Raw genomic sequence first — 230,686 nt, forward strand, 5'->3', positions numbered from 1 at the left:
ATGTCGATCTCATGCGCGCCTTGGGCTGTCACGCGCGCGAAGGCAGAGTCGACGTACGGATAGGTGTCGAAGAGCGTTCCGCCCATGTCCCAGAGAATCGAAGTCATACACCAACTATGGCAGACATGCGGCGTACGTCACAGTGGTGGGGTGTGTGTCATTGTCGGCCTCTGCGAGCGAGCAGGCCGACAATGACACGGGACGGTCGACGAGACTCAGCCGATGCCACCGATGATCGCGGTCAGCATGGTGCCCGACGCGTCGCGCTTCTCATTCGTCTCGGGCAGGTCGATCGGCTGCCCACCGGCCCCAACGGCACGGGGACCGATGCCGACCCAGGCGAGGGCGAGCATGTCCTCGCCGCGCAGGAAGCGGTGGCAGCGCACGCCGAGCGTGGCCCTGCCCTTGACGGGGAATCGATCGAGGGGCGTGACCTTGACCGAACCGGTCTGAGTGCCGGGCAACGCGTCGAACGAGCCCGTGATAGTCACCACCTCGGCCTCCGACACGTGGTCCTCAGCGACGATTCCGAGAGCTCGGACGACGGTGCTCTCCGCGAGCTTGATGCCGGCGACGCCCTGACCGGTGCGCCCCTGCGGGCGCACGAGGCCGGCATTGAAGCGGAGCAGGTACGCATCCGAGGAGATGAGCACCATCTGAGTGTCATCGGACGCGTGGCCGACTCCGACCACGGTGTCTCCCTCGGTCAGGGTGATGATCGACCACGAGTCCATCTTCGGGTGGGTCGGGGTAACACGCTTGACCCGACCGAGTGCGGTCGCGACAGCGATGGGGTCGGCGTCCTCCTCGAGGGAGATGAGACCGATCGGATCTGCACCCGCTGGAATGAGCTCACGCAGCGGAACCCCGCCCGCGAGGGAGGCAGAGCCGGGCGGCAGAGCCGGCGTGTCGACGACTTCGAGGCGATGAACCTCGCCGGACGCGGTGACAACACCGATCTGCGAGCGGGTTGTGGCCCGAACTGCCGAGGCGATGGCGTCGTGTGACTGTCTGCTGTCACGACCGGGCGGCTCTGCGGAGCGCGCGACGAGCCCTGTCGCAGACAGAAGGACGTGGCAGGGCTCGTCATTCACCTCGACGTCCCCGACCGGCGTCTGCTCCTTGCCGTCGGACTCGAGGAGAATCGTGCGTCGCGGCGTGGCGAACTGGGTCGCCACATCGGCGAGCTCGCTCGACACGAGCTGGTGCAGCCGCTCCTCGGAGGCGAGGATCTCCTCGAGCTCGGCGATCGCCGTGAGCAGTTCGTCGCGCTCCGCCTCGAGCTCGAGACGGGAGAACTTCGTCAGCCTGCGCAGGCGGAGCTCGAGGATGTAGTCGGCCTGAACCTCGCTGAGGTCGAACACCGACATGAGTCGGTCCCGGGCCGCCGCCGTGTCATCTGAGCTGCGGATGACGGCGATGACCTCGTCGATGTCGAGGATGGCGATGAGGAGGCCCTCGACGAGGTGGAGTCGGTCCTTGGCCCGGCCCAGGCGGAACGCGCTTCTGCGGCGCGTCACGTCGATGCGGTGATCGACGAACACCCGGAGGAGCGGAAGGAGACCCAGCGTCTGCGGCTTGCCCTCGACGAGGGCGACGTTGTTGATGCCGAACGTCTCCTCCATCGGAGTGAGCTTGAACAGCTTGGCGAGGACAGCATCGGGATTGACCGTGTTCTTCAGCTCGATGACGAGCCTCAGTCCGTGGTGCCGGTCTGTGAGGTTCTGGACGGCGGTGATGCCCTCGATCTTCTTCGCCTGGACCGCCGCCTTGATCTTCTCGATCACCTTCTCCGCACCGATCTGGTAGGGGAGCTCCGTGACGACGATCGCCTTCTTCCGGGCGGTCACGTTCTCGATCCGCGTCGTCGCCCGCGTGCGGAACAGCCCACGCCCATTCTCGTAGGCGTCACGGATCCCAGTCAGGCCGACGATCTTGCCTCCCTCCGGCAGATCGGGTCCGGGGATGAAGCGCATGATGTCCTCAAGCGTCGCGTCCGGATGGGCGAGGAGGTGCCGAGCCCCTGCGACGACCTCGCCCAGATTGTGGGGAGGCATATTGGTCGCCATGCCGACGGCGATGCCGGCGGCGCCATTGACGAGGAGGCTGGGGATCGCGGCGGGGAGGACCTCCGGCTGCATGTAGGAGTTGTCGTAGTTCGGGACCATGTCGACGGTGTCCTCGTCGAGATCCTTTGTCATGGCCAGCGCCGCTGTCGTCAGGCGCACCTCCGTGTACCGGGAGGCGGCGGGCCCGTCGTCGAGGGAGCCGAAGTTGCCGTGCCCGTCGATGAGGGGCAGGCGCTGGACGAAGGGCTGCGCGAGACGGACCATCGTCTCGTAGATCGCTGAATCGCCATGGGGGTGCAGCTTGCCCATGACCTCGCCGACAACGCGAGATGACTTGACGTAGCCGCGCTCGGGCCGCAGGCCCATCTCGCCCATCTGGTAGAGGATCCGGCGCTGAACCGGCTTGAGACCATCGCGCGCGTCCGGCAGGGCGCGCGAATAGATCACCGAATAGGCGTATTCGAGAAATGATCCCTTCATCTCCTCCGACACGTCGATATCGACGATGTTCTCGGCGATCGCCTCATGCGGGGGAGTGTTCCTGGTTGGTGCCATTCGAGTATTCTCCCACGACCAGCGAGGTGAACCCTACATGCGGCGCGCGAGAGTGGACACGATCACCCGGTAGGATTGCCGTCATGACCTCGACACTGACGGACGTCCTCGCCGGTGCTGTCGGCGCACTCGGCTGTGAGCTCGAGGGGCTCGATACGCACGGCTCGACGAGGCGCCTCGGCCTGCCGGATGCGCGGCGCTTCATCGTCGTCCTCGTCGACGGTCTCGGCCACCATAACCTTGCCTCCCGCTCGGGGCACGCACCCTTCCTCCGTCGTCGCATGGCTGACCGGCCCGACCCGATCACGACTGTCTCACCATCGACCACGGCCGCGGCGGTGACGGGCCTCGGCACGGCGCTGCCTCCGGGGCAGACTGCGATGGCAGGCTATTCGCTGCGCGACCCCAGCACAGGAGAACCCTTCAACCTCATCTCCTGGAACACCGACCTGCGCGCGGAGGACTGGCAGCGCCGGGACACGATCGGAGAGCGGCTCGAGCGCGTCGGCCGGGAGCTCGCCGTTGTCCAACCCGCCAAGTTCCTCGGCACGGGACTGACGAATGCCGCCTGGCGCGGTGGCCTGCCCATCGTCGGCGAGAGCCTCGCCGATCGGGTCGACGCCGCGATCGCTGCGCTTGAGCGCACCGATTCCGTCTACCTCTATTGGGGCGAGCTCGACCATGTCGGCCACGGCCGCGGGTGGCAGTCGGAGGCCTGGACGGGCGAGCTGGAGATGCTCGATGCCGAACTGTCCCGCCTTGCACGACTCGCCCCTCCCGACACCCTCATCATCGTCACCGCCGACCACGGCATGATCGACGTCGAGGAGCGGATCGACGTCGCCCACGTTGCGCAGCTGTCCGAGGGCGTCGATCTCATCGCGGGAGAGGAGCGCGCCGCCCAGATCTACACCCGCGATCCGGAGGGGCTTGCGGCGCGCTGGCGCGATCACCTCGGCGACCGGGCCCGTGTCATGACGAAGGCCGAATGGATATCATCGGGACTTCTCGGGGACGTGACAGACCAGACCGCGTCCGCGATCGGCGACGTCGTCGCCTTCGCGAACGGCCGACTCGGCATCGGCGATTCGCGGTTCATGAGCGCGGGAGCGCTCAGCATCACGGGCCTCCATGGCTCGCTGACAGAGGAGGAGATGCTGGTGCCCTGCCTGATCGAGGTGACATCGTGAGCGAGCTTGTGTTCTTCTCGGGGACGATGGACTGCGGCAAGTCGACGCTGGCCCTCCAACTCGCCTACAACCGGCGAGCCCGTGGCCTCGAGGGGCTCATCTTCTCCCGCAACGACCGAGCGGGCGAGGGGAGGCTCTCGTCCCGCCTCGGGCTCGATGTGGCCGCCATCGAGGTTGAGCCCGATACGGATATCTGGAGGCTCATCACCGATCGTCGCATGGCCGGCGAGAAGGTCGACTTCATCGTCTGCGATGAGGTCCAGTTCTATTCCATCGACCAGGTCGAGCAGCTCGCCCGAATCGTCGACGAGATCGGCACCGACGTGTTCGGGTTTGGCATCACCACCGACTTCCGAGCCCGGCTCTTCCCGGGGTCGGCGAGGATGATGGAGCTGGCCGACAGGGTCGAGCGTCTCCAGGTCGAAGCGCTCTGCTGGTGTGGGGCGCGGGCGACCCACAATGCTCGGACGGTCAACGGCATCATGGTGACCGAGGGGGAGCAGATCGTCGTCGGCGACACCGGGACGGACGATCTGGTCGGCTACGAAGTGCTCTGCCGTAAGCACCACATGAAGTCGATGACGGCGAAATCCGCCGAGGCCACACCCTACTCGGAGGACACACTGCCGCTCAGATGAGCGGGCGTCGCCCGATCATGAGATCGAGGCCGCGGCACTCACCGATATCGCTGCGGCAGACGCGCGCACCTCACGAGCCGGTCAATCCCGGCGACCGAATCTCAGTCGCACCTCCAGCCCGACGCGTCACTCCTTCGGGTGACCGAAGACAATCTCATCCCAGGACGGCATGGCGGGCCGATCGCCGGGACGCCGCCGGCGTCTCTTGTCTTTGGCAGGCTCAGCGATCAGAGCGTCATCGTTCTCGCCTGAGTCCGGCTCACTGCTCGTGTCATCTGCGCCGGTGAGCCGAGGGCGCTGCTCCTTCGTCTCAGCCTCGTCAGGGGCATCATCGGGCGAGGGCACCTCGGGGCGGGGCGCCAGCTCGTCGGCGGCCGTCTCCTCGCGGGACGAGCGGTCGGGGCGCGGCGGCAGGGACAGCACGGTCGCGTCCGTGGCCTCGTCGGGTCGCGATGCGGGGGGATGAGCGGCGGGCGGATAACTCTCATCGTCGTCGAGCACCATCGGCTGCTTGGTTCCCCGGCGGGCCGAGAGCGTGTCGAGCATCGAGACGATCTCGGAGTCCTTCTCGTCCTCCTGGGGCTCCTCGGCGGCGCGTGCTGTCGAGGCAAGCGGCCGCCAGGGCGAATCCTTGACCGGGATCTCCGTCTCAGAGAGCCACCTCGCCTCATCATTGATCGCTGTCAGTGAGCTCGTGTCCTGGTTGATCGTCCAGCTCGCAGTGGTCTCCCGCCCCGCGACCGTGTACGTGGCCGTGAGGGTCCATGGCCGACCGACCTGCCTCACCGCCGTCCATGCAATGTCCTCGGGGTTGACATCGCGCGACCTGAGCCGGGACGTGACGAGCTCGTCGACCGTGAGGGAGCCGATCTCGTGGCCGATGCGAAACGAGCGTGCCTGGTTCGCCGTGTATTCGCGCTCGGCGAGGATCGGATGTTCGTAGGGCGAGAGCTGCGAGGCCGGCATCGTCGTCATGTCGGACAGCTCCTCGAGCGAGCGGCCTGCCCGGAAGTGGGCCTGGATGTCCTTCGGCGACATGGGCCGAGGCTCCTCAGTCGGGCTCGGGACGCGGTCGCGCCGAAGGGCGGCGCGAAGCTCGTCGGTGATCGGCAGAGAATACCGATTGCCCTCTGAGTCATTCAGCGTCATGTGGCTTCCATCGGGCTGTATCCCGAGGAACTCGAGCTCGAGCATGTGAGTCCTCCTTGATGACATCTCCTCCAAGGGTGCCAGCTGGGGGGTGTAAAAGCCGACATCAGCCCCGGAGTGTTCACCATTGTATCGGGGCGGCTTGACGGGCGGCGGCGGAGAGTTGCATAATGCGCTGGATCGTGGCGACAGCACCTGCGCCGCGACACGTCTGGCGGCCTCTTTTTATGGAAGTAGATAATGGCGACTGATTATGATGCACCTCGCAAGCGCGATGAAGATATCGAGGAGGATTCCCTCGAGGGTCTGAAGACGAGGCGGTCTGATCACCAGTCCGGTTCGGTCGACGTCGATGAGGCCGAAGCCGCGGATTCCTATGAGCTTCCCGGCGCCGACCTGTCGAACGTCGAGCTCACGGTGTCAGTCCTGCCCGCTCAGGCGGACGAGTTCACGTGCTCCGAATGCTTCCTCGTGCACCACCGCTCCCAGCTCGCCTACGAGAAGGACGGCATGCTCATCTGCTCGGAGTGCGCCTCGTAAGCGAGTCGACCAGGCGGTCGGGATTCCGACTGCAGATCACCCAGGCCGCTATGGGATCCGTCTCATCGATATTCTCGACGATGACTCCTGACTTCACCCACGGGGAGAAGCAGACGAAGTCGCGCGTCGACGAGTCGATCCCGATCCTGTCGTGGAGCTCGGACGGCGAGAGCGTTCTCGCCGATCCGAGATGGGCGAGATCGATATGCGCGCGTCCGCACTGGAGCTCAACGCCCGTCGGTCCGTCACCCGCATGCGTCACCCTCACGACGGGAGACAGCGCCCAGAGCGCGAGCGGGATGCCGATCCCCAGGACGACGATGGCGGCCAGGGTCGCGGGCAGCGAGAAGGCGAGTCCGAGCAGTCCGAGAGTGGCGCCGAATGCGCCGGCGCCGAGGAGAACCGTGGCCTTCGGCGTGAGCCGTTCTGAATAGTCCGTCACGAGCCCAGCATCCCACCTTCGCGGCGCTCCAACAAACGATTCCCTTGGTAGGGTTGTATCGATCATCTTCGAAAGGCACGACACAGTGGCACTATTCTCGCGCAGGAGAAAGACCGATGCGGTCGATGAGGCGCAGGATTCCGTCGAGCGACCCGAGCCGGCGACCGACGGACCGTTCGACATTGCGGACGCGGAGAGCGTCGAGGGGATGCTCGATCTCGGGGTGCTCCACCTGCCGCGCGAGAGCGGAGTCCGTGTCCAGTTCACCATCAACAGGGCGACGCGGAGCGCAATCGGCGCGCTCGTCCAGATGGTCGGCTCCTCTGTCACGCTCACGGTGCTCGCGGCACCGAAGTCCGACACGCTGTGGCCGGACATGCGCGATGAGCTGGTCGAGTCGATCACGAGCGGCGGGGGCACCGCGAGCTTCCGTGAGGGCCCATTCGGACCGGAGGTCGAGGCCCTCATTCCGAAGCCCGAGGTCAACGAGACCCGTCACGTGCGCCTCGTCGGTGTCGATGGGCCGCGCTGGATGCTGCGGGCAGAGATCGTCGGCCAGGCTGTGATGGATTCCGAGGCGCGCGAGGCCGTGTATGACTACCTGAGGAGAGTCGTCGTCGACCGCGGCAGCGACCCCCATCCGGTCCGCGACGTCATCGAGCTCACGATGCCCGAATCCGCTCAGATTCGGGTGGATGAGAAGCTCGGCAGGCCCGTCGTCCGCAGGCCCAATGGGCCGGAGCTGCCCGAGCTGCGGTGACAAGGGGAGAGGCCGAGTTCACCGGCCGCATCCACTCACTCACCCTCCCGGGGGCGGGGGCTCATCCCACTCTGCGAGTTCAGGTCGAGAACGAGAACGGCGGCGTCGAGCTCGTCTTCGTCGGCTACCGGTCTCTTCCCGGCTTCCAGATCGGGCGCACGATCACCGCACGGGGCCGCATGGCACCGGGCGCCCGCATGTACAACCCGTCCTATTGGCTGAAGGCAGAGACCCATGAGCGACCAGCAGTCCGATGATAGGCGGCTCGAAGAGCTTGCCGAGAAGAAGGGTCTCGGCGCCGTCGTTGCGGACGACTTCTCCGTGTGGCAGGCGGTCGGGGGAGTCCGCGGACTCACCGAGACAGTGCTGCCCTCCATCCTCTTCGTCATCGTCTTCACGGCGACCGGCGAGACCGTCGCGGCCGTCGCCGCGGCAGTGGGCGTCGTCGCACTCTCCCTCGTCGTCCGGATCATCCAGCGGATCGACCTGAGTCCCGCTCTCGGCGGGGCGCTCGGGGTTGCGATCTCCGCACTGTGGGCGTGGCGCAGTGGCGATGCGGCGAACTATTTCGCTATCGGGCTGTGGACCAACGGCGCCTATCTCACCGTCCTGCTTGCCTCGATCCTCGCCCGCTGGCCCCTCATCGGCGTCGCAGTCGCCCTGCTCAGGGGAGAGAACCAGTCCTGGCGGACGGATCCGGCTCAGCAGACGAGGCGCCGACGCTACTATGCGGCGACCTGGCTGTGGGTCGGCCTCTTCGGAGCCCGCCTCGCCGTCCAGCTGCCGCTCTACCTCGCAGAGGACCAGGTGGGCGCTCTCGGCGTCGCCCGCGTCATCATGGGCCCGTTCCTTTTCGCCCTCGTCGCCTGGTTCACGTGGATGCTGTGCCGCGAGCCGTCGACTCAGATCGTCATCGGTCACCACTCCGATGCCGAGGACAGCCCGGAGCCCGAGGAGCGCTGAGCGTCGCCCACAGGTCAGCCTTTCGCCGGCTGTGGGTGACGTGCTCAGGCGTCGCGGTCGAGTGAGCCAGCGCCCATGAGCTCGCTGATGAGGTCCAGGTCCCGCTCCGCCTCGTCGGACAGGATGATGAGTACCTGATCGCCTGTCTCGAGTGTGAGGTCGCGCTCTGCGTTGAGCGGTATGCCGTCGCGGACGATGGCGGTGAGCACCGCTCCCGGCGGAAGGACGATCTCGCCGACAGTCATACCGACGACTGGCGCGGTCTCGGGCAGATGGGTCTGGAACATCGACGCGCCGGAGCGGTGGAATCTGGTCATGCGGACGAGGTCGCCCTCAGAGAGTGCCTCCTGGACGAGTGAGGTCATGATCCTCGGGGTCGAGACTGGAACGTCGACGCCCCAGTTCTCGTCGAAGAGCCATTCATTGCGGGGGTTGTTGACGCGGGCGATGACGCGGGGAACCCCGTAGACGAGCTTCGACAGCATCGAGGTGACGAGGTTCGACTTATCGTCGCCGGTGGCGGCCACGACGATGTCGCAGTCATCGATTCCGGCCTCGAGCAGCGCATTCGGATCGCACGCATCCGCCAGCTGCCACTCAACGTTGGGGACAGTGGCCACCCGCATCGCGGTCGGCTCCTTGTCGACGAGTGTGACGTCGTGGCTCATGCCCGACAGCTCGCGCGCGATCGACCGGCCGACCGAGCCGGCTCCTGCGATGAGGACCTTCATTCGCTCTGCTCCTTCGGACCCTCGGCGAGTACGGACTCGATGCGGTTGATGCTGTCGGGGGATGCAACGACCCGGACCTGATCGCCCTTCTGGATGACGGTGGTGTCGCGGGGGATCACGCCCTCTCCACCACGTACGAGGAACGCGACGCGGAGCGGCAGATGGTCTTCGAGTTCGGCGACCGAGCGACCGAGCCAGGGCAGACCCACCTGGACGGAGTAGACGCTGAGATTGGCGGCCGAGCTGCGCATCTCGACCTGCGCGGGAAGGGGGATGAGGCGGCGGAGCACCTGGTCGGTCGTCCACGAGACAGTCGGAACCGTGGGCACGCCGAAGCGCTCGTAGATCGCCGCTCGCGGGGGATCGTAGATGCGGGCGACGACGTTGGAGACACCGAAGGTCTCGCGGACAACCCGGGCTGCGATGATGTTCGAGTTGTCGCCGGACGAGACCGCCGCGAAGCCCGCGGCCTGCTCGATCCCAGCCTGCTCGAGGGCCTCCCGATCGAAGCCGACGCCGGTGACCTGCTGTCCGTCGAACGTGTCGGGCAGGCGAGAGAACGCGGCGGGATTCTGATCGATGATGGCAACGGAATGGCCGCGATCAGACAGTTCTGCGGCGAGCGAGGCACCGACTCGCCCGCACCCCATAATGACGTAGTGCACGGTAAGTCACGCTACCCGAAACGGCGACGTGGCGTAGCCTGAATCCATCATGACCGCGACCAGTCGAAGCCTGAGGCTCGCAGGCGCAGCAGGCCTCGCGCTGCTCGTCCTCCTCCACACCCCGCAGACCATCATCCAGGCGGGGGGTGGGGCGCGCCTCGACAGCCAATACGGCATGTCACTCGCCATTGGGGCGGCGGTGCTCGTCGCCGTGGGCCTCGGTTATCGGCTTCTGTCGCACCTCGTGCCGCGCACGGCCGACCATCAGCTCGTTGCCCGCTACATCTCCGAGCCCTTCTCGGCTGTCGCGGCCGCCGCCAAGCTCATCTCCTATGTCATCATCGTCGCCATCGCAGCCGGATTCGCCGTCAGCTCGCTCACGCCGCTCGTCGGCCCCTCGAGCGAGATCCTGCCGCTCATCCAGGCCGGCGCCGTCCTGCTCCTCGCTGTACCGACAATGCTCGGGCGCCACCCCGGCGCCCGGCTCATCATCGCCGCCCTCGTGCCGGCGGCGCTCGCCGTCGGCATCATCATCATCGGCGGGCTCGTCATCGAGTTGGCCGGCGGCCTGACGACGCCGCCGGAGACGACGGTGGCCGAACGGACCCCCGGAATTCCTTGGCCGCTGGGGGAGGCCGTGCTCGGCGCACTGTTCCCGGCGGCCGTCCTCGGGCTGGCGACAGAACGGTCGTTCGGCGAGCCGGGCGGCCGTAGGATCGCAACCCGTCGGCTCCTCACCGCGATCATCCCCGTCATCGCCGGCATTGCGGGCATCCTCTACCTCAGCCACGTCACCGCTCTTCCGCCGGCGACGAGGTCGCCCTCGGTCCTCGCGCTCGCCGAGGTGTTCTTCCCCCAGCTCGCGGTCGTCATCATCGGCCTGACCTTCAGCCTGGCGGGAATCGCGGTGGCTCTGGCCGCCTTCACGCAGGTATCCCAGCTCATGAGGCAGCTGGCGGCGGATGGCATCCTGCCGCGACACATTGCGGCGGCGGATGCGTATGGGTCACGCCGCGTCGTCGTCGCCGTCATCGCCATCGCCGCCGCCGGGGCCGTCTACCTCGCGAGCTCCCCGCTCGGCGGCTCGACCATGGTGGTGACGATCATGGCGGTGTCGATGGTGCTGACCATGGCGGCGCTCGTCGCCCGCGCGCGACGGATCCGGCAGCAGTCGACCGCCCTCGCTGAGCGCAGGGATGCGGCACGGTCGCGGACGGCGGGTCTCATCCTCGGGGCCGTGGGGGCCGCGATCCTCGCCCTGTCGGTCGCGGTCCAGCCCCACTTCACACTCGTCGGAGCCGGCGCCCTTGCCATCCCCTCGATCGCCCTTCTCGTGCTGCGCCGAGGCATGGGACGGATCGGGGCGACCCTGGCCGCGCACGACCTGTCGGTCGGGCGGTCGCTCCCCACCCGGGTCCACGCCATCGTTCTCGTCGAGCGCCTCGACCGACCAACCCTCCAAGCCATCACCTTCGTCCGCGCCACCCGCCCGTCGACCATGGCGGGACTCGTGGTCGACGTCGACCCGGTGGCGACCGACAAGCTGACGAGTGACTGGATGGCGGCCGACCTGCCGGTCGAGTTGACGATCCTCGGCACCCCTCGCGGGGCGGCCCGCCGGCCCGTCATCGAGCACGTCCGAAGCCTGCGACGGTCCTCCCCGCGCGATATCGTCGTCATCTACGCTCCACGGGTGGTGTCGTCGTCTGCCATCTGGCAGCGATTCTTCGTCAGCCACTCGACCCCGGCACTTCTGTCGGAGCTCAAACTCGAACCCGGCGTCATCGTCGCCGAGGTCCCCTACCAGATCGAGGACATCGAAGAACTGTGAGACTTCAAGCAGGAGGCCCCGTACACGGCGGCTACACAATCGCACGAGTCGACGGCCGGGTGATCCTCGTCGAGGGCGCCGCGCCGGGTGAGACCGTCGAGGTTGAGATCGACGAATCCGAGAAGCTGTGGAAGGGGATCGTCACCGAGGTCATCGAACCCTCACCCGACCGCGTTCCACACGTGTGGGACACGGCGGGTGGTGCCGAGCTCGGCTACCTCCGGCGCTCAGCGCAGCTCGCGTGGAAGACCGCCGTTCTTGAGGACGCGATCGGTCATCTCGGCGGCCCCCTCCAGGGCCACCTCAAGGACGCCGGCCTCAATGTCCGCGTGAGGGAGGTCGGGCCGGGGCTCGGCACGCGCACCCGCCTCGACGTCGATGTCGACGAGGAGGGCCGTCTCGCGATGCATGCGCGGGGGAGCGATGCTCTTGTCGCCATCGATCACATGCCGCTCGCGGCTCCCGCCATCAACGACATCCTTGGATCCCAGGATGACTGGGCCGGCACGTGGCGGCCGGGCGACCGGGTGCGGCTCGTCGCCCCCACCGGGCAGGGTCCCGTCGTCTCCGTCGGCAAGGACGTCTACAAGGCGCCCGGCCGGAAGATCGGTGCCCGCGTCGTCGAGCGTGCGGCCGGCTACTCGTGGGAGGTGACCGCAACCGGGTTCTGGCAGACGCATGAGAAGGCACCCGTCACCCTGCTCGACGCCGTCCTCAAGGGTGTGCGCCTGCGCAAGAGCGACCGCGTCGCCGAGTTCTACGGCGGGTCGGGGCTTTTCACGCTCCCGCTCACCGACCAGGCCCGGGCCGTCCGCATGTGGGAGGGCACGGCCGCCTCGGTGCGGGATGCGGAGCGCAATGCTCCCAAGGCCGAGATCACGCGAGCGTCGATTACGCCGAGCCTGCTCGCCAGCGGCTCGGAGGGGGCCGATGTCGTCATCGCCGACCCGTCGCGGGCCGGGCTCGGGATCAAGGGGGCGACGGCGCTCGCCCAATCGAATGCGCAGGCGATCGCCCTCGTCTCGTGCGACCCGGCGGCGATGGCGCGGGACGTGCGCGCCATGATCGAGAATGGGCGCTCTGTCATGTCGCTCGCAGCATTCGATCTCTTCCCGCACACGATCCATATGGAAGTCGTGACCATCCTCAGCTGATATCGACACTCTCCCTCGACCATCCACATAGAATGTCTGTGGGCGCGGCCGGTTGAACGAGTTGCGCCGGTACGATATCTTGAAATCGAGATATTCGCGGTCCTCGGGCCGAAGTGAATTGAGGAGTGAAACGTGAGCGTCGACAGCTTCCAAGCGAAATCAACCCTGACTGTCGGGGATACGGCCTACGAGATCTATCGCCTGGACGCGGTTCCGGGCATGGAGAAGCTGCCGTTCAGCCTGAAGGTTCTGGGCGAGAACCTGTTGCGCACCGAGGACGGCGCGAACGTGACGAAGGAGCACATCGAGGCGATCGCCTCGTGGGATCCCGAGGCTGATCCGGACAAGGAGATCCAGTTCACGCCGGCACGTGTCGTCATGCAGGACTTCACGGGCGTGCCCTGCGTCGTCGACCTCGCCACCATGCGCGAGGCCGTCGTCGAGCTCGGCGGCAACCCCGAGTCGATCAATCCTCTCAACCCGGCCGAACTCGTCATCGACCACTCGGTGCAGATCGATGCCTACGGCACGAACCAGGCGCTGGAGATCAACATCGAGCGCGAGTACGAGCGCAACGGCGAGCGCTACCAGTTCCTCCGCTGGGGCCAGGGCGCCTTCGAGAACTTCAAGGTCGTCCCCCCGGGTACCGGAATCGTCCACCAGGTCAACATCGAGTACCTGGCGCGGGTGACGATGACCGCGGAGGACAACGGCGCACTCGTCGCCTACCCCGACACCTGCGTCGGCACCGACTCCCACACGACGATGGTCAACGGCCTCGGCGTCCTCGGCTGGGGCGTGGGCGGCATCGAGGCAGAGGCGGCCATGCTCGGCCAGCCGATCTCGATGCTCATTCCCCGCGTCGTCGGCTTCAAGCTCAAGGGCGAGATCCCCGCGGGTACGACGGCCACCGACGTCGTCCTCACGATCACCGAGATGCTCCGCGAGCACGGCGTGGTCGGCAAGTTCGTCGAGTTCTACGGCGAGGGCGTCGCCGAGGTCCCGCTCGCGAACCGCGCGACCATCGGCAACATGTCGCCCGAGTTCGGGTGCACGGCCGCGATCTTCCCCATCGACGATGTCACGCTCGATTACATGCGGCTGACCAGCCGTTCGGAGGACCAGATCGCCCTGACGAAGGCCTACTCGATGGAGCAGGGCCTCTGGCACGATCCGGCCGCCGAGCCGCGCTACTCGGAGTACCTCGAGCTCGACCTGTCGACGGTCGTCCCGTCGATCGCCGGCCCGAAGCGCCCGCAGGACCGCGTCCCCCTCACCGAATCGAAGGCCTCCTTCGCGGGCACACTGCCCGACTACATCTCCGGCAAGGGCCTCCAGCCGACCGAGCTCGATCGCGCTGTGGAGATGACGATGGATGCCTCGGATCCCGTCGCCGTCAACAGCCTCGATGACTCGGCCGCCAGCGCACCCGCCGACCCGGATCAGGCCTCGGATCGCCCCCATCGTCGGGTGCCGATCACGATGCCGGACGGCACGGAGACCGAGCTCGACCACGGCGATGTCGTCATCGCCTCGATCACCTCGTGCACGAATACGTCGAACCCGTCCGTCATGCTCGCGGCGGCCCTCCTCGCGAAGAAGGCGGCCGATCTCGGGCTCACGTCGAAGCCCTGGGTGAAGACGTCGATGGCGCCCGGCTCGAAGGTCGTGACCGACTACTACGAGAAGGCGGGCCTGTGGCCCTCGCTCGAGGCGCTGGGCTTCAACCTCGTCGGCTACGGCTGCACGACCTGCATCGGCAACTCCGGTCCGCTGCCCGAGGACATCTCCCGCGTCGTCAACGAGGAGGATCTCACGGTTGTCTCCGTCCTCTCCGGCAACCGCAACTTCGAAGGCCGGATCAACCCGGACGTCAAGATGAACTACCTGGCGTCCCCGCCGCTCGTCATCGCCTACGCCCTCGCGGGCACGATGGACTTCGACTTCGACTCGGATCCCCTTGGCCAGGACCAGCTCGGCAAGGACGTGTTCCTCGCCGACATCTGGCCGTCCCAGCACGAGGTCGACGAGGTCATCGAGGCGACCGTCGATTCGGACATGTTCCGGGACAACTACGCCTCCGTCTTCGATGGCGACGAGCGCTGGAAGGCGCTGACGACGCCCGAGGGCAACACCTTCGAGTGGGATGATGACTCGACCTACGTCCGCAAGGCCCCGTTCTTCGACGGCATGACGGCCGACCCGCAGCCGGTCGAGGACATCACCGGCGCCCGGGTACTCGCCAAGCTCGGCGATTCGGTCACGACCGACCACATCTCCCCGGCTGGTGCGATCAAGGCGGATTCCCCGGCCGGTCGCTACCTGACCGAGCACGGGATCGCCCGCAGGGATTTCAACTCCTACGGATCGCGCCGCGGTAACCACGAGGTCATGATCCGCGGCACCTTCGCGAACATCCGTCTGCGCAACCAGCTGCTCGACAATGTCGAGGGCGGGTTCACGAAGAACCTGCTGACCGGTGAGCAGGAGTCGATCTACGACGCGTCGATTGCCTACCAGGAGGCCGGCATTCCCCTCGTCGTCCTCGGCGGCAAGGAATACGGCTCGGGATCCTCGCGCGACTGGGCCGCGAAGGGCACCGCGCTGCTCGGCGTCAAGGCCGTCATCACCGAGTCATTCGAGCGCATCCACCGCTCTAACCTCATCGGTATGGGCGTGCTCCCGCTCGAGTACCCGGCCGGCGAGACGGCGGAGTCGCTCGGTCTGGACGGCTCGGAGACCTTTTCGATCTCGGGGATCACGGCACTCAACGAGGGCACCACCCCGAAGACCGTCACGGTCACCGCGACAAAGGACAGCGGCGAGGAGACCGTCTTCGATGCGAACGTCCGCATCGACACACCCGGTGAGGCCGACTACTTCCGCCACGGCGGCATCCTCCAGTACGTGCTGCGTCAAATTGCGGATAAGTGAGCTGATCCACTCGGATAAGAGACGGTCCGGTCGCTGACGAAGTATCGCCGACGGTCGCCCTAGAGTCTCGTACAAGCGCCCCGTCAGGTTTCGGCCTGGCGGGGCGCTTGTGTTGTGTCGTTCCGTGATTCGTCATGTGCTGCGGAACCCTCAGGGGTTCACCTCGTGGCAGCGGACGAACTCAGGTTGATGGCGAGTTCGATGGCGGTCCACGCGGTCCGCGATCAGGACTTCGAGTGACGCCAGGGTGCGTCCAAATCGGCCAGCGTCTCCAGCATGAGCTGGCACCAGACCTGAGCCGCCCCGACGACCAGGCGGGCGTGTCGCGGACGCACCCACCTCGGCACCTCTTCGGCTCCGTGGTCGATGCCGACGCTGTTCCTGATCTCGGTAACGCTTTGAGTTAGGGTGACCAACGACTGCAGGGCCTGGCGAAGCGCCCGATCCTCGTCGCTGACAGACTTGGCTGCGAGGCCGAGAGACTCTTGGGCGGCGTTGACCAGGGCAGGTACCTTCGCCGAGCGGGTGTAGCTCCGCTCACGGGCAGTGAGTACGCACTTAGCAGTCGACTCGATCAGAGCCTTGGCGGTGCTGACAGCGAGCCGAGGATCTGTGTCGACACTGTCGGCGAGCCTGTGCAGGTGATCCTGAATGGATTGCGGATCAGGAAGAGCATTGAGCGCGACCGCGGTCAGTTGTGCACCGGCTACGAGCCGGCCAATGCGCACGGTGCCGGTGGATTCGTCGACAGCTGGTTGCGGTGTCCTGGAGAATCTTCTGCAACACGTCGCTGAACACGGCAGTCAGCCGTTGTGTATCCGCAGAGTCGTCCAGATCGAGCGTCACGAGGTAGCGACGCATCCGCTCACGCCGAATGCTCTCGTCGTTCTCGCGCGGCTGCGGTGGGCCGAGCGCGACGCCCCGATCGTCGAACAATGTGTCGATCTGGCGCACCGGCGCATCGGTCAGCTCGTCCGAGAGCAACCGCATGACCCGAGGAGTGAAGGGCCCCATGCCTGGCTACTTTGTCTCGTTGGGGTGTGAGGTGTGGACCTGTTCCAGGTAGACGGTGCTGCCATCGACATAGAACCACACCCGAGCTGTGCCCTTGAGCGTGGGCTTGTGCTGCCAGCGCTGGAAGGTGCGGCCGCTCCGGGTGATCGAGCCAAGGGATCCCTCGAGCTGGTAGTTGGTCGGGGTGGTCGTCAGCGGCGTGCGGGTCAAAAAGTCCCAAGTGTCGCTCATCGGATTCCTGATCGTCGCCACGAGGTCGCGCCAGCCCTTTTCGGACTGCTTCGAGGCGTACTTCAACACGTACTCCGACCGCTTCGCTGGGCGCGGGACTAGCGTCTCCTTGGGCATGATCAAGGGCGCTCGACGAGCGCACCGCCGACCATATCGTCATCTTCCTCGAGCCACTCGACCGGCTGGGATCCCAGCCCTGCGGCGATTGCCGTGGCCGTCTCGCGCCAGCTGGTGAGCTTGGCGACCACCATGTGAGGCTGATGCGTTGAGAACGATGCCCGCGCGGCGTCGATGAGGTCCCGAGCGCACCTCTCTCGGTCCTCAGTGCTCAGCGCGTATATCCATGGGTACAAGCTGGCCATGCGCTCGGTCAGGGGGCCGTCTTCGAGGGACACCGTGATGAGCGAAGCGGCGATCTGCAGGAGTTCTGCCCGGGCATCGGCTTCGCGCTGTGACATGAGCACCAGGGACTCGCCATCGCGGCGGGTCACCGTGACAGGGTGGTCCTCTGCCTCCGCGAACACCTCGGCCGAGTGCTTGCTCAGGTCCGAGGAACGCCGGGTGGCCACGGGGAGGTCATATGAGAGTGTCATGGCTCTAAGCGTATTCGGAACACGTTCGGAAGTCTAGTGGTAGGACGCGTTTCGGTGGAAACGTGTCTCTACATCGCGTTAACAGAGGACGTCACCAGGATGCTCTGGGCCGCTCGAAGCACTGTGCTTCGGCATTGGTTAATGCCCAAGCTGTGAGTCTATCGCCCGAGAAATCTCAAGAGCTTGCCCCTCTAGCTGTGATGTCCAGGCAGGTTGTTCAGTCTGCTGATGGGCGTGGCCCTGATTGCGGAGTGGTGCCTGTGGTGATTATAGAAGTGCAGCCATCCGGGAAGCGCGTCCCGCCGCTCGGTCTCTGAGGTGTAGAACCGGGCGTAGGCCCACCCATCGGCAAGGGTGCGATGGAAGCGTTCGATCTTCCCGTTCGTCTGCGGCCGATAGGGCCGGGTCCGCTTAGGCACGATCGCCAGGTCTCGACACGCGTCGCGCCAGGCGTGTGATCGGTAGGCGGAACCGTTATCGGAGAGCACTCTCTCGACGGTGACGCCCCGCTCGGCGAACCACGCCACCGCGCGAGTGAGTACCCCGATCGCGGTCGCAGCTTTCTCGTCTTCGCAGATCTCGATGTAGGCCACACGAGAGTGGTCGTCAATGACGGTGTGTAGGTATCCCACCCCGAGCCGGGGCTGATATCGCTTGGTGCGAGTGCCCTCGCGATCGGATGTCGCCGCTCGATTGATCAGTCCCTGCTGTCTGCCGACGAACCGGTGTCCACCCCCGTCAGGGATGCGACCGAACTTGGTCACATCGACATGGATCAAGGATCCCGGATGAGGATGCTCGTAGCGTCGGATCGGTTCGCCCGTGACCCGATCAATGCGCGAGAGCCGGTTCAGACCCGCGCGCACCAACACGGCGTGAACGGTGGAGGTGGGCATGCCGAGCTCGGAGGCGATCTGGGCTGGACCGTGTCGGCCCCGCCAGCGCAGCCCGATGATCCGTTTGACCACTGGCAGCGGAGTGCGGGTGGGCATGGAGTGGGGACGACTTGACCGGTCGGTCATCCCGGCCGCGCCCTCATCACGGTAGCGAGCCGCCCATTTACGGGCCGTGACGGGGGAGACCATAAACATCTTCGCGGCAACGGTGACAGGTCATTGATCCTCGATGATGAGTTTCGCAAGCCTTAAACGTGCGCGAGGGGTCAGGGCTGCATTAGCGTGGGACATACGGAGGGCCTTCCTCGGAGTGCTGGTTTCGCAACTCCCACTCAATCGCGGAAGGCCCTCTCTTCACGTCACAAGTCAGCGCGTGTCATCGCACTGCCTCAACCAACCTGTCCGGTCAGTACATCTAGCTCCGATCGGATCGCACCTTCTCCTCCAAAATGAGCACACTGTGGTGGCACGCTGTGCTGAGCTCTACGTCCTCCGTTCACTCCCGAAGGCCAACGCCTGATCGAAACGCGGACAAGGTGGTGGGGACCGGTTGCGGTCCCCGCCACCTTTTCTCTGGGGCTGTTCTGGATGCTGCGCCTGCCGCCGATCCATCATCGACGGACGGGAACGACCCAGCCGTGCGCGCCGCGCTGCCTGCTCACGAGTTCTCGGAGAGGGCAACCTCATGTGTGTGTCGGGCCGGGGCCCAGTTAGACTGTCTCGGTGATCAACGGCCAGAACGTCTCCATGCGCATCGGAACCCGCGAACTGCTCCGAGACGCGAACTTCCGCATCGACAGGGGTATGCGCATCGGCCTTGTCGGCCGCAACGGTGCGGGCAAGACCACCTTGACTCGTCTCTTGGCGGGCGAGGGGGTCACGTCCGACGTCATCGAGCACTCCGGCCAGATCACCCGCTCCGGCGAGATCGGGTATCTGCCCCAGGACCCCCGCACCGGCGACCTCACGGTGCTCGCCCGCGACCGCGTCCTCTCGGCGCGCGGCATCGACGACACGATTCGCAGGATCCGCAAGGCCGAGATCGAGATGGGCACGTCGACCGGGGCGAAGCAGCAGAAGGCGATGGAGCGCTACGTGCGGCTCGACGCGGAGTTCACCGCGGCCGGTGGCTGGGCAGTGAACTCCCAGGCCGCCACGATCATGGATGCGCTCGGCCTGCCCTCACGCGTCATCGAGCAGCCGCTCGAGACCCTCTCCGGTGGTCAGCGGCGCCGCGTCGAGCTCGCCCGCATTCTCTTCTCCCAGGCGGACACGCTCCTGCTCGACGAGCCGACCAACCACCTCGACCATGACTCGATCGTGTGGCTCCGCGACTACCTGCGCTCCTACTCGGGAGGCTTCGTCGTCATCTCCCACTCGGTCGACCTGCTCGAGGACACGGTCAACACCGTGTGGAGCCTCGACGCGAATCGGGCCACCCTCGACGTGTATTCAATGGGGTGGAAGAACTACCTCAAGCAGCGCGAGACGGACGAGAAGCGCCGGAAGCGCGAGCGCGCGAACGCCGAGAAGAAGGCCTCGACACTCATGGCCCAGGCGGACAAGATGAGGGCGAAGGCGACGAAGGCGGTCGCGGCTCAGAACATGGCCCGCCGCGCCAACCGCATGCTCGAGGGGCTCGAGGATGTGCGAGCGGCGGATCGCGTCGCGAACCTGCGCTTCCCCGATCCGGCACCCTGCGGCAAGACCCCGCTGACGGGTCACGACCTGTCCAAGATCTACGGCTCGCTCGAGGTGTTCACCGCGGTCGACCTCGCGATCGACCGTGGCTCCAAGGTCGTCATCCTCGGACTCAACGGCGCCGGCAAGACGACCCTGCTGCGGATCCTCGGCGGGATCGAGCAGCCCGACACCGGTGTCGTCCACCCCGGTCACGGACTCAAGATCGGGTACTACGCCCAGGAGCACGAGACCATCAACACCGAGTGGACGGTGTACGAGAATATGCGGCGGGCGGCGCCCGACCTCGATGACACGAACGTGAGAAATGTCCTCGGCTCGTTCCTGTTCTCGGGCGACGACGCCAACAAGCCGGCGGGTGTCCTCTCCGGCGGTGAGAAGACTCGACTGGCGCTGGCGACTCTCGTCGTCTCAGCCGCGAACGTCCTCCTGCTCGATGAGCCGACGAACAACCTCGACCCGGCCTCCCGTGAGGAGATCCTGCGGGCGCTGCGCACGTATGAGGGCGCTGTCGTCCTCGTCAGCCACGACGAGGGCGCCGTCGAGGCGCTCAACCCCGAGCGGGTGCTTCTCCTGCCCGACGGGGATGAGGACCTGTGGTCCGATGATTACCTGGAGCTGATCGCGCTCGCCTGATCGAGGATCTCATCCTCGACGTCCTCGTCGGTCGGCCCGGACCTGCGCGGCTTCTCCCGCTTCTTCAAGCCCAGATCGCGCTTCTCCTCGTCCGTGAGGTCGAGGTCCCTGAGGTCGACTCCATCGACTACCCAGGCGTTGTCCTCGATCTCCCGGCGGGCGAGGATCGGGACGACGGCGAGGGCCGCGACCGCGAAGAATCGCCATTCCCACGCGTAGGCAAGGTGGCTGCCGAGCGACGTCGATGGCTTCGGGTACGGCCGCGGCGCGCCCTCGACCCCGCTGCCGGGCTGGTCCTCGACCATGATGAAGCGGCCGTCGACAACCTCGGGCAGTCCTGCGGTCACGGACTCCGGTATGCCGGCAAGGACCTGATTCGTGTTGAGCGTGTAGATGTAGCCCTCCGGCGGATCCCGATCGAACGCATCCTCCGGGGGCCGCATGCGGGCCTCCATGGTGATCGACCCCTCCGGGGGCTCGGGCACGTACCCCTCGGTCGCTCCGTCACCCTCGGCCTGGCTCTGGTAGACCCAGCCGCGGTCGACGATGACGGTGCGGGGCTCGCCCGCCCGCTCGGTCGTGAAGAGGGCGATGACGTGGACGGCCGGCATGCTGTTGACGGATCGCCCGCGCAGGAGCACCTGCGACCCGTCCACGAATTCACCGGTCATCTCCGTCAGCTGCCATTCATCCTCTGGCCCCGAGATCTCATCGAGACTCACCGCAGGGTTGTCCCACGTGCGGGTGAGCTGCTCCGCCGCAGCGACCTTCTCTTCGTAGCGGGCGTACTGCCATTCGCCGAGCATGACGCTTCCGATGGAGGCGATGATCATGAGGATGGTGAGGCCGATCCAGCGCGGCTGGGCAAGAAACGCGTACTTCTTCATCAGCGGAGGAACTCACCTTCACCGAGGAGCGGCGACCGGTGAAGCTCGATCGCACCGCGCTCCTCGACGACAATCGGGGCGGGCCCCTTCTCGCGGCCGGCGTTGGCGACGAGCACCGCGACTGCGGGGATGACGACGGCGAGGATGGCGAGCGCGATCTTGATCGGCCACGACGGGACGATGATGACGAGAATGAAGCAGACCGTGCGGACGATCATCGAGAAGAGATAGCGCCTGCTGCGGCCCCTGATGTCCTCGTCGAGGGCACGCCGCACCGATGTCACCGAGATGATCTTCGCCGCCCTCTTCCGCATGGAACAAGATTACGCCACCGTGTCCGAAGCGCCAGATCCACCCGCCGGGGATCAGCCGTCGGCGCACGAGCATCGCAGGCAGCCTGCGGACGGTGAACGCTTCGCCCACGGCAGCCGCGCTACGATGTCGGCATGCGACTCGTACTCATGCGCCATGCCGAAGCCGCCGAGGGTTCGGCCGACTTCACCCGCCCCCTGACCGATGCCGGACGCCGGCAGGCTAAGGAACGGGGCAGCCAGCTCGCCGACCACAGGCTGGAGCTGGCACTCGTCTCCGATGCCTCCCGGGCGAGAGAGACGTTCGAGCACCTCGGACTCGCCATCCCCGTCGTGTCCTACGACCGGGAGATCTACTTCGGATCACACGAGACCATCATCGATATGGTGCGCGCCCTGCCGGAGTCGGCAGAGCGGGTCCTCATTGTCGGCCACGAGCCGACGATCTCCCAGGCGGCCACCATCCTCGGGCAGACCTCACCGCGGGTCCACGAGGTCCGCGTCGGTGTTCCCACCGCCACGGCGATCATCGTCGACTTCGATGAGTGGAGCGGGCCCGGCGACATCGTCGACGTCCTCCGCTGAGATTCTTCGTCCATCGGCGGCGCCGAGTCCGGCCCGTCCATGGGAATGATTCGGGCCCTGCTGAAGCCGGGCCCGATCGGTTCGAGTCTGCAGATCAGGCCCAGCCGACGAGTGCGCCGACTGCGTCCAGCCTGTTGAAGGAGACAGTGGAGTCGGCCTGCTCGCGGACGATGGGCTTTGCCTGGAAGGCGACGCCGAGACCCGCGACGGCCAGCATGGCGAGATCGTTCGCGCCATCGCCGACACAGACGGTCCGTTCGAGGGAGATCCCGAACTCGGCGGCCCACGCCTCGACCTGGCGGGCCTTGGCCTCCCGGTCGACGATCGGCCCGACGGTGCGGCCGGTGAGGACCTCGCCATCGACCTCGAGCTCGTTGGCGATCCAGCGATCGATGCCGATGCGCTCCGACAGCGGGTCGAGCACCTTCGTGAAGCCGCCTGAGACGAGACAGAAGGCGGAGCCTCTCTCGCGGGCGAGTTCGACGAGGCGATCCGCGCCCGGGGTCAGCTCGATGTCGCGGGCGACATCGTCGATGACGGAGACCGGCAGGCCCTTGAGGGTGGCCACGCGCTCGGTGAGCGATTCCGCGAAGTCGAGCTCACCCCGCATGGCGCGATCCGTGATCGCGGCGACCTCCTCCTCGCGATCGGCCCGGCGTGCGAGAAGCTCGATCACCTCGGCGGTGATGAACGTCGAATCGACGTCGGTGACGATGAGGGAGGGGCCGCGCTCGGCGAGTTCACCCGAGGTGAGTGCTGCGTCGATGAGCAGAGCGGTGGCGGGCGAGATGAGCTCCTCGCGCCAACCCTCGAACGAGCCGGTCGCCGTTCCCGTCAGAGTCGCGGCGAAGAAGCCGTCGACGGGCAGCTCCTCGATGGCAAGACCATCGGTGCGCGCCGAGAGATAGTCGTGGGCGTGCTGGAGGTAGGCGGGGGACAGAGGTCTGGGGGACACGAATCCGAGCCGGACCGTGCCCCCCACAGCTGGATTCATCACTTCTTGACGATAGCGTTCTTCGGGACGACGACGATGCCGCCTTCCGATACGTGGAAGCCGCGGGCGCGATCCTCGTCTGGATCGATGCCGAGCTGGGCGCCCTCTTCGACGCGGACGTTCTTGTCGAGGATCGCGTTGGAGACGGTCGCGTTGCGGCCGATCCACACGTTGTCGAAGAGGATCGAGCTGCGGACCGAGGACCAGGAGTTGACCCGGACGTGCGGGGACAGGACCGAGCCGATGACTTCGCCACCCGAGACGATGACGCCGGGAGAGACGAGCGAGTCGAGGGCGTGGCCCAGGCGCTCATGGTGTCCGTAGACGAACTTCGCGGGCGGCAGGCCCGTGTAGCCCGTGTAGAGCGGCCACTTATCGTTGTAGAGGTTGAAGACGGGCGAGACTGAGATGAGATCCATGTTCGAGTCGTAGAAGGCGTCGATGGTGCCGACGTCCCGCCAGTAGTTGCGGTCCTTCTCCGTCGCGCCCGGGACATCGTTGTACGTGAAGTCGTAGAGGCCGGCGCGGCCCTCATCGACGAACATGGGGACGATGGAGCCGCCCATGTCATGCGAGGAATCATCGTCCTCGGCATCCTCGTGGATGACATCGAGAAGGGCGTCGGTGTCGAACACGTAGTTGCCCATCGAGGCGAGAACCTCATTCGGCGATTCCTTCAGCCCGACAGCATCCTTGGGCTTCTCGAGGAACGCCCGCATCTTCACCGGGTTGTCCGGGTCGGCGTCGATGACGCCGAACTGGTCGGCGAGCTCAAGGGGCTGGCGGATTCCGGCGACCGTCATCGGGAAGCCCGAGTCGATGTGGGATTCGACCATCTGGGAGAGGTCCATGCGGAAGATGTTGTCGGCGCCGAGCACGATGACAATATCGGGCTTCTCGTCCTCGATGGTGTGGAGCGACTGGTAGACGGCATCGGCGGAGCCGAGGTACCAGTTCTTTCCCATCCGCTGCTGGGCGGGCACCGGCGCAACATAGTTGCCGAGCAGGTTGGACATCCGCCACGTCTTCGTGATGTGACGATCGAGTGAGTGCGACTTGTACTGCGTCAGCACGACGATCTTGAGATAGCCCGAGTTGACGAGATTCGACAGCGAGAAATCGATGAGGCGGTAGATGCCGCCGAAGGGGACGGCCGGTTTGGCGCGCTCTGCGGTGAGCGGCATGAGCCGTTTGCCTTCCCCACCGGCGAGGACAATGGCGAGGACACGGGGATTAGATCTCATAGCGACGACTATACCAACGTCGTGATCGGGACCACCGGGTCTCGGGAAAACTGGACGGCAAGACAGGTACGATTGAGTGAGACCGACAGGCATCAGAAAGGCGATTCCATGAGGGTTGATCTGCTGACACGTGAATATCCACCGAACATCTACGGCGGGGCGGGCGTTCACGTCGCTGAGCTCTCCAAGGTTCTGGCCGCCCACGCCGACGTCCATGTCCACGCCTTCGACGGCGAGCGGGAGCCCGGTCTCGTCGAGGACGTGACGGTCACCGGCTACGACTATCTCGATGGGCTCGAGGGCAACGACGCGATCCGCACCTTCGGCGTCGACCTGCAGATGGTGAATGGGGCCGAGGGCGCCGACATCGTCCATTCCCACACGTGGTACGCGAACCTGGCCGGGCATCTGGCGGGTCTCCTCCACACCATTCCGCATGTCGTCTCCGCCCACTCGCTCGAGCCGCTGCGCCCGTGGAAGCGCGAACAGCTCGGCGGCGGCTATGAGCTCTCGTCCTTCGCCGAGCGCACCGCCTATGAGGGCGCGGCCGGCATCATCGCCGTCTCCCGTGCCATGCGCGATGACATCCTCCGCAGCTATCCGAACGTCGACCCGGACCGGGTCGAGGTCATCCACAACGGCATCGACCTCGACGGCTGGAGGCGCCCCGAGAATCTCGACGAGGCAGAGGAGTACTTCCGCTCGTACGGGCTCGACCCCGATCGCCCGACCGTCATCTTCGTCGGCCGCATCACCCGCCAGAAGGGCCTGCCGCACTTCCTTCGGGCTGTCGCCCAGCTTCCCGAGGAGATCCAGGTGATCCTCTGCGCAGGTCGGCCCGACACGAAGGAGATCGCCGAGGAGGTTCGGGGGCTCGTCTCCGCGCTGCAGAAGGAGCGCGACGGCATCGTCTGGATCGACGAGCACCTGTCCCGGGAGAGGCTCATCGCGCTCCAGGTCATGTCGACCACCTTCGTCACGCCGTCCGTCTATGAACCGCTCGGCATCGTCAACCTCGAGGCCATGGCGTGCGGCCTTCCCGTCGTCGGCTCCGACACCGGCGGCATCCCCGACTGCATCGTCCACGGCGAAACGGGGCTGCTCGTCCCGATCGACCAGGTCGATGATGGCACGGGCACTCCGAAGGACCCCGAGCGGTTCGAGGCCGACCTCGCCGCAGCGCTCGCCGAGGTCTGCTCCGATCCCGAACGGGCCGAGAAGATGGGGCAGGCGGGCCGCAGGCGGGTCGAGGAGCACTTCTCGTGGGAGTCGATCGCGGAGAAGACCATCGACTTCTACTCCCGCGTCATCGACCGATTCCACAGGGGCTAAGCTCTAGAGTATGGGAGATGTTCTACAGCTGAAGCAGGTGTCGGTGCGGCGGGGTGGCCGCAATATCGTTGACCACGTCGACTGGTCGGTCGATGAGGGTGAGCGATGGGTAATCCTCGGACCGAACGGTGCGGGCAAGACCTCCCTCATTCAGCTCGCTGCGGCACGCCTGTTCCCCACGTCGGGAGGGGTCGAGATTCTCGGCACCCCCGTGGGGAGGGCGAACGCACCTGAGCTCCATCCCCTCATCGGGCTCACCTCCTCTGCCCTCGACGCCCGGATCCCGGGCTCTGAGCGGATCCATGATGTCGTACGGACGGGCGCCTACGGCGTCACCACGCACTGGCGTGAGTCCTACGACGAGGAGGACGATCGTCGTGCGCGCGGCCTACTCGCCTCCCTCGGCGTCGGCCACCTCGCCGACCGGACGTTCGCCTCGCTCTCCTCGGGCGAGAGGAAGCGTGTCGGGGTCGCCCGTGCCCTCATGCCCGACCCGGAGCTCCTGCTCCTCGACGAGCCGGCCTCCGGTCTCGATCTCGGGGGCCGCGAGGAGCTGCTCGACTCGCTCACGACGCTCGCCCACGAGGTCTATGCGCCCTCGATGATCCTCGTGACCCACCACGTCGAGGAGATCCCGGCGGGCTTCACCCATGCCATGCTCATGAAGGACGGGACGGCACTCCACGCCGGCCCGATCGATGATGTCATGACGAGTGAGCGGCTCGGTCAGTGCTTCGGCCTCGTCCTCGACATCGAGAAGAGCGGCGGACGCTTTGCGGCTCGGGCGCGCACCGCGTAACCCATGAGCACCGCCCGGCCCGTATACTGATCCTCCGACGATAGGGAGAGACCATGACCTGGATGACGTGGCTGATCATCGCGATCGTGCTCGGCATCATCGAGATGCTGACGATCGAATTCACGTTCCTCATGTTCGCCGGCGGCGCACTCGCCGCCGCGATCGCCGGGGGATTCACCGACAATGTCGCAATCCAGATCATCGTCTTCGCCCTCGTCTCGACCATCCTCCTGTTCACGGTTCGTCCGTGGGCGCGCAGGATGATCGACCAGACGTCGCCGGAGAACCGAACCAATGTCGATTCCCTGCCCGGCCAGATCGCCGAGTCCCTCACCGATGTGACCGCGCGCGGCGGGCGAGTCAAGCTCGATGGCGAGGTCTGGTCGGCACGCACCTACGGCTCACCCATCCCCGAGGGGTCCATCGTCGTCGTATCACGAATCGACGGCGCCCACGCCATCGTCGAACTGAGGTAACACCATGTCAGAGCTCGAACCCGGCCAGATCATCCTCTGGATTCTCCTTCTCGTCGTCATCGTCTTCGTCGGTGCCGCGCTGTTCCGCTCGGTCCGCATCGTCTCGCAGGGCGAGGCACAGATCGTTGAGCGGCTCGGTAAGTACCACCGGACGCTGACGCCGGGCATGCACTTCCTCGTCCCGTTCATCGATCAGATCCGCCAGCGCGTCGACCTGCGCGAACAGGTCGTTCCCTTCCCGCCCCAGCCCGTCATCACATCCGACAACATCGTCGTCAACATCGACACCGTCATCTACTACCAGGTGACGGGCCCCGAGGCTGCGACGTATGAGATCGCGAATCCGATGGCCGGCATTGAACAGCTCGCCGTCACGACGCTGAGGAATATCATCGGCTCGATGGATATGGAGCAGGCGCTGACGGGACGTGACCAGATCAATGGCCAGCTCCGCGGCGTCCTCGATGAGGCGACCGGCCGCTGGGGAATCCGCGTCAACCGAGTCGAGCTCAAGGCGATCGACCCGCCGGCAACGGTTCAGTCGGCCATGGAGCAGCAGATGAAGGCCGAGCGCGACCGACGCGCCGCCATTCTGACGGCTGAGGGCATCAAGCAGTCCGCCATTCTCACCGCCGAGGGCGAGAAGCAGTCGGCCATCCTCCGCGCCGAGGGCGACGCGCAGTCGACGATCCTCAAGGCTCAGGGCGACTCCCGCGCCATCCTCCAGGTGTTCGACGCGATCCACCGCGGCAACGCCGATCCGAAGCTGCTCGCCTACGAGTACATTCAGATGCTTCCGAAGATCGCCGAGTCGCAGTCGTCGAAGATGTGGATCATCCCGACCGAACTCACCGAGGCCCTCAACTCCGTGACCGCCGGATTCGGTGGCAGGCCCGATGGTCCCACGGTCGAGACCGATACTGAGGAGCGGCCGATGGTCGACTTCGGCGAGGAATCGGACGACATGGCGGCGGCGCTTCGCGACACGTCTCTGCCCGACATCGACGACGCTCTGGCCGCCGCGAAGGGTGAGGCCGCGAAGGCCACGGACGAGGCCTCCGAGGCGGGCGAGCAGTCCGGTCGACGTCCCCGCCGGAGCGATCTCTCGGGCCAGGAGCCCAATCGCCCGAACCGCGACGAGGAGTGAGTTCGCGACGACCATGGAGCGGCGGGTGCGGAGGCGCCCACCGCTCCACGTGGGAAGGATGAGATGTACGTAGAGCTGACGGTGGCGGATGAGCGTCTTGCCGACTACACCTCGCTCACCGATGTCGCGCTTCGCAGGAGGCTCGAGACCGAGCGCGGGCTGTATATGGCCGAGTCGACCAACGTCATCATGCGGGCAGTCCAGGCCGGACACCGGCCGCGCTCCTTCCTCACAGCCCGGAAGTGGCTCGATTCCCTCACTCCGTGGATCGAGCTCGCGTGCGGGACCGCCGACGGTGGGGAGACTCCCGTCTACATCGCCGAGGAGGAGGTGCTCGAGGAGATCACCGGCTTCCACCTCCATCGGGGCGCGATGGCGGCGATGAACAGGCCCGAGCTGGCCGACCCGTTCGACCTCATTGAGAACGCTCGCCTCATCGCTGTCATCGAGGACGTTGTCGACCACACCAACGTTGGGGCGATCTTCCGCTCGTGCGCAGCCCTCGGCGTCGATTGCGTGCTCGTCACCCCGGGATGTGCGGACCCGCTCTACCGGCGCTCGGTCAGGGTGTCGATGGGCACGGTCTTCCAGGTGCCGTGGACGCGGGTGAGCCCGTGGCCCGGCGCGATCACGTCGCTGCGGGAGCAGGGCTGGGAGGTGGCCGCCATGGCACTGTCAGATGACTCGGTCAGCCTGCCGGACTATTGCGCGGGACTCGAGACCCGTAAAGTCGCTCTCCTGTTCGGCACGGAGGGGGACGGTTTGACTCGCCAGGCCATCGAGTCGTCGAGTGTGACTGTCCGGATTCCGATGGCGGGCGGGGTCGACTCCCTCAATGTCGCAGCTGCGTCCGCTGTCGCCGTCTATGCCGTTGCGCAGGCACTTCGCACGGATACGTGAAAACTCACAGGAGCGACTGGTTATATCCGGTTGCTCGACCTTGATCGTCGTGGTGGGTTAGTTTAATGAAGAAAACCTCGGTCCCCTACGCCCTTTTCGTCCATGCTCTGGGGCAGACCTGCGTCCTCCATCGCAATGACCTCGGTCTGAGTCAGCGGGCTTTCGCCCACGAGATCGGCATCGACCCGAGCACGTACCAGGTCGTAGAAGCGGGCCGCACATTCAAGGGTGAGCTGGCGAACCCGACCGCTCGCACACTCATGTCAATCGCCGATGGATTCGGCCTGACGCTCGTCGACCTCGTCGACGAGTCGTGGGAGCTCGCAGAGACTCTCTGAGTACCCCGCTCTCCAGATGCCCCCGCATGCGCAGGGGGCATTCTTCTTGTGCTCGGTTCCGCGGTGGATCGGCAGTCTGTTCTCGACCGTCAAGGAAGGACAGACCCATGACTATGCGTCATCACAAGGAGGACCCCCGTGGATAACATCTGGATCCCAGCCATTCTCGTCATCATCTTCATCGCGTCGATCGCGACCCTTGTGCTGCGGAGGCGGCGATGAGAAGGCTGACTGCGATCGCGGCCGCAGCCTCGCTCCTCCCGACGGCGGCGCTCTCCGCGGACCTCATCGCGTCGCTCAATGCGGAATGGGACAGCCCGCCGGCGATGGTGGAATCCGGAACGGAGCTCGTGGCGAGGGTGGACTGGGATGCGAACTACGCCCACGGTTTCATCGACGGCACGACGGAGTCCGGCTCAGCCTTCGACCTCACCGTCCGGGGAGGCCTCTTCCTCGCGCTGCCGGATCAGTGCTCGGCCGAGTCCGAGTGGACGCCGACAACGATCCGCTGCGTCATCGACACGCCCGACGACGATGGCATCGCCGGGTACATCGCCGTCCCCGTGCGGGCCTGGGGCGGCACCGGGGACAGTGTCACGGTGATCGCCGCGGATCAGCATGGCAATACGGCGTCGACCCCCGCGCTCGAGATGATGTCCGATCAGGGCGTGGATATCGCCCTCTCGCCGACCGGGATCACGGGCGGCGGCTATCGCTTCAACTCCGACCTCCTCGTCGACACGACGATTCCCGTCATGGTCTCGATCCCCTTCGGTGCCGAACCGCTCACGGGCCTCGTCACGGTTGACCTCGACGTGGAGACGACCGTTGGCCCCTCGGTCGCCGACTCGATCGATGATCTGCGCATAGTCCCCGTGCCCGGGGACCGCGGCGTCACCGGGATCGCCCAGAACGGTCCTGACTTTCCGGTGCCGGACGTCTCGTGGGAGCGGCTCGATCGGTCGACGATCCGATTGACGGTTCCCGTGCCTGACCGGCCGGTCGGACCATCGGCCGATCCGGCGGGGAACATTCTCGACACGGTGCCCGTCGCATCCTTCGGCGTTGCCTTCCGCTACCCGGCGTATACGGCGTCCCTGCGCAACAGCGCGGTCTCATGGTCGGCGACGGTGCGGGGGTGGATGGCCGCGACGGAGTCGGGCCCCGTGACGGAGCAGCTGAGGACGACGAACGACCGGGCTCAGACCTCCGTCGTCGACACCGGCTCGGTCTCGGGCAAGTTCGTCAACGGCCACGCACCCGACCCGGGAGGCGTCCTCGCCGAGCCTGGTGATGATCCCTCGGCTCTGCCCAGGGTTCACCGGGACGTGTGGGATCCGGAGCTCGGCACGGGGACCCTGTCCGCGGGTGCGAACCATTGGATCGGTCGCGGGCCGATCCTGCCCGGCGACCAGATGGTCGGCATCGTCAACGCCTCCCACTACGTCGGAATGTCTCCCAGCCAATTCACGCCGGGGACGACCCACGGTTACTGCCTGATCTTCGACCGCGAGCGCGGTTCGACATCGTTCAACGGCAGGATCTCCGTCACCGAGCTGAGCAGCTATCGGGTCGAATACCTGTCGGGCGGGATCCCCGGAGGGTTCCTGTCGCCCGATTGCGGGCAGGGAGCCTGGTCGACAAAGCGTCCGGCCGACGTGAGCGCGATCAGGGTGCTCTTCGATCCATCGAAGCAGGATGCGCGGTTCGCGACGCGGCCGATCCTCGGTGCCGGATATCTCGCATCGGAGTCGCTCGGGGAGGGGGAACGCGCATGGATGGCTTCCGGCCACTCCACGAACATCGCCGCGGGCTGGGACATGACAGGGTCGACGATCAGCAGACTGCCCGTCCAGGAGGCCGCGCCCACCTATACGAGCACGACGACTTTCCGTGATGCCGTCGAGGCCGTTCCCTATCGGACGACCGTCCAGCTCGGCAGCAGCGTCGACACGGTGAAACCGGGCGACCCCGTGGACTGGACGGTTCAGACCCGCCTGTCTGCGGCTCCGTTCGCCGACCGGGGCACCCACTCGGTCCACCATCGTCTCGTGCTGCCACCGGGCACCGAGGTGGCCGACACGAGCATGACCGCCACGGTGTCGACCGAGGGCGGACGACAGGTCGTCTCCTGGGCCTCGCGCATGGCGGTCGGCTCCGTTGCCGACGTGGTGATCTCCACCATTCATCGCACGGGTACCGGCACGCTCACGGCGCAGGTGACCGTCGAGAACATGACGGGCGCCGAGCTGGGAACGGACAGCGACACCGACACCATCATCGCGCTCGCCTCGGCAGGCACTCATCTGAGCAAGGCCACGGAGGCCGCCGAGTTTGCGCTCGACGGTTCGAACCGCTGGACCGTCACCCTGGAGAATCGCGATCTGTGGCCTGTCGCTGTGGCGGACACGATCGACATCCTCCCGTACACCGGGGACGGCAGGGAGACTCTCACCTCGGCCGATCTCACGGTCACCGAAGTGACTGGGGAGGAGATCTGGGTGTCGACGGCGGATCCCGCGACGATCAGTCGCGATCCGCTCGCCGCCTCGAATGGGGCGGTGGGCCGGCCGTCGGCGCTCTGGGAGCGCTGGGATGGGCAGGAGGGCATCTCGGCCATCCGCTGGATCACCCGCGATCTGGGTCCGGGAATGAGCGTTGACTACACGATCGACTACACCGCGAGCGGCGCGACGAATGGCGATCGACTCGTCAACTCGGCCCAGTCCAGGACGAGCGGCGCACTGACGACGATGGTCGATTCCATGCAGGCGACGACGATCGGGCCACCCGCCGACCTCCAGGTCGATAAGCGCCTCATCGGTGATGACGCCGTCCTCGCGCCCGGGGAGGAGCTCCTCTTCGAGATCACCGTCCACGGCGCCGGTCCCGGGACTGTTCGTGGTGCTGTCGTCACGGACATCCCGTTGGAGGGACTCGAGGACGTCCGGTTCGTCGAGGCCTCGCGAGGGACTTTCGAGGGTGACACGTGGCGGATCGGCGATCTGCCCGAGGGGCGTGTCGAGACCGCCACGGTGCGGGCGACCGCACTCGGCGGGCCCGTCGAGAACGTCATCGTCGGCTGCGATGCGGACTGTGTGCCCGTCATGCCGCCGACCTGCGAGCCGAACGTCGACGTCTACTCCGACACCGACCGGTGTGATCGTGTCCGCGTGGATGAGCAGCCGGTTCTTCAGATCGACAAGTCGCTCGTCGGCGAGCTCGGCGACGATGAGGCAACCTACAGCATCACCGTCCGCAATGGGGCCGCGCCATCGGAGGGGGCGGTCACCGCAGGAACCCTCATCCAGGCGGTCGACCTTCCCGGATCTGGGATCGACTCGATCATGTACACCGACCTGTCCCAGGGGTCGATGGAGGGGAATGTGTGGAGCATCGGCACCCTCGCGGCGGGGCAGGAGGCGACGGCGACCGTATCGGCGCGGCTGACACCTGAGGCCACGTCGGTCGTCAACGCGATCTCTGTCAGCAGTCCCACCCGACCGCGAGAGCTCGGCCATCCGCACGAGGCCATCCCCAACGATGACGTCGGCAGCGACACCGACCAGGCGGATGTCGTCGACACCGCCCGCGACGGTGCGCTCGCGATCAACAAGGAGCTCATCGACCTCGGACCCGATGGCGTCAGGTTCGTCATCGAGGTCGGCAACCTCGGCGGGGAGACCGTCGAGAATGTGAGAGTCGTCGACCTCCCGGGCGATGATCTGGACGCGGCTCGGCTCGTCGAGCCGAGTGCCGGAACCTCCGACGGGCTGACATGGTCGGTGGGTGACCTCGCGCCCGGCCAGGTGGAGACGGTGCACGTCTCGGGGCGCGTCCCTCCCTCGGCGGAGCTCGTGAGCAACAGGGCCTACGTCGAATCCGAGAGTCACCCCCACGGCGGCGGCTTTATGCCGAATCCGACTCTTGAGACCGATACGGACCAGGGTGACGCTGTCGAGGTGCATGTACCGACCGCCGATCTTCGCATCGATAAGCGCCACCTTGGCACCGAGGGGGACACCGCAGCCTTTGAGATCGAGGCCTGCAACGTCGGGATCGCACCCGCGATGTCGGTGACGGTGACGGATGAGGGTGGAACCGGCGTCCACTCTCTGTCTTCAGACGATGCGAGGTTTGCGGACGGGACGTTCACCCTCGGCGACCTCGACCCAGGCGCCTGCGAGACGCTCAGCCTCACCGCCGCGATCGACGGGCCCGGGCACAACATCGCCTACGTCGACTCGCCCAGCGACCCGATCGATGAGGGTGCGAACCAGCCCAATGACTCGATTGAGGAGGATATTGACGGCTGGGATATCGTCCACGTCGATGGGCCCGTGGGTGCGGCCCGCGGCACGCTGCCCCTCACGGGGATAACAGCAGGAGGGGTCATTGTCGTCGGCACCCTGCTCACCCTGCTCGGTGCGGCCGCACTCCTGCTGCGACGGAGAAGCTGACCCGTTAGACGACGTGTTCCCCGGGAAACCCCCGGGGAACACGCGCGCACGGACGACAGTTGATCGTCGATTCCGTCGCCGTCACACGGCGCCGGCGTATCCGTTCTGGCGCCACGCCTCGTAGACCGCGATCGATGCCGAGTTGGCGAGGTTGAGTGAGCGGATGTGGGGCCGCATCGGGATCCGCACCCGCTGCGTCACCGCGTCGTGATCGAGAATGTGGTCGGGCAGGCCGGTCGGCTCTGGGCCGAACAGCAGCACATCACCCGGCTGATAGGCCACGTCGGCGAACGACTTGGTCGTTCTGCCCGTGAAGGCGAAGATCCGCCTGTTCTCACCCAGGTGCCCCAGCAGTGCATCGAAGTTGGGGTGGACGATCATGTCCGCAAGATCGTGATAGTCAAGGCCCGCGCGGCGCAGATGAGCGTCGCTGAAGTTGAAGCCGAGAGGCTCGACAAGGTGAAGGGTGATGCCTGTGCAGGCAGACAACCGGATGGCATTGCCCGTATTGGAGGGGATGCAGGGCTCGTAGAAGACGACGTCGAACACGGGCCAAGACTACCTACTGCTGATACGTCACTTCCAACGTGGCGCGGGCGATCGTGTGGAACAGCGCATTGAAGGCGACGGCGGCGGGGGATGTCTCATCCGGATCCAGCCCGAGAGAATCGACGTCGAGCGCGTGGACGGCGAAGATGTATCGGTGCGGGCGATCCCCTTCCGGCGGATTCGCACCCTCCCAGCCGAACAGCCCGCCGTCTGTTCGAACATGCGAGGCGGCGCCGGGCAGGAACAGATCAGACTCGCCCTGGCCCCGTTCGAGGAATGTCACAGTCGAATCGAGATCGACGATCGTCCAGTGCCAATAGCCCGACGGGGTCGGCGCATCAGGGTCGAAGCACGAGACGACGAAGCTCTGAGTCTCGGGTGGAAAATCTCGCCACGACAGGTGTGGAGACGTGTTCCCGTGCGGCTGCGTGTACTCCGACGGCATGGGCTCTCCGGGAACGAGATCTTCCGATTCCAGGACGAACGACGGAACCGCGGGAAGCGAGTCATACGGATCAGGGGCGACAGGGCGGTCAAGATTCATACCGCCAGTCTATGTCACACGTCACAGGCCGGCGAAAACCGGACTCGATTTTTGGCGAACGCGATCGTAGACTTATCGAACAAACGTTCTAGAAAGGGGTGTCGTGAACCACGCACAGCGGCTCGCACATGCACGCGACGTCCTCCACCGAGCAGAGACGGCGAGCGGGCTGAGCCGGACCGAGGACAAGCAGGGGTGGCAGACCCCGCAGGCGCTCACTCCTGTCCTCCCCACACTCACCCCAGGCATCGTCGCCATCGAAGGATCCACCACCATCCTCCTTGCCATCGCAGGCCACGCCTCCGCTCAGGGTGCCTGGATCGCCCTCGTCGGTCTGCCCCTCATCGGTTGGGGAGCGGCCGCAGAACACGGCCTCGACCTCACCCGCACCGCCCACATCCCGAGCCCCGGTGCCCGAGCCCCCGACGTCCTCACGGCGCTCGCGGATGGGTTCGACATCATCGTGGCTGGGGAGCTCGCACTCACGGTGCGAGATCGGCGGGCGCTCGCCCAACGGGTTCGTACGCGCGGTACGGCGATCCTCTCGACCGACTGGCCGACTGCGTCCGCTGTTCTGCGAGTGGAGGGGGGCGAGCCGAGCGGATATGACGCGGGTATCGGTCATCTCAAGGCCATCCGCTACACCGTCTCATCCGGTTCTGCTCGGACCTCGTGCCTGTGGACCGCAGATGGGCTCGTCGACGCGCCCAGGATGCTGCGGGCGGTGTCCTGATGCTCGGCACGCTCCGGGGAGCCCTCTGGGTGCCCGATTGGCCGGTGGCGGCAGCCATCGCCTCCTCCCTGGCCGCGCCGGAGGAGGCCGTTGCGGTCTGTGACAGCCGCGTCCGGGCGGCGAGCCCCGCCGCACGACGGAAGGGGGTGCGACGGGGGGATACGCGCCGCAGGGCGCTCTCTCTCGTCCCGGACCTCACGATCATCCCCCGCGACGATGATCGGGACAGCAGAGTCTTCGCGGGGGTGCTGGATGCGATCGACGACCACGTCGCCTCCACTGTCATCCTCCGTCCGGGGCTCGTCACCTTCGGCGCCAGTGCGCCGGCCCGACTCGCGGGCGGGTTGGATGCTCTGGCGGCTTCCCTCATCTCCTCTGTCGCGAGCCAGGCAGAGGAATCTCAGGTCGGATACGGGTGTGGACTGTTGACCAGCGTGCTGGCCGCACGGGAGAGCAGGCACGTGCCCGCCGAGGAGACCGCCTCCTTCCTGGCACCCTTTCCCATATCCGCGGCGCTCACCGTGGCGGGGACTGAACGGGTCCGCAGGGAATGGGACGAGACGATCGACGTGCTCAGCTCACTCGGGATCACGACCATCGGCCAGTTCAGCGCCCTGGAGCATTCCCAGATCGCCTCCCGCTTCGGACTGGCCGGGACGATCCTGTGGCGGCTGTGCCATGGCGCTGACCACGCTGTCATCCAGACGACGGCGCCGGCCGCGGAGATCGCGGTGCGCAGGCACGTTGAGGCCATCGCGCACGAGGAGCAGGCCGCCTTCCTCGCGAAAGAGCTGGCCGATGAGCTGGCGGAGAAACTGGCGACCCGCATGCTCGTGTGCGGGCAGCTCGCTGTCCAGGCTCAGTTCGCGGACGGAGGGGAGCGCAGCCGCACCTGGTCCGTCGATGGGGTGAACAGCGCTCGCGATATCACCGACCGGGTGCGCTGGCAGATCTCCGGTTGGCTCGACAGTCGGCACGCCCACCCCCTCGGGGAGCTCATCCACCTTGAGCTGACGGCTGCCGATCTGGCGCCTGCGGGGACACGGCAGACCACTCTGTGGGGTGACCGGCAGCGGGGCAGGGAGCAGGCTCAGCGCAGCGTCCTACGGATTCAGGGCATGCTCGGCGATTCAGCCGTGCAGTCGGTGCGGCTGACCGGGGGCCGGTGCCCGGATGCCGCGGCACAGTTCGAGAACTGGCACGCGGTCCAGGAGAGGGCCGAGAGTGACCGCCCCTGGGTGGGGGCGGTGCCCAAACCGTGGCCCTCGGTTGTCTTCCCCAACCCGCCCCGGGTCATGCTGGCCTGTCACTGCGGGGGTGGCCTATACGTTGATGCGAGCATCCAGCTCGCCTGCGTCGGCTGCGCCGAGCCCCGACCGGCAATCCTCGTGCTTGCCCCGATGCCGGGCCGCTCTGACTCGGACCGGCCCGATTCCAGTCAGGCCCATGCCGCCTGCTACTACTCCCGTCCCGTGAGGGTCTGGAACTATGCGGGGCCGTGGAGCATCTCGGGGCGATGGTGGGCGTCCGATGCCTACCGCCGCGCCTACCTGCAGGTTGGGGTGGAGGGTCCCGCCGCCCTCATCTATCGCAGCGGCACCAACTGGTTCCTCGAGGGGATCTACAGCTGATGGTCGGGTACGCGGAGCTCCACGCCCACTCGGCGTTCTCCTTCCTCGATGGAGCGTCCCTCCCGGAGGATCTCGTCTCTCGGGCGGCCGAGCTCGAACTGTCCGCACTCGCCCTCACCGACCATGACGGACTTCCGGGGGTTGTTCAGCTTGCGACAGCGGCTCGCACGGTCGGTCTGCCGACCGTCATCGGCGCCGAGCTCTCCCTGCCCCTCGACGGTCAGGTCTATGCGCCGAAACGGGCGGGCGACCGTGATCCCGATGCGAACCATCTCGTCGTGCTCGCCCGCGGCGTCGAAGGCTATCGACGGCTGTCCTCCGCCATCGGCCGCGCACAGCTCGCCACCGGCGTCAAGGGAAGCGCCGACTATCGGCTCGAGAGCCTCGCCGAGGCGGCAGGCGGTCACTGGGCGATCCTCACGGGTTGCCGGAAGGGTCACGTGCGCAGAGCGCTCGCAACCGGGGGAGTGGAGGCCGCACGGGTGCAGCTCGATGAGCTGGCGGCGCTCTTCGGCCGGGACAATGTCATTGTCGAGCTGACGGACCTGGGCGGTCCGCACGACCGGGAGCGCACCAGCACGCTCGCCGCCCTGGCGCGGGACAGTGGACTGCGGGCGGTCGCCACGGGCCAGGTCCACTACGCCCGCCCCGAGGAGCGTCCCCTGGCAGACACGCTCGCCGCGATCCGGTCGCGGACCCCGCTCGAGGAGCTGGATGCCTGGCTGCCGGCATCAGGGGCCCACCTGAGGTCGGATGGGGAGATGAGGGCGATCCATGACCGTCATGAGTGGGCGGTGGACGCCGCGGGGGAGCTCGGTGAGGAGCTGGCCTTCGACCTGCAGCTTGTCGCACCGCGCCTGCCGCCTTTTCCCGTCCCTTCAGGGCACACGGAGGCGTCCTGGCTGAGGGAGCTCACCTATCGGGGTGCGGAGAGACGCTATGGTCCGCCCGGGGCGACCCCGGGGGCGTGGAAGCAGATCGACCACGAACTCGCCACGATCGAGACCCTCGGATTCCCGGGCTATTTCCTCATCGTCCACGAGCTTGTCGACTTCTGCCGCCGCAGCGGCATCTTCTGTCAGGGCAGGGGCTCGGCCGCGAACTCGGCGGTCTGCTTCGCTCTCGGGATCACGGCCGTCGATGCCGTGCGGCACAAGATGCTGTTCGAGCGCTTCCTCTCCCCGGGGAGGAGCGGGCCGCCCGATATCGATATCGACATCGAGTCGGGCCGCCGCGAAGAGGTCATCCAGCACGTGTTTGAGCGCCATGGGCGTGAGCACGCCGCCCAGGTCGCGAACGTCATCAGCTACCGGCCGAAGATGGCGATCCGTGATGCGGGGATGGCACTCGGCTTCGAGCTCGGACAGGTCGATGCGTGGTCGAAGTCGGTTGAGCGGTGGGGGTCTCTCACCTCGCCCGCCGCGGGGGAGGAGGGGCTCGACTCGACTGACGGCATCGACCCGACGGTTCTGTCGATCGCGGAGCAGATGCTCCAGCTGCCCCGACATCTCGGCATCCATTCGGGCGGCATGGTCATGTGTGAGGGTCCTGTCATCGACGTCTGCCCCGTCGGTTGGGCGACCGCCCCGGGCCGGACCGTGCTCCAGTGGGATAAGGATGACTGCGCCGAGGCGGGGCTGGTCAAGTTCGACCTGCTCGGTCTCGGCATGCTGACCGCCCTGCGGCTGGCCTTCACCGAGATCGCGGACTACGGGGCGGTCGACGAGGAGGGCAGGCCCTACGAGCTCCATTGCGTGCCCGCGGAGGACCCTGCGGTCTACGACCTGCTGTGTGCCGCCGACACGGTGGGTGTCTTCCAGGTGGAGTCCCGCGCCCAGATGAGCACCCTGCCGCGGCTGCGACCGCGGGTCTTCTATGACATCGTCGTCGAGGTCGCCCTCATCCGCCCCGGCCCGATTCAGGGCAATGCCGTCAACCCCTACATTGAGCGGCGGAGGGGCCGGCAGGCAGTCACGTACCTGCATCCGCTCCTCAAGCCCGCCCTCGAGAAGACGCTGGGGGTGCCGCTCTTCCAAGAGCAGCTCATGCAGATTGCGGTGGATGCCGCCGGGTTCAGTCCCGAAGAGGCGGATCAGCTGCGCAAGGCCATCGGGTCGAAGCGATCCCATCAGCGCATGGAGGCGCTGCACGCCAAGCTTGTGGCCGGGATGGCGGAGCGGGGAATCGAGGGGGAGACCGCCGAGCAGATCTATGACAGCCTCAAAGCGTTCGCGGACTTCGGTTTCCCCGAGTCCCACTCGTTCTCCTTCGCCTACCTGGTCTATGCAAGCTCCTGGCTCAAAGTTCATCACCCCGAGGCGTTCTACATGGGCCTGCTCGGTGCTCAGCCGATGGGCTTCTACTCCCCGCAGTCGCTCGTGGCCGATGCCCGCAGGCACGGCGTGCGGACGGCACGCCCCGACATCAACCATTCCGAGGTGGAGGCGAGCCTTGAGCGGAGCACAGGTCGTGTCCCGGGTGAGGAGGCCGCCCCACCGGTGGTGGAGGGCAACCTTGTCCGTCCCCACCCGGATCGTGTGCTGCGGCTCGGGCTCGCCGCCGTCAAGGGCCTCGGCGAGGCCGCCGACCGTATCGTCGCAGCGCGGCGGGACGGGCCCTTCGGGACGATGGCCGATCTGGCGCGGCGCTGCCGACTGGATGAGCGGGACCTGAGGATCCTGTCCGAAGCGGGTGCGCTCACCTCGATCGATGTCAGCCGCCGGGAGGGAATGTGGGCGGCTGGGCCGCTCGGGAGTGAGGAGAGGCTGGCCCACGGCTGGATCCAGCCGACGATCCCCGGCACCGAGGTCGGCGTCCAGGCGCCGGCGCTGCCGGAGATGACGGAGGCGGAGACCATCGTCGCCGATGTTGTGCGGACCGGCATCTCCAGCGTCTACCCCACGGTCCTTGTCCGCGACAGGCTCGCCGGGCGCGGGGTCCTCACCGTGGCCGATATCCTCACAGCCCCGCTCGGCACCCGCCTCGAGGTCGGTGGGATCGTCACCCACCGGCAACGCCCCCACACCGCGAAGGGAACGATCTTCCTGTCGATCGAGGATGAGACGGGACTGCTCAACGTCGTGTGCTCGGCGGGTCTGTGGGCGCGCCACCGCGACGTCGCCAGGCGCTCTCGGGCCCTCATCGTCCGCGGCATGGTGGAGCGGGCCGACGGGACGATCAACTTCGTCGCCGATGCGTTCGACCATCTCCCCCTGGCCCTGCCGGTCAGGTCGCGCGACTTCCGCTGATTCTCGCGCCGGACATGACGGCGAGTCTGTTCGCCCTCGGCATCCCGATCAGCGAACTCTCCCGAGCAGGGATAGAGTTGGTGCCCAGGAGGCATGACACATGGCTAAATTCACCGCACTCATTCGATGGGCGATCCTTTCGGGCCCCATCGTCCTGAAGACCGTGCAGCGCTACGGACCGATGATCAAGGGAATGATCGATTCGAATCCCGACGCGGTGTCGAACGTGACCGAGAAGCTCAAGGCCTACCAGGAGGCCCGTCAGAAGAAGGGCATACCCGGGGCAACGAAGCGCGTCCAGATCCTCCGCGACCAGGTCACCTATCTCTACGCGTCGGCGAACACGCCCGCCGTCGCCGAGCAGGCCGCTGACTGGAAGCAGCAGCTGGCGAAGATCGAGGCGAGCCTGCCGCTCATCGAGGTGATGACCCCGAAGGAGCAGAAGCGCAAGCTCAAGGAGGTCAACGCCCGCATCGACGCCATCTCGGGGAACATCCTCGCGGCTGTCGACGAAGACGATATCCAGGACGCTGAGGTCCTCGACGACGATCGCCCATGAACACAATCGCTCCGGATGGACAGGGGCAGGAGGGTCGAACACTCCTGCCCTCTGCCGACAGCCCGGAGCCTGAGTATGAGGATGGCGAGGACATCGCCACGCCTCGGCCGATCCCGCCGCTCCCCTGCGGATCGAGAGTCAACCCGCATGGGGTGAGACGATCAGCGGCATCCCACCATTCTCCCGGTGCGCCATCATCGGACGCGCTCGGCACGCAGACGTCACCGAGAACCCCGCATTCCAGCGCCGCACATTCGCTCGCCGACACCGCAAAGAGCCAGGACGGGGGACACGTTCCCGATCCGACCAGCGCAGGGCATGATGACGGCGGGAAGCCAGTGCGCCCCGCCCCCGCCACGTCCATGATCGGCGCACTCGGCGGCGCCATCGCTCTGACAGCCGCCGTTCTCGCGGCGGTCGCCCCATTCGTACCGTTCCTCTCGATCGGCGAGCGGCTCTCGCTGTGGGGCGCCGACGCGGGTGCCGCAAACGCCTATGTTGTCCTCGGCGCATCCGGTCTCGGCGGCCTGGGAGCGATCGCCATGCTCACATCGGCCCGACGCCGAAAATGCGGACTGTGGGGCGGCCTGCTGAGTATGGTGGCAGGAGTCGCGGTCGGCGGAATCGCCGCGTATCTTGTGATGAACGCCGACCACCGCGCCGTCATCGCCCAGGGTGGGACCTTCGGCGCTGCGGCGTGGCTCATCATCGCATCGGCCGGCGGGCTCCTCATTGGGGGCATCGTGGGCCTGGTGCACGGCACACGGACGGAAGGATCACGGTGAACCCTGTGTGGACTCCTGCGGTCGAGAAGATGCGGCAGGCGGGCATCGGAGACCTCGCCATCCGCGTCTTCCAGCAGAACATCGAAAAAGTGGCGAGCGGCCAATCCGCCTACATCCGCGAGTCCGACATCCTCCCACTCACCGACATCCCACAATACGAGGGCGGCACCACCTCGCCAGGCGCGCATTCTGCGGATTCGACTCCAGCCATCACCCGAACCGCCGTCATCAAGCTCAACGGCGGCCTCGGCACCTCCATGGGACTGCACAAGGCGAAATCACTTCTCCACGTGACACCGGAGCGGACCTTCCTCGACCTCATCGTCGCCCAGGTTCTCGCGGTCCGTGAGGCGCATGATGTATCGCTTCCCCTCCTCTTCATGAACTCCTTCCACACCGAGAACGACACGACTGAGTACCTCGAACGTTTCGACTCCCTCAGGCTTGACGACCTGCCGCTCAGCTTCCTGCAGAACCGGGTGCCCAAACTCCTCCGAAGCGACCTCTCGCCCGTTGAGCACCCCAATCCCGACCTCGAGTGGTGCCCGCCGGGACACGGCGACCTCTACACGGCGCTGCCCGAATCGGGTCTCCTGTCAGCGCTGCTCGACCGAGGCTTCCGTTACGCGATCGTCTCCAACTCCGACAACCTCGGAGCATTTCCCGATCCCGACCTCGCACAGTGGTTTGCCGACAGCGGCGCGCCGTTCGCGATGGAGGTATGCCGACGTGAGGCGAATGACCGCAAGGGCGGACACCTCGCCCTGCGCGCCGCAGACGGCCAGCTCATCCTCCGCGAACTGGCCCAAACCTCGCCAGAGGATCTCGACCGGTTCCAGGACATCGACCGCCACTCGTACTTCAACACCAACACTCTATGGCTCGACCTCGAGGCGCTCGCGGTCGAGCTCGACAGGCGCGGCGGCTACCTGGGACTGCCCGTCATCCGCAACGCGAAGACCGTCGACCCGACCGACAGGACCTCGGCGGAGGTCTACCAGCTGGAGACGGGAATGGGGACAGCGATTGAGATCTTTGATGGCGCAGTGGCCATCGAGGTCGAACGGTCTCGGTTCCTTCCCGTCAAGACGACGAACGATCTTCTCCTCATCCGCTCTGACGTCTACGAGGTGGCAGACACGGGCATCATCACGAGGAACGTGAGTGAAGCGCCGACGATCCACCTGGATCCGGAGCACTTCGCCCACATTGATCAGTTCGAGACCCGTGCCCAGCACGTGCCATCACTCATCGAGGCGAGTAGCCTGACCGTCACGGGGGAGTACACGTTCCCGGAAGGGCTTGTCATCCGGGGTGACGCCACCCTGCCCTAGATCGTCGGTCAGTCGATGTCGAATCCGAGAACACGATCGACCCTGGGGCGGAAATAGTCGGGGCCCTTCATGACCTTGCCGTCCTCCCGATAGATCGGCTTGCCGTCCTCACCGAGCTTCGACAGGTTGGCGGCCTGGACCTCGCGCAGCACATCGGCAAGCGGGATGCCGGTCTCGAGCGCCATGCCATAGATGACGTAGATGAGATCCGCCAGCGCATCCGCCGTCTCGACGGTGTCGCGGGAGCCATCATCTGCTTTCACCGCCGTCGCATATGCTCCTTCGACGATCTCGCCCGCGGTGTTCCCGTAGACGGCGGAGACAAGCTCATGGAACTCCTCGGCGATGAGCGCCATCCGCATGTGGATCCGCTCCCGGTCGACATTCGGACCGTCGTCTGCGATCGGCATCGCGTAGGTCTCGTGGAATTCGCGCACGAGAGACTCGGGATCTCGCGGGTTCCAGACGGCTCTGCGTCCCGGCGAGGGCCCGAACCAGGAGACTGCAGGCTCCATCGCGTCCCCGGCACGCAGCGTGGCTCGCAGGTGATCTCGCACCTGCCCCTTATCGAACGTGGCGGCCCGCTGTACGCCTTCGAAGACGAAGCCGTTTCGCCACGCCACGCGGGTGCTCGCCCAGTTCACGTCCGTGCCCTCAACGAGGCAGGCCCAGCCGACGGCGATGCAGCCACGATCGAAGGCGAATTCGCAGACTGCTCGAACAGCCTCCGTCATGTAGCCGCTGCCACGCGCCTCCGGACTCGCCCAGAAGCCGACCTCGGTTCGGAGATTCTGCCCCACGGGGAGGAAGAGATCGACAAGACCGACGAACAGGTCATCGGCGTAGATCGCCCATATCGGGCAGTCCTTCGCCCACCGCTCAGGGACGGATGCGAGGAAGTGCTCTGCGTCCTCGATTCCGTATCCACTCGGTACAGTGGTCCAGCGCTGGATCTCGGGGTCCGTGCAGATTCGGGCGATGTCCTCGGCCAGCGCCATGGTGGGCGCGACGAGGTGAAGTCGGTCGGTGGTGAGGGAGACTGGTTCCATATCGACCAGGGTACTCGGTCGGCACCTCCCCGCAGGGCGGCGGTGAAGTCGCGGTCGCGGACCTCCAGCGACAGACGTCACACGAAAGCAGGGGCTACGGGTTGGCCTGGAGCGCTCTGCTCGTGATAAATTCTTATCTGTTGCCACGGCTTCGGTTGTGACAGGCGCGGGTGGCGGAATAGGCAGACGCGCTAGCTTGAGGTGCTAGTCCACGGATAGTGGGTGGGGGTTCAAGTCCCCCCTCGCGCACGAATGGAAAATGGTCTCTGATCAGGAGTTTTGAACTCCTGATCGGGGGCCATTTTCGTTGGAAGTGCTAGAAAAAGTGCTAAGCGTTGGCTTATAGGACATTTCGTGTTGGTTTGACCCTGATCTTTTGTTGCTGTGCCGCCATTAGGCCGGTGTTGAAGTTCGTGCGGCTGAACTTGATGGGTGGACATTTCGTGTTGGCTTGACCCCGACCTTTGGTTGCTTTGACGCGGAAAAGTGGGGGTTGAAGTTGGTTTCACGGGGCCGGCTTATAGGACATTTCGTGTTGGTTTGATCCCGACTTTTCGGCGCGTTCTCACCGAAAAGGCCGGGTCCAAGTTGCCTGATAGGGAGGGTGAACACTCCTTATTGCCGCCCGTGCGAGCAGGCGATGACACGCTATGGAAAGACCAGTACGGGACGTCAGCGCTACCGCTGTGCCGGGTGCAGGACGAGTCGCGTAGCGGCGATCGACACCTCCGCGAAAGACTTCGCCCTGTTCTTGTCCTTTCTGTTTTCCCGCCAGCGCCAGCGAGACCTGCCCGGGGCGGGACGGACCTTCCGTCGGCGCACCGCACGGTTCTGGCAGCTGTGGCCCACCCCCGAGGTGGTCGACGAGGTCCACCGGGTGATCTACGTCGATGGGATCCACCTCGGACGCAGCGCCGTGATCCTGATCGCCTCCACCGACACCCATGTCGTGGGCTGGTACCTCGCACGCAGTGAACACAGCCAGGCCTGGGGTGCGCTGCTGGCCCGGATCGCACCGCCACAGGTAGTGGTCACCGATGGTGGATCAGGCTTTGCCAAAGCCCGCCGGGCGCACTGGCCCACCACGAAGGTCCAGCGCTGTACGTTCCATGCTTTCAGCCAGGTGCGTCGCCAGACCACGACCCGGCCCCGCACTCAGGCCGGAGTGGAACTCTACGGCCTGGCTAGAGCGCTGCTCCACGTCCGCGATAACACCGGGGCCGCGGCATGGCTGGCCGCTTACACCCAATGGCGCGCCACATGGGAGGCCTTCCTGGCTGAGCGCACTCGACTCGCCACGGGGCAGGTCGTACTCACTCACCAGCGTCTGGTCACGGCCCGCTCAGCCCTCGATACGCTGATCCGGACCAAGACCTTGTTCACCTACGTCGATCCCGCCAACTTCCCGGTCGACGCCTACCTGCACATGCCACTGCCAGCGACGAATAACCGGATCGAGGGTGGGATCAACACTCAACTGCGGGCCCTGCTACGCGATCACCGCGGGATGAGCCTGGACAGGCGGATCAAAGCGATCATGTGGTGGTGCTACATGCACACTGAATACCCTGCCAGTCCCGCACGCATCCTCAGGACCATGCCCACCGACACCCAGATCCAGGCCTACTACCGAGCTGCGGCCAGCCGCGGCGAACACGCCCGGGACATCGGCCTGCCGGGCATCGGCACCGCAGCCGTCTGGAACGAGCTGCACCACTCGACCAGCTACATCACAACCTGGGACTGACACCCCTCCGATCAAACAAAACCAACACATTTTGTCCTATAAGCCTAAGCGTTGCCGAGGTGGGCGGCGAAGCGGGTCACGGCCGACCGCTGCATGGTCGGGGTGACATGGGAGTAGATGTTCATCGTCGTGGTGATCGTTGAGTGCCCCAAACGCTCCTGGACGACCTTGGGGTGCTCCCCGAGTTCGAGCAGCAGGGTCGCGTGGGTGTGACGCAGCCCCTTGATCGTGACCCGGTGCATGGTGTCGTACTTCTTGGTGAGCCAGTTCATGCGGCGATCCCAGCGGCTCGTCATCGCGTCGGGTGAGCGCACCTTCCCGTCGTCGTCCCCGAACACGTAGGCATCGGCCTTGGCCAGCTCGAACGAGACCTCGGCGCGGGCGACCTTGTAGGAGGCGAGCACCTTCAAGGTCTCGACGTCCACGTCGATGACGCGGGCGTTGCCGGTCTTCGGGGGCTTCGTCTTCGTCCAGTCGTCGGTGTCGACTGCACGGCGGATACTGACCCGCTGGTTCCTGGTGTTGATGTCCGACCATTTCAGCGCGAGCGCTTCCGACCTGCGCATACCGGTGTAGGCGATGAGTCGCCACATGGGGAACAGCTCGTCTTTCAGTTCTTTCTCGTTCCAGGTGAGGAACAGGGCGAGCTGGTCGGCGCTCCAGGTGACGATCTCGGGTTTCTGCGCCCGTACCTCGCTCGTCGTCGGGGCCTTGACGGTGCGCTTCTTCTTTGCCGGGTTCACTGTTAGGTGTCCGTCGTCGATTGCGGCGTCGAGGATCGCGCCGAGCACGACATGCACCTTGTGGACCGAGTTGGCCGACAAGGGCTTGCCCTTGCCGTATTCGTCGTTGCGGCCGTGGTCTTCGAGGTCGCGGTAGTGGCGGGCGATCCTCGTGGCGGTGAGCTTGTCGAGCCGAATCGTGCCGAGCTGCGGGCGAATGTGGTTACGGATGATCTTCTTGTACCCCTTGATCGTGGACGCCGCGAGCTTCAACCCTGCCACCCACTCATCCGCGTACGCGCCCAGGGTGGGCACCTTGTTGCCGAACTTCTCGTTCTGCTTGCGCCGCTTCAACGCCTCCTGCAAAGCATCGTTCGCCTCGTCGGTGCTGGTGAACCCGGAACGGGTGAGACGGCGCGATCCCATCTCGGGATACTCGGGGTCTTTGAGCACGTAGATCTGGAACCGCCACCGCTTACCCTTGTCCGTCTGGTACTCCTGGATTGAGCCGGGCTGCCGGGAACGAGATCGACGCTGCTTCTTCTCACTCCCGTCGCCCTGCTCCGGCGCGGACGGCTTCTTGATGGTCATGACAGGCTGCTCCTCGCGGTCGTCGTGCCGGGCTGATGGGTCTGGGGGTAGTGGTCGATGTAGTCGGCGGCGTTGAACACGCGCCCCTCCGGGTCGAGCTGCACGCCCCGCTCCCGGATCACCCGCGCCCGGACGCGCGCCGCATCCAACCGCTCCTGGTACGCGGCGATGGTCTTCGGGTGCGTGCTGGACTTCTCGGGATCGTCGAGGCTCGGGGCGGTCATCCCTGTGAGGGTGGTTTCGAGGTGGTGAATGCGGTCGGTGCAGATCACCCATTCCTGCTGCCAGTAGTTGAACAGCCCTTCGTCGGTGAGCACGAGTTCCCCGCGCATCCACCGGTCGATCTCTTCCGGCTCGAACTCCTCGGGTACCCCGGTGAGCGTCGTCTGCCCCTTCGGTGGGGTCAGGAGCGCCGCCGGGGTGGTGCGCAGCAGGTAGGCGATGACGGTGAGGTCGTCCACGTCTACCCGGCGATCCCCGGCCTCCAGTTTGCTGATGCCCGATGGGGAGAGCTTGCGGCCCGCGGCGGCGATCCCGTCGGAGAGGGTGCGCAAGTCCATGCCGATCGCCTGGCGTGCGGCGCGGGAAGTTCGAGGAGATGTACCGCAAACTCTTCGAGTCCCAGCCCGAGTGGGCGGAGCAGCAGGACTCCCAGGCCGACAAGATTCGCGGCTACGCCGAAGAGCTCGGGCTCGATATGCAGGCCTACGACCAGGCCGTCGCCGACCCCGCGACTCAGCAGCGGGTCGAGGAAGATCACAACACCGGCCTCTCGCTCGGCGTGCAGGGCACCCCCACTTTCTTCCTCAACGGCGAATTGCTCCAACCCCAGTCGGTCACCGACATCACCGACGCACTCGACGCGGCGATCGCGGAAAGCGAGGGATAGCCGTGGATCTCGAACTGCAAACTGCACTCGACGAGTTCTCCGTGATCGCCGTCTGGTCGGCGATCACACTCTATGTGCTCGCGTTCGTCGCCTTCGCCTACGACCTCTCGCAGCGCGCATCCCTCGCCCCCGCAAAGCAGCGCGGGACGGTGCTCGTGGGAGCTGCGACGGGCGCCGCCCCCGCGCCGCCCGCCCCCGAACCGGCCGAGCCGAGTCTGCGAGTGCCGGCCTCGGAGCGGTCTCGCCGATACTGGGCGCGCCTCGCCATCGCGTTCACCGGGCTCGGCTTCGTCCTCCACCTCGCCGCGACGATCACGCGCGGCGTAGCGGCCGAGCGGGTGCCGTGGGCGAACATGTACGAGTTCGCGCTAATCGGCACCCTGCTCATCATCGCCGTCTACCTGGCGGCCCTGCGCTGGTTCGACCTGCGGTTTCTGGGGGTGTTCATCGCGGGCATGGTCGTGTTCTTCCTCGGCGGATCTGCGATGTCCTTCTACGTCGAGGTGACGCCTCTGATGGATCCGCTCAAGAGCATCTGGCTTATCATCCACGTCTTCGTCGCATCGCTCGCGACCGCGCTGTTCGCCATCGCAGCAGGACTCTCCACCATGCAACTGCTGCAGGCACGGCGGGAACGACAACGGGCGCGGGGCGCGGGTCTCGCCGGTCTCGGCCGCGGCTACCTCCGCACGCTCCCGAACTCCGAGGCACTGGAGACCCTCGCCTACCGCTTCGCGATCCTCGGGTTCATCTTCTGGACGTTCACCCTCATCGCCGGGGCGATCTGGGCGAACGAGTCATGGGGCCGCTACTGGGGCTTCGACGTCAAAGAGGTCTGGACGTTCGTGATCTGGGTGCTGTACGCCGGCTACATCCACGCCCGCGCCACGCGCGGCTGGCGCGGCACGAAGTCCGCCTGGCTGTCGCTGACCGGGTTCGCTGCGGTGCTCTTCAACTTCACCATCGTCAACCTCTTCTTCAAAGGCCTGCACGCCTACTCGGGCATCAGCTGAACACCGGGCGAGACATCCACGTGGAACTGCAACCGGACCTGTGCGGGATCGGCCGTGACCAGGTTCCGCACCGAAATGATGCCGTAGCCCTCAGGCCGGCGCTCGAATCTGTGATTTGGCGCCAGGTCAGCATCCACTGTATAGTTCAGTGCATGCTGACTATTGCTTCACGCCTCGATGTCATGAACCGGCTGGGCCGGGCCATGGCCGACCCGACGCGTTCCCGGATCCTGATGTCCCTGCTCGATGCTCCGAGCTACCCCGCGGTGCTGTCCCGTGAATTGGAGCTAACCCGTTCGAATGTCTCGAACCACCTGACGTGTCTGCGCGATTGCGGCATTGTGGTTGCCGAGCCCGAGGGGCGGCAGACTCGTTACGAGATCGCCGACCCGCATCTGGCGGCGGCGCTCGTGGCGCTGGTGGATGTGACGCTGGCTGTGGACGAGCACGCTCCGTGCGTGGACGCGGCGTGCACGGTGCCGGGCTGCTGCGCAGCGGGGGCGGACGCGTGAGCGCGGCGTGCGGCTGCGACGAGCCGACCATGACATCCGTCGGCGAGGCTGAGGAGGTAGCGCGTCCGTGGTGGAGGGACCGCGGGATCTTGATGCCGGTGTTCTCCGGTGTCGCGTTTCTCGCCGGCCTGATTACCGAGTGGGCGGGAGCGGACACCCCGGCTCTGGTGCTGTTCTGGATCGGTCTGCTGCTGGGGGCGTCGACGTTCACGCCCGGCGCGATCCGGAATCTTTTCACGAAGGGCAAGCTCGGGATCGGGCTGCTGATGACGATCAGCGCGCTCGGGGCGGTCATCCTCGGCTACGTCGAGGAAGCGGCGGTGCTGGCGTTCCTGTACTCGATCGCTGAGGCGCTGGAGGACAAGGCGATGGACCGGGCCCGCGGGGGCCTGCGGGCGCTGCTGAAGCTTGTGCCGGAGACCGCGACGGTGCTGCGTGACGGGGAGTCGGTGGATGTCGCCGCGAAGGACCTCACGGTCGGGCAGGTGATGCTGGTGCGTCCCGGGGAGAGGATCGCGACCGACGGCGTCGTCCGGGCGGGCCAGTCGAGCCTGGACACCTCGGCGATCACCGGCGAGTCGATCCCGGTCGAGGTCACACCCGGCGATGAGGTCTCCGCCGGCGCGATCAACGTTGCTGGCGCCTTGGAGGTCGAGACGACCGCGGCGGGCACCGACAACTCGCTGACCACGATCGTGGGGCTGGTCGAGCAGGCCCAGGCCGAGAAGGGCGACCGTGCCCGCATCGCCGACCGGATCGCCCGTCCCCTTGTTCCGGGCGTGCTGATCCTCGCAGCGCTGGTCGCGATCATCGGCTCGCTGTTGGGCGACCCGGAGATGTGGATCACCCGCGCGCTCGTCGTCCTGGTCGCCGCCTCACCGTGTGCGCTGGCGATCTCGGTGCCGTTGACGGTCGTCTCCGCGATCGGCGCGGGCAGCAAGTTCGGCGTGATCATCAAGTCCGGCGCGGTCTTCGAGCGCTTCGGCACGATCCGGCACATTGCCGTCGACAAGACCGGCACCCTCACCCGCAATGAGCCCGCCGTCACCGCGGTCCTCACCGCTGACGGCGTGGGTGACGCACAGGCGCTGGCTTGGGCGGCAGCGCTGGAGCAGCACAGCACGCACCCCCTTGCCGCAGCGATTACCGCCGCCGCACCGGAGGCTCCCGCGGCTACAGATGTGACCGAACTGGCCGGGCACGGCATCGAAGGCACCGCAGGCGGGGCGCGGATCACAGTCGGCAGTCCTCGTTGGCTCGATGCCGGCGGACTTGCAGGCCGGGTCGAGGGCTTGGAGGAGCAGGGTATGACCGTCGTGATCGTCCACCGCGACGGGGCACCTGTTGCCGCGATCGGTGTCCGTGACGAGTTGCGTCCCGAAGTCCCCGAGGTCGTGCGCACCCTCGCCGCTCAGGGCATCGGCGTGACCATGCTCACCGGCGACAACGCCCGCACCGCGCGTGCCCTCGCCGCGCAAGCCGGGATCGACGACGTGCGTGCGGAGCTGCGCCCCGAAGACAAGGCGACCGCGATCGGCGAGCTGTCGAAGGCGGGATCGGTCGCGATGATCGGTGACGGCATCAACGACGCCCCAGCCCTCGCAGCCGCGGACATCGGCATCGCGATGGGAGCGACCGGCTCCGACGCGGCGATCGAGTCCGCCGACGTCGCGTTCACCGGACACGATCTCCGCCTCATCCCGCGCGCGTTCGACCACGCGCGCCGCGGACGGCGCATCATGAACCAGAACATCATCCTGTCACTGCTGATCATCATCGCGCTGCTCCCGCTCTCCCTGTTCGGAGTCCTCGGGCTCGCCGTCGTGGTCCTGGTCCACGAGATCGCGGAGGTCATCGTGATCCTCAACGGGCTACGCGCCGCCCGAGCCATGAGGCCCGCCGTTGCCGCGGCGACGCCGTCACCGGCCACCTGATGCTCGCGACCATCGGCGCAGCGATCGGCCTGTTCGCGGCGACCAACATCGACGACATCGTCGTGCTCACCGTGCTGTTCCTCGCCTCCCGGCGCGGGAAGCCGCGACCGTGGCAGATCGTCGCCGGGCAGTACCTCGGGTTCATCACCCTCGTCGTGATCAGCGTGATCGCCGCACTCGGCCTGACGATCGTGCCGGACGAATGGGTGGGCTTCCTCGGATTGATCCCGCTCGGCATCGGCATCTGGACGCTCGTGCGCGGCCTGCGACGCAACGGCGACGATGACGACGATGACGCCAAGATCACCGCGGTCGGGCTGTGGGGCGTGGCCGGGATCACGATCGCCAACGGGGCCGACAACATCTCCCTCTACACGCCGATCTTCCGCACCAGCTCGCCTGGCGACGTCGCGGTCATGATCATCGTGTTCCTCGTCCTCGTCGCGGTTTGGTGCGCTGCCGGACGACTGATCGGCACCAACAAGGCCGTCACCGAAACCCTGGAACGCGTCGAGCACTGGCTCGTCCCGGCGGTGTTCATCGGCCTGGGTCTGTTCATCCTGATCGAGTCCGGCGTCATCGTCCGCCTCTTCGAGGTCCTCGCATGACCCCGGACCCGACCACCGGCCAGGAGTCCACGGCTCAGTCATCTCCTCGCCCGCGGCGGTGGCGACTCGGCGCCGGGACCTTCCTGCTCGGCGGGCTCGTCATCGCCATCGACCAGGGCACCAAGGTGTGGGCCGAAGCCGCCCTCACCCGAGGCGAGCGCATCCCGCTGGTCGGCGACCTGCTCGGGTTGCAACTGGCATACAACCCCGGCGCGGCCTTCTCTTTCGGCGAGGGCTTCACCTGGGTGTTCGCGGTCGTGGCCGTCGCCGCAACGGTCGCGGCGATCGTGTTCGCGTTCCGTGTCCAGCGACCCGCGTGGGCGATCGTGATCGGTGCGCTCGGGGGTGCCGCCGCGTCCCATGCCTTCGACCGGCTCTTCCGTACGCCCGGGTTTGCCCGCGGTCACGTCGTGGACTTCCTCGCCTACGGCAACTGGTTCATCGGGAACATCGCCGACATCGTCATCGTCACGGCCGCGATCGCCGGAGCACTCCTCATGCTCCGCGAATCCCCACGCCGCGACCACGACGGTGCCACTCACGAGGAGTGAACCCCGTCAGAGGGTCCCCGATTCGGATCCCCGACCGCAAGCAAAGAGGCCAGGAGCCTAGCGTCGCACACACCGCGAAAAGTGCTAACGAAAGTGCTAAGCAACCTGTCGGTCGGGGTACCGCGGTGGAGTTATCCACAGGCGAGACGTCATAGATCGTTGATTTCATGCGGCAGAACGCTCCTCACGGATTCACGGAGCGAGGGGGTCGAGGTCAGTTCAAGTCCCCCTCCGCGCACAGTAGGAAACGGCGGTATACCAACGGGTATACCGCCGTTTCCGTCCTCCCGAGCGCACGCCCGGGAGTCACACTCGGCGGAAGTACACTCGTCCCCGGTCGATACTGTCCCGGTTCGCGAGTAGGTTGCTTGCCAAGGAGGAGTGATGATGGCGCAGATCAACGACCCAGAGCTGTACGAGACGCTCCGTGAGGACGGAGCGTCGAAGGAGAAGGCGGCGCGAATCGCAAACGCCGCGGCAAAAGACGGCCGGTCGGCTGTGGGCGAGCGCGGCGGCAGTTCCGGCTCCTATGAAGACTGGACTGTCGAGGAACTTCGCGGCCGCGCCAAGGAACTCGGACTGACCGGCTATTCCTCCCTGAAGAAGGACGAGCTCATCGACCTGCTGCGCGAACACTGAATTGCTTCACGCGGAGGCGGTTGGTGCTCTTCTGATCGAGGGCGGGAGCAGCCAGACCCGCGTGCTGGGATTGCGGCGAGTATCGTGGGCACCATGACTGCACCGACCGAGGTTCTTCCATGCTCGCGCTGATCGTCGGCCTTGGAATCGGTATCGTCGTCGGCCTGCTGGGCGCCGGCGGAGGAATTCTCTCAGTGCCGGCACTCATGTACCTGCTCGGTCAGGCGCCGTACGCGGCCGCGATCGGCTCCTTGATCGGGGTGACACTGACGTCTGCGGGGGCGCTCCTCGTCCACGCCCGGGCAGGCAGCGTCCAGATACGCGCAGGGCTGCTGTTCGGTGGACTGTCGGTGGTGGGCGCTCTTGCCGGAGCCCGTCTCTCGCTGCTGCTCGATGATGAGATGCTTGTCCGCATCTTCTCGATCTTCCTTCTCCTTGTCGGCATCGCCTTCGCCGTGCGGACGTGGCGGGGGCCCACAGAGGATAGTGCGACCGGCCGGCCAAGAAGACGGTGGCGAGATCTCATGCGGCTCATCATCGTCGCCTCCCTGACGGGCCTCCTCACCGGCATCTTCGGCGTCGGGGGCGGCTTCATGATCGTCCCTGTCCTGGTCTTGGTCATGGCGGTACCGATGAAGGAGGCCGTCGGCACGTCCCTTCTCGTCATGGTCGTCACGTCCTTAGCGGGCATTGTGGGCAGAATGCCGCTCCAGGGGACCATTGACTGGCAGCTCATCGGCCTGTTCGTCGCTGGATCTGTCATGGGCGGTCTCCTCGGCTCCGTGTTCTCCAAGAGACTGCCGCCCCGGCTCCTCACCGGCATCTTCGCTCTCCTCGTGACGGGTGTGGCGGTTTATTCGGGGATCCAGAGCTGGCTCTGATTCAACAGCCGCCGACCGCTGGCTCGCGGCTGCTTGGGACCATATGTGGAAGGTGGGCCGGGCTCCAGGTGACGGGAGCTCGACCCACCTTGTCTGTGGGGGCGCGGTGGTGCGCCTGAGGGGTCAGTTGGGGCGGTTGACTCCGGGGGTGTCGGTGCCGTTGCCGTCCCAGTCGCCGATGAAGAGGTGGTCGGTGGCCCGGCCGTAGGCGATGGTGGTCTCGGAGGGTCCGCCGGCGAGGGTGTTGTTGATGTGGAAGACGTTGCCGCGGCGCAGGGAGATGGTGTCCTGGCCGGTGGCGTTGAAGTCCCCGGCGAAGGCCTGGTCGCCGTGGCGGCCGTAGGCGAATTTGGTGTCGGCGTGGCCTCCGGTGAGGGTGTTGTTGAGGTAGAAGGTGGTGCCGCGGCGGACGCCGAGGGTGTCGGTGCCGTTGCCGTCCCAGTCCCCGACGAGGACCTCGTCACCGATGCGGCCGTAGGCGAATTCGGTGTCGGCGTTGCCTCCGGTGAGGGTGTTGTTGAGGTAGAAGGTGGTGCCGCGGCGGACGCCGAGGGTGTCGGTGCCGTTGCCGTCCCAGTCCCCGACGAGGACCTCGTCACCGATGCGGCCGTAGGCGAATTCGGTGTCGGCGTGGCCTCCGGTGAGGGTGTTGTTGAGGTAGAAGGTGGTGCCGCGGCGGACACCGAGGGTGTCGGTGCCGTTGCCGTCCCAGTCCCCGACGAGGACCTCGTCACCGATGCGGCCGTAGGCGAAGGCCGTGTTATGGGTGGTCGAGTCCCAGGTGTTGACCAGCGCGAACGCATTACCCGACGGGACCGGACCAACCGGCTCAGTCGGGTCCGGGTCCACCGGCTCGGTAGGGTCGGGGTCGACGGGCTCGGTCGGATCCGGGTCGACCGGGTCGTCGGTGGGGGTGCCTGCCATTGGCTGGCCGGTGGCGTCCAGGTAGACGCTCTGCTGGCCCGACAGCATTTCGCGGCGCTCGACCTCGACGAGGTCAAGGTTGTCATCGAGGATGGGGAACATGGCGATAGGTGTCATGACCAGCTCCGCTGCGGGGGTTGCGCCCGTATCGAGGGGGTTCCCGGTGTATGGCTGGATCATCATCTCGAGGTGACCGTAGTGCTTGCCGCCCGAGACGAGGTGCTTGACGCCGTTCTCGTTCGTCTCCCACATCTCCGGCTCGTCGGCCTGCGCCATCCACGTGGATCGGGTGTTGAAGTTGAGGGGGACACGACCCTCACCCTCGACGGCGCTGGGAACGAGCTTGTCTCCGCGGAGACCGTCGGAGGCGACGCCGACATCCCAGTGGAAGACGCCGGTGCCGTCACCGGCAAGGTCGACGTAGGAGGACTGGAACATCTCGTCATGGCCGGAGATGACGACCGCCACGTCGTAGTCCTCAAACAGCGGCTGAAGATGCCTCATCGGCGTTCCCGGCTGAGCATCGGTTGCCTCGGCGTGGTTCATCGTCGTGCCGTGCGTGCCGTTCGAGTAGGCGACGTGATGGTACTGGACGATGATGGTCTGCCCGCTGTCGCGGGCCTCCTTCTGCTGCTCCTCGACCCAGATGTACTGCTCGGAGCCGGGCATGAAGCTGGGCTGATCGGCCGGATCGTCGCGATTGAGGCCCGGGAACCAGCCCTGATCGACAGCGAGGGGGAAGTCCCTTTCGTACTGGTCAATGGTGAAGGCATTCTGGGGTGTCGGTGCCGTACTGTTCGGGGGTGATGTCGGAATCGTCGCCTGACATGAGCGGCGGCCGGTTGTTCGCATCGTTCGGGTTCTGGTCCGTGCCGTTCGTCGAGTCGATGGAGATGAACGTGACAGGGCGGTAGTCGACGCGGTGGTAGGCGTCGAGGGGGTGCTCATTGCTCGACCCGTGGGTGTCGATCGACTGGTTGTAGGCGGCGCGTGCGCGGATGACCGGGGTGCAGTCATCGGCACTTGCACAGTACCCGTAGACCTCGTGGTTGCCGGGGGAGGTGAAGATCGGGATGGACTCGAGGAGCTGACCCTGATCGCCCGCGAAGTAGCGGAACCATTCATCCCAGTGTGTCTGCCATGACGAGCGCTCGGTGAGGTCGCCCGCCAGGAGGATCATGTCCGGATCCTGCTCTGCGATGATCTCGTTGTTGAGGCGCTGGGCCTCGTCCTCGGTCACCGGGTAGTTGACCGCCCAATATCCGTCGCGAGTCGCGCTCCCGTACTTCCGATCCCAGGCCGATCCCGGCTCGGGGCGTGCCTCGGAGCCTTCGGCCAGGTTGCGAGTCTCCACCCATTCGCGGTAGGTGACGCGGCCGATCTGGTCGGTCTCGGTGTCGGAGAAGGCGATGATGTGAATGGGCTCGGTCAGGTCGCTGCCGGACACGGGGAACGTCTCGAACGAGGCCTCATGGACGTAACCATCCTCATTGACCGCGTAGGTATAGGTCGATTCGGGCTGGAGGTTGTCGATCCGGATGGAATGCTTGTAGGGGTTGTCCGCTCTGATCCACGTGCCCTGCGCAAGAATGCCCTTCTTGTTCGTGCCGGCGACGGTCGCCCGAGAGAGATCACCCTGCTTGAGCTCTGCCTCCTGATATCCGTTGACGGGGTTCTGCTCGCCCTCAACCGTGAACTCCTGGCCCTCAGCAGGAAGGCCCGGGCCGTAGACCGTGATCGTCGAGGCGCCGCCGGTCTCGGAGAACCAGTTGACCGTCATCTCTGTCGCGCCGGGCCTCTGAAGGTAGGGGAGGACCCTGAAGCCGTCACGAGCCTCCAGGGGGACGGTTGCCCCATCGACCACGGTCGGATTCTCGTTGGTGGAGGACAGGGCAGGGGACTCGAGGCTGTCCAGCGGCAGCGGAACACCGAACGCAGCGGGACCCGCCATGGTGACCACGCCGGCCGCCAGAGCCGCCGCGACGCTCGACGCTGCGATTTTCTTCTTCGACATGTCAGTGCTTTCTTGCAGAGCAGTGATGTTCTTCCACGCTAGGAGCACTTGACGACCGACTCATCAACGGACTGTGAACGGACAGATAACAGTCGGGGGCCACCAGGTTCTGGGTCCGCTCGCGGCCCGGTCCCTGCGCTCTGCTTCGGCACTCACGACCGGGTCTGGAGACACCCAGCCCAGTGGTGTGCAGGTCGACTACGTGTGGTGATCGCGTGGATCAGCATGCCGACACGGGTCCGCCACGCCGCCCTTGTCGCAGCCGTGTTGACGATACCGTTCATCATCCGCCGAGACGCACGGCAGGATTCGCGGTCCCTTCGGACCGCGACTCGGCGGGCCTATACTCAGGCCATGAAGCGCCTGTCAGCTGTCCTTCTCACTTTGCTCGCCGCCTGCTCGAACGGCAGCGACGATGCGGATTCGGGCACACCGTCTCCGTCCGATCAGCCGGGCATGTTCGTCGTCCGCGTCAACAATGACGGGGACGAGACACAGATCCTCACCTTGAGCGAGCCGACGACTGAAGGTGCGATCAAACCCGACCTCGTCTATTGGCGACTCGGCGAGCGGGCGGACGTCGCCCCGGGAGAGACGGTGACGATTATCGGCAGCGATGGAATCTGTGCGGAGTCGTATCCGCCACAGTGCCAGGCAAGAACAGTCGCAATCGAACACCAGGCGGGCGACAGGGTCGCCGTTTTCGGCCCCTACGAGAAGCAGGAGATGCGAACGGAAGTCGACCTGGCCGCCTACATCGGCGCCACCGTCATCAACGTCGCAGAACCGCTCACTACGAGTGAACTCGGAGATCCGTTCTTTGACCAGGTTCCCGTTCTCGAGACGGATCGCGTCGAGCTTGCCGGCAATCCGAATCTTCCGGACACAGACACTCCGATCATCCTCATCGCCCCCGAAGGGGAGGTCGATGACGTCGGAGCAGTCCTCTTCGAGGAGGGCTTTCACGTCGTCATCTCTCTCGGAGGTCTCGGAGGGTGAACGCTCCGGAGAGCTGCTGACCGACCTGAGCCGGTTGCTCACGGTGCCAGGTGACTCGGCGACCACCCCGTGTCAGTTGAGTCAGATGCAGCGCACGGTTCGCGTCGCGTGGAGTGGGCAGTGGATGCGCCAGGCTTTGGCCGACCTCCATGACAGGCGTCGGCAGCCGACTTCGCAGGAAGAGATGACACGGAATTGCCCCCGGCATCGCCGGGGGCAACCCTATGTGCGGTCAGGACCGAACGGTCAGCGGCGCAGACCGATCGAATCGATGCTGTCCGCGTTCCAGTCGCCGACGATGACCTGGTCGGACGCCCGGCCGAGTGTGTACGACTTCTGGGCGCTGCCGGAGATCAGCGAGTTGGCCACGTAGAAGGTGGTGCCGCGGCGGACGGTGATGGTGTCCTTGCCGTCACCATCCCAGTCGCCGACGAGGACCTCGTCGCCCACGCGTCCGTAGTTGAACGTCGTCGTCGCGTAGCCCCCGGTCAGGGTGTTGCGGACGTAGAAGGCATTGCCGCGGCGCACCGCGAAGGTGTCCTTGGCGTCGCCGTCCCAATCACCTGCGTAGACCTGGTCGCCGAGCCGGCCGTAGTTGAACTGGTTCTCGGCGTTGCCGCCCTGAAGCGAGTTCTGAGCGTAGAACGTGGTCCCACGGCGCACCGCGAACGTGTCCTTGCCGTCGCCGTCCCAATCGCCGACGAGGACCTCGTCGCCCACGCGACCGTAGTTGAACTGGATCTCGGCGTTGCCGCCGAGCAGCTGGTTCTGGACGAAGAACGTATTCCCGCGGCGTACCGCCAGGGTGTCGACTCCGTCGCCGTCCCAGTCACCCGCGAAGACCTGGTCGCCGGGGCGGCCGAAGGTGAACGCGTGATCTGCGGGCGGGGTGAAGTCGTTGTAGAGAAGGAAGCCGCGGCTGATCTCCTCGTCGATCGTCCCGTCGCCGGGACCCGTGCCGGGCACGCCGTCGCGGTCGATCGTGAACGCCTCAGAGGTCCAGACCTCGACATCGTCGGGGTTGCTGAGCGATCCGGTGCCCTTGACGACGGTCACCTCGAGGATGTAGCTGCCGTCGAGCGCATTGAGGAGCTGGTCCGACTCAGCCGACTTCCTGTAGGTGCCATCCCAGGGGTAGACCTGAATGCCGGGGACTGCGCCCTCGCCGTGTGACTCGTAGACGAGGCTGTAGTCGGGGCTGACGGGGGCGCCCTTGGTACCATCGGCCGTCGCGTGGAAGGCCTCCATCTTCATGTAGGAGACGGGGTTCTCGAAGTGGATGATGGCGTAGGGGACATCGCCGTTCTCCATCGAGAAGACGAACTCGTCGGTATCCCACGAGTAGAGGCCCTCGGAGACGCACTCGTCGTCGACGAGCTTGCTGCACTCCTCGAGGAAGCCCAGCGTCGGCGTCGGGTAGATCGGCTCATTGGGGTCAAAGCCGAGATCGTCCTCGGTCCATCCGTAGTCCGCCCACGTCCACTGGTTCATGAACGCCACGTCGGTCTCGTAGTTGCCGGCCATGCCCGCATAGGGCACGACGTTGACGAGGTACTCGCCGGAGGCGTCGACGAAGTAGATGTGGCCCGAGTAGATCGCGCCCGGAGCATCCGGCTCTGTGATCGTCGCGTTGACGGTGACGGTGCTGCCCGCCGGGACTGTGACGGTCTCGGCCGAGAAGGTGACGTCGGCGAAGGCGCCGATGAAGTCCGGGTACTGGTTGATGCCCCAGGTCGCCGGCGAGGGATCGTGCACCGGCGTGAGGACCATCTCGGATTCACCGCGGTTGGTGATCGACAGGGTCGTCGTCTCGGACGCTCCGGTATCGCCGTCGTGGAGGTTGATCTCCGAGGGGGAGATCTGCGTGCCGAACCAGGAGTTAACGATCGAGCGCGGGATGTTGATCATGCCGGCGCCCTGGCGGTGAACCGGCTCGGAGAAGCCGCTGCCCGGCGCGAGCGACCACTCAACCGGGGTCGCGTTGTTCTGCAGGTTGGTGAGCACCTGGGCCGGGGTCAGCTCCGGTGTCGCCTCGAGAAGGAGGGCTGCCGCTCCCGCGACGTGCGGGGCTGCCATCGATGTTCCGGAGATCGTCGCGTAACCGGTGCCATCATCATCCGCCGCATCGAGCGGGTACGCGGAATGGATGAGACCGCCGGGGGCGGTGACCTGAGGCTTGATCGACAGATCCGCCGCCAGGCCGTACGAGGAGAAGTCGGACACGAGGCCAGCGGTCGCAACATCGGACACGACAGTGTCATCGGTCCACGTCACTGTCGGCGTCTCGGCATCTGCGAGTGCGGCGCGGATGGCATCGCCGTCCGCCTGCGAGATGGTCGCGGTAGGGATGGTGATCGGTGTCGGTCCTTCGACCGTCGCCGAGATCGCGCCCGGCTGGTTATTGTCGATGATGACACCGGCGGCGCCGGACTCCTGCGCGGCGAGCGCCTTCTCATGGAAAGTGCTGTCACCGCGGCGGACAAGGACGACCTTACCCTCGGCGCCCTCGAGCGGAACTGCGCCCGTCTCGGACCCGGCCGGGTAGGTGATGATCTCGAGCGTCGTGCCATCCTGGGGCGGGAGCGGGGCACCCGACGCCGGGCTGTAGGCGATGAGCTGCTCGGGCAGTGCCGAGACGGTCAGTGCGGGTGCCTCGGTGCGCCAGTTGTCGGCCGAGCCGACGGAGATGACCTTCTTGCCCGAGGCGGGAGCGCCGCCGGAGAAGACTCCGTAATCGCCCGAGTTGCCCTGGGAGACGGTGACGACAACGCCCTTGTCGACAAGGTTGTCCGCCGCGACCGCTGTCGGGTAGTTCGGCCACGTCATGAACGAGGCGCCGATCGACATGTTGACGATGTCGGCGCCATCGGCTGCCGCGCGCTCCATAGCATCGAGCATGATCTCGGACGTGGTCGAGCCGTCGCATCCGAAGACGCGGTAGGCGAGTAGGTTCGCTCCGGGCGCCACACCCGTGAACTCGTTCGATGGGTCGTTGCCGGCGGCGATGCCGGCGACATGGGTGCCGTGGCCGTTGCAGTCATCGGGATTGTCGTCCGGAGCGGGCACCGGGTTGTAGCCGTCAGATTCGGGATCGGCGTTGAAGGCGTCGCCGACGAAGTCGTAGCCGCCGATGATCCCGCTGCCGTTGCCGGTGACGGGCGACCACGCGGTCCCGTCGGAGATGCCGCCGCCGCCGAAGGCGGGGTGGTCGATGTCGACACCGGTGTCGATGATGGCGATCGTCTTGCCGTAGCCGGAGTAGTCGGTCTCATCGAGGATGAGGCTGGCTCCCGTGAGGTCCTTGGCGTAGGCCATGTCGGGCTCCGCGCCCATATCCAGCTTCTCGGGCGCCTCAACGAGCAGGACCGGGTAGACGGCCGCAACATCGACATCGTTCCTCAGCTGCGTGAGCTCGGCCTCGTCTGCCGTGACGACGGCGCCGGACCAGAGCTCGCTGAAGGATGAGGTGACGTCGATGTCGAGATCATCCGCGGCGGCCTCGAGGCGCTGCAGTTCGGAGTCGACCCGCATCTGCGTGCCGCCCTTGGCGATCGGCTGGCTGCGGAACTCGACGAACCAGTCACCCGTCGCGCGCGAGCCGAAGGCGGATCCGGCGACGGATGCCTGGGCGGCCGAAGCGCCGACATGCGGTGTGTAATCTGGTTCGATCAGCGGCTCGGCACTCGGGGCTGCGGCGGCCGGGGCGATCAGAGCACCGATGCTCACTGCCCCCACGCCCAGGAAGGCCACGCAGGTGCGCAGCCGTCTTCTGCCCGGAACATGACTCGTCATGTGTTCTCCTCAGTCTTCATTCACAGATCCTCCACCGCAGCGTCGCGGCAAAGACTTCTCGAGTATGGTCTATCGCACACCGTTTCGCAGGTTATCAACGCCGACTGAGACAAATTTCCATTCATGTGATCGGAATTCACATGAGGTCACCCGGCCGTTCAGGCACGTCAGCGTCCTGTCATCCTGCCGTTCGCAAGAGAATGCGCGCCGTGCGGTAGAGGGGCACGTTAGTCTGTCGATATGACTGTTGACCCCTCTGCCCTGGACACGTCGGGTGTCGCGCAGCTGTGCGCCGACCTGATTCGCATCGACACGTCGAATTTCGGCGACGACCCCCGGACGAAGCCCGAGCGGCCGGCGGCCGACTTCGTCGTCGAGTACCTCCGCCGATATGGCTATGAGCCGATCATCATCGAGTCCAAACCCGGCCGCGCCAACGTCGTGCTCCGAGTGCCCGGGACGGATCCGGGGCTGCCCGCCCTCGTCGTCCACGGTCACCTCGACGTTGTTCCCGCTGTGGCCGAGGACTGGACCGTCGATCCCTTCGGCGGGATCATCAAGGACGGCTATGTCTGGGGCCGCGGCGCTGTCGACATGAAGAACATGGACGCCATGATGCTGACCGTGCTCGCGGACATGAAGGAGAGGGGCTGGCAGCCCCAGCGCGACCTTATCGTCGCCTTCTTCGCCGATGAGGAGGCCGGGGGAGTGTGGGGTGCCCAGTGGATGGCTGAGCACCATCCCGAGCTGTTCGAGGGCGCCACTGAGGCGATCTCCGAGGTCGGCGGGTACTCCGTCGACATCGAGGGCCAGACCGTCTACCTCATCCAGACGGGCGAGAAGGGCATGGACTGGCTGACGCTCTCCGCCCGAGGCAGAGCCGGTCACGGCTCGCAGGTCAACGAGGACAACGCGATCACGAAGCTGGCAGCGGCAGTTGCGAGAATTGGAGAGCGGAAATGGCCGCTCCAGCTCACCGACACGGTCCGGTCCCTCCTCGTGACGGTGTCGGAGCTGACCGGTCTGCCCTTCAGCGAGGATCCCGAGGATCTGGCTGCGCTCGTCAGAAGCCTCGGTCCAGCGGCACCCTTCGTCGGCGCAACCCTGCGGACGCAGTCGAATCCGTCCCAGCTCGATGGCGGCTATAAGGCCAATGTCATCCCCGCCACGGCCCAGGCGACGGTCGACATGAGGCCGATCCCCGGCACCGAGGAGGAGGCTCACCAGACGATCAGGGACCTCGCGGGAGCGGGTGTCGACGTGTCCTCGATCGTTCGGTACGACGGCTTCGAGGTGCCATTCGATGCACCGGTCGTCGAGAGGATGTCGGAGGCACTCCTTGTCGAGGACCCGACGGCCATCGTCGCCCCGTACATGCTGTCGGGCGGAACCGACAACAAGCAGCTTCTGCCGCTTGGGATCCAGGGTTACGGCTTCGTGCCGATGGCACTGCCTGCCGACTTCAACTTCTCGGCGATGTTCCATGGGAACGACGAGCGGGTTCCGATCAGCGCCCTTGAATTCGGCACGAGGGTTCTCGCCCGCTTCCTCGCCGGTTAGCGTGCTGCCCTGCGCGCGAGAGCGCGCAGGGCAGTGCCACCGGCGCCCACCCTAGTCGTGGGACGCGGTTCACCAGGTCGCGATTATGGTGCTATGCTGGCACAAACAAAATATGCCCATCGGGATGGTCGTGAAGGTCCGTAGCACCACATGTGGTTGCGCGGGCCTTTTTGTCGTTTAATTGGTAGAAATCTTCTGCCAGAGGAGAGGAAAACATGTCGAAGACACGTCGGATGAACAGGATTTTCGCTGCGGACGGGAGGTCGGTCTCCCTGGCACTGGATGGCTTCGGCTTCAGCGAGAAGACCGCGGGCGTCGACGTTGCGGCCCGCAAGGTCCCCGCGATGGTCGAGCACGGCCTGGACAACGTCCTCGTCACCTACGGGCAGGCTCGCAATTTCGCCGAGCACTTTGCCGGTGTCGGCCTCACCCTTCGCGTCGACACGACGACAGCTGTCTACGACGGTTCGGTGCCGGACACCATGCCGGCCTTCGACGTGACCGATGCCCTCAAGCTCGGCGCCGACGGCGTTGTCATCATGAACTTCCCCGGCGCCCATAACGAGCGTGCCACGAACGAATTCGCCGCGAAGCTGACCCGCCAGAGCGCCGACTGGAATGTTCCCTTCATGTGTGAGGCCCTGCCCTACGGCTACCCGGTGACGACGCCGGAGTCGGCGGACCCGGAGAAGATCGCCACGGCCGCGAGGTTCTCCGAGGAGCTCGGCGCCGACATCATCAAGACCCGATTCTCCGGCACCGACCGCGACCGGCTCATCGTCGACAACTGCACGGTTCCGGTTCTTGCGCTCGGCGGCCCGAAGTCCGATCACGAGACCTATTTCGAGTTTGTTCAGCACGTCATGGCCTGCGGTGCGAAGGGCGTCGCCGTCGGCCGCAACATCACCCAGGATCCGAAGCCGCTCGCCATGGTGTCTGCACTCGGTGCTCTCGTCCACGAGGATGCCTCCGCAGCTCAGGCCATGACGATCTACAACGAGATCAGTGATTGATATTCCCCAGCGGACGGTCATCCCCTCAGTCCGCCACCTCAAGGAGCTTGAGGCCGCACTCGTCAGCACGTCTCGCTACGTGCTCCTGACGAATGTCCACATCGGCAACCTTGAACCGCTCGCGAAGAAGTGCATCGACGCAGGGCATGAGGTTCTTGTGCACTGCGATCTCATCGGCGGCTTCAAGCCGGACCGCGAGGGGATCAGGCTGCTCAAGAACATGTTCGGTGTGACGGGGGTGCTCACCCAGAGCGCCCAGGTCGTCAGCTACGCCCAGAAGGCGGGCATGGCGGGAATCCTCCGGGTCTTCATCATGGACTCGCGCTCTTTGGAGAAGGGGATCCAGGTGCTCCAGGATTCCCGTCCCGATGGCATCGAGGTCCTGCCCGGGGCCCTCGCACACCGCTACTGGGAGCTGTTCGAGCCCTACCAGGACGACACCACTCTCATCGCCGGCGGAATGATCGTCACCCAGAAGGAGTGCGACAGCCTCTTTGACCGCGGCTACCGGGCATTGACTGCCTCGAGCCCGGGGCTGTGGCAGACGGCCTGATTCGGCGCCGCCGCGGGGCAGAGGAGCCTCGCGGCCGGCACCAGTCGGGGCGTTCGCCCATCAGCGACCTGCCTGCAGCAAGACGACGATCAGAGCTTCGCACCAGCCAGCACGACAACAATCCACCACAATCAGCACAGGAAGACAGATAAAGAAAAGGGAGTCAACGATGACACCTCGTTATGTTCTTGGAATCGACAATGGCGGCACCGTCACGAAAGCCGCCCTCTATGACTCAGATGGCAAGGTCTACGCCATCGCCCAATCCCACCTCGAGACGCAGTTCCCGAGACCGCTCTTCACGGAGCGTGACATCGACCAGTTCTGGGGTGCCAACGTCACCGCGATCAAGCGCGTGCTCGAGGAGTCGAAGATCGACCCCGCACAGATCGCCGCGCTTGCTGTGACCGGCCACGGCAACGGCATCTACCTCGCACGCAGGGACGGCAGCGCGCCGCGTCCGGGCGTCGTCTCCACGGATGCCCGGGCCCAGTCATTCGTGGATCGGTGGCTGGCCGATCCGGAGTACGACGAGCGCGTCCGCTCGAAGACCGGTTCGACGGTATGGGCGGGCCAGCCGCCCGCGCTCCTCGCCTGGTTCGACGAGCACGAGCCCGACATGTTCGACGAGACAGACTACGTCCTCTCGGCGAAGGATTACATCCGCTTCCGGCTCACCGGTGAGGCGAAGATGGAGGTGACGGACTCCTGTGGTGTCGGTATGGCCAATGTCGTGACTAAGGAGCCCGATGCCGACCTGCTCGACTTCTACGGGATCTCCCGCTGGGGATCAAAGATCCCGCCGTTCGTCGGATCGACCGAGATCGCCGGCCACATCACCCCGGAAGCGGCTGAGCTGACCGGACTGAAGGCGGGCACGCCCGTGGCGGGTGGCGTCATGGACGTCGTCGCAGGCGCGCTTGCCGCCGGCCTGGTCGAGGAGAACGAGCTCACCGTCATCACCGGCACGTGGTCGATCAACGAGGTTCTGTCGAAGAACGCCAACGTCGACTCCTCGGGCGATGTGTGGCTGACGGTGCCCTACCCGGTCGAGGACACCTACCTCTTCCTCGACGCGAGCCCGAACGGCGTGTCCAATCTCGACTGGTACATCAACTCGATCATCCGCCGCTCGCTCAGGGCGTTCGGCCACGATGACGTCTCGGACGCGGAGGTGTTCCGCATCTGCGAGCAGATGATCCACGACTTCACCCCAGATATCGAGGACCCGTTCTTCCTGCCGTACATCAACGGCACCGACGTGTTCCCCGACGGTCGTGCGGGATTCGTGGGGCTGACGAACTACCACGACATTCGCCACCAGGTGCGGGCCGTCTACGAGGGCGTCATCTTCTCGCACCTCTACCACATCGAGAAGCTGCGGGCCCATGGCACTCTGACCGGAAACGTCCGCTTCACGGGCGGTGCTGCGAACTCGACCATCTGGCTCCAGATGTTCGCGGACGCGATCGGTGTGCCGCTCGACATCGTCGACGCCGCTGAGTCCGGCACGCTCGGCACGGCGATCTGCTCGGCCGTCGCCGCAGGCCTCCACCCGGACGTGTCGACGGCAGTGCGGAACATGACGTCCCCGCCCCGGGCGACGATCACACCGAACCCCGACTATGCCGAGCTGTTCCGCCAGCGGTTCGCCCGGTTCATGGATCACATCGAGCTGCTTCGCAGCTGAACTGAAAGAGAGTCATGAAAGTACTTGCCATCGCCGATGCCTACATCCCGCTCGACATGCTTCGAGACGGAACAACTGCCCTGGTCGAGGCCGGGCATGACGTCACCTATGTCGAATGGGAGACCGCGTCGATCGAGAAGCTCCAGGAGGTCAACCTCCTCGTCGAGCAGCGCGGACCGAACGGCGTCGATCTGCCCGAGTCGATCGTTGAGAAGGTACGCGAATCCGATATCGTCATCACCCAGTTCGCACCGATCGGGGCAGAGCTCATCGAGTCGAGCCCGAACCTCAAGGTGATCGGGGTGCTGCGTGGGGGAACTGAGAATGTCGACTCCGCGGCAGCGGAGCGGGCAGGCATCGCCGTGTTCAACACGGCGGGCCGCAACGCCCGCGCGGTCGCCGAGTTCACGGTCGGGATGATCCTCGCCGAAACGCGCAACATCGCCCGCACCCACGCAGCAATGAGGGAGCACGTCTGGCTCAAGGACTTCCCGAACGGGGACGCGATTCCCGAGCTTGAGGGCCGTACCATCGGGCTCGTGGGCGCGGGCGCCATCGGTCAGCTCGTCATGAAGTTTCTCAGTGGTATGGATGCCCGGTGCGTCTTCTATGACCCGTACCAGGCCTCGAGCGAATACGGGGAGAAGGTCGACAGCCTCGACGAGCTCATGGCGACATCGGACATCGTCACCATCCATTCCCGCCTCACCCCGGAGAACCATCACCTGGTGAGCAGGCAGATGCTCGCGCTCATGAAGCCGAGCGCCGTTCTCGTCAATACGGCCCGCTCCGGGCTGGTCGACGAGGAGGCACTGCTCGAGGCGCTTCGCGAGAAGAGAATCGCGGGCGCGGCGATCGACACATTCGACGTCGAGCCGCTGGCCTCCGACTCGGAGTGGATGAAGCTCGATAATGTCACTATCACGTCCCACCTCGCAGGCTCGACGCGCGATGCGTTCGTCAAGACCCCGAGGATGCTGAGCGAGCGCCTGCTCGCCAGCCTCGCTGAATAGAAGAAGGAGAGTCAGTGGATCTCAACCTCACCGGTCAAAGGGTTCTCGTCACGGGAGGAGCATCCGGCATGGGTGCGGCACTCGTGCGGATCCTCGCCGAGGAGGGCGCCCGCGTGGCGCTCAACTATCGCAGCCGCGCCGACGAGGCGCAGGCCCTCGCCGATTCCGTCGACGGCGATGTCTACCCCATCCATGCCGATCTGGCGGACCGTTCTCAGACCATGAGGCTCTTTGAGGAGTCGGTCGATGCGCTGGGTGGACTCGACATCCTCGTCAACAACGCGGGCCTGTGGCTGACGACCGAGGTCGGACAGATCTCGGAGGACGTGTGGGACCGTTCGATCGAGGTCAACCTCGCCGCGCCGATGTTCCTCTCCCAGGAGCTCATCAAGCACTGCACGGGGGAGGGCAGGCAGGGCAGGATCCTCAACATCACCTCGCAGGCGGCCTTCCGCGGCTCGTCGACGGGACATGTTCCCTACGCGACGGCGAAGGGCGGCATGGTGACGATGACGAGATCGCTCGCTCGTGAGATGGGCCCGAACGGCATCACTGTCAACTGCCTCGCCATCGGAACCATGGAATCGCCGATGATCGCGGATGCGTTGGAGAAGAAACGGGAGTTCTACGAGGCCCGAATCCCGATCGGCTACGTCGCGACGGCTGAGCAGATCGCGTCAGTGGCTGCCTTCATGGTGTCGGACAGGAATGCCTACATGACGGGCGCGACTGTCGACGTCAGCGGGGGCCAGCTGCTCCACTGAAAGACCAGCGGACTGCGACGAGCAGGGCGAGGGGCCACACCTGCCCCGCTCGTCGCAGCTTCCCCTGGGGGAATCTGGACTAGGAGGACCGCGTGGCGAGCCATCAGCCACTCGGTCCTTCACGGACGATCCAGATGTGAACAGTGTAGATCACGCGACGGGTGCAAAGGTCGCCAAATTATCAATGAGTCACGTCCGTCATCCTGCAGTGTGGCGATGCCGCACCGCCGGGGCCTTCACCAGGCGACCCACCAGGGCCTGAAGTCTCGATTCTGGACTCCGACCAGCACCTCCATAGCCACGGCCAGGAGGTGTGCCTCGGCGCGGATTTCGCGATAGGCTCTTGGTATGGAAATCGATCCTCGCACAGCGCTCGACCGCCTCATTGGTGCCCTCGAGGCATTTCACGATTCTGCTTCGCTCACTCGTGATCCCGAAGCCGATTCGGTGCTGGAAGCGACCGATCACCTGGCCGATGCGTACACGATCTACGACGACGCAGTCTTCACGACCTTCGGTGTCGAACTTCCCCTCGACGTCTACGGCGATGATGACGATGACGACGATGATGACGATGACATCGACTACCTTGACGACGACGATGAGGACGATGTCGACGAGGATGATGACGAGGACGACGATGTCGAATTCCTCGACGACGACCTCGACGACTGAGCCAACAGACTGTGAGGCCGGGCATGAGCCCGGCCTCAGCTGTGTCCGCGGCACCCGAAACATGATCGGCGGCGGGAGTCGGCGTTGGGTTCGTGCCGATCAGAAAGCCGCAGCTCGCGGGTGAGCGGTCAGCCGATCGAGTATCCGAGAATGTGGGGGCCGATGAGCATCGTGAAGGCCACGATCATGACGATGACGATGAGGTTGAGCCATAGGCCCGCCCTGAGCATCTGACCGATCTTGATGTAGCCCGAACCGTACGCGATGGCGTTCGGCGGCGTGGCGACGGGGAGCATGAACGCGGTTGTCGCAGCGAGGGCGACAGGGATGACGAGCAGTTGGACATCGACTCCCATGCCGATGGCGACTCCGCCGATGATGGGCAGGAATGCGGCAGCCGTGGCCGTATTCGAGGTCATCTCCGTCAGGGCGAGTACCAAAACGGTGATGGCTGCAACGATGACGAGGATCGGCAGGCCGGCGAGTCCGCCCGCCTGTTCGCCGATCCACAGGGATAGGCCTGTGTAGCCGAACGCCGCGGACAGGGCAAGGCCGCCTCCGAAGAGGAGAAGCACGTCCCACGGCACGCCCTTGGCCGTCTCCCAATCGAGGAGGCCGATCCCAGACGCCCGCTTGGCTGGCACGAGGAACAGTGCGAGGGCGAGCACCATGGCGATCACGTCGTCCGTCATTCCGGAGTCGGGGAAGAGCGTGGGGATGAACACCCAGGAGAGCGCTGCAAGGACGAAGATGACTGCGGTCAGCTTCTCCTCATGCGACATCGGTCCCAGCTTCGCGTGGTGCTCGGCGATCAGTTCTCTGCCTCCCGGAATATCGTCGATCTCAGGGGAGTAGAGCTTCGTGAGCAGCCACCAGCAGATGAGGAGGAAGCTCCAGGCGAGGGGGACCCCGAAGAGCATCCATTGGCCGAAATTGAGGGTGATGCCGTGGTTGTCCTGCAGGTAGCCGCGAAGGAGGGCGTTGGGCGGCGTGCCGATCAATGTTGACAGCGAGGCGATCGACGCCGAGTAGGCGATGCCGAGCATGAGTGCCGCGCCGAACTTCGAGTCCTTATCAACCCGGCTGTCGATCGTGCCGACGAGGGTGAGGACGGACAGACCGATCGGGAGCATCATGACGGCCGTCGCCGTGTTCGAGATCCACATTGAGAGGAACCCGGTCGCGACCATGAAGCCGAGAATCAGGCGCTTGGGCTTTGTTCCGATGAGGAGAACAGTGCGCAGGGCGATGCGGACGTGGAGATTCCACCGCTGCATCGTCAGCGCGAGAAGGAATCCGCCAAAAAAGAGGAAGATCGTCGGTGAGCCGTAGGAGGCGCCGACCGTTCCCATCGGCGCGATTCCCATGATGGGAAATGCGACGAGTGGAATGAGGGCAGTGGCTGCCAGCGGTATCGGCTCGGTCATCCACCAGACCGCCATGAGGGCCGCCGTGGCGGCGACGAAGGCGATCATGTTCCGATCGGTGTCGATGTCGGCCGCCGCCAGTGTCGACTGGACGCTGTCGGACAGCTCGGCAGGAAAGATCGAGAAAATGAGGACGGCGGCAAGGATGCCGCCGACGATGCCGAGGAGACGCGTGCGTCGAGCTCCCGGCGGAGCGTGCACCTGCCTGGCATCGGGCTCGACGGTCACGGGCTGGGTTCTGGGTGTGGTCATGAAATCTCCCACCGATCCGCCACGACGCTGTAGCGCAGTTCATACGATCGGATGTTTCATGGGACTATAGCCTCGACGCCGTGCCTTCGAGCGAGATCCGTGCAGTAACAAAATGTAACCGTACTAAACGGCATATACGCGGACCGGAGGCTGCAGAATGTGACGCCCGCGTCCCAACGGGACGGATCAGGAAGCGCGCGACCCAGCAGACTGTGGTTGGCCCCGCGACGCCTCAAAAACGCTCGGGGTAGCCCCAGGATGGTTCCGTGACCTCGGTCAGCGCATCGAGCACCGCGGAGGGAATCTCCTCATCGAGATCGACGAGGAGCGCGGCGAGCTGCGCCGACGTGCGGGGGCCGACGAGGGCACATGACACGCCGGGACGGGACAGCAGCCAGGCAAGAGACACGGTCGCGATGTCGACGCCAAGGCCATCGGCTGCCGTTGCGATCGCCTCGACCACCTGGCGGGAGGAGGACGTGAGGTATGGCTCGACGAAGCCCGCGAAGTGGGGTGAGGCGGCCCGTGAATCGGGCGGGATCGAGTGGCGATAGCGGCCGGCGAGGACGCCGCGGCCAAGGGCGGACCAGGCGAGGATCCCTGCCCCCGCATAATCGGCGAAGGGCACGATCTCGCGTTCGATCCCGCGCTCGAGGAGGCTGTACTCCATGTGGAGGGCGGCGAGCGTGACGCCGCGTTCGCGCAGGAGCCTGCTCATGAGGCCCGCGTACCAGCCGGGACAGTTGCCGAGACCGACCGCGTGGACGAGTCCGCGCTGGACGAGGGAGGCGAGAGCGTCCGCCGTCTCCTCGATGTCGGTCGCGGGATCCGGCGCCGCGAGGACGAGCGTGTCGATCCACTCCGTGCCGAGCATGATGAGGGAGGAGCGCACGCTCCGCTCGAGGGAGGAGCGCGACGCGTCGACTCCCTCTTCGCTCAGGCCTGCGCGGGAGATGAGGTGGACCGAGGAGCGGTCGACGCTCGTGCTGAGAAGCTCACCGAGAACCATCTCGGCGGTCCCGCCGCCGAAGTAGGGAGAGGTGTCGATGACGGTGCCGCCTGCGTCGAGGAAGATGTCGAGCTGCCTCTCCGCCTCATCGGCAGGAGTGTCGCGACCCCAGGTCAACGTGCCGAGCCCGACGCTGGACAGAGCGGCGCCGACCGTTCCAAGCTTGCGTTTTCTCACACTGTGAGCCTACTGCATGGTGCCGATGGTGGACCTATGGTGGGACCCATGGGGATTTTTGAAGCGGTCATCCTCGGCCTCGTCCAGGGATTGACGGAGTTCCTCCCGGTCTCATCATCAGCTCACCTGCGTATCGTCGGTGAGCTGTTTCCCGCCCTTGGCGATCCGGGAGTGACATTCACGGCGGTCGTCCAGATCGGCACCGAGCTCGCGGTCGTCTGGTATTTCCGCCAGGACATCCTGCGGATCATCAGGGCGTGGCTCGACGCACTGCCGTTCGGGCCGTGGCGGGAACGGGAGCCGGAGGACCCTCAGGATGCGCGGCTGGGATGGATCGTGATAATCGGCACAATCCCCATCGTCGTCCTTGGGCTGTTCCTCGAGGGCGCGATCGAATCGGTCTTCCGGAACCTCTATCTCACCGCGCTCATGCTCGCCCTGTTCGCCGTGTTCCTCGGGCTGGCGGACCGCTTCTCGAAGAAGCGCCTCACCGTCTCTGACCTGTCGCTGCGCGACGGTCTCATCCTCGGTTTTGCCCAGTCAATGGCACTGGTTCCGGGTGTCTCCCGGTCCGGCGGGACCATCACGATCGGCCTTCTGCTCGGCTACACGCGGGAGGCGGCGGCACGGGTGTCGTTCCTGCTCGCCATCCCCGCCGTGCTCGGCTCCGGCCTCTACCGGCTCTTCTCGGACGACGGAACTGGGCCCCAAGCAGGGGCGATGGCCACCGCAGTCGCCACTGTGGTGTCCTTCATTGTCGGTTACATAGTGATCGTCTGGTTCCTTAAGCTGATTTCGACGAAGTCGTATTTCCCGTTTGTCATTTATCGTCTGCTGCTCGCCGCAGTGATCGTCGCCCTGCTGACCGCGGGCGTTCTGGCTCCGCAGTGACGTACAGAGAGGTCTCCATGCGTTCTTGGCCGATGCCGCAGCTCCCAGAGCTTCCAGGCACGGGCACTGGTCCGCGCGTTCTCGATTCGCGCACCGGCCGGCCCATCCCCCTGCCGGGGCCGGAGGTCAACCTCTACGTCTGCGGCATCACCCCTTACGACGCCACTCATCTGGGCCATGCCTTCACGTACGTGACGTTCGATATCCTCATCCGCGTTCTGAAGGATGCGGGGATGGACGTGCAGTACGTCCAGAACATCACCGATATCGATGACCCGCTGTTCGAGCGGGCCGAGGCTGTCGGCATCCCGTGGAGAGAGCTCGCCGACTCGCAGATCGGCCTGTTTCGCTCGGATATGGACGTCCTCAAGGTCATCCCCCCGACGGACTGGGTCGCTGTCTCCGACGTGCTTGACGAGCTCGAGGAGAATGCCCGCCATCTCATCGACAGTGGCAGCGCCTACGGCCTGACCGATGACAGCGGCCGCACCGACTACTACCGTGAGACGAGCGATGCCGACTTCACAGGCGAGTATCTCGCCGGCATCGACCTCATCGACGTATTCCGTGAGAACGGCGGCGACCCCGATCGCCCGGGCAAGCACCACCCGCTCGACCCCATGATCTGGAAGGGCGCGGTCGGCGACGACTTCCGCGCCGAAGGCGAGAAGCCCGGCGAGTGGCGGCCCGGCTGGCACGTCGAGTGCGCCCTCATCGGCCACGACTTTCTCGGCACGACCATCAGCGTCCAGGGCGGGGGAGCGGATCTGCTGTTCCCGCACCAGGAGATGACGAGCATCCACCACCGCGACTTCGATCCGCCGGTCGTGGCGACAGGCCAGATGAACACGGGCCTCGTCGCCTTCGAGGGCGAGAAGATGAGCAAGTCGCTCGGCAATCTCGTCCTCGTCTCCAAGCTCATCGAGCGCGGCTTCGAGCCGATGGCGGTGCGCCTCACCCTGCTCAACCACCGGTGGGACTCGAACTGGGAATACACGGACGAGCAGCTGACCCTGGCCGAACGGCGCGTCACACGCTGGCGGCGGGTCCGCCACACGGGCGGTGCCGGGGCGGGCGAGCTTCTTGCGACCGTGCGTGAGCGACTCTCGGACAGTCTCGACACGCCGGGTGCTCTCGCCGCGATCGACGAGTGGGCCGAGACAAACGAGCACAACGATGATCGGGAGGGCGCTGCCCTGTTCGACGACATGTGCAAGACCCTGCTCGGGCTCTACCTGTAGTGAGCCTCGCGGCGCTGGCGTGGGCGGCCATCCTTGCTGTCGCCGCGGCACTCGCAGCTCCGGGCATGCCCGGCTCGATGCTCCGGTCAATGCGGGATCTCGCCCTGCCCGCGCCGCTCATGCGGCCACTCGTTGCCTGGGCCCATCTTCTCGTGCAGCTCACCCTCGCACTCGGACTGGTGCTCGCCCCGCGCCCTCTCTCGTGGCTCTTCACGATCGGGGGAGTGGTCCTAGCCTGCATCTATCTCGTCACCGTGTGGCGAGCCCGGGGCCATGAGTGCCGTTGCCTGAGCAGAACACCGCACCGCATCGGCCCAGCAACCATTGTCCGCAACGTCAGCCTTCTCGTTCTCGCGGTGCTGAGCCTCGGCAGTGAGGGAATCGCCGGCGTCGCCCTCGACGACTGGCCCGCACTCATCCCATTGACCGTCGCCGTGGTCGCAGAGGCGGCAGCGCGCCGGACGGCCTGACAGCATGCCGGCGTTGGGCCTTCAAGCCAGAGGCAGAGTCCGACGGACGCCAGGCGAGGAGACTGTCCGCTGATCGAAGCGGCTGCGTGTTGAGGCTACAGCTGGACGGCCCTCAGCTTGAGGGCGCCCTCCTCACTCATGGGCGGCTCCTCGCCATCAAAGGCGGGGCACAGGGCCTTGAACGAACACCAGTCGCACAGCCGGGACACCCTCGGCTCGAAGCGGCCGGTGTCGAGTGCCTCAAGGATCTGGGACCACACCGAGACGATCGCCTCTTCGACGATGCTGTTGTCCGCCTCGTCCGACCAGTACGTCAGCGTCGAGTCCGATCCGAGGTAGATGAGCTGGGACTGCCGGGGGAGCCGGCCCTCAGCCTTCGACAGGAGCAGGCCGTAGGCCCGGACCTGGAACAGCGCCTCGTGCTGATAGTTGGGGTTGGGCATGCGGCCGGTCTTGTAATCGACGACCCGCAGGTCGCCCTGCGGGGAGACATCGATGCGGTCGATGACGCCCCGGAACCTCACACCCGAGTCGAGGTCGACCGTGATCATTCGCTCGCGGTTGCTTCGAGTGGGATTGAGCATCGCAGGGTTCTCGCGCCGGAAGTACACGCCGACAAGGCTCCGCGCGGACTCCAGCCACCCCTCGAACGGTTCGTCATCGAACAGACGCTGGATCCCCGGGTCCCGTTCGACCATCGCCGCCCAGCGCGGTTCGACGAGGTTGTCCGCGGCACCGGCGGTGCGCTCGTGCGCCGGCAGGTCGTAGAGATGCTCAAGGACGGAGTGGACCAGCGTTCCCTTGGTTGCCGCCGGGGACGGCGGTTCGGGGACCCTGTCGATCACCCGGTAGCGGAACTTCAGCGGGCACTGCTTGAAGTCGTTGAGCCGGGATACGGAAAGGGCTGGCTGGTAGCGCATGGAGCAACCCTACCGAACGGCTCGGACTGCCCCAGACGGTAGGATGGGGCACTGTGACTATCCACCCTTCAGGACCAGATCGGCGCCGCGGACCGTTTCGAGCCGGTGAGCGCGTTCAGCTCACCGACGTCAAAGGTCGCAGGTATACGACCATGCTCACGTACGAGGGCTACTTCCAGTCCCCCCGCGGCAGGCTGCGCCACACGGAGATCATCGGCCGAGATGAGGGCTCCGTCATCGACACGGACGACGGCCACAGGCTGCTCGCTCTGCGCCCCCTCGTCGCCGATTACGTTCTGTCGATGCCGCGCGGCGCGACACCCATCTACCCGAAGGACGCGGCCCAGATCATCTCGCTCGCCGACGTCTTCCCGGGTGCCCGCGTCGTCGAGGCCGGCCTCGGATCGGGCGCGCTCACACTGTCCCTGCTCGCCGCCGTCGGCCCCTACGGCCATGTCACCTCGGTTGAGCGCCGGGAGGACTTCGCGGAGATCGCCGTCGCCAACGTCGAGAGCTGGTACGGCGATGACATCCCGCCGTGGACCGTGCACCTCGGCAGCCTCGAGGACGTCATGGATGAGATGCCGGACGGCAGCGTCGATCACGTCCTGCTCGACATGCTCGCGCCCTGGGAGAACCTCGACGGCGCGATGCGGATCCTCCGCCCCGGCGGCGTCCTTCTCGCCTATGTCGCCACGACGACGCAGCTGTCCCGCTTCGCGGAGGAGGTCCGCAGGACCTTCACCTTCACCGAGGTCGAAGCCTCCGAGACGGTCGTCCGCACCTGGCATCTCGAAGGCCTCTCCGTGCGGCCGGACCACCGGATGGTCGCGCATACCGGTTTCCTCGTCACCGCACGGCGCCTGGCCCCGATGAGTGAGCCGCTCCTCGAGAAGCGCCGCCCCGCCAAGCTCGCCTACTCGGACACGATGCCGTGGGAGGACGACACCCTCGCCCCCATCTCCGAGCACGACATGTCCGCCAAGAGGCTCCGCCGGGTCCTGCGAGATGTTCGCCAGCGCTCCCGCGTCGAGCAGTCAGGGTCGGCCCACGTATCGCCGTCCTCATCGACCGGCACGAGTGCCGACACCCCGGGTGCCGGCGACCAGTCCTAGACCCCTCGAGACCGGGCTCCCCGCGCCCACGTACGTCCAGCGGTCGATCGGTCGCGGGGACTGCGCCCTCCACTGTGGCGGGCAGTACTTCGACACGCGCCCGGGCCTGCGGGATACTGGACGTGATGGAGAGGAAGTCAATGAGCTCTGCAAGCAGTCTGTCTGAGCAGGTGGCCCTGCTGAGCCGACAGAACGAGAAGCTGTCGGCCGCACTGGCCAGGGCGCGCGAACAGCTGGAGAAGATGGACCAGCGTCTCGAGGAGCTCGCCTCCCCGCCGAGCCCCTACGGCATCTACGTCCAGCCCGGGCCTGACCGCAGCGCCGACATTCTCCTGTCGGGCCGACACATGAACGTGACCGTCGATCGCGGCGCCGGAGCACTCCAGCCCGGCCAGATCCTCCGTCTGTCGGAGCAGCTCGTCGTCCTTGAAGGCCTCGGATTCCCGACCACCGGTGAGGTCGTCACCGCGAAGCTCGTCATCGGCGCCGACCGGGTCCTCGTCTCCTCGAATCAGGCCGAGCAGGTCATCCGCATCGCCGAGCCCCTGCTCGCCGCCGGCGTGCGGCCGGGCGACTCCCTCCGTGCCGAGCTCTCGTATGGATTCGCCTACGAGCTGCTCGAGCGGCCCGATGTCGAAGAGCTCCTCCTCGAGGAGATCCCCGACGTGTCCTATACGGACATCGGCGGCCTCGGCTCGCAGATCGACCAGATCAAGGACACGCTCGAGCTGCCGTTCCAGCACCCGGGCCTCTACCGCGATCACGGACTCAAGCCGCCCAAGGGCGTGCTCCTGTACGGTCCGCCTGGATGCGGGAAGACCCTCATCGCCAAAGCCGTCGCCACCTCGCTCGCCGAGACATCGGGCGATGATCGGGCGTTCTTCCTCAACGTCAAGGGCCCCGAGCTCCTCAACAAGTATGTCGGCGAGACGGAGCGGCAGATCCGAGAGATCTTCGAGCGTGCCCGTGACCGTGCCGCCAGCGGCCACCCCGTCGTCGTCTTCTTCGATGAGATGGAGGCACTCTTCCGCACCCGCGGCTCCGGTGTCTCCTCCGACGCGGAGACGACGATCGTCCCCCAGCTCCTCGCGGAGATCGACGGTGTCGAGACGCTGGACAACGTCATCGTCATCGGCGCCTCGAACCGTGAGGACATGATCGACCCGGCGATCCTTCGCCCGGGCAGACTCGACGTGAAGATCCGCATCGAACGCCCCGACCGTGGCGGCGCACTCGACATCATGCGCAAGTACCTGACTCCCACCCTCCCGATCCATGCCGACGAGATCGAGGCGCACGGCAGTATCGACGCAGCGGTCGAGGCGATGGCGCAGGCGACGATCGACGCGATGTTCGCCAGAGAGGCCCGGACGGAATACGTGGAGCTCACGTACGCCGACGGCGGCCGCGAGACCCTCTACCTGTCCGACTTCGCCTCGGGCGCGATGATCGCGGGCCTCGTCGATCGGGCGAAGACCTACGCCATCAAGGACCTCATCGCCACAGGCGTGCGCGGCCTCTCGACCGATCACCTCCTGGAGTCCCTCGATCAGGAGATTCGCCAGAATGAGGACATCGCGGGCGTGACGAACCCTGACGACTGGGCGCGGATCAACGGCCAATCGACGCACAAGCGCGTCACCTTCGTCCGCTCGCTCGCAGGAGTATCGACCACGGCAGGCAGCGGCCCGATCGCGGCGCCGTCCGCTCCGGGCAACTCCTTCGCGGGAACGGACTTCGGAGGACGGCTGTGACAGTCCGGAGGATCATCGGCACCGAGACCGAGTTCGGCATCCTGTCGAACACGTCCGCGAACCCGATCCGCCTGTCGGCGGACCTGGTCGATGCCTACGCGGCGGCCGGGGCCGGCAGCCCCCACGGCCCGATCCGCTGGGACTACCGGGGCGAGGATCCGCTCAATGATGCTCGGGGCTTCCGCCTGGAGAGAGCCGCGGCCGATCCGTCGCAGCTGACCGACGATCCGCTGGCGATGGCGCCGTCGGGACCGATGGCCGTGGCGCGGCCCAGCGACATCGAGCTGGCCCTGCCGCGCGCCTCCAATACCGTGCTGTCGAATGGCGCGCGCCTCTACGTCGACCATGCTCACCCGGAGTACTCCGCCCCCGAGACGCTCGGACCGCTCGACGCGGTGCTCTACGACCGCGCCGGTGAGCACATCGCACGAGAGGCGATGACGCTCGCGAACCGGCCCGGTGTCGAGTACATCGCCTACAAGAACAACGTCGACGGCAAGGGCGCCACGTACGGGACGCACGAGAACTATCTCGTCGACCGCTCCGTCGACTTCGATGACATCGTCACCGCCCTCACCCCCTTCTTCGTCACGAGGCCGATCCTGTGCGGCGCGGGGCGAGTGGGCCTCGGCCAGCGCTCGGAGCGGCCGGGCTTCCAGATCTCCCAGCGCGCCGACTATGTCGAGAACGACGTCGGGCTGGAGACGACATTCAACCGCCCGATCATCAATACACGCGACGAGCCGCACGCACTGCCGTCCTGGCGGCGCCTCCATGTCATCGGGGGTGATGCCAACCTGTTCGACTTCTCGACGTTCCTCCGGGTCGGCACGACCGCCGCCGTGCTGTGGGTGCTCGAGAACGTTGGAGCGGACCCCGAGTTCGACGCCCTCGCGATCGCTGATCCGGTGTGGGAGACACAGGAGGTCTCCTACGACACGAGCCTCACACACGAGATCGTGCTCCGCAGCGGCTCGGCGATGACGGCCCTCGATATCCAGGCGGCCTACGCCGGGATCTGCCGGCGCGCCATGGAGGCCGCGGGTCCCCTCGATGATGAGACGGCGCTCCTGCTCGACACGTGGGACGAGGTGATCGACGGACTGCGGACCGATCCGCTCTCGGTGGCCGGCAGGGTTGAGTGGGTTGCGAAGCTCCAGATGCTCGAGGGGCTCCGCCAGCGCAGCGGCGCGGCGTGGGACGACCCGAAGCTCGTCGCCTTCGACCTGCAGTGGCATGATCTGAGGGAGGGCCGGTCGATCGTCGAGCGCCTCGATCGGGCGGGACGGATCGACAGGCTGTTCTCCGCGGAGGCGGTGGCCCGCGCCGCGGTCAACCCGCCGGTCGACACCCGCGCCTACATCCGCGGCTCGCTCATCAGCACCTATCCCGGCGCCGTCCACGCCGCCGCCTGGGATTCGATCACGATCGACAATGGCGAAGAGGCGCTGCTGCGGATTCCGACCCTCAACCCCCATGCCGGGAGCAGAGAGCTCGTCGGTGACGCCCTCGCCGCACATGACATCACCACCTTCCTTGACCGATTGAGAGGCTAGAGATGCAGGAACGTATTCAGAAGCAGTCGCAGCGGAAGGTCGATGCTCCCCAGGAGACCATCGCGAAGCAGACCCAGCATGGGGGGATCGACTCCCTCCTCGATGAGATCGACACCGTGCTCGAGTCGAACGCCGAGGCCTTCGTCCAGGGATTCGTCCAAAAGGGCGGGGAATGATCCCGAAGCGGGTCATGGGGGTCGAGACCGAGTATGGGCTCACGACCGCGACCGTGACCGGTGCGCCATCGACGCTCACGCCGGAGGATGCCGCCCAGCGGCTCTTCCGCCGGGTGATCGAGTGGGGTCGGTCCACCAACACGTTCCTCGAAAACGGGTCTCGGCTCTACCTCGATGTCGGCGCGCACCCCGAGTACGCGTCGGCGGAATGCGATTCGATCGACGATCTCGTGGCCACCGACAAGGCGGGCGACCGCATCATGCAGTCGATGGCGGACGATGCGAACGAGCGCCTGGCAGAGGAGGGGATGCCGGAGCGCATCCACCTCATCAAGAACAACGTCGACTCGGCCGGCAACTCCTACGGCTGCCACGAGAACTACCTCATCAGGCGCCGGCGGGACTTCAGGGCCCGGGTCGATGCCCTCGTCCCGTTCTTCATCTCCCGTCAGGTCATCACCGGTGCCGGCCACATCCGCCGACAGCCGGGCATGGGCGGGTTTGAGATCTCCCAGCGCGCCGACCAGATGTGGGACGCCGTCTCATCGGCATCGACACGGTCGCGCCCGATCGTCAATACGAGGGACGAGCCGCACGGCGATATCGAGAAGTACCGTCGCCTCCACGTCATCGTCGGCGACACGAACATGTCGGAGATCTCGACCGGGCTCAAGTTCGCGATGACGGAGATGATGCTCGTCCTGCTCGACGATGGCGTCATCATGCCGGATCTCAGCCTCGTCGACCCCATGCGCGCCATCCGCGACATCTCCCGCGACCTCGACCTCAAGGTCACGGTCGAGGTGGAGGATGGTCGCAGGCTGACAGCGCTGCAGATTCAGCGCATCTATGCCGAGGCGGCGCACCGCCACTACGAGTCCCGCGGCTACCTCGCGGATCTGGATCCGACCCGGCGGCAGATGGCACGCCTCTGGCTCGAGGCGATCGACCTGCTTGAGCAGGGTGATCTCGACCCGCTAAGAGACAGGCTCGATTGGATCGCCAAGCTCACACTGCTCGAGCGCTACCGCACGCGCTCGGGTCTCGGCTGGGAGGACCCGAGGCTGTCCCGCCTCGAGTTCGCCTACCACGACCTGTCACCAACCGCCGGGCTCTACACGGGCATGGTCAAGCAGGGTCTTCTCGCCAGGATCGTCACCGACGACCGGGTCGCGGACGCGATGACGACCCCTCCGGCGACGACTCGCGCCGCCCTGCGCGGCAGGTTCGTCAAAGCGGCATCTGAAGCCCGGCGTGACTACATGGTCGACTGGATGAACCTCCGGCTCCTCGAGGCGGATGGCGCGCGGAGCGTCATCCTCAAAGACCCGTTCTCACCGGTCGATAAGCGGGTGGATGACCTGCTGGAGCACCTATGAGGCGTGCCCTGCTCGCCTTGGCCCTCACGCTGGGGGCCTGCTCATCGTCGCCGCCCGAGCCGGAGCCGCTCACGGTCGAGGCTCGCGGGCCGCTCGGCTCACCGATCCTCGAGGACGTCGACGGCGATCCTCCGCAGGAGGCGGAGCTGTGGGTCGAGAGCGAGGGAACCGGGCGGGTTCTCACGGAGGAGTCGCAGGCACTCTATACCGCCGTCTCCTACGATGACCGCGGCCGCCTTCTGGCGGGTGCAGACCGTCCCGTTGTCACAGGCGCGGTCCAGGCCCCGGTCGATCTGAGCGGGTACACGGAAGGGTCCCGGATCATCTCCGTCGACCCCCAGGGGGAGGGCGCCGAGATCCTCATCATCGATATTCTCCACACGATCGTCCAGGGGGAGCAGCGCGAGATCGAAGGCCCCTTCACCGTCACGGTCGACGACAGCGGAGTCCCGGCTCTCGCGGGCACGGCCGAGATCAGGCGGCTCTCCAGCCAGTCGGTCATCCGCGGCGAGGGCCCTCAGATCAGCGTTGACGACGATGTCTACGTCCAGTACTCCCTCTACCGGGCCGCGGACGGAACACTGGTTGAGAGCACGTGGGGAACAGGCCCGATTCTGCTCAGCCTGAGCGACACCTTCGAGGGCCTGTGGACGGGCGCCGCGGAGGCACCTGTCGGGTCCCGCCTGCTCATCCAGGTGCCCGCTGGCCAGGCGCAGGGTACGGATGATGTGGTCATCATTCTCGACATCCTGGCCCTCGGCTGAATCGGCTGGACCGGCTGAACCGGCCTTCTGGTCGTGCCACGGGAAGCAGGCCTATCAGGACTGACTGGCGCTGACGCGCACCCCACAGAGCCCGTACGTCTGACGTATCTGGCGCGCTATCCCTGACGCGCCGCCGCCGACTCCGACGCGACGTGCCGGCCCCTGTGCTCGATGCTGCGGGGATGGAGGGCGCTCGTCGCGTACGCGACGGACGCGACCAGCAGTGCTGATCCGAGCATGTGCGCGAGCACGAGCGGCTCGGGCAGATTGGTCGCGTGCTGGACGTAGCCGATGATGCCGTTGAGGAGCGTGACGCCGAGGACGGCCGACCAGGCCCTGATCGCGACCTCGAGATCGTGGGACGGCGCCTCCCTGCGACGCCGGATGAGGAGGACGAGGCCGGTGACCGCGACGGCGGTGAACAGCCAGGCGGAGAGGGCGTGGACGCGGCTGATCATGACGGTGTCCATGCCCCACCGGTAGGGCTCGGTCGCATCGCCCGAGTGCGGGCCAGCACCCGTCACGACCGTGCCGAGGATGACGAGCAGCGCGGCCGACAGCGAGACCGCATAGGTGAGTGTCTTCGCCTGCGGCAGGAGGAGCGACGGCTCCGAATCGGGTCGGTGGAGGCGCCAGATGATGTAGGCGGACACGGCGACGAGCGAGAGGGAGATGAGCATGTGGAGGCCCACGACCGCTGGATGGAGATCGACCCAGACGGTGATGCCGCCGATGATCGCCTGCACGATGATGCCGATGAGGGGCCACCAGGCGAGTCGCTTCATCTGCGGGCGGGACCTCGTCGGCTGGCGCCGGTAGACCGCGATGATGAGGAGCACGGCGATGATGCCGAGAACCCCCGTCAGGGTCCGGTTGCCGAACTCGATGTAGGGGTGGATGGAGGATTCCTCGCGGAACTGGGGGGTGAACTGACCCGGCTCGCACAGCGGCCACTGTGAGCAGCCGAGCCCTGAGCCCGTCAGTCGGACGAGGCCGCCCGTGATGATGATGCCGATCTGCGCGACGAGATTGGCGATGGCGAGGTTGCGGGTCGTTCTATCGACGTGCATGGTGTCCTACTTCGAGTCCCAACGGAAACGGGAGGCGGCCAGCAGGCCGACGCCCACCGTCCATCCTCCCAGAACGGCGAGGTGGATGGCGACGCTTTCGCCGCCGGCAAGTGCGCGCAATCCCTCCCCGAGTGCACCCGGGGGAGTGAAGGCGACGATTGTGCCCCACCAGTCGGGGTAGCTGGCGGCAGGCACGATGAGCGCGCCGAGGCCCGCCATCGCGATCCACAGGAGGTTGGCGAGGGCGAGGACAGCCTCGGGTCGCAGGGTGCCGCCGATCAGGAGGCCGAGTGCAAGGAAAGCGCCAAGTCCGAGGGCGAGGAGCGCGAGGCCCGGCAGGAGGACGGACGGGTTGAGGCTCAGCCCGAGCGCGAGGGCGACAACCGTGAGGAGGAGGGTCTGGATGAGGGCGACGACACCGACCGCCCCAAGCTTGCCGAGGAACAGGCCCTTCGGCCCGAGCGGCGTTGTCGCCAGCATGCGCATGACACCCCACCGGCGGTCGAACGCGATGGCGATCGCCTGAGAGGTGAAGGCGGTCGATGCCCAGGCGAGCGCGAGGGAGGAGGCATAGGCCGCCCCGACGCTCATCGGATCCCTGCCCGCGAAGGGCACGTTGACGAGGGCGATGAGGGCGGCGACAGGGATGATGATGTTGAGGAGGGTCTGCTCGCCGTTGCGGAGAATCGTGCCGGTTTCGAATCGGGCCTGGGCGAGGGCGGTTCTCGCCTGGTCTGCTGTGTTCACTGGGCCTCCACGAGCTCGAAGTACAGATCCTCCAACGACTTGGGGCGAAGCGCGACGCTGACCGAGTGCAGACCGAGCCGGTCGAGGGCCCCCGCAAGGACGGCGAGCTCAGCCGGTGTCGCATCCTCGCGCGTGCTGACCTCGAGCTGATCCCCCTGGGCGCGGTAGTCGAAGCCGGGCAGCTCGGCTGCAAGCAGGGCCTGGATCGCGGCGGCGTCCCCGCCCTCGACCCACATGGACCGACCGCCCAGCAGATCGCGTGCCGGACCATCTGCCAACACCCGCCCGGAGCGCAGGACGATGACCTGATCGGAAAGGGCCTCAGCCTCAGACATGAGGTGCGTGGTGAGGACGACCGTCGTCCCGCCGCGGGCGAGTCGGCGAATGAGGGCGTGCATGTCCCGGCGGGAGGCCGGGTCAAGTCCTGCCGAGGGTTCGTCGAGGAACACGAGCTCGGGGTTGCCGATGAGGGCACAGGCCAGTGCGAGCCGCTGGCGCTGGCCACCGGACAGGTGGCGGACTCTCGTCCGGCCGCGTTCGGCGAGTCCGAGGATCTCGAGGAGCTCATCGACGTCGCGGGGATTCGCGTGAAGTCGGCTCACGTGGCTGAGGACCGCGTGCGCACGCGGGGATTGGGGGAGCCCTCCGTCCTGGAGCATGACGCCGACCCGGCGGCGCAGCTCCTCATCGTCCGCCACTCGATCCCGGCCGAGCAGCCGGATCGAACCCTCATCGGGTTTCCGAAGACCTTCACAGCATTCGACTGTCGTCGTCTTCCCTGCGCCGTTCGGGCCGAGGATGGCGGCGATGGTGCCCGGTGAGACGGCGAAGGACACGTCGTCGACGACGCGCCGGCCCTCGTAGGCCATGACGAGGCTGTCGACCTCGAGAGCGTGGAACATGCCGACCAGTCTAGGCCAGGACTCAATGTCTCTCGGCAGTCAACTCGACCCGCCGTCGAGATCGGTGGGAAAAGGGGCGGAATCTCAAGGAATGGAGACGGGAGCCACGGGGCACGCACTTGCATTACGTTAAATAAGCAACGAAAATGTTGTGTAAAGCATATGGGCAGGAAAGGAGGGGTCATGGCGGACGTGAAGGAACCTGAATCCGGAACGCGCGAAACGATACTCCAGCTCATCATCGAGCGGGGCCCGATCACCGCGGCGAACCTGGCTCAGCTCCTCTATCTCACCCCAGCCGCGGTGCGGCGACACATCGGCGTGCTCGAGGAGGACGAGCTCATCGAGGTGCACGAGACACTGCCGACGAGCCGTGCGCGGCGCGGCCGGCCCGCGCGCCACTATGTCGCCACCCTCGAGGGCCAGTCCATCCTCAAGAACCAGTACTCAGCGATCGCGATCGATGCCCTCGACTTCATCCGAGACGAGCTCGGCACGGACATGGTCGAAGCCTTCGCCACCGCGCGAGTCGGCGAGCTCGAGGAGCGGCTCCGGCCCGAGGTCGACGCCGCCGGCGACGAGCCGACACAGCGCGCACAGGCCCTTGTGAAAAAGCTCTCGGACGAAGGCTATGCGGCCTCCCTCCGAACCGTCGGCCCGCGCGGCTATGCTCTTCAACTGTGCCAGGGACACTGCCCCGTCCAGCAGGTCGCGAAGAGATTCCCTGAGCTGTGCGAAGCCGAGACCGAGGCGTTCTCCCGCCTCCTCGGCGTCCACGTGCAGCGACTCGCGACCCTCGCCTCGGGCGACCACGTCTGCACGACCCACATTCCACTGCTGATCCAATCCCGCCCCGCGGGGACACCATCGCGTGCACACGCAACGGAAGGAAATCAATGACACAGACACGGCCAGAAGCCGGTGTCGGCGAGCCGATGACTCAGGAAGAGACGATCGCGTCGATCGGAAACTACAAGTTCGGCTGGCATGACTCTGACGAGGCGGGCGCGAACGCGCGCCGCGGCCTCAACGAGGATGTTGTCCGCAACATCTCGGCCATGAAGGATGAGCCGGAGTGGATGCTCGAGCGTCGCCTCAAGGCGCTCAAGCTGTTCGATCGCAAGCCGCTGCCGATGTGGGGTGCGGATCTGACCGACATCGACTTCGATCGGATCAAGTACTTCGTGCGCTCGACCGAGAAGCAGGCGACCTCGTGGGAGGACCTGCCCGAGGACATCAAGGAGACGTACGACCGTCTCGGCATTCCCGAGGCTGAGAAGCAGCGCCTCGTTGCCGGCGTCGCAGCCCAGTACGAGTCCGAGGTCGTCTACCACCAGATCCGTGAGGACCTCGAGGAGCAGGGCGTCATCTTCCTCGACACCGATACGGCCCTCAAGGAGCACCCGGAGCTGTTCGAAGAGTACTTCGGCACGGTCATCCCCTCGGGCGATAACAAGTTCGCGGCCCTCAACACGGCCGTCTGGTCGGGCGGCTCCTTCGTCTACGTCCCCCCGGGCGTCCACGTCGAGATCCCGCTCCAGGCCTACTTCCGCATCAACACGGAGAACATGGGCCAGTTCGAGCGGACGCTCATCATCGCCGACGAGGGCTCCTACGTCCACTACGTCGAGGGCTGCACGGCCCCGATCTACAAGTCGGACTCCCTCCACTCGGCCGTCGTCGAGATCATCGTGAAGAAGGACGCCCGTGTCCGCTACACGACGATCCAGAACTGGTCGAACAACGTCTACAACCTCGTCACCAAGCGCACCGTCGTTGAAGAGGGCGGCGTCATGGAGTGGGTCGATGGCAACATCGGCTCCAAGGTGACGATGAAGTACCCGGCCGTCTACCTCATGGGTGAGCACGCCCGCGGTGAGACACTCTCGATCGCGTTCGCCGGCGCCGGTCAGCACCAGGACACCGGCTCGAAGATGGTCCACATGGCACCGCACACCTCCTCCTCGATCGTCTCCAAGTCGGTCGCGCGGGGCGGCGGACGCGCCTCCTACCGTGGGCTCGTCCAGGTCATGCCCGAGGCCGACCACTCGAAGTCGACCGTGCTCTGCGACGCGCTGCTCGTCGACACCGAGTCGCGCTCGGACACCTACCCGTATGTCGATGTCCGCGTCGACGACGTTGAGATGGGCCACGAGGCGACCGTCTCCAAGGTGAGCGAGGACCAGCTGTTCTACCTCATGTCGAGGGGCATGGCAGAGGCGGAGGCCATGGCGATGATCGTCCGCGGCTTCGTCGAGCCCATCGCCCGCGAGCTCCCCATGGAGTACGCCCTCGAACTCAACCGCCTCATCGAGCTTCAAATGGAAGGAGCCGTCGGCTGATATGACGACGAATCTGTCTACCGATCATTCCCGGGCCACGCTGACCACAGATGACCCGTCGTTCACCCAGGTGGTCGGCACGTCGCGCGGCGACCGGTCCTCATCGTTCGCGCTCAACGACTTCGCGGTGCCGAACGGCACCGAGGAGGACTGGCGCTTCACTCCGGTCAAGGAGCTCGCGCCGTTCTTCGCCGACGAGCTGACGGGCACGAAGCCGCTCGTGACCGCCGAGGGTGTCGACCTCGAGGTCGTCAGCCGTGACGATGCGCGCCTGGGCACAATCCAGGCCCCCGGCGACCGCTCTTCGGTCGTCGCCTGGAACAGCTTCGACGAGGCGTACGTCGTCACGGTCGCGAAGGATGCGAAGGCTGAGGGCCTCATCAAGGTTGAGGGCCAGGGCGGAGATCCGTCCGCTCTGCATTTCCACATCGTTGCCGAGGAGAACTCACAGGCGACCGTCGTGCTCTCGCACGAGGGTGACGGCCAGGTCTCCGAGACGGTCGAGATCGACGTCAAGGATGGCGCCCAGCTGACCTTCGTCACGGTCCAGGAGTGGGAGGACGAGGCGATCCACCTGTCGAACAACAGGATCCGTCTCGGCAAGGATTCAGCGATCCGCCACATCGTCGTCACGCTCGGCGGCAGGATCGTCCGCATCACCACCGACGGCGAGTACACGGCCACCGGTGGCGACATGGAGCTGCTCGGCGCCTACTACACGGATGCGGGCCAGCACCAGGAGCACCGCCTCTTCGTCAAGCACGCGGCTCCCGACTGCCGCTCGAACGCGACCTACAAGGGCGCCCTCCAGGGCGACGGCGCACACGCCGTCTGGATCGGCGACGTCCTCATCGAGGTCGAGGCGACCGGCACCGACACGTACGAGCTCAACCGCAACCTCCTCCTGACCGAGGGCACCAAGGCCGACTCGGTGCCGAACCTCGAGATCAAGACCGGCGAGATCGAGGGCGCGGGACACGCGTCCGCGACGGGCCGCTTCGACGATGAGCAGCTGTTCTACCTGCGTGCTCGCGGCATCCCGGAGGATGTGGCGCGGCGCCTCGTCGTGCGCGGCTTCTTCGCCTCCCTCATCAACCAGATCGGTGTCCCGATGATCCAGGACAAGCTCATGGCCGCCATCGAGCTCGAGCTGGATCAGACGATGGCCGGTGTGCAGGCATGACATTTCAGGTCGCGTGCCATGAGTCGGATGTCGAGCCCGCGGACGTCATGCAGGTGACCCTTGACGGGGTCGACCTCGCCATCGCCCGCGACTCCGACGGCTCGTGGCACGCACTTGATGATCAGTGCACGCACGGCAACGTGTCTCTCTCGGATGGCGACGTCGAGGACGGCGGAATCGAATGCTGGAAGCACGGTTCGGTCTTCGACCTGGAGACGGGCCAGCCCCGCTCCCTCCCCGCCGTCGCACCCGTCGCGGTCTATTCCATCAAGGTCGAGAACGGCTCCGTCTGGGTCGACATCGACCGCCCTCTTCACTGAATTTTCTGAGCAAGAAAGGGACCCCCGTGTCCAACCTCGTAATCAAGAACCTCCACGTCTCGGTCGAGACGAACGAGGGCGACAAGCCGATCCTCCACGGCGTCGACCTCACGATCAACGCCGGCGAGATCCACGCGATCATGGGACCGAACGGCTCCGGCAAGTCGACCCTCGCGTACGCCCTCGCCGGCCACCCGAAGTACACGATCACCGAGGGTGAGGCCTACCTCGACGGCGAGAACATCGTCGAGATGTCGACGGACGAGCGTGCACGCGCCGGCCTGTTCCTCGCCATGCAGTACCCGGTCGAGGTTCCCGGCGTCACTGTCTCGAACTTCCTCCGCACCGCGAAGACCGCGATCGACGGCGAGGCGCCCGCGCTGCGCACGTGGGTCGGCGAGCTCAAGGAGTCGATGAAGAAGCTCCGCATGGAGGACGACTTCGCCCAGCGCGACCTCAACACCGGCTTCTCGGGCGGCGAGAAGAAGCGCAACGAGATCCTCCAGATGGAGCTGCTCAAGCCGAAGTTCGCGATCCTCGACGAGACCGACTCCGGCCTCGACGTCGACGCGCTCCGCGTCGTCTCCGAGGGCGTCAACCGCATCCATGCGGAGACGAATGTCGGCGTTGCCCTCATCACCCACTACACCCGGATCCTCCAGTACATCACCCCGGATCACGTCCACGTCTTTGCCAACGGCAGGGTTGTGGAGTCCGGCGGCCCCGATCTCGCCACGCAGCTCGAGGATGAGGGATACGACCGCTACCTGTGAAAGAAGACACCATGACCACGCCTGTCCCGGTCTCCGACTTCCCGATCCTGGCTCGCCCAGGCAGGGACGGCACGCGTCTCGTCTACCTGGACTCCGCGGCCACGTCGCAGCGGCCCGTCCAGGTGCTCGATGCGGAGCGGCAGTTTCTCGTCACGGCGAACGGCGCAGTCAAGAGGGGCAGCCACCTGCTCGCCGAGGAGGCGACCGAGGCGTACGAGAATGCTCGTGCGACGGTCGCGTCCTTCGTCGGCGCGGCGACGGACGACGTGGTCTGGACAAAGAACTCGACCGAGGGCCTCAACCTCGTCGCCTACTCCCTGTCGAATATTGCGGCAGGGAGGGGCGGCGAGGCCGCCTCGCCGTATTCGGTCGGCCCCGGCGATGAGATCGTTGTCACGAGGGCTGAGCACCATGCAAACCTCGTGCCCTGGCAGGAGCTGTGCGCCCGCACGGGCGCCACGCTCCGCTGGCTCGACGTGGTTCCCATGGGCGGGCCCGACCAGGGGCGCCTCGATCTCTCCACTCTCTCCGTCATCAACGAGAAGACGAAGGTTGTCGCGTTCGCCCACGTGTCGAACGTGACCGGTGCAGTCGCGCCCGTCGCCGAGATCGCCGCCGCCGCGAAGGCGGTCGGTGCACTCGTCGTCCTCGACGCCTGCCAGTCGGTCCCGCACTTCCCGGTCGATCTTCCGTCACTGGGCGTCGACCTCGCGGTGTTCTCCGGGCACAAGATGCTCGGACCGACCGGCATTGGTGTCCTCTGGGGGCGGCCCGAGGTGCTCGACGCGCTGCCGCCGTTCCTCACCGGAGGGTCGATGGTTGAGGTTGTGACGATGGAATCGACGACCTTCCTGCGGCCGCCGGCGAAGTTCGAGGCGGGCACGCAGATGGTCTCGCAGGCGGTGGGCCTCGCGGCCGCCGCCGACTATCTGACGGCAGCGGGAATGGATCGAGTCTTCGCCCACGAGAGGGAGCTGACCGAGCGCATCCTCACCGGCATCGTCGACATCCCCGGCGTCCGCGTCGTCGGCCCGACGACGGCCGAGGATCGCCTCGGCGCGGTCGCCTTCGTTGTTGAGGACGTTCATCCTCATGACGTGGGTCAGGTGCTCGACTCGAAGGGCGTCGAGATCCGTGTCGGCCATCACTGCGCTCAGCCCATCCATCAGGTGTTCGACACATTCGCTTCCTCTCGGGCCTCGCTCGGCCCGTACAATACGGATGCGGACGTTGACGCGTTCCTCGACGCGCTCGCCGGTGTCCGCCCCTACTTCGGAGTGTCATGAGCAGCCTAGATTCCATGTATCAGGAGATCATCCTCGACCATGCCAAGATGCGGCACGGTCAGGGGATCCTCGAGAGCCCGGATGGCGAGTCCTTCCAGGTCAATCCCACGTGCGGCGACCAGGTGACCGTTCAGGTCAACCTCGACGGCGACAGGATCAGCCACCTCGTGTGGGATGGTAAGGGGTGCTCGATCTCCCAGGCCTCGATCTCGGTCATGACCGGGCTCGTCGAGGGGAAGACCATGGCCGAGGCTGAGGAGCTGCTCGGCGTGTTCCAGGAGCTCATGAACTCCCGCGGCAGGGGAATCGAGGATGAGAAGCTCGACCGTCTCGAGGACGGCGCGGCCTTCGTCGGAGTGGCACAGTTCCCCGCCCGTATCAAATGCGCACTGCTCGGCTGGATGGCGATGCGCGACGCGACTATCAAAGCCACCAAGGCGAAAGGAGAAGGCGAATGAGTGACATCACTGTCGCCGAGGTAGAGGAAGCTCTGCGCGACGTCATCGACCCCGAGCTCGGCATCAACATCGTCGACCTGGGACTGCTCTATGGAGTGACCCTCGACAACAACGCCGCGATCATCGACATGACGCTGACGTCCGCGGCATGCCCGCTGACCGACGTCATCGAGGATCAGGCGGTCCAGGCCCTCGAGGGTCTCGTCACCGAGGTCCGCATCAACTGGGTCTGGCTCCCGCCGTGGGGCCCCGAGAAGATCACGATCGAGGGGCGCGAACAGCTTCGCGCACTCGGCTTCAACGTGTGAGATGAGAGGAGCGGCCATGGCCGCTCCTCTTCTCTTATCGCCGCACAGCGATCCCGTCTGATCGCCGCGCATCAATCCCGGTGCCGCTATGCCCCGTGGTCCTACGCGCCGCAGTGGTAAACTCATGTGCCAGCACAGGAGGATCAGCGTGAGCATACTGTCGACAATCACTTCTCCGGCCGATGTCAGCCGGCTGTCACACAAACAGGTGGACGGCCTGGCGAAGGAGATCAGGTCCTTCCTTGTCGAGTCCGTGTCACAGACGGGCGGGCACCTCGGCCCGAACCTCGGCGTCGTCGAGCTGTCGATCTCACTCCACCGCGTCTTCGACTCACCGCGTGACACGATCGTGTTCGACACGGGGCACCAGTCCTACGTCCACAAGGTCCTCACCGGCCGTAAGGACTTCACAAACCTGCGGTCTGAGGGTGGCCTGTCCGGCTACCCGTCGCGAACCGAGTCCGTCCACGACGTGGTCGAGAACTCCCATGCGTCGACAGCGCTGTCCTGGGCCGCCGGCATCGCCCGCGGCTACCGCCTCGCCGGTGAGGATCGCAGCGTTGTCGCCGTCATCGGTGATGGTGCTCTGACGGGTGGCATGGCCTGGGAGGCCCTCAACAATATCGCGGAGGACCAGTCCCTTCCCCTCGTCATCGTCCTCAACGACAACGATCGCTCCTACGAGCCGACCATCGGCGGCATGGCCCGCAAATTCGATGTCACCGGCGTCACGCGCCGTCTCGACCAGGTCCGTGTCTCGAAGGACTACGAGAGCATCCTCAACTGGGGTAAGAAGACCCTGCGAGCATCCGGTCCTCCAGGACGGCTCGCCTACGACGCAATCCATGGTTTCAAGCGGGGCGTCAAGGACGTGCTGGTCGACGCGGGGATCTTCGACGCCCTCGGCATCAAGTACGTCGGCCCCGTCGACGGGCATAAGATCCGTGACCTTGATACGGCGCTGGAGATGGCGAAGGAGTACGGCGGGCCCGTTGTCGTCCATGCCATCACCGAGAAGGGCCGCGGCTACCAGCCCGCACTCGACGACGTTGCGGACCGCTTCCATGCAGTGGGTCAGATCCATCCCGAGACGGGACTGCCGATCGTGCAGTCCGGCTTCGGGTGGACGGCCGTGTTCGCCGATGAGATTCTTCAGGCCGCGACAAGGGATCCGAAGATTGTCGCCCTGACCGCGGCCATGCTGCGCCCGGTCGGGCTCGGCCCGATGAGAGATGCCTTCCCGGATCGGGTCATCGACACCGGCATCGCCGAACAGCACGCGGTGACAACAGCCGCTGGCCTCGCCTTCGCCGGATACCACCCGGTCGTTGCTCTCTACGCCACCTTCCTCAACCGGGCCTACGATCAGCTCCTCATGGACGTCGCCCTCCATCGTGCCCCCGTCACGGTCGTCCTCGATCGCGCCGGCATCACCGGTAACGACGGCGCCTCCCACAACGGCATGTGGGACCTGTCGCTTGCCGCCATGATCCCGGGCCTGCGTGTCGCTGCACCCCGTGATGAGGCAACCCTGCGCGATGAGCTCAACGAGGCCCTCGCCATCGACGATGGACCGACGCTCCTGCGATACCCGAAGGGCAGCGTTCCCGAGGCGATCCCGGCCGTCGACCGCGTCGGCTCCCTCGACATCATTGGGCGCAGCGGCGGCAGCGGCCCGAGAGTCCTCGTTGTCTCCATCGGAGCCACGGCGGGGGCGGCCCTCGCCGCGACATCCGTCACCACCGCCGACGTGACGATCATCGATCCGCGCTGGGTTCTGCCGATCAGTGAGGAGCTCATTGACTTCGTCGAGGGCTTCGACGCGATAGTGACCATCGAGGACGGGCTGCGGGACGGGGGAGTGGGCCAGCAGATCGCCGACCTCGCATCATGCCCCGTCACCGTCCTCGGTGTGTCCCGGCACTTCATCGACCACGCGAGCCGGAAGGACATCCTTGCCCGCGAGCACATGACGGGTGACGATGTCATCACGGCAGTTCGCGCGGCCGCGGGGCACGGCCCGGCCCTGTCGATTGCCAGCGACGCCTGAGTAGACGTCAGAAGCGCCGTTGGTTATGGATCGCTTCTGAGGATCGCGAGCAGGGCCTCTGGGCCGACGATTCTTGTGCGCCGACCACCTCGGCGCACTGCTACTTGGGCGACCGCGGTAGGACGACGGCCACCTCTTCGATCTGCCACGGCCTGGCGCCCGCACGGTAGAGAACATCGACCATCGACGTGATCGAATCCCATCCCTCCCACGCCAGCTGGCGCTGGATTGCGGGCTTGAGGAGGGCATCCTGTCGGATTCCGAGATCCTCTGCCCGCTTCAGGACAGTGGGTCGAACGATGTCCCAGCGCTCCGCGGCCTCGGGCCTGCGGTTCTTCCAGTTCCTCACGTCCGGCAGGCCGTCCTTCGACGGAGCATGGCGGGAGGGCAGGTTGTCGGTGTCCCAGCCGCGCTCGATCGCAGCCCACCAGCGGGTCGACAGGTCCTGACGGGAGCGCGAGCGCAGGGCCGAGGAGGCCCGCACCTCGTCGAGGGTGCCGGGCAGCGACGCCGCGAGGGCGCCGAGCGCCTTGCCGGGAAGGACCTTCTCCGGTCCGACGTCGCGGGTGCGGGCGATCTCATCGCGTTCGAGCCAAAGCTCGCGAAGAATCGCGAGAGTACGGGGGTCGCGGATCCTCAGTGAGGTGCCGATCTTGCGCCACGGTTCGGGGTTCGGCGGATTCGGAGGGCTGGTGCGCAGGTGTTCGCACTCCTGCATCATCCACTCGAGCCGACCCGCCTCCTCGAGGCGTCGGTGCTGGACCCCGCGGAGCTCGATGAGGAGCTCGACGTCGAGGGCGGCGTACGACAGGAGCTCCGGGGCAAGCGGGCGAGTGGACCAATCGGAGTTGGAATGCTCCTTCGCCAGCTGGATGTCGAGATTGTCCGAGATCGCGGCCTGAAGGGAGACCCGCTCGTCGCCGAGCAGCAGCGCAGCCACCTCGGTGTCCCACAGGGACGGCGGGTTGAGGCCCTCGCGGCGCAGGCTGGGCAGATCCTGATCCGCAGCGTGGAGGATCCATTCATCCTCGGCGAGCACCTCGGCGAGTCCGGACATATGGTCCTCGAGCGGGGGAGGATCGATGAGGAAGAGCCCTGAGCCCTCCCGCTTGATCTGGATGAGGTAGGCGCGATTGGAGTAGCGGATACCCTGGGCGCGTTCGGTGTCGATGGCGAAGGGCCCGCTGCCCTTCTTGAGGGAGTCGACTGCCGCCGACATATCGGCATGCGTCGACAACAGGGGCGGTATCCCGCCCTGTGGTTCATCTAATTTCACAGGCGATCCAGTGGAGTGACGGATGGTGGGTTCAGTCCGCTTGCCGTGCAGGCGAATTCCGCCCACGCATCCAAATGGTCGGAGACATCTTCGGAATGGGGGGACCAGGAGGCCCGCACCTCGACTGTCACGCGGCTGTCGTCCAAGTGTAGACCACGGAATGTCTCGTCCATCTGCCGGGTCACCGTGCCGTTCAGACTGTGGTAATTGGCACCGTGCGCATCCAGCGCATCGGTCAGCCAGGACCACGCGACCTCACCGAGCAGGGGATCATCCCCAAGTTCGGTCTCAACGGGTGCCGACACGTGGCAGACGATCCGGAAGGAGCCGTTCCAGGCTGGCTGACCATCGGGGTCGTAGAGAAGAACAAACCTGGCCTCGCCAAGGTAGCCGTCCGGGTCGAGCGGAGCCCCAGTTGTGTTGATCTCCGCCGCCAGAGCCGCTGCCCAGGGCGCGATCCGCTTCGGGGCGGGAATCTCCTGAATACGGAACTCTCGCCGGAACGCATGGTCGCGCATCGAGTCGAGACTCGCGAGGAACAGCGGCGGTACGTCGGTCACAGAAGCACCGTATCGACTCGTCGAGTGCGGTGCCCGCAGGCGCGCCGGTAGACTGGCCCTGTTTCGTCCCCGACCAGCCTGAGGAATCATGCCTACGTCTCGCATCGTCTCCCTGCCTCCGGAAGAGTTCATGTCCCGAGCGGCCGCTGCCGGCGTCGCTCTGCCGCTCGAGCAGTCCGCCGCATGGGATCGCTACGATGTGGCGTCCCCGGGCCGAACGCCCTACGGCCGCTATGCGTGGCAGGTTGATGGCGAGGATCGTGCCTTCATCTCCCTCACGGCCTTCTCGGGCCGAGGATTCCGGTACCTGTGGGCGAAGGAGGGCCCGGTATGGACGGAGGCGCCGACTGCACGGCATGAAGAGCGCTTCCAGAGCGACCTCATGGCAGCACTCAAGAAAGACCGGCGGCACGCGTTCGTGCGCCTGCATGCCCACCACAGGTCCCCGCGCCTCCATGAACTCCTCCAGTCGATCCCCTTCGACCGCACCGTTATCCTCGACCTGTCTCTCTCGAGCGAAGACCTGCTCGCCTCGATGAAGAAGCGCGGCCGCCGCGACGTGCGTAAGTCCCTGCGCAACGAGGATCTCGTGGCCTCGGAAGAGACAGCCCGCGCGGAAGAGGTCTTCGATGAGCTCTACGACCTGTTGAAGGAGACCGGGGACCGGGATGGCTTCGGCATCGCACCGAAGTCCTCATACCTGCGGATGCTGAGCTCGCTTGGACCTGAGCATGCGCGGCTGTTCACCGTCCGGGCGCACGGCGAACCGTACTGCTGGGGAATCGTCACCGTCAACGGGCCGCGGGCCACGTACTACTACGCGGCCTCCTCGGCCGCTGGTCGGAAGGCCGGAGCCCCTGACCTCCTCGTCTGGCACATGACGGAAACGCTTCGCGACGCGGGCGTCACCACCTTCGATCTCATGGGCATCGATTCCGAGCGCGCACCGCAGCTGGCCGGAGTCCGAGGCTTCAAAACCAAGTTCTCCGAGGAGATCGCCGAGGTGCCGGGCGCCTGGGATCTGCCCCTCCAGCCTGTCGTCTACCACGGCCTCACGCTCGCGCTCAAGGCCAAGAGGTCGGCCTTGACGGCGATCAGGAACCTGCGGTCACGTCCGACGGAGTCGTCCCGCGACTGAGAAAGCGCTCACAGCACGCCGAGACAGCCCGGCCGGAAGAAGCCAAACGGTCGATGCTGTGCCAATCTGACTGCGTGAACCTCTGTCCTGACGTGACCTTCCACCGAACGTGCCCGCGTGCCATATGCCAGGGCGGGGACCCGTGTGTCAGTTCGGGGTTGGGTGCGATGCGGGGCGGGTGCTGATGGCGCTGCGCAACCTGCTGGCCGATACTCGGCCGCTGCAGAACCCGCACTTCCGCCGCCTGTGGTCGGCGAACATCATCACGGTCATTGGCGCTCAGATGACACTCGTGGCCGTGCCCGCCCAGCTGTACTCGATGACCGGAAGCTCGGCATATGTCGGACTGTCGGGCATCTTCGGCCTCGTCCCCCTCCTCATCTTCGGGCTCTGGGGCGGCGCCCTGGCCGACGCCCTCGACCGTCGCCGGCTCCTCATCGTCACCGTCATCGGCATCGTCGTCACGTCGTCGCTGTTCTTCGTGTGGACCGCTCTCGGCAACACGAATGTGTGGCTCATCCTCCTCACCTTCTCGGCCCAACAGGCGTTCTTCGCCGCCAACCAGCCGGCCCGGATCTCGATCCTTCCCCAGCTGCTGCCAAGCGGTCAGATACCGGCGGCGAACGCGCTCAACATGACGGTCATCTCAGCCGGTGGTATCGCGGGACCCCTCATCGGCGGGGCCCTCATCCCCGTGCTCGGCTTCCAGTGGCTCTACTTCGCCGACATCCTTCTCCTCCTGCCCACCCTACTCGCCGTCATCGGACTGCCGAGCCTTGTCCCGGCTGGCGCTCAGAAGAAGAAGGCGCCGGGATGGCGGTCGGTCATCGAGGGTCTCGTCTATCTCATGGGCCACAAGATTCTTCTCATGAGCTTCGTCGTCGACCTCATCGCCATGATCTTCGGCATGCCGAGGGCGCTGTTCCCCCAGATCGCCCATGAATCCTTCGGCTCGAGCATGAGCGGTGGCCTCGCGTTCGGGATTCTCTATGCCGCGATACCCCTCGGATCGGCCCTCGGGGGAGTGTTCTCCGGCTGGGTCTCCCGCATCAGACACCACGGTCTCGCCGTCATCCTCTGCATTATTGCCTGGGGGCTATCGATGACAGGCTTCGGCATCGCCGTCCACTTCGCGACCGGCGCGCCCGATCACTGGCTGTGGATCGGCGCCTTCTTCCTCGTCCTGGGCGGAGCGGCAGACATCGCATCGGCCGCCTTCCGCCAGACCATGCTCCTGACGGCCGCAAGTGACGAAGTGCGAGGACGCCTCCAGGGTGTGTTCTTCGTCGTCGTCTCAGGCGGCCCCCGCATCGCCGACGTCGCCCACGGTGCAGCCGCCGTCTATGTCGGAACAGCACTCGCCACGGGCGGCGGCGGAATCCTCGTGGTACTCCTCGTCCTGCTGTGCGCGCTTCTCGTACCGGCCTTCACCCGGTACCGGGTCGAGCCGAGCGTTGAATGAGGCTTCCCGCAGTACGGACTCGCCGGTCGGCCGAGGTCTTCTGACAGGGAAGGGCCCGGACGGCTGACGCAGTCCGGGCCCTTCCACGTCAAGATCTCCTACCTGATGACGGCGACCGACTCTGGCTCGAGAGTGATCGAGTCGCCCTGGTCGACGCTGCCGCGGGTGAGGAGAACCTCGCCGGCGGGGACCGTCAACTTCTCGTCCGACGTATTGATGACGAGCCGTGCCGTGTCCCGGTGGAGGATGTACTGCCCGGGTGCGGGACGCTCGAGTCGGGTTGCCAGCCGGTCGGGCGAGGCGAAGGACGGCTCGCCCTTGCGGATCTGGATGAGGTGCTTGACGAACTCAAGGATGTCGCCATTGTTCGCCTTCTCATCCCAGTCGAGCTTCGAGCCTTCGAAGGTCTCGATGGCCTGAGGGTCCGGCACCACGAAATCCGGGCCGTAGATCTCCTCCCATCCATGGGCACCGAACTCGGAGAGCCTGCCCTGGGAGACGAGTGGGCCGAGCTCCTCGCTGTGGTCTGTGAAGAACGCGAACCGGGACTTTGTGTTCCACTCCTGGCCCTGGAAGAGCATGGGCGTGAAGGGGGAGAGGATGACCAGCGCGAGCGAGCCGAGCGATTCGACTTCGGAGAGGTGCTCCGAGGGTCTGTCGCCCTGAGCGCGGTTGCCGACCTGGTCGTGGTTCTGGTCATAGACGACGAAGGCGTGACCGTCGATTGAGTCAGGGACCGGCGTGCCCCACGGGGCGCCCCTGAACGTCGACTCCGATCCATCGTGATAGAACGCGCCCCGGAAAACCTTGGCGAGGGCATTCTCGTCGCCGAAGTCGACATAGTAGCCGTGCGTCTCACCCGTGAAGGCGGCGTGAAGGGCATGGTGGACGTCGTCCGCCCACTGCATGTCCATGCCCCATCCGTCCTCGTCGGTGGGGGAGATGACGGCGGGATCGTTGAGATCGGATTCGGCGATGAGAGTAAGGGGCCGGCCGAGCTCACCCGACAGTGCCCTCGTCGCGTCCGCCAGCTCGGCGAGGATATGAACGGGGGAGTCGTCGATGAGGGCGTGGATCGCATCGAGACGCAGGGCGTCGATGTGGAACTCCTCGAACCAGCGCAGCGCAGAGGACAGGATGTGCTCGCGCACGCCCTCGCTGCCCTCATCGTCGAGATTGATCGCCGTGCCCCACGGGGTCTCGTGCCGATCCGTGAAGTATGGAGCGAACTGGTCGAGGTAGTTCCCGTCGGGGCCCAGGTGGTTGTGGACGACGTCGAGGCAGACTCCGAGGCCGCGCCGGTGGCAGGCGTCGACGAACTTGGCGAGGCCTTGCGGGCCACCGTATGCCTCATGGACGGCCGTCCAGCTCACCCCGTCGTATCCCCAGCCCCGCTCACCCGGGAAGGGTGCAACGGGCATGATCTCGACCATGTCGACACCGAGCTCGGCGAGGTGATCGAGCCGCTCGATCGCGGACGCGAACGTGCCCTCGGCGGTGAAGGTGCCGATGTGCATCTCGTACAGCACCGCACCCCGTGCATCGACTCCGTCGAAGTCGCCGTCGGACCAGGACAGCGTCGATGTGTCGAAGACGCGGGACGGCCCGTGGACACCCCATGGCTGTTCGGCGCTCCTCGGATCGGGGAGCATGGGCCCCCCGTCGATCGAGAACCCGTACGCCGTGCCGTGGGGCAGCACCGGAACGTGCCAGTACTCGCCCTCGCGCGTCAGCGGCCTGCGCTCGAAGTCATCGCCGGGACTCCAGTCGGGGCCGCCGATGAGGAGATCGAGAGTGGTCGGCTTGGGTGCCCACATGTCAGTCTTCCCTCCTGAGGACCGCAACCGGCATGGTCGCCAGCAGCTCGGCCAGGTTGATGCTTCCCCCGTCGTACGTCTTCCCGGTGAGGATGTCGGTCCACGACCCCTCCGGGACGACGACCGTGTGATCCCCGAAGCCGCTGTGGGTGATCTCCGCGTAGAGACGCTCGGTGACGACGGCGACCTGGGCCTCGTCGCCCTGCGTCCGGGCATAGGCGAAGGCATGCCCGGTCGTGACGGGCAGCGGCCTGTAGCCGCCACCGACGAACACATCCGGCATCTCACGCCGCAGCCGCAGGATCCGCGACACGAGCCACAGCTTCTCCTCGTCGAGACTCGGATGGGAACCGAGGCCGTGATCGTCGAGCTTGGTGAGCATGGGGACGATGTCCCCGTACCGCACCGTGCGACGATTGTCCGGGTCGACGAGGGAGTTCTGGGTGATCTCCTCGCCCTGATAGTTGTCGGCGACACCGAGGATCGTCAGCTGGATCGCCTTCGCGGCGAGGAGGACCGAGCGGACCGCGGGGGCCGTGTGCTCGTAGAACTCCGCGATCTTCGCGCCGATCTTTTCATCGGTGATGAGGTAGCGGGCGAACATGAAGAGCGCGTTCTCGGCATCCTCGTTCGGCTCCGTCCACGTCGTCCAGACCTTCTGCTCGCGGGAGGCCTTCTCCAGGTACTGGATGAGGCGCTCGTGGCTGATCGGACCCCGGTCCGTCCACGTGCCGATGATCGTCTGCCACAGCAGGTTCTCGGTGCGTCCGTTGAGCGAGGCGGGGCGCTGCTTGGCAGCCATCTCCCGCACCTCCTCGAGCAGACTCTGCCACTCGCCCGCGTACTGCGAGAGAACGCTGATCCGGGCGCGGACATCCTCGCCGCGCTTCGTGTCATGCGTCGTCCCCGCCGTCATCGTCACCGGCCAGGACTGCATCGTGCGCTGCACCCACGCGTGCATCTGGTCGCTCGAATAGGTGGGCGTGTAGGCGTAGGAGCCGACCTCGCACGAGGACAGCAGAAGCGTCCATCGATAGAAGGCGGTGTCCTCGATGCCCTTCGCCATGACGGGCCCGCAGGCCTGCTGGAAGCGGATGATGAGCTCGGCCCGCTTCTTCTCATGGGTCCGGCCGGCCGAGCCGATCTCGGCGCCGAGCAGCAGCTCGACGACGATCTCGAGCGTCTCGTGCCGGTCCTCCGCCAGGCGCTTCTTCGCGCGCTCGGCCGCCTCACGCAGGGCGCGCTCTGCCTGCGGGGCGGGCCGCTCGCCGGGGACGACGTACGCGCGGTACCTGTCCATCTCCAGAATGAGGGCGACAACCGATTCCCGCAGCGAGCGGAACGTATGATCCCGCAGGCGCACGTCGGCGCTGCACAGTGCCGAGAGGATGTCGGCGAGCCGGTCGATCTCGGCGAAGAGCGACTCGGCGATGATCTGCTCCTTGCCGGACATGATGATCGAGTGGAGGTCCCCGGCGGAATCACCGGCGATATCCTCCATGATCGTGCCGAGCGCAATGATCCCGTTCGGGTCCGTCTCGAGCGCCTGGATGCGCCAGGCCGAGTCGTACCCAGTCGTCCCGGAGACGGGCCAGTCGCCCGGCAGCTCCTCATCGCCGTCGAGGATCTTCTCGGCGACGATCCACGCGCCGTCGGTCGCCTCCGAGAGGTCCCGGAAGTAGCCGCGGGGGTCCGCCAGACCATCGGGGTGATCGATGCGGAAGCCGTCGATGTAGCCCTTCCTGTAGAGCTGGAGAAGGCGGCGATGGGTCTTCTCGAACACATCCTCCCGCTCAACGCGTACGGCGGCGAGCGTATCGACGTCGAAGAACCGACGGTAGTTCAGCTCCTCGTTCGCGACCTTCCAGTAGGCGAGCCGGTAGTACTGGCGCTCGAGGAGGTCCGCGAGCGGCAGAGACTCGGTGGCGTCCTTGACGGGGAAGATGTGGTCGTAATAAACGAGGACGTGCTGTTCACCCTCGTCCTCGAAGCCGGGGATGACCCGCGTCTCGAGCTTGATCGTGTCCTCCGCGAGAGCGGTGCCGATCCGCGTGCCGAGGACGGGCATGAGGACACCCTCACCCTCCTCCTCGATCTCGATGTCGAACCAGTCGACATAGGGAGAGTCAGGCCCGTACTTGAGGACGGACCAGAGCTCCTTGTTGATGTAGAGAGGGGTGGGCACCGCCATATGGTTGGGGACGACATCAACGATGACCCCCATGCCGAGCCTGTGCGCCTCGTCGGCCAGCGTGCGGAACGCACGCTCCCCGCCCATCTCCGTCGAGATCGACGAGTGGTCGACGACGTCGTAGCCGTGGGTGGAGCCGGGAGCGGCCTGGAGGATGGGCGAGCAGTAGATGTCGGTGACGCCGAGGCTGTCGAGATAGGGCAGCAATCTCCGAGCCTGGGAGAACGTCAGGTCGGGCCCGAGCTGGAGTCGATAGGTCGACACCGGCTGGCGGCGTCCCGGCCTCGGGGTGTGCGAATGGGCGTGTCGCTCAGGCATCTGTCTCTTTCTTCTCCGCTGCCGCCGAGGGAGTCTCGGCCTCATTGTTCGATGCGGCTTCGTTCCTCAGCTCAAGCTCCTCTTCGCGCTGCTCGGCCGGACGCTCGAGGATGACGATGGAGCGGCTCGTCACGGTGTAGACCGAGCCCGCGGCGTGCTCGGTGCCCTCGGATTCCGGTGAGGCCGTGTTGAGCACCTCGTGCCACGTCATGCCGTAGGCCTCGTTCGGGAGCGTGAAATCGATGTCCGAGGAGTCCGCGGAGATGAGGACGAGCAGATCGCTGTCGATGACCTTCTCACCGCGATGGTTGGGCTCCGAGATCGCGGCCCCGTTGAGGTAGATCATGACGGACTTCGCGTAGGACGTGTTCCAGTCCTCGTCGGTCATCCGCTCGCCGGACGGGACAAGCCACTCGATCTCGCCGAGCTCGGACTCACCGCCATGCGTCGAGTCGCCGGCGAAGAAGCGGCGCTTGCGCAGGAGCGGGTGGCTGTGGCGGAAGTTGACGATCTTCTGTGCGAACTCGAGGAGCTCCTCCTGCTCCGTCGTCCAGTCCCAGCTGACCCAGGCCAGCTCATTGTCCTGGCAGTATGTGTTGTTGTTGCCGAGCTGGGTCCTGCCCATCTCATCGCCGTGCGAGATCATCGGAACGCCCTGCGACAGGAGGAGAGTCGTGAGGAAGTTCTTGATCTGGCGGAGGCGAAGTCCCTTGACCGCGGGATCGTCTGTCGGTCCCTCGACGCCGCAGTTCCAGGACCTGTTGTGGGATTCGCCGTCGGCACCGCCCTCGCCGTTCGCCTCGTTCCTCTTCTCGTTGTAGGAGACGAGGTCCCTCATCGTGAAGCCGTCATGGGCGGTGACGAAGTTGATCGAGGCGACGGGCCGGCGACCGGAGTGCTCGTAGAGGTCGGAGGAGCCGGTGATGCGGGAGGCGAGTTCGGAGAGCATGGCTGGCTCGCCGCGCCAGAAGTCGCGGACCGTGTCCCGATATTGGCCGTTCCATTCCGTCCACAGCGGCGGGAAGCCGCCGACGTTGTAGCCGCCCTCGCCGACGTCCCACGGCTCGGCGATGAGCTTGACCTGGGAGATGACCGGATCCTGCTGGATGATGTCGAAGAATGCAGAGAGACGGTCCACAGCATGCAGCTCGCGGGCAAGGGTCGATGCGAGGTCGAACCGGAAACCGTCGACGTGCATCTCCGTCACCCAGTATCGCAGGGAGTCCATGATGAGCTGGAGTGAATGCGGGGACGACATGTTGAGCGAGTTGCCTGTGCCCGTCGTGTCGAAGTAGTGCGCCTCATCGCCCGGCACGAGCCGGTAGTACGAGGCGTTGTCGATGCCGCGGAAGGAGAGCGTGGGACCCATATGGTTGCCCTCGGCCGTGTGGTTGTAGACGACGTCGAGGATCACCTCGATGTTCGCCTCATGGTAGGCCTTGACCATGGCCTTGAACTCGTCGACCTGCTCGCCGCGGGTACCGTAGGACGCGTACGTATTCTGTGGTGCGAAGAAGCCGATCGTGTTGTAGCCCCAGTAGTTCGACAGCCCCTTCTCCTGCAGGTATGTATCGTTGACGAACTGATGGACAGGCATGAGCTCGATCGCGGTCACACCCAGATCGCTGAGGTGCTCGATGATCGAAGGATGGGCGAGGCCCGAATACGTTCCCCGCATATCCTCCGGCACATCGGGGTGCAGCATCGACATGCCCTTGACGTGCGCCTCGTAGATGACGGAGTTGTGGTAGTCGTGACCCGGGGGCCGGTCGTGGCCCCAGTCGAAGAAGGGGTTGACGACGACCGAGACCATCGTGTGGCCGAGTGAATCCTCCTCGTTCCGCTGGGACGGGTCGTCGAAGGAATAGGAGAAGACTGCGGGGGAGTTCTCGACGTGACCGTCGATCGCCTTCGCATAGGGATCGAGGAGAAGCTTCGACGGGTCGCAGCGGTGCCCGTTGTCTGGATCGTAGGGCCCGTGGACACGGTAGCCGTACAGCTGCCCGGGACGCACGCCGGGGATGTAGCAGTGCCAGACGAAGGCGTCGACTTCGGTCAGTTCAATCCGCTCTTCGTTCTTGTCGTCGTCGAGGAGGCACAGCTCCACGCGTTCGGCGACGGATGAGAAGATCGCGAAATTTGTGCCCGTGCCGTCATAGGTGGCGCCGAGCGGATAGGGTCTTCCAGGCCAAGTTTCCATGTCCATAGAATGTCATGAACTACTCCACAGTGCAGAGTTCTTGTGTTCTGGGCGAATCGCGGCGCGCCTCCCGCGCGTGACGTCCGCATACTGCATCATCCCAGGCTCGGAGGCTCGAGAGACCAGCGGACAGCTCACCCGGTTGGTCGGGGGAGCACACTGGTCACAGCAGGTTCCAGGCCTTCGAGAGCTGATCGGTGACAGGCTGCGTTTCCCGCTGCCTGCCAAACACTCGCATGACCCGACGCCGGAGTTCAGGGTCCGCCATGCCCGGGTTCTTCCCACGGAGGAAGCGAGCAGCATTCGCGATCTCGACCGGGCTGATGAGGTGGAAGGGTCGGTGGTGGTCGCCGGCGGGGCGGAACTCCGACCATGTCTCCCGATCGATCTCCGCCGGCCAGACGAAGCCGTCCCCATCTATCCAGAAGTCATGACCATCGATCCGCGCTCCGCGACCCGTCGCGCACATCCGCTTGATGACACCTGACGTGCGGGTCTCTTGCCTGGTGGTCTTGCGGCGGATGTCGAAGGACGCGAGAACGAGCCGAGTGAGACGGTCGATGTGAATGGGGCCCTCAAAGCTGACGATCTCTGAGACGGCAGCACGCAGCTGCGCCTTCGACGCCTTTCTCCGTGGGTATTCGATGACGTCGCTGCCTCCGACCGGAACGACAGTCCACGGCTCGTACTCGAGCCGCCTATTGCCGATTGTGGTGTCGGGATCACCGTCTCGACTGAGGACCTCAGTATCCGGCTCGACACCTTCGTCGCCATCCGTCCCGTCATCCGCGTCGGGATCGTCCACCTCGATCGGGTTCGGGGTCTCATCCGCCTGCTGCACCGAGATGTTCTCCTCGGCGGCGAGCGCTTCCAGCGCTTGGCGTCTGAACGTTCTGAGCGCCTCCATTCCCTCGCCGTCATCGAGCTGTTCGAGCAGCCGCAGTGCGTAGTCGCTGGATCTGAACGCGTCGATCGTTGTGAGGGGAGCGTTGTGGGCGCTCTGGTTCCGGAAGATCTTGAGCTCCGCTGCCAGCCTCTTGACCGAGTAGCTGTCGCGCCCAAACGGCCATCCAAGTTCGCCAAGTCGTTCGGACAGCATCCTCAGCTGGGCCTGAAGATCGTATCGCTCGATGGCGTAGCTGCGCTTCTTCTGGTTCTGCTGGTCGAGCAGAGCGAGCACGACCGTCCAGGGATGACCGCCGAGAACGTCGTCGAGCCGTTCTGCAATGATCGGATCCAGCCTCGTCGTCAGATAGTCCAGTGTTTCTTTGACCGACAGGGCGGGTTTGAACTCCATTGCTCACAGATCCTCTCGTCACCAAGTTCTCTTAGTGTCCACGGCGAGTCGTCATCGACTTCGGGGCACGTAATGAGTCTAACGTCGTTTTCGATCAGGACAGCCGTGGTCGGTAGGAGCGGCGCGCGGCCCGGAGGTCATGACTCTTCATGCCGGGGAGCGGAAATCGCGCGGCGGCACCGATCGGTGCTCTTCAAGAGAAGCGTCATTCCGGTTCACTGTCGGGATGTGCCGGGCGACTGAATGGACACGACCGGGGGTTCTAAGCAGCGAATGGAGACGTCGGCGCCCGCCCAGGGAGAATTCCTGGGCTCACTCCCAGCAGCGATTGAGGCCTGGTGTCAGGCAGCCGCGCCCTGCGTGTCCTCGACTGCCGACACGGCGCCTCTAGACGGCTTCCGGTAATAGAGGATGACAGCGATCATCGCGATGCCGACCAGAGTCGAGACGGTGTTCGCGATGATGAGGGGGAGCGCTCCCGAGGTGATGCCGTAGGAGAACCAGAGCACGTAGCCGATGACGAGGATCCCCATCCACGACAGTGAGACGTTCGAGGAATCGCGCGTCTGGACCATGAGCCGAATCTGCAGAAGCGGCGCAAGAGCCATGACCAATCCCCACACGGTGGTGGCGACGGCGAGAAATGAAGACAACAGAGAACTCCTCAAGATGATGAACAGTGGCGGAGCCATAGGCTCGGCGCAACCACTGCCCATCCTAATCTCTCTGGAGCATTATGGCTGGTGTGTCTCCCCACAGGGGGAGGCGCGGTCAAACCGCTTGATGGTGCGGCTGACCGCGCCGACGGGGAGCCGACGAGCCAGCCCGCAACGCGCCTCATTCGACCCCGAAGTCAAACTGCTTCTGATGGTGACCGAAGCGCTCACGAAGGAAGTTCCCGCTGCTCGTGAGTCGGGCCGAGGAGGCGCCGTGGCGCGTGGCGTGAAGAGCATCGGCCTGGCTCTGGAGGAGATTCAACTGTTCGGCGAGCTCCTCGTTGGGCGTCCTGCCGTTCGGCTGGCGAGTGTCGACCATGTCCGCCGGAATGGCGAGGTAGCCCTTGAGCACCATGGGGAGGTATCTCTCCGTGAGCGCTTCAAGCTCGTACTCGAATTGAGCATCACGGGAGGGGTGCGCGTTTTCTGCCTCGATGACGGAGTGGAGCGTGCTGCAGCACGTGAGGATCGACCCGTAGGAGTCGGCGGGGAGGCGATGCCGATTCGCCTTGGCGTGGTTGGATGCCCAGGCGACGGCCGACGACAGCGTCGACTCGGTCGGCGGGCGGGTGACCTGGGCGGGGGCCGAGCGTGGCTCGAGGTTCTGAGGATTGGTGCGCCTGCGTCCCGTGGGTCCATCGAGCCACAGGTCCCGGCGCCAGAAGGCACGGCTGCCCGACAGGACCATCGCGCCCAGGCCGAGAACGGGCGTGAGCCACGACCAGCTGGCAATGCCGAGGATGAACATCAGTGCGTAGGCGGCGCCTTCGAGTGTTGCCATCCTGTTCTTCGACCCGATGCCGACGCCCAGCATGAGGAAGGCGAGGAAGGGGAAGAAGATGACGACAAGAGCAATCTTGAAGGCGTTCTTCACGCGATACATCGTCAGCCCCTCTTCTCTGGGGCAGTCGCCGCATCAGAGGCGTGGCTCCGCTCAAGCTGGCCTCGGGACCTGTTCACCTGGCCCTGGAGAGTTGCGGTTGTCTCCTTCATCGCCTGAGCGGCCTCAATCTTGAATCGATCGATCTCGTCGAGGGCCTGGAAAACATTGTCGAAGGCCTGCTGAAGCTTGTCGGGGTCGATCGTCGCCTTCGCGGCGTTCTGGTGAATCGCTGTTCCCTGAGCGCGGAGCATCTCCGACGTCTGGAGAATCATGTCCGACGTGGTCGAATTGAGCGCCTCGATCTGGGACAGGACAATCTTCTGCTGGGCGACTGCCTGCGCGACGATGACGGCGACCCGCAGTGCGGAGAGTGTCGTATCAAGCGCCCGGTCGACGCCCTTGATGAGCTCCGCATTGTTCTTCTTCACGACGTCGAGTGCGAGGTACGCCTGGACCGAGACTGCCAGCTGTGTCATGAGGTCCTGATGCCGCTGACGAATGTAGAAGAGTGCATCGGTCTCGAGTGCCGTGGCATCGTCCCCGCGCCCCTCCGCTCTCAGTCCCGCAATCCGCTGCTCGAGCTCGTTGCCCAGATGGTTGGCAAGCACTGAGTAATTGGCAAGGTAGCCCATCGCCTCCCAGAGGGAATCCCGTTCGGTCTGAATCGAGGCGTTGTCGAGACGCAGCTCGTCCTGCCCTCCGCGCAGCGACTTCGTGATGGCATCGAGATGGGACTGAGCGGATTCGTACTTCATGAAGTATCGCTCGAGTGACCTGCCGCCGGGCAGGAACTTGAAGATCCTCCTGCCACCGGTGAGATCGTGACGCTTCGGGTCAAGATCAGTGACAACCTGCCGCAGCTCCTCGATCGTCCTGCCTGTGCGCGATGCCGGATCATCTCCCTTGGGAGAGAATGCTGCGGGTCGCTCGAGCATGCGACTCGAGGACGTGCTCGCCTGCGCCATGATGCCCTCACCGAGCCGCGTGAGCTGGGCGAGCTTCGTCTGGAACTCTGGGCTCTGCAGGTCAACCGCCATGAGGTCGTCGAGAAACCGGCTGGCCGTCTCTGCGTGCTTGGCCTGCTCAACGGCATCGACGAGGATCATGCCGCCGACCTTCTCGGGTTCGTGGACCACGACCTCGGCCGCAGGTGTGGGCGGCTCGAGAATCAGCGGATTGTCCGAAGGCCGGCTCTGGTCGCCGAGATCAAGTGGGTTCGACATGCGGTGCTCTCTTTCCTCATCAAGCCCCTCGATTTTCTCATCCTCCAGCCACGGCAGTACAGCACTTCGGCCGCTGGCGGACCAGAAGGGGAGGGGCGCGGGGACGCCGTTCACCACTTAACCATCTGAACCTGACGATGTCCGGAGAATGGAGCACTCCGGAGGATCATGCGCTCGCTCCGCAAGAGGGGTGCGGAGCCTCTGAGCTCGAGGCCAGACAACGAAGAACCCCGATCCGCATTCCTGCCGATCGGGGTGTTCTGTGGGCGATACTGGGTTCGAACCAGTGACCTCCTCGGTGTGAACGAGGCGCTCTACCACTGAGCTAATCGCCCGCGGACCATCTCTGGTCGCGACTTGAAGGATACTGAATTTCGGGCCTCCGCGCCAAGCCGACAGGCTGGAAATTGGCGCAGAACTGCGTGATGCTTCCTACACCCCCGCAGTTGGACAACGAGAACTCAAACTGGATATATTAATTGAGCACCGCCGGGAAGCCGGAAGGTAACGCGGACGTAGCTCAGTTGGTAGAGCATCACCTTGCCAAGGTGAGGGTCGCGGGTTCGAATCCCGTCGTCCGCTCTGGGAAGCCTGAAAAGGTTTCGCACGGTGGGTTGGCCGAGAGGCGAGGCAACGGCCTGCAAAGCCGTGTACACGGGTTCGAATCCCGTACCCACCTCGCAAGCGAGGGCGATTGGCGCAGCGGTAGCGCGCTTCCCTGACACGGAAGAGGTCACTGGTTCGATCCCAGTATCGCCCACCAGCAAGGCCCCGAGAGAGATCTCGGGGCCTTCGTCTTGCCGTCGAGCCGGTGATCGCAGCAATTGTGGCGCTAGAACACGGCACCGCGAGGGTGCGCAGCCGTGCCGGCGGACGGCCGCCGAGAGAGCAGCTCTCCGCAACATCCATCCGATCGCTTCCTGCCCGGCCGCCTCCTCAACGCGGCAGAATCCTGGACCGCCGCGCTCACCGAACCGTAGAATCCGAATAAGGACGGCCGCTCCGGCGGACGACCGCCCGCCGCCGGTCGCCCCTTGATGAAGGGGGTCGTCATGCGTGCGGCACCGATTCTTCGATACGGCACATCCGGACTTCTCATCGCGTTCGCGCTCCTCGCAGGGCTGTTCGCCGCGGGCTACGCCTACACGGATCTTCGGCTCCGACTCGCGATCCTGTTGACCGTCGGATGGCTCACAATCGCCGGGGGACTGGGCTTCCTCGCCTGGAGCCGACCAGATCGAGCAGTACCGGTCCTCGGCGTCGTCACCATCATCACCGCGGGCACGACCATCATCGACAGTCGCGTCGACCTGTTCGGCAGGGATGACATCGGGCCGGTGCTGACGATGGTGATCGTCGCCATCCTCGTCCCCCTGGCAGTACTCGGACTGAGACGGGCGACCGCCGCCGGGCTGCTGCTGCTCGTTCTTGGCCTCTGCCAGGCGCTCTCTGCAGGCCTGCTCATGGGCCAGCGTGGGGGAGGGCCTCCTCTCGGTGCGGCCTTGACGGGCTCCTCCGGCGTCATCGTCCTGCCGATTCTCGGCAGCGGCCTCCTCTTGCTTCTCGCAGGATGGCTGGAGCGCCGTGCGACGAAGCACAGGCCGACGGAGGCACCGGTCCGGTGATTCCGGTGCGGGGGCCAGCGGCACAGGCGTCAGCCCTGCGCGCAGCGCTATCGCGCCTGCGCCGCACGTCGATCCCCACCTCGGTGCGGCACTGAGGCGCGCCCCCACCACTCCGACAGTAAGAATAGAAGTGCCTGATCTTCTCGAATGGTTTGACCCACACAGCGATCGACCCCTGAACAGTCGGTCAGGTGCCGTGAGTGTTCCCGAAAGGTTCTGACTCACACTCTGATCGACCAGCGTGTCTTTCCCCGGACCTGTCGACCATTCGAGAACACTCACGGCGAGGCTTTCGCCTCGCCGTGATCATGTGACTCAAGAAGGGCCTGAACACCTTTTCTCTTTACTGTCTTGTCCAGGTTACCGGTCGATACGAAAGCACCACAAACAATGCACATCGATTGGAGAAACCTCATGACCTCACAACCTTTCATCACTGTCGTTGGTGGCGTAGACACCCACAAAGACCTGCATGTTGCTGCGGTAGTTGATCAGCACGACCGGGTACTCGCAACCGAATTCTTTCCTACGACCAGGCATGGGTACAAGCTGCTCGTGCACTGGTTACGCTCCTTCGGACAGATCGCCAGGATCGGGGTGGAATGCACCGGCACCTATGGGGCGGGCCTGTTGCGCTACCTCCACGCACAAGATATCGAAGTACTCGAAGTCACCGGCCCCGACCAAGCCCTCCGAAGGCGCAAAGGCAAAGACGACACCCTCGATGCAGAGAATGCTGCTCACGCAGCCTATGCCCGGGTGCGTGCCGTGACCCCGAAAACCCGTGACGGGCTGGTTGAATCCCTACGGGTGTTGAAAGTGTCCCGTAAAACTGCGGTCGCTGCCAGACGAGTCGCGTTACAGATGATCCGCATGAACATCGTGTCAGCACCAGACGAACTCCGTGACCAGCTGCGCACCCTGACTCGCATGAAACTCATCCGCACCCTAGCCGCATGGCGACCAGATCTCACGAAGTATCGCGATGTCACTGGCGCGTACAAGATCGCTTTGAAATCCCTTGCACGTAGGTACCTGGAACTCACTGATGAGATCGCTGATCTTGATGTCATGATCAAAAACATTGTTGATCATCTCGCCCCAGACCTCATCAAAAAACCAGCGGTCGGCTATGAGTCTGCAGCTCAGCTGCTGATCACTGCGGGAGACAACCCCGACCGGCTGACTTCAGAAGCCGCGTTCGCAGCATTGTGTGGGGCGAGCCCGATCCCGGCATCATCAGGCAAAACACACCGTCACCGGCTCAACAGGGGTGGTGACCGGCAAGCCAACTCTGCCCTGCACATCATCGCGATCGGCAGACTCAGAACCGACCCGAGAACCCAGGACTATGTGGCGAAGAAACTCTCCGAAGGGCACTCCAAAATGGAAGCCCTCAGGTGCGTGAAACGATACCTCGCACGGGAAATGTTCTACGCGCTCAAAACCAGAACCCAGGTAATCAATCAGACGCAGATTGCTGCTTGACACTTAGAAGGGCGTCGGATGGACGGGGCGGCGCCGTTCGGCCCCGCCCCGTCCGTCACCTGCTCAGCTTCAATCCGCCGTCGACATGTCACACCGCCCGGTTGAGGATCCAGCGGCAGGCGTCCTGGATGATCTCATCGTTGGCATACTCGTTGAAGATCTCGTGGAGGAGGTTGCCGTAGATCTTGAGCTGACGGTCCTCCGACGAGATCTGCTCGAAGGTGTCCTGGGAGTCCTTCAAGCTGACGATCGCGTCCTTCTCTCCGTGGAGGAAGAGGATGGGCTCGGAGTAGTCGGCCAGACTCTGGGTGATCCGGGAGACGCCCTCGTTGAGGGCGTAGCAGAGGCCGAGCGTGTACGTCGTCGCGATGTCCTCGTCGGCCGCGTACGCGTCCCGGACCTCCTTGACCGAGCAGAGACCCTCACCGAGCTCATTGTCGAGCGTCGAGTGGGGGTCCCCGCCCTGCGGAACATCGGCGATGAGCTTCGCATGGTCGAAGAGAAGCGGTGCGGACAGGACGGCTCCATCGATCTTGTCAGGGTGACGGAGCCCGTGGCCGACCACCGCATATCCGCCCATTGAGTGTCCGAGGAGGAATACCGGCAGGTCGGGGTTCTGCTCCTTCGCGAGATCAAGGACGACGTCCGTGTCGTTGATCGGGTCATCCCAGTGCTCGAGGTGGGTGCGCTCACCCTCGGACCTCCCGTGCCCCCGATGGTCGAAGCGGTAGACGCCGATCCCGACGATGTTGAAGGCATCGACGAGGTGGTCGTAGCGTCCATGGTGCTCGCACAGCCCGTGGACGAGGACGACGATCGCCTTCGGCATGTCGGGGATGGTGCGGCGCACATAGAGCTTCGTCCCGTCGAAGGACGGGAGCATTCTTTCCGGCATGGGATTCTCCTTTGAATCTGGCCCGAATCGGAGGATGGCGGCCCGATCGCCAGACCGCTATTCCTCGAGCGTCGACAGGTCGCCTTCGTCCTGTCCGAGCGCCCTCGCTCGGAGCACTCTGCGCATGATCTTACCCGAGCGGGTCTTCGGTAGTTTCTCGACGAAGAGGATCTCGTCCGGTTTTGCGATGGGGGAGAGGTGCGCGGCGACGTGGGCCCGGAGCTCCTCGACGAGCTCGCGACTGCCCGTGAAGCCCTGGTTGAGGACGACATGCGCGAGGATCGACTGGCCCTTGACCTCGTGGGGAACCCCAATCGCCGCCGATTCGGAGACGGCGTGGTGGGAGTTGAGGGCTGCCTCAACCTCGGCCGTGCCGAGGCGGTGGCCGGAGACCATGATGACGTCATCGGTGCGCCCGATGATCCAGAAGTACCCGTCCTCGTCCCGCTTCGCCGCATCGCCCGTCATGTACCGACCCGGGTACTTCGACCAGTATGTCTCGACGAACCGATCGTCGTCCTTGTAGAGCGTGCGCGCCATGGCCGGCCACGGGTTCTTCAGCACGAGGAAGCCCTCGGTGCCATCGGGCACCGGATTGCCGTCGCCATCGACGATCTCGGCCTCCTGGCCGAAGACCGGCCTGCCGGCCGATCCGGGCTTCTGCGGCATCGCCGGAACACCGGTGATCTGGAACATTCCCGTCTCCGTCTGCCACCACGTGTCCATGATCGGTGCGCGCCCGCCTCCGACGACCTCGTGGAACCAGCGCCAGGCGGCCGGGTTGATCGGCTCGCCGACCGATCCGAGCAGCCGCAGCGAGGACAGATCGTGGCGGTTCACCCATGCGTCGCCGAACCGCATGAGAGACCGGATCGCGGTGGGGGCCGTGTAGAAAGTCGTGATGCCGTAGTGCTCGATAAGCTCCCACCAGCGGTCCGGGTGCGGGTAGGTGGGCCCGCCCTCGTACATGAGCGTCGTCGCACCCGCGAGCAGCGGGCCGTAGACGACGTAAGAGTGCCCGGTCACCCAGCCGGCATCGGCCGTGCACCAGAACCGGTCCTCCTCACGGATGTCGAAGGTATACCGCAGGGTCGTGTACGTGCCGACCATGTACCCGCCATGGGTGTGGAGGATGGCCTTGGGCTTCCCGGTCGATCCGGATGTGTAGAGAATATAGAGGGGATGCTCGGCATCGACCTGCACAGTCGGGCACGCGCCGCGTGCGATCGGCAGCGACTCGAGGTCGTGATACCAGTGGTCCCGAGTGGAGTCCATGTGGACCTCGGTGCCCGTCCGCCTGACGACGATGACGTTCTCAACTGTGGGGGAGAACCGCACCGCCTCATCGACGATGTTCTTGAGCGGGAAGACGGATCCGTTGATCCAGGAGCCGTCGGCGGTGATGACGAGCTTCGACTCGGAATCGTCGATCCGCGAGGACAGGGCGTCGGCAGAGAAACCGGCGAAGACGACGGAATGGATGGCGCCGAGTTTCGCGCAGGCGAGCATGGCGAAGACCACTTCGGGGATCCTCGGCAGGTAGATCGTCACCCGATCGCCCTTCTCCACTCCCATGGCCCGCAGAATGTTCGCCATCTTGACGACCTCACGGTTGAGGGAGAAGTAGGAGAACGTCCGCGTCTCCTTATTATCCTCCGACCGCCACAGGAGGGCGAGCTTGTTCTTCCGGGGGCCGGTGATGTGCCGGTCGACCGCGTTCGACACAATGTTCGTCTCACCGCCGACGAACCACCGGTAGAACGGCTTCTCGGAGTCGTCGATGACCTGGTCCCAGGGCTTCGACCAGACGAGCTCCGATGCTCGGTCCGCCCAGTAGCCCTCGAGATCCTCGGCCGCGCTCCTCTCGAGCTCCTCCCAGTTCTCGGCCAGCGATCCGCGGACCGACTCGGGCGACGGATAGTAGATGTCTCGTTCGTTCTCCATTGAACTCCCTTCCTCGTGTGGGCACCACAATGCCAGATTGTGTGACCTGAGTCTCCACGAGCTGCAGTGTCCTTGGTCGGCGGTCACTGAACCTCCAGGATTCGCAGCGTGCAGATGAACGGCCGCGCAGCTGCAGCATCCGCATGGACACGCGGCAGCGGCGCCCTCTGCCACAGGGCTGGTGAGGGCTTCGCCGGAGAACAGATTGAGGTCCTCTCCCGGCGCGGAGGGGCAGGGCGGGCATGGGTATGATGTTGACCGTGCGCACCGCCGTATGTGCGCGCGCAATCGAATGGAGAATCACTGTGCCCACGCTCGTCATCGACGGATCGCCGCTCGAGATCGAAGGACCGCTGACCGGTCTCGCCCACTACCAGAAGCAGCGGAACATCGTCGCGCTGCGCATCGACGGAGAGCTCAAGGACCTCGACACCGACCTGTCGACGCTGGCGCCGGACACGACCGTCGAGGGCGTCGACGTCGCCTCGCAGGACGGGCTCAACATTCTCCGGCACTCAGCCACCCATGTCCTCGCCCAGGCGGTCCAGCAGATCAACCCGGACGTCAACCTCGGCATCGGCCCCTTCATCACCGACGGCTTCTACTACGACTTCGGCAATATCGACCCCGTCACGCCCGATGATCTCAAGGCGATCGAGAAGATCATGAAGCAGATCGTCAAGGAGGGCCAGTCCTTCAGGCGCCGCGTCGTCACCGAGGAGGAGGCCCGCGAAGAGCTCGCCGACCAGCCGTACAAGCTCGAGCTGCTCGGCATTACAGGCAACGCCGAGGAGGCGGCCGAGGGCGCCTCGGTCGAGGTCGGCGGAGCCGAGCTCACGATCTATGACAACGTGCGGAGGAACGGCGAGGTCGCCTGGAAGGATCTCTGCCGCGGCCCCCACGTCCCGACGACGAAGCACCTCGGCAACGGCTTCGCCCTGACGCGGGCCTCCGCCGCCTACTGGCGCGGCGACCAGAAGAATGACGGTCTTCAGCGGATCTACGGCACGGCGTGGCCGTCGAAGGATGAGCTCGTCGAGCACCAGAACCGGATCGCGGAGGCGCTCAAGCGCGACCACCGCCGGCTTGGGACGGAGCTCGACCTGTTCTCGTTCCCCGAGGAGATCGGTTCGGGCCTGCCCGTCTTCCACCCCAAGGGTGAGATGGTGCGGATGACCATGGAGGACTACTCCCGCAAGCGCCACCTCGAGGCGGACTACTCCTTCGTCCACACCCCCCACATCACGAAGAAGAATCTCTTCGAGACCTCGAAGCACCTCGAGTGGTATGCGGACGGAATGTACCCGCCCATGCACATGGACGAGGAGCGGGACGCCGATGGCAACATCACGAAGCAGGGGCAGGACTACTACCTCAAGCCGATGAACTGCCCGATGCACAACCTCATCTACCGCTCCCGCGGGCGCTCCTACCGCGAGCTGCCGCTGCGGCTCTTCGAGTTCGGCACCGTCTACCGCTACGAGAAGTCCGGCGTGGTCCACGGCCTCACCCGCTCCCGCGGGTTCACGCAGGACGATGCCCACATCTACACCACCCGGGAGCAGATGAAGGAGGAGCTCGCGAGCCTCCTCGGCTTCGTCCTCGACCTCCTGCGCGACTACGGGATGGACGACTTCTATCTCGAGCTGTCCACCCGGGACCCCGAGAAGTCGGTGGGCGATGAGCAGACGTGGGAGGAGGCGACCCGCACCCTCGCCGAGGTCGCCCAGGAATCCGGCCTCGAACTCGTCGACGACCCAGGCGGGGCAGCCTTCTACGGCCCGAAGATCTCCGTCCAGGCGAAGGACGCCCTCGGCCGCACCTGGCAGCTGTCAACGATCCAGCTCGACTTCTTCGAGCCGGACCTGTTTGAGCTCGAGTACACGGCGCCCGATGGTTCCCGCCAGCGCCCCGTCATGATCCACCGTGCCCTCTTCGGCTCGATCGAGCGCTTCTTTGGCGTCCTCGTCGAGCACTACGGCGGCGCCTTCCCGGCGTGGCTCGCCCCCGTCCAGGTCACCTGCATCCCCGTCGCCGAGGCCTTCGAGGAGTACCTCGAGGGAGTGGCGGCGAAGCTGCGCGCCGAGGGGATCCGAGTCGAGATCGATCGCTCCGATGACCGGTTCGGCAAGAAGATCCGCAATGCGGCCAAGGAGCGGGTGCCCTTCGTCCTCATCGCCGGCGGCGAGGACGCCGAGAACGATGCCGTGTCCTTCCGGTTCCGGGATGGCACGCAGAACAACGGCGTCCCGATCGACGAGGCCGTGGCGGAGATCGTCCGCCAGGTCCGCGAGCGGGTCAACCAGTAGCGGAGGAGATCCATGCTCAGTCGCAGCGGGCGCCCGCTCGCCCAGATGCTGTTCGGCCCCCTCGCGAAGCTGTTCGTCCGGCTCGGCATCTCCGCCGACACCGTGACGGTCGTCGGCACGGTCCTCACCTGCGGCGTCGCGCTGTGGCTGATCCCGACCGACCACCTGACGGCGGCCGCGTGGACGATCTTCGCGGTCGTCATCTTCGACAACCTCGACGGTCAGATCGCACGCCTGACCGGGACGGAATCGAAGTGGGGCGCCTTCCTCGACTCGACGATGGACAGGTTCGCCGATGGCGCGATCTTCCTCGCCGTCGCGGTCTGGGCGATCCTCCACGCCGATCCCGCCTATGGTGACTGGATCGCCCTCGGTGCGGTGACGGCCCTCCTCATGGGCGCCGTCGTGCCGTACGCGAAGGCCCGAGCCGAGTCCCTCGGATACACGGCGAACGTCGGTCTCGCCGAGCGCGCCGACCGCCTCTTCGTCATTCTCCTCGCCGTGTTCCTCGTGGGCATGGAGTGGGGCGACTGGCTGCTGCTCGTCGCCACGTGGCTGCTCGTCGCGGCGGGCTTCTACACGGTGATCCAGCGGATGGCGACCGTCCGGGCGCAGGCGAAGGGTGAGGCGCTGTAGTGGATTCCTATCGTCTGTTCGAGACCGCCCGCGCTTTCGTCGAGAAGGCCCCGGAGCCGGTCGGTCGGGCCGTGTTCGACGTCGTCGGCGTCGCCGCCGCGCTCGCCAACATCAAGGGCGTGCGCCAGCTCAAGCGGAACTATGCCCGCATCGATCCGAGCCTGAGCGGCGCGAGGCTCCAGGGCGCCGCCATCACCGGCATGCGGAACTACATGCGCTACTACTACGAGATGTTCCGTGCGCCGAGCATGCCCGATGAGCAGCTTGAGCACCGCGTCCGGATCGTCCCCGACGAGTACCTCCGGGCCGAGCTCGCGCGCGACTCCGTGCCCGCCGCCCTCATGCACACCGGCAACTGGGATCTCGCGGGTGCGTGGGCCGAGAAGTACCTCGCCCACGTCGTCACCGTCGCTGAGAAGCTCGGCGATCCTCGCATGGCGCAGGGGTTCATCGACTACCGGACGGGCCTCGGCATGTCGATCTACCTCGCCGAGCGGGGAACGAACGTCTTCGCCAGCCTCGTCGACGAGGCCGCCGAGCCCGTCCTTCTTCCCCTCCTCGCCGATCGGGATCTCACATCCTCGGGGGTGCCGACGCCGCTGTGCGGCCACGACCTCATGCTCGCCCCCGGGCCTGCACTGCTCGCCATCCGCACCGGCCGCCCCTTCGTGCCGCTCCTCATGCGCCACGTCAAGGTCTCCGGCGAGGAGCGCCGCAGGGCCGGCACCCGATGGGTCACCCACATCGACGCGCTCGACCCGATCGCCCCGGCGGTGGGTCCGGATGCGCCTCGGGCGGAGCAGGAGGCGGATGTCGCCCGCATGTGCCGGGAGTGGATGGATGCGGCGGGGCCGTGGATGCGGGAGCATTATGTGCACTGGCACATGCTCCAGCGGGTCTTCGTCGAGGACCTGGACATGGGCCGAGTGAGAGCCCGCCAAGCGGACACGGTGTAGACGAGTGGAGAACCAGTGAAGATCGGTATTGCCTGCCCCTACTCGTGGGATGTCCCCGGAGGCGTGCAGTTCCACATCCGGGACCTCGCCGAGGAGCTCATCGGGCGCGGCCACGAGGTGTCCGTCATCGCCCCGGCCGTCGAGGGCACCGAGCTGCCCGACTTCGTCGTCCCGACGGGGGCGGCCGTTCCCATCCCCTACAACGGCTCGGTCGCCCGACTCGCCTTCGGCCCCCGCGTCAACCACCAGGTGCGCCGGTGGCTGGCGAAGGGGAACTTCGACGTCCTCCACGTCCACGAGCCCTTCGTGCCCTCGCTGGCGATGCTCGCGCTCATGAACGCCGAGTGCCCGGTCGTCGCCACCTTCCACACGGCCATGGACCGCTCGAAGTTCCTCTCAATCGCCTCACCCCTGCTCGTGCCCGTCCTTGAGAAGACGCGGGCCCGGATCGCCGTCTCCGAGGAGGCCCGCCGCACCGCGGTCGAGCACCTCGGCGGGGACGCCTACGTCATCCCCAACGGCGTCGACGTCAGCGCCTTCGAAGTCCCGGCCAAGGATCCCCGCTTCACGGGAACACCCGATAGCCCGACGATCGGCTTCCTCGGCCGGATCGACGAGCCCCGGAAGGGCCTGCCGATCCTCGCGGCCGCCGTCGCCCCCGTCCTCACGCAGTACCCGAACGCGCGGTTCTTCGTGGCCGGCCGGGGCGACAGCTCAAAGGCCCTCGAGATCCTCGGGGACGCCGCGAGTGCGGTCACGTTCCTCGGTTCTGTCACCGAGGAGGAGAAGGCCGCGATGCTGTCCTCCGTCGACATCTACGTCGCTCCCCAGACGGGTGGGGAGTCCTTCGGCATCGTCCTCGTCGAGGCGATGAGCTCCGGCTCCTTCGTCGTCGCCTCCGACATTCCCGCCTTCCAGGCTGTGCTCGAGCACGGGACGTACGGCGATCACTTCCGCAGCGAGGACTCCGATGATCTCGCCCGCGTCATCCTCACCGCGATCGCCGAGCCCGAGCGCCGGGCCCAGACGATCACCGATGCGGAGCGTGCGGCGTGGCGGTACGACTGGTCGACGGTCGCCTCCCAGATCCTGTCTGTCTATTCGATCGCGGTGAAGACCGCGGGCCACCGGGTCGCGGGGTGGGTCCGATGAACTGGGGAGCAGTCGCCCTCGCCGCCGCGGTCATCGTCATCCTCGCCGTCATCTGGATCCTCAACGCGCGGCGCCTCGACCGGCTCCACCGCACCGTCATCCAATCCCGCCTCACCCTCAACGAGGCGCTCACCCAGCGCGCCCGCGCCTCTGCCGAGTTCGCTGCCAGCGGCGCCCTCGATGTCGCCGGCGCCATTCTCCTGGCGGATGCGGCGCAGCTCGCGCTGGCGGAGTCCCATCAGCCGATCGCGACCGATGGGCTCGAAGCGGGTCCCGGCTATCGCCGGCCGGCACGGTCCTCCGACCGCCTCACGCTCGAGTCGAACCTGTCCCGCACACTCCGGCTCGTCCACGATGGACTCGAGGATGATGAGCTGACCGAGGAGCAGAAAACGGCGCACGCCGTCCTCGAGGACACGCGGGAGAACGTCCGCCTCGCGCGCCGGTTCCACAACGCGTTCGTCGATCAGGCACGGCGCCTGCGCGGCAATCCGTTTGTCCGCGCCGCCCGCATGGCGGGAGGGGCCCCCATGCCGCTCCCGGTCGACATGGACGACGAGTAGCCATGGCGGGGGACCTCCACCGTCCGGCCATCGACAGGCCGTGGGTACCCGCACCGAACCCGCGGGGCGTGCCGTCGACCGTGCCCTATCGGCTTCCCCGGCGCCACTCGATCGGCTTCTACGTCATGGTCGCCGGCCTCGTCCTCCTCGGCGTCGCCGGCTTCATCGTCGTCCTGCCGCTGCTGACCGAATCGGCGGGCACGGGTGCGGCCGCACGGTCCGGGATCATCGCCCTCATCCCCGTCGTCGTCGTCACCGCCATCATCTGGTGGATCGACTCGTGGGAGCCCGAGCCGCACTGGATCATGATCGCCATGTTCCTCTGGGGCGGGGGAGTGGCCGTCGCGATCGCGGCCTGGCTCAACTCGGCCTGGGCCGAGTCCTTCTATCTCGCGACGGGCAATGCGGCGAAGGCCAGCATCTGGGGCGCGGTCGTGTCGGCACCCCTCGTCGAGGAGGCGGCCAAGGGCCTCGGCGTCATCCTTGTCTTTGTGTTCTTCAAGAAGCACCTCAACGGCCCCCTTGACGGTATCGCCTACGGCGCGATGTCCGGCCTCGGCTTCGCCTTCACCGAGAACATCCTCTACTTCACCCGGTACTTCGACTACCTCCAAGAGATCGCGATCCTGCGGTTCTCCTCGCCGCTCCTCCACCCGCTGTGCACGGCCGTCATCGGGATGTTCCTCGGCTTCGCGGTGTATGCCCGCTCGCGGTGGGCGGCGCTGCCGCTCCTCGTGCCGGGCTACCTCATCGCCGCCGCCATCCACTTCATGCACAACGGGTGGGCGACGATCGCGGGCTCACAGACGGACGGGTCGATGAGCTTCAACTACCTCGCCGTCCAGATCCCCTCCTACCTCGCGGCCGTCATCCTCGTCGTCTGGTTCCGCCGCGAGGAGTCCCTCATCATCGCCGAGCGTCTCGGTGAGTATCAGCGTGCCGGGTGGCTCGCCCCCTACGAGGTGGAGATGCTCGGCAGCCTCGAGGGCCGGAAACGCGCTCGTGATTGGGCGGCGAGCCGCGGCCCGCACGCGAAGGAGGCGATGAAGCGCTTCCAGCAGGAGGCCACGCACCTGGCGCTCAACCGCCAGCGCGCCGCCCTGCAGACGATCCCTGTCGCCGCTGCTCAGCGCGAAGAGGCGAAGACCTTGGCGACCATCGGCCAGGCGCGGGCCATTTTCATGACAGGAGTCCGGTGAGCGGCGACGACGAGTGGACCCTGGGCCCCGACGGTCTCCTTGAGAGGACTGCGGCCCGCATTGTCATGTTCGATCCGTCGGGCCGGCTCTTCCTTCTGCGGGGCCACGACTCCGAGGATCCCGACCATACGTGGTGGTTCACGCCGGGCGGGGGCCTCGACGTCGGGGAGGACCCGCACGTGGGCGCGGCCCGAGAGCTGTTCGAGGAGACGGGTCTCGTCGTCGACCCCGGCCGCCTCGTCGGCCCGGTCCTCGAGCGAACCGCGGTCTTCCGCTTCACCTACCAGAACCGGCGCCAGTTCGAGGAGTTCTTCCTCCTCCATGTCGACGAGCATGAGGCGCACGCGGTCGGCTCCTGGAACCAGGACAACCTGACCGAGCTCGAGCGCGATGTCCTCGACGAGGTCGCCTGGTGGACGGTCGACGAGATTGAACGGGCGCAGGGCAACGGCACCCACATCTACCCGATCGCGATCGCCCGCCTGGCACGATCGTGGTGGGGCGGCTGGGATGGCACCCTGAGCCGCATCAACGAGCCGTGATCGGCTCGCCGCTGAGATCCACGAACAGAGCCGCAGATCGCGAGGCCCGGCGGCCCGCGCGCTACACTTGGTCGGTAGCACTATCTGTTGACAGGAGTACACACCCGTGTCTGGACATTCGAAATGGGCAACCACCAAGCATAAGAAGGCTGTCCTCGATGGCAGGCGCAGCAAGCTGTTCGCGCGCCTGATCAAGAACATCGAGGTGGCCGGGAGGACCGGCGGCCCCGATCCCGCCGGCAACCCGACCCTGTACGACGCGATCCAGAAGGCGAAGAAGAACTCGGTCCCGGCCGACAACATCGATCGCGCCCTCAAGCGCGCCGCCGGCGAGGGCGAGGACGGGGTCCAGTACGAGTCGATCATGTACGAGGGCTACGCCGCTGGCGGCGTCGCCATCCTCATGGAGTGCCTGACCGACAACCGCAACCGCGCCGCGTCCGATGTGCGCGTCGCGCTGTCCCGCAACGGCGGCTCGCTCGCCGACCCGGGTTCGGTCTCCTACCTCTTCCACCGCAAGGGCGTTGTTGAGGTGACGAAGGCCGAGGGCGTGACCGAGGACGACATTCTCATGGCAGTCCTCGACGCGGGCGCCGACGAGGTCAATGACGAGGGCGAGTCCTTCGAGATCCTCTCCGACCCGAACGACGTCGTCTCGGTCCGCACGGCCCTCCAGGAGGCCGGGTTCGACTACAACTCGGCCGAGGTCCAGTTCGTGCCGACGATGAAGGTCGAGGTCGACAAGGAGGGTGCCGAAAAGGTTCTCCGACTCATCGACGCGCTTGAAGACGTCGACGACATCCAGAACGTCTACTCGAACCTCGACATCCCGGATCACGTCGCCGCCGAGCTCGAGTGATGCCAGCGGCCGCCCTCGCACTGCTGGTGGCAGCGGTGCTGACGGGCGGCACCATCCAGCGTCTGTCGGGGATGGGGATGGGTCTCATGATCTCCCCTGTCTTCGCCCTCATCTTCGGCGCCGCCGTCGGGGTCACCGTCGCGAATGCGACGACGATCCTCTCGGCCCTCATCATCGGGTTTGTCATGCGCGCCGGGATCGACTGGCGCCGCTTCGCGATCATCGCACCCTCCGCCCTCCTGGGAACCATCCCGGGAGGGCTTCTCGTGCGGGAGATGGACGGAGGATGGCTCGGTGTCCTCGTCGGCGCGACCATCCTCGCCGCCCTCGCCCTCACGCTGTGGGCCGATCGACTGACGGTGCTGCCCGAGCTGCGCCACCGCGCCTGGATCATCCCCTTCGCGGCGGGCGGGGCCTTCCTCAACACCGTGTCGGGGATCAGCGCCCCCGTCCTCATGATCTACGCGATCGCGGCGCGGTGGGATCAGCGCTCCTTCGCGGCGACCCTCCAGCCGTTCTTCGTGTGGATCAGCCTCCTCTCCGTCACGGTGAAGATCTCCGTCGGAGCGACTCCGCTGAACGAGCTCCCCGACCCGTGGGTCCTGCCCCTCATCCTCGCCGCGATCCTCGCGGCCGTCGCCATCGGCAGCCGGCTCGCCCACCGCGTGAGTCCCCAGGCGGCGCGGAGGCTGGCCATTGCCGTCGCGGGGCTCGGGGCCGTGTCGACCCTCCTCCGGGGTCTGGCCGATGCGCTAGGTTAGTCCCGGAGGAAGCAATGAGAATCATCGGGATCGACCCGGGCCTGACCAGGTGCGGCATGGGCGTCATCGACGCGGGCGGAGCCCGCCGCGTCGACTTCGTCGACGTCACCGTCGCACGTTCGACGGCGGATATGGCGCCGCACAAGAGGCTCGAGATCATCGCCGATGAGATCGATCGCATGATCACCCTTCACAGGCCCGATGTTGTTGCCGTCGAGCGCATGTTCGCCGAGGACAACGTCCGCTCGATCATCTCGACCGCCCAGGTCGCGGGCGTCGCCATGCTCGCAGCATCCCGTGCGGGCCTGCTCCTCGCACTCCATTCGCCCTCCGAGGTGAAGGCTGCGGTGACGGGCGATGGGCGGGCGGAGAAGAAGGCGGTCCAGCTCATGGTCCAACGCATCCTTCGACTGAATTCGCCCCCGAAGCCGGCCGATGCGGCCGACGCCCTCGCGCTCGCCATCACCCACGCGTGGCGGGGCGGTGCCATGTCGCCCACCGCCCAGTCCGCTCAGCACGGCGGAGCGGCCCTGCCGGACGCGAACCGAGAGGGCCTGACGGCCGCCCAGCGGGCATGGGCGGACGCGGAGCGCGGGACCCGGCTCTCCGGCGTCGTCGCCCAGTCCGGCGCCAAGCGTTTCCGCTGATACTATGGAACACATGTTCGATACGTGGGAGGCTTCATGATCACGCTCCTTCGCGGCGCAGTACTGTCGATGTCCGCATCCGAGGCTGTCGTCGACGTCGGCGGCATGGGCTTTCGGGTCATGGCGACTCCGACGACCCTGTCCCAGCTGCGGGTCGGCCAGGAGGCGACCATCCCGACCTCCTTCATCGTCCGCGATGACTCGATGACGCTCTACGGCTTCGCCGATGAGGATGAGCGGAACACCTTCGACATTCTCATCGGACTGTCCGGCATCGGGCCGAAGATCGGCCTCGCAGTCCTCTCGGTCCACACGCCCGATACGCTGCGCGGCATCGTCGAGCGTGAGGACATCGCCGCCCTCACCCAGGTTCCCGGCATCGGCCGCAAGGGTGCTCAGCGGATCCTCCTTGAGCTCGGCACCAAGCTCGGCCCCGCCACCTCCCAGGTCGAGGCGGCTGCGCCCTCCTCCGTCACGGCCGACGTCGTCGCCGCACTCGTCGGCCTCGGCTGGTCCGAGCCGGTTGCCGCCGAGGCCGTGAAGACCGTCGAGGGCGAGTCCGGGCCGCTGCCGGTGTCGCAGATGCTCAAGCTCGCCCTGCAGAAGCTCGGGGGTAAGCGATGAACGAGGACTATTCGATCGTCGACGCCTCGGCGCCGTCCGCCGAAAGGGCTGCGGAGGCCGCCCTGCGGCCGAAGGTCCTCGCCGAGTTCGTCGGCCAGGAGACCGTCCGCAGCCAGCTGTCCCTCGTTCTCCAGGCCGCAGTCGCCCGCGGGGCGACCCCGGACCACGTCCTCCTCTCGGGCCCGCCGGGTCTGGGCAAGACAACGCTCGCGATGATCATCGCCGCTGAGGTCGGGGGAGCGCTCCGCCTCACGTCGGGCCCCGCGATCCAGCACGCGGGTGACCTCGCCGCGGTCCTCTCCTCTCTCCAGGAGGGCGATGTCCTCTTCATCGACGAGATCCACCGGCTCGCCCGCCCTGCCGAGGAGATGCTGTACCTGGCGATGGAGGACTTCCGCGTCGACGTCATGGTCGGCAAGGGCCCCGGGGCAACATCGATCCCCCTCCCGCTTCCGCCCTTCACCGTCGTCGGTGCGACGACGAGGGCCGGCCTGCTGCCCGCGCCGCTGCGTGACCGGTTCGGCTTCACCGGCCATCTCGAGTTCTATTCGGCAACAGAGCTCGCCCAGGTGGTCACGCGCTCGGCGCGCCTGCTCGACGCCGAGCTGACGGCGGATGCGGCGTCAGAGCTTGCGAGCCGCTCCCGCGGCACGCCCCGCATCGCCAACCGGCTGCTGCGACGCGTCCAGGACTGGGCGCAGGTCCGCGGCACGGGCATCCTCGATCTTGCGGCCGCGAGGGCGGCGCTCGAGGTGTTCGAGGTTGATGAGCTCGGCCTCGACCGACTCGACCGATCCGTCCTCGAGCTGGTATGCACGAGGTTCGGTGGAGGCCCTGTGGGATTGACCACCCTCGCTATCTCTGTCGGGGAGGAGCCGGAGACCGTCGAGTCGGTCGCGGAACCCTTCCTCGTCCGCGAGGGACTGCTGGTCCGCACCCCTCGGGGGAGGGCCGCAACTCGCGCCGCGTACGAGCATCTGGGCCTTCTGCCGCCGGAGGATACCCTCTTCGATACATAGCCGATCTGCCGTATACTCGGCCCTGATTGTCCAATTGAAAGAGAGTATCCTGTGGAACTCGTCATCCTCGTCGCCATCTTCGGCGGCTTCATGTTCATGATGTCCCGCGCCAACAAGAAGATGGCGAGCCGCGTTGCCGAGCAGCGCGAGAGCGCCCTCGAGATCGGCAATACGGTTGTCACCGGCTCCGGCATGATCGGCACCATCGTCGAGATCGACGGCGGCGTTGTCACCATCGAGTCGGCCTCGGGCGATGAGACGCAGTGGCTCACGACCTCGGTGTCCTCGGTCATCGAGCCGCCGTACGAGCATGCGTACGAGGCCGAGGAGTCGGATGAGGCGGAGCCGTTCGACGGCCTCACCCCCCGTGACTCCGACATCGACCGCGACCGGTAGGTGACAGCCACAGAAGAGGCGACCGAGGGGTCGCCTCGCCCGCGTTTACTCGTCTTCGCCCTCATCGTCATCGCGCTCGTCGCCTCACTCGCGGCCAGCACCCTGACCGGGTCGGAATCCCGCTGGTCCCCGGACCTCGCACTCGACCTCGAGGGCGGCACACAGATCATCCTCACGCCCGTCACGGACGACGGCTCGGAGATCACGCCTGAGGACATCAGCCAGGCCATTGAGATCATCCGCCAGCGCGTCGACGCCTCGGGCGTCGCCGAAGCGGAGATCACGTCGCAGGGCGGGTCGAACATCGTCGTCGGCCTGCCGGGCACGCCGAGCGAAGAGACCCTCGACCTCGTCCGCACCTCAGCGGTGCTGCGCCTGCGCGCGGTCATCGACTACACGGGTCAGGTGCTCGCGAACACGGGTCTCCAGCCCGTCTACGAGCCCGGCGTCGACGTCACCGAGGAGCAGCTCGCGCAGGCGCGCGAGCAGGCAGACCTCAATGGGGATGGATCGATCTCGGCCGAACCGACCGAGACTCCCGATTCACCCTCGTCGGACGCGTGGATCACGGAAGAGATCCTCTACCAGGCGCTGACGCTCGACTGCACGTCGGAGTCCGCCCGCGTCCAGAACGCCTACAGTGCGGCCGACAGCCCAGTCGTCGCCTGTGACCCCACGACCGGCGCCTCCTACATCCTTGGCCCGGCCGAGCTCGACGGCAGCCACATCGACCAGGCAACCTCCGGTCCCCGCGTCAACGAGATGGGGCAGACGATCGGCGGCTGGCAGGTCAACATGGAGTTCACGGGCGAGGGCGGTGACCTCTTCGGTCAGGTGACGACACGCCTCGCCGGATATCCGTACGGCACGGCGAAGAACCTCTTCGCCATCGTCCTCGACGGCTCGATCATCTCGGTTGCCTCCCTCCAGGCCCCGATCCTCGGCGGCAGCGCCTCGATCTCCGGATCCTTCACGGCCCCCGAGGCGGCGTCGCTCGCGAACCAGCTGTCCTTCGGCTCCCTGCCGCTCACCTTCGAGGTGCAGTCGGAGGAGCAGATCTCGGCCACCCTCGGATCCGAGCAGCTCGTCAACTCCCTCATCGCCGGCGCCATCGGCGCGGGCCTCATCGTCCTCTACCTGCTGTGGCAGTACCAGGGACTGGGCCTGCTCGCGGTCACGTCGATCACGATGGTCATGGGTCTGTCCTACCTGACGATCTCGCTCCTGTCGTGGACGATGGGGTACAGGCTCTCGCTCGCGGGCGTCGTCGGCCTCATCATCTCGATCGGCATCTCCGCCGACTCCTTCATCGTCTACTTCGAGCGCGTGAGGGATGAGATCCGCGAGGGCAGGACACTGCGGGATGCGGTGGACTACGGCTGGAACCGTGCCCGCCAGACGATCCTCGTCTCGGATGCGGTCAATCTTGTCGCCGCGATCGTCCTCTACTTCCTCGCCGTCGGCGGAGTGCGTGGATTCGCGTTCACCCTTGGACTCACGACCGTCATCGACGTCGTCGTCGTCATCCTCTTCACCTATCCGGTCATGAAGCTGCTCGTCCGAACCAAGTTCTTCGGCGAGGGCCACCGCCTGTCGGGCATGTCCGCCGCCTCGCTCGGCGCGGACCCGGTCTACGCCGGTCGCGGCCGAGTCCGCGACCGGGGCGTCTCGAAGTCGGAGGCGAAGGCGAACGCGAAGAAGGCCCGCAGGGCCGCGGCGTCGGAGGACGCCGCACAGGCGGCCGCCAGGGCAGGGACCGCGGTCGACACGCTCGACGAGAAGTCTCAGCGGAAGAAGGGCAGGGCTCAGACGCCGGAATCCCACAGCCCGGGCGAGAGGCCGATGACTCTGGCACAGCGGAAAGCGGCCGAGCGCCGCGCAGGGAGGGATGAGAACTGATGTCGATGTATTCCCTCGGCAATGACCTCTATTCCGGTCAGCGCAGCTTCAACATCATTGGGCGGCGCAGGCTCTGGTATGGGATTGCGCTCGCCTTCATCCTCCTGTCGGCCGTCCTCCTGCTCGTCAAGCCGATCAACTTCGGCATCGACTTCCGCGGCGGCTCCCAGTTCACGGTCTCCGGCACGGCGAACATGGGCCAGCAGGACGCGATCGATGTTGTGGCCGCCCAGACCGGTGACGATTCGGTGCGCGTCTCCGAGGTGGGGGCGAACTCGATCCGTGTCCAGACCTCGGAGCTGACGAACGAGCAGACTCAGGAGGTGCGGGCAGCCCTCGCCGACGTCTATGACGTGCCGGTCGATGACGTCGCATCGACCTTCATCGGCCCCACGTGGGGTGCGGACGTATCGTCGAAGGCGATTCAATCGCTCGTCATCTTCATCGGACTCATCTCCCTCATTCTCTGGGCGTATTTCCGAACGTGGACGATCGCGGTCGGCGCTATCGGAGCCCTCCTGCACGACCTCATCATCACGGCGGGAGTCTATGTCGCCTCCGGATTCGAGGTGACTCCGGCGACCGTCATCGGACTGCTGACGATCCTCGGCTACTCCCTCTACGACACGGTCGTCGTCTTCGACAAGGTTCGCGAGAACACGGCGGGCTTCCTCGACCAGGAGGAGACGACGTATGCGGAGCAGGCGAACCTTGCCGTCAACCAGACGCTCATCCGCTCTATTAACACCTCGGTGACGGGCCTCCTGCCGGTCGGTGCGATCCTCGTCATCGGTGTGCTCTTCCAGGGAGCGGGAACGCTGCGCGACCTGTCACTGGCACTGTTTGTCGGTATGCTTATCTCTGCTGTGTCATCGATCTTCTTGGCCGCGCCTCTCGCGGTCACACTCGGTGAGCGACAGAAGGACATCAAGGAGCACACGGAGCGCGTGCTCAGCGCCCGCCCTGCGGTGCAGGACACGACGATTACTCGGAAGAAGAAGGCATGACAGAGAACCCGTTCCCCAAGGATGTTGTGGAGCTTGTCGAATCGCATGTGCGGGAGGTGGAGAACTTCCCCGCACCGGGAGTACTCTTCCGCGACATCACCCCGCTCATCGCCGACCCGGTCGCCTTCGCCTCCCTCATCGAGATCCTTGCCGACCGCTACCGCGGGAAGGTCGACGCCGTCGCGGGCCTCGAGTCGCGCGGCTTCATCCTCGGCGCACCCCTGGCCGTCGCCCTTGGCGTCGGCATGGTGACCGTCCGCAAGGCGGGCCGCCTTCCCGGTCCGGTCGTCGGCATCGACTACGACCTCGAATACGGCTCGGCTCGCATGGAGCTGCAGCCGTTCACGGTCAAGGATGGGGACCGCGTCCTCGTCATCGATGACGTGCTCGCGACAGGCGGCACGGCCGACGCCGCGTTCCAGCTCATCGAAGCCGCCGGCGGCGTCGCCGACACGCTGTGCGTCCTCCTCGAGCTCGTCGACCTGGGCGGCCGAGGCCGCCTGCACGATCGGCACGTCCACTCCGTCCTCACCTACTGACACAGGTGGCCCGGGGCGGGCCGTCACTCATCGACCCGCGGCTCGCGCCGCGGGTCGCGGTGTTTCCGAAATGTCTGGTCCCAGCCGTATAATGTGACCTATGGCCGAAATCGAGAGTGATGTTCCCCGCATCAGGTCCAGGCTGTCCTGGCTGAGCGGGCGGACGCAGCACGTGCCGGCGGCTCTCGAACCGCTCATGGCCGCCATCGAGGGCGGCACGGTCGATCGGCAGAAGGTCATCCGCGCCTACGAGATCGCAGAGCGCTGCCACCAGGGCCAGTCCCGCAAGTCCGGCCAGCCCTACATCACCCACCCGATCGCGGTCGCGACGATCCTCGCGGAGCTGGGGATGGACACGGACACGCTTGTCGCCGCCCTTCTCCACGACACGGTCGAGGACACCGGGTACTCCCTCGAGTCGCTCAAGAAGGAGTTCGGCTCCGACGTCGCGGTGCTCGTCGATGGGGTGACGAAGCTCGACAAGGTCGAGTACGGCGAGGCCGCCCAGGCCGAGACGGTGCGGAAGATGGTCATCGCGATGTCGAAGGACATTCGAGTCCTCCTCATCAAGCTCGCCGACCGTCTGCACAACGCGCGCACGTGGAAGTATGTCTCCTCGAGTTCGGCTCAGGCGAAGGCACGCGAGACGCTCGAGATCTACGCCCCGCTCGCCCATCGTCTCGGCATGAACTCGATCAAGTGGGAGCTCGAGGACCTGTCGTTCAAGACGCTCTACCCCGATGTCTATCGGGAGATCGAGCGGCTCGTCACCGAGCGGAGCTCGGGACGCGAGGCATACCTCGAGGCGGTCAAGGAGGAGCTGACTCGTGAGCTCAAGGCGGCTCGGATCCGCTGCACGATCACGGGCAGGCCGAAGCATTACTTCTCGATCTACCAGAAGATGATCCTTCGAGGCCGGGACTTCGAGGACATCTACGATCTCATCGGCGTCCGGATTCTTGTCGAGTCTGTGCGGGACTGCTACGCCGCCCTCGGTGTCGTCAACACGCTCTACACGCCGATCCAGGGCCGCATCAAGGACTACATCACCACCCCGAAGTTCAACCTCTACCAGTCGATCCACACGACGGTCATCGGCCCCGAGGGGAATACGATGGAGGTGCAGATCCGCACGTACGACATGCACAAGCGCGCCGAGTACGGCGTCGCCGCGCACTGGCGGTACAAGGAGAACCCGAACGCCACCCGCTCCAAGAAGGGCGAGTCGACGACCGAGCAGGAGACCCAGCTCAACTGGCTCCGCCAGCTCGTCGACTGGCAGCGGGAGACCGCCGACCCGACCGAGTTCCTCGACTCCCTGCGGTACGAGATGTCGGGCAACCGCGTCTACGTCTTCACCCCGCGGGGCGAGGTCATGGATCTGCCCGCCGGATCGACCCCGGTCGACTTCGCCTACGCCGTCCACACCGAGGTCGGTCAGCGCACCGTCGGTGCGAAGGTCAACGATCGGCTCGTCACCCTCGACCACAAGCTCGAGTCGGGCGACACGGTCGAGATCATCACTGCGAAGGGGCCCGATGCGGGACCGAGCCAGGGCTGGCTCGAGTTCGTCGCCTCACCGCGCGCCCGGGCGAAGATCAAGTCGTGGTTCACGAAGAATCGCCGCGACGAGGCGATCGAGGTCGGCAAGGAGCGGCTCGCGAAGGCGATCCGCCGCAAGAACCAGCCGGTCCAGCGCCTCATGACCCACGACACCCTCAAGGGTGTCGCCGATGACCTCAACCGCTCTGACGTCTCCGATCTCTTCGCCGCGGTCGGCGAGGGGCACGTCTCCGCCGAGAACGTCGTCCGCAAGCTCATCGCCTCCCAGGGCGGCCAGGCCGGCGTCGAGGAGACGCTCGCCGAGGCGGTCACGCCGACGAGGATCAGGGCCCGCCAGATGGGCGGCAGCACCGGTGTCGTCGTCGAGAACCTCGACGATTCGGATGTGCTCGTCAAGCTCGCCAGATGCTGCACGCCGCTGCCGCCGGATAAGATCGTCGGCTTCGTCACCCGCGGCAATGGCCTGTCCGTCCACCGTGCGGACTGCCCGAACGTCAAGAGCCTCAAGCGCGAGCCGGAGCGCTTCCTGCCGGTCTCGTGGTCGGATGAGGGCGGCTCGGTCTACCTCGTTCAGGTCCAGGTCGAGGCCCTCGATCGCAACGGTCTTCTCGCCGATATCGCCCGCGTCCTGTCCGAGCACGGGGTCAACATGATCTCCGGCAACCTCAACACGACGCGGGAGCGGGTCGCGATCTCGCGGTTCACGTTCGAGATGGCGGACGCCCGACATCTGCAGACGGTGCTGCGCGCCCTGCGAGAGATCGAAGGCGTCTACGACGCCTACCGGATCACCGGGTCCTCACGCCCGTCACAGCAAGCTGTGCAATCAATCGACTAGCCCCCCACGTGTCTCGGCCGCGAAAGCGCTCTCCCATGAAGTCGATGACCTCATCGGCGTCCACGCCGTGGCGCAGCATCTCGAGAACGCCCAGCACGCCCCGCTCGGGCTTCAGCATGAGAAGGTCGGCAGTCGTCCGCACGGGAGTGGTGACGGGCACGCCGCCCGGCCACTCGACATGATCCTTCTTGAGGAGCCTGCGGTCCGTCGTCCAGCGCGTTGACCTGCCCGGTAGGGGAGCGGTCGGCACCTCCCACAGGGTGCGGGGGTTGACCGTCCATCGTCCCGTGTGAACGAAGACGGCCGCGTGATCGACGAGGACGGCATGGCCGCGGATATGGGCATGGACGGCGCGGGCTCTCATGCCCGGCACCGCGCAGAGGTCGGCGGGTACCGCCCGCTCCGGCGCGACGACGCACAGCTCATCGCCGCGCGGATCCCCGTAGAAATCCGTGCCCTTGACTATCCCCATCACCGGCGACCATTCCATAGCTAAGAACATCATGAGGGAGCATCCCATCGAGGGACCGATCCGCACCTGTGGATGAACGCCAGGGGCCCCGTCCGAGTGGACGGGGCCCCTGGGCGCACTGCGTGTGCGGCTACTTCAGCTGGTTGAGCCAGGCGCGGCGGGCATCGAGCGCCTCCTGGGCGCGCTTGGCCGCCTGCTCGTCACCCCTCGCCTTCGCATCCTCGAGCTCGGCCTCGTGCTTGGCGATGGCCTCTTCGAGCTGGGCTGCGAAGCCGGTGGCGCGCTCGACCTTCGACGGGTCTGTCCTGCGCCACTGCTCATCCTCAGCCGACCGGACGGCCGACTCGATGTCGCGGAGCCTGCCCTCGGTGCGGCCCATGTCCTTACGGGGCACGAAGCCGATCTGCTCCCAGCGGTCCTGGATATCGTGGAGCTTCGCCTTCGCCGCCTGGATGTCCTTGATCGGCAGGATCGACTCGGCCTCCTTGACCAGTTCGAGCTTCGCCTGGAGGTTGGCAGTCTGCTCGCTGTTGATCGAGTCGCGGTCGGCCTGACGGGCGTCGAAGAAGACCTGCTGGGCCGCACGGAACCGCGCCCACAGCTTGTCGTCCTCCTTGCGGGTGATACGGCCGGCGGCCTTCCACTCCTCGAGGAGGTCGCGGTACGCGGCAGAGGTCGCACCCCAGTCGGTCGAGGAGGACATCTCCTCGGCCCTCTTGATGAGGGCCTCCTTCTTGGCGGTCACCTCGTTGCGGATCGTCTCGACCTGCGAGAAGTGCTGGCGGCGGTGGCGGTCGAACTCGGTGCGTGCGCGCGAGAAGCGCTTCCACAGCGACTCCTCCGAGGACCGGTCGATCCTCGGCCCGCTCTTCTGGGCCGACTTCCACTGGTCGAGGAGGGCGTTGAGCTCGTTGCGGGAATCGCGCCAGTGGGTTTTCTCCGGATCCTGGGCGGCGATCGCCTCGGCGCGCTCGATGATCGTCGTCCGCTCGGCGAGAGCCTGCAGCTTGGCGACCCGGCGCTCCTCCTCGAACTCCGCCTGGCGGACCTTGAGCCGCTCACGGACGACCTCGGCGCGCTTGCGGAGAGCCTCGACATCGCCGACCACGGCCGGTTCGATGAGGGCCTCCTCGAGGGACTTGAGGGCGGGGACGATCTCCTGCGGGTTGACGAACTCGAGGCGGGACTCGAGGAGCGCCACCTGGGCGACGAGATCGAGGTAGCGGCGCACGTAGACCGACAGCGCCTCATCCTTCGAGTCCCCGATCGCGTACTGACCGACGAGACGCTCACCGCCGTCACCGGACGCGCGCAGGTAGACGTTGCCCTCCTCATCGACGCGACCCCACGCGGCAGCCTCCGAGGCTGCCTTCGGGTCGATCGGGGGAGCGGGCGGAACGACGGCGGGCTTGCCGGCGGGCTTCTTGGGAAGCGGCGGGGGCTTCGGGCCGCCCTTCGGCGGCTTCGGGGCAGGGCGTCCCGGGGTCGGAGTTGCACCCGTGGCGGTCCCATGGGGGACAGGCTTCGGGGCGCCCTCGCTCTCGCGACTCTCCTCGGAGGCGGGCGCGGACTCCGCCTTCTCGGCGGATGCATCGACTGTGACACCCGAGACGTCGTGGCTCGCCGGGGCCTCTGTCGAGACCTCGGCGTCGGCTGTTTGGCCGTCACCGCTGCCGGTGGAATCCACCGGTGTCACGTCGGCCACCGGGTCGGCGGCAGGTGTGTCGGTGAGCAGGTCCGAGGCGGACTGGGCCTCACCGCCGCCGTCCTCGGCGCGGTCGGCGGCGGGGACGGGCTCGCCCGTCAGCTGCTCGTCCGCTGCCTCGGTGGGCTCTTCCGTCGCATCGGCGGGAGCCTCGTCCGTCTGTGGGCTGGCTGCGCCCTCCTCGGGATCCGTGGGGACCGAGGTCTGGGCGTTGGCTCCGGGTGAGACGAGGGGCGCGTCAGACGCAGGCGTCTCGCTGCCTTCTTCTGTGAAGTCGTGGACCCTGGGCTCTTCGTTCTCTGTGGGTTCGTGACCCTGCGTTGACTGCGTCATGTCGCTCCTTGGGACGGGGTCGGCAAGTGCGTAACCGTTCTCGTGTTCGGACCTCAACATTATACGACGTTCCGCCGCATCGATGGCCACTGGAACGGAAGTTCATCGTCTTGGAAAGACCGTGGGGGCAGGGCTAACGTAGACCCATGCGCTTGTTCATCTATACCGAGACGGCCTTCGAGGCGAACTGCTACATCTGGGAGAATACGGACACGAAGCAGGCCATGGTCGTCGACCCCGGTGCGGGCAGCGCCGAGTGGGTGGAGCAGAAGCTCGCAGCCGAGGGTCTCGAGCTCGTCGGCGTGCTCCTCACCCACGGTCATCCTGACCACGTGTGGGATGCGGCGAAGGTCGCCGGCGATCAGCCGGTCTTCATCGCGAAGCCCGATGCCTACAGGCTCGAGGATCCGCTGGCGCACACGCCCTTCACCACCCCGGGCCTCATCAGCCAGTTCCTCACGTGGGAGGAGCCGACCAACATCCAGATGATCCCGGATGCCTGCCTCCAGGGCTCCGGCGCCCAGATCCTCCCCGGCTTCCCCATCCGGGCAGTGCTCATGCCCGGCCATACGGAGGGCTCGGTCGGCTACCTGACTGCGGGCGTGCTCGAGGACGGCGCGGGCGCGATCACGATCTCCCAGGGCGGCTGCGGGGGCGGCGGCTGCGACGGGTGCGATTGCGGGGCCGGCGGCGGCGAGGCCGAGCCGGTCGCCATCCTCTTCATCGGCGATGTCATCCTCGGCGAGTCGATCGGCCGCACAGACCTTCCGGGCGGCGATGATCGGGAGATGCAGGCGACCCTGCGGATGCTGACCGTCTCGATCAACCCGGACACCGTCCTGTGCACGGGTCACGGACAGCTGTCGACGCTCGGCTACCAGCTGCAGGCGAACCAGTTCCTCCGCTCGGCGGCGATGGCCGAGGCCTGATTCGGCACATACCGCACGTGCCTGACCAAAGGTGCGGCACAGCCGTGCGATAATTGGCGCCATGGCACGTCACTTCTCACTCTCCGGGTTCCCCGAATGGCTCCCCGAGCAAAGGCTCGTGGAGCAGCATGTCCTCACGACGCTTCAGCGGACATTCGAGCTCCATGGGTTCTCCGGCATCGAAACCCGGGCGGTCGAGCCCGTGTCCCAGCTGCTCTCCAAGGGCGAGACCTCGAAGGAGATCTACCTCCTGTCGCGGCTCCAGGCGGAGGCCGGCGGCGATGACGCCGAGCTGGGGCTCCATTTCGATCTGACCGTGCCGCTCGCCCGGTACGTCGTCGAGAACGCGGGCCGGCTCCTCTTCCCCTTCAAGCGCTACCAGATCCAGAAGGTCTGGCGCGGCGAGCGCCCCCAGGACGGCCGCTTCCGCGAGTTCGTCCAGGCCGATGTCGATGTCGTCGGCCAGGACACCCTCTCCCAGCATCACGACATGGAGCTGCCGCTCGTCATGGTCGACGCACTCGGCCGGCTCCCAATCCCGCGGGTTGTCGTCCGCGCCTCGAACCGCAAGGTCGCCCAGGGCTTATACGAGGCCGTCGGCATCGCCGACGTCGATGGTGCCCTGCGCGCGATCGACAAGCTCGACAAGATCGGCGAGAAGGCTGTGGCTGAGATGCTCATCGCCGGTGGGGCGACCGAGCAGCAGGCCGAGCAGGCCCTCGCCCTCGCCCGCATCCAGGGCTCCGATGGGTCGATTGCCGACCGCGTGCTCGCCCTTGGCGCCCGCTCCGACCTGCTCGACGAGGGCCTTCACGAGCTCGTCGCCCTCATCGAGGGCGCGAATGCCCTCATGCCCGGCGCGATCACGGCTGATCTCAAGATCGCCCGCGGTCTCGACTACTACACGGGCACGGTCTACGAGTCGACGATGATCGGCCACGAGGATCTCGGCTCCGTCTGCTCGGGCGGTCGATACGACTCCCTCGCGACAGACGGGAAGAAGACCTACCCGGGCGTCGGGCTCTCCATCGGCGTCTCCCGGGTCCTCGCCCGGGTCCTCGGCGCCCCGCTCGTCGAGGTCTCGCGCAGCGTGCCCACGGCCGTCCTCGTCGCCGTCCTGGATGAGGATCACCGCGCTCAATCGGATCGCATCGCCATGAGTCTCCGCGACCGCGGCATCCCAACCGAGGTTTCGCCCTCGGCCGCGAAGTTCGGCAAGCAGATCCGCTACGCGGACCGCCGCGGCATCCCCTACGTGTGGTTCCCCGGCGATCCGGACTCCGTCAAGGACATCCGCTCCGGCGATCAGACGGATGCCGACGCGGGGGAGTGGATGCCGCCCGCCGATGACCTGCACCCGACCGTGCGGACGGTCTCATGAGCGAGGTCGCACCGCTCCTCGCCGATCTGCGCCAGACGCTCGACAGGCTGCGCTTCCCGCTCGACCTGCCCCAGTCCGCGGACGCACGCGAGGAGACCGCCGATCTGAGGCACCAGCTCGATGACTATGTCCTGCCCAGGTACGAGTCACTCGATGCCCCTCTCCTCGCCGTTGTCGGCGGCTCCACAGGCTCCGGTAAATCCGCCCTTGTCAACGCCCTGACGAGCACTCCGATCGCCCAGTCGTCCGCGATTCGTCCGACGACCCGCACGCCCCTTCTCGTCCATCATCCCGATGACAGGAGATGGTTCGACGGGGACCGGATTCTTCCCGAGCTCGCCCGCGTCCGGGGCGGCGACGGTGAGTCCCATACGGAGCTCGCCCTCGCCGAGGCCGAGACGCTTCCCCCGGGGCTCGCGCTGCTCGATTCCCCCGACATCGACTCGATCGTCGAGGAGAACCGGCGGCTCGCCGCCCAGCTTCTCGCCGCTGCCGACCTCTGGCTGTTTGTCACGACGGCGGCACGGTATGCGGATGCGATCCCGTGGGCCCTCCTCGATGAGGCAGCCGCCCGCAACATCGTCATCGCCATCGTTCTCAACCGGGTGCCGCCCGGAGTGGGTGCCGAGGTCCGCTCGGACCTCGCGAGGAGGCTCGAGCAGCGCAGCCTCTCCCATGCACCCCTCTTCGTCATCGGTGAGACCGATCTGAGCGAGGGTGGGCTCATCCCCGATGCGGACGTCACCGATATCCGCGCCTGGCTCGAGGGGCTCGCCCACGACTCATCCGCGAGGACCGCTGTTGCCCGGCAGACCCTCGGCGGGGCCGTGGACGCGCTGACGCTCCGCGGCGAGACGCTCCTACCCGCACTCGGCGAGCAGCGCAGCGCGCTCGTCACCCTCGCCTCGCAGGTCGATGATGCGTTCGCGCACGCCCATGCGAAGGTTGTCTCCGCGGTCGATGATGGCTCGGTCCTTCGCGGCGAGGTTCTCGCCCGCTGGCAGGACTTCGTCGGCTCCGGTGAGATCCTCCGCCAGGTCGAAGCCGGCGTCGGCCGGCTACGGGACAGGATCTCGGCATGGTTCCGGGGAGGCACCCAGGCCCAGGCTGAGGAGATCGAAGAGGCGATCGAGGATGGCATCGCCCGCATGCTCGTCGGCGAGACTGAAACCGCGATCGCAACCGTCGAGCGCGCGTGGGCGCGCGGCCTCGGCGGTGAATCCCTCGTCTCCGATGCTGCGGCGCGGCTGCGCTCCCACGACGAGCGCGTTGAAGCCGCAACGATCCTCGTGCGCGAGTGGCAGGCGACCCTCACCGATCTCATCCGCGAGGAGGGCCAGGACAAGAGGGCCGCCGCGCGGGTGCTGTCGCTCGGCATCAACACCGTCGGCATCGCCCTCATGATCGTCATCTTCGCCTCGACCGCCGGTCTGACCGGTGGTGAGGTCATGGTCGCGGGCGGCACCGCCGTCGTTGCCCAGAAGGTGCTCGAGGCAATCTTCGGTGATGAGGCGGTGCGCCGCATGGCGCAGTCCGCACAGAAGGACCTGCATCGTCGCGTCGGCGAGTTCATGGTCGATGATGCCGAGCCGTTCCGCGATGAGCTGGCGACCCTCGGGGTCGACGCCGCGGCCGGAGACGACCTGGCAGAGGTATTGGCGCTCCTCGCCGCCGCACGGCGAGAGGAGCAGGGGGAGTGACCACGTTGAACGAAGGGCTGCACGATCTCAGCCGCGCCATCGAACTCGCCGCGGGCAAGGTCCCCGAGGATCTCCTCGCCCGGGCCGCGGCTCTCCGGGACACCGTCGTCGAGCGCCAGGCAGCCGGCCTCGAGACGACGGTCGTCGCCCTGTTCGGTGCCACCGGCTCCGGCAAGTCCTCGCTGTTCAATGCCCTCGCAGGGGCGCCGCTCGCCCGCGTCGCGGCCCGCAGGCCGACGACGAGCGCGCCCATGGCCGTCTCCGAGCAGCCGGCCTCCGAGGTACTCGACTGGCTCGACGTCAAAGACCGCCAGCTCCAGAGCGGGATCTTCTCCGACCACGGGGACCGCATCGTCCTCCTTGATATGCCCGACATCGACTCGACCGAAGTCGCCAATCGAGAGATCGCCCGGCGTCTCGCCGGGGTCGTCGACGTCCTCATCTGGGTGCTCGACCCCCAGAAGTATGCCGACGCAGTCGTCCACGAGGACTACCTGCGGGCCATGAGCGAGCATTCCGACGTCACTCTCGTCGTCCTCAACCAGATCGACACGATCGATGATGAGGAGCGCAGGAGCGTCCTTGCGGACGCCCAGCGCATCATCCGCGAGGACGGCCTCAACGCCGATGTCCTGCCGACCTCGGCGCGGACCGGGGATGGCATCCCAGCCCTCAAGTCCCGCATCGTCTCCGTCGCCGCCACCCAGCAGGCCGCCTACGACCGTCTCGCTGCGGATGTGCGGGCGATCGGCCGTGACCTCAAGGGCACGCTCGGCGAGCCCGGTGCAGGGGTCGCACCGAAGGATCGGGCGAGGGTCACCTCGGCCGTCGCCTCGGCCGCCGGTGTCGACCAGGTCGCGAAGGCCGCGGCCGGCTCCTACCGCTATCGCGGGAAGAAGTGGGTGGGGTGGCCGCCACTCGCGTGGCTGCGCGCTGTCCGAGTCGACCCGCTCAAGGGCCTCCATCTCCTGCCCGAGAAGGGCGAGGTCCCTGCCCTGACCGGGGTGAGGGCCACCCCCGCGAAGGAATCCCAGGTGCGCGGCCTCGTCCGCGACATCGTCGCCGCCGCCACCGAGGGCATGCCGCCCGCATGGCGGCGGGACGCCCAGGAGATTGCGGAGTATCGGGTCGGCAATGTCCTCGACCACGCGGACCGGATTATCGCCCGCGCCGACCTCGGCTACTCGAAGAAGCCCGGCTGGTGGTCCCTGTGGAGACTGCTGCAATGGATCTTCCTCCTCATCGCCGCCGCCGGCCTTGTCTGGATCGGTGTCCTCTGGGCATTCGAGTCGTTGGCGATGCCACTGCCGGATACTCCTCAGTTCGGGGACTTCCCGGTCCCGCCGGTGCTGTTCCTCGGGGGCCTTCTCGTGGGCCTCATTCTCACCCTGCTCGGCAGAGCCTTCCTCAACTCCGGCGCCAAATCGGTGGAGCGACGGGTTCGCAAGGCGCTGACGAAGGAGATCACGCCGGTCACCGAAGAGCACATGCTCGCCGGAATCGATCAGGTGCTGGCGGAATCGCGGGAGCTCAATGAGCTGGCCACGAGGCTCGTCGGTGTTGGACAGAAGTCGGCGAAGAAGCGGCGGAGCTAGGCGGCAATCTGAAGCAGAGAGCATCGAGAAGGGCCGGCGCTATTGAAGTGCTCCCCGGAAGTTGGACTGTAGAAGTCAGTTCCGATTTCCGGGGAGTATTTCATGTATTTGAGGTCTTTGTTATCGCCACAGCAGCGTGAAGAGGCTGTTGGCTTGTTCGAACGGGGCTACGGCGCATGGTTTGTTGCGACTCGGCTGTGCGTGCCTGAAGGTCGCGTGGCGCGGCTCTATGACCGGTGGCGGATCCATGGCAGATTGTGCCTCATGAACAAGCCAACCAGGACTCAGCACTCGTATGAGAAGAAGAAGGTCGTCGTAGAGCGTGTCCTGGCCGGGGAGTCGAAACCGGCCCTGGCTCAGGAGTTCCAGCTGTCCTCTCCTAAGCTCATCGATGCATGGGTGCGTCGCTATCGAGATGAGGGTGAGGCCGGCCTTCGACCCAAGCCCAAAGGCCGTCCACGTAAAGACGATGATGCTCCGCCGCGCCAGCTCAGTGAGCTCGAGCAGGTCCAGCGGGAGAACGAGCGGTTGCGGGCGGAGAACGCGTACCTGAAAAAATTGCGGGACTTGAGGGATCAGGGGCACAGGTGAGAACCCTCGCTGTCGCCACCCTCAAGTCGGACTACAATCTGGCGGTGCTGCTGGAGATCGCACGCCTGCCCAGGTCCACGTTCTACTACCATCTGCACGCATTGAACCGTCCCGACCGCCACGCTGCAGTCAAAGCCTTGATAACGGAGATCTTCTCCAGCAGGCAGGGCAGGTACGGGCACCGACGCATTCGTCTGGAACTTCACCGCCGCGGCATGCAGATATCGCAGAAGACGGTATGGAAACTGATGCGCGAGCTCGGGTTGAAGTGCAAGACCCGATCACGGAAACGGTATGTCAGCTATCGCGGACAGGTCGGAACCATCGCGGACAATGTCCTCAATCGTGACTTCACCGCCACCGAGCCGAACCAGAAATGGGTCACCGATGTCACCGAGTTCCGCATCGGAGCCGACAAGCTGTATCTGTCACCGATCATGGATCTCTTCGACCGCTCGGTGCTGTCCTACTCGATCGGTCCCAGCCCGACAGTGGAGTTCACCCTGACCCCGCTTAAAGCCGCGCTCAGCGCCCTGCCTCCAGGAGCGACTGTGCTTGTCCATTCAGACCAGGGATTCCAGTACCAGCATGGAGCCTGGCGTGCTGCCTTGGCCAACGCAGGGGCACGGCAATCGATGTCACGCAAGGGCAACTGCCTGGACAACGCGGTGATGGAGAACTTCTTCGGACACGTCAAGGAAGAGATGTTCCACCACGACCCCCACGACGACATCGCCGCTCTCGAATCAGCCCTGCACACCTATATCGCCTGGTACAACACCCAGCGACTATCCCTAACGCTCAAGGGCATGAGCCCGATCGAATACCGGACCCACGCCCTCGCAGCCTAGGTGTTTAATTAACTTGTCCAACAAATGGGGAACAGTTCACTATTCCCGGCCCTTCTCGGCATACCGCTCCACCACAGTGCAAACTAGTCCCGAATCACCTGTAGATCTCCCGCCGATGACCGATGCTGATCACGAGGACGACGAGTTCAGCGTCTTTGACCTCGTAGATGACTCGATAGTTGCCGACCCGTATCCGGAGGGCACCGCCGCTCCCTTTGACTTCGATTGTTCCGGTTGGTCGCGGCTCCCCAGCCAGCTCTTCGATTGCCTGCTTCAGACGGCGCATGTCCTGAGGATGCAGTCGCTTGAAGGCCTTTGCCGCTTTGGGGGCGATGCGGATGTCATACATCAAGATTGCGTCGCCAGCTAGAGTCCGAGCTCATCCATGAGCTCGTCGAACGGGATATATCCGCCAGCTTCTCTTGCTTGGGCCACTGCTTCGGAATCGAGCTTGTCTTCCAGAGCTTCAATTGCTCGGTCAAAGAATTCGGGCGAGACCAGGACTGCACGGCGATTTGCTCCGCGAGAGGTGATCTCGACGGGCTCACGCTGAGCGGCAGCGATGTACTCGCTTTGGTTATTCCGAAATTCTGAAAGAGTCGCACTGGTCATGGTTGGAGTGTACTACTTGTACAAGATAGTACACAATAGGGTGAGCAGGTGACAGTGGAACTCGCAATGGTCGTCGATCCTCAAGGTCTGCCGAACGGTCATCGACCTTGGGGTGTTGACCTGGACTCCTCTAAATTCACCACCGACCTTCGGAGATATTCGTGGAGAATCGCGCGAAAGCCCTGGCTCTACGCGCGGAAGGTTCTACGGTAGATCTACACCTGCTCGACGATGCGACGACGGAGATGCGAGATGAGCACACGACCCATTGACGAGATATTCGGAGCTCTTCTCGCCGAGACCTCATCCCGCGTGATCTCCGGGCACGGTCCATTCGGGGCGGCTGTCGGCGGCGATTCTCCTCCCCGAACGTGAGCCGAGTCTAGGATTCAATACCGTCACCCTCGTCCACGATCCGACCGCCCACGCCGAGATCAATGCGATACGGGACGCCTGCGCTCTGCTCCGCTCCCACAGTCTCGCAGGCGCCACTCTCCTCGCCACGTCGGAGCCGTGTCCCATGTGCTTGACGGCCGCCATGTGGGCTCGGCTCGATCACGTCTACTACGCGGCGACGATTGCGGATGCTGCGGCCGCAGGCTTCGACGACACTGCTTTCTATCAGCAGGTCACCGAGGGCCCAGCCGACTTCACCTACACCCACGTTCCTCACCTCGACCGGCTCCTGCGGTTCACGACATGGACGGAACTCGAGGACAAGATCCCGTACTGACGCTCGCTCGGGATAGGCGCGTAGAGCTGGGCAGGGTGAGGTGACTATCGCTGAGGAAGCCACCGGTGCAACGAGTGCCAGACTCGCCGACTCATCTTCGCAGACTGTAAACGTGCGGCCCCTCCGAAGAGGGGCCGCACGGGTGTCACTCAAGAGTGACGTGTCGCTCCGCTGTCTCAGTAGTCTCGGCGACGCTTGGGAGCTGCGGTCCGACGCTTGTCGAAACGGTCACCCCCACGCTTGAATCTCTCTCCACCGCTCATGCGGTCACCACGATCGCTTCGGTATCCACCGCGATCGCTGCGGTAGCCGCCACGGTCGCTGCGATGACCGCCACGGTCGCCGCCGCCACGGGGTCCCTCGTCAAGACGGATCTTGAGGGCACGGCCGGAGACCTCGGCGTCGTAGATGCGGCTGGTCGCATCGGAGGAGAGCTCGCCGATGATCTCGACGAGGGAGAAGGAGGGGTAGATGTCGATCTTGCCGAGGTCCGAGCCGCGAAGCCCGCCCTCGCCTGTGATCGCACCGACGATCGCGCCTGGCTTGACGCCGTCGCGGTGGCCGACCTCGACGCGGTAGCGGCGTGAACCGGACATGGAGCCGCGCTCACGGCGTTCGCCGCGATCCCGGTCCTGGCGGTCCCCGCGCTCGTCGCGGACGGTGATGCGGTCCGGCTCGTCATTGGCCTGCGGCCCGGGGTCGCGAACGCCGAGCGCGAGAAGAGCATAGACAAGGTCATCGACCGACATGTCGGTCTCGCCGGCCTCTTGGGCCGCCTTGAAGGCCGCGAGGGTCTCGCGGTAGACGGAGAGCCTGCCGGCGGCGTGGCGCTCGACGGCCTCCTTGAGAAGCCTATCGGCGCGGAGCTTCGACACCTCGGCGGGCGAGGGGAGCTCGACCTCTTCCATGTTCGCCTTCGTGGCCTGCTCGATCTTGCGCAGGCGTGCACGCTCACGGGGAGTGACGAACGAGAGGGCGACGCCTTCACGGCCGGCGCGGCCGGTACGGCCGATCCTGTGGACGTAGGTGTCGATCTCCTTCGGGATATCGAAGTTGATGACGAGTCCGATCCGCTCGACGTCGAGGCCGCGGGCGGCCACGTCGGTGGCGACGAGAACGTCGAGGAAGCCCTCGCGGAGGCGGTTGACGAGCTTCTCGCGGTCACGCTGCGCGACATCACCCGACAGGGCGGCGGCCTGGACGCCGCGGGCGTTGAGCTCGAGGGCGAGCTCCTCGGCTGAGGCGCGGGTGCGGACGAAGACGATCGCCGCATCCGCCTCCGTCGTCGCGAGGACGCGGGCGAGTCCGCCGATCTTGTGGCGGGAGGGCACGACCGCGAAGGTCTGCTTGACGGTGGAGACGACCGAGCGCGGGTTCGAGACGGAGATGTGCTTCGGGTTCGTCATGTGGTGCTCGGCGACCCGGCGGATCTGCGGCGGCATCGTCGCCGAGAAGAGCGCGGTCACGCGGTTCTCGGTCGGCAGCGATTCGGCGATCTTCTCGACATCCTCGGCGAAGCCCATGCGGAGCATCTCATCGGCCTCATCGAGGACGAAGTAGGAGACGCGGGAGAGATCGAGGGCGCCCTTGGCGATGAGGTCCATGACGCGGCCCGGGGTGCCGACGACAACCTGTGCGCCGCGCTCGAGGGCGCGGATCTGCGGAACGTAGGAGGAGCCGCCGTACACGGCGACGACGTCGATGTCGCGGGACACGGCCGCGAAATCCTTGATCGCGTCCGCGACCTGCATGGCAAGCTCACGGGTGGGGGCGAGGACGATCGACTGGACGCGGCGCTTGGCCGGGTCGATCTGCGCAAGCAGGGGGAGGCCGAACGCGGCCGTCTTACCCGTGCCTGTCTGGGCGACGCCGACGACGTCGCGGCCGCTGAGAAGCGTCGGAATGGTCTGCTCCTGAATCGCGGTGGGGGTGGTGAAGCCCAACTTCTGGACCGCGTCGAGCAGGTCATCGGGTAGGCCGAGCTCGGCAAAGCCCGGCGCAGTAATCTCTTCAGCTTCGATTTCGGGGGTGTTCAGTTCAGGCGTATCCGCCATTGTCTTCCTCATCTGCCGAGCTGCCCGAACATTCACATACTCGCAGCCTCAGCTATCACGGCGCCCCTCGGGCGCGTGGCGCAGGGCGCCACCGGCGCACGTTGCGCCTCAACCACTCTAGCGAGAGTCGACGGAATTCGGCAGACCCACGACGGTGACCTTCGGCTCAACACGGAAGGACACCGCGAGGGCGAAGGCCGCGAGCCCGCTCATGACGACGAGGAGGACAAAGAAGGAGAGGGTGCCCTGGCCGGCGATGAGGGCGAAGACGATCCCGGCGACAGCGATGGCGAGGGAAGCGCCCAGGGTGTCGGACAGCTGGAGGGCCGAGGAGGTGCCGCCCTGCTTCTCGATCGGGGTAAGGGAGAGCGCATGGGTCGCCATGGCCGGGAAGGCCATGCCGATGCCGAGGCCGGCGATCGACCAGGCGATGATGAGGAGGATGGGGGAGACGCTCGACCAGGCGACCGGGATGGTCATGACACAGCCGACGAGCATGATGAAGGCACCCCAGGTTGCGATGTGCTTTCTCTTATCCGGGTCGACGACCCGGGCCTGGACGAAGGAGCCGAGCGCCCACGTGATGCTTCCGAACGTCAGCGTGAGCCCGGCCTGGAACGGGTCCCAGCCGTGGATCCGCTGGAGCATGAGGGGCAGGTAGATCTCGATGCCGATGAACGTGCCGTTGATGATCCCGCGGAAGGCGATCGTCGAGGGCAGCCCGCGGCGCAGGCTGATCGTGCCCGGCGGAAGGAGGGGCCGCACGAAGGCGAGGGCAGCCACCATGGAGACGCCGATGGCGACATAGGTGAAGACCGTGAAGTCATCCGCGGTCGTGCCGGAGAGGACCTGGAGGATGATGGCGGCGCCGCCCGTGCCGAAGGCGAGGAGGGCGGTACGGGGGATGCGAGACAGATTGCCCGTGAACTCCATCGGCGGCAGGATCGCCAGAACCCTGCCGATCGCCGGGAGCATGAAGACGAGGATGGTCGGGACGATCGCGAAGACCCAGCGCCAGTGGATCTGCTGAACGAGGAAGCCCGAGATCGCAGGCCCCACGAGGGAGGGCACGACCCATGCGGCCGCGAAGAAGGCGAAGAACTTCGGCTGCTGTGCGGCAGGCACGAGCCTGCCGACGAGAACGTAGAGGGGAACGACGCAGAGGCCGCCGCCCAGGCCCTGGACGAGGCGGCCGATCGTGAATATCTCGATGGTCGGCGCCGCCGTGCAGATGACGAGGCCGACCGCGAAGGCGGACAGGCCGATGAAGAGAGCGGGCTTGACACCCTTGGCGTCAACCCACTGCCCGGCCAGGGCGGTCGTGATGAGCTGAGCGGCGAGGGTGATGCCGTTGGCGAGGGCGAAGAGATGCTCCCCGTCGAGATCCCGGGTCACGGTCGGCATCGCCGTTGTCACGGCAAGGGCCTCGAACGCGATCGCGGTGATGATCGCCGTCGCCGTCCACAGCAGCCAGCGCTGAGCCTTCTCAGAAGCTGTGGGCTGGGGGCGGGTTCTCTTCATAATGGGCATTCTCTCACCGGCCATCGATGCCCGACCACCTCGACAGAGGTGATGCGTGTCCTACACTGTTCCTTGGTGTCGGCTCGTCTCGCCGCCGCCCGGATCCGCCCGTCTCGCGGGTCAGAACCATAGAGGAATTGAGGAATTGTGCTCCGTTCGCACTATACGGGAAGCCTGCGTGCCTCCCACGTGGGAGAAACCGTCACCCTGGTCGGCTGGGTCGACCGCCGCCGCGACCATGGCGGGATCGCCTTCATCGACCTGCGGGACGCCTCCGGCATCGCCCAGGTCGTCATCCGCGAAGAGGTCGCCCACGAGCTCCGGGCCGAATACGTCATCCAGGTGACCGGCACCGTCTCCGAGCGCCCCGAGGGCAACGCCAATGCTGCGATCCCCACGGGCGAAATCGAAGTCATCGCCGATGACGTCGAGATCCTCAACTCGGCCGCCCCGCTCCCGTTCCAGGTCTCCGAGCACGCCGAGGATTCCGGGAAGGTCGGCGAGGAGACCCGCCTCAAGTACCGCTACCTCGACCTGCGCCGCAAGTACGAGCAGAACGCGATCCGCCTGCGCGCCAAGGTCAACCGCGCGGCACGCGCGGTCCTCGACGAGGCCGACTTCGTCGAGATCGAGACCCCGACGCTCACCCGCTCGACCCCCGAGGGTGCCCGCGACTTCCTCGTCCCGGCCCGCCTCTCACCCGGATCCTGGTACGCCCTGCCGCAGTCCCCGCAGCTGTTCAAGCAGCTCCTCATGGTGGCCGGCATGGAGCGCTACTACCAGATCGCCCGCTGCTACCGCGACGAGGACTTCCGCGCCGACCGCCAGCCGGAGTTCACCCAGCTCGACGTCGAGATGTCCTTCGTTGAGCAGGATGACGTCATCGAGATCGCCGAGAAGGTCCTCCGCGAGGTCTGGAGCCTCATCGACTACGACCTGTCGACCCCGATCCCGCGCATGACCTACGCCGAGGCCATGCGCCGATTCGGCACCGATAAGCCCGACCTGCGCTTCGGCCAGGAGCTCGTCGACCTCACCGAGTACTTCAAGGACACCCCCTTCCGGGTGTTCCAGAACGAGTACGTCGGCGCAGTTGTCATGCCCGGCGGCGGCTCCCAGCCGCGCCGCACGTTCGACAAGTGGCAGGAGTGGGCGAAGGCCCGCGGCGCCAAGGGTCTTGCCTACGTGACGATCGCGGAGGATGGCACGCTCGGCGGCCCCGTCGCCAAGAACATCACCGATGCCGAGCGCGACGGCCTCGCCGAGGCGACCGGCGCGAAGCCGGGCGACTGCATCTTCTTCGCCGCCGGCGACACGACCGCGTCCCGCGCGCTGCTCGGCGCGGCCCGCCTCGAGATCGGTGAGCGCTGCGGCCTCATCGACCCGAAGGAATGGGCGTTCGTCTGGGTTGTCGACGCACCGCTCTTCAAGCCCAGCTCCGAGGCCCAGGCCGAGGGCGACGTCGCGGTCGGCGGCGGCTCGTGGACGGCCGTTCACCACGCCTTCACTTCACCCAAGCCCGAGCACCTCGACACGTTCGACACGGATCCGGGCAGCGCGCTCGCCTACGCCTACGACATCGTCTGCAACGGCAACGAGATCGGCGGCGGCTCGATCCGTATCCACCGCTCCGATGTTCAGGAGCGTGTCTTCAAGGTCATGGGCCTGTCTCAGGAGGAGGCGCAGGAGAAGTTCGGCTTCCTCCTCGACGCGTTCAAGTACGGCGCCCCGCCGCACGGCGGCATCGCCTTCGGATGGGACCGCATTGTCGCACTCCTCGTCGACGCACCCTCGATCCGCGACGTCATCGCTTTCCCGAAGTCGGGCGGCGGCTACGACCCGCTGACTGAGGCACCGGCACCGATCACCCCCGAGCAGCGCAAGGAGGCCGGCGTCGACGCGAAGCCGAAGGCGCGCGGCGAGGACGAGCAGGCCGACGAGGCAGGCGAGGCCCCGGAGGCGGATGCGTAGCATGGGGATGGACAGGGCCACCGAGGTCTTCTGGAACAGCGGCGCCGAACGGTGGGACCACCTCGTCGAGCGGGGCACCGCCCTGCTCTTCGAGACGGGCGATGACTACGCCATCCTCGCCGTGACCTCGAAGCCGGTTGCGGACCTCGATGAGCTCGTGGCGCTGAGGGACAGTGAGGATGACGAGTTCCTCAGCCTGAGCGCCATCGGCAACCCCGCCTCCATCAACCGCGCCCTCGATCGGGTGCGGGAGGAGATGGAGGAGGGCAGGCTCGAGGCCCTGCCGGGCAGGGGCACCCTGCCCCCGCCCGCCTACGCCATGTTCGAGGAGCAGACGCTCCACGGCCTGTCCGAGCACCACCGCGAGTGGCTCGGCAAGCACGAGGGCCACCGGTGGGACTTCTTCTGGTCCGACCAGCCGCTGCCCACGCCGAAGGGCGATGAGTTCATCCAGCTCCTCGATCTTCCGACCTGGCGGTCGGAGATCGAGCGCGTCATCTCCGCATCGAACCCCTCGACAACCGCACTAGCAGATCTCGATGATCTGCTCTGGTACGGCTACGTCGAGGGGGACCTGTTGGGTGGGGCCATGGGCGTCGAGAGGCGCAGACAGTTCGACGGCACCCTCGCCTCCCACTTCGCCGGGCTCGGCACCGACCCGGACCGGCAGGGCCGGGGGATCGGCGGAGCCGTCATGGCGGGCGCCATCAACCGCGAGCTCAAGGAGACGGCGATCGCCACCTTCGGCATGTGGAGCTGGAACGAGAGGGCCAGGCGGCTCTATCGCAAGCTCGGCATCAACGAGGGCCACACGTACGTCACCCTGGCCACGCATCCACTGCAGGAGTACGACGAGTAGATAGTGACGACTGGACAGTTGTATCTCCTTACGGGGTCCACGCTCTTGGACTCTCCAGGTGAAAGCGGCTGACTTGGGACGGGCGGGATCGTGCGCAAGCACTATCCCGCCCGCACTGTCTACATCGAGCACGACCGTGGGGATCGCATTGATCTTTACTTGGCAGTACCACTCTGGGCATGTGCCTGGATGAATGATGTTGTGACACGTCCTCGCGATGATGTCCTGAGACATCAGTTGAACGGTGTCGCTAGACGCCCGTGAACGATGAAATCAGAAAGCAAAGAACGCGGGCCGGTGGAGGATGATTAGTTGCGCGGAGCATTCATAACCGCCCACTGTCGTGCGCGAGGGAGCGTGGCGGGTTCTCTCTGGATGATCCCGGGACGCAGCCACGGAGCTGCCTCCGATCGACCGCTCTCGCCTATACAGCCGACTGGTCGACTGTCAGACTGTGCTCGAGGGGGAGATGGACATGACCAATGAGCACGAGACTCCAGGGACAAAGAGCAGGCCGATCTGCGTCTACGACGGCAACTGTGGCATCTGTACGAAGATGGCCCGCTGGGCGAGCAGGCGATCGCCTGCCGAGTTCACCGATCACGCCGATCTCAGCCACCGCGGCGTGGATGACTCGGAGTACGAGAAGTATCTGATCTTCGCGGGGGAGACAGTCGAGCGAGGGCATCGTGCCGTCGGTGCGGTTTTCAAGACAATGCCGTGGCCATGGAAGGCTGCAGGGTATGTCATCAACTTCAGGCTGCTGACGCCCGTCGCGCGGGAGGCCTATCGCTTAGTTGCGAGCAATCGTCGGCGTATCCCGCTGTGGATCATCCCCGGCTGATCCTGTTAAAGTGCAACTTGCTGCCCTGGATTACGAGGATAGTAGCGTCCGCCCAGTTATTTGTTCTAACAACGCGGGTGCGCGCGGAGACCGTCGGCATGTCGTCAAGTGTGAAAACGGCGCGCTAGTTTATTTCAGGGACGGTATGTCGCGTTCACTCGACTGTTGAGCTCGCGCATTCCTGCACAACGCTCGCAGGCGTGTTCCGCCATTGTTTATCTTCGGGACGTGGTGTCACCCATGGTACGCGCGGTTCTCCGAAATGACGGAGGGATGATCAGCGGGCGCTTGCGCCGCGCGCGTGACGCAACTGGCGTAAGACGTTCCATCAAACGTTACGCTGGCATCGAAGGAGTGTGGAATGAGAGTCAAAAGAATACTAACGAACAACTTCGCCGGCCTTGGGAGCATAGATCTGAAAGATCTCCACACTCGTCACGAGATTTTCGTCGGTGGTCGAAATGGGGTCGGGAAGAGCCAGCTCTTACTCGCAATAGCGTTAGCCTCTCGCCCGGAGGTATTTTCTACTGAACTTCATAAATACATTCGGTTCGCTGGAAGCCAGATGTCGATCGAGGTGCACTTTCATCTATCCGAATTCGAAAGGGAAGCGTTTACAGAGGTTGTTCGCGAGATGAATCATCCGACGTTGTTCTCGGGAAATGAGTTGCGCTGTCGATTGAAGGTCTCTTCCGTCGACTACACAGAATGGACGGTCGAGGACGACTCGGGAAACCCGATTCCTGGTCAATTCATGTCCAATCATATCGCTAGGACCAAACTACCGTTCATGGAGGTCACCTACCTGCCTGCGGACCGGATGGTCGAACGTTCTCCAGAGCTGACTTTGAGCTTGTCGAGCCTCTCCAGGGAAAAGACCCGGAGCTTGGGGCAACAAACCATCGCACAACAGATAGCTGACTGGAGCCAAATCCACAACTTTGACGTCTTCTCCAGTCTCGCCGCGCTTCACTACGCTGGTTTGTTGACTTCCAGAGCCAGCGGAGAACCATCCAGTTACGAAGCTGACTTTAAGGAGATCGCGGATGCGTTTGAGCGCGCGACAGGAAAGCGGCTACACGAACCTTCCCTTCAAAGAGACGGCGGGATTGCTCTGGAAGTCGAAGTACCGGGCGGAGGGCGGCATCGCGTAAATACACTTTCCGCGGGAGAGCTGATCGCACTTCAAATACTCCAGTTCGTCAAGACGCACTTCGAGACGGGATCAATACTCCTCATCGATGAGCCTGAACAGCACCTGCATCCAAGCCTTCAGGTTGAGATTGCGACTGCCATTCGGAGCGAAGTAGGGGCAGGCCAGTTATGGATGGTTACGCATAGTCCTAATATCCTCGGCACGATTCCTGGTAAAGACGTACTGGTACTTGCTCGGAGTGAAGCGACAGGGTCGGCAAATGTCACTTTTGCTGACACCGAAGAATCGCGCCTCCAGATGTTTGAGGACATTGGTGTATCCCCAGGCCTATGGGTTCCTGGAAATTTTATCGCCGTTGTCGAGGGCCCTACCGATGAGAAGTGGTTGCGCCTTCTGCTACCTGAGCAGTTCGCTTCCGCATTCTTCGTAGTGGCTGGAAGCAGCGCGAGTGTAGCGTCGATTGCGAACAAGTTCGAGAATACGGCGAATGTTCCCATAGTTTTTATACGGGATCGCGATCGTAAGTCGTTGCGCTACGTTACCGAATGGAATAGTTCGCCTGCGCGATTCATGTGGACAGGGTACGCGTTAGAGAGTCTTTTCTTAGATGGGAAATGGATACACCAGACCTTTAGCCACATTGACCTCGATATTTCGGCTGCCGAGGTGGATGAGACGTTGGAGTTGTGCTTTGAAGAACAGTACGACGATGCGAAAAGACTGTGGCTGCAAGAAAAAACCGTTCGCCACATCGAATCAAATGATGACCACAAAGTTCCGATCCGCGACTATTTTGAGAATGCAGCTCGAGTAGCGTCGAAGAGATTGGAATTTTTGACAGATGCCAACCTTCATGCGCTTGAGAGTGAGTTTGAGGAGGAATGGAAATCTGACCGACTCGCGTACATAGACCCCAAGCGGGCTCTTGGACAGTTCAGCTCCCGATGCAAGGTCATGCGAACAAAAGATCTCTTAATGAGGGCGATGATAGGAGCCCTTAAGGCCGATGTTGTCACCAGCCCGTCCGATCTGGCCAGGCTGTCCAGCAAGCTCGCCAATTTGTCAGGTTGAGATCCTAGCTTGATTCGCCGAACCCGCCGGTTCTCTTACCTCCACCTAAACTGAAGGCTGTCCAAGTTCAGTGCGAAATGCCGAACTTCTCGTGCAGACGGACTAAGGGCTTAGGTGCCCACCAGTTCCAGCGGCCGAGCAGTGTCATCGTGGCGGGCACGAGGAGCATGCGGACGAGCGTGGCATCGATCGCGACGATGATTGCGAGTGTGACGCCTGCCTGGGTGACGATGACGAGCTCTCCGAACACGAAGCCGATGAAGACGGCGATGATGATGGCGGCTGCCGAGGTGATGATCCGACCCGACCGCTGCAGGCCTCGTTCGACGGACTCATCATTCGAGTAGCCGGCGTCCCAGTACTCCTTGATGCGGGCCAAGAGAAAGACCTCGTAGTCCATGGCGAGGCCGAAGCCGAAGGCGAGTCCAATGGCGATGACATAGGACTCCAGACCATCTGCTTGAGGGAGTCCGAAGAAGCCGTTCTCGAAGATCCACACCGCCAGGCCGAGAGAGGCCAGCAGTGACAGGCCGTTGAGGAGGATGGCTTTGAGCGGAACCATGAGGGAGCCTGTCATGAGGAACAGGAGCACGAAGATTGTAATGACGATGATCGCGCCGGCGGCGGGAGCACCATCTGCCAGCGATCGGCTGAAGTCGATCTGCATGGCGGCGCTGCCGCCCACCCAGGTCTCGAACTCGGCATCGACGGCCCGGATGTCATCGACGTAGCCCTCGACCTCGACAGACAGCGCATCCTCCACCGGCAGGTCGACGCCGATCATCGCTGTTCCATCGACCGCACCATCGGAGACGCTGATCGCCGCCTCGGGGAACATGGTCTTCAGCTCCGCGACGTACGCGGAGTCAGCCACTGTCGTGGGTACCTCATCGGCGAGGATCTGGATCTCCGGGGTCCTGAAAGCAGGGTATTCCTCGTTGAGAACGGCGATCGCCGCACCTGAGGGGGAGCTCTTCGGGACGTACTCATCGATGGAGGACCTCATGTGGAGGTTGCCGAGCGGCAGAGCCATGACAATGAGGATCGCTGCGACAAGGATGAGGATCGGCCAGGGACGGTTGTGGACGAACCTGGCGAGCCTGGAGAAGAAACCATGGTCAGTCGAGGCATCGCCGAACCCGCCGGTCACCTTCCGCAGGACGGGAATCCTCGAGAGCACCGAGGGCCTGAGAAGCTTGACCCCGAAGGCCCGGACCAGTGCCGGTACGAGTGTGAGCGCTGCAAGGACGGCGAGGAGCACGGTGAAGATGCCGCCGATGGCGATCATGTTGAGGATCTGCGCCTCCATGACAAGCAGCGAGCCGATCGAGATGGCGATGATGACGGCAGAGAAGAACACGGTCCGGCCCGCTGTCGCCACGGTTGTGGTCAGTGCCTGGTCCATCGCGCCTTTGAGGGCCTTTCTCTGCTCTGGGCTCAGGGCCTTCGGTATGTCGGCACCGTCGCTCCTGTACCCAATAGTCGGCAGAAGCCGTTGGATCTCCTCCCGGTACCGGGACACAACAAGGAGGCCGTAGTCGATCGAGAGGCCAAGCCCGATGAGGGAGATGATGTTGAGGATGAAGGAGTCGACTGTCGTCACGTAGGAGAGGACCCAGAGCACGCCCATGCCGACAGCGATCGTCGAGATCGCCCCGACCAGCGGCAGGCCCGCGGCCAGCAGGCCGCCGAAGACGATGACCATGAGGAAGAGAGCGATCGGCAGGCCGATCGCCTCGCCGATGATGAGGTCGTCCTGGACCTGGGCCATGATGTCGTCCGTGATGAGCTGGACGGACTGGATGTAGGCATCGACATTTGAGTCGATGGTCTGCAGATCGGAAGTCGTCGCATCGAGCAGGGCGATAACCTCGGCATCGACAGCCTTGTTCTCCGCATCGGACAGATCCTCATCGAGGGTGATGATGACGATGTGGCCATCGCCCTCGGTGGACATGAAGCTGCTCGGGCTGATGGCGCCGGGCTCGAGCTCGTCGCCCGACCCGGCGATGAGTCGCTCGAGCTCCGCATCGATCTGCGTGTTGACCTGCTCGATCGCCGCCTCCTTCTCGGCATCGAGCTGGGCCTGAGCGGCAGCTGCTGCCGCTGAGTCTGCCTGGGCCAGTGCGTCTATCTCGGCCTGCGGCATCTCAAAGCCCGCGACCACCTCGGCGACGGCGGCCTGGCGGTTCTTCTCGACTTCGGCACGGATCTCGCCGACCACGGCGGGGTAGGAGATGACAGATCCGACGCCATCGGTGGCCTCGAGCTCAGCCGACAGGTCGAGGATCGTGTCGGTCGCATCCGTTCCCGCCGCCATCTGATCCTCCGGGATGCCGTCGAGGAGGTAGAGGATCCTCTCGCCGCCGGCCTGGCTCTCGTCGAAGACGACGGCTGATTCGCTGCCGGGAATGACGGGGTTGCCTGTCTCCATGGACTCGAAAAGAGTCCTGCCCCCGAAGCCGGTCAGGGCAGATGCCACTGCTAGGACAATGAGCAGGACCCATGTACCGATAGTGACAAGGGGTCGCCGGGAGATCGCAGAACCGAGTTTCGCAAACACACTCAAATTCTCTACCTCCCGGTGAGAGAGGGGAACATTCTTAAGCAATCTCACCCCCTCTCTGCTGGCCGCATACAACAACCCAGCCTGCGAAGTCGGCTCCAGCGCACACACATGGACCAGATATGTCCAATGAACTGGTCTCACCACAAAGGAGCCCCTCGGGTTAATCTGGACAACAAGCGCCAGTCACTGGTGATGATCGCTGAGAAGGATTCATGGTGGAAACACAGGTCGGAGCCCCGGACGAGTCCGCTCCACGCAGGAAGATGTCGACTGCTCGGAAGACACTGATCTTCCTCGTTGTCGCCGCTCTCGTCTTCATCGCGGGAGTCGCCGGATTCGGTTGGTGGATGCAGAGTCGCCTGGACGGGATGATCGACAGGATCGATGATCCGTTTGCCGCCATTCCCTCGCGGCCCGAAGTGCCGGCACAGGTTGATGAGCAGGATCAGCAGCCGGTCAACATTCTTGTGCTCGGCTCCGACTCGAGGATCTCGGCGGGAGACCCCTCCCAATGGCAGATCGGCGCCCAGCGGACCGATGCCATCATGCTCGTCCATATCGATGGCGACCGGGAGGGCATCACGCTGACGTCGATCCCGCGCGACACGTGGGTCACGATTCCGGGATGGGGGCAGAACAAGATCAACGCCGCTTTCTCCTTCGGAGGCCCGCCCCTCATGATTCAGGCTGTTGAGGACCTCACCGATGTGCGGATCGACCACTTCGTTGTCACCGACTTCGATTCGTTCTCAACAATGACCGATGCACTCGGGGGAGTGACCATCACCCTGAGCAAGCCCCTCCAGGTCGGCTCAGAGACACTCGCCCCCGGAGAGCAGCGGCTCTCAGGTGATGAGGCCCTTGTCTATGTCCGCCAGCGCTACGAGCTGAGCGGCGGAGACTTCTCCCGCGTGCAGCGCCAACAGAATTGGATGCGGTCGATCATGCGGGAGGTCTTCGAGCAGGACATCCTCGGCGATATGGGGAAGCTGACCGACTTCGTGGAAACCGTGGCCCAGTCCGTCACGGTGGATGAAGGCTTCTCCATCGGGGAAATGAGAAACCTGCTGTTCTCGGCCCGCAATGTCAGACCGGGCGACGTCAACTTCCTCACCATGCCGCACAACGGAGTCGGCCGCTCAGACAATGGCCAGTCGATCGTCATCTTCGACGAGGTCAACGGCACCGCCCTCTTCGATGCGATGAAGAACGATGTCGTGGGGGAGTACCTGGCCGAGAATCCCGATGTCGTCACCCGCCTACCAGCGAACCCGGAGTAGGCCAGGGAGACTGGAAAGCGACAACCGCGAGCGTGGGTTGAGATGTCAGTGCGATCTCGCGTCCGCGCCGCAGCTACGTATCGATCATGATGTGCGACAGATTTCCCCGTCACGAACTTTGCACTCGAGCAGTGACTCTCTGGCGCGGAGAGTGTGCAAACGCCACATCTGCCGTGCTCAACGCATTGTTACGGCGTTTTCCTGTCCCACATTGTGGAGAACAGAGAATGCGTCTCGCCACGTTTCGGTGCTCATTTTATTTCCGATAGGCGCGTTCTGCGCTGCTGAATGAAGCATCTGGAAATCGCTGAAACCTTGATAATTCAACCTAAACGACGCGTTTAGATTGCGGCGCACATCGATTGACCCGGGTTTACGATGGGGTGTGCATGGAGGTGCATGGTCCGACTCATAGTAATTTCTTGTTGAGTTTCGTCCGAACCTGGGTTTAGCCTGAAAGCCGTGTCCGAAGATGGTCGTAGACGTGAGAGGTGATCAGTGCGTAGAGCACCGTTGAACGAGCGGCTCCATGAGCTGCCGCTACGACTGAAGGTTTCTATCCTCCTGGGAGTTGACGCGCTCGCCTGGTTGCTGGCGCTCCTCACAGTGACAACGCTCCGGTATGACTTCGGACTGAGCGATCCCCAGTGGGCGTGGGCAGTGAGCTTCACGATCCTCGCGATCGGTATCCACACGTCGAGCTTTGTATTCGCGAATTACCTCAGGGGTCGTAATCGCGTTGCAAGCTTCGATGAGGTCGTCGGGGTCGCCGCAACCACGCTTTTCATCGTGTTCCCCGTCGGTCTCCTGCTCTCGGCCTTCATCACCGACTTCCCCCGCGCCCTGCCTATCGTTATGCCTCCCCTCGCCCTCATCTTCATGGGAGCCTTCCGCGGAGTGTACCGACTTTTCGTCCAGCGCTCGCACATGAATAAGGCTGTCGCTGAGGCGGCAGTGCCTGTCCTCATCTACGGCGCCGGCGAAGCCGGCCGCCAGGTCGCTAAGCTCGTCGATCACGCAGCAGAGCCGCCCTACCGGATACTCGGCTTCGTCGACGACAGCCGCGGCAAGCAGATGCTGAGGGTCAGGGACTACCGGGTGCTCGGCACAGGCGATGACCTCATCGACCTCGCAGAGCGCCTGGGTGCAAAGACCGTCATCCTCGCCATCAGCAAGGCGCCCGCGAAGCTGGTCCAGCACGTCTCGCGCGAATGCACGTCGCACGGCCTCGACCTTGTCGTCATCCCGACTGTGCGGGAGATGATCGGTGGCCGTGTCAGCCTCGATCGGCTGCGCCAGTTCAACGTTGCTGACCTCCTGGGCCGGCGGCCCATCGAGACCGATGTTCGGTCGATCGCGGACTACGTCATGGGCAAGCGCGTTCTCATCACCGGCGCCGGCGGCTCTATCGGCTCCGAGCTTGCCCGCCAGCTTCACCGCCTGGGTCCCGAGAAGCTCGTCCTGCTCGATCGTGACGAGTCCGAGCTCCACGCTGTGCGCCTGTCGATCGACGGCGATGGCCTTCTCGACAGCGATGACATCGTCCTCTGCGACATCCGCGAGCCTGACGCCCTGGAGGCGATCTTCGACCACCACCGGCCCGAGGTCGTCTTCCATGCAGCCGCCCTCAAGCACCTGCCGATGCTCGAGCGGTACCCGCTCGAGGGATGGAAGACCAACACTCTCGGCACCCGCAACGTCCTTGCTGCCGCCCGGAAGTCCGGGGTCGAGCACTTCGTCAACATCTCCACCGACAAGGCAGCGGATGCCACGAGCGTCCTCGGCATCACTAAGCGATTCGCTGAGCGACTGACGTCGTGGCACGCGGTGGATGGCGGGCTCACGTACCTCTCCGTCCGCTTCGGCAACGTCCTCGGCTCGCGAGGCTCCGTGCTCTACACGTTCAGGGCACAGATCGAGCGCGGGGGACCGGTGACAGTCACCGACCCAGACGTCACCCGCTTCTTCATGACCATCCCCGAAGCCTGCGAGCTCGTCCTCCAGGCCGGCGCGATCGGCAACCCCGGTGATGTGCTTGTCCTCGACATGGGGGAGCCGGTCAAGATCGTCGATGTCGCCGAGAGGCTCATCGCCGAATCAGGCAAGGACATACAGATCAACTACACGGGGCTGAGGGCAGGGGAGAAGCTCCACGAGGTTCTCTTCAGTTCGTCGGAGGACAGCCAACCCAGTGGGCATCCGCTCATCTCCACGGTGAGGGTCCCGAGCCTTGCTCCCACGAACATTCCGGAGCTGCCCGAGACTCGGCAACAGGTGCTCGATCTGCTCGAAGCTGAAGAGGAATCGTCTCTCGAACTTCACGAAGTAACGAAATCCGGTACCGATGGCTAGTATGCACTGGCTGCCTGCCGTTATCGGTGGCCTTGTAGCGATGATTTCGCCGATTGCATTCCGCCCACTCCTGAGGCGCCTTCAGATTGTCGATATCCCCAATGAACGCTCCTCGCATGAGAAACCGACCCTACGAGGGGGAGGGCTCAGCACCGCGGCTGGACTCGTCATTGGTGTAGTGGTGGCTGCCGCAGTCATGGACGCCGATGTCGATCGAGATCTCATTCTCCTTATTGGAGCTGCTGGCATGAGCGCGGGAGTTTTGGGTTTTGTCGAGGATGTCCGTGGAGTCTCTGTCCAATGGCGGGCCGCCATACAAGTAACCATCGGCGTCGCTATGGCTATCGTTCTTGTTCAATTGATCGACGCTCCGCTTCTCTGGATCCCAATTATTGGATTTGCATTCGTGGCCTATGTCAACGCGACCAACTTCATGGATGGCATCAATGGCATTTCCGGACTTCACGGTTTTGTAGTCGGCACGGCATTTGCAGCCCTGGGGACACTAAACGACTCGAGTTCGCTACTTGTTTCGGGCACGCTCTTGGCGTGTGTCAGCGCTGCTTTCTTACCGTGGAATTTCAGTCTAGGAGGGATGTTCCTTGGAGACGTCGGCAGCTACTTGCTTGGCGGGACCATCATTACAATGGCAGCAGTTGCCGTCCTGGAAGGCCTTCCTGTGCTGGCCGTGCTATCTCCCCTGAGCATTTACTTGGCAGACACCGGTGCAACTTTGGTCAAGAGAGTTCGACGAGGAGAGCGCTGGTATGCTGCCCACCGATCCCATGTCTACCAGCAGCTCTCCTCTTCAGGGTTGTCGCACCTCTCCTCGGCGTTAACCGTCGCCCTGTTCACCGCGATCAATATCGCGCTAGGGCTCTCGACAGTCATTGGTTTGTCACCGTTCATCGCGTCGGGTCTCATGATTGCCGTCGCCATGTTGTATCTCCATCTTCCGCGTGTCCTGCGGCAATCGTTGATCGGAGGTCATTGATATGCGCATTGCTGTGACCGGTGCGAGCGGTTTCGTCGGACGGCATGTCGTCAATGCACTCTCTGAGTCCCATGAACTCGTGGCGCTATCTCGCTCTCCCGTCGATCTCCCGATCGGCGCGGAGAACCGTGTTGTTCCGTCAATCGATTCGCAAACCGATTGGTCCGGCTTGCTGGACGACGTCGATGTTGTTCTCCACCTGGCGGCTCGAGTTCATGTCATGACTGAAACATCAGAAGATCCACTCGAGGAATTTCGCGAGGTCAATGCCAGAGGCACCGAGCGGTTAGCCCATGCATGCGTGCAACAGGGTGTCAAACGCCTCGTATTCGTGAGCTCTATCAAGGTGAATGGTGAGAGATCGGAGGGCAGGCCCCTAACTTCAGAGGACCTTCCAACCCCAGTCGATCCGTATGGAATTTCAAAGTTCGAGGGCGAACAGGCGCTGAAGGCGCTCTCAGACACGCGCAATTTGGAGGTCGTCATCGTCAGACCACCTGTCGTTTATGGACCCGGCGTGAAGGGTAATATCGAACGGCTCGCCCGCCTCACGAAGGTCGGACTGCCGCTACCCTTCGGCTCGATACAGAATCGTAGAACCATGCTGTCAATCTCCAACATGGTCGAGTGGCTGACCGCCGCTATGGAGTCCGAACACGTGCCGCCGCGGCCTCTCTTAATCGGAGATCCCTCACCAATCTCGACGCGAGACCTTGTTAAATGGCTCGCAGAAGGACAAGGCCGACGCGTTCGTCAATTGCCGGTTCCGATTGAGATTATGAGATTCTTCGGAAGGCTGGCAGGGAAGCAAGACATGATTGATCGATTAATCGGCGACCTGGAGCTTCGGCCTGATTTTGAGCAGTTCCCCGGGGTTCTCGGAAAACTGGAAACCCCGCATGAAGGGGTGGTCAGAGTTGGCTGATCAATCTGAGTGCGATTCATCCATTAAGACCACGGATCGAGTTCGCTTGGTTTATGGCATCACGATCGGCAGAAGTGCGTACTCATTTCTTCGTGGACAACTCGAGTGGTTCAAGGAGCGGGGATACGATGTCACGCTCGTTACGAGTCCCGATGAATCCGCCAAGTCTGCTGCTGACCGTGAAGGTGTCTCGTTAACTTCAATCCCGATGGCCCGAGAGTTGTCACCTAAGTTGGATCTCGCTGCTCTAATTTCTTGGATTCGGGAACTGAGAAAACTGCAACCTCACATCGTAAATATCAGCACACCAAAGGCAGGGTTACTCGGTGGACTTGCCGCTTGGCTCCTTAGGGTACCCAAGCGTGTCTATGTCGTGAGAGGGCTCAGATTAGAAGGCGCGTCGGGTCTCAAGCGCATCATTCTATGGTGCGTTGAGTGGTCAACTCATCGACTGGCAACCGACGTGGTCTACGTCAGTCAATCCCTCGCGAAGGAGGGATCCGAACTGAGGCTTGTGCCCCCGAAAGGCGGCTGGGTGATTGGGCACGGCAGTAGCAACGGTGTATTTGCTGAGGCTGTTGCCGAGCGGGCAGCCACTATGGACGCTCCCTTGCTCGGTCAAGGTTTATCTATTCCCACAGGCGCGTTCGTCGTAGGCTTCGTCGGGCGGCTGAACCACGATAAGGGCGTTGACACGCTGATTCGAGCGCTCTCAAACCCCTATATCAACCCAAAGGTGCACCTGTTAGTGATTGGACCCGTTGAGGACTCCGTTCTTGTCGAGCAGCTAGCTTCCCTTTCGATTGGGGTCAGCACCGTTGGCTGGACTAACGATGTCTGGGGATACCTTTCAGTAGTCGACACTCTCGTCCTTCCTACTCGCAGAGAAGGATTTCCCAACGTCGTTTTGGAGGCCGCGTCAGCGGGAATTCCAGCGATTACTACGCGCGCTACAGGAGCCGTGGACTCTGTCATCGATGGAGAGACTGGCTACCTGATAGACGTCGACGATAGCGATGCGTTGACCGAAAGAATCAATCAGTTGGCTGCCAGACCGGAACTCGCTCAAGTACTCGGTGAAAACGCGGCAGAGAGGGCACGAAACGACTACAGGCCAGAAATCATCTGGCAAGGTCTGGCGGATATCCTCGAAGGAGTTGCTTCGTCCGAACATGCTGTTCGGATCCAGCACCAATCGGTTGGAAATGGAAGGTAATGAGAGTTTTAATCACTGGCGGGGCCGGCTTCATTGGGTCGAACCTTGCGAAGCACATCAATAAGCATGATGGAGCCACGGAAGTTCGAGTCATTGATGACCTCAGCACGGGCTACGAGGACAACTTGGACGGCACAAACGTGGAATTCATCCGCGCGAGCATTTTGGACTACAACGCGCTCGTGCACGCGGCAACGTGCGTCGACTCAATTGTCCACCTTGCCGCGATTCCCAGTGTGCCAAGGTCGATAGCGGACCCTGTCGCCTCCCACGCCGCGAATGCCACCGGAACTTTGAATGTTCTCGAAGCGGCGCGTCAAGCGCACGTGGGCCACGTAGTCGTCGCGTCCTCGAGCTCTGTCTACGGATCAAACCCCAATCTGCCAAAGAGCGAGTTCGATTGGACGCGCCCGATGAGTCCATACGCAGTGAGTAAGGCAGCCACTGAAGGATATGCGATTGCATATCAGTTCTCCTACGGACTAAAGACATTGGCCTTCAGATTCTTCAACGTCTTCGGGCCCGGGCAAGCAGCTGGCCATGCCTATGCGGCTGTAATCCCCAAATTTCTGGATGCCGCTCTTGATGGCAGAGCCGTCGAGGTCCACGGTGATGGCCTGCAGTCCCGCGACTTTACCTATGTCGAGACTGTTTGTGCGGTCATTTTCAGTGCGATCCAGAATCAGACTCACAGTCTGGACCCCGTTAACCTCGCATATGGCACCAACACCACCCTGCTGTCCTTGCTCGATGAAGTTGAATCCCAACTAGGGCGACAGATAGAGCGAATCCATACGGGGCCGAGAACCGGCGATGTACGTGCGTCGCAGGCAGATAATAGTCGCGTGCGGGAGCTGTTCCCACATGTACGGCCCGTTGACCTGACGGAAGGCCTAACAGCGACGATCAAGTGGTTTGAGCAGACAAAGAGAACGGCAGCAAACGCATGAATCTCAAAGACACCCGAATCGCCGTGATCGGACTCGGCTACGTCGGACTGCCGCTCGCCGTCGAGTTTGCCAAGAAGTTCCCAGTCATTGGGTATGACATTAAAAAGTCCCGCATCGCTGAGCTTCGTGAGGGGCGCGACAGTACTAGGGAAGTCGAAGCGGCGGAACTGGCAACTGCTCATCGACTCTCCTTTACTGACGACCCCGCAAACCTTGATGAAGCAAACGTCTTCATCGTCACCGCACCCACTCCGATCAATAAGAATAATCAGCCCGATTTGGGGCCTTTACTCGCGGCTTCTAAGACTGTAGGGCAGCATCTGAGCGAGGGCGACGTGGTGATTTTTGAATCTACTGTGTATCCGGGCGCTACTGAAGATGATTGCGTCCCTGTGCTTGAGCGGGAAAGCGGCCTGAAGTATAACGAGGGATTTTTTGTAGGTTACAGTCCGGAACGCATCAATCCCGGCGACAAGGTTCACCGTTTTAGCACGATTGTCAAGGTAACTTCCGGGTCTACCACGGCAGCCGCAGATTTCGTGGATGCCCTGTATTCCGCAGTGGTAAAGGCAGGCACGTACAAAGCTCGCTCGATCCGGGTGGCGGAGGCGGCCAAGGTAATCGAGAACACTCAGCGTGACGTCAACATCGCTTTGATAAACGAATTGGCGATCCTATTCAACCGGCTCGACCTCGACACTGAGGCCGTTCTCGACGCAGCAAGTTCGAAGTGGAATTTCCTTCCTTTCCGACCGGGTCTCGTTGGGGGACACTGTATCGGTGTCGATCCCTACTACTTAACTCACAAGGCGCAGGCCGTCGGATACCATCCTGAAATCATTCTCGCTGGTCGCCGTCTGAACGACTCGATGGGGTCTCATGTCTCCTCCCAATTAGTAAAAGCGATGTCGAGACGGGGAATTCGGATTCTTGACGCTCGCGTACTGATCCTGGGCCTCACGTTCAAGGAGAACACTCCGGACATCCGTAACACCCGCGTGGTCGATATTATCTCCGATCTTTCGTCGTACGGAGTTCGCGCAGAAGTCCATGATCCACTGGCGGATCCCGCTACAGCACGTCGGGATTGTGGTGTCACACTGATTGACGAACCGTCTCGCGGTTATTACGACGCGATCATATTGGCCGTTGCGCACCGTGAGTTCGTCGAGTTGGGAGCCGAAGAGATTCGGAAATTCGGCAAGGAAGGTTGCAGTATTCTCTATGACCTCAAGTGCGTTCTAAGTCGCGACTCCGTCGACCTTAGACTATGAGAGATGGAATCTACAGTGAGACGTCAGATCTGGAGCTAGGAGAGGCATGCTCACAGCAGTGACCTCCTATGGTCCGCAGAGTGGCAGTGCTCGGGTGCGAGTTTACGATTGGCTCGATCACTTGGGGATCAAAGCCGACCTCGTCAGCTACACGAGGATGCCGAACAACTCAGTAGGTGCGTTAGCTCGCACGCCTTTACGAACTATCCGGCGAGAGTTTGAGATTCGTCGGCTCGCTTCTGAGAGTCGCACGTCACCGGTGCTAATTTCGCGGAGAGCCAGCCCGTTCTCGGACGGGAGTGTCGAACGACGCCTAATGGAGAATTCTGCGAAGGGCGTCTACGACTTTGACGACGCGATAATGTTAGACGATGGAAAGTTTCGGATTCCCAGACTCTCCAACTCCCGTAGATGGGAGATCTCCGTGGAGAGTGCCGACGTGGTCATTGCTGGCAACGCCTATTTGGCTGAATCTGCTGCGAAGCTAAACTCCGATGTCCGCGTGATCCCAAGCTGTGTCTCACCTGAGCAGTATCTGCCCAAGGAGACCTATGAGTGCGCTTATCGTCATCCTGTTGCAGTCTGGCTCGGTAGTCCGAGCACAGAGACTTACCTGCGGACGATAGAGGGAGCCCTCCTGAATGAGCACAAAAGGTCGGGCCTACGATTGCGATTGGTTAGCAGAGGAAACGGGTCTCTTGGCGCCCTCGACGTTATGACTGATCGTTTCGAATGGTCGTTGTCGAGCTTTGCCGCTCGCCTGACGGATGTGGACTTCGGCATTATGCCTCTACCAGACACTGCCTGGTCCCGGGGCAAATGCGCTTACAAGTTACTTCAGTATGGTGCCGCGGGGCTACCCTCAATAGCCAGCCCTGTTGGAGCGAATGGTGATGTGATTCATAAGTTCGGCTCTCTTGGAGCAGAGAGTTCGGATGAATGGAAACGCTCGCTTGCAGATATGGTGTCGTCTTCGCGAGAAGAACGCCAAGATATGGGCATTAGGAGTAGGGAAACAGTGCTTCGCCACTATAGCTTTCAGGCGTGGGAAGACGAGTGGGCTAAAGCAGTACTGTAACTCTACTTGCATGACAAAGGAATAGGCTCGGCGCGAACCACAGTGACAGCGGAATCTCTTTATAAAGCGGGAACTCTAGGTGCAGTGTCACTTACTCAGCTTGCTCCGCAAGTATCGGGGATGTTGACTCTCTCAACTTTCCAATTCGGAGCATTTTCTGCCGGGTATCTGACTTTTGCTCTCGCTTCGTCGTTCTCTTTGTCTGCGATCTCCGAAGCTTATGCCAGATCGGTTACCTGGTCCGATACGCGGTCTTCGCCTGCCGATTATGCGGCGGTTTCGACGTGGACGGCTGGGTTTTTTGGTGCAGTTGCAGGTGTTATTTTCGGCTTTATGGAGGGCTCGCTACTCACAGCAGTTTTGGGCTTCCTCTCGGTGACTCTGGCGGGCCGGCGATTTCCCATAAGATACTTGGAGATAAGATTAGGGTCTTGGCGTCGATTATTCACGACTGAACTACTGGCGTTGGTCCTCTTCTCCACGGTCATGTTCTGCGTCGGCGACTTTTCCAACCAGCTTGACATTCTCCTCCTGGCTTGGACGGTTGCTGGCATAGCCCATTGGGTTCTTGGGTCGATGCGCGAGGTGGGTGGCCCGCTGTCCGTTGTCCGCTGGTTCAAGCATTATTGGTCCGCTATGAGTCCTCTTCTAAAGGATTCTGCGATGTTGGATATGAGCGCAGTTGGCACGCCATACTTACTAATCCCCGTCCTGGGTGCTGCCGACTTTGGAATCTACCGTGCCATATCTAATTTTTCTGCCCCGGTCAGGATGTTAATTAATCTCTTACGTCCACAACTATCCCGTCGCGACGTTCGCGAAGTATTCGCAATGAGCGTGGTTGGTTTAGTAGCTCTGTTAGGGATGTTTTGCGGCATAGTGGGTGCTTCGATACTGCTGTACGTCGAGCACCATCCGCTGGGGATCGACGTCTTGGACGAAGTTTCGGCATACTGGGCCCCTGCTGGAATCTTCCTGGCTGGTTCTATGGTCGGGCATTACTTATATGTCAACGCCAGGACACGATTGATCGAGCGTGACCTTATTAGAGGTCGCTTGCTTCAAAGCGGGATTTCAATCGCTCTGCCGCTTCTAGGAGCACTCTCTGGCTTAAGTGGCGCAATATGGATGTTCAGCATTGGCACCCTGCTTGGCTCTCTAGTTTGGCTTTGGATATGCTTTAGGATGGTCGATTGAATGCTGGGGATATCTCGTCCAATGACTGAGGGCTTCAGAGGAAAAAAAGGAAGATTCGAAATTTTCAGCGAGAAAGCTCAGAGACCGTGGCGCAGCTAAAATCATCGTCACGTCCACGTTTGTCAGAAATTGGCTTGCTTTGGGCGTCATGGGCCGTCGTTTTCTTGATGCTGGCGATTATTGGGCTCCCGAGGGGTGACGATGTATCTACGGTCGACACTCTCGCGGTGCTATTTCATCTCCTGACCGCTGCCTCGATCTTCTTGCTCGTACTACCGAAAGCTGTTGGGATCATCCTGAGCTTAGCGCTTGTGTGCAGGGTCCTCTTAGTGTTTTGGGACACGCATATGAGAGATTTCCACGTTTTGCTACATAGTGGCAGTGATACAGAAGGATACTATGCTTCCGCACTTCTGGTGTCTTCTGATCTCTCGCTTCTGGGCGAGCCGGTCTACGGAGGCTCCTTTAGCAAGCTGATGGGCTTGTTTTTCTATCTCGTTGGCCCGTTGCGTTCCTTTGCTCAGTATACGAATGCCCTCATGGGCGTGACCGTACTCCTTATTGCGTACAAATTGTTGGCAGAGCAACTCGAACTGAAGAAATCAATCGTCAACAAGTTAATGGTCCTAGGGGCCGTAATGCCGAATTGGGCAATTCTTTCTTCGCTGTTTCTTCGAGAAAGCCTCATCGCGCTGCTTATTACAGTTTCCGTCGCCTACTTTGTAGCCTGGCTTCTAAATGGAACTTTTTCAAGGTTCTTCCTCGCCGTGACTTTCGCTCTGATGGCAACCGTCTTCCATTCTGGGATGATCGCAGTGGCCTTTGGTTATATTCTCGTTGCGTCCGTGTATCAACGCCGACACCGGAAATTCAGAGTAGGCGCCTCCACACTTGGCTACTTATTCTTGCTAGTGCCAGCGGTGGTGTTTGTAGTGTGGAAATACCCAGAACTATTCCTAGGCAAGTTCAGCAGTCTAGAGTCCGCGGAGGACCTGATCGCCACTGTGAATTCGACTCGTGGTGGATCTGCCTACCTTACCTCGATGAATGCTGAAAATGTCGGCCAACTGATTGCATTCGCACCTGTGAGGGCCCTTTACTTCCTGGCGGCGCCGATGCCCTGGGATTGGCGCGGGCTGAATGACGCTTTCATGGCTTTTTCGGATTCTTCTTTCTACGTGGGCGCGTTCTATTTTGCTTTTAAGAACCGACATCTCGCTGGAGGGAATCGCACGCTAATCGCTTCTTTGATTGTCGTGATTCTGGTGGTATCGATGCTGTTTGGAGTCGGCGTCAGCAATACTGGTACGGCGCTTCGCCACAGGTACAAGGTTTCAAGTTTCTTCTTGGTCGTATACGCGCTTGCATTCGAGCGAAGACGCAGACGTGACGCGACATTGGCATCTTCCTGCGGCTAGGTCAGCTATCGAAGCCATCGTCCAACCACAGACAATTGAATGGTACGCCGGGTCGGGATTCTGCAAGCCTGTCATGCTTGCAGCCTTGCCTTTTACGTGTGTCAGTATCTGGAGCAAAGAATCTTGGCAGCTTGACCGGGTTCAAACGCCCGGAGTATGCCTCGACGACCGAGGGGATGCCTGTCAACCAAACCGCCAAGGCGCTTTGGTACGGCGGGGAGTCAGGCGCGACTGAATCGCTCTGGGTTTGATGGAGGCTCTTTTTATTTGATTCCGATCAGCACGTTGGGGGTGCTGGTAGCAGTGTAGTGGGTGTTCTCGAACTCGATCGGTGGTACGTCTCCGAGGTAGCCGTGAAGGCGTTCAGTGTTGTGCCAGTGGACCCAGCCCAGGGTGGCCAGTTCTAGATCCTCGATCGTCTTCCACGGACCCGGATGTGCCGGCCCGCGCACGAGCTCGGTCTTGTAGTATCCGTTAACCGTCTCAGCCAGTGCGTTGACGCTCCTATATCTGTCAACTCACTTTCTGCAGTGGGATGTCGGCGGCTGATTGAGCTTTAACGAGGTGGTAGACCTCGCGGATGACGTAGCGCTTGAGGCATCGAATAATGTCGCGTTTAGACTTGCCTTCGGCGGTTCTTCTAGTGACGTAAGCTTTTGTCGGCTCATGGTGTTGCATCCTGACGATGACGGTGCGGTAGATCGCCGCGTTGAGCTGGCGGTGCCCGCCATGGTTGATCCGGTGCCGGCCGCTGGTCTGCCCCGAGCCGGTGGGGATCGGGCTGATGCCGGCGAGTTTCGCGAAGGCTGCCTCTGATTTGATACGTTCAGGATTATCGCCGACCACGATAAGGATCTCCGCGGCAGTATCGGCACCGATCCCGAATTGCTCCAGTAGTGCTGGACGATATTCAGTCACGAGGGCATTGATCTTTGATTCTATTTCTTTGATCTGAGCATCGAGGAAGAGCCAGCGCCCTGCCAAGGCACGTAACGAGTACCGCAGTGTCCCAGCAACAGTAGTCAGATCAGAGGGGCGTAGCCGTGACAGATGGCGGGCGAGCTTGATCTGCGTCATCTTGTTCGTGCTCGCTCTGAGCTGATCATCTGCGTGGACCAGCATGGCTTTGAGCGTGATCATCGCGGCACTGCGGTCTTTGACTGCGGTGCCGTGGACAACCTTGAGCTGGCGCAGCATCTCGACTGTGCCGTCAGCAGTTTTCGGGGTTGCGGTAGCCATGCCTGCCAGTGCTGCCCGAGCCGCATTTTCCGCATCGAGAGTGTCGGATTTACCGTTCATTCTACGAAGCCGGCGATCGGGCCTGCCCGCTTCCACAACACGATGACCCTGACGGCGTAGATAGGATGTGAGTCCGGCCCCGTAGGATCCTGTTCCCTCGATTCCGAAGACTAAGATCTGCCCATAGGTGTGGGCCCACGCGGTGAGCTTCGCGAACCCGGGAGTGTCGGTAGGGATCGTTAAAGTATCGAGAATTCCGGCCACGGAGTCCATGACGGCTGCAACGTGAATGTGTTTGTGAGTATCAACGCCGACGACAACGTATCCGGATCTCATATTTATGGGGGTCTCCATGGCATTTCCTTGCTTGCTAGTGTGGTCTCACACTGTCGCCTGCCGGGTAGACAGGACTGTCACGAGGAATGCGTAATGCTCCAGGCTCCTATGAGGTCACTCCCGGGAGGTGTCAATGCTCTATTCCGTGCCTGTCCGGGTGCTCGACAGTACAACGCTAAGACACCGTTCGGGTCATTCGTATGCTGGAGTCAGAGCCCACCGGTCAGGTCTTCCCGATTCTTGCGGAACCAGGTGAAAACAGTCTGACAGTCGTAGCTATCGCCAACAGTACCGATCGAGGGAACAGCGCCGATCTCCGCTAGTCTCTCGCCGTAGCGAATGGACGTAAATTGACTGCCTGCATCGCTGTGACACCGAAGCCCGGGCAGGTGAGTCCCGCGCGACCAGCGGGCCATCTCGATCGCATCGAGGACCATGGGTGTGCGCATATGCGAGGCGACTCGCCACCCGACGATCATGCGGGAGTAGACGTCGATGATGAAGCACACATACGCGATCCCGGCCCAGGTGGCAACGAATGTCAGATCGGTGACCCACAGCTGATTCGGGCCTGTGGCGGTGAAATCACGGTCGACCAAGTCAGGATGCCGAGGGACAGTCGCATCACGGTGAGTGGTTCGGACTTTCTTGGTCCGTCGTGCCCCTTCGATCCCTGCTGCTCGCATAAGACGGGCGGTCTGATCGCGGCCGATATCGATTCCCGCACGGCGTGCAGCCTTCCACAGCTTCCGCACTCCATAGACGCTGTAGTTCGCTTCCCACAGCTCAAACAGCCGGGGAATCAGCTCCGCGTCCCGGATCGCACGAGCAGAGGGGCCACGTTTCTTCGCGGCGTAGTACGTGCTTGGAGCCACCTGCAATACCCTGCAGATGGACTCGACTCCAAGACGGCGCCCGGCCACAATATCGTCCCTATTTAAGTCGATGAAGGCCACTATTTCTTGTGTTGGCGGTCGAGTTCCGCCCCGAAGAAAGACGCTGCGCGTTTGAGGATTTCGTTGGCCCGGCGCAGCTCGCGGTTCTCCTGCTCAAGCTCGAGCAGACGGCGGGCCTCATCAGTGCTCACACCAGGGAGGTGGTCATTGAGTATCCGGCCTGTTTAGAGCCACCTGTTCGTGTGTCGGGGAGCCGGCTATGGCGCGCGTGAGAGCCAGTGACTGGCGTTGTTGGGAGCCACCGGCTCTCACGCGCATGTTTAGAGCATTATTTGTGCTTGGTGTTCTCTCATGTTGAAGGTCCCGGTCTCGATCCACGTCGTGTTGTGAACGATGCGATCCATGATCGCATCAGCATGGACGCTGCCGCCGAGGCGGGTGTGCCAGTCCTTTTTCGGATACTGCGTGCAGAACACTGTTGAGGCTGCGTCATAGCGACGCTCGAGCAGCTCCAGGAGGAAGCTCTGAAGCGCTTCATCAGGTGGGTCGAGGAGCCATTCATCGATCACAAGCAGAGTGAAGTTACTCAGCTTCTTGAGCAGCTGTGTCTTCCCGTGGGGCTTATCGGCTGCGACGCTGATGAGCTCTTCCAGGTCCGGCATCCGTACATAGTTGGCGCGGATCCGGTGTTGGCAGGCTTGGTTGGCAAGGGCGGAGCCAAGATAAGACTTGCCCGATCCGGTGAAGCCTTGGAAGACGATGTTGTGGTGCAACTCGATGAACCGGCAAGTTCCCAGCTGAGCCAGCATGGCCTGGTCCAGTCCGCGTTCGGTGAGCATATCGACCCTACGCAGGTCCGCGTCGGGGTAGCGCACTCCTGAGCGGCGCTTGAGGCCTTGGATCTTCGCGTGAGTGAACACGGCGTGGGCGTCATCAACAGCAAGCTTGAGCTTCTCCTCAAACGACAGCCCCAGCGTGAGCCCGTCGTCAAGAGCGCTCAGGGCATCGAGCAGAGGTTCGGCTCCCATGTCGCGCATTTTGTTCTTCGTTTCAGTATCGAGCATCGTCATTTAGATCGGCCTCCGCCATAGTAGGCCGCCCCGCGAACATAGCCCCCACCCTCACTTTGAGAAGAAGGGGCGGCAGTTCCGGTTTTGTCTTGTCCGGTATCGAGGATCGGGCGCACGTGGCTATAGCGTGGGGAGCGAATATTGGCCTCCAAGGCAATCTTGCAGGCGGCCTCGACCCGACCGGCAGTAAATCGCCTCGATAGGCGCAGGACTGCCAGCGCGGGGTCCAGGCCCTGCTCGGTGACTGGGACAGCAGCAAAGATCCGATCAACGACCGTGAGCGTGTTGGCTCCGATCCTGGTGGCCCAGTCACGGACGCGGTGCTCGTCCCAGGGCTGATAGCCCTTCCCGCCGGGCAGGTCACCGTCATGCGTGCGGTATACCCCGCTGGTCCCGGTGGGGACGCGGACGTGACTGGTGAGCCGATCATGACCGTCGTAGATCTCCACCATCGTCGGTGTGATCCGCAGGTCAACCGTTTTACCGATATTGGGGTACGGCACGGAGTAGGAGTTCTTCTGCCACACCACATGAGAGTTCTTGGCGACTTTACGGCCATAGACCCAGGTAGCAATCTCATAAGCCACTGCTGGCAAAGGCCGCAGCAGGGGCTCCTCCTCGGTGCGGAAGACACTCGCGCGAGAGCCTGCACGCTTCTGAAACGGTTCAGCATTATAAGTTTCGAGCTCAGCGCGGATTGCTTGGCGCAGCTGCGCAAGAGAAGCGAAGGAATGCTCTCTGAGCTTGGCGTTGATTCTCGTGGCCACGTGCCAGACCGTGTTCTCCACGCTCGCTTTGTCTTTCGGTTTTCCCACCCGGGCGGGGAGCACGGCTGCCAAGTAGTGGCCGGCGAGCTCACGGTAGGAATCATTCAAGACGATCTCGCCCTCCCGGGGCCTGGTGATGACACCGGTTTTCAGGTTGTCACAGACGATCCGCGGGACGCTGCCGCCGAAGTAATCGAACATCGCTACATGAGCGTTCAACCAGGAAGTCTGTGTCATATCTGCGCAGGGTTCGACAAACGCGTACCGTGAGAACGGCAGGCAAGCGATAAACAGATAGACCTTCTGCTCCGCGCCAGTGACGGGATTTGTCAATGTCATGGTGGGGCCAGCCCAGTCCACTTCCACTGCTTGTCCGGCCTTATGCCCTACCCGTGAGGCGACCCCGGTGAGGTGGACATGATGTTGATATCGTCGGCAGAACCTGTCATAACTCATCGCCAGACCGCCCTCGTCTTTCACGAGGTCGACATACTCGCTGTGCAACAGTTTCAATGTCACCCCGACCCTGGCAAGTTCGCGGTGCACGCGGGTCCAATCCGGTTGGACATAGACGCTGGTGTGTTCTCCACGTCCGGGAAACAGCCGCGCATAAACCTCCGCTTCGGGTACCTCGGCTATGTCGTCATACGACAGGCCTTCGCGGTCGGCGGCTTCAAATACTTGGGCGATGCTATTACGTGACATCCCGTGGGCGGCCGCGATCGCGCGGCCTGATTGTCCCTGGGAACGAAGCTCTAAAATCAGCTTCGACTTAATCTTTCGTACCATGGGTACATGCTCCTTTCGTCGCGCGACCGATCCACGCGACGGAAGGAGCCTAACCAGGGCGGCTCTCCAACACGCCATAAACGGCTCTCACCGACACCATCGGCCTAGACGTGGACTGGCTCTGGAAGGCACCACGAGTGGCTCCCACAACCACGAATATTCAGTCATCGTCGATATCGGCCTGACGCACCCAGGTGCGTACCGATTCTGGGCCGTATCCGAGCTGATCGGCAACTCTTTTGACCGTGCCGTTCTTCGTGCCCAGCTCTTTACGTAAGGCGCGCACCATGCGCACCGCTGCCGCCTTTTCCTCTGGTGAATACCGCCGCTGCGAGGCGCGTCCGGGATTGTTCATAACTGACATTATTCCATCCTTGTTTCCAAGCTCAGGAATCTCCATCAAACCCAGAGCGATTCATTAGCACACTTGGGATTGCGGGTTGAACTCGTGATCACTGACATCGCGTTCGCTTATCGCAAGTCCGCGACATTCCACGCTGTGATCGACGCTCATGTCATCAGCCAGAAGTTCATCAAGCCCCATTGCCCATGTGCCAACGGCAAAGTCGAGCGGCTCAGTCGCACCCTGGCCGCCGAATGGGCTTACCCCAGAGCCTCGAAAACGGACAAAGAACGGGCTCAAGCCGTGCAGTCCTGGAGTGATTACTGCAACCTAGAAAGACCCCACCTCGACATCGGACAACAACGACTTAACAGCCGCATCGAAAACGGTCGAGGTCAATAGGCGTAGAGCGCGTCTACACAAAGTCACAGACGCGGGTAAAGGTGTCTCAAAATGGATCTCTGCCTAGAACCGGGTCTAAACTCGCTTACAAATATACGGCTGACTCAGGACGAGGATTTCCTTCTCTACCGATCACTTGTGAGGGCAGTTCCGCTTGTCATGGCCGTGGTACCCGCAGACGCTGCACCGCCCAGAGTTTTGGGAAATGTTGCACGACCGTCTGTCATGGCCCTTAACACCACATAATGAGCAAGTTCGACTCCCGACCATTCGATCCCCTGTTAGCGATTTCTTTATGCCTGAAGTCGAGAGTATCGCATTCTCCTCTGTCGGCGGCAGTTGAATTTGGTGCATTTCCGGCGATCGAAAACTGAGCGGTTTTAGTTTACAGTTCCTTGTTCTTGTCGGTGTCTGATCCGGTAGGAGGTTCCTTTCGTGGTCAGGACTTGGGCGTGGTGGACGAGCCGGTCGATGATGGCTGTCGCAATCGTCTCGTCGTGGAAGATCGTGGACCAGGACCCGAAAGCGAGGTTTGAGGTGATCAGGATGGATGATTGCTCGTATCGGTCCGAGATGAGCTGGAAGAACAGGTTCGCGGCTTCTGGCTCGATGGGGAGGTAGCCGAGCTCGTCGATGATGATGAGCTTGTAGCGGCGAATACGCCGCAGCTCTTTCGTCAGGTCTCCCTTGTTGTGAGCGGCAGTGAGCGACTGGATCCAGCCGGCTGCGGTGTCGAACAGGACCGGGATTCCGGCCCTGGTCGCGGCAATGCCGAGCCCGATCGATATGTGAGTCTTCCCGGTGCCTGGTGGGCCGAGAAGGATCATGTTCTCCGCGTTGTGGATCCAGGTCGAGCGTGATGCTGCTTGAACGTCTGAGCGCAGGTGGGGCTGGTGATCGAAGGTGAAGTCCTCAATCGTCTTCATGGACGGGAAGTGTGCTCGTTTCCGTCGTATCTCGGCCCCAGATGCTTCCCGGGCGGTGACCTCGGCTTCCAAAACCGCGGCTAAGTACTCCTCGAACGTCCAGCCCTGTGCCCGCCCAGTGTCAGCCAGGCGAGCGAAAGAAGCTTGAATACGTGGTGCTTTCAACGCACTCGTGTAGTACGTGACGTCTTTGATCGCCTCCATTTAGGCCACCTCGATGTCAAAGATCTGGTCATATACTGCCAGGTCCCCGCCCTGGACCGTCACTCCGTAGCCGGGCAGGCCCTGGCGCTGCTGAAAGGTCGCACGCAGCTTCCGAGCGGTCTCCACGTGGTCAGGGTCGGTCACCTGACCGCCGCTGCCCCAAAGACGCTCATGAGTCGTGATGACCTTCCCGCCCGTACTGACTTGGACCGTCGACAGGTCCATGGTGACGTCGATGCGGTGCCCGATCCACCTGGGGTCAACACTGTAGGCGTTCGCGCCGATCTCGATGTAGTAGTCACGTCCCAACCGCGTCTGCACAGTCCACCTCGCTGCGGGATCAACCGGCGGCAACGCACCCATATGCTCGAGCTCGACGGTCAGGCCCTGGCCCCGAGTTTGGTCTTTCCCTCGTGGTTTCTTCCCTCGGATCACCTCGAGCCAGCCGGCGAGTTGAGCATTGAAATCCTTGGGACTGGCGAACGTCCGCCCGGGCAGGAACGAGGTTTCCAGGTAGGAGTTGAACCGTTCGACCACGCCCTTGGTCTCCGGGTCATAGGGTTTGGCTTGGACGAGCTTCACTCCGAGGGTTCCACAGAACTCCGCGACTTCCTGCCCGAGCTTGCCGTATCGTCCGATTCCGGCCTCGTTGTCCCACAATAGGCGTCGAGGAACCCTGCCAAAGGTGCTGATCCCGTCCCACATGCCCAACAGCAGGTCCGGGCGTTGCCGGCTCGGGATCATCAAGGCAACGGGATACTTTGACCAGGCCAGGATCATCGTCAGCACAGGGAAGCGTGCCGTCTTGCCGTTCCCGATCGGGATATCAACATTGGGGAACCACAGGTCACACTGAGCCACATCCCCGATCTCCCACTCCAACCGGTCCGCAGGATCGAGACGTCGTGGCGCATACTCAGGACGGATCCGTGCCACATTCTGCCGCAAGGCCCTCTCCGAGTAAGGCCAGCCCACCCGCTCGCCGATCACCGAGGCCGGCATCGTCGGACACTCCTCCAGCAGCCACCGTATCCGGGCCTCATACTCCCCAAACTTCGTCGGTGTCCTCGTGCGGACATAACGCGGCGGCTGATCAGACTTCACCGCCCGATCCACCGTATTGCGTGAGATACCCAGCTCAGCAGCAATACGAGCCTTCGGTACACCCTCGCGGGCAAGCACCCGGATCTTTTCCCAATCGTGCATTGAAATCACACTCCACATCGTTAATCGAAGTGCTCACTTTTCAAATGCCGAAACTGCTCACTTTTCAACTGCCGCCGACACTCCTCGAGTGCACCTGGATTTCGGTCGTTGTGAGTGCCGGCGATGGGGAACCGTCTGGTCTTCTGCCGTTGATTTCTCGGTCAGAGAGAACGGTTAGCAGTGTCCCTTAGAGTGTTGTATCCGCATGGTGGTCGTGAGCGTGGCTACTGAATTGAGCGCGGTCCTGCTGCAGATCATGATCAACGCCCCGCTCTCAGGCGATGCTGATGCTGATGTCGATGCGGAGTGGGACAACTCCAGTCCCAACCATCTTGCTCAGCGCCATGGCTACCTTGCTCAGAGCGATGGCTTCCGACACAGGCCCCTCGACACCTGGGTTTACACCGTCGACGTTGCTATTCCGAAGCTCAAGACGGGCACGTTTGCGAGAGCCAACCATGGCGTCGTGAGAGCCGGTGGGCGTTCTTGGGGGATTGTGTTAGTGAAAGCGGGAAGGCCCGCTTAAGGAACCCGGGGCAGTGAAACCTTCCGCTATTTGCAGGTCTCACAACAAAAGAATCGAAGCGAAACCCGCGACCCTTCAGCAAGGGATGGTTTAAATCAAAAGCTGTCTATGATCCACTATCGCGGAAGATCAACTGCGTTGGCGGACACTGCCCTTATGACGCGCTGCCACGTTCTCTGTGTTGGCATCGCCCTGTGTGTATCCCGAATAGTAGCCATAGCGCTCTTCCCTAGACTTGAGTTCGGCGTCATTCAGGACCAATCCGAGCGTCGATGCCAGTCCAGATTCCAGCACGTCAATTGTCGATTGGATCTGGGACCGCTTGGTCACCCCGGCACGCGACACGACGATAGCCCCTCCAGCCTGCGATGCGACGACGACGGCGTCTGTCACTGGAAGGACAGGTGGGGTGTCCAGAACAACGTAGTCAAACTCGCGTTCAGCGTGGGAAAGCAGCTGCTTCATAGCTCCTGATCCGAGCAGCTCGGAGGGATTCGGCGGGACCGTTCCGGAAGGCAACACCCACAAATTTGTCGCGGCGGGAATTGCGAGATCCGCCAATGTTCCACGCTTGGTCAGAATGTCGCTGAGCCCGAGCTCGTTGTCGATCTGCAGGCGATTGGCGACCGAGGGGCGTCGCAGATCCGCGTCGATCAGGAGCACTGTCTCGCCCGCCTGAGCAAGTACGCTCGCAAGGCTCACAGCGGTCTGTGTCTTTCCCTCATCGGGGAGCGAAGAAGTGATGACAAGGGACTTCTTCCTTTCGCCGCCCAGACCGACAAACGTCACGTTCGTACGTAGACGGCGGTAGGCCTCGGAATGCGCTCGTCGCTCTGACGGCGTCATATTCTTCGAGATATGCCCGACAGTCGCAAGGATCGGTTTGTCTGTTACCTCTTGAATGTCGCCTGCATCCCGAACCCTCGTATCGAGTACTTCTCGTAGCAGCGCCTGGCCGAAGGCGAGCAGGAGCCCGAGGATCACTGCCAGGGCAAGATTCGTCATCGGCTTCGGGGCTGTCGGCGTGGTCGGCACCGTCGCAGGGTCGATAACGCTGGCACTGACAAGGTTCAACCCATCCGAGCTGGTCGGCGCCAGGTCATCTACCGTTGCCACGAGACTAGCAGCGACTGCATTAGCAAGATCGGTGACTTCAGCGGAGTTTTCGCCAGACGCCGCAATCTCGATGAGCGAGGTCGCATTTGGAGACGACGCTGAGATGCTGCGCGAGAGAGACGCTGGCGTGGCATCCAGATCCAGCTCATCAATAACGGGCTGGAGTACGCTGGCGGTCGATACGACTTGAACAAAGGACTGCACCTGTCGCTCTGCATAGTTGGCTCCCTGAGAGAGCTCGCCTGCAGTGTCACCGCTTTCGACCGTGATGAAGACCGTTGCATCTGCCCGATAAGTAGGATCCTGCATGATCGTGTAGCCGGCGACGGCCGCCACTACGACGAAAAGGGTTGCAAGAATACTTCGCCAGTAGTCCCGAATGATTTTGAGATACTGCTGAAGTTCCATAACCGTCCTAAAACATTCTTGAGCTGGGTAAATACTGCAGAACTATTGACAGAATCACAGTACACACAGACTGTACCTGCTGGGCCGCGCTGTCCGCTTCTTCATGGCTTAGACTCACCGTGAGATTAGTAGCATGCGGTGGCAATTTGTGAACGGAAGTGAGTGATGAGATCAGTTCGTAATCGGGGTCTGCTTGCGATCATTGGACTGATTGTTCTCGGAGTTCTCGCCGTTGCGCTCAGTCTGGCTGCTCTGGCCAGTGGTCGGGGGGCGGAGTATGCGGATGCGACCGAAACCCGTTCGTTCGACTTCAGTGATGAGACGAACAGTGATTCTCACATCTCGACAGAACCGGCCGAGCCCACTTTGGATCCAGAAGCCGAAACCGAGACTTTCGTGCCAGCACCTGACGAGAGCATGACGGCGGTGATTGTCGGTGACTCGAACTCGCTGGGTGACCCTCAGACCCTGTGGGTGGGGCCGGTCAGCACCGAGCTCGAGTGGGAGCCTCTGTACAACCTCTCAGCGCCTGGCAGGGGCTATGTGACGCCTCCGCGCGTGTGCAACGACTCTCCCTGCACGCCCTTCCCGGGCACAGTGGACGCCATCGCTGAACTCTCGCCTGAAGTCGTTGTCACCTTTGGGGGAGTGGCCGATGGCGATACCCCACTGACCGAAGTCGCTGCCCAGTACTACACGGATCTTCGTGCCGCGTTGCCTGAAGCCCGCATCATTGCAGTCGCTCCTATCTACAGCGCCGATTCGGTTCCGGACTGGGCGCCGCTCCATCGGGCGTCGATCCAGGCTGCTGTTGAATCCGTTGGCGGGGTGTATGTCGATGCTGGGCAGCCGGCACTCGGCGACGGCGAGGCGATGGGCGCAGAGGCGCATGCCGAGCTCGCGGCGACCCTCATCGCCGTACTCAAGCCGTAGAGCCAAAAGTGTCGAGAAGAGGACCTTGTGTGAACGAGCCGGATGTCAGATCGACCGAGATTCCCGGGCTGCTGGTTGTGAGCTCATCCCTCCAGGAGACACCCGATGGCTGGTTCACGGAGAACTGGCATGATGCCAAGCTGGAATCTGCCGGCGGACCGAGCTTCAATCCCGTTCAGCACAATGTCACTCTCGTTCAGCGCCGAGGCGTGACTCGAGGCTTCCATGCCGAACCCTGGGACAGGTACGTCAGCGTTCTCAGCGGCTCCGCCTTCGGTGCGTGGGTGGACCTGCGTGAGGGTGAGGGCTACGGTCGCGTGGCGACACAGGAGCTCTCGCTCGGCACCTCCGTCTTTGTTCCTCGAGGGGTGGGCAACGCACATCAGGTGCTCGAGGACGGCACGACCTTCAGCTACCTCCTCTCCGAGCATTGGACACCGGAGGCGCGCGAGCGGACAAAGACCGCCAACCTGTTCGACCCCGCACTTCAGATCCCGTGGCCGATCTCCCGAGATTATTCGGTCCTGTCAGAGCGGGACCTGGCTGCTCCTTATCTCTCCATGCCGAAGGCCAAGTCCACGGGGTTGGGTTCGATGTTCCGCAGATCTGCGGTTCACATAGGCCGCGGCGATGAACGGGGCGCTGGACCCTACCGGGTGCTCTTTGTCTGCACTGCCAACATCTGCCGCTCCGCGTACGCGGATGTTGTGGCACGAGCCAGTCGTGCCCGAGGGATCGAATTCGCCTCTGCCGGCACGCACGCGCTGGTCGGTGAACCCATTGATCCGCCAATGGGAGGTCTTACCGCGGGCAGGGGAGAGGCTCGAAGCCACCGAGCCCAGCAGCTCGATCGTGGGCTTGTCGACGAGGCGGACCTCATTCTCACCATGGCGCCAGAGCATCGCCGGTACATTCTCGATGAGTGGCCTCAGGCGGCCACGAAGACCTTTGTCATCGGCCATGCCGCACGAGAGATCCAGTCTCTTCCCGCGGGGTCGCGACTCGGTGATGTGACCAAGCATTTGTGGCAGCACAGAAGCACGGGCCAGCGCGACGCCGTTTCCGACCCCTACAGACGAGGGCAGGCCGCCGCGATCACGGCAGCGCAGGCGATCGACACCCACCTGGAGAGCATCATCCCGGCCCTGCAAACGCTGGTTGACCGGCAGGGATGAGACAGTCAGCCCGGGTTGTCCTTGAGTCTGTGTCTCCACTGCGGAAACGGCTCGGACCAGCAGGAGTCTTTTTTGTCCTGAGCGTGGCGCTGTGGACTCTTTGGGTGCTCGCCTCTCCTGTGATCAGCCACCGTCCACCCAGTTTCTCGTCGCCGTATCTGCTCTCCCCGCTCGTTCTTCTTGCCGGTGCTGTGGCAGGGGGACTGCTCGTTGATCGCTGGCGGAACTGTTCGCTCCGGGAACCAGTCCCCGTTCTCTTGGCGATTGCGGCCTTCGCCGCTCCGGTCTATGCCAATGCCAGTGCCGCCGTCGGTGTGCTCCTTGTGGCAATAGCGGCAGTCGCTCTCCTCGACCTGCCAAGACCAATGGACATCGCAGGGATGGCGCGTACGTCTGAAATTGTGGGTGCCGCCCCTGCCGCGTCAGCCACGGCCGCCAACGAAGCCTCGAGACACTTTCCAGTCCGCGTGCCGCGGAGCATCCGGCAGATGGGCGAGTCACGCCAAGCGGCCTTTGCGATGGGTGTAGGCGTGATCGGTATTCTCCTGGCCTTTGGTTCTCAAGCCTCGCTCCTCCTGCTCGCAGCGCTCCTAGTCACGATCAGCGTGGTCTATCGCGTGAGGACAGGACCGTCCCGCGCGATCACTTTGGCAACTGGACTTGTCCTCGTCGCATTCGCTGCCGTCACGGTTGCGATCCTAGGATCGCGGGAGTCGTGGCCGGCATGGCTCTCACAGAGCGACAGTCTCAGCAGTGCCCGACACACTCTCTGGAATGATGCCCTGTCACTCTGGAAGCAGAATCCCCTAGTGGGCAGCGGCCATGGCACCTTCACACCGTCTTCAGAGCTGGCATCGACGACCCCCGGGCTCGAGGCCACGCATTCCCTGGTTCTTCAGGTGCTCGCCGAGCTCGGGATCATCGGCTTGGTGCTGCTGGCCGCTGTCTTCGCGGGCGGTCTCCTCTTGGCGACCCAGACTGGTCGGGACAGGGGAGCGATCTCGGGGGCGGCGTGGACATTCCTTGCGATCCACTCGACCATCGACCATCTCGAAGACTTCCCGGTTGTCGCCCTGACGGCTGGAATCCTCATCGGATGGTCGGGTCGACATGATCCGCTCCATCAGTAGAGAATTTCCGGCCCGCGTAACAGGCCTGCATAACCTGTGTCTTCGGCGCTTCAGACAGGGCGCAGGACCTTGTCCTGCGCCCTGCCGCGGCGAATCGAAATTCATGGGAACGAGCAGGCAATTGGTGGTTATGTAGCGAACACTGCGGCCACCTAGTTCCTTATAGACGTTGAACCCTCGCGCTCAGCGGCTCGGGATGGCAGCGAGAAAGGCTGGGGCTCCATGCCTGCGGAGGGCATCCAATTCGAAGGAGATCAGCTACTTCTGCACCGTCGCTTGCCGATTGCTAACGTCGTTTTCTGACCATAAGGAGTCGCTTCGATTAGTTCCCGCGTAGTCGGTAAGCGATCCCGCACCCGTAGATCTAGCTGCCAGTACGGCTTGACAATGCCCAGCAGCGATGGTGTGATATCCCCTACAGGTACATAGACGTACATATACAAGGGGGAACATTGATTCTCGTAATCGGTAGTTACGGAACCGGGATCACCATGCGCGTTCCACGGATTCCAGAAAGCGGAGAGACGATCAGCGGTGCTCAGCTCTCCATTGGCTATGGCGGCAAGAGCTCGAACCAGGCAGTTGCGGCGCGGCGCCAGGGAGCCTCCCGCGTTGAGCTGATTACGGCGATCGGTGATGACGCATTCGGCAGGGAAGCCCGCCAGCTATGGAATGACGAGGGAATCGGATTCCAGTTCGTCAAGACCGTGCCAGAGGTATCGACGATGGTTGGGGGCATCTTTGTCGAACCCTCGGGCGAGAACCGCATTGTCATTGCACCGGGCGCATTGGAGCACCTCACCGTTAAGGACCTCGAGTCCTTCAGTGAGCTATTTGATCAGGCTTCGGTTGTTGTCGTCTGTTTGGAGATCCCAACCGACGTGGTGGCTCACGCAATCGCAATGGCCGATGAGCGAGGTGCGCGGGTTGTTCTGAATCCCGCACCAGCGGCTCCTCTGGATGAATCCGTGTTTTCGAAGGCTGACTTTTTCATTCCCAACGAGTCAGAATTCGAGTTCTACTCGAAAAGCGGTTATGAACGGCCTCCGGGCCAGACCCTGATCGTCACGCAGGGATCGGGCGGAGTACGTGTCATCGACGATGCAGGCGAACAGCGCTTCGCCCCTCTTCCTCAAGAGAAGGTCGTCGACACGACCGGTGCGGGTGACACATTCGTGGGCACATTCTGCGCGGCGATCGACGAAGGACTGAACGTCAGCACTGCGGTCAAGCGAGCGATCGTCGCATCGTCGCTTTCTGTCACCAAGAACGAAGTTATTCCCGCGATACCGGAACGTGAGGCTGTCGACGCGGAGCTGAAGAACGCTGAAGAAGGAATTTGGAAATGACAGCTGCACCGGAACTCAGCTCGAAAGATGCCAAGGACGCTCAGATCAAGAACGCGAGAAAGCTCGATCTGAACGACAAGATTCGGAAGTTTTCGACCCTTGCTGGCCTTGTGGCCCTCGTTGTATACGGCGTAGTGGTCGTCGACGGTTATGCCACGAGTGGCAACATTCTTGGCGTGACGCAGCAGGTCGCCCAGATCGGCATCATGGCGATCGGCATGACCTTTGTTCTAATCAATGGCGAAATAGATCTTTCGGTTGGATCTATTTATGGCCTTTCTGCCGTCGTCGGCGGCATGCTGATCTCCAACGGCACACCGTGGGTTCTCGCCACGCTTCTCGCTGTCGCCGTCGGCGCCGCCTGTGGCTTCTTAAACGGCATTATGACTGTCGGGCTGGCGATTCCATCATTCATCGTCACGCTCGGTACTCTTTCGATCTTCCGAGGGACGGCGCTTCTCGTTTCAGATGGAACTCCGATTTCGCTCAGCTCGAGCGATGAGAACGTTGCTGCATTCAATATCCTCGGGCAGGGAAAGATTGCTGGCGCGGTCCCGATGCAGTTCCTGATCTTTGCGATCGCCGTCGCTATTGGCTGGGTGCTTCTTCACCGGTCCAAGCTCGGTTACGACAGCTACGCAGTAGGCGGCAGTGTAAACGCGGCAAAACTCTCTGGCATTAACACTGGCCGCACCAAGACCATGGCCTTCGTTCTTTCGGGCGCAACGGCCGGCCTGGCCGGTGTTCTTGGGCTGTCCTTCCTGTCATACGTTCAAGGAGTCACGGGCAGCGGCATGGAACTCATCGTCATCTCAGCCGTCATCATCGGCGGTGCAGCGCTGACCGGCGGTTCGGGAACGATGTGGGGCACGGTCATCGGCGTCTTCTTCATCGGAGTCCTGCAGAACATTCTCAACCTTCAAGGCATCAGTTCCTTCTGGCAGACCGTAGCCACAGGAGCAGTCATCATCATCGCAGTCGCCGGTGATTCAGCTCTATCTCGAAGAAAAAAATAGGTCAACGTTGACCCCATCTAAAGGAGAACAATCATGACAACGACAACGAAGAATTGGCCCGCACGTAGGATCGTTGGCGCCGCTGTGACAGCGTTCGCTCTGGCACTGACTGGCGCGGCATGCAGTACAGATGCCGAAACCGCTGAGGCCGGCAACGGCAGTGAAGACGCGGACAGCAACGGGTTCGTGCTCGCAGATAGAATTCGGGAGAAGGTCGAGAACGGCGAAGAGCTCGTAATCAAACTCTCTTACCACGACCCCTCCCTGGCGTTTGCCTCGCCCATCGAAGCGGGCATGCAGCGCGCAGGCGAAGAGCTCGGCGTTGACGTACAGCTGATCGGACCCGCTGGTGGTGACCCTGCGGCGCAGGTCTCTGAACTCCAGACCCTGATTACGCAGGGAAACATCGACGGTCTCGCTGTGTCCTCTGCATCGAACGATGCCCTTAAGCCCGTGATCCAGCAGGCGTTTGACGCAGGCATTCCGATCATCTCCTTCAATACCAACAATCCTGACTCGCAGCAGCTTGGGTTCGTGGGACAGGACCTGCGTGCTTCTGGTGTGACCCTGGGAGAGGAACTGCTCGAGCTTCTCGGAGACGTTAGCGGGGACGTCGTTGTCGTTTCTGTAGACACTGGTGCCGGGTGGCATAACGATCGTTTCGAGGGCTTCAAGTCCGCTCTAGAAGATTCCGGAAACAACATCGTCGGTCCGGTCAATACCGGCAATGAGCCCACTGGTGCCTACAACACTATCGAGTCGACCATGGCTGGAAATGGCGACGCCGTGGCCATTGCCTCGATGGATTGCTGTTCGTTCACTGCAGCAGGCACCTGGGTTAAGCAGCATGGTAAGACAGGCGAGATCGCTCTTGTCGGGTTCGACCTCCAGTCGCAGACCATTGACAACGTCAATGAGGGTGTCGCAGCCTTTACAATCAGCCAGGCGCCTGAAGAGCAGGGCTTCCAGGCCGTGAAGGTTCTCCGGGACTTCATCGTCGACGGTAAAGAGATTGAAGATGTCGATACGGGAGCTGACATCTTCACCATCGACAACATCGCCGAAGCCCCCGCTGAGGGGTAATCCTCGATGACATCGGTCCAGCACGCACAGCTTCTGCTCTCTGCAGAGAAGCTATCGAAGCAGTACGGGTCGTTCTTCGCTCTCCGAGACGTGTCGCTTAACCTCCATGCCGGTGAGTTCGTCGCGGTGATGGGCGAGAACGGCGCAGGGAAATCGACCCTGATGAAGATCCTCGCCGGAATGGAACTCGCTACATCTGGAGTGGTTCGCGTCCTTGCGGACGAGACTCTGAGAGTGGCGAAAGGGCGTGATCTTGAGTCGGCCGTTGCAATCGTGCCCCAAGAAATCGATCTGGCTGAGGATCGTTCGATTGCGCAGAACATCTATATGGGAAATGAGCCTGGCCATAGGTGGTTCCCTTCTGCGCGGAAGCTCAACGTGCAGGCGGCCGAGCTGCTCGCCAGAATCGGCTCTCCGCTCGATGCAAGACAACGGGTTGGCGACCTGGACTCAGCCTCCAAACAGATGGTGCTGATCGCCAGAGCGCTCGCGCGTGAGTCTCAGATCGTCATCTTCGATGAACCAACCGCTAACCTTTCGCCGAGAGAATCCGAATCGCTTTTCGAGGTGATCCAGAGCCTTCAATCTGACGGAGTGGGCATTCTCTATGTGTCCCACAGGATTCCCGAGGTCATGCGATTGTCCGACAGGATCGAAGTGCTGCGTGATGGCAGTCATTCGGGAAGCTGGCCCACCAGTTCTACTGACGAGGGGCAGGTCGTGAACTCCATGGTGGGGCGAGAGCTGGATCTACTCACGAGGCTCGAGCCCTATTCGCAGAGGGGTACCAGCAAGCTTTCGATCAAAGACCTCAGGATCGATGGCATCGGACCGATCAACCTCGATGTCTATGAGGGCCAGGTGGTTGGTATTGCGGGCTTGCCGGACTCCGGTCGCGAAGAGCTCCTCCGAGGCATCTACGGTGCGGAGGGTGAGGTCAGCGGCTCCATCGGAGTCAACGGCGCGGAGATCGTCAAAGCAGACATTCGCGAGGCAGTGCAGGCCGGAGTGGTTTACCTCCCAGGTGAGCGACGCGCAGCAGGTATCTTCCCCACGATGTCTGTGAAGAGCAACATCTCATCCCTTGTTGCCAGCAGATACACCAGATTCGGGCTCATGCGCAGCTCGAAGCTGGCGGCGGTCGCGGAGGAGTATGCGAAGGCGGTCAACGTCCGCGCAGCATCTCTAGACTTGCCGATCACAAGCCTGTCGGGAGGAAACCAGCAGAAGGCTCTGATCGCTCGCCTCTTGGCAACAGAGCCTCAAGTGATGCTGTTGGATGAGCCCACCCGAGGAGTTGATGTTGGGGCGAAATCCGAAGTCTACTCGGTGATCTCGGAACTCACGAGGAAGGGTATGGCAGTCCTGCTGTCATCGTCGGACCTTCCCGAACTGCTCGGCCAGTGTCACCAAATCCTCGTGATGTTCAGAGGAGAGATCGTGGCAACGCTCGAGGCATCGCAGACAACTGAAGAAGAGATCATGGCCTACGCAACGATGGGCCACGCAATTAAGGAGACAGCGTGAAAAACAGAGGAATCCTCAACGCCGAATTGGCCAGGGCAGTTGCATCGATGGGGCACACCGACATCATGATGGTCGTCGATGCAGGCTTTCCGATACCGAATGGCGCGTGGCGTATAGACCTGGCGATTCAACAGGACCTCCCAACGCACGAGCAGATCATCCCGCTGCTGGCTTCAGAGCTCATAGTTGAGCAGACATTCGTTGCCGAAGACGTCCTCGAGTACAACCCAGTCCTCAACAAGCTGGTCCAGGAGTCTTTCCCGGCTGCAGAACACTCCACAGCAAAGCATGAAGATCTGCTCGGCTCCATCGCTGCCAGAGCTAAGGTCATCGTCCGCACGGGTGCTTTCAACCCCTGGGGGAACGTCGCTCTCGTCAGCGGGATTGATGCCCCCATCTGGTTCGACCGCCCGGGGGTCACAACCCCAGATTCGTACAAAGCCCGTATCGAAGCAATCAAAAAAGAAGGAAACTAGTATGTCGACACCTAACTCGCGAAACATTGCCCCCTACATTCAACACACACTGATCAAGGTTGGGGTCACTCGCGACGAGATCATCCGGCACGCGGAAGAAGCCGCAGAATATGGTTTCGGAGCTGCGATGGTTCCCGGTTCATGGGTTTCCGAAGTAGCGGCAGTACTTTCGGGCACAGGAATCGAAGTTGCCTCAGCTCTTGACTTTCCAACCGTCGGGGTCATGACATCGGAGGGAAAGGCCCGCGAAGCTGAGGCGCTGACCAAGGCTGGCGCAACCCAAATCGACATCGGTGTCCAGATCGGCTGGCTCAAGTCTGGAATGGAGGAGGAATTTGCGCAGGACATTCGCGGGGTCGTCGAAGCTGCGGGCGTTCCGATTAAGGTCATGCTTGAGTTGCCGCTCCTCACAGACGACGAGAAGGAGCGCGCAGTGGAGCTCTCGATGGATGCGGGAGCGGCGTGGTTGAAGAACGCATCGTCAGGCCAGATCGAGACTGCATCGCCCGCGTCGGTTGAGTACCTAGTCAAGCGCGTTCGCCCCGGCATCCTGGTCAAGGCTTCCGGATCGATCACGTCACTTTCTCAAGCGTGGTCGCTGATCGACGCCGGCGCCCAGGCCCTCGGTACGAGCGCCGGAGCAGAACTGGTCGCCGGCAACGACGCGGCTGCTTCCTACTAGAGTTATCACTAGACCTCTACTTCTGAGAATGCGTGGGGAGGGCGGAGACGTTCTCCCCACGCGTCAGGAATGATTGATATGGCACGCAATTCTCGTTTCAACGACGCAATACCCCTTCATGCGCAGATGTCCGAGTCGGTGATGAAGAAGATCCGGCAAGGTGAGCTTCCAGTTGGCAGCAGGCTTCCTGGTGAAGCTGAACTCATGAGGATCTTTGGGATCTCTCGGGGGACCGTGAGGCGTTCGATTAAGACTCTCAACGAAGCCGGATATGTGCAGACCATTCAGGGCAAAGGCACTTTCGTTCTGACGGGGCTGCCTGGACCATCGATCGGCCAGAAGCTTGTCGGCATCGGTGAGGCGCTGTCTTTCTCGGGCAAGAACATGGAGACTTCGGTGATCTCGCAATCACTCAGCCATGGTCGCTCGATCGTTAACCCGAGGGCCACACTGGATCCAGAAGAGCGAATTCTTGTCCTCGACCGAGTCCGTGCTTTGGATGGCATTCCGGTTGCGCGGCTTCACAACTGGGTGAGGGCAGACCTAGCTCCGGGCATCGAAGACACCGACTTCGAATCAACGTCTCTCTTTCATGCGCTTGACAGCTTTTCCGCCAAGAAGGTGACCTCAGGTCAGCGCAGTTTCGAAGCTGTCACGGCACCAGACGAGGTTGCCGTCTCACTGGCGATATCGCCGTTCTCTCCGCTCCTCTTTATCCGCCAGACAACCTTCCTCGACGACGGAACGCCGATCGAATGGTCGGACGTTTGGATGGACTCTAAGCAACTAGCGGTCACCGCCGTCTTGTCACGATAGAACGGCGATTGGCGCTCCGGGAAGTCGTTTCAGGCTTTCGGCTCCTACACCTAGAACTAACTCAGCGCTTCCTGCCGGGTGCCCAGTCCAACGCGACTTCAGACGGTGCTCCAGATGAGAGCCCAGCAATACGCACCCAACGTAAGTCGACGCAAAGATCAGCATCGCTCACACGAGTCATGGCATTGAACCTCCAAGGATCGTTACGACAGAGGAGCGGGGTGATGTGCGAGCTCAGTTCTCCGCGGCAATGGTCCATGCATCCGACGGCAGCTTCTTCGGAAGCCCTGCGGTGTCCTCATCGAACTCGGGCTCCCTGCCTTCGGCAAGCTGCTTCTCAAAGTCCTTGAGGGCCGTGGTGACCCAGCGGGTGAGGGCGAGGACGCCGACGAGGTTGAGGAGGGTGATGGTGGCCATGGCCGAGTCCATGAGGGTCCATACGAAGGGAACGGCCAGGACAGCACCGATGCCGGCGCAGAAGATGGCGACGGCCCTCGAGCCGATCCTCCAGGCACGCGATGTCCATCCGAGGAACACAAGGTTCGCTTCCGCATAGGCGTAGGCACCGAGGATTGAGGAGTAGGCGAAGAAGAAGATCATGAGGGAGAACGGGATCGCCATCCACCCGCCCAGAGTTCCGATGACCGCGTCAGCGGTGAGGTTGGAGGCTGCCGACTGGTCGGCTCCCTGCAGGCTCACCACACCGGAGGTGAGGATGATGAAGCCTGTCGCCGTGCTGACGAGCATCGTGTCGAAGAAGACTCCGATGGACTGGATGAGGCCCTGGGAAACCGGGTGGGCGACTGTAGCGGTAGCCGCAGCGTTCGGGTTCGTTCCCATGCCCGCCTCATTGGAGAACAGGCCACGGCGAGTGCCGTTGAGGATGGCGGCGAAGATGCCGCCGGCCGTGCCGGCGAGTGCCTCATCAAGCCCGAAGGCTGAGCGGAACACGTCGCTGAAGAAGCCCGGGAGGGCCTCGAGGTTAAGGGCGATGATGGCGATGGCGGTGATGAGGTAGGCGATCGCCATGATGGGGGAGATCCATTCGGTGGCCCGGGCGATGCCGCGGACTCCGCCGATGAGAACAACGCCCGTGGCAACGGCAATGACGAGGCCGGAGATCCAGAGAGGAATGTTGTGGCTGCCGTAGAGGACGCCCGAGATCGAGTTGGCCTGGACCATCGGCATCGCCACGACCATGGAGAAGACCATGAACACGGCGAAGAGGTTCGCCAGGGTCTTCGAGCCCGTGCCGTGGAGGATGTAGGTGGCGGGGCCGCCGCGGAATGTGCCGTCCTCTTGGCGCTTCTTGAAGAGCTGGGCGAGAGTGGCCTCCGCGAAAGCGGTCGCCATTCCGAAGAAGGCAACGATCCACATCCAGAACAGAGCACCCGGGCCGCCGAGAATCATGGCCAGCGCAACGCCGGTGATGTTGCCGATGCCGATCCGGGTCGCCATGCCGATGGTGAATGCTTGGAAGGATGAGATTCCGCCCTTGGCATCCTTCCTCGAGTTCCGCAGGTGCCGGAACATGTTGCCGAGATGGCGGAATTGAACGCCGCGGGTAGCGAAGGTCATGACCACGCCGGTGCCGACCAGAGCGAGAATGACAACCCAGCTGTAGACCCAGTCGTTGATTCCGCCTAACCACGCCGTGATCGGATCAGTCAGATCGGCCAGCCATTGCTCAAAACTCTCCACGGGGACTCCTTACTTCCGTGCGCATCTTCCCACACGACCCGAGTCCGCAATGGATCGGGCCACCTCCCGTGCCAATCCGTGGGACCAGTCCTGCCACACGATGAATCGACCTGAGCCATTGTCTCGCACGCTCGGCCGTCGGCTATGCGAGACGCGGAGGCGACTGCGGTCGGCGCGCCTTTCGGAGTGCTCTTTCGGAGCGCCGCTGGGCTGGCACCAGCAGTTCGAGTGGCCGTTGTGGTGCCGCCTGCCGACAGACGTGGGAGGTACGACAGGGATCCTGTCGCACCTCCCACATACGCGTAGTGCCGGGAGTTCCTCCCCAGCTGACGAGCGGTTCAATCTCTCATGAGAACGCCACGAACCTAGGCACTGACTAAGCGCCCTCGCATCCGCGCGTCAAGCGCATACCGTCTGCAGCGGCTGGTCCTGGAGGTAGCGCTTGAGCTCGTCGACTCCGATCTCAACGGATGTCTGCATCGTGTCTGCTGACGTGCCTGCGAGATGGGAAACAAGCGTGATGTTGTCCAGATCGAGGAAAGGGTGGCCCTCCTGTAGAGGCTCGAGCGCGTAGACATCGACGGCGGCGCCGCCGATGCTCCGCTGGCGCAGCGCCTCCGCGAGCGCTTCTTCATCGACAAGGTCCGCGCGGGCGGTGTTGATGAGGTAAGCGGTCGGCTTCATCAGTGCGAGCGTGTCGGCATTGATGATGTGGTGACTCTCGGGACTGATGCGCAGGTGGAGAGACACGAAGTCTGACTGTCTCAGGAGCTCTTCGAGCGAGTCGACTCGCTCAACTCCCTCCTTCAGCGGGACATCGGCAGGCGCGAAGGGGTCGAATGCGATGACCTTCGACTCGAATCCGACGAGGCGCTGTGCCACCCGTGAGCCGATATGCCCGAAGCCGATGAGGCCCACGGTGCACTTGCGCATGTCTCGGATGTAGTCCTGGTTGACGTACTTCTTGCACCAGACACCCTGCTTGAGCAGATGGTGGGATCGCGCGATGTTCTTGTTCTCCGCGATCATCATGCCGACCGTGAAGTCGGCGACGGCGTTTGCAGAGCGCCATGGAGCGTTGATGAGGGTGATGCCACGTGCTCTCAGCTCCTCGACATCGGCGTTTTCTATACCTCCTCTCAGCACTGCAACCAGCTTGAGATTGGGTGCGGCCTCAAGAACCTCCCGATTGACGGAGGCCACGTGGACGACAATGATGTCCGCGTCTGCGCAGTTGTCGAGCAGCTCCTGGCACGAGGGTGCGGCGTCGATGCCGGACCGCTCGAGAAGTCCCATCCGATCAGTGATCTTCCCGATCGAACTCATGTCGGTGTCTTCAACGATTGTCACCTCCGCTCCGTACGTCTCGAGCTCGGTGAAGTCGCGCATCATCTCGGGAGTCACACCCCCGTCGGCTACGCAGAGTATCTTGGTTGTCATAATTTTCTCCTAGTCTCTTTGTTTTATGACCGCAGGCGGGGCCACAGGGAGCGGTCGCTCGTGTTGATGGCGGAATAGCCGGCGTCGAAGAGTTCGTTCGCCATCTCCTCGGTCGAGATGAACCCGCCCGCGATCAGTGGCTTGCTTCCGGCAGAACTTATGAGGGACTCGGCGCAGTGCAGCGCCATCGGTCCCGGTGCGATCTCGAAGCCGTCCCACGGCATCGTGTTCATCTGGTTCGCGGCGGAGTCGAGCGATCTCGTATCAAGCAGGAAGAATCGCCAGTAGACAGCCATCCCTGCCTGGTGGGCCAGGCGGGCGGTCGATGAAGATCCCGTGAAGATGCCATCGACCGCGAACTCCTGCTTGAGCAGCGTCAGCCCCCTCTTATCGGCCTTCAGTCCCTGCACCATGTCGGCTCGTACAAGAACCTTGTGTCCCGCGTTTCGGCACTTCCGAGCGAGCGGACCAACATTTCCGAGGTGGACGTCGGCGAGGAGCACCACCGACGGTGGCGCATCGATCGCCGCGTCGAGCGTGGCCAGGTTGTGAACAGAGGGGATGACAACGCGGCTTCCGCGTTCGATGATCGTCACTCAGCAGTCCCCTCCGACACGCGCCTATCAGCAGCCTCCACTGTGGCTCTCCAACGGCTGTAGGAGGCGCTGTAGTCAGCGCTTGGCTTGAATCGGGTCGGGGCGGGCGCAGGAACCATCGCTTCAGCGGCATCTGCGACTGAGGGATAGAGGCCGAGCGCCGTGGCGCCGACGATGACCGCTCCGAGAATGCCGGACTCCTCGACGTCGACGCTCTCGATCTCCACTCCGATCACATCGGCGAACAGCTGTGTCCATCTCCGCGAACGAGTGACGCCGCCCGTGAGGCGGGCCCGCGACTTGAGCTTGTCGGTGTAGCTCCTGAGCTTTTCGATGTGCTCGAGGTGGGAGAGTGCCACACCTTCATAAATGGAGTAGAGCATCTGAGGAAGCCCGTCGGCGTTGGTGATGCCTGTGAAGCTGCCGGGCACATGAGGGTGCATACTCGTGCCGAACAGGAAGGGCAGGTAGGTGATCTCGGTATTCGAGGCGCCTTCCGAGTACGCCATCTCGTTGCAGAACTCGTACAGCTCCGCGTTGGACGCATCTGCGAAACTCGGAATCGCTCGCAGGACCTTCTGGATGAACCATTCGAGGTTCGCTGCCGAGGTCGGGGAGGCCTCCGTGATGAGGTACCTGCCGGGCAACGGCGCCATCGATGTCATGAACTGCTGATCGTCGAGCACAGGATCGGGCGAGAAGTAGCTGTTGATCGACCACGTGCCGGCGATGACCGAGAGCTCATGGTCAGAGACACCACCAACGCCCACCGGCGCTCCGGAGATGTCAGAGACACCTGCGACCACGGGCGTGGTCTCCAACAGCCCGGTGGCGGCTGCGACCTCCGGCAGGACAGTGCCACCGATTCCGGTGGAATCGATGAGCGGGGGCAGCTTGCCCTCCCAGTTGCCGGCGTTCATCTTCGCGAAGACATCTTCATGAAGCTCATGGCTGACCATGTCGTACAGGTCGGTACACGAGGCATCCGTCCTTTCGAAGTTCGCGGCGCCCGTCAGCCGGTACCTGATGAAATCCTTGACCATGAAGATGTAGTGGGTCTTCTCCACAACCTCCGGCTCGTTCTCGGCGAGCCACGCGAGAATCGGGAGCGGACCACCCGAGAACAGCGACTGCATGGTGAGGGGCTTGCACCTCTCCCGGTAGCTGCCATCCGCGTTCCACCTGTCGACAATGCCATGAGAACGGGAATCATTCGAGATGATCCCGTTCCGCACCGGACGACCTTCAGCGTCCACGAGATAGACCCCGTTGCCGTGCCCCGTCAGAACCAGACCGGCGATGTCTGCCGGATCGACCTGAGACTTCTCGACCACCTCGCGGATGACGGACACGTTGGCTTCCCAGAGCTCTTCCATGTCGCGCTCGCTCCAGCCGGGCGCCTGCACGATCGGGCGTACCGAACGCGATGTCATCGCGATCGACCTTCCATCCGCCGCATGAAGAGCGGCTTTCGTCACCGTGCCGCCGTTGTCAATTCCGAGAATGTACTGCATCTTTGCATCCAATCCTGCAACCAAAAAAGCTCGCCACTTCGACATCGAAGTAGCGAGCTGACCAATTGCACGTGCTCGTGAGTATTCTGTTTTGCCCTGCCAACCTATAAGGCCCCTGATTGGTGTGTCAAGCGGCACACTGATTGGCGGCTGTGGACGAGAGGAACCGTCATCGCGGCTGCGCGCGCTTGACCATGCGGTGCGCGATAATCATGCCTCTGGCAGACGGCGCGCTCTTGGCATGACTCCGCATCGAAGACGGCGAGAGATCGGCGGTGCGAAGGCCTGAGAGTCGCTCCATCGCCAGTCTGGCTAGACTGAGCCCGTGGACTTATTCGATAACGCAGGCATGGAGCCGGAGGGGATCCCGAGCGATGCTCGCGGACCCCTCGCTGTGCGTATGCGTCCCCGCGGAGTCGAGGATGTTCTCGGCCAGGAGCATCTCCTCACCCCGGGATCTCCGCTCCGCAGGCTCATCGATTCCGAGTCCGACCAGTCGGGTCCCTCGTCCGTCATCCTCTGGGGGCCTCCCGGGACTGGCAAGACCACTCTCGCCTACCTCATCGCACGCTCGGGCTCTCGCAAATTCGTCGAGCTCTCTGCCGTCTCGGCCGGGGTCAAAGACCTTCGCGCCGTCATCTCCGAAGCCCGCCGGCATCTCGTCACCTCCGGTGCCGAGACCATTCTCTTCATCGACGAGGTCCACCGCTTCTCGAAGACCCAGCAGGATGCACTACTCCCCGCGGTCGAGAATCGGTGGGTCGTTCTTGTTGCCGCGACAACTGAGAATCCCTCCTTCTCGATCGTCACTCCACTGCTGTCGCGGTCGATCATGCTCACGCTGCGTGGGCTGGGACCTGAGCACATCGGTGAGCTGCTCGACCGGGCTGTGAGCGATGAGAGGGGACTGGACGGCAGGTTCGCCCTGCCGGAGGAGTCGCGGGACATGATCGTGCGGCTCGCGGGCTCCGATGCGAGGCGGAGCCTGACCGTTCTTGAGGCTGCCGCAGGCACGACCGCCGCCCGCGGCGAGGACACGATCACGGTCGAGGACGTCTCCGAGGCGATTGACGTTGCCGCCGTGACCTATGACCGGGATGGCGATGCGCACTATGACGTGATCTCGGCCTTCATCAAGTCGATCCGCGGCTCTCATGTCGATGCGGCGATGCACTACCTGGCTCGGATGCTCGAGGCAGGGGAGGACCCCCGGTTCGTCGCACGCAGGCTCATGATCTCCGCGGCCGAGGACATCGGCATGGCGGACCCCTCCGCTCTGCAGACTGCAACGGCCGCCGCTCAGTCCGTTGCCCTGGTCGGCATGCCCGAGGCGCGTATCATCCTCGCCGAGGCTGTCGTCCATTTGGCCACGGCCCCCAAGTCGAATGCTGCCTACAACGCGATCAATGCCGCCATCGCCGATGTGAAGGCCGGCAAGGTGGGGACGATACCCAACCATCTGCGCGATGGTTCCGTGTGGGCATCCCGCCAGACCGGGGCGGGGGAGGGCTACAAGTACTCCCACGACTATCCCGGGCATGTGGTCGGCCAGCAGTACCTGCCCGATGAGCTCGAGGGCACCCGCTACTACGAGCCGACTGAGAACGGCTTCGAGGCGCAGGTGGCGCCGCGTCTCGCGAAGTATCGCTCCATTGTCGACGGCGAACAGTAACAGAGCCCATTAAGCGCTCCCCGAAAACGAGCGGCCACTGATGGCCGAGTGAGAACGGACCCCGGACAGAACGACCAGCCAAACGCCACGGGACCGGTCGTAACGGATAAACCCGCTTTGCTCGTGCGCGTGCGGTTTCGAGTTGCATCTCACGCCCCGCTCCGCCGATTGCCACTGCTGTCCCTGTGCGGGGCGGTGGTACGCTTGTTCGGTTGCTTCGGCAACTCCCTGGGGCCTTAGCCACAAGGTGGCCCCGCGGGATCGAATGATCGGTTCCGTGCACATGATTCGACAGGAGAAGTATGGCTAACTCACGTTCCCGCAAGCAGGTGCGCCTCTCGCGTGCCCTCGGCATCGCCCTCACCCCCAAGGCTGAGCGCTACATGCAGCGCCGCCCGTACCGTCCGGGTGAGCACGGCCGCGGCCGCACCAAGGATTCGGACTACTCGGTCCGTCTCAAGGAGAAGCAGCGTCTTCGCGCCCAGTACGGCATCCGCGAGTCGCAGCTTCGCACCCAGTTCGAAGAGGCTCGTCGCATTGAGGGTCAGACCGGTGAGAACCTCATCGAGCTGCTCGAGATGCGCCTCGACGCCCTCGTCCTTCGTGCCGGCTTCGCCCGCACGATCGCCCAGGCCCGCCAGGTCGTCGTCCACCGCCACATCCTCGTGGATGGCCGTATTGTCGACCGCCCCTCCTTCAAGGTGAAGCCGGGCCAGGTCATCCAGGTCAAGGCCCGCTCGCAGGCTTCGGACCAGTTCCTCATGGCCGCCCAGGGCGTCCACCGCGACGTTCTGCCGAACGTTCCTGAGTACCTCGACGTTGAGCTTGAGAAGCTCAAGTTCACCCTCGTGCGCCGCCCCAAGCGAGCCGAGGTTCCGGTTGCCTGTGACGTGCAGCTGGTCGTCGAGTTCTACTCTCGCTGATACACGATTGGACGCCCCGGGCAGATATGCTCGGGGCGTTCCATCTATCCAAGGAGACAGCCATGGAGATCACCCTCGGCGGTATCGCCGCACTCATCGCCGCACTCGCGTTCGTCGCACTCGTCATCTTCCTCATCCGCCCGCTGGCGAAGCTGGGGAAGACGTTCGATGAGCTGACCGTGTCGGTGGAGAAGCTGACCGACGAGACGATCCCGGCGCTGACGAACGCGGCCGAGACGGTGGCTCTCACAAACATCCAGCTCGAGCGGCTCGACACGATCACCTCGGCTGCGGCCCGCACCGCGGAGGACGTCTCCGCCACGACGACCATCGTCACCTCGACCATCGCGGCGCCCTTCCTGGCCGTCCGCAGGTTTGTGGGCAGGGCCCGCAGGGGACGCTAGAATTACATGCAGTCTTAATGACGCTACGGGACATGGTGTTCCCGCTGAAATAATTACCGCTGATTACAGTGCAGCACAAGGCTTGAGACGCGGTATAGCGAAGAGGAATAATGCGCACTTCTGAAATTCGGACACGCTGGCTGGATTACTTCCGCAGGCATGACCACCACATCGCCGACTCGGTCTCTCTCGTGTCGCCCGATCCGTCGATCCTCTTCACGATCGCCGGCGTGGTCCCCTTCATCCCCTACATCATCGGGACGGAAGAGGCTCCCTGGCCGCGTGCGGCCTCCGTGCAGAAGTGCATCCGCACCAACGACATCGAGAACGTCGGCCGGACCACCCGCCATGGCACGTTCTTCCAGATGAACGGCAACTTCTCGTTCGGCGACTACTTCAAAGAGGGCGCCATCGATCTCGCGTGGGGCCTGCTGACCGGCTCGCTCGACGAGGGCGGCTACGGCCTGGACGGCGACCGCCTCTGGGTCACCATCTGGGAGGAGGACGATGAGACGTACGACATCTGGACGAAGAAGATCGGCCTCGATCCCAAGCACATCGTCAAGCTGACCCGCGAAGAGATCTTCTGGTCGACCGGCCAGCCCGGCCCCGCCGGCCCCTGCGCCGAGATCCACTACGACCGCGGCCCCGAGTTCGGTCCCGAGGCCGTGGGCGGCAACGTCGATCCGGGCGGCGACCGCTATCTCGAGGTGTGGAACCTCGTGTTCGACCAGTACCTGCGCGGCGAGGGTGCGGGATCCGATTACCCGCTGCTCGGCGAGCTCGACCGGAAGGCGATCGATACGGGCGCCGGCCTCGAGCGCATTGCCTACCTGCTCCAGGGCAAGAACAACATGTACGAGATCGACGAGGTCTTCCCCGTCATTCAGCGCACGGAGGAGCTGACCGGCAAGACCTACGGCGCCGACACGGAAGATGATGTGAAGATGCGCATCATCGCCGACCACGTGCGCTCCTCCCTCATGCTCATCGGTGACGGCGTCCGTCCCGGTAACGATGGCCGCGGCTACGTGCTCCGCCGCCTCATCCGCCGTGCCGTCCGCTCGGTTCGCCTCCTCGGAGTCGACGAGGTCGCAATGCCGGCTCTTCTTCCCGTCTCGAAGGACGTCATGGCGGCCTCCTACCCGGGCCTCGAGACCGACTTCGACCGTATCTCCCAGATCGCCTACGCCGAGGAGGAGGCCTTCCGCAGGACCCTCCAGTCCGGCACGGCGATCTTCGAGGGTGCGGTGCGCAGGCTCAAGTCCTCGGGTGCCACCCCGGTGCTGACGGGCTCGGATGCATTCACGCTCCATGACACGTACGGTTTCCCGATCGACCTCACGCTCGAGATGGCGGAGGAGGCCGGTGTCCAGGTCGACGCCGATGGCTTCACCGCACTCATGAAGGAGCAGAAGGAGCGCGCCCGCGCCGACGCGCAGGCGAAGAAGACCGGGCACGTCGATGTCCAGGTCTACTCGGAGCTGCTCGGACGCAAGGGCAAGACCCAGTTCCTTGGATACACGGACACCGCGACCGATGGCCGCGTCATCGGTATCCTCGTCGACGGCCAGCCCAGCCCCGCGGCTGAGGCTCCCGCCGAAATCGAGGTCATCCTCGACCAGACGCCCTTCTGGGCAGAGCAGGGCGGCCAGCTCGCCGACCACGGCACGATCTCGGTGGCCGGCGGCGGACTCGTCGACGTCCACGACGTCCAATCCCCGGTCAAGGGCCTTATCGTCCACCGCGGCACGCTGACCGAGGGTGCGATCGCGCTTGAGGACACCGTCCACGCCCAGATCGATGTCACCCGACGCGGGCAGATCGCCCGCGCCCACACGGCGACCCACATGGTCCACAAGGCGCTGCACGAGCACCTTGGCGAGCAGGCGACGCAGGCCGGTTCGGAGAACTCCCCGTCCCGCATGCGGTTCGACTTCCGCCACGGCCAGCAGGTGCCGACCGACATCCTCTCCAGCATCGAGGCACGCGTCAACGAGCGCCTCCAGGAGAACCTCAGCGTCACCGATGAGGTCATGAGCCTCGATGAGGCGAAGAAGCAGGGCGCGACCGCCCTCTTCGGCGAGAAGTACGGTGATGTCGTCCGTGTGGTCTCGATCGGCGGGGAGTGGTCGAAGGAGCTCTGCGCGGGCACCCACGTTCCCGAGACCGGGACCATCGGTCTCGTGTCCGTCCTCGGTGAGGCCTCGATCGGCTCCGGCGTGCGCCGCATCGACGCCCTTGTCGGTGCCGGCGCCTACGCCGAGGGTGCGAAGGAGCGGGCGATCCTCTCCCAGGTCTCCTCCCAGCTCGGCGCGCGGACCACGGAGCTTCCCGACCGCATCGCCGCTCTCATGAACCGCCTCAAGGCCGCCGAGAAGGAACTGGCCGCGATGCGGACCGCCCAGCTCATGGCCGGCGCCGAGCAGATCGCCCAGAGCGCGACGCGCCACGGTGATGTGCTGTACGCCACGAAGGACCTCGGTGACGGGGCCACGGGCGATGATCTGCGCACCCTCGCGCTCGATGTCCGGGCCAGGCTCGGCTCCGAGCCCGCGGTTGTCGCGATCTTCGGCCAGTCGAAGGGTCGCCCCACGGTCGTCATCGCGACGAACGAGGCGGCCCGCGAGAAGGGCGTCAAGGCTGGCGCTCTCGTCAAGGTCGCCTCGGGGATCCTCGGCGGCGGCGGTGGCGGCAAGGACGATGTCGCTCAGGGCGGCGGCCAGGATGCCTCGAAGATCGCCGAGGCATCGGCTGCGGTAGCGAGCGCCCTCTGAGCATGCGACGCGGTGTGCGCCTGGCCTTCGATGTGGGCCGGGCGCGCATCGGCGTCGCCGCGTGCGACGCGCAGTCGATCCTCTGCACACCCGTCGAGACCCTTTACCGCGACAAGCGGGGCGTGGGCCACCTCGACGATGTTGATGACCTCATCGACGAGTACAGACCGATCGAGATCATCGTCGGCCTGCCGAAGAATATGGACGGCACCGAGGGAATGTCGGCCCGGGATGCCCGGAAGTTCGCCCGTCAGGTAGCGTTACGCCATCGTGATATTGCTGTACGTTTAGTTGACGAAAGACTGACAACAGTCAGCGCGCACCGTGCCCTGCACGAGTCAGGCCGTTCCATGCGCTCCCACCGAGCCGTGGTCGACCAGGTCTCCGCCGTCCTCATCCTGGAGCTGGCGCTCGAGATCGAGGAGAAGACCGGGGAGCCGGCGGGCGAGCAGGTGAGCAGAAAGGGACCCGATGGGGGACATATTCGAGGCCTTCAGCGATGAAGAGCCGACGCCGCAGCGCGTCCGCGAGGACCGCCGCCGCAGGCGGCGCACCCGCTCCGCAGCTGTCATCGTCGCCATCCTCGCCGTGCTGGCGGGCGTGACCTTCGCGGTTCTTCCCAACGTCCAATCCTGGATCTCCTCCAACCCCCTCGGAGAGATCTTCGGCGATGAGGTCGAGGACTACGGTGAGGGCGAGGAGGGTGACCCCGTCCAGATCACGATTCCCCAGGGCTCGACGGGCGCCGATATGGCGACGATCCTCGCCTCCGCCGATGTGGTCGCCTCCCGCGAGGCCTTCATCAACGCCTTCACTGCCGATGCGAATGCGGGCAGCATCCAGCCCGGCACGTACGAGCTGCCGACGAAGATCTCCGGCCAGCGGGCCGTCACTCTTCTCAAGGATCACGCGGGCCAGCGGATCGACATGCAGATCACGATTCCCGAGGGCTTCACCCGCACCCAGGTCCACGAGCGGGTCGCGAACATCATGGACGTGCCGATCGAGGATGTTGTCGCGGCGTCGGAGGACACCGAGGCGATCGGTCTGCCCGCCGAGGCGGGCGGCAACGTCGAGGGCTGGTACATGCCCCAGACCTACATGTTCAACCCCGATACTCCGGTGAGTGAGATCCTCGGCGACATGATCGCCGCCCGGGTCGCCGAGCTCGATGGCCTCGAGGTCCCGGCCGAGCAGCGCCAGGAGCTCCTCATCAAGGCCTCGATCCTCGAGCGCGAGGTCAACCAGGCGGACTACTACCCGATGGTCGCCCGCGTCATCGAGAACCGTCTCGTCGACACGGCCTCTGTCAACGGCAGGCTGCAGATGGACTCGACGGTCCTCTACGGAGTCGGCAAGTCCGGCGGTATTCCCACCCGCGCCGACCTCGACAACGACAACCCCTACAACTCCTACCTCTACCCGGGCCTGCCGCCCGGACCGATCGGGGCCCCGGGGGACGACGCCATCAGGGGCATCCTCAACCCCGCCGAGGGGGACTGGCTCTACTTCGTCACGGTCGACCTCTACACGGGTGAGACCCTCTTCGCCGCCACCCTCGAGGAGCACAACGCGAACAAGCTCCTCCTCGACCAGTGGCTGGCCGAGAACCCCGACTACGGCTCGGCGACCGCGCCGGCCCAGGAAGAGGCGGGTGGTGACGAGTGAAGCGAGCAGGTGTCGCAGGATCTCCGATCGCCCACTCCCTCTCACCGACACTCCACGGCGCGGCCTATAGGTCGCTCGGCGTCGACATCGAGTACGGGAAGTACGAGACGACGGCTGCGGAGATCAAGCCGCTCCTCGACCGGCTCGACGAGTCGTGGGTGGGCCTATCGCTCACCATGCCGCTCAAGCAGGTCGTCATCGAGCATCTCGACTTCGTCGATGGGCTTGCGAAGACCGTCGGCGCGGTCAATACGGTCTGCTACCAGCCCGCCAACAATCTCAAGGTCGGGTTCAACACGGACGTGTACGGCATCGCGCAGGCGATCCGCGAGGAGGGGGAGATCTCCGTCCCCTCCGCCATCATCCTCGGCGCCCGCGCCACCGCCTCATCCGCCCTCGCGGCCTGCGTCGAGCTCGGGGTCAAGGACCACCTCACCCTCGCCGCTCGCAACCACGGCGGCCCCGGCTCAGCGGTTGCCGCGGCGTCCCGCATGAGCCTGAGCCCGAAGCTGACGAAGCTCGATGAGCGGCTCGTGCCCGCCCTGCCCGGCACGGGCCTCCTCATCTCCTCCCTGCCCGCAGGGATCGCCGACACCCTCGCCCAGCAGATCGACGAGCAGGCACCCGACCTGTCGGGCCTCATGGTCCTCGACGTCGTCTACCACCCGTGGCCGAGCGAGCTCGTCCGTGCCACCCAGAACCGCGGTGCTCGGATCGTCCCCGGGTGGGCCATGCTCCTCCACCAGGCCGTCTCCCAGGTCCGGCTCTTCACGAACAGGACGCCGGATGTCGGCGTCATGAGGGAGGCCCTGCTCGAGGAGCTCGGGCGGCGATGAACTGGACCCGGGGCGTTGCCGCCCCCTGGCTCGCGGCCGGCGCCCTCCTCGGTGCCGCGGGCGGCCTTGCCGCCGCGTGGGGAGCCGAGTTCGGCGCCACGACCGTTCTCGCCGGACTCCTGTTCGGTGTGCTCGGGATCCTCTTCGTCATCGATGCGCGGACGGGCTACCTGCCCGACCCGTGGATCATCGCCGCGGCAGCGCTCGTCGCCCTCCATCCCGTCGCCATCGCGCTCACCGTTGACCCGTTCGTCGGCGGCTTCCTCTTCCTCCTTGCGGCCGTCGGGGCCAGCCTCGGCTTCGCCCTATTCTCGCTCGCTCGGACGCTGTCGAAGGACCAGCTGGGCTTCGGTGACGTCAAGCTCGCAGCGGTCCTCGGGGGCTGGCTGCTGCCGCTCGGCTGGGGCGCGCTCGGCATCGGTGTCGCCGCGACTGCGGTCATCGGCGCTGCGTGGCTGGGCGTGGCGCTCGCCCGCGGCCGCAGGGCCGCGCCCTACGGTCCGGCGATGATCCTCGGGGCGATACTGGCAACCGGCCTCATCTGAAACTCTGGCACTATAGACACATGCTGTGGATGACTGCTGGAGAATCACACGGCCCCGCACTGGTCGGGGTCATCGAGGGACTGCCCGCCGGGATTGAGGTTCAATCCTCCGATATCAGCTCTGCGCTGGCCCGTCGCCGGCTCGGGGCGGGCCGGGGTTCGCGGCAGAAGTTCGAGAAGGATGAGCTCGAGATCCTTGCCGGCATCCGCCACGGCGTCACCATCGGCTCGCCGATCGCCCTCGTCATCCGCAACTCCGAATGGCCGAAGTGGACGAAGGTCATGAGCCCGGACCCGGTCGACCCGGCCGACCTCCTCATCGACGCAGGCACGGGCGATGAGCGGGAGATCTCCCGCAACAAGAAGCTGACCCGCCCCCGTCCCGGCCACGCCGACCTCGTCGGCATGATGAAGTACGGCTTCGACGATGCTCGGCCGGTGCTCGAGCGGGCCTCGGCCCGCGAGACCGCGACGCGCGTCGCCCTCGGCGAGGTCGCCGCACGCTTCCTCGACCAGGCCGCCGGCATCCAGCTCGTCTCCCATGTCGTCCGCGTCGGCTCCGTCGAGGTGCCTGAGGGCACCGACCAGCCGTGGCCGGGCGATGTCACCGCCCTCGATGAGGATCCGGCGCGCTGCTTCGACGCCGCGACGTCGGAGGAGATGCAGAACGAGATCCGCCGGGCTACGAAGGACGGCGACACCCTTGGCGGTGTCGTCGAGGTCCTCGCCTACGGCATGCCTCCCGGTCTCGGCTCCTACATCTCCGGACGGACGAAGCTCGATGCTCGACTCGCCCAGTCCCTCATGTCCATCCAAGCCGTCAAGGGCGTTGAGGTCGGCGACGGCTTCACGACCGCGGCCCGCCGCGGCTCCGAGGCGCACGACGAGATCGTCGTCCGCGAGGGCCGGATCGTCCGGAAGACCAACCGCGCCGGCGGCACCGAGGGCGGCATGTCGAATGGCGAGGTGCTGCGGGTCCGTGCCGCGATCAAGCCGATCTCGACCGTGCCCCGTGCGCTGTCGACCATCGACACGGTGACGGGCGAGGAGTCGACCGCCATCCACCAGCGCTCCGACACGTCCGCGGTCGTGCCCGCCGCCGTCATCGCCGAGGCCATGGTGGCGCTCACTCTCGCTGAGGCTCTGCTCGACAAGACCGGGGGAGACTCGGTCGCCGAGGTCCGTCGGAACCTCGCCGCCTACCTGGCGTCCCGCCCGGTGACCATGTCATGACCCGCCCCTACGCAGTCTTCGTCGGCCTGCCGGGCTCGGGGAAGTCGACCATGGCGCGCCATGTCGCCGAGCTTCTCGGCCTCGAGTCAGCCGATTCGGATGATCTCATCACCCAGCGGGGGATGAGCATCCCCGACATCTTCGCCACTGCCGGCGAGGCCGGCTTCCGGAAGGTCGAGGAGCGGGTCATCATCGAAGCGCTCTCCTCCTTCTCGGGAGTGCTCGCCCTCGGCGGGGGTGCCATCACGAGCCCCGGCGTCCGCCGGGCGCTGCGCGGGCACCGCGTTGTCCTCATCAACGGAGACCACGATGTGCTCCTCGATCGGGTCTCCCGACACCCGGACCGCAGGCCGCTCCTGGCCGAGGATCCGGAGGCGAACCTCGCGGCGCTCCGCGCCCAGCGTGAGCCGCTCTACCAGCAGGTCGCGAGCCTGACGGTGACAACCGACAGCAGGCCCCCGAACAGGCTTGCGCGTGAGCTGCGGGACAGGCTCGAGAAGGACAGCAGGACGATCGACGTCGTCGACTATGCGGTCCACGTCGGCCGGCACATGCTGCCCCGTGTCGCCCAGGCGGCCGCGGGAGCCTCTTCCGCTCTCATCGTCCACCCCGCCGTCCTCACGGACGCCGCGGAGTCGGTTCAGGCGGAGATGATCCGCCGCGGGATCCCCACCCGCCGCCACATCGTGCCAGACGGTGAGGCACAGAAGCATTCGAGTGAGCTCGTCCGGGCCTGGGACAGGCTGGGGGAGATGACGATGGGCCGCGATGGCGTCATCGTCGGCCTCGGCGGGGGAGCGACCACCGATCTCGCCGGCTTCATCGCCGCCACGTGGCTGCGCGGAGTCGACCTCATCCAGGTCCCGACCTCGCTGCTCGGCATGGTCGATGCGGCCGTCGGCGGGAAGACCGGCATCGACATCCCGGCGGGCAAGAACCTCGTCGGCGCCTTCCATAAGCCCGTCACCGTCATCGCCGATCTCGACTTCCTCGCCACCCTTCCGGCCGAGGAGCTGACGGCCGGTCTCGGCGAGGTCATCAAGTGCGGCTGGATCGCGGACGAGGCAATTCTCGGTCTCGATGCGGTGGCACTCAAGAACCCGGGCAGCGACGCCCTCCTCGAGGCGATCGTCCGCTCGATCAGCGTCAAGGCCGCCGTCGTCACGGAGGACTTCCTCGAAGCGGGGACGCGCGAGTTCCTCAATTACGGGCACACGCTCGCCCACGCGATCGAGAAGGTCGAGAACTTCACGGTCCGCCACGGTGAGGCTGTTGCCATCGGCTCCGTCTTCGCCGCAGCCCTCGCCCGCGAGGCGGGCTTCCGCGACCTCGTTGCGGAGCACATCGAGTCCTTCACGAAGGTTGGTCTGCCTGTCACGTACCGGGGTGGGATGCGAGAGGAGCTCACCGCGGCCATGTACTCCGACAAGAAGGTGCGAGCCGGCAGGCTCCGCTTCGTCCTCCTCGAGGAGCAGGGCCGGCCCGTCATCTACGAACCCACGCCCGATCAGATCGAACGCTCGTGGGAGGCGATCGGCGCATGATCATCCTTGTCGGCCCTCCGGGCACCGGCGTGCGCGAGCTCGTCACCATCCTTGAATCCAGGGGCAGGACCACGGTCGACTCCGACCGCCTGGCCGAGGAGCGGGAGGGCATGCCCCTGTCGGACCTCGCGATCAGCGGGGGCCCGACCAGGTACGCGGAGGCGGAGCGGGATGCGGCCCTTGCCGCCCTCGACTCGGGCGCCGATATCGTCGTCCTCGGCTCGGGCGCCCTTGGCAACGCCGAGGGCGATGATCAGGGCGCGGCCGTGCGGTCCCGCATCGATCATGCCATCGCGGCCGGCGCGACGAAGGTGTTCCTCACGGCGGCTCCGAAGCAGCTGCTCGACCGGTCGGGACTCAACGTGCCCCGCTCGGTCGCCATCGGCTCACCGCGGTCCATGTACCTCACCCAGCTCAAGTCCCGCAGCCCGCTCTACGAGGCGGATGCGGCTGTCGTCGATACGACGGACGGTGACTGGGAGGCGCTCGCCGACCAGATCGAGACCCTCTGAACCGGCGGTGGGAATACCGAGTGCAGGCGTGGTCCTGTGACCATCCGCCGCAGTCGGCTGACGGTCACCTTTGTCTCAGCTGTGGCTTCTCGCTCACATCCGAGCGGTGATCTTGGGCCGTGGAACAGCGACCCGGTAATGTGTGGGTGACTGAGCTGAAGGAGTTTTCTATGGCAACCACGAACGATCTGAAGAACGGCATGGTGCTCGTAATCGACAACCAGCTCTGGCAGGTTGTCGAATTCCAGCACGTGAAGCCGGGCAAGGGCCCTGCCTTCGTCCGTACCAAGCTCAAGAACGTCATGTCCGGCAAGTCCGTCGACCGTACGCTCAACGCCGGCGTCAAGGTCGAGACCGCAACCGTCGACCGCCGCGATATGCAGTACCTCTACAACGACGGCACCGACTACGTGTTCATGGACCTCGACACGTACGACCAGATCAGCATCAGCCCCGAGGTTGTGGGCGATGCGAAGAACTTCCTCCTCGAGAACCAGAACGCAATCGTGGCCACCCACGAGGGCAACGTTCTCTTCATCGAGCTGCCGACCTCTGTCGTCCTCGAGATCACCTACACCGAGCCGGGCCTGCAGGGCGACCGCTCCTCGGCCGGCACGAAGCCCGCCACCCTTGAGACTGGCTACGAGATTCAGGTGCCCCTGTTCCTCAACGAGAAGACGAAGGTCAAGGTCGACACCCGCACGGGCGACTACCTGGGCCGTGCGACCGACTAGTGGCTCGTAAAGAATTCACCCAGCGCCGGCGCGCCCTCGATGTCATCTTCGAGGCCGAGCAGAAGGACATTCTCGTCCCCGGCCTCCTGCGGGAGCTTCTCGCCGAGCGCCAGCAGGTCTCGACCTCGCAGGTTCCGATCCAGGAGCTCGGGGTCAGCCTCGTCAACCTTGTTGCGAACCATCTCTACGAGATCGACGGCCTCATCGAGGACTACTCGAAGTGGGGCCTGCGCAGGCTCTCCACCCTCGACCGCACGATCCTGCGTCTCGGGATCGCCGAGATCGTCTTCGATGGCGCGAACGTCCGTGACGCGGTGAACGACTACACCGCCATCGTCCGCGAGCTCGGCAGTGAGAAGTCGATCGGCTTCATTACCGCCATCCTCAACCGCGCGAAGCAGGAGGCGGACCAGCCCGCCGAGCGTGCGACGGGCACGGCTGCCGACGCACGACCGATCAGCGAAAGCTCAGATGTCGACGTGACGCCTGGTGGCGTTGAGCCGGAGGCGAGCGCCGAGACCCTCATGGCCGAGGCCGATGTCGATCGCGACGCGGTCGGCGACGAGGTCGAGGCGGAGGCCGATGTCATCGAGGCCGATCGTGCCGAGGTGGCGGACGCCCTCGAGGCGGCTGGCCCCCTCGACGACGCCGACGAGTACGGCCGGTTCGAGTGATGGACGGGGGAGTGGGACCGGCCGCGGCGCTGGTACTGTCTCCCCAGCGCGGCTCAGCACACTGAGATCCGCATCTAGATGTCCGCCCCGCATACGCGGGTCGGCCTGCGCCACAGCGCAGAGACAACTGAATAACGGGTTCGGCCTAACCGGGTCGGATCTCCTTTAACTACCGTCCTGTGAGGCGGCAAGGAGTCCACATGAGTCAACGAACTGTCATGAACGAGGGCGACATCCATCGTTCGATCACCCGCATGGCGCACGAGATCATCGAGCGCAACGAGGGAGCAGAGAACGTCATTCTGCTCGGCATCCCCTCCCGCGGTGTTCCCCTCGCGCACCGGCTCTCCGAGGCGATCGAGAAGGCGGGCGGCGGACACGTCGACGTCGGCTCGCTCGATGTGACGATGCACCGCGACGATCTGCGCCGCAACCCAACGAGAGCACCAGCTCCCACTCTGATTCCCGATGATGGGATCGATGACATGATCGTCGTCCTCGTCGATGATGTCCTCTACTCCGGCCGGACGATCCGGGCCGCCCTCGATGCGCTGACGAGCATCGGCCGCCCCACCGCCGTCCAGCTCGCCGTCCTCGCCGACCGCGGCCACCGTGAGCTGCCGATCCGGGCCGACTACGTGGGTAAGAACCTGCCCACCTCCCGCTCCGAGCGGGTCTACGTCCATGTCGCCGACGTCGACGACGCCGATGCGGTCATCATCGAGGACCCCCGGTGAAGCACCTCCTCTCTGCCGGCGAGCTCGATCTCGCCGAGGCCCTCACCATCCTCGACACGGCGGAGACGATGCGGGACACGAATAAGCGCTCGATCCGGAAGCTGCCCGCGCTGGCGGGCCGGACGATCGCCATCATGTTCTTCGAGGACTCGACCCGCACTCGTCTCTCCTTCGAAGCCGCCGCGAAGCGGCTCTCCGCTGATGTGCTGAACTTCAGCGCGAAAGGCTCCTCCCTGTCGAAGGGGGAGTCGCTCAAGGACACGGCCCAGACGCTTGCGGCCATGGGTGCTGAGGCGTTCGTCATGCGGCATTCCGCCTCCGGCGCCGCCCACCGGCTCGCCCACTCGGGCTGGATCGATGCCCCCGTCATCAACGGCGGCGATGGCACCCACCAGCACCCGACCCAGGCCCTGCTCGATGCGTTCACGATGAGGCGTCACCTCGTCGGTGCGGACAGGCTCGGTCAGGACCTCGCGGGTAAGAAGATCGTCATCGTCGGCGACATCCTCCATTCCCGTGTGGCCCGGTCCAACCTCGACCTGCTGACGACGCTCGGCGCCGAGGTCACCCTCGTCGCACCGCCGACCCTTCTCCCGGTCGGGATCGAGGGCTGGAACGCGACGATCAGGTACAGCCTGGACGAGGCGATCGAGGATGGCCCGGACGGCATCATGATGCTCCGCGTCCAGCACGAGCGCATGACAGGCGCCGGGGGCGGCTTCTTCCCCTCCCCGGAGGAGTACCACCGCCTCTACGGTCTCAACATGGAGCGGATGAACAGGCTCCCCGACCACACGATCCTTCTCCACCCCGGCCCCATGAACAGGGGCCTGGAGATCTCGGCCGAGGCGGCCGACCAGGACCGCTCCGTCGTCCTCGAGCAGGTCGAGAACGGCGTCTATATCCGAATGGCAGTGCTTTATCTGACCCTGGCCAACGAGGCGGCAGCATGATCCTCTTCACGAACGCATCCATCCTCGGCACACAGACGGCCGATATCCGCATCGACGGCGAGACCATCACCGAGATCGGTCAGGGCCTCGACCCGGCCGGCGCCGAGGTCATCGACGCCACGGGCCTCATCGCCCTCCCCGGCCTCGTCGATCTCCACACGCACCTGCGCCAGCCGGGCCACGAGGATGCCGAGACGGTCCTGTCCGGGACGAAGGCCGCGGCCGCGGGCGGCTTCACCTGCGTCCACGCCATGGCGAACACGACCCCGACCCAGGACACGGCCGGTGTCGTCGAGCAGGTCGGCAAGCTCGGCAAGAAGGCCGGCTATGCCTATGTGCAGCCGGTCGGCGCCGTCACCGTCGGCCTCAAGGGCGAGAAGCTTGCCGAGCTCGAGGCCATGTACGAGAGCCGGGCGAACGTCACGATGTTCTCCGACGATGGCATGTGCGTCTCGGACCCGGTGCTCATGCGCCGCGCCCTCGAGTACGTGCGCACCTTCGGCGGCGTCATCGCCCAGCACGCGCAGGAGCCCCGCCTGACGGAGGGTGCGCAGATGCACGAGGGGGAGGTGTCGGCCGAGATTGGCCTGGCCGGATGGCCGGCGGTGGCCGAGGAGTCGATCATCGCCCGTGACTGCCTGCTCGCCAAGCATGTCGGCTCCCGCCTCCACGTGCTCCACGTGTCGACAAAGGGCAGCGTCGACATCATCCGCTGGGCCAAGGGTCTCGGCATCGATGTCACGGCCGAGGCGACGCCCCACCACATCTCCCTCGATCACACCCGGGCACGCACCTACGATCCCCGATTCAAGGTCAACCCTCCGCTGCGAACCGATGAGGACATCGATGCGCTCAAGGCCGGCCTCGCGGACGGGACGATCGACACGATCGGCACGGACCACGCACCCCACCCGGTCGAGGCGAAGGACTGCGAATGGGGGGCTGGGGCGTTCGGCATGACCGGACTCGAGACAGCCCTCGCTGTCGTCCATAAGGAACTGGTCGCGCCCGGCCTCCTCGACTGGGCCGATGTTGCCCGCGTCATGTCGACCAAGCCCGCCGAGATCGGCCGCATGGCCGACCAGGGCAGGCCCATCGCCGTCGGCGAACCCGCCAACCTCTGCTTCTACAATCCGGACAAACCGGTCACGGTGCGTGGAAAGGAGCAGAATACGAAGTCGACGAACACCCCGTGGGAGGGCATGACCCTTCCCGGGCAGGTCACGCACACTGTGTTTCGCGGCCGCATCACGTGCCGCGAAGGAAAGGTCACCGAATGAGAGAACCAGCGCTCCTCGTCCTTGAGGACGGAACGATCTTCCGCGGCAGGGCCTGGGGCAGGCGAGGCCGAACCACCGGCGAGATCGTCTTCTCCACGGCCATGACCGGCTACCAGGAGACCTTCACCGACCCGTCCTATCACCGCCAGATCGTCGTCATGACCGCCCCCCACATCGGGAACACGGGCGTCAACGCCGCGGACAGCGAATCGGATCGCGTGTGGACCGCGGGCGTCGTCGTCCGTGACCCCGCCCGCCGCGCCTCCTCGTGGCGCGCCGAGGGCGAGCTCGAGGACTACCTCATCGAGCACGACGTCGTCGGGATCTGCGAGGTCGACACCCGTGCGATCACCCGCCACATCCGCGAGCGGGGTGCCATGCGGGCAGGGATCTTCTCCGCCTCGGCACTCCCGGCAGGTGCCGAGACCGGCACCCAGCAGGCGCTCGACATTCTCCTCGGCCTCGTCAACGACTCCCCGGCCATGGCCGGCGCTGAGCTCGCCTCCGACGTGTCGACGACGTCCGCGTATGTCGTCGAGCCGCGGGGTGACTTCGCCGAGCCCGTGGCCCGGATCGTCGCGGTCGACCTCGGGATCAAGAACCGTACCCCCTGGCAGTTCGCCGAGCGCGGCGTCGAGGTCACAGTCGTCCCGGCCACCGTCACGCTCGCCGAGGTCCGTGAGCTCGCCCCCGACGGGGTGTTCTTCTCGAACGGCCCGGGTGACCCGGCGACGGCGGATGCTCAGATCGAGCTGCTGCGGGGCGTGCTCGATGCGGGGATCCCGTTCTTCGGGATCTGCTTCGGCAACCAGCTGCTCGGCCGCGCCCTCGGGTTCGGCACGTACAAGCTCGAATACGGTCACCGCGGCGCCAACCAGCCCGTTCTCGACCGTGAGACGGGCCGGGTCGAGATCACGGCCCACAACCATGGCTTCGCGGTCGACCTGCCCGTCGATGAGGCGACGCAGGCCCCGTACGCGGATGGCAGGTACGGCAGGGTCGCGGTCAGCCACGTGTCCCTCAACGACGGCGTCGTCGAGGGCATCCAGTGCCTCGACATTCCCGCCTTCTCCGTCCAGTTCCACCCCGAGGCGGCCGCCGGCCCCCACGACGGCGAGCACCTGTTCGATCGTTTCATCTCGCTCATGAAGGAGGTGGGCTGATGCCCCGCCGCGACGATATCTCATCCGTCCTCGTCATCGGCTCCGGGCCGATCGTCATCGGCCAGGCCGCCGAGTTCGATTACTCGGGCACCCAGGCGTGCCGCGTCCTGCGCGAGGAGGGTCTGCGCGTCATCCTCGTCAACTCGAACCCGGCGACGATCATGACCGACCCTGAGCTCGCCGACGCGACGTACGTTGAGCCGATCCGAGCCGATGTGCTGACCTCGATCATCGAGAAGGAGCGCCCCGACGCGCTCCTGCCCACCCTCGGCGGGCAGACCGCCCTCAACGCCGCGGTCGAGCTCTCCGAGCTCGGCGTCCTCGAGAAGTACGGCGTCGAGCTCATCGGTGCCCGCCTCGAGGCCATCCAGGCCGGTGAGGACCGTGAGGAGTTCAAGAAGGTCGTCGAGAAGTGCGGCGCCGAATCGGCCCGCTCCGAGATCTGCCACACGATCGAGGAGTGCCTGGCCGCCGCCGAGCGGCTGAGCTACCCCGTCGTCGTCCGCCCGAGCTTCACGATGGGCGGGCTCGGCTCGGGCTTCGCCTGGAACGAGGAGGACCTGCGCCGGATCGCCGGCGCCGGCCTCCACTACTCGCCCTCGACCGAGGTCCTCCTCGAGGAGTCGATCCTCGGCTGGAAGGAGTTCGAGCTCGAGATCATCCGGGACCAGGCCGACAACTGCGTCGTCGTCTGCTCGATTGAGAACGTCGACCCCGTCGGCGTCCACACGGGCGACTCGATCACCGTCGCGCCCTCTCTCACCCTGACCGACCGCGAGTACCAGAACCTCCGGGACATCGGCATCGCCGTCATCCGTGAGGTCGGCGTCGACACGGGCGGCTGCAACATCCAGTTCGCCGTCGACCCGGCCACCGGCCGCGTCGTCGTCATCGAGATGAACCCGCGAGTCTCCCGGTCTTCCGCGCTCGCCTCGAAGGCAACGGGCTTCCCGATCGCGAAGATCGCGGCGCGCCTCGCGCTCGGCTACACGCTCGACGAGATCCGCAACGACATCACGGGCACGACGCCCGCGTCGTTCGAGCCCTCGATCGACTACGTCGTCGTCAAGATCCCGCGCTTCGCCTTCGAGAAGTTCCCGGCGGCCGACAACGGACTGACGACCACGATGAAGTCCGTGGGCGAGGCCATGGCCCTCGGCCGCAACTACGCCGAGGCCCTTCAGAAGGCTATGCGGTCGATCGACAAGAGGGATTCGTCCTTCCGGTGGGACACCGACGAGACCCTCGAGGAGCTGCTCGAGCAGGCCCACGAGGCGACCGAGCATCGGCTCCACGTGGTCCAGCGGGCCCTGTTCCGCGGGGCGAGCATCGAGCAGATGTTCGAGATCACAAAGATCGACCCGTGGTTCCTCGACCAGCTCGTCCTCATCAACGAGATCGCCGCCGAGGTGCGGGACGCCCCCGCCCTCGACGCGGACCTGCTCGGCCACGCGAAGCGCCACGGGTTCTCCGATGCTCAGATCGCCCAGCTTCGGCACATGGGGGAGGAGGCTGTCCGGGAGATCCGGCACGCCTACGCCCTCCACCCCGTCTACAAGACGGTCGACACGTGCGCGGCGGAGTTCGCCTCCTCGACGCCTTACCACTACTCGAGCTACGACCTCGAGAGCGAGGTCGCGCCGCGCGAGCGGCCGGCCGTCATCATCCTCGGCTCGGGGCCGAACAGGATCGGGCAGGGTATCGAGTTCGACTACTCCTGCGTCCACGCGACACTTGCGCTGCGTGACACGTACGAGACGGTCATGATCAACTGCAACCCCGAGACCGTCTCGACGGACTATGACATGTCGGACCGGCTCTACTTCGAGCCGCTCACGCTCGAGGATGTCCTCGAGGTCTATCGGGCGGAATGCGAGGCGGGCCCCGTTGCCGGCATGATCGTCCAGCTCGGCGGGCAGACACCCCTCTCGCTCGCGGCCGACCTCAAGGCCGCCGGCGTCCCGATCCTCGGCACGTCCCCGGAGGCGATCCACTTCGCTGAGGACCGCGGCGAGTTCGGCGGCGTCCTCGCCGAGGCGGGCCTGCCGGCCCCGGCCTTCGGCACGGCGATGACCGACCATCAGGCGATCGAGACCGCGGAGGAAATCGGGTACCCCGTGCTCGTCCGCCCCTCGTACGTGCTCGGCGGGCGCGGCATGGAGATCGTCTTCGACGAGGAGCAACTGCGCGGCTACCTGGCCCGCATGGTCGGCGAGGGTGGGGATGCGAACCGCAGGGTCGCCCCGCTCCTCATCGACAAGTTCCTCGACGATGCGATCGAGATCGACGTCGACGCCCTCTACGACGGCGAGGAGCTGTTCCTCGGCGGGATCATGGAGCACATCGAGGAGGCCGGCATCCACTCCGGTGACTCGGCCTGCGTCCTGCCCCCGCTCACGTTCGGCCAGCCGATGATCGACCGGATCCGCCGCTCGACCGAGGCGATCGCCGCCGGGGTCGGGGTTCGCGGCCTGCTCAACATCCAGTACGCGCTCGTCTCCGACATCCTCTACGTCATCGAGGCGAACCCGCGTGCGTCGCGGACCGTGCCGTTCGTCGCGAAGGCGACGGGTGTCCCGCTCGCGAAGGCGGCCACGAGGATCATGACCGGCGAGTCCATCGCCGACCTGCGGACCGCCGGGCTGTTGCCGGAGCAGGATGCCGGGCGGGTCGAGATCGACCCGGTGACGGCCGTCAAGGAGGCCGTGCTGCCCTTCAAGAGGTTCGCGACCCACGATGGTCGGATCGTCGATTCTCTCCTCAGCCCCGAGATGAGGTCAACCGGTGAGGTCATGGGCCTCGACTCGACCTTCCCGCTCGCCTTCGCCAAGTCCCAGGCGGCCGCCTACGGCGGCCTGCCGACCTCGGGAACCGTGTTCGTGTCCGTCGCCGACCGCGACAAGGGCTCGATCATCTTCCCCGTCATCGGCCTTGTCGAGATGGGCTTCGAGGTCTGTGCGACAACCGGGACGGCGGCCCTGCTCCGCCGGTACGGCGTGCCCGCCTCCGAGGTGCGCCGGAACTCCGCGGGTCGCGGTCCCAACGGTGAGCCGACGATCTCCGACCTCATCACGGCCGGCGAGATCGACATGGTCGTCAACACCCCCTCCGGCTCCGGCACCCGTGCCGACGGCTACGAGATCAGGGCGGCGACAACGGCGGCCGACAAGCCGATCATGACGACGGTCCAGCAGTTTGGCGCCGCCGTCCAGGCCATGCAGGCGATGACGAACTTCGAGGTCACGTCGCTGCAGGAGCACACGGCGAGGCGGGTCGGTTGACCTTCGCACGTCGGCTCGCAGCCGCCCAGGAGCAGTTCGGCGCCGTCTGTGTCGGAGCCGATCCCCACGCCTCGATCCTCGAGGCGTGGGGGCTGCCCGACAGCCCGGCGGGCCTCGCCCGGTTCGCCGACATCTTCACGGAGGCCTTCAGCGGCTCGGTCGCCTCGATCAAGCCGCAGGTCGCCTTCTTCGAGCGGCACGGCTCGGCCGGTCTCGCAGTCCTCGAGAACCTCATCGGGGCCTTCCGGGAGGCCGGCACCCTCGTCATTGCCGACGCGAAGCGCGGTGACATCGGGTCGACGATGGCGGGGTATGCGCAGGCGTGGCTGGGGGAGGGGCCGCTCGGCTCCGACGCGGTCACCCTCAGCCCCTACCTCGGGGTCGGCGCCCTCGCGCCGGCCTTCGACCTCGCGGCCGAGAACGGCCGGGGCGTCTACGTCCTCGCCGTCACCTCGAACCCGGAGGGTGCGTCCATTCAGGGCGCAGGTGTGCCGCCTGTCGCTCAGACGGTCATCGATGAGCTCGGCGCCTGGAACGACCGCCTGTGGCCCGGGCAGGCCGGCTCCATCGGCGCCGTCGTTGGCGCGACGGCGGGGCCGAGGCTCGCCCAGTGGGGCATCTCGCTGGAGCCGCTCCACGGCCTCATCCTCGCGCCCGGGGTCGGCGCACAGGGCGCCACACGCGCCGAGGCGGAGGCCCTGGCGGTCGGAAATCTGCTGTCGGTACCCGTATCGCGTGGAATCCTTCGTGCCGGTCCGGACATGTCCAGCCTAAAAGATTCCCATCTCACATTTTAATGTCCGACACCCCAGATTCTGCCCTGGTAATCTAGCGGTGCTCAGGGAGCCTGAGCACTATTCGTCGTCGTGCACAATGACCGTGCATTGGAAGTTTGGAGCATCAATGGCACTTCCCTCCCTCACGCCCGAACAGCGACAGGCAGCTCTCGAGAAGGCGGCCGTGGCCCGCAAGAAGCGAGCTGAGCTGAAGAAGTCCCTGAAGGCGGGAGAGGTCCGGCTGAGCGACGTGCTCGAACTCGCGCAGACCGATGAGGTCATCGCCAAGCTTCGCGTGTCGGCACTGCTGGAGTCGATGCCCGGCATCGGCATCGCCAAGGCCCGCGCGATCATGGACCGCACGAGCATCTCGTCCTCGCGCCGCGTCGGCGGACTCGGCCCCCACCAGCGGGCGGCCCTCATCTCGATCTTCTGCTAGTGAAGACACGGGCCTTCGTCATCTGCGGCCCGACTGCGGTCGGCAAGGGGACTGTCATCCGGCAGCTCCTCGCCCGCGAGCCGAACATCTGGCTCTCGATCTCGGCCACGACGCGCCAGCCCCGCGAGGGTGAGATCGACGGGGTCCATTACTTCTTCGTGACCCCGGAGGAGTTCGACGATCTCGTCGAGGCGGGCGACATGCTCGAGTGGGCGACCGTGCACGGCGTCAACCGGTACGGCACACCGCGGCGGCCCGTCCTCGACGCGATTGAGGCTGGCCGTGATGTCCTCCTCGAGGTCGATCTTGCCGGCGCCCGACAGGTGCGTGAGTCCTTCCCTGAGGCGGTCCAGATCTTCATCGCACCGCCGACGTTCGAGGATCTCGAACGGCGCCTCGAGACACGCGGCACCGAGGGTCCCGCCGAGCGGGCCCGCAGGCTCGAGACGGCGCGAGTGGAGTTGGCGGCGGCAGACGAGTTCGACCACATCGTCGTCAACGACGACGTGGCACGGGCCACCGATGAGATCCTGTCGATTATGTCGAGCATCAGATAGACTGAATCGCTGAGCAATCGGAAAGGCTGACATGTACGGAACCGTTCCAGAGCCGGAAGGCATCACCGACCCTCCCATCGACGATCTTCTTGAAAAGGTCGACTCGAAGTACGCGCTCGCCGTGTACGCCGCTGACCGCGCACGTCAGATCAACGACTACCGCCAGGAGCTGATGTCCGCCGACGGCAACGTCGTCCATGTCGGACCGCTCGTGGCCTCCGACCCGGAGGAGAAGGCCCTGTCGATCGCGCTGCGCGAGATCGTCGAAGACAAGCTCATCCTCGATCAGCCCACAGACTGATGTCGGAGATGGTTGAACGGGCCCACGGTGATACCGCGGGCCCGTCTCGCATAGTCCTTGGGGTGACGGGCGGCATCGCCGCCTACAAGTCCGCGATCGTGGCCCGCCTCCTCATGAAGGCGGGTCATGACGTCCGCATCGTCCCGACCGAGTCGGCGCTCAAGATGGTGGGGGAGACGACCTTCGCCGCCCTCACGGGCCGCCCCGTCCATACGACGGTGTGGGATGACGCCGAGGGCGTCGAGCATGTCCGCGTCGGCGCCGAGGCCGACCTCATCGTCATCGCCCCCGCGACGGCCAACACGATCGCCAAGCTCGCCGCGGGTATCGCCGACAACCTCCTGACCGCGACGGCGCTCGTCGCCACGTGCCCGATCATGATCGCCCCGGCCATGCACACGCAGATGTGGAACCATCCGGCGACCCAGGCGAATGTGGCGACCCTGCGCGAGCGGGGCGTCCGCGTGCTCGAACCGGCCGAGGGCCGCCTCACCGGCGCCGACTCCGGTGTCGGCAGACTGCCCGAGCCCGAGCACATCGTCCAGGCCGCGCTCGGCCTCCTGTACGACCAGGATCTCGAGGGCGAGCGGTACGTCATCTCCGCCGGCGGCACCCGCGAGCCGATCGATCCCGTCCGCTTCCTCGGCAATCGCTCGACCGGCCGCTTCGGTGTCGCCCTCGCTCTCGCCGCGGCTCACCGCGGTGCGGACGTCGACCTCGTCGCCTGCAACGTCGACGCTGCCCTGCTGCCGCACCACCCGAGGATCACCATCCACGCGGCCGGCACGGCGCTTGAGCTGCGCGAGCGGATGCTCGGGCTCGCACCGTGCGCGCAGGTCCTCATCATGACCGCGGCGGTCGCCGACTTCCGGCCCGCGACGACGACGGACTCGAAGGTGAAGAAGGGCGGCTCCGTGCCCGATTTCGAGCTCGTCGAGAACCCGGATATCCTCAAGGGCCTCGCAGCCGACCGCTCGCACGGCGCGTTCGTCGTCGGCTTCGCCGCGGAGACGGGCGATGAGGGTGGGAGTGTCCTCGACTATGGCCGGGCCAAGGCGCGGGCCAAGGGCGCCGACCTCCTCGTCGTCAACCGGGTCGGCGAGACCGCCGGGTTCGGCGACGTCGACACCGCGATCACGATCCTCGACTCGGCGGGCGAAACCCGGTCCGACGCGGCGGGGACGAAGTCTCAGATGGCGGGAGTCGTCATCGACACGATCTCTTCTGCCAGAAAGGGCGTTTAGGCTTGTCAACCGTGCAGCCTTTTACTTCTGAATCAGTCACAGCCGGCCACCCCGATAAGGTCTGTGATCTCATCTCCGACCGGATCCTCGACGCCATCATCGCGAAGGACCCGGACGCGCGCGTCGCCATCGAGACGATGGTGACGACCGGACTCGTCCATGTCGCCGGCGAGCTCAACACGACCTCGTACGTCGAGATCCCGCAGATCGTCCGCGAGGCCCTGCTCGATCTCGGCTACAACAGCTCCGAGGTCGGCTTCGACGGCCGCTCCTGCGGTGTGTCCGTCTCGATCGGCCAGCAGTCCCCAGACATCTACGACGGCGTCCACACCTCACTCGAGGCCCGCCAGTCCACGAACGAGGTCGACAAGTACTCCCGCGAGGGCGCGGGCGACCAGGGTCTCATGTTCGGCTACGCGACGAACGAGACCGACGTCCTCATGCCGATGCCGATCTTCCTCGCCCACCGCCTCGCCGAGACGCTGACCGCGGTCCGTCAGGATGGCACGGTCCGCGGGCTCCGCCCCGACGGCAAGACCCAGGTGACGATCAACTACGACGAGTCCGACAAGCCGGTCTCGGTCGACACGGTAGTCGTCTCCTCCCAGCACGACGAGAACGTCACGCAGGAGGAGCTCCACCGGGAGATCACCGCGCACGTCATCACCCCCGTCCTCGACCGCTACGCCCCGAACCTCGACCGGACGGGCATGAAGATCCTCGTCAACCCGTCGGGACGCTTCGTGATCGGCGGCCCCATGTCGGACGCCGGGCTGACCGGCCGGAAGATCATCGTCGACACGTACGGCGGCATGGCCCGCCACGGCGGCGGCGCCTTCTCCGGCAAGGACCCGTCGAAGGTTGACCGCTCGGCCACGTACGCGGCCCGCTGGGTCGCGAAGAACATCGTTGCCGCCGGTCTCGCCGAGCGGTGCGAGGTCCAGGTCGCCTACGCGATCGGCCAGGCGCACCCCGTCTCGGTCCGCGTCGACACGTTCGGCACGAACACGGTCCCGGTCGAGAAGATCACGAAGGCGGTCGACAAGGTCTTCGACCTCAAGCCGCTCGCGATCATCGACCAGCTGCGGCTCAAGCGCCCCATCTACGCCCAGACGTCCTCCTACGGTCACTTCGGTCGCGAGCTGCCCGACTTCACGTGGGAGCAGACCGACCGCGTCGAGGCGCTCCGCTCCGCCATCGAGTCCCTGTGACGTGGTGAGATAGCGGCGTGGACGACGCTCTCTTCGACCTGCCGACACAGCCCGCCCTGCTTCCCGCAGAGCGGGCTGTTCGCACTGTCGACAGCACGGTCGAGAACCCCATCGCCCGCGTCATTCTCGATACCCCCTTTTCGTGGCCCGACAGGGACTACGACTACCTCGTCCCCGAGAAGCTCGCCGAGGCAGCCGTCCCGGGCGTCCGGGTCCGGGTCCAGTTCGGGGCGAAGCGCCTGACCGGCTTCCTGCGGGAGCGGGGCACGACAACGGACGCGACCTCGCTCAAGCCGCTCCTCGGAGTCCTCGGCGAGCCGGTTGTCACACCCGAACTGTTCGACCTTGCCGACCGGATTGCCGCCCGCAATGTGTGCTCACGGCACGATGTGCTGCGCGGCGCGGTGCCCCCGCGCCACGCCCGCGCCGAGAAGGCCATCACCGCCCTCGGGCAGGCGTCCTTCGCGCACATTGAGGCACCCGAGCCGTCCCCGCTCGGCGGGCTCGATCTGACGGCAGGGACGGAGCTGCTTGTCCCCGCCGGACGGTCGACGTGGGAGGCGGTCGCCTGGTCGGCCCAGGCCGCCCTCGCCGCCGGCAGCGCCGTCCTCATCGTCGTTCCGACCTCGCTCGAGGTCGACCGGGCCAGGGCGGCGATCAGCGATCGCCTGCCCGGGGAGCCGATCGCCCTCATCGAGGCGGGCACCTCCCCGGAGACCCGCTACCGACACTTCCTCTCGGCCAAGACGGGACGCGCCCGCATCGTCCTCGGCACCCGTGCCGCCGCCTTCGCACCGGTCGACGCCGGCCTCCTCATCGTCGTCGACGAACAGAATGATGCGATGAGGGACAAGCGCAGCCCGTACATGTGGGCCGATGAGGTGCTGCGGATGAGGGGAGAGGGGCGGGCTCTTCTTCGGTTCAGCTTCCCCCCGAGGATCCACCGGTCACGGCCGCGAATGGTCGCGGGCGGGGTGTGGCCGACCGTGACGCGGGCCGAGCAGTGGGCGGGGGACCAGCGCGGACTCCTGCCGCCGGCGGCCTTCGCCACGATCCGCCGCGGGCTCGAGACCGGCCCCGTCATCGTCTCCGCGCCACGGGCCGGATACGTGCCGGCCCTGGCCTGTCAGCGGTGCGGGAAGAAGGCGGTGTGCCAGCAGTGCGGCACGAGCCTCGCCGTGCCGACCCCGGGCACCCCCGCCTCCTGTGGGACCTGTGGGAGTTCGACCTGGCGGTGCGCATGCGGGTCGTCCGACCTGCGGGCCGTGGCGCGGGGCTCGACCCGCGTCGCCCAGGAGCTCGCCGCCGCCTTCCCCGGCGTCGGAGTCGAATCGGTGCGCAGCGCCGCCCAGGACTCCACCCTCCCCATCGTCATCGCCACCCCCGGTGCGGAGCCGGACCGCGAATTCGCAGCCGGCGTCATCCTTGATGCCGGGTCGAGGCTTGCCAGCCTCTCGCTCGATGCGGAGATCGAGGCGGTCGGCCGGTGGGCACGGGTTGCCAGCCGCGTCTCCCAGCACGTGCTCCTCACTGGGGGAGTGCCACCGCACCTCGCCGAGGCGCTCGCCACCCGCAGCATCGACTTCATCGAGCCCCTCGTGGAGGAACGGGAGGCCCTCGGCCAGCCGCCCTTCCACCGGTGGTTCGCGATCTCCGGGCAGCGAGCCGACGTCCAGCGGCTTCTCGGCGGCATCGCCGCCCGGCTTGAGGGCGAGGCGCCCCCCGAGCAGGGCATCGCCGCCCTCCTGACGGGCGGCGGGCGCCAGGTCTTCGCCGCCGGCATCCACATCGTCGGCCCGGTTGAGGATGCTGAGGGAGTGACGCTCCACCTTCATGAGGAGGCGCCCGCGGAGCGTCTCGCCGGCGTCCTGCGGGCGACCCTTCAGGACCTTGGTCAGATGGCGGTGCGGATCGAGGCGGATCCGATCATCTGAGCTCGCGGTGGGGGCGATGGTGCGGTGGTGCCGACCCACCACCAGACCGGATTCCGGCTGGATTGGTCCTTCGTCTCAGAGAGTCGGGTCGCCCTCGGCGAACTCGAACGTGACGCGAATGTCGGGATCGACGGCGGTGACGATGCCCGTATAGAAGGCCTCGGCCTGATCCTCGAGCAGGTCCCTGTTCGCGTTGACGTGGGTGTCGACGTTCTGCTCGTTGAGGATCTGGTTGATGACCTCCGGCTCATCAATGTCGGGGGAGACCCAGCTCAGCGCCCCGTTATCCTCGAGCGCCGTCTTGAATGTGATGTCATCGTGGCCGATGAAGATGAACTCGGGAACGGTGATGTGGAGGCCGTCCCCGCCGCGCTGCTCGATCTCGACCTCCTCGCCATTGATGCCGAGCTTCGCCTGGAAGTTGTATTGAAGGAAGAGCACCCTGCCGCTGCCGGGAACATTGCGGCCGAAGACCGTGCGGGAGACTCGCTCCTCGGCGATCCCCTGAATCCCCAGACCCAGCAGAACGATCTCTTCGTTCCTCTCAAGCGAATTGACGACCAGGCTGTGGTTGGTCTGCTCCTGGGTGCCGAACAGTGTGGGAAAGGGATTCGGCAGGAGCATGCCGACGGCAAGCGCGGCCACTGCCGCGACTCCGATGGGCCAGAGGCGGAGAGGCCTTCTGTCCTGCCGGGTCCGGCCCTGCGTTGATGTGTCGACCACGCTGTCTCCATTCCGCGCGCCACTCTGCACGCTCTACAGGCCAAGATAGCCGACGGTCGTCAACCCGGCGCGACGTTTGGATGCCTGACATATCAGGACGTGGCCGTGAGGGGCGCGGAGCAGTGGCGTCTGGGAAGACTCACCCGAAGCCCGAGAAGCATCACCCGGAGCCCAGTCGACATCGCCTGCGCCTCGGCTCGCCCAGGTCGTTGATCTGGTGGACCGTAGAATGAGCCCATGCGCATCATCTTCGCCGGCACCCCGGCCACCGCCGTACCGTCGCTCGTCCGCCTCGCCGAGGAGCACGAGATCGTCGCCGTCCTCACGAGGGCGCCCGCCCCTGTGGGCAGGAGGCGCGTGCTCACGCCCTCACCGGTTGAGGCGAAGGCACGTGAGCTCGGCATCGACGTCCTCACGCCCACCACGCTCAAGGACCCAGCGGTCCACGAGCAGCTCGCGGAGCTGAACCCGGAGATCGTCGCCGTCGTCGCCTACGGCCTCATCATTCCTGAAGCGCTGCTGGCGGTGCCCGCCCACGGCTGGATCAACCTCCATTACTCCCTCCTGCCGCAGTGGCGGGGCGCGGCCCCCGTTCAATACGCGGTCGCCGCCGGTCAGCGGACGACCGGGATCGCGACCTTCCAGATCGAGACAGGCCTCGACACGGGGCCGGTGTACGACATGGCGGAGGTTGAGATCGGTCACCGTGAGACCGCCGGCGAGCTGCTCGACCGGCTCTCGGAGATGGGGGCCGACCTGCTCGCCACGACCCTCGCCGCCATCGCCGATGGGACGGCACGCGCCGTGCCCCAGGAGGGTGAGCCGACCTACGCTCCGCAGCTGAAAGCCGCCGACGGGCAGCTCGACCTCAGCCGCACAGCGGCCGAGCTCGACGCTCAGATCCGCGGTTTCACGCCCGCGCCGGGCGCGTGGACGACGTGGCACGGGGATCGCGTGAAGATCGGACCGGCGGAACCGGTCGATGTCGATCTGCCCGTCGGGCAGATCTCCGTCGGCGAGGATGTGCTCCTGGGAACGGGCGCCGGCTCACTGAAACTCGACCGGATCGCGCCCCCGGGAAAGCCGTGGATGAGGGCGGCCGACTGGGGGAGAGGACTGCGTGAGGCGGTAGTCTGGGGCTCATGACTGACAGACCGACGAACTGGCGCCCAGGGCGCATGGAATCAGATCCAGCACGGCTCGTGGCCCTCGATGTGCTCGAGCAGGTCCGCGACGGTGCGTACGCGAATATCGCTCTTCCCGCGACGCTGCAGAAGGCCGGTCTGACGGGGCGGGGCCGGGGCTTCGCCACCAATCTGACGTACGGCACGCTGAGGATGATGGGCAGGTGGGACGCGATCATCGAGCGCTGCGTCCAGGGCCGGCCGTTCGAGGAGATCGATCCCCTCGTCGTCGACATTCTCCGACTCGGCGCGCACCAGATCCATGGCCTCGACGTGCCGATCCATGCGGCCATGAATGAGACGGTCAACCTTGCCCGCAACGAGGCCGGCTCAGGCGCCTCGGGCTTCGTCAATGCCGTCATGCATCGCATCAGCGAGCGCACCTCGGCCGAATGGGATGAGGTCCTCGCCACGGACCTCGCCCCGCAGGGACCCCGGGCGGTCCTCGCCGCACAGACCTCCCACCCCGAATGGATCCTCGAGGTCTATGAGAAGTCGCTCGAGGCCTCGGGCCGCACGGTCGATGATCTCGGTGATGTGCTCGCCGCCAACAACGAGCCCGCCCGCGTCGCCATCGCACCGCGCACCGTCTCCCGGGAGACCGTTGTCCGCGACGCCGAGGACGCCCGTGCAACCCCGACCGAGGGATCGCTCCTCGAGGAGGCTGTTGTCCTCGAGCGGGGTAACCCGGGCCGGATGCAGTCGATCCGGGACCACAGCGCGGGTGTGCAGGATGAGGGCTCCCAGCTCGTCGCCCACCTCGTCATCGAGGCACCTCTCGAGGGCCGGGACACGGAGTGGCTCGACATGTGTGCGGGTCCCGGCGGGAAGACCGCGACGATGGCGGCGCTCGCCGACCCTGCCGTCACGATCTTCGCCAACGAGCTGCACGGGCACCGTCTCGACCTTGTGGCGAACGCCATCGAGCCCTTCGGTGACGCCGTCATCCTCCGCGAGGGCGACGCGCGCTCGATCGGCGAGCCGGGACGCTTCGACCGAGTCCTCGTCGACGTTCCCTGTTCGGGCCTCGGGTCGCTCCGCCGCCGGCCGGAGGCCCGCTGGCGCAAGACGTACGAGGATGCGGAGGGGATGACGGACCTCCAGGTGGGCCTCCTCGAGGCCGCAATCGAGTCCGCCCGTCCCGGCGGCCTCATCTGCTACTCGACGTGCTCACCCGATGTGCGGGAGACGCGGGAGATCGTCGACCGGTTCACGGACCGGGTCGAGGTTCTCGATGCGGTCGAGATCGCACGCCGCATCGTCAAGCCTGGGTCTTTGGACACGATCACCGGTCCGTATCTCCAGCTGTGGCCGGATGAGCATGATACGGACGCGATGTTCGCCGCTCTCCTCATCAAGAAGTGAGAAACTGGGAACCATGAGCATTCTGATCTCCCCCTCCATCCTCAACTCCGACATCGGCAACCTTGCCGGCGAGCTCAACAGGATCTCGAACGCGGACTGGGCCCACGTCGACGTCATGGACAACCATTTCGTTCCGAACCTCACGTGGGGCATTCCCGTCATCGAGGCCGCGAAGAAGTACTCGCCGGTCCCGATCGACGCGCACCTCATGATCGCCAACCCGGACCGCTGGGTGCCGGGCTTTGTCGAGGCCGGTGCGGACTCGGTCACGTTCCACGCCGAGGCTGTCGCGGCCCCAATCCGTCTGGCACGCGAGGTTCGTGCGATGGGAGCCAGGGCCGGTATTGCCCTCAACCCCGCCACCCAGATCGACGACTACATCGACATCCTCGATGAGTTCGACATGGTCCTGTGCATGACGGTCGAGCCGGGCTTCGGCGGGCAGCCGTTCATCGCGAGCGTCATGCCGAAGGTCGCGCGCCTGCGCGAGCTCATCAACAAGAAGGGCCTCGAGACCTGGATCCAGGTCGACGGCGGCGTCAGCGCCGACACGATCGCCCAGGCGGCCGAGGCCGGCGCGAACAACTTCGTCGCAGGGTCTGCCGTGTACAAGGCTGAGGACGCCGCGAACGCGGTCGATACGCTGCGTGAGTTGGCTCGCAGTCACAGTCATTGACGAGATGCTACGATAGAGGCGTGTTTCGGGGTCGGTGAAAGTCCGAGCCGGCGGTGATAGTCCGCGACCCGCGCAAGCGGTTGATGGGGTGAAACTCCCCAACCGACGGTGAAAGTCCGGATGGGAGAAACACGCCTGGCTGTCGCGCCCAACGTGCGCGACGCGTGCCCGCTGTCCCCGAAGTGCGCGGAGGACAGTTGCGACACTTCGCACCGATCGTATTCGGGCTGCTGGTGCTGGCCCTGTGGTGGTCCGTCGCCGAAGCGGGCGCGGTCCCGACATACTTCCTTCCCCACCCCATGCGCGTGTGGGACACCCTCTGGGCCGGCCTGACCGACGGCTACCTCATCCTCGCTGCCCGTGAGACTCTCATCGCAGCCCTCTTCGGCTGCATCGCCGCCACCCTCATCGGGATTCCGCTCGGCTACCTGATCGCCCGCTCCCGCATCGTCGCGGCCACGCTCGGCCCGTACCTGGCCGCCTCGCAGGCCGTCCCGGCCGTCGCCCTCGCCCCGCTCCTCGTCATCTGGCTCGGCTACGGCCTCCTGCCGATCACCGTGCTGTGCACGATCATCGTCATCTTCCCCGTCGTCATCTCCACCGCCCTCGGGATCCGCGAACTCGATCAGGACATCATCGACGCGGCGAGGCTCGACGGGGCAGGCAGGCTCGACCTTGTTCGGCGGATTGAGATGCCGCTGGCGCTGCCCTCGATTCTCGCCGGCATCAGGACCGGCTTCACCCTCTCCATCACCGGCGCCGTCGTCGGCGAGATGGTCATGGGCGGGGATGGGCTCGGTGCGGCCCTCTCGAAGGGGCAGGGTTCCACGGCGAACGTGGCCCAGCTGTTCGCCGTCATCGCCATCCTCATCGTCCTCGCTGTTGGAATCTATCTCCTCCTCACCTACGTCGAGCGTGTGCTCGACATCAGAAAGGGAATCTCATGAAAAAAATCCTCGCGGCCCTCACGGCCGTCGCCCTCCTCGGTGCCTGCGGCGCCGACACGGATGAGGCCGAATCGGTGACCGTCGGCATGTCCTACGTGCCGGACGTCCAGTTCTTCCCGTTCTACGTGGCCGACGACCAGGGCTTCTTCGAGGATGCCGGTGTCGACGTCACCCTCCGCCATCACGGCGCGCAGGAGCCACTCTTCACGGCACTCACCACGGGTGAAGAGGATGTCCTCTTCGCCGGTGGGGACGAGGTTATGTACGCGAGGGCCGAGGGGATCGACGCCGTCAACTTCGCCACCCTCTACCAGGAGTACCCCGTCACCCTCATCGTCCCCGAGGACTCCGACATCATGAGCCCGGCCGACCTCGAGGGCCGCAGCGTCGGGCTCCCGGGGGAGTATGGCGCGAATTGGTTCGGTCTGCTCGCCATGCTGGATCAGTACGACCTTGAGGATGTCGACGTCCAGAGCATCGGCTTCACGCAGATGGCGGCTCTGACCCGCGGGGACGTCGACGCCGTCATCGGCTTCGTCAACAACGACGCTGTGGCGATGGAGTCGCAGGGCTTCGACGTGCGCACTATCGACCTCGCACCGAACCTGCCCCTCATCGGCCCCGGCCTCACCGCGAGGGGTGACTCGTTCGACGAGCTCTCCGACGCCTACGTCGGGATCCTCGACGGCGTCGAGAAGGCGATCGATTTCGCCGCCGAGAACCCCGAGGAGACCCTCGACATCGTGACGAAGTACGTGCCCGGCATGAGCGACCCCGAGGCGCGTGCCGCCGCTGAGCTGACCTTCACCGCGACCCTGCCCCTCTACCAGGGCGATGGCACGGTCGGCATCCAGGACACCGAGCGGTGGGCAGCGATGAGCGAGTTCATGCACTCCGCCGGCATCATCTCGACCGAGGTTCCCGCGGATGAGGCGATGACGACGCAGATCGTCGACGCACGATGAGAGCCTGCTGAGAGGGGTCCCGCACATCATGTGCGGGACCCCTCCTTGTCTGCCCCCGATCCTGACCTCCTCGACAACCGCAAGGACAGGGACCATGACGGACCCGCGACGGCGTGGTCTGGCGACAGGTGATGCTCGCTGAGAAGAGGGCGGCACGGCGGGGCATGTAGGGGAGTGGGGCTGGTGATGCGCGATTCGGCTCTCTTCCTGGGCGCGGGGTGAGGACTGCGGCCGATGCGCATAGACTGGGCGCGTGAAGAACTTCGAAGAACTGTTCGCTGAACTCAGCCAGAAGGCCCAGGAGCGCCCCGAGGGGTCGGGCACCGTCAAGGAGCTCGATGCCGGGATCCATACGATCGGGAAGAAGCTCCTTGAGGAGGCGGGCGAGGTCTGGATCGCGGCCGAGTACGAGTCGGACGAGCAGGTCGCCCTCGAAGCATCTCAACTCCTCTACCACCTCCAGGTCATGCTCATCGCCAGGGATCTGACCCTGGACGACGTCTACCGCTACCTCTAAGGACTTTCCGTGCTGAGAATCGCTGTCCCCAATAAGGGCTCACTGTCCGAACCTGCATCGACGCTTCTCGCTGAGGCCGGCTACCGCCAGCGCCGCGACCCGAAGGAGCTCGTCCTGCTCGACGAGGCGAACGGCGTCGAGTTCTTCTTCATTCGCCCGAGGGACGTCGCCGTCTACGTCGGTGCGGGCACGGTCGACGTCGGCATCACCGGCCGCGACCTCCTCATCGACTCGGGTGCCGAGGCGATCGAGCATCGCGCCCTCGGATTCGCACGATCGACGTTCCGCTTCGCGGCACCGGGCGGCTCCATGTCGACGATCGACGAGCTGGCGGGCAAGAGGATCGCCACGTCCTACGACCAGGTCGTCAGGAAGCACCTCGGGGAGAAGGGCATCGACGCCACTGTCGTCCACCTCGATGGCGCGGTCGAATCCTCCGTCCAGCTCGGGGTTGCCGACGCGATCGCCGACGTCGTCGAGACCGGCTCGACCCTGCGGGCAGCGGGCCTCACCGTGTTCGGCGAGCCGCTCATGCTCTCCGAGGCCGTCCTCATCCGCCGCACCGGCGAGGAGCCCGAAGGACTCAACATTCTCGACCGCCGCATCCAGGGCGTCCTCGTCGCCCGCGGCTACGTCCTCATCGACTACGACATCCACCGGAGCCACCTCGACGAGGCGGTCAAGGTGACCCCCGGACTCCAGTCGCCGACCGTGTCCCCGCTGCACGATGGGGAGTGGTACGCGGTCCGCGCGATGGTGAAGAAGGATGACAGGAACAAGGTGATGGACTCGCTGTACGACGCCGGCGCGCGTGCCATCCTCGTCACCCCGATTCTCGCCTGCAGGCTGTGACCGATACCTTTCGACCCCGGATGGCGAGATACGTGTGCTACGGTCTCGCCATCCTCCTCATTGCCGCCACGGCAGTCCTCTTCTCAGTCTCGCCGAGCTTCGGCATGTATGCCTGGGGGACCATCGACTACATCGGAACCCTTCTCCTCCTCGCGTTCTTCCTCTGGCTGCTCTGGATCCAGGTCCAGGTCCGCGTCGAAGTCCGTGAGGAGGGGATCTACATCAAGAACCTCATCTACTCCCACACCCTCGACTGGGCCGAGATCGTCGGGGTCGACTTCGGCGAGGGACCCTGGGTCCGGGTCGATACCTCCGAGGGCCACGTCATCAACGTTATGGCGATCCAGAGCGCCGATGGTGAGTATGCCCGCCGGGAGGCAGTGCGCCTCGCGACCCTTATCGATCGCATGCAGTCGAGGTAGTCGACGTGTTCGACTGACCGGCGGAACCTCGCACCATTGCGGCCAGCCAGTCCGTCTCGCCGCCCTCATCGATCACATTCTGTCCAGCTGGTATTCAGGGCTCAGCGGTGGACCCACCGGCACCCACGCACCTCCGCACGGACACACCCCTGCGTGCTCCGCAGCGAGGCCCGTCCTGCCCAGCACCCAATGATGCGTGCGATGCGCCGGTCACGTCCTTCGCTCCTGCCGAGTTGACCATTCTCGTATCGTTCTTGCTGCCAGAGCATGGCGAAGGCGTGTCCATGCATTCCCGTGTTGATTCGCACGCAGAGACGTCATCGCATAACTATGACGACACTATTAACGCTCCGCGCCATGAGGCGTGCGTCATAACCTGCGCATTTCGGACGGAACCCGTCCACCACCTGTTGCGCTCTGGCACGGCATAGGCTCGGGACTATCGGAGCAGATCACCGAGCATGCTGGGCTCGCCGCGCCAGGCGGGGGCCTGGTGGATGGGCGCCCTCACGCCGATCGAGCGCCCGCCTATTCGGACTGGAAGCGTCCGCAGAAAGCCCACCTTGGTCCCACGACCTCGGCAAACCTGGGGCCCATGATGACTGATGTGCAGGGGCGAACTCTCGCCGGACGGCACGATCAATTTCCACACAGTCTTCACTGCGGCCGCTGGCGGCGCTCCCTTTTCTGAAAGGCAACACCAATGATCAATCTTCGTGAGGAGGTGCGGGCGAACGATTTGACCAAGGGTCATCGGATTTTCCTGCTTATTCTCGTATCAATGGGTAGTTCGATTATTTATGCACCTGCCTACCTCAAGAATGTCATCTATGACCCGCTCATGGAGGCGCTCAACGCCAGCAATGAGCAGATCGGTTCGCTCATCACCGCCTACGCGATCACGGCGACGATCTGCTACCTCCCGTCCGGCATCATCGCCGACAAGATCCGCATGCGCACCCTGGCCTGGGTCGGCTTCAGCTCGACCGCGGTCCTCACCTTCATGTACGGCCTGCTTCCGTCGATGGTCATGCTGCACCTCATCTTCGTCGGCATGGGCGTGACAACGATCCTCATCTGGTGGGGCATCCGCTTCAAGCTCGTCCGCCTCATCTCCGAAGAGGAGGATTACTCGCGCAACATCGGCCTCTCCTACGGCGTCTACGGCGCCGCCGGCCTCATCATGGGTGTCGTCCAGCTCGCCATCATCTCGTGGATGGCGACGAACATGGACATGGCCGTCCGCTCGCTCATCTGGATCCTCGCCGGCATCATCCTCGTCCTTGGCGTCCTCTCCTTCCTCTTCATCCCGAAGTTCGAGGGCGAGATCGCGAACACGAAGGAGAACGGCTTCTCCCTGTCGGAGCTGCGCGACGCGCTCAAGTCTCCTGTCGTCTGGATCGCCGCGGCCACGATGTTCTGCGTGTACTTCTACTACACGGGCGTCTCCTACACGACCCCCTACCTCACGTCGGTCCTCGGCGCGAGCGTCGGCATCGCCACGTTCGTCTCGGTCATCCGCACCTACGGCGTCACCCTCCTGTCCGG

At 64.7% G+C, this 230,686-nt stretch carries 203 protein-coding genes, 5 tRNA genes, 4 pseudogenes, 1 riboswitch and 1 other annotated feature (2 of these 214 only partly in view); of the genes and pseudogenes, 151 read left to right on the forward strand and 61 right to left on the reverse strand.

All coding sequences use genetic code 11. The features are described 5' to 3' along the window. On the reverse strand, positions 1–107 hold the start of the coding sequence (locus EJO69_RS01380) for an HAD-IA family hydrolase (RefSeq protein ID WP_126038224.1). 553 nt of this gene lie to the left of the window's left edge; 107 of the gene's 660 nt are visible here — the first part of the coding sequence; its start codon is at positions 105–107; its stop codon lies beyond the left edge, outside the window. A 108-nt stretch (positions 108–215) separates the two neighbouring features. Next, on the reverse strand, positions 216–2,624 hold the full coding sequence (locus EJO69_RS01385) for a DNA gyrase/topoisomerase IV subunit A (protein WP_126038227.1): 2,409 nt from the start codon (positions 2,622–2,624) through the stop codon (positions 216–218). An 83-nt stretch (positions 2,625–2,707) separates the two neighbouring features. Between EJO69_RS01385 and EJO69_RS01390 the strand changes: the two genes are divergently transcribed. Together EJO69_RS01390 and EJO69_RS01395 are read left to right on the forward strand one after the other, a co-directional pair. After that, positions 2,708–3,814, forward strand: coding sequence for an alkaline phosphatase family protein (locus EJO69_RS01390; protein WP_164519817.1), 1,107 nt, complete (start codon positions 2,708–2,710; stop codon positions 3,812–3,814). Beyond that, positions 3,811–4,452: a thymidine kinase gene (locus EJO69_RS01395; RefSeq protein ID WP_126038233.1), complete on the forward strand. Its 642-nt coding sequence runs from the start codon at positions 3,811–3,813 to the stop codon at positions 4,450–4,452. Before EJO69_RS01390 ends, EJO69_RS01395 begins: the two co-directional genes overlap by 4 nt. A gap of 126 nt (positions 4,453–4,578) precedes the next feature. On the opposite strand, the gene sepH is transcribed toward EJO69_RS01395, so the two are convergent. Next, positions 4,579–5,667, reverse strand: a complete 1,089-nt coding sequence (gene sepH, locus EJO69_RS01400; RefSeq protein WP_126038237.1) for a septation protein SepH — start codon at positions 5,665–5,667, stop codon at positions 4,579–4,581. A gap of 174 nt (positions 5,668–5,841) precedes the next feature. Here sepH and EJO69_RS01405 point away from each other — a divergent pair, with 174 nt between their 5' ends. Then, positions 5,842–6,141 (forward strand): DUF4193 domain-containing protein, encoded by a 300-nt coding sequence (locus tag EJO69_RS01405; RefSeq protein ID WP_126038240.1) that lies wholly within the window; start codon positions 5,842–5,844, stop codon positions 6,139–6,141. On the opposite strand, the gene EJO69_RS12230 is transcribed toward EJO69_RS01405, so the two are convergent. Next, the gene (locus EJO69_RS12230; RefSeq protein ID WP_164519819.1) at positions 6,116–6,583 is read right to left on the reverse strand and encodes a DUF3093 domain-containing protein; all 468 of its coding nucleotides are present in this window, start codon (positions 6,581–6,583) and stop codon (positions 6,116–6,118) included. The two genes, EJO69_RS01405 and EJO69_RS12230, sit on opposite strands and share 26 nt — an antisense overlap. 85 nt (positions 6,584–6,668) lie before the next feature. On the opposite strand from EJO69_RS12230, the gene EJO69_RS01415 reads away from it, so the two are divergent. From EJO69_RS01415 to EJO69_RS01425, 3 genes are read left to right on the forward strand one after another with little or no spacing between them, the layout of a single operon-like run. After that, a complete protein-coding gene (locus tag EJO69_RS01415; protein WP_164519820.1) occupies positions 6,669–7,343 on the forward strand; it encodes a DUF3710 domain-containing protein in 675 nt (224 codons plus the stop codon). Then, positions 7,340–7,600, forward strand: coding sequence for a single stranded DNA-binding domain-containing protein (locus EJO69_RS01420; protein ID WP_126038248.1), 261 nt, complete (start codon positions 7,340–7,342; stop codon positions 7,598–7,600). The genes EJO69_RS01415 and EJO69_RS01420 overlap by 4 nt, the downstream gene beginning before the upstream one ends. Continuing rightward, a complete protein-coding gene (locus EJO69_RS01425; protein WP_126038251.1) occupies positions 7,578–8,306 on the forward strand; it encodes a DUF3159 domain-containing protein in 729 nt (242 codons plus the stop codon). The genes EJO69_RS01420 and EJO69_RS01425 overlap by 23 nt, the downstream gene beginning before the upstream one ends. A gap of 44 nt (positions 8,307–8,350) precedes the next feature. On the opposite strand, the gene EJO69_RS01430 is transcribed toward EJO69_RS01425, so the two are convergent. Continuing rightward, a complete protein-coding gene (locus tag EJO69_RS01430; RefSeq protein ID WP_126038254.1) occupies positions 8,351–9,037 on the reverse strand; it encodes a potassium channel family protein in 687 nt (228 codons plus the stop codon). Next, positions 9,034–9,702: a potassium channel family protein gene (locus EJO69_RS01435; protein WP_126038257.1), complete on the reverse strand. Its 669-nt coding sequence runs from the start codon at positions 9,700–9,702 to the stop codon at positions 9,034–9,036. The genes EJO69_RS01430 and EJO69_RS01435 overlap by 4 nt, the downstream gene beginning before the upstream one ends. A 49-nt stretch (positions 9,703–9,751) precedes the next feature. Here EJO69_RS01435 and EJO69_RS01440 point away from each other — a divergent pair, with 49 nt between their 5' ends. From EJO69_RS01440 to acnA, 3 genes are all read left to right on the forward strand, one after another. After that, positions 9,752–11,533: an APC family permease gene (locus EJO69_RS01440; RefSeq protein WP_126038260.1), complete on the forward strand. Its 1,782-nt coding sequence runs from the start codon at positions 9,752–9,754 to the stop codon at positions 11,531–11,533. After that, positions 11,530–12,687 carry a class I SAM-dependent RNA methyltransferase gene (locus EJO69_RS01445; RefSeq protein WP_126038263.1) on the forward strand — a complete coding sequence of 386 codons (1,158 nt, stop codon included), beginning with the start codon at positions 11,530–11,532 and terminating at the stop codon, positions 12,685–12,687. Before EJO69_RS01440 ends, EJO69_RS01445 begins: the two co-directional genes overlap by 4 nt. 132 nt (positions 12,688–12,819) lie before the next feature. Continuing rightward, complete coding sequence (gene acnA / locus EJO69_RS01450; protein WP_126038266.1) at positions 12,820–15,621, forward strand: aconitate hydratase AcnA; 2,802 nt, start codon at positions 12,820–12,822, stop codon at positions 15,619–15,621. A gap of 224 nt (positions 15,622–15,845) precedes the next feature. On the opposite strand, the gene EJO69_RS01455 is transcribed toward acnA, so the two are convergent. From EJO69_RS01455 to EJO69_RS01470, 4 genes and pseudogenes are all read right to left on the reverse strand, one after another. Further along, the gene (locus EJO69_RS01455; protein ID WP_164519821.1) at positions 15,846–16,349 is read right to left on the reverse strand and encodes an abortive infection family protein; all 504 of its coding nucleotides are present in this window, start codon (positions 16,347–16,349) and stop codon (positions 15,846–15,848) included. Between the two features lie 292 nt (positions 16,350–16,641). Next, positions 16,642–16,983 (reverse strand): hypothetical protein, encoded by a 342-nt coding sequence (locus EJO69_RS01460; protein WP_126042257.1) that lies wholly within the window; start codon positions 16,981–16,983, stop codon positions 16,642–16,644. A 2-nt stretch (positions 16,984–16,985) separates the two neighbouring features. Then, a complete protein-coding gene (locus EJO69_RS01465) occupies positions 16,986–17,459 on the reverse strand; it encodes a prevent-host-death protein (protein WP_126038272.1) in 474 nt (157 codons plus the stop codon). 191 nt (positions 17,460–17,650) lie between these two features. Beyond that, a pseudogene (locus EJO69_RS01470) lies at positions 17,651–18,646 on the reverse strand (IS481 family transposase). A 432-nt stretch (positions 18,647–19,078) separates the two neighbouring features. Here EJO69_RS01470 and abc-f point away from each other — a divergent pair. Then, positions 19,079–20,692 carry a ribosomal protection-like ABC-F family protein gene (gene abc-f, locus EJO69_RS01475; protein WP_126038275.1) on the forward strand — a complete coding sequence of 538 codons (1,614 nt, stop codon included), beginning with the start codon at positions 19,079–19,081 and terminating at the stop codon, positions 20,690–20,692. Here the strand turns inward: abc-f and EJO69_RS01480 are convergent. After that, on the reverse strand, positions 20,665–21,579 hold the full coding sequence (locus tag EJO69_RS01480; RefSeq protein ID WP_126038278.1) for an SURF1 family protein: 915 nt from the start codon (positions 21,577–21,579) through the stop codon (positions 20,665–20,667). The genes abc-f and EJO69_RS01480 overlap by 28 nt on opposite strands. Next, complete coding sequence (locus EJO69_RS01485; RefSeq protein WP_126038281.1) at positions 21,579–21,893, reverse strand: DUF3099 domain-containing protein; 315 nt, start codon at positions 21,891–21,893, stop codon at positions 21,579–21,581. The genes EJO69_RS01480 and EJO69_RS01485 overlap by 1 nt, the downstream gene beginning before the upstream one ends. Positions 21,894–22,025: 132 nt before the next feature. On the opposite strand from EJO69_RS01485, the gene EJO69_RS01490 reads away from it, so the two are divergent. Further along, entirely contained in the window at positions 22,026–22,475 is a 450-nt protein-coding gene (locus tag EJO69_RS01490; protein WP_126038284.1) for a SixA phosphatase family protein, read from the forward strand. A 94-nt stretch (positions 22,476–22,569) separates the two neighbouring features. Here the strand turns inward: EJO69_RS01490 and serB are convergent, their stop codons facing one another. Both serB and glgC read right to left on the reverse strand, forming a co-directional pair. Beyond that, positions 22,570–23,430 carry a phosphoserine phosphatase SerB gene (gene serB, locus EJO69_RS01495; RefSeq protein WP_342769219.1) on the reverse strand — a complete coding sequence of 287 codons (861 nt, stop codon included), beginning with the start codon at positions 23,428–23,430 and terminating at the stop codon, positions 22,570–22,572. 38 nt (positions 23,431–23,468) lie between these two features. Next, positions 23,469–24,713: a glucose-1-phosphate adenylyltransferase gene (gene glgC / locus EJO69_RS01500; RefSeq protein WP_126038287.1), complete on the reverse strand. Its 1,245-nt coding sequence runs from the start codon at positions 24,711–24,713 to the stop codon at positions 23,469–23,471. 108 nt (positions 24,714–24,821) lie between these two features. On the opposite strand from glgC, the gene glgA reads away from it, so the two are divergent. From glgA to EJO69_RS01535, 7 genes are all read left to right on the forward strand, one after another. Beyond that, positions 24,822–26,045 carry a glycogen synthase gene (gene glgA / locus EJO69_RS01505; protein ID WP_126038290.1) on the forward strand — a complete coding sequence of 408 codons (1,224 nt, stop codon included), beginning with the start codon at positions 24,822–24,824 and terminating at the stop codon, positions 26,043–26,045. 10 nt (positions 26,046–26,055) lie between these two features. Beyond that, a complete protein-coding gene (locus tag EJO69_RS01510; protein WP_126038293.1) occupies positions 26,056–26,844 on the forward strand; it encodes an ABC transporter ATP-binding protein in 789 nt (262 codons plus the stop codon). Positions 26,845–26,897: 53 nt separating this feature from the next. Continuing rightward, positions 26,898–27,320, forward strand: coding sequence for an NfeD family protein (locus EJO69_RS01515; RefSeq protein WP_126038295.1), 423 nt, complete (start codon positions 26,898–26,900; stop codon positions 27,318–27,320). Positions 27,321–27,324: 4 nt separating this feature from the next. Continuing rightward, positions 27,325–28,467 carry an SPFH domain-containing protein gene (locus EJO69_RS01520; RefSeq protein WP_126038298.1) on the forward strand — a complete coding sequence of 381 codons (1,143 nt, stop codon included), beginning with the start codon at positions 27,325–27,327 and terminating at the stop codon, positions 28,465–28,467. A 63-nt stretch (positions 28,468–28,530) separates the two neighbouring features. Further along, complete coding sequence (locus EJO69_RS01525) at positions 28,531–29,367, forward strand: TrmH family RNA methyltransferase (RefSeq protein WP_126038301.1); 837 nt, start codon at positions 28,531–28,533, stop codon at positions 29,365–29,367. 65 nt (positions 29,368–29,432) lie between these two features. After that, a complete protein-coding gene (locus EJO69_RS01530) occupies positions 29,433–29,705 on the forward strand; it encodes a helix-turn-helix domain-containing protein (RefSeq protein WP_126038304.1) in 273 nt (90 codons plus the stop codon). A gap of 218 nt (positions 29,706–29,923) precedes the next feature. Continuing rightward, a complete protein-coding gene (locus EJO69_RS01535) occupies positions 29,924–34,165 on the forward strand; it encodes a COG1361 family protein (protein WP_126038306.1) in 4,242 nt (1,413 codons plus the stop codon). An 81-nt stretch (positions 34,166–34,246) separates the two neighbouring features. Here the strand turns inward: EJO69_RS01535 and EJO69_RS01540 are convergent, their stop codons facing one another. Both EJO69_RS01540 and EJO69_RS01545 read right to left on the reverse strand, forming a co-directional pair. Further along, entirely contained in the window at positions 34,247–34,714 is a 468-nt protein-coding gene (locus tag EJO69_RS01540; RefSeq protein ID WP_126038309.1) for a tRNA (cytidine(34)-2'-O)-methyltransferase, read from the reverse strand. A gap of 13 nt (positions 34,715–34,727) precedes the next feature. Then, positions 34,728–35,258 carry a YbhB/YbcL family Raf kinase inhibitor-like protein gene (locus tag EJO69_RS01545; RefSeq protein ID WP_126038312.1) on the reverse strand — a complete coding sequence of 177 codons (531 nt, stop codon included), beginning with the start codon at positions 35,256–35,258 and terminating at the stop codon, positions 34,728–34,730. A gap of 103 nt (positions 35,259–35,361) precedes the next feature. Here EJO69_RS01545 and EJO69_RS01550 point away from each other — a divergent pair, with 103 nt between their 5' ends. From EJO69_RS01550 to EJO69_RS01575, 6 genes are all read left to right on the forward strand, one after another. Next, positions 35,362–35,991 (forward strand): hypothetical protein, encoded by a 630-nt coding sequence (locus EJO69_RS01550; protein ID WP_126038315.1) that lies wholly within the window; start codon positions 35,362–35,364, stop codon positions 35,989–35,991. Then, positions 35,991–37,622: a DNA polymerase Y family protein gene (locus EJO69_RS01555; protein WP_126038318.1), complete on the forward strand. Its 1,632-nt coding sequence runs from the start codon at positions 35,991–35,993 to the stop codon at positions 37,620–37,622. The genes EJO69_RS01550 and EJO69_RS01555 overlap by 1 nt, the downstream gene beginning before the upstream one ends. After that, a complete protein-coding gene (locus EJO69_RS01560) occupies positions 37,622–40,870 on the forward strand; it encodes an error-prone DNA polymerase (protein ID WP_126038320.1) in 3,249 nt (1,082 codons plus the stop codon). Before EJO69_RS01555 ends, EJO69_RS01560 begins: the two co-directional genes overlap by 1 nt. Positions 40,871–40,970: 100 nt before the next feature. Beyond that, a complete protein-coding gene (locus tag EJO69_RS01565; protein ID WP_126038322.1) occupies positions 40,971–41,429 on the forward strand; it encodes a hypothetical protein in 459 nt (152 codons plus the stop codon). Further along, positions 41,426–42,214 (forward strand): hypothetical protein, encoded by a 789-nt coding sequence (locus EJO69_RS01570; RefSeq protein ID WP_126038325.1) that lies wholly within the window; start codon positions 41,426–41,428, stop codon positions 42,212–42,214. The genes EJO69_RS01565 and EJO69_RS01570 overlap by 4 nt, the downstream gene beginning before the upstream one ends. Positions 42,215–42,243: 29 nt before the next feature. Further along, complete coding sequence (locus EJO69_RS01575) at positions 42,244–43,548, forward strand: UTP--glucose-1-phosphate uridylyltransferase (RefSeq protein WP_425454740.1); 1,305 nt, start codon at positions 42,244–42,246, stop codon at positions 43,546–43,548. Between the two features lie 8 nt (positions 43,549–43,556). On the opposite strand, the gene EJO69_RS01580 is transcribed toward EJO69_RS01575, so the two are convergent. Next, complete coding sequence (locus tag EJO69_RS01580) at positions 43,557–44,597, reverse strand: GNAT family N-acetyltransferase (protein WP_126038328.1); 1,041 nt, start codon at positions 44,595–44,597, stop codon at positions 43,557–43,559. Between the two features lie 164 nt (positions 44,598–44,761). Between EJO69_RS01580 and EJO69_RS01585 the strand changes: the two genes are divergently transcribed. Both EJO69_RS01585 and EJO69_RS01590 read left to right on the forward strand, forming a co-directional pair. Next, positions 44,762–44,846, forward strand: a tRNA-Leu gene (locus EJO69_RS01585). A gap of 355 nt (positions 44,847–45,201) precedes the next feature. Further along, a complete protein-coding gene (locus EJO69_RS01590; protein ID WP_281272839.1) occupies positions 45,202–46,344 on the forward strand; it encodes an IS1249 family transposase in 1,143 nt (380 codons plus the stop codon). 44 nt (positions 46,345–46,388) lie between these two features. On the opposite strand, the gene EJO69_RS01595 is transcribed toward EJO69_RS01590, so the two are convergent. Both EJO69_RS01595 and EJO69_RS12235 read right to left on the reverse strand, forming a co-directional pair. After that, positions 46,389–47,657: a tyrosine-type recombinase/integrase gene (locus tag EJO69_RS01595; protein ID WP_164519822.1), complete on the reverse strand. Its 1,269-nt coding sequence runs from the start codon at positions 47,655–47,657 to the stop codon at positions 46,389–46,391. Next, entirely contained in the window at positions 47,654–48,217 is a 564-nt protein-coding gene (locus tag EJO69_RS12235) for a hypothetical protein (RefSeq protein WP_164519823.1), read from the reverse strand. Before EJO69_RS12235 ends, EJO69_RS01595 begins: the two co-directional genes overlap by 4 nt. On the opposite strand from EJO69_RS12235, the gene EJO69_RS01600 reads away from it, so the two are divergent. The 8 genes from EJO69_RS01600 to EJO69_RS01635 all read left to right on the forward strand — a co-directional run bounded on the left by EJO69_RS01600 (position 48,160) and on the right by EJO69_RS01635 (position 54,684). Next, a complete protein-coding gene (locus tag EJO69_RS01600) occupies positions 48,160–48,546 on the forward strand; it encodes a DsbA family protein (RefSeq protein ID WP_281272846.1) in 387 nt (128 codons plus the stop codon). The two genes, EJO69_RS12235 and EJO69_RS01600, sit on opposite strands and share 58 nt — an antisense overlap. A 2-nt stretch (positions 48,547–48,548) precedes the next feature. Further along, entirely contained in the window at positions 48,549–49,559 is a 1,011-nt protein-coding gene (gene ccsB, locus EJO69_RS01605) for a c-type cytochrome biogenesis protein CcsB (RefSeq protein ID WP_126038336.1), read from the forward strand. A gap of 152 nt (positions 49,560–49,711) precedes the next feature. Continuing rightward, the gene (gene cmtR / locus EJO69_RS01610; RefSeq protein WP_126038339.1) at positions 49,712–50,071 is read left to right on the forward strand and encodes a Cd(II)/Pb(II)-sensing metalloregulatory transcriptional regulator CmtR; all 360 of its coding nucleotides are present in this window, start codon (positions 49,712–49,714) and stop codon (positions 50,069–50,071) included. Further along, positions 50,068–52,005 (forward strand): heavy metal translocating P-type ATPase, encoded by a 1,938-nt coding sequence (locus tag EJO69_RS01615; protein ID WP_126042263.1) that lies wholly within the window; start codon positions 50,068–50,070, stop codon positions 52,003–52,005. The genes cmtR and EJO69_RS01615 overlap by 4 nt, the downstream gene beginning before the upstream one ends. Beyond that, positions 52,005–52,613: a cadmium resistance transporter gene (locus tag EJO69_RS01620; protein WP_126038342.1), complete on the forward strand. Its 609-nt coding sequence runs from the start codon at positions 52,005–52,007 to the stop codon at positions 52,611–52,613. The genes EJO69_RS01615 and EJO69_RS01620 overlap by 1 nt, the downstream gene beginning before the upstream one ends. Beyond that, positions 52,610–53,164: a signal peptidase II gene (locus tag EJO69_RS01625; protein WP_126038345.1), complete on the forward strand. Its 555-nt coding sequence runs from the start codon at positions 52,610–52,612 to the stop codon at positions 53,162–53,164. Before EJO69_RS01620 ends, EJO69_RS01625 begins: the two co-directional genes overlap by 4 nt. Before the next feature lie 384 nt (positions 53,165–53,548). After that, complete coding sequence (locus EJO69_RS01630; RefSeq protein ID WP_126038348.1) at positions 53,549–53,803, forward strand: DUF7218 family protein; 255 nt, start codon at positions 53,549–53,551, stop codon at positions 53,801–53,803. A gap of 119 nt (positions 53,804–53,922) precedes the next feature. Continuing rightward, on the forward strand, positions 53,923–54,684 hold the full coding sequence (locus EJO69_RS01635) for a sulfite exporter TauE/SafE family protein (protein ID WP_126038351.1): 762 nt from the start codon (positions 53,923–53,925) through the stop codon (positions 54,682–54,684). A gap of 123 nt (positions 54,685–54,807) precedes the next feature. On the opposite strand, the gene EJO69_RS01640 is transcribed toward EJO69_RS01635, so the two are convergent. Beyond that, a complete protein-coding gene (locus tag EJO69_RS01640; protein ID WP_126038354.1) occupies positions 54,808–56,460 on the reverse strand; it encodes a metallophosphoesterase family protein in 1,653 nt (550 codons plus the stop codon). Beyond that, positions 56,366–57,622 (reverse strand): metallophosphoesterase family protein, encoded by a 1,257-nt coding sequence (locus tag EJO69_RS01645; RefSeq protein WP_126038357.1) that lies wholly within the window; start codon positions 57,620–57,622, stop codon positions 56,366–56,368. Before EJO69_RS01645 ends, EJO69_RS01640 begins: the two co-directional genes overlap by 95 nt. Positions 57,623–57,976: 354 nt before the next feature. Here EJO69_RS01645 and EJO69_RS01650 point away from each other — a divergent pair, with 354 nt between their 5' ends. Next, positions 57,977–58,621 (forward strand): hypothetical protein, encoded by a 645-nt coding sequence (locus tag EJO69_RS01650; RefSeq protein WP_126038360.1) that lies wholly within the window; start codon positions 57,977–57,979, stop codon positions 58,619–58,621. A 246-nt stretch (positions 58,622–58,867) separates the two neighbouring features. Here the strand turns inward: EJO69_RS01650 and EJO69_RS12650 are convergent, their stop codons facing one another. Beyond that, on the reverse strand, positions 58,868–62,413 hold the full coding sequence (locus EJO69_RS12650) for a S8 family serine peptidase (RefSeq protein WP_126038363.1): 3,546 nt from the start codon (positions 62,411–62,413) through the stop codon (positions 58,868–58,870). Between the two features lie 240 nt (positions 62,414–62,653). Between EJO69_RS12650 and EJO69_RS01660 the strand changes: the two genes are divergently transcribed. From EJO69_RS01660 to EJO69_RS12240, 7 genes are all read left to right on the forward strand, one after another. After that, the gene (locus tag EJO69_RS01660; protein WP_126038366.1) at positions 62,654–63,973 is read left to right on the forward strand and encodes a M20/M25/M40 family metallo-hydrolase; all 1,320 of its coding nucleotides are present in this window, start codon (positions 62,654–62,656) and stop codon (positions 63,971–63,973) included. 215 nt (positions 63,974–64,188) lie between these two features. Continuing rightward, complete coding sequence (locus tag EJO69_RS01665) at positions 64,189–64,986, forward strand: class I fructose-bisphosphate aldolase (protein ID WP_126038369.1); 798 nt, start codon at positions 64,189–64,191, stop codon at positions 64,984–64,986. Further along, positions 64,979–65,539: a glycerol-3-phosphate responsive antiterminator gene (locus EJO69_RS01670; protein ID WP_126038372.1), complete on the forward strand. Its 561-nt coding sequence runs from the start codon at positions 64,979–64,981 to the stop codon at positions 65,537–65,539. The genes EJO69_RS01665 and EJO69_RS01670 overlap by 8 nt, the downstream gene beginning before the upstream one ends. A 169-nt stretch (positions 65,540–65,708) precedes the next feature. Beyond that, complete coding sequence (locus tag EJO69_RS01675; protein WP_126038374.1) at positions 65,709–67,229, forward strand: FGGY-family carbohydrate kinase; 1,521 nt, start codon at positions 65,709–65,711, stop codon at positions 67,227–67,229. Positions 67,230–67,243: 14 nt separating this feature from the next. Further along, positions 67,244–68,242, forward strand: coding sequence for a 2-hydroxyacid dehydrogenase (locus EJO69_RS01680; protein ID WP_126038377.1), 999 nt, complete (start codon positions 67,244–67,246; stop codon positions 68,240–68,242). Between the two features lie 14 nt (positions 68,243–68,256). Continuing rightward, complete coding sequence (locus tag EJO69_RS01685; RefSeq protein ID WP_126038380.1) at positions 68,257–69,006, forward strand: SDR family NAD(P)-dependent oxidoreductase; 750 nt, start codon at positions 68,257–68,259, stop codon at positions 69,004–69,006. A 348-nt stretch (positions 69,007–69,354) separates the two neighbouring features. Next, on the forward strand, positions 69,355–69,681 hold the full coding sequence (locus EJO69_RS12240; protein ID WP_164519825.1) for a DNA primase: 327 nt from the start codon (positions 69,355–69,357) through the stop codon (positions 69,679–69,681). A 128-nt stretch (positions 69,682–69,809) separates the two neighbouring features. Here EJO69_RS12240 and EJO69_RS01695 read toward each other — a convergent pair whose 3' ends face one another. Together EJO69_RS01695 and EJO69_RS01700 are read right to left on the reverse strand one after the other, a co-directional pair. Further along, a complete protein-coding gene (locus tag EJO69_RS01695) occupies positions 69,810–71,360 on the reverse strand; it encodes an SLC13 family permease (protein WP_126038383.1) in 1,551 nt (516 codons plus the stop codon). A gap of 232 nt (positions 71,361–71,592) precedes the next feature. Next, positions 71,593–72,546 (reverse strand): aldo/keto reductase, encoded by a 954-nt coding sequence (locus tag EJO69_RS01700; protein WP_126038386.1) that lies wholly within the window; start codon positions 72,544–72,546, stop codon positions 71,593–71,595. 48 nt (positions 72,547–72,594) lie between these two features. On the opposite strand from EJO69_RS01700, the gene EJO69_RS01705 reads away from it, so the two are divergent. Genes EJO69_RS01705 through EJO69_RS01715 form a run of 3 tightly spaced genes read left to right on the forward strand, consistent with a single transcriptional unit; the run spans position 72,595 to position 75,148 of the window. Next, a complete protein-coding gene (locus tag EJO69_RS01705; RefSeq protein WP_126038389.1) occupies positions 72,595–73,437 on the forward strand; it encodes an undecaprenyl-diphosphate phosphatase in 843 nt (280 codons plus the stop codon). A gap of 17 nt (positions 73,438–73,454) precedes the next feature. Then, complete coding sequence (locus EJO69_RS01710; RefSeq protein ID WP_126038392.1) at positions 73,455–74,678, forward strand: cysteine--1-D-myo-inosityl 2-amino-2-deoxy-alpha-D-glucopyranoside ligase; 1,224 nt, start codon at positions 73,455–73,457, stop codon at positions 74,676–74,678. After that, entirely contained in the window at positions 74,678–75,148 is a 471-nt protein-coding gene (locus tag EJO69_RS01715; RefSeq protein WP_126038395.1) for a MauE/DoxX family redox-associated membrane protein, read from the forward strand. The genes EJO69_RS01710 and EJO69_RS01715 overlap by 1 nt, the downstream gene beginning before the upstream one ends. A gap of 95 nt (positions 75,149–75,243) precedes the next feature. Here the strand turns inward: EJO69_RS01715 and EJO69_RS01720 are convergent, their stop codons facing one another. Next, positions 75,244–76,068 (reverse strand): RecB family exonuclease, encoded by an 825-nt coding sequence (locus tag EJO69_RS01720; protein ID WP_126038398.1) that lies wholly within the window; start codon positions 76,066–76,068, stop codon positions 75,244–75,246. Between the two features lie 53 nt (positions 76,069–76,121). Here EJO69_RS01720 and EJO69_RS01725 point away from each other — a divergent pair, with 53 nt between their 5' ends. The 6 genes from EJO69_RS01725 (at position 76,122) to EJO69_RS01750 (ending at position 82,812) form a co-directional block, all read left to right on the forward strand. Next, positions 76,122–77,183 (forward strand): tRNA (adenine-N1)-methyltransferase, encoded by a 1,062-nt coding sequence (locus tag EJO69_RS01725; RefSeq protein ID WP_245993714.1) that lies wholly within the window; start codon positions 76,122–76,124, stop codon positions 77,181–77,183. A gap of 140 nt (positions 77,184–77,323) precedes the next feature. After that, positions 77,324–78,937 (forward strand): proteasome ATPase, encoded by a 1,614-nt coding sequence (arc, locus tag EJO69_RS01730; RefSeq protein ID WP_164519826.1) that lies wholly within the window; start codon positions 77,324–77,326, stop codon positions 78,935–78,937. Then, a complete protein-coding gene (gene dop / locus EJO69_RS01735; RefSeq protein WP_126038407.1) occupies positions 78,934–80,493 on the forward strand; it encodes a depupylase/deamidase Dop in 1,560 nt (519 codons plus the stop codon). The genes arc and dop overlap by 4 nt, the downstream gene beginning before the upstream one ends. A 2-nt stretch (positions 80,494–80,495) precedes the next feature. Further along, entirely contained in the window at positions 80,496–80,669 is a 174-nt protein-coding gene (locus tag EJO69_RS01740; protein WP_126038410.1) for a ubiquitin-like protein Pup, read from the forward strand. Further along, the gene (pafA, locus tag EJO69_RS01745; protein WP_211331467.1) at positions 80,666–82,048 is read left to right on the forward strand and encodes a Pup--protein ligase; all 1,383 of its coding nucleotides are present in this window, start codon (positions 80,666–80,668) and stop codon (positions 82,046–82,048) included. The genes EJO69_RS01740 and pafA overlap by 4 nt, the downstream gene beginning before the upstream one ends. Beyond that, entirely contained in the window at positions 82,045–82,812 is a 768-nt protein-coding gene (locus EJO69_RS01750) for an FKBP-type peptidyl-prolyl cis-trans isomerase (RefSeq protein ID WP_126038413.1), read from the forward strand. Before pafA ends, EJO69_RS01750 begins: the two co-directional genes overlap by 4 nt. A 116-nt stretch (positions 82,813–82,928) precedes the next feature. Here EJO69_RS01750 and EJO69_RS01755 read toward each other — a convergent pair whose 3' ends face one another. The 3 genes from EJO69_RS01755 to EJO69_RS01765 are packed head-to-tail and all read right to left on the reverse strand — an operon-like array spanning position 82,929 to position 85,531. Beyond that, entirely contained in the window at positions 82,929–83,882 is a 954-nt protein-coding gene (locus EJO69_RS01755; RefSeq protein WP_126038416.1) for a COX15/CtaA family protein, read from the reverse strand. Positions 83,883–83,888: 6 nt separating this feature from the next. After that, a complete protein-coding gene (locus EJO69_RS01760; RefSeq protein WP_126038419.1) occupies positions 83,889–84,629 on the reverse strand; it encodes an ABC transporter permease in 741 nt (246 codons plus the stop codon). Beyond that, positions 84,626–85,531, reverse strand: coding sequence for an ABC transporter ATP-binding protein (locus EJO69_RS01765; RefSeq protein ID WP_126038422.1), 906 nt, complete (start codon positions 85,529–85,531; stop codon positions 84,626–84,628). Before EJO69_RS01765 ends, EJO69_RS01760 begins: the two co-directional genes overlap by 4 nt. Positions 85,532–85,714: 183 nt before the next feature. On the opposite strand from EJO69_RS01765, the gene EJO69_RS01770 reads away from it, so the two are divergent. The 9 genes from EJO69_RS01770 (at position 85,715) to dxs (ending at position 94,251) form a co-directional block, all read left to right on the forward strand. Beyond that, positions 85,715–86,431 carry a helix-turn-helix transcriptional regulator gene (locus EJO69_RS01770; protein WP_126038425.1) on the forward strand — a complete coding sequence of 239 codons (717 nt, stop codon included), beginning with the start codon at positions 85,715–85,717 and terminating at the stop codon, positions 86,429–86,431. After that, positions 86,428–87,873 carry a Fe-S cluster assembly protein SufB gene (gene sufB, locus EJO69_RS01775; RefSeq protein WP_126038428.1) on the forward strand — a complete coding sequence of 482 codons (1,446 nt, stop codon included), beginning with the start codon at positions 86,428–86,430 and terminating at the stop codon, positions 87,871–87,873. The genes EJO69_RS01770 and sufB overlap by 4 nt, the downstream gene beginning before the upstream one ends. Before the next feature lies 1 nt (position 87,874). Then, positions 87,875–89,056: a Fe-S cluster assembly protein SufD gene (gene sufD, locus EJO69_RS01780; RefSeq protein ID WP_126038431.1), complete on the forward strand. Its 1,182-nt coding sequence runs from the start codon at positions 87,875–87,877 to the stop codon at positions 89,054–89,056. Beyond that, positions 89,053–89,376, forward strand: coding sequence for a non-heme iron oxygenase ferredoxin subunit (locus EJO69_RS01785; RefSeq protein ID WP_126038433.1), 324 nt, complete (start codon positions 89,053–89,055; stop codon positions 89,374–89,376). The genes sufD and EJO69_RS01785 overlap by 4 nt, the downstream gene beginning before the upstream one ends. A gap of 26 nt (positions 89,377–89,402) precedes the next feature. Next, positions 89,403–90,149: a Fe-S cluster assembly ATPase SufC gene (sufC, locus tag EJO69_RS01790; RefSeq protein ID WP_126038436.1), complete on the forward strand. Its 747-nt coding sequence runs from the start codon at positions 89,403–89,405 to the stop codon at positions 90,147–90,149. A gap of 11 nt (positions 90,150–90,160) precedes the next feature. Next, on the forward strand, positions 90,161–91,435 hold the full coding sequence (locus EJO69_RS01795) for a SufS family cysteine desulfurase (protein WP_126038439.1): 1,275 nt from the start codon (positions 90,161–90,163) through the stop codon (positions 91,433–91,435). After that, on the forward strand, positions 91,432–91,893 hold the full coding sequence (gene sufU / locus EJO69_RS01800) for a Fe-S cluster assembly sulfur transfer protein SufU (RefSeq protein ID WP_126038442.1): 462 nt from the start codon (positions 91,432–91,434) through the stop codon (positions 91,891–91,893). The genes EJO69_RS01795 and sufU overlap by 4 nt, the downstream gene beginning before the upstream one ends. Continuing rightward, a complete protein-coding gene (locus EJO69_RS01805; protein WP_126038445.1) occupies positions 91,818–92,201 on the forward strand; it encodes a metal-sulfur cluster assembly factor in 384 nt (127 codons plus the stop codon). The genes sufU and EJO69_RS01805 overlap by 76 nt, the downstream gene beginning before the upstream one ends. A 124-nt stretch (positions 92,202–92,325) precedes the next feature. Next, positions 92,326–94,251 carry a 1-deoxy-D-xylulose-5-phosphate synthase gene (dxs, locus tag EJO69_RS01810; RefSeq protein ID WP_211331469.1) on the forward strand — a complete coding sequence of 642 codons (1,926 nt, stop codon included), beginning with the start codon at positions 92,326–92,328 and terminating at the stop codon, positions 94,249–94,251. A gap of 100 nt (positions 94,252–94,351) precedes the next feature. Here the strand turns inward: dxs and EJO69_RS01815 are convergent, their stop codons facing one another. Further along, positions 94,352–95,593, reverse strand: coding sequence for an HRDC domain-containing protein (locus EJO69_RS01815; protein WP_342769221.1), 1,242 nt, complete (start codon positions 95,591–95,593; stop codon positions 94,352–94,354). Continuing rightward, entirely contained in the window at positions 95,524–96,087 is a 564-nt protein-coding gene (locus EJO69_RS01820) for a DUF3000 domain-containing protein (protein ID WP_245993716.1), read from the reverse strand. Before EJO69_RS01820 ends, EJO69_RS01815 begins: the two co-directional genes overlap by 70 nt. An 88-nt stretch (positions 96,088–96,175) precedes the next feature. On the opposite strand from EJO69_RS01820, the gene EJO69_RS01825 reads away from it, so the two are divergent. Together EJO69_RS01825 and EJO69_RS01830 are read left to right on the forward strand one after the other, a co-directional pair. Beyond that, on the forward strand, positions 96,176–97,225 hold the full coding sequence (locus EJO69_RS01825) for a lipid II:glycine glycyltransferase FemX (protein WP_126038457.1): 1,050 nt from the start codon (positions 96,176–96,178) through the stop codon (positions 97,223–97,225). A 184-nt stretch (positions 97,226–97,409) separates the two neighbouring features. After that, positions 97,410–98,687: an MFS transporter gene (locus tag EJO69_RS01830; protein ID WP_211331470.1), complete on the forward strand. Its 1,278-nt coding sequence runs from the start codon at positions 97,410–97,412 to the stop codon at positions 98,685–98,687. Positions 98,688–98,785: 98 nt separating this feature from the next. Here the strand turns inward: EJO69_RS01830 and treZ are convergent, their stop codons facing one another. From treZ to EJO69_RS01870, 8 genes are all read right to left on the reverse strand, one after another. Beyond that, the gene (treZ, locus tag EJO69_RS01835; protein WP_126038460.1) at positions 98,786–100,504 is read right to left on the reverse strand and encodes a malto-oligosyltrehalose trehalohydrolase; all 1,719 of its coding nucleotides are present in this window, start codon (positions 100,502–100,504) and stop codon (positions 98,786–98,788) included. Position 100,505: 1 nt separating this feature from the next. After that, a complete protein-coding gene (treY, locus tag EJO69_RS01840) occupies positions 100,506–103,013 on the reverse strand; it encodes a malto-oligosyltrehalose synthase (protein ID WP_126038462.1) in 2,508 nt (835 codons plus the stop codon). Further along, positions 103,006–105,213 carry a glycogen debranching protein GlgX gene (gene glgX / locus EJO69_RS01845; protein WP_126038465.1) on the reverse strand — a complete coding sequence of 736 codons (2,208 nt, stop codon included), beginning with the start codon at positions 105,211–105,213 and terminating at the stop codon, positions 103,006–103,008. The genes treY and glgX overlap by 8 nt, the downstream gene beginning before the upstream one ends. A 163-nt stretch (positions 105,214–105,376) precedes the next feature. Further along, complete coding sequence (locus EJO69_RS01850) at positions 105,377–106,510, reverse strand: DUF3320 domain-containing protein (RefSeq protein WP_126038468.1); 1,134 nt, start codon at positions 106,508–106,510, stop codon at positions 105,377–105,379. Between the two features lie 341 nt (positions 106,511–106,851). Continuing rightward, complete coding sequence (locus EJO69_RS01855; RefSeq protein WP_164519827.1) at positions 106,852–107,163, reverse strand: SemiSWEET family sugar transporter; 312 nt, start codon at positions 107,161–107,163, stop codon at positions 106,852–106,854. A 184-nt stretch (positions 107,164–107,347) separates the two neighbouring features. Next, positions 107,348–108,100, reverse strand: a complete 753-nt coding sequence (locus tag EJO69_RS01860; RefSeq protein WP_126038474.1) for a hypothetical protein — start codon at positions 108,098–108,100, stop codon at positions 107,348–107,350. Positions 108,101–108,111: 11 nt separating this feature from the next. Next, complete coding sequence (locus EJO69_RS01865; protein ID WP_126038478.1) at positions 108,112–109,332, reverse strand: toxic anion resistance protein; 1,221 nt, start codon at positions 109,330–109,332, stop codon at positions 108,112–108,114. A gap of 263 nt (positions 109,333–109,595) precedes the next feature. Continuing rightward, positions 109,596–109,667 (reverse strand) — tRNA-Val (locus EJO69_RS01870). 174 nt (positions 109,668–109,841) lie between these two features. Between EJO69_RS01870 and EJO69_RS01875 the strand changes: the two genes are divergently transcribed. The 5 genes from EJO69_RS01875 (at position 109,842) to EJO69_RS01895 (ending at position 112,445) form a co-directional block, all read left to right on the forward strand. Then, positions 109,842–109,914: transfer RNA gene (locus EJO69_RS01875), tRNA-Gly, on the forward strand. 26 nt (positions 109,915–109,940) lie between these two features. Next, positions 109,941–110,011: transfer RNA gene (locus tag EJO69_RS01880), tRNA-Cys, on the forward strand. A 9-nt stretch (positions 110,012–110,020) separates the two neighbouring features. Then, positions 110,021–110,095: transfer RNA gene (locus EJO69_RS01885), tRNA-Val, on the forward strand. 289 nt (positions 110,096–110,384) lie between these two features. After that, a complete protein-coding gene (locus tag EJO69_RS01890) occupies positions 110,385–110,957 on the forward strand; it encodes a hypothetical protein (RefSeq protein WP_126038481.1) in 573 nt (190 codons plus the stop codon). A gap of 414 nt (positions 110,958–111,371) precedes the next feature. After that, the gene (locus EJO69_RS01895) at positions 111,372–112,445 is read left to right on the forward strand and encodes an IS110 family RNA-guided transposase (protein WP_126042269.1); all 1,074 of its coding nucleotides are present in this window, start codon (positions 111,372–111,374) and stop codon (positions 112,443–112,445) included. Between the two features lie 88 nt (positions 112,446–112,533). Here the strand turns inward: EJO69_RS01895 and EJO69_RS01900 are convergent, their stop codons facing one another. Together EJO69_RS01900 and acs are read right to left on the reverse strand one after the other, a co-directional pair. Continuing rightward, positions 112,534–113,340, reverse strand: coding sequence for an alpha/beta hydrolase (locus tag EJO69_RS01900; protein WP_126038483.1), 807 nt, complete (start codon positions 113,338–113,340; stop codon positions 112,534–112,536). Positions 113,341–113,397: 57 nt separating this feature from the next. Then, positions 113,398–115,284 (reverse strand): acetate--CoA ligase, encoded by a 1,887-nt coding sequence (gene acs / locus EJO69_RS01905; RefSeq protein WP_126038485.1) that lies wholly within the window; start codon positions 115,282–115,284, stop codon positions 113,398–113,400. A 251-nt stretch (positions 115,285–115,535) separates the two neighbouring features. Here acs and thrS point away from each other — a divergent pair, with 251 nt between their 5' ends. The 17 genes from thrS (at position 115,536) to EJO69_RS01990 (ending at position 132,793) form a co-directional block, all read left to right on the forward strand. Beyond that, positions 115,536–117,593, forward strand: coding sequence for a threonine--tRNA ligase (gene thrS, locus EJO69_RS01910; RefSeq protein ID WP_126042271.1), 2,058 nt, complete (start codon positions 115,536–115,538; stop codon positions 117,591–117,593). Between the two features lie 12 nt (positions 117,594–117,605). Beyond that, positions 117,606–118,229: a phosphatidylinositol phosphate synthase gene (gene pgsA, locus EJO69_RS01915; RefSeq protein ID WP_126038488.1), complete on the forward strand. Its 624-nt coding sequence runs from the start codon at positions 117,606–117,608 to the stop codon at positions 118,227–118,229. Continuing rightward, a complete protein-coding gene (locus EJO69_RS01920; RefSeq protein ID WP_126038491.1) occupies positions 118,229–119,185 on the forward strand; it encodes a phosphatidylinositol mannoside acyltransferase in 957 nt (318 codons plus the stop codon). Before pgsA ends, EJO69_RS01920 begins: the two co-directional genes overlap by 1 nt. Before the next feature lie 15 nt (positions 119,186–119,200). Next, positions 119,201–120,337, forward strand: coding sequence for a glycosyltransferase family 4 protein (locus tag EJO69_RS01925; RefSeq protein WP_126038494.1), 1,137 nt, complete (start codon positions 119,201–119,203; stop codon positions 120,335–120,337). Further along, a complete protein-coding gene (locus EJO69_RS01930) occupies positions 120,334–120,900 on the forward strand; it encodes a hypothetical protein (RefSeq protein WP_126038497.1) in 567 nt (188 codons plus the stop codon). Before EJO69_RS01925 ends, EJO69_RS01930 begins: the two co-directional genes overlap by 4 nt. 2 nt (positions 120,901–120,902) lie before the next feature. Further along, positions 120,903–122,099 carry a PrsW family intramembrane metalloprotease gene (locus EJO69_RS01935; RefSeq protein ID WP_126038500.1) on the forward strand — a complete coding sequence of 399 codons (1,197 nt, stop codon included), beginning with the start codon at positions 120,903–120,905 and terminating at the stop codon, positions 122,097–122,099. Next, positions 122,096–122,641, forward strand: a complete 546-nt coding sequence (locus tag EJO69_RS01940; protein WP_126038503.1) for an NUDIX hydrolase — start codon at positions 122,096–122,098, stop codon at positions 122,639–122,641. Before EJO69_RS01935 ends, EJO69_RS01940 begins: the two co-directional genes overlap by 4 nt. 106 nt (positions 122,642–122,747) lie before the next feature. Then, positions 122,748–123,500 (forward strand): YebC/PmpR family DNA-binding transcriptional regulator, encoded by a 753-nt coding sequence (locus EJO69_RS01945; RefSeq protein WP_126038506.1) that lies wholly within the window; start codon positions 122,748–122,750, stop codon positions 123,498–123,500. Further along, entirely contained in the window at positions 123,500–124,261 is a 762-nt protein-coding gene (locus EJO69_RS01950) for a sulfite exporter TauE/SafE family protein (protein ID WP_245993806.1), read from the forward strand. The genes EJO69_RS01945 and EJO69_RS01950 overlap by 1 nt, the downstream gene beginning before the upstream one ends. Positions 124,262–124,275: 14 nt before the next feature. Beyond that, the gene (gene ruvC / locus EJO69_RS01955; protein WP_126038512.1) at positions 124,276–124,908 is read left to right on the forward strand and encodes a crossover junction endodeoxyribonuclease RuvC; all 633 of its coding nucleotides are present in this window, start codon (positions 124,276–124,278) and stop codon (positions 124,906–124,908) included. A gap of 36 nt (positions 124,909–124,944) precedes the next feature. Beyond that, positions 124,945–125,532 carry a Holliday junction branch migration protein RuvA gene (gene ruvA, locus EJO69_RS01960; RefSeq protein ID WP_126038515.1) on the forward strand — a complete coding sequence of 196 codons (588 nt, stop codon included), beginning with the start codon at positions 124,945–124,947 and terminating at the stop codon, positions 125,530–125,532. Beyond that, a complete protein-coding gene (gene ruvB / locus EJO69_RS01965; RefSeq protein WP_126038518.1) occupies positions 125,529–126,551 on the forward strand; it encodes a Holliday junction branch migration DNA helicase RuvB in 1,023 nt (340 codons plus the stop codon). The genes ruvA and ruvB overlap by 4 nt, the downstream gene beginning before the upstream one ends. A gap of 51 nt (positions 126,552–126,602) precedes the next feature. Beyond that, on the forward strand, positions 126,603–126,947 hold the full coding sequence (gene yajC, locus EJO69_RS01970; protein ID WP_126038521.1) for a preprotein translocase subunit YajC: 345 nt from the start codon (positions 126,603–126,605) through the stop codon (positions 126,945–126,947). After that, entirely contained in the window at positions 126,948–128,846 is a 1,899-nt protein-coding gene (gene secD / locus EJO69_RS01975; RefSeq protein WP_126038524.1) for a protein translocase subunit SecD, read from the forward strand. Continuing rightward, complete coding sequence (secF, locus tag EJO69_RS01980; RefSeq protein ID WP_126038526.1) at positions 128,846–129,853, forward strand: protein translocase subunit SecF; 1,008 nt, start codon at positions 128,846–128,848, stop codon at positions 129,851–129,853. Before secD ends, secF begins: the two co-directional genes overlap by 1 nt. Next, positions 129,850–130,392, forward strand: a complete 543-nt coding sequence (locus EJO69_RS01985) for an adenine phosphoribosyltransferase (protein WP_126038529.1) — start codon at positions 129,850–129,852, stop codon at positions 130,390–130,392. The genes secF and EJO69_RS01985 overlap by 4 nt, the downstream gene beginning before the upstream one ends. A gap of 100 nt (positions 130,393–130,492) precedes the next feature. Further along, on the forward strand, positions 130,493–132,793 hold the full coding sequence (locus EJO69_RS01990) for a RelA/SpoT family protein (protein WP_126038532.1): 2,301 nt from the start codon (positions 130,493–130,495) through the stop codon (positions 132,791–132,793). Here EJO69_RS01990 and EJO69_RS01995 read toward each other — a convergent pair. Together EJO69_RS01995 and EJO69_RS02000 are read right to left on the reverse strand one after the other, a co-directional pair. Continuing rightward, positions 132,744–133,265 (reverse strand): hypothetical protein, encoded by a 522-nt coding sequence (locus tag EJO69_RS01995; RefSeq protein WP_126038534.1) that lies wholly within the window; start codon positions 133,263–133,265, stop codon positions 132,744–132,746. The genes EJO69_RS01990 and EJO69_RS01995 overlap by 50 nt on opposite strands. 130 nt (positions 133,266–133,395) lie before the next feature. After that, the gene (locus tag EJO69_RS02000) at positions 133,396–135,303 is read right to left on the reverse strand and encodes a DUF349 domain-containing protein (protein ID WP_164519828.1); all 1,908 of its coding nucleotides are present in this window, start codon (positions 135,301–135,303) and stop codon (positions 133,396–133,398) included. A gap of 146 nt (positions 135,304–135,449) precedes the next feature. On the opposite strand from EJO69_RS02000, the gene EJO69_RS02005 reads away from it, so the two are divergent. From EJO69_RS02005 to EJO69_RS02030, 6 genes are all read left to right on the forward strand, one after another. After that, the gene (locus EJO69_RS02005) at positions 135,450–136,232 is read left to right on the forward strand and encodes an MBL fold metallo-hydrolase (protein ID WP_126038539.1); all 783 of its coding nucleotides are present in this window, start codon (positions 135,450–135,452) and stop codon (positions 136,230–136,232) included. A gap of 61 nt (positions 136,233–136,293) precedes the next feature. Next, a complete protein-coding gene (hisS, locus tag EJO69_RS02010) occupies positions 136,294–137,613 on the forward strand; it encodes a histidine--tRNA ligase (protein WP_126038542.1) in 1,320 nt (439 codons plus the stop codon). Continuing rightward, positions 137,610–139,313 (forward strand): dynamin family protein, encoded by a 1,704-nt coding sequence (locus EJO69_RS02015; protein WP_126038544.1) that lies wholly within the window; start codon positions 137,610–137,612, stop codon positions 139,311–139,313. The genes hisS and EJO69_RS02015 overlap by 4 nt, the downstream gene beginning before the upstream one ends. Then, on the forward strand, positions 139,310–140,908 hold the full coding sequence (locus tag EJO69_RS02020; protein WP_164519829.1) for a YfjP family GTPase: 1,599 nt from the start codon (positions 139,310–139,312) through the stop codon (positions 140,906–140,908). The genes EJO69_RS02015 and EJO69_RS02020 overlap by 4 nt, the downstream gene beginning before the upstream one ends. 264 nt (positions 140,909–141,172) lie before the next feature. Next, a complete protein-coding gene (locus EJO69_RS02025; protein ID WP_164519830.1) occupies positions 141,173–141,499 on the forward strand; it encodes a helix-turn-helix domain containing protein in 327 nt (108 codons plus the stop codon). Further along, positions 141,496–142,350, forward strand: coding sequence for an IS3 family transposase (locus tag EJO69_RS02030; RefSeq protein WP_164519831.1), 855 nt, complete (start codon positions 141,496–141,498; stop codon positions 142,348–142,350). The genes EJO69_RS02025 and EJO69_RS02030 overlap by 4 nt, the downstream gene beginning before the upstream one ends. A gap of 94 nt (positions 142,351–142,444) precedes the next feature. On the opposite strand, the gene EJO69_RS02035 is transcribed toward EJO69_RS02030, so the two are convergent. Both EJO69_RS02035 and EJO69_RS02040 read right to left on the reverse strand, forming a co-directional pair. After that, positions 142,445–142,699: a type II toxin-antitoxin system RelE family toxin gene (locus tag EJO69_RS02035; RefSeq protein WP_126038554.1), complete on the reverse strand. Its 255-nt coding sequence runs from the start codon at positions 142,697–142,699 to the stop codon at positions 142,445–142,447. A gap of 17 nt (positions 142,700–142,716) precedes the next feature. Continuing rightward, positions 142,717–142,962, reverse strand: coding sequence for a type II toxin-antitoxin system Phd/YefM family antitoxin (locus EJO69_RS02040; protein WP_126038557.1), 246 nt, complete (start codon positions 142,960–142,962; stop codon positions 142,717–142,719). Between the two features lie 355 nt (positions 142,963–143,317). Here EJO69_RS02040 and EJO69_RS12655 point away from each other — a divergent pair, with 355 nt between their 5' ends. Beyond that, positions 143,318–143,695 carry a nucleoside deaminase gene (locus EJO69_RS12655; RefSeq protein ID WP_281272850.1) on the forward strand — a complete coding sequence of 126 codons (378 nt, stop codon included), beginning with the start codon at positions 143,318–143,320 and terminating at the stop codon, positions 143,693–143,695. 176 nt (positions 143,696–143,871) lie between these two features. Here the strand turns inward: EJO69_RS12655 and EJO69_RS02050 are convergent, their stop codons facing one another. Next, the gene (locus EJO69_RS02050; protein WP_211331471.1) at positions 143,872–145,749 is read right to left on the reverse strand and encodes a DEAD/DEAH box helicase; all 1,878 of its coding nucleotides are present in this window, start codon (positions 145,747–145,749) and stop codon (positions 143,872–143,874) included. A 117-nt stretch (positions 145,750–145,866) separates the two neighbouring features. Then, a complete protein-coding gene (locus tag EJO69_RS02055; protein WP_164519832.1) occupies positions 145,867–147,270 on the reverse strand; it encodes an MFS transporter in 1,404 nt (467 codons plus the stop codon). 147 nt (positions 147,271–147,417) lie between these two features. Here EJO69_RS02055 and aspS point away from each other — a divergent pair, with 147 nt between their 5' ends. The 4 genes from aspS to EJO69_RS02075 all read left to right on the forward strand — a co-directional run bounded on the left by aspS (position 147,418) and on the right by EJO69_RS02075 (position 153,171). Continuing rightward, on the forward strand, positions 147,418–149,241 hold the full coding sequence (aspS, locus tag EJO69_RS02060; protein ID WP_126038568.1) for an aspartate--tRNA ligase: 1,824 nt from the start codon (positions 147,418–147,420) through the stop codon (positions 149,239–149,241). A gap of 1 nt (position 149,242) precedes the next feature. Further along, entirely contained in the window at positions 149,243–150,100 is an 858-nt protein-coding gene (locus EJO69_RS02065) for a GNAT family N-acetyltransferase (RefSeq protein WP_164519833.1), read from the forward strand. Between the two features lie 475 nt (positions 150,101–150,575). Continuing rightward, complete coding sequence (locus EJO69_RS02070) at positions 150,576–150,944, forward strand: thiol-disulfide oxidoreductase DCC family protein (RefSeq protein WP_164519834.1); 369 nt, start codon at positions 150,576–150,578, stop codon at positions 150,942–150,944. Between the two features lie 361 nt (positions 150,945–151,305). Continuing rightward, positions 151,306–153,171: an AAA family ATPase gene (locus EJO69_RS02075; RefSeq protein ID WP_126038577.1), complete on the forward strand. Its 1,866-nt coding sequence runs from the start codon at positions 151,306–151,308 to the stop codon at positions 153,169–153,171. A gap of 67 nt (positions 153,172–153,238) precedes the next feature. Here EJO69_RS02075 and EJO69_RS02080 read toward each other — a convergent pair whose 3' ends face one another. Continuing rightward, the gene (locus EJO69_RS02080) at positions 153,239–155,653 is read right to left on the reverse strand and encodes an MMPL family transporter (RefSeq protein WP_126038580.1); all 2,415 of its coding nucleotides are present in this window, start codon (positions 155,651–155,653) and stop codon (positions 153,239–153,241) included. Positions 155,654–155,952: 299 nt separating this feature from the next. Between EJO69_RS02080 and EJO69_RS02085 the strand changes: the two genes are divergently transcribed. From EJO69_RS02085 to EJO69_RS02130, 10 genes are all read left to right on the forward strand, one after another. Further along, the gene (locus EJO69_RS02085; protein ID WP_126038583.1) at positions 155,953–157,020 is read left to right on the forward strand and encodes an LCP family protein; all 1,068 of its coding nucleotides are present in this window, start codon (positions 155,953–155,955) and stop codon (positions 157,018–157,020) included. 498 nt (positions 157,021–157,518) lie between these two features. Next, on the forward strand, positions 157,519–159,372 hold the full coding sequence (locus tag EJO69_RS02090; protein ID WP_211331472.1) for a polysaccharide biosynthesis protein: 1,854 nt from the start codon (positions 157,519–157,521) through the stop codon (positions 159,370–159,372). Between the two features lies 1 nt (position 159,373). Beyond that, on the forward strand, positions 159,374–160,366 hold the full coding sequence (locus tag EJO69_RS02095) for an MraY family glycosyltransferase (RefSeq protein ID WP_164519835.1): 993 nt from the start codon (positions 159,374–159,376) through the stop codon (positions 160,364–160,366). A gap of 1 nt (position 160,367) precedes the next feature. After that, entirely contained in the window at positions 160,368–161,291 is a 924-nt protein-coding gene (locus EJO69_RS02100; protein ID WP_126038589.1) for an NAD-dependent epimerase/dehydratase family protein, read from the forward strand. Next, positions 161,266–162,507: a glycosyltransferase family 4 protein gene (locus EJO69_RS02105; protein ID WP_126038592.1), complete on the forward strand. Its 1,242-nt coding sequence runs from the start codon at positions 161,266–161,268 to the stop codon at positions 162,505–162,507. The genes EJO69_RS02100 and EJO69_RS02105 overlap by 26 nt, the downstream gene beginning before the upstream one ends. After that, complete coding sequence (locus tag EJO69_RS02110; RefSeq protein ID WP_126038595.1) at positions 162,507–163,457, forward strand: NAD-dependent epimerase/dehydratase family protein; 951 nt, start codon at positions 162,507–162,509, stop codon at positions 163,455–163,457. The genes EJO69_RS02105 and EJO69_RS02110 overlap by 1 nt, the downstream gene beginning before the upstream one ends. Further along, complete coding sequence (locus EJO69_RS02115; RefSeq protein ID WP_126038598.1) at positions 163,454–164,731, forward strand: nucleotide sugar dehydrogenase; 1,278 nt, start codon at positions 163,454–163,456, stop codon at positions 164,729–164,731. Before EJO69_RS02110 ends, EJO69_RS02115 begins: the two co-directional genes overlap by 4 nt. A gap of 316 nt (positions 164,732–165,047) precedes the next feature. Beyond that, a complete protein-coding gene (locus EJO69_RS02120) occupies positions 165,048–165,809 on the forward strand; it encodes a glycosyltransferase family protein (RefSeq protein ID WP_126038601.1) in 762 nt (253 codons plus the stop codon). Between the two features lie 84 nt (positions 165,810–165,893). Next, complete coding sequence (locus EJO69_RS02125) at positions 165,894–167,006, forward strand: MATE family efflux transporter (protein WP_164519836.1); 1,113 nt, start codon at positions 165,894–165,896, stop codon at positions 167,004–167,006. Positions 167,007–167,353: 347 nt separating this feature from the next. Then, positions 167,354–168,424 (forward strand): hypothetical protein, encoded by a 1,071-nt coding sequence (locus EJO69_RS02130; protein ID WP_126038606.1) that lies wholly within the window; start codon positions 167,354–167,356, stop codon positions 168,422–168,424. 263 nt (positions 168,425–168,687) lie between these two features. Here EJO69_RS02130 and EJO69_RS02135 read toward each other — a convergent pair. The 6 genes and pseudogenes from EJO69_RS02135 to EJO69_RS02160 form a co-directional block, all read right to left on the reverse strand. Beyond that, positions 168,688–168,921, reverse strand: a pseudogene (locus EJO69_RS02135) (integrase core domain-containing protein); the annotation flags it as partial. 16 nt (positions 168,922–168,937) lie between these two features. Continuing rightward, the gene (locus tag EJO69_RS02140) at positions 168,938–170,017 is read right to left on the reverse strand and encodes an IS110 family RNA-guided transposase (RefSeq protein WP_211331473.1); all 1,080 of its coding nucleotides are present in this window, start codon (positions 170,015–170,017) and stop codon (positions 168,938–168,940) included. Positions 170,018–170,268: 251 nt separating this feature from the next. Further along, positions 170,269–171,095 (reverse strand): annotated as a pseudogene (locus tag EJO69_RS02145) (IS3 family transposase); the annotation flags it as partial. After that, positions 170,866–171,000: a sequence feature (AL1L pseudoknot), on the reverse strand. It overlaps the preceding pseudogene by 135 nt. Before the next feature lie 120 nt (positions 171,096–171,215). Next, positions 171,216–171,965, reverse strand: coding sequence for an ATP-binding protein (locus EJO69_RS02150; RefSeq protein WP_126038609.1), 750 nt, complete (start codon positions 171,963–171,965; stop codon positions 171,216–171,218). Next, complete coding sequence (gene istA / locus EJO69_RS02155; RefSeq protein ID WP_126038612.1) at positions 171,962–173,521, reverse strand: IS21 family transposase; 1,560 nt, start codon at positions 173,519–173,521, stop codon at positions 171,962–171,964. Before istA (EJO69_RS02155) ends, EJO69_RS02150 begins: the two co-directional genes overlap by 4 nt. A 166-nt stretch (positions 173,522–173,687) precedes the next feature. Continuing rightward, positions 173,688–173,885, reverse strand: a pseudogene (locus EJO69_RS02160) (transposase); the annotation flags it as partial. Between the two features lie 84 nt (positions 173,886–173,969). On the opposite strand from EJO69_RS02160, the gene EJO69_RS02165 reads away from it, so the two are divergent. Then, positions 173,970–174,266, forward strand: a complete 297-nt coding sequence (locus EJO69_RS02165) for an integrase core domain-containing protein (protein ID WP_164519837.1) — start codon at positions 173,970–173,972, stop codon at positions 174,264–174,266. 380 nt (positions 174,267–174,646) lie between these two features. On the opposite strand, the gene istB is transcribed toward EJO69_RS02165, so the two are convergent. Both istB and istA (EJO69_RS02175) read right to left on the reverse strand, forming a co-directional pair. Continuing rightward, on the reverse strand, positions 174,647–175,396 hold the full coding sequence (istB, locus tag EJO69_RS02170) for an IS21-like element helper ATPase IstB (protein WP_126038216.1): 750 nt from the start codon (positions 175,394–175,396) through the stop codon (positions 174,647–174,649). Then, complete coding sequence (gene istA, locus EJO69_RS02175; protein ID WP_126038218.1) at positions 175,397–176,602, reverse strand: IS21 family transposase; 1,206 nt, start codon at positions 176,600–176,602, stop codon at positions 175,397–175,399. 205 nt (positions 176,603–176,807) lie between these two features. Between istA (EJO69_RS02175) and EJO69_RS12515 the strand changes: the two genes are divergently transcribed. Beyond that, positions 176,808–177,128, forward strand: a complete 321-nt coding sequence (locus tag EJO69_RS12515) for a transposase (protein WP_126038618.1) — start codon at positions 176,808–176,810, stop codon at positions 177,126–177,128. Positions 177,129–177,257: 129 nt separating this feature from the next. Here the strand turns inward: EJO69_RS12515 and EJO69_RS02185 are convergent, their stop codons facing one another. Further along, entirely contained in the window at positions 177,258–178,652 is a 1,395-nt protein-coding gene (locus EJO69_RS02185; protein ID WP_126038621.1) for a tyrosine-protein kinase domain-containing protein, read from the reverse strand. A gap of 417 nt (positions 178,653–179,069) precedes the next feature. Between EJO69_RS02185 and EJO69_RS02190 the strand changes: the two genes are divergently transcribed. The 10 genes from EJO69_RS02190 (at position 179,070) to EJO69_RS02235 (ending at position 188,839) form a co-directional block, all read left to right on the forward strand. Next, positions 179,070–179,585, forward strand: coding sequence for an SGNH/GDSL hydrolase family protein (locus EJO69_RS02190; protein ID WP_126038624.1), 516 nt, complete (start codon positions 179,070–179,072; stop codon positions 179,583–179,585). Positions 179,586–179,614: 29 nt separating this feature from the next. Continuing rightward, positions 179,615–180,760, forward strand: coding sequence for a dTDP-4-dehydrorhamnose 3,5-epimerase family protein (locus tag EJO69_RS02195; protein ID WP_126038627.1), 1,146 nt, complete (start codon positions 179,615–179,617; stop codon positions 180,758–180,760). A 518-nt stretch (positions 180,761–181,278) separates the two neighbouring features. Continuing rightward, positions 181,279–181,890: an O-antigen ligase family protein gene (locus EJO69_RS12245; RefSeq protein ID WP_245993807.1), complete on the forward strand. Its 612-nt coding sequence runs from the start codon at positions 181,279–181,281 to the stop codon at positions 181,888–181,890. A 452-nt stretch (positions 181,891–182,342) separates the two neighbouring features. Then, complete coding sequence (locus EJO69_RS02205) at positions 182,343–183,239, forward strand: ribokinase (RefSeq protein WP_126038632.1); 897 nt, start codon at positions 182,343–182,345, stop codon at positions 183,237–183,239. Next, positions 183,236–184,255, forward strand: coding sequence for an ABC transporter permease (locus tag EJO69_RS02210; protein ID WP_126038635.1), 1,020 nt, complete (start codon positions 183,236–183,238; stop codon positions 184,253–184,255). The genes EJO69_RS02205 and EJO69_RS02210 overlap by 4 nt, the downstream gene beginning before the upstream one ends. Before the next feature lie 33 nt (positions 184,256–184,288). Continuing rightward, a complete protein-coding gene (locus EJO69_RS02215; protein WP_126038638.1) occupies positions 184,289–185,338 on the forward strand; it encodes a substrate-binding domain-containing protein in 1,050 nt (349 codons plus the stop codon). A 6-nt stretch (positions 185,339–185,344) separates the two neighbouring features. Further along, complete coding sequence (locus EJO69_RS02220; protein ID WP_126038640.1) at positions 185,345–186,865, forward strand: sugar ABC transporter ATP-binding protein; 1,521 nt, start codon at positions 185,345–185,347, stop codon at positions 186,863–186,865. Further along, the gene (gene rbsD / locus EJO69_RS02225; protein ID WP_126038643.1) at positions 186,862–187,341 is read left to right on the forward strand and encodes a D-ribose pyranase; all 480 of its coding nucleotides are present in this window, start codon (positions 186,862–186,864) and stop codon (positions 187,339–187,341) included. Before EJO69_RS02220 ends, rbsD begins: the two co-directional genes overlap by 4 nt. A 1-nt stretch (position 187,342) precedes the next feature. Next, positions 187,343–188,023: a deoxyribose-phosphate aldolase gene (gene deoC / locus EJO69_RS02230; protein ID WP_126038646.1), complete on the forward strand. Its 681-nt coding sequence runs from the start codon at positions 187,343–187,345 to the stop codon at positions 188,021–188,023. Positions 188,024–188,092: 69 nt separating this feature from the next. Next, positions 188,093–188,839, forward strand: coding sequence for a GntR family transcriptional regulator (locus EJO69_RS02235; protein ID WP_126038649.1), 747 nt, complete (start codon positions 188,093–188,095; stop codon positions 188,837–188,839). A 234-nt stretch (positions 188,840–189,073) separates the two neighbouring features. Here the strand turns inward: EJO69_RS02235 and EJO69_RS02240 are convergent, their stop codons facing one another. From EJO69_RS02240 to EJO69_RS02255, 4 genes are all read right to left on the reverse strand, one after another. After that, positions 189,074–190,540, reverse strand: coding sequence for an alanine/glycine:cation symporter family protein (locus tag EJO69_RS02240; RefSeq protein ID WP_126038651.1), 1,467 nt, complete (start codon positions 190,538–190,540; stop codon positions 189,074–189,076). A 399-nt stretch (positions 190,541–190,939) separates the two neighbouring features. Beyond that, positions 190,940–191,980 (reverse strand): 2-hydroxyacid dehydrogenase, encoded by a 1,041-nt coding sequence (locus tag EJO69_RS02245; RefSeq protein WP_211331474.1) that lies wholly within the window; start codon positions 191,978–191,980, stop codon positions 190,940–190,942. A gap of 23 nt (positions 191,981–192,003) precedes the next feature. Further along, entirely contained in the window at positions 192,004–192,576 is a 573-nt protein-coding gene (locus EJO69_RS02250; protein ID WP_126038656.1) for a glycerol-3-phosphate responsive antiterminator, read from the reverse strand. After that, complete coding sequence (locus EJO69_RS02255; RefSeq protein ID WP_164519839.1) at positions 192,573–194,090, reverse strand: FGGY-family carbohydrate kinase; 1,518 nt, start codon at positions 194,088–194,090, stop codon at positions 192,573–192,575. Before EJO69_RS02255 ends, EJO69_RS02250 begins: the two co-directional genes overlap by 4 nt. Positions 194,091–194,415: 325 nt before the next feature. Between EJO69_RS02255 and EJO69_RS02260 the strand changes: the two genes are divergently transcribed. The 25 genes from EJO69_RS02260 (at position 194,416) to EJO69_RS02380 (ending at position 221,487) form a co-directional block, all read left to right on the forward strand. Further along, positions 194,416–195,762, forward strand: a complete 1,347-nt coding sequence (locus EJO69_RS02260) for a replication-associated recombination protein A (RefSeq protein WP_126038662.1) — start codon at positions 194,416–194,418, stop codon at positions 195,760–195,762. A 302-nt stretch (positions 195,763–196,064) separates the two neighbouring features. After that, positions 196,065–196,685, forward strand: a complete 621-nt coding sequence (gene rpsD, locus EJO69_RS02265) for a 30S ribosomal protein S4 (RefSeq protein WP_126038665.1) — start codon at positions 196,065–196,067, stop codon at positions 196,683–196,685. Positions 196,686–196,747: 62 nt separating this feature from the next. Then, the gene (locus tag EJO69_RS02270) at positions 196,748–197,089 is read left to right on the forward strand and encodes a DUF948 domain-containing protein (RefSeq protein ID WP_211331475.1); all 342 of its coding nucleotides are present in this window, start codon (positions 196,748–196,750) and stop codon (positions 197,087–197,089) included. A gap of 110 nt (positions 197,090–197,199) precedes the next feature. Next, entirely contained in the window at positions 197,200–199,866 is a 2,667-nt protein-coding gene (gene alaS, locus EJO69_RS02275; protein ID WP_126038668.1) for an alanine--tRNA ligase, read from the forward strand. A 2-nt stretch (positions 199,867–199,868) separates the two neighbouring features. Then, the gene (gene ruvX / locus EJO69_RS02280) at positions 199,869–200,369 is read left to right on the forward strand and encodes a Holliday junction resolvase RuvX (RefSeq protein ID WP_126038672.1); all 501 of its coding nucleotides are present in this window, start codon (positions 199,869–199,871) and stop codon (positions 200,367–200,369) included. Continuing rightward, positions 200,338–201,534 (forward strand): endolytic transglycosylase MltG, encoded by a 1,197-nt coding sequence (gene mltG / locus EJO69_RS02285; RefSeq protein ID WP_126038675.1) that lies wholly within the window; start codon positions 200,338–200,340, stop codon positions 201,532–201,534. Before ruvX ends, mltG begins: the two co-directional genes overlap by 32 nt. After that, positions 201,531–202,370 carry a shikimate dehydrogenase family protein gene (locus EJO69_RS02290; RefSeq protein WP_126038678.1) on the forward strand — a complete coding sequence of 280 codons (840 nt, stop codon included), beginning with the start codon at positions 201,531–201,533 and terminating at the stop codon, positions 202,368–202,370. The genes mltG and EJO69_RS02290 overlap by 4 nt, the downstream gene beginning before the upstream one ends. Beyond that, on the forward strand, positions 202,367–202,915 hold the full coding sequence (locus tag EJO69_RS02295) for a prepilin peptidase (RefSeq protein ID WP_126038681.1): 549 nt from the start codon (positions 202,367–202,369) through the stop codon (positions 202,913–202,915). The genes EJO69_RS02290 and EJO69_RS02295 overlap by 4 nt, the downstream gene beginning before the upstream one ends. A 29-nt stretch (positions 202,916–202,944) precedes the next feature. Continuing rightward, positions 202,945–204,147, forward strand: coding sequence for a chorismate synthase (aroC, locus tag EJO69_RS02300; RefSeq protein ID WP_211331525.1), 1,203 nt, complete (start codon positions 202,945–202,947; stop codon positions 204,145–204,147). Continuing rightward, on the forward strand, positions 204,144–205,691 hold the full coding sequence (gene aroB / locus EJO69_RS02305) for a 3-dehydroquinate synthase (protein WP_126038687.1): 1,548 nt from the start codon (positions 204,144–204,146) through the stop codon (positions 205,689–205,691). The genes aroC and aroB overlap by 4 nt, the downstream gene beginning before the upstream one ends. Next, a complete protein-coding gene (locus tag EJO69_RS02310) occupies positions 205,688–206,203 on the forward strand; it encodes a shikimate kinase (RefSeq protein WP_126038690.1) in 516 nt (171 codons plus the stop codon). The genes aroB and EJO69_RS02310 overlap by 4 nt, the downstream gene beginning before the upstream one ends. A gap of 170 nt (positions 206,204–206,373) precedes the next feature. Beyond that, on the forward strand, positions 206,374–206,937 hold the full coding sequence (efp, locus tag EJO69_RS02315) for an elongation factor P (protein ID WP_126038693.1): 564 nt from the start codon (positions 206,374–206,376) through the stop codon (positions 206,935–206,937). Next, positions 206,937–207,611 (forward strand): transcription antitermination protein NusB, encoded by a 675-nt coding sequence (locus EJO69_RS02320; protein WP_126038696.1) that lies wholly within the window; start codon positions 206,937–206,939, stop codon positions 207,609–207,611. Before efp ends, EJO69_RS02320 begins: the two co-directional genes overlap by 1 nt. Before the next feature lie 200 nt (positions 207,612–207,811). Then, entirely contained in the window at positions 207,812–208,348 is a 537-nt protein-coding gene (gene pyrR / locus EJO69_RS02325) for a bifunctional pyr operon transcriptional regulator/uracil phosphoribosyltransferase PyrR (protein ID WP_126038699.1), read from the forward strand. Next, positions 208,345–209,301: an aspartate carbamoyltransferase catalytic subunit gene (locus EJO69_RS02330; protein WP_126038701.1), complete on the forward strand. Its 957-nt coding sequence runs from the start codon at positions 208,345–208,347 to the stop codon at positions 209,299–209,301. The genes pyrR and EJO69_RS02330 overlap by 4 nt, the downstream gene beginning before the upstream one ends. Then, positions 209,298–210,581: a dihydroorotase gene (locus EJO69_RS02335; protein WP_126038703.1), complete on the forward strand. Its 1,284-nt coding sequence runs from the start codon at positions 209,298–209,300 to the stop codon at positions 210,579–210,581. Before EJO69_RS02330 ends, EJO69_RS02335 begins: the two co-directional genes overlap by 4 nt. Continuing rightward, positions 210,578–211,744 carry a glutamine-hydrolyzing carbamoyl-phosphate synthase small subunit gene (carA, locus tag EJO69_RS02340; RefSeq protein WP_126038706.1) on the forward strand — a complete coding sequence of 389 codons (1,167 nt, stop codon included), beginning with the start codon at positions 210,578–210,580 and terminating at the stop codon, positions 211,742–211,744. Before EJO69_RS02335 ends, carA begins: the two co-directional genes overlap by 4 nt. Continuing rightward, on the forward strand, positions 211,744–215,025 hold the full coding sequence (carB, locus tag EJO69_RS02345; protein ID WP_126038709.1) for a carbamoyl-phosphate synthase large subunit: 3,282 nt from the start codon (positions 211,744–211,746) through the stop codon (positions 215,023–215,025). Before carA ends, carB begins: the two co-directional genes overlap by 1 nt. Then, positions 215,022–215,822 carry an orotidine-5'-phosphate decarboxylase gene (gene pyrF / locus EJO69_RS02350; RefSeq protein WP_126038711.1) on the forward strand — a complete coding sequence of 267 codons (801 nt, stop codon included), beginning with the start codon at positions 215,022–215,024 and terminating at the stop codon, positions 215,820–215,822. The genes carB and pyrF overlap by 4 nt, the downstream gene beginning before the upstream one ends. 106 nt (positions 215,823–215,928) lie before the next feature. Beyond that, positions 215,929–216,240, forward strand: a complete 312-nt coding sequence (gene mihF / locus EJO69_RS02355; protein ID WP_126038714.1) for an integration host factor, actinobacterial type — start codon at positions 215,929–215,931, stop codon at positions 216,238–216,240. Further along, positions 216,234–216,797 carry a guanylate kinase gene (gene gmk, locus EJO69_RS02360; RefSeq protein WP_425454741.1) on the forward strand — a complete coding sequence of 188 codons (564 nt, stop codon included), beginning with the start codon at positions 216,234–216,236 and terminating at the stop codon, positions 216,795–216,797. Before mihF ends, gmk begins: the two co-directional genes overlap by 7 nt. A gap of 31 nt (positions 216,798–216,828) precedes the next feature. Continuing rightward, the gene (gene rpoZ / locus EJO69_RS02365; protein ID WP_126038719.1) at positions 216,829–217,098 is read left to right on the forward strand and encodes a DNA-directed RNA polymerase subunit omega; all 270 of its coding nucleotides are present in this window, start codon (positions 216,829–216,831) and stop codon (positions 217,096–217,098) included. A gap of 8 nt (positions 217,099–217,106) precedes the next feature. Further along, complete coding sequence (gene coaBC / locus EJO69_RS02370; protein WP_126038722.1) at positions 217,107–218,342, forward strand: bifunctional phosphopantothenoylcysteine decarboxylase/phosphopantothenate--cysteine ligase CoaBC; 1,236 nt, start codon at positions 217,107–217,109, stop codon at positions 218,340–218,342. A gap of 11 nt (positions 218,343–218,353) precedes the next feature. Beyond that, on the forward strand, positions 218,354–219,553 hold the full coding sequence (metK, locus tag EJO69_RS02375; protein ID WP_245993722.1) for a methionine adenosyltransferase: 1,200 nt from the start codon (positions 218,354–218,356) through the stop codon (positions 219,551–219,553). 17 nt (positions 219,554–219,570) lie between these two features. Further along, positions 219,571–221,487 carry a primosomal protein N' family DNA-binding protein gene (locus EJO69_RS02380; protein ID WP_126038728.1) on the forward strand — a complete coding sequence of 639 codons (1,917 nt, stop codon included), beginning with the start codon at positions 219,571–219,573 and terminating at the stop codon, positions 221,485–221,487. A gap of 75 nt (positions 221,488–221,562) precedes the next feature. Here EJO69_RS02380 and EJO69_RS02385 read toward each other — a convergent pair whose 3' ends face one another. Next, positions 221,563–222,210 (reverse strand): hypothetical protein, encoded by a 648-nt coding sequence (locus EJO69_RS02385; protein WP_126038731.1) that lies wholly within the window; start codon positions 222,208–222,210, stop codon positions 221,563–221,565. A 237-nt stretch (positions 222,211–222,447) separates the two neighbouring features. On the opposite strand from EJO69_RS02385, the gene fmt reads away from it, so the two are divergent. The 9 genes from fmt to EJO69_RS02430 form a co-directional block, all read left to right on the forward strand. Then, positions 222,448–223,356, forward strand: coding sequence for a methionyl-tRNA formyltransferase (gene fmt / locus EJO69_RS02390; protein ID WP_126038734.1), 909 nt, complete (start codon positions 222,448–222,450; stop codon positions 223,354–223,356). Next, a complete protein-coding gene (locus EJO69_RS02395; protein WP_126038737.1) occupies positions 223,353–224,759 on the forward strand; it encodes a transcription antitermination factor NusB in 1,407 nt (468 codons plus the stop codon). The genes fmt and EJO69_RS02395 overlap by 4 nt, the downstream gene beginning before the upstream one ends. A gap of 13 nt (positions 224,760–224,772) precedes the next feature. After that, positions 224,773–225,435, forward strand: a complete 663-nt coding sequence (gene rpe / locus EJO69_RS02400; protein ID WP_126038739.1) for a ribulose-phosphate 3-epimerase — start codon at positions 224,773–224,775, stop codon at positions 225,433–225,435. Between the two features lie 17 nt (positions 225,436–225,452). Further along, a riboswitch (FMN riboswitch) is annotated at positions 225,453–225,571 on the forward strand. A 61-nt stretch (positions 225,572–225,632) separates the two neighbouring features. Beyond that, positions 225,633–226,382 carry an ABC transporter permease gene (locus EJO69_RS02405; RefSeq protein ID WP_281272847.1) on the forward strand — a complete coding sequence of 250 codons (750 nt, stop codon included), beginning with the start codon at positions 225,633–225,635 and terminating at the stop codon, positions 226,380–226,382. Continuing rightward, positions 226,379–227,347, forward strand: a complete 969-nt coding sequence (locus tag EJO69_RS02410; RefSeq protein ID WP_126038742.1) for an ABC transporter substrate-binding protein — start codon at positions 226,379–226,381, stop codon at positions 227,345–227,347. The genes EJO69_RS02405 and EJO69_RS02410 overlap by 4 nt, the downstream gene beginning before the upstream one ends. A 253-nt stretch (positions 227,348–227,600) precedes the next feature. Beyond that, positions 227,601–227,864, forward strand: coding sequence for a phosphoribosyl-ATP diphosphatase (locus EJO69_RS02415; RefSeq protein ID WP_126038745.1), 264 nt, complete (start codon positions 227,601–227,603; stop codon positions 227,862–227,864). 9 nt (positions 227,865–227,873) lie between these two features. Next, positions 227,874–228,716 (forward strand): ATP phosphoribosyltransferase, encoded by an 843-nt coding sequence (gene hisG, locus EJO69_RS02420; RefSeq protein ID WP_126038748.1) that lies wholly within the window; start codon positions 227,874–227,876, stop codon positions 228,714–228,716. After that, positions 228,713–229,138, forward strand: a complete 426-nt coding sequence (locus tag EJO69_RS02425; protein WP_126038750.1) for a PH domain-containing protein — start codon at positions 228,713–228,715, stop codon at positions 229,136–229,138. Before hisG ends, EJO69_RS02425 begins: the two co-directional genes overlap by 4 nt. Positions 229,139–229,919: 781 nt before the next feature. Beyond that, on the forward strand, positions 229,920–230,686 hold the 5' portion of the coding sequence (locus EJO69_RS02430) for an MFS transporter (RefSeq protein ID WP_245993725.1). 538 nt of this gene lie beyond the right edge of the window; the window shows 767 of its 1,305 coding nt (coding positions 1–767); it begins with the start codon at positions 229,920–229,922; its stop codon lies off the right edge, out of view.

The sequence above is a fragment of the Flaviflexus salsibiostraticola genome, assembly GCF_003952265.1.
Classification (GTDB): Bacteria; Actinomycetota; Actinomycetes; order Actinomycetales; family Actinomycetaceae; genus Flaviflexus; species Flaviflexus salsibiostraticola.

What these genes read in the sequence shown, in the direction of transcription:
- EJO69_RS02070 (WP_164519834.1), top strand. Translation starts at nt 150,576, where the DNA reads ATGACCAATGAGCACGAGACTCCAGGGACAAAGAGCAGGCCGATCTGC.
- EJO69_RS01490 (WP_126038284.1), top strand. Translation starts at nt 22,026, where the DNA reads ATGCGACTCGTACTCATGCGCCATGCCGAAGCCGCCGAGGGTTCGGCC.
- EJO69_RS02335 (WP_126038703.1), top strand. Translation starts at nt 209,298, where the DNA reads ATGATCCTCTTCACGAACGCATCCATCCTCGGCACACAGACGGCCGAT.
- EJO69_RS01460 (WP_126042257.1), bottom strand. Translation starts at nt 16,983, where the DNA reads ATGCCCAAGGAGACGCTAGTCCCGCGCCCAGCGAAGCGGTCGGAGTAC.
- arc (WP_164519826.1), top strand. Translation starts at nt 77,324, where the DNA reads ATGAGCTCTGCAAGCAGTCTGTCTGAGCAGGTGGCCCTGCTGAGCCGA.
- EJO69_RS02015 (WP_126038544.1), top strand. Translation starts at nt 137,610, where the DNA reads ATGAGCGAGGTCGCACCGCTCCTCGCCGATCTGCGCCAGACGCTCGAC.
- EJO69_RS01560 (WP_126038320.1), top strand. Translation starts at nt 37,622, where the DNA reads ATGGTCGGGTACGCGGAGCTCCACGCCCACTCGGCGTTCTCCTTCCTC.
- EJO69_RS01575 (WP_425454740.1), top strand. Translation starts at nt 42,244, where the DNA reads ATGCGGCAGGCGGGCATCGGAGACCTCGCCATCCGCGTCTTCCAGCAG.
- EJO69_RS02120 (WP_126038601.1), top strand. Translation starts at nt 165,048, where the DNA reads ATGGAGAATTCTGCGAAGGGCGTCTACGACTTTGACGACGCGATAATG.
- EJO69_RS01755 (WP_126038416.1), bottom strand. Translation starts at nt 83,882, where the DNA reads ATGCACGTCGATAGAACGACCCGCAACCTCGCCATCGCCAATCTCGTC.
- ruvX (WP_126038672.1), top strand. Translation starts at nt 199,869, where the DNA reads ATGCGACGCGGTGTGCGCCTGGCCTTCGATGTGGGCCGGGCGCGCATC.
- EJO69_RS01720 (WP_126038398.1), bottom strand. Translation starts at nt 76,068, where the DNA reads ATGCGCTACCAGCCAGCCCTTTCCGTATCCCGGCTCAACGACTTCAAG.
- EJO69_RS02110 (WP_126038595.1), top strand. Translation starts at nt 162,507, where the DNA reads ATGAGAGTTTTAATCACTGGCGGGGCCGGCTTCATTGGGTCGAACCTT.
- EJO69_RS01555 (WP_126038318.1), top strand. Translation starts at nt 35,991, where the DNA reads ATGCTCGGCACGCTCCGGGGAGCCCTCTGGGTGCCCGATTGGCCGGTG.
- acs (WP_126038485.1), bottom strand. Translation starts at nt 115,284, where the DNA reads ATGGAGAACGAACGAGACATCTACTATCCGTCGCCCGAGTCGGTCCGC.
- EJO69_RS12650 (WP_126038363.1), bottom strand. Translation starts at nt 62,413, where the DNA reads ATGACGAGTCATGTTCCGGGCAGAAGACGGCTGCGCACCTGCGTGGCC.
- EJO69_RS02220 (WP_126038640.1), top strand. Translation starts at nt 185,345, where the DNA reads ATGACATCGGTCCAGCACGCACAGCTTCTGCTCTCTGCAGAGAAGCTA.
- EJO69_RS02100 (WP_126038589.1), top strand. Translation starts at nt 160,368, where the DNA reads ATGCGCATTGCTGTGACCGGTGCGAGCGGTTTCGTCGGACGGCATGTC.
- EJO69_RS02065 (WP_164519833.1), top strand. Translation starts at nt 149,243, where the DNA reads ATGGGGATGGACAGGGCCACCGAGGTCTTCTGGAACAGCGGCGCCGAA.
- ruvC (WP_126038512.1), top strand. Translation starts at nt 124,276, where the DNA reads ATGAGAATCATCGGGATCGACCCGGGCCTGACCAGGTGCGGCATGGGC.
- treY (WP_126038462.1), bottom strand. Translation starts at nt 103,013, where the DNA reads ATGCCTGAGCGACACGCCCATTCGCACACCCCGAGGCCGGGACGCCGC.
- EJO69_RS01385 (WP_126038227.1), bottom strand. Translation starts at nt 2,624, where the DNA reads ATGGCACCAACCAGGAACACTCCCCCGCATGAGGCGATCGCCGAGAAC.
- EJO69_RS01625 (WP_126038345.1), top strand. Translation starts at nt 52,610, where the DNA reads ATGACCCCGGACCCGACCACCGGCCAGGAGTCCACGGCTCAGTCATCT.
- carA (WP_126038706.1), top strand. Translation starts at nt 210,578, where the DNA reads ATGAGAGAACCAGCGCTCCTCGTCCTTGAGGACGGAACGATCTTCCGC.
- thrS (WP_126042271.1), top strand. Translation starts at nt 115,536, where the DNA reads ATGTTGACCGTGCGCACCGCCGTATGTGCGCGCGCAATCGAATGGAGA.
- efp (WP_126038693.1), top strand. Translation starts at nt 206,374, where the DNA reads ATGGCAACCACGAACGATCTGAAGAACGGCATGGTGCTCGTAATCGAC.
- EJO69_RS02040 (WP_126038557.1), bottom strand. Translation starts at nt 142,962, where the DNA reads ATGACCAGTGCGACTCTTTCAGAATTTCGGAATAACCAAAGCGAGTAC.
- EJO69_RS01425 (WP_126038251.1), top strand. Translation starts at nt 7,578, where the DNA reads ATGAGCGACCAGCAGTCCGATGATAGGCGGCTCGAAGAGCTTGCCGAG.
- EJO69_RS02395 (WP_126038737.1), top strand. Translation starts at nt 223,353, where the DNA reads ATGACTGACAGACCGACGAACTGGCGCCCAGGGCGCATGGAATCAGAT.
- EJO69_RS02025 (WP_164519830.1), top strand. Translation starts at nt 141,173, where the DNA reads ATGAACAAGCCAACCAGGACTCAGCACTCGTATGAGAAGAAGAAGGTC.
- EJO69_RS01515 (WP_126038295.1), top strand. Translation starts at nt 26,898, where the DNA reads ATGACCTGGATGACGTGGCTGATCATCGCGATCGTGCTCGGCATCATC.
- EJO69_RS01795 (WP_126038439.1), top strand. Translation starts at nt 90,161, where the DNA reads ATGACCACGCCTGTCCCGGTCTCCGACTTCCCGATCCTGGCTCGCCCA.
- rpe (WP_126038739.1), top strand. Translation starts at nt 224,773, where the DNA reads ATGAGCATTCTGATCTCCCCCTCCATCCTCAACTCCGACATCGGCAAC.
- pgsA (WP_126038488.1), top strand. Translation starts at nt 117,606, where the DNA reads ATGCTCAGTCGCAGCGGGCGCCCGCTCGCCCAGATGCTGTTCGGCCCC.
- EJO69_RS01630 (WP_126038348.1), top strand. Translation starts at nt 53,549, where the DNA reads ATGATGGCGCAGATCAACGACCCAGAGCTGTACGAGACGCTCCGTGAG.
- EJO69_RS01785 (WP_126038433.1), top strand. Translation starts at nt 89,053, where the DNA reads ATGACATTTCAGGTCGCGTGCCATGAGTCGGATGTCGAGCCCGCGGAC.
- EJO69_RS12235 (WP_164519823.1), bottom strand. Translation starts at nt 48,217, where the DNA reads ATGGACTTGCGCACCCTCTCCGACGGGATCGCCGCCGCGGGCCGCAAG.
- treZ (WP_126038460.1), bottom strand. Translation starts at nt 100,504, where the DNA reads ATGTGGGCACCCAAGCCGACCACTCTCGATCTCCTCATCGGCGGCCCC.
- mihF (WP_126038714.1), top strand. Translation starts at nt 215,929, where the DNA reads ATGGCACTTCCCTCCCTCACGCCCGAACAGCGACAGGCAGCTCTCGAG.
- EJO69_RS01805 (WP_126038445.1), top strand. Translation starts at nt 91,818, where the DNA reads ATGCGCACTGCTCGGCTGGATGGCGATGCGCGACGCGACTATCAAAGC.
- istA (WP_126038218.1), bottom strand. Translation starts at nt 176,602, where the DNA reads ATGCACGATTGGGAAAAGATCCGGGTGCTTGCCCGCGAGGGTGTACCG.
- EJO69_RS02190 (WP_126038624.1), top strand. Translation starts at nt 179,070, where the DNA reads ATGACGGCGGTGATTGTCGGTGACTCGAACTCGCTGGGTGACCCTCAG.
- EJO69_RS01865 (WP_126038478.1), bottom strand. Translation starts at nt 109,332, where the DNA reads ATGTCGAACCCACTTGATCTCGGCGACCAGAGCCGGCCTTCGGACAAT.
- ruvA (WP_126038515.1), top strand. Translation starts at nt 124,945, where the DNA reads ATGATCACGCTCCTTCGCGGCGCAGTACTGTCGATGTCCGCATCCGAG.
- EJO69_RS01695 (WP_126038383.1), bottom strand. Translation starts at nt 71,360, where the DNA reads ATGACCACACCCAGAACCCAGCCCGTGACCGTCGAGCCCGATGCCAGG.
- EJO69_RS01535 (WP_126038306.1), top strand. Translation starts at nt 29,924, where the DNA reads ATGAGAAGGCTGACTGCGATCGCGGCCGCAGCCTCGCTCCTCCCGACG.
- EJO69_RS02005 (WP_126038539.1), top strand. Translation starts at nt 135,450, where the DNA reads ATGCGCTTGTTCATCTATACCGAGACGGCCTTCGAGGCGAACTGCTAC.
- EJO69_RS01650 (WP_126038360.1), top strand. Translation starts at nt 57,977, where the DNA reads ATGAAGCGCCTGTCAGCTGTCCTTCTCACTTTGCTCGCCGCCTGCTCG.
- EJO69_RS01995 (WP_126038534.1), bottom strand. Translation starts at nt 133,265, where the DNA reads ATGGGGATAGTCAAGGGCACGGATTTCTACGGGGATCCGCGCGGCGAT.
- EJO69_RS01830 (WP_211331470.1), top strand. Translation starts at nt 97,410, where the DNA reads ATGGCGCTGCGCAACCTGCTGGCCGATACTCGGCCGCTGCAGAACCCG.
- deoC (WP_126038646.1), top strand. Translation starts at nt 187,343, where the DNA reads ATGTCGACACCTAACTCGCGAAACATTGCCCCCTACATTCAACACACA.
- istA (WP_126038612.1), bottom strand. Translation starts at nt 173,521, where the DNA reads ATGGTACGAAAGATTAAGTCGAAGCTGATTTTAGAGCTTCGTTCCCAG.
- EJO69_RS02245 (WP_211331474.1), bottom strand. Translation starts at nt 191,980, where the DNA reads ATGACAACCAAGATACTCTGCGTAGCCGACGGGGGTGTGACTCCCGAG.
- EJO69_RS12515 (WP_126038618.1), top strand. Translation starts at nt 176,808, where the DNA reads ATGGTGGTCGTGAGCGTGGCTACTGAATTGAGCGCGGTCCTGCTGCAG.
- EJO69_RS01620 (WP_126038342.1), top strand. Translation starts at nt 52,005, where the DNA reads ATGCTCGCGACCATCGGCGCAGCGATCGGCCTGTTCGCGGCGACCAAC.
- cmtR (WP_126038339.1), top strand. Translation starts at nt 49,712, where the DNA reads ATGCTGACTATTGCTTCACGCCTCGATGTCATGAACCGGCTGGGCCGG.
- EJO69_RS01705 (WP_126038389.1), top strand. Translation starts at nt 72,595, where the DNA reads ATGGGGATTTTTGAAGCGGTCATCCTCGGCCTCGTCCAGGGATTGACG.
- EJO69_RS02130 (WP_126038606.1), top strand. Translation starts at nt 167,354, where the DNA reads ATGAGAGATTTCCACGTTTTGCTACATAGTGGCAGTGATACAGAAGGA.
- EJO69_RS02095 (WP_164519835.1), top strand. Translation starts at nt 159,374, where the DNA reads ATGCACTGGCTGCCTGCCGTTATCGGTGGCCTTGTAGCGATGATTTCG.
- EJO69_RS02035 (WP_126038554.1), bottom strand. Translation starts at nt 142,699, where the DNA reads ATGTATGACATCCGCATCGCCCCCAAAGCGGCAAAGGCCTTCAAGCGA.
- dxs (WP_211331469.1), top strand. Translation starts at nt 92,326, where the DNA reads ATGTGCCAGCACAGGAGGATCAGCGTGAGCATACTGTCGACAATCACT.
- EJO69_RS12240 (WP_164519825.1), top strand. Translation starts at nt 69,355, where the DNA reads ATGGAAATCGATCCTCGCACAGCGCTCGACCGCCTCATTGGTGCCCTC.
- EJO69_RS01530 (WP_126038304.1), top strand. Translation starts at nt 29,433, where the DNA reads ATGAAGAAAACCTCGGTCCCCTACGCCCTTTTCGTCCATGCTCTGGGG.
- EJO69_RS02115 (WP_126038598.1), top strand. Translation starts at nt 163,454, where the DNA reads ATGAATCTCAAAGACACCCGAATCGCCGTGATCGGACTCGGCTACGTC.
- hisS (WP_126038542.1), top strand. Translation starts at nt 136,294, where the DNA reads ATGGCACGTCACTTCTCACTCTCCGGGTTCCCCGAATGGCTCCCCGAG.
- EJO69_RS01525 (WP_126038301.1), top strand. Translation starts at nt 28,531, where the DNA reads ATGTACGTAGAGCTGACGGTGGCGGATGAGCGTCTTGCCGACTACACC.
- EJO69_RS01465 (WP_126038272.1), bottom strand. Translation starts at nt 17,459, where the DNA reads ATGACACTCTCATATGACCTCCCCGTGGCCACCCGGCGTTCCTCGGAC.
- EJO69_RS01545 (WP_126038312.1), bottom strand. Translation starts at nt 35,258, where the DNA reads ATGAATCTTGACCGCCCTGTCGCCCCTGATCCGTATGACTCGCTTCCC.
- EJO69_RS01680 (WP_126038377.1), top strand. Translation starts at nt 67,244, where the DNA reads ATGAAAGTACTTGCCATCGCCGATGCCTACATCCCGCTCGACATGCTT.
- EJO69_RS01430 (WP_126038254.1), bottom strand. Translation starts at nt 9,037, where the DNA reads ATGAAGGTCCTCATCGCAGGAGCCGGCTCGGTCGGCCGGTCGATCGCG.
- EJO69_RS01390 (WP_164519817.1), top strand. Translation starts at nt 2,708, where the DNA reads ATGACCTCGACACTGACGGACGTCCTCGCCGGTGCTGTCGGCGCACTC.
- EJO69_RS02055 (WP_164519832.1), bottom strand. Translation starts at nt 147,270, where the DNA reads ATGAAGAGAACCCGCCCCCAGCCCACAGCTTCTGAGAAGGCTCAGCGC.
- aroC (WP_211331525.1), top strand. Translation starts at nt 202,945, where the DNA reads ATGACTGCTGGAGAATCACACGGCCCCGCACTGGTCGGGGTCATCGAG.
- EJO69_RS01640 (WP_126038354.1), bottom strand. Translation starts at nt 56,460, where the DNA reads ATGCGAACAACCGGCCGCCGCTCATGTCAGGCGACGATTCCGACATCA.
- EJO69_RS01740 (WP_126038410.1), top strand. Translation starts at nt 80,496, where the DNA reads ATGCAGGAACGTATTCAGAAGCAGTCGCAGCGGAAGGTCGATGCTCCC.
- EJO69_RS01405 (WP_126038240.1), top strand. Translation starts at nt 5,842, where the DNA reads ATGGCGACTGATTATGATGCACCTCGCAAGCGCGATGAAGATATCGAG.
- glgA (WP_126038290.1), top strand. Translation starts at nt 24,822, where the DNA reads ATGAGGGTTGATCTGCTGACACGTGAATATCCACCGAACATCTACGGC.
- EJO69_RS01440 (WP_126038260.1), top strand. Translation starts at nt 9,752, where the DNA reads ATGACCGCGACCAGTCGAAGCCTGAGGCTCGCAGGCGCAGCAGGCCTC.
- EJO69_RS02215 (WP_126038638.1), top strand. Translation starts at nt 184,289, where the DNA reads ATGACAACGACAACGAAGAATTGGCCCGCACGTAGGATCGTTGGCGCC.
- glgX (WP_126038465.1), bottom strand. Translation starts at nt 105,213, where the DNA reads ATGGAAACTTGGCCTGGAAGACCCTATCCGCTCGGCGCCACCTATGAC.
- alaS (WP_126038668.1), top strand. Translation starts at nt 197,200, where the DNA reads ATGCGCACTTCTGAAATTCGGACACGCTGGCTGGATTACTTCCGCAGG.
- EJO69_RS01950 (WP_245993806.1), top strand. Translation starts at nt 123,500, where the DNA reads ATGCCAGCGGCCGCCCTCGCACTGCTGGTGGCAGCGGTGCTGACGGGC.
- EJO69_RS01935 (WP_126038500.1), top strand. Translation starts at nt 120,903, where the DNA reads ATGGCGGGGGACCTCCACCGTCCGGCCATCGACAGGCCGTGGGTACCC.
- EJO69_RS02210 (WP_126038635.1), top strand. Translation starts at nt 183,236, where the DNA reads ATGACAGCTGCACCGGAACTCAGCTCGAAAGATGCCAAGGACGCTCAG.
- EJO69_RS02050 (WP_211331471.1), bottom strand. Translation starts at nt 145,749, where the DNA reads ATGGCGGATACGCCTGAACTGAACACCCCCGAAATCGAAGCTGAAGAG.
- sufD (WP_126038431.1), top strand. Translation starts at nt 87,875, where the DNA reads ATGACGACGAATCTGTCTACCGATCATTCCCGGGCCACGCTGACCACA.
- EJO69_RS01675 (WP_126038374.1), top strand. Translation starts at nt 65,709, where the DNA reads ATGACACCTCGTTATGTTCTTGGAATCGACAATGGCGGCACCGTCACG.
- istB (WP_126038216.1), bottom strand. Translation starts at nt 175,396, where the DNA reads ATGGAGGCGATCAAAGACGTCACGTACTACACGAGTGCGTTGAAAGCA.
- EJO69_RS01665 (WP_126038369.1), top strand. Translation starts at nt 64,189, where the DNA reads ATGTCGAAGACACGTCGGATGAACAGGATTTTCGCTGCGGACGGGAGG.
- EJO69_RS01765 (WP_126038422.1), bottom strand. Translation starts at nt 85,531, where the DNA reads ATGTTCCACGCTCTCGAGGTCGACAGCCTCGTCATGGCCTACGAGGGC.
- EJO69_RS01990 (WP_126038532.1), top strand. Translation starts at nt 130,493, where the DNA reads ATGGCCGAAATCGAGAGTGATGTTCCCCGCATCAGGTCCAGGCTGTCC.
- EJO69_RS01825 (WP_126038457.1), top strand. Translation starts at nt 96,176, where the DNA reads ATGCCTACGTCTCGCATCGTCTCCCTGCCTCCGGAAGAGTTCATGTCC.
- EJO69_RS01900 (WP_126038483.1), bottom strand. Translation starts at nt 113,340, where the DNA reads ATGCCGGAAAGAATGCTCCCGTCCTTCGACGGGACGAAGCTCTATGTG.
- EJO69_RS02085 (WP_126038583.1), top strand. Translation starts at nt 155,953, where the DNA reads ATGGTGGAAACACAGGTCGGAGCCCCGGACGAGTCCGCTCCACGCAGG.
- EJO69_RS01485 (WP_126038281.1), bottom strand. Translation starts at nt 21,893, where the DNA reads ATGCGGAAGAGGGCGGCGAAGATCATCTCGGTGACATCGGTGCGGCGT.
- EJO69_RS01930 (WP_126038497.1), top strand. Translation starts at nt 120,334, where the DNA reads ATGAACTGGGGAGCAGTCGCCCTCGCCGCCGCGGTCATCGTCATCCTC.
- EJO69_RS01570 (WP_126038325.1), top strand. Translation starts at nt 41,426, where the DNA reads ATGAACACAATCGCTCCGGATGGACAGGGGCAGGAGGGTCGAACACTC.
- EJO69_RS02075 (WP_126038577.1), top strand. Translation starts at nt 151,306, where the DNA reads ATGAGAGTCAAAAGAATACTAACGAACAACTTCGCCGGCCTTGGGAGC.
- mltG (WP_126038675.1), top strand. Translation starts at nt 200,338, where the DNA reads ATGGGGGACATATTCGAGGCCTTCAGCGATGAAGAGCCGACGCCGCAG.
- EJO69_RS01770 (WP_126038425.1), top strand. Translation starts at nt 85,715, where the DNA reads ATGGCGGACGTGAAGGAACCTGAATCCGGAACGCGCGAAACGATACTC.
- EJO69_RS01635 (WP_126038351.1), top strand. Translation starts at nt 53,923, where the DNA reads ATGCTCGCGCTGATCGTCGGCCTTGGAATCGGTATCGTCGTCGGCCTG.
- rpsD (WP_126038665.1), top strand. Translation starts at nt 196,065, where the DNA reads ATGGCTAACTCACGTTCCCGCAAGCAGGTGCGCCTCTCGCGTGCCCTC.
- EJO69_RS01750 (WP_126038413.1), top strand. Translation starts at nt 82,045, where the DNA reads ATGAGGCGTGCCCTGCTCGCCTTGGCCCTCACGCTGGGGGCCTGCTCA.
- EJO69_RS01580 (WP_126038328.1), bottom strand. Translation starts at nt 44,597, where the DNA reads ATGGAACCAGTCTCCCTCACCACCGACCGACTTCACCTCGTCGCGCCC.
- glgC (WP_126038287.1), bottom strand. Translation starts at nt 24,713, where the DNA reads ATGAGATCTAATCCCCGTGTCCTCGCCATTGTCCTCGCCGGTGGGGAA.
- EJO69_RS01660 (WP_126038366.1), top strand. Translation starts at nt 62,654, where the DNA reads ATGACTGTTGACCCCTCTGCCCTGGACACGTCGGGTGTCGCGCAGCTG.
- EJO69_RS01850 (WP_126038468.1), bottom strand. Translation starts at nt 106,510, where the DNA reads ATGGAGTTCAAACCCGCCCTGTCGGTCAAAGAAACACTGGACTATCTG.
- secF (WP_126038526.1), top strand. Translation starts at nt 128,846, where the DNA reads ATGTCGATGTATTCCCTCGGCAATGACCTCTATTCCGGTCAGCGCAGC.
- EJO69_RS01710 (WP_126038392.1), top strand. Translation starts at nt 73,455, where the DNA reads ATGCGTTCTTGGCCGATGCCGCAGCTCCCAGAGCTTCCAGGCACGGGC.
- EJO69_RS02000 (WP_164519828.1), bottom strand. Translation starts at nt 135,303, where the DNA reads ATGACGCAGTCAACGCAGGGTCACGAACCCACAGAGAACGAAGAGCCC.
- EJO69_RS01480 (WP_126038278.1), bottom strand. Translation starts at nt 21,579, where the DNA reads ATGAAGAAGTACGCGTTTCTTGCCCAGCCGCGCTGGATCGGCCTCACC.
- EJO69_RS02410 (WP_126038742.1), top strand. Translation starts at nt 226,379, where the DNA reads ATGAAAAAAATCCTCGCGGCCCTCACGGCCGTCGCCCTCCTCGGTGCC.
- sufU (WP_126038442.1), top strand. Translation starts at nt 91,432, where the DNA reads ATGAGCAGCCTAGATTCCATGTATCAGGAGATCATCCTCGACCATGCC.
- EJO69_RS02235 (WP_126038649.1), top strand. Translation starts at nt 188,093, where the DNA reads ATGATTGATATGGCACGCAATTCTCGTTTCAACGACGCAATACCCCTT.
- fmt (WP_126038734.1), top strand. Translation starts at nt 222,448, where the DNA reads ATGCGCATCATCTTCGCCGGCACCCCGGCCACCGCCGTACCGTCGCTC.
- EJO69_RS02255 (WP_164519839.1), bottom strand. Translation starts at nt 194,090, where the DNA reads ATGCAGTACATTCTCGGAATTGACAACGGCGGCACGGTGACGAAAGCC.
- pyrR (WP_126038699.1), top strand. Translation starts at nt 207,812, where the DNA reads ATGAGTCAACGAACTGTCATGAACGAGGGCGACATCCATCGTTCGATC.
- EJO69_RS01890 (WP_126038481.1), top strand. Translation starts at nt 110,385, where the DNA reads ATGCGTGCGGCACCGATTCTTCGATACGGCACATCCGGACTTCTCATC.
- EJO69_RS01565 (WP_126038322.1), top strand. Translation starts at nt 40,971, where the DNA reads ATGGCTAAATTCACCGCACTCATTCGATGGGCGATCCTTTCGGGCCCC.
- rpoZ (WP_126038719.1), top strand. Translation starts at nt 216,829, where the DNA reads ATGTACGGAACCGTTCCAGAGCCGGAAGGCATCACCGACCCTCCCATC.
- EJO69_RS01645 (WP_126038357.1), bottom strand. Translation starts at nt 57,622, where the DNA reads ATGTCGAAGAAGAAAATCGCAGCGTCGAGCGTCGCGGCGGCTCTGGCG.
- EJO69_RS12245 (WP_245993807.1), top strand. Translation starts at nt 181,279, where the DNA reads ATGGGTGTAGGCGTGATCGGTATTCTCCTGGCCTTTGGTTCTCAAGCC.
- EJO69_RS02150 (WP_126038609.1), bottom strand. Translation starts at nt 171,965, where the DNA reads ATGACGATGCTCGATACTGAAACGAAGAACAAAATGCGCGACATGGGA.
- carB (WP_126038709.1), top strand. Translation starts at nt 211,744, where the DNA reads ATGCCCCGCCGCGACGATATCTCATCCGTCCTCGTCATCGGCTCCGGG.
- aroB (WP_126038687.1), top strand. Translation starts at nt 204,144, where the DNA reads ATGACCCGCCCCTACGCAGTCTTCGTCGGCCTGCCGGGCTCGGGGAAG.
- EJO69_RS01510 (WP_126038293.1), top strand. Translation starts at nt 26,056, where the DNA reads ATGGGAGATGTTCTACAGCTGAAGCAGGTGTCGGTGCGGCGGGGTGGC.
- EJO69_RS02140 (WP_211331473.1), bottom strand. Translation starts at nt 170,017, where the DNA reads ATGGAGACCCCCATAAATATGAGATCCGGATACGTTGTCGTCGGCGTT.
- EJO69_RS02105 (WP_126038592.1), top strand. Translation starts at nt 161,266, where the DNA reads ATGAAGGGGTGGTCAGAGTTGGCTGATCAATCTGAGTGCGATTCATCC.
- EJO69_RS02295 (WP_126038681.1), top strand. Translation starts at nt 202,367, where the DNA reads ATGAACTGGACCCGGGGCGTTGCCGCCCCCTGGCTCGCGGCCGGCGCC.
- EJO69_RS02310 (WP_126038690.1), top strand. Translation starts at nt 205,688, where the DNA reads ATGATCATCCTTGTCGGCCCTCCGGGCACCGGCGTGCGCGAGCTCGTC.
- sufB (WP_126038428.1), top strand. Translation starts at nt 86,428, where the DNA reads ATGACACAGACACGGCCAGAAGCCGGTGTCGGCGAGCCGATGACTCAG.
- EJO69_RS02185 (WP_126038621.1), bottom strand. Translation starts at nt 178,652, where the DNA reads ATGGAACTTCAGCAGTATCTCAAAATCATTCGGGACTACTGGCGAAGT.
- coaBC (WP_126038722.1), top strand. Translation starts at nt 217,107, where the DNA reads ATGGTTGAACGGGCCCACGGTGATACCGCGGGCCCGTCTCGCATAGTC.
- sepH (WP_126038237.1), bottom strand. Translation starts at nt 5,667, where the DNA reads ATGTCATCAAGGAGGACTCACATGCTCGAGCTCGAGTTCCTCGGGATA.
- EJO69_RS02270 (WP_211331475.1), top strand. Translation starts at nt 196,748, where the DNA reads ATGGAGATCACCCTCGGCGGTATCGCCGCACTCATCGCCGCACTCGCG.
- pafA (WP_211331467.1), top strand. Translation starts at nt 80,666, where the DNA reads ATGATCCCGAAGCGGGTCATGGGGGTCGAGACCGAGTATGGGCTCACG.
- EJO69_RS01895 (WP_126042269.1), top strand. Translation starts at nt 111,372, where the DNA reads ATGACCTCACAACCTTTCATCACTGTCGTTGGTGGCGTAGACACCCAC.
- EJO69_RS01985 (WP_126038529.1), top strand. Translation starts at nt 129,850, where the DNA reads ATGACAGAGAACCCGTTCCCCAAGGATGTTGTGGAGCTTGTCGAATCG.
- EJO69_RS01600 (WP_281272846.1), top strand. Translation starts at nt 48,160, where the DNA reads ATGGGGAGAGCTTGCGGCCCGCGGCGGCGATCCCGTCGGAGAGGGTGC.
- EJO69_RS01595 (WP_164519822.1), bottom strand. Translation starts at nt 47,657, where the DNA reads ATGACCATCAAGAAGCCGTCCGCGCCGGAGCAGGGCGACGGGAGTGAG.
- EJO69_RS01520 (WP_126038298.1), top strand. Translation starts at nt 27,325, where the DNA reads ATGTCAGAGCTCGAACCCGGCCAGATCATCCTCTGGATTCTCCTTCTC.
- ruvB (WP_126038518.1), top strand. Translation starts at nt 125,529, where the DNA reads ATGAACGAGGACTATTCGATCGTCGACGCCTCGGCGCCGTCCGCCGAA.